Annotated in this window: 214 protein-coding genes and 3 tRNA genes (2 of these 217 running past the window's edge); 133 read left to right on the forward strand and 84 right to left on the reverse strand. The window is 65.2% G+C overall.

Annotated features, from left to right (window positions below; translation table 11 throughout):
* Together QRQ56_RS20040 and QRQ56_RS20045 are read right to left on the reverse strand one after the other, a co-directional pair.
* Positions 1-314, reverse strand: the 5' portion of a protein-coding gene (locus tag QRQ56_RS20040) for a methyltransferase domain-containing protein (RefSeq protein ID WP_438743011.1). Its footprint begins 370 nt before the window's first position; the window shows 314 of its 684 coding nt (coding positions 1-314); its start codon is at positions 312-314; its stop codon lies beyond the left edge, outside the window.
* A gap of 26 nt (positions 315-340) precedes the next feature.
* Positions 341-799: an Rrf2 family transcriptional regulator gene (locus QRQ56_RS20045; protein WP_438742524.1), complete on the reverse strand. Its 459-nt coding sequence runs from the start codon at positions 797-799 to the stop codon at positions 341-343.
* A gap of 632 nt (positions 800-1,431) precedes the next feature.
* Here QRQ56_RS20045 and QRQ56_RS20050 point away from each other — a divergent pair.
* Positions 1,432-1,725, forward strand: a complete 294-nt coding sequence (locus tag QRQ56_RS20050; RefSeq protein WP_438742525.1) for a DUF718 domain-containing protein — start codon at positions 1,432-1,434, stop codon at positions 1,723-1,725.
* 16 nt (positions 1,726-1,741) lie between these two features.
* Here QRQ56_RS20050 and QRQ56_RS20055 read toward each other — a convergent pair whose 3' ends face one another.
* Together QRQ56_RS20055 and QRQ56_RS20060 are read right to left on the reverse strand one after the other, a co-directional pair.
* Positions 1,742-3,763, reverse strand: a complete 2,022-nt coding sequence (locus tag QRQ56_RS20055; RefSeq protein WP_438742526.1) for a YgiQ family radical SAM protein — start codon at positions 3,761-3,763, stop codon at positions 1,742-1,744.
* 82 nt (positions 3,764-3,845) lie between these two features.
* Positions 3,846-4,712, reverse strand: coding sequence for a 3-keto-5-aminohexanoate cleavage protein (locus QRQ56_RS20060; RefSeq protein ID WP_438742527.1), 867 nt, complete (start codon positions 4,710-4,712; stop codon positions 3,846-3,848).
* A 157-nt stretch (positions 4,713-4,869) separates the two neighbouring features.
* Here QRQ56_RS20060 and QRQ56_RS20065 point away from each other — a divergent pair, with 157 nt between their 5' ends.
* Together QRQ56_RS20065 and QRQ56_RS20070 are read left to right on the forward strand one after the other, a co-directional pair.
* On the forward strand, positions 4,870-5,169 hold the full coding sequence (locus tag QRQ56_RS20065; protein WP_438742528.1) for a hypothetical protein: 300 nt from the start codon (positions 4,870-4,872) through the stop codon (positions 5,167-5,169).
* The gene (locus QRQ56_RS20070) at positions 5,138-6,085 is read left to right on the forward strand and encodes a DMT family transporter (protein ID WP_438742529.1); all 948 of its coding nucleotides are present in this window, start codon (positions 5,138-5,140) and stop codon (positions 6,083-6,085) included. Before QRQ56_RS20065 ends, QRQ56_RS20070 begins: the two co-directional genes overlap by 32 nt.
* Positions 6,086-6,398: 313 nt before the next feature.
* On the opposite strand, the gene QRQ56_RS20075 is transcribed toward QRQ56_RS20070, so the two are convergent.
* Together QRQ56_RS20075 and QRQ56_RS20080 are read right to left on the reverse strand one after the other, a co-directional pair.
* A complete protein-coding gene (locus QRQ56_RS20075) occupies positions 6,399-7,079 on the reverse strand; it encodes a GntR family transcriptional regulator (protein WP_438742530.1) in 681 nt (226 codons plus the stop codon).
* 8 nt (positions 7,080-7,087) lie between these two features.
* Positions 7,088-8,500, reverse strand: coding sequence for an FAD-binding oxidoreductase (locus QRQ56_RS20080; protein WP_438742531.1), 1,413 nt, complete (start codon positions 8,498-8,500; stop codon positions 7,088-7,090).
* A 178-nt stretch (positions 8,501-8,678) separates the two neighbouring features.
* Here QRQ56_RS20080 and QRQ56_RS20085 point away from each other — a divergent pair, with 178 nt between their 5' ends.
* From QRQ56_RS20085 to QRQ56_RS20110, 6 genes are all read left to right on the forward strand, one after another.
* Complete coding sequence (locus QRQ56_RS20085; RefSeq protein ID WP_438742532.1) at positions 8,679-9,563, forward strand: dihydrodipicolinate synthase family protein; 885 nt, start codon at positions 8,679-8,681, stop codon at positions 9,561-9,563.
* Between the two features lie 203 nt (positions 9,564-9,766).
* Complete coding sequence (locus QRQ56_RS20090; RefSeq protein WP_438742533.1) at positions 9,767-12,100, forward strand: TonB-dependent siderophore receptor; 2,334 nt, start codon at positions 9,767-9,769, stop codon at positions 12,098-12,100.
* 2 nt (positions 12,101-12,102) lie between these two features.
* Positions 12,103-13,284 carry a PepSY-associated TM helix domain-containing protein gene (locus tag QRQ56_RS20095; protein ID WP_438742534.1) on the forward strand — a complete coding sequence of 394 codons (1,182 nt, stop codon included), beginning with the start codon at positions 12,103-12,105 and terminating at the stop codon, positions 13,282-13,284.
* A gap of 71 nt (positions 13,285-13,355) precedes the next feature.
* The gene (locus QRQ56_RS20100) at positions 13,356-14,582 is read left to right on the forward strand and encodes a rhodanese-like domain-containing protein (protein WP_438742535.1); all 1,227 of its coding nucleotides are present in this window, start codon (positions 13,356-13,358) and stop codon (positions 14,580-14,582) included.
* 282 nt (positions 14,583-14,864) lie between these two features.
* Positions 14,865-16,109 carry a phosphoglycerate dehydrogenase gene (serA, locus tag QRQ56_RS20105; RefSeq protein ID WP_438742536.1) on the forward strand — a complete coding sequence of 415 codons (1,245 nt, stop codon included), beginning with the start codon at positions 14,865-14,867 and terminating at the stop codon, positions 16,107-16,109.
* A 78-nt stretch (positions 16,110-16,187) separates the two neighbouring features.
* Positions 16,188-17,849 (forward strand): tannase/feruloyl esterase family alpha/beta hydrolase, encoded by a 1,662-nt coding sequence (locus tag QRQ56_RS20110; protein ID WP_438742537.1) that lies wholly within the window; start codon positions 16,188-16,190, stop codon positions 17,847-17,849.
* Positions 17,850-17,880: 31 nt separating this feature from the next.
* Here the strand turns inward: QRQ56_RS20110 and QRQ56_RS20115 are convergent, their stop codons facing one another.
* On the reverse strand, positions 17,881-19,299 hold the full coding sequence (locus QRQ56_RS20115; protein WP_438742538.1) for an AAA family ATPase: 1,419 nt from the start codon (positions 19,297-19,299) through the stop codon (positions 17,881-17,883).
* 70 nt (positions 19,300-19,369) lie between these two features.
* Here QRQ56_RS20115 and QRQ56_RS20120 point away from each other — a divergent pair, with 70 nt between their 5' ends.
* The 4 genes from QRQ56_RS20120 to QRQ56_RS20135 all read left to right on the forward strand — a co-directional run bounded on the left by QRQ56_RS20120 (position 19,370) and on the right by QRQ56_RS20135 (position 23,861).
* A complete protein-coding gene (locus QRQ56_RS20120; protein ID WP_438742539.1) occupies positions 19,370-19,819 on the forward strand; it encodes a MarR family winged helix-turn-helix transcriptional regulator in 450 nt (149 codons plus the stop codon).
* A 12-nt stretch (positions 19,820-19,831) separates the two neighbouring features.
* Positions 19,832-20,602 carry an enoyl-CoA hydratase gene (locus QRQ56_RS20125; RefSeq protein ID WP_438742540.1) on the forward strand — a complete coding sequence of 257 codons (771 nt, stop codon included), beginning with the start codon at positions 19,832-19,834 and terminating at the stop codon, positions 20,600-20,602.
* A gap of 107 nt (positions 20,603-20,709) precedes the next feature.
* Positions 20,710-22,791: a methyl-accepting chemotaxis protein gene (locus tag QRQ56_RS20130; protein ID WP_438742542.1), complete on the forward strand. Its 2,082-nt coding sequence runs from the start codon at positions 20,710-20,712 to the stop codon at positions 22,789-22,791.
* A gap of 131 nt (positions 22,792-22,922) precedes the next feature.
* A complete protein-coding gene (locus QRQ56_RS20135; RefSeq protein ID WP_438742543.1) occupies positions 22,923-23,861 on the forward strand; it encodes a dihydrodipicolinate synthase family protein in 939 nt (312 codons plus the stop codon).
* A gap of 119 nt (positions 23,862-23,980) precedes the next feature.
* Here QRQ56_RS20135 and QRQ56_RS20140 read toward each other — a convergent pair whose 3' ends face one another.
* From QRQ56_RS20140 to QRQ56_RS20150, 3 genes are read right to left on the reverse strand one after another with little or no spacing between them, the layout of a single operon-like run.
* Positions 23,981-24,679: a DUF1045 domain-containing protein gene (locus tag QRQ56_RS20140; protein ID WP_438742544.1), complete on the reverse strand. Its 699-nt coding sequence runs from the start codon at positions 24,677-24,679 to the stop codon at positions 23,981-23,983.
* A gap of 18 nt (positions 24,680-24,697) precedes the next feature.
* Positions 24,698-25,891, reverse strand: coding sequence for an alpha-D-ribose 1-methylphosphonate 5-triphosphate diphosphatase (locus QRQ56_RS20145; RefSeq protein ID WP_438742545.1), 1,194 nt, complete (start codon positions 25,889-25,891; stop codon positions 24,698-24,700).
* Positions 25,888-26,547 (reverse strand): chloramphenicol acetyltransferase, encoded by a 660-nt coding sequence (locus QRQ56_RS20150; protein WP_438742546.1) that lies wholly within the window; start codon positions 26,545-26,547, stop codon positions 25,888-25,890. Before QRQ56_RS20150 ends, QRQ56_RS20145 begins: the two co-directional genes overlap by 4 nt.
* Positions 26,548-26,719: 172 nt before the next feature.
* On the opposite strand from QRQ56_RS20150, the gene phnC reads away from it, so the two are divergent.
* From phnC to phnE (QRQ56_RS20170), 4 genes are all read left to right on the forward strand, one after another.
* The gene (gene phnC, locus QRQ56_RS20155) at positions 26,720-27,529 is read left to right on the forward strand and encodes a phosphonate ABC transporter ATP-binding protein (RefSeq protein WP_438742547.1); all 810 of its coding nucleotides are present in this window, start codon (positions 26,720-26,722) and stop codon (positions 27,527-27,529) included.
* Between the two features lie 66 nt (positions 27,530-27,595).
* Positions 27,596-28,531, forward strand: coding sequence for a phosphonate ABC transporter substrate-binding protein (gene phnD / locus QRQ56_RS20160; protein WP_438742548.1), 936 nt, complete (start codon positions 27,596-27,598; stop codon positions 28,529-28,531).
* Positions 28,532-28,604: 73 nt separating this feature from the next.
* Positions 28,605-29,489 (forward strand): phosphonate ABC transporter, permease protein PhnE, encoded by an 885-nt coding sequence (gene phnE, locus QRQ56_RS20165; RefSeq protein ID WP_438742549.1) that lies wholly within the window; start codon positions 28,605-28,607, stop codon positions 29,487-29,489.
* A gap of 26 nt (positions 29,490-29,515) precedes the next feature.
* The gene (phnE, locus tag QRQ56_RS20170; protein WP_438743012.1) at positions 29,516-30,331 is read left to right on the forward strand and encodes a phosphonate ABC transporter, permease protein PhnE; all 816 of its coding nucleotides are present in this window, start codon (positions 29,516-29,518) and stop codon (positions 30,329-30,331) included.
* A gap of 159 nt (positions 30,332-30,490) precedes the next feature.
* On the opposite strand, the gene phnF is transcribed toward phnE (QRQ56_RS20170), so the two are convergent.
* Positions 30,491-31,219, reverse strand: a complete 729-nt coding sequence (phnF, locus tag QRQ56_RS20175; RefSeq protein ID WP_438742550.1) for a phosphonate metabolism transcriptional regulator PhnF — start codon at positions 31,217-31,219, stop codon at positions 30,491-30,493.
* Between the two features lie 119 nt (positions 31,220-31,338).
* Between phnF and phnG the strand changes: the two genes are divergently transcribed.
* From phnG to QRQ56_RS20220, 9 genes are read left to right on the forward strand one after another with little or no spacing between them, the layout of a single operon-like run.
* Positions 31,339-31,803, forward strand: coding sequence for a phosphonate C-P lyase system protein PhnG (gene phnG, locus QRQ56_RS20180; protein ID WP_438742551.1), 465 nt, complete (start codon positions 31,339-31,341; stop codon positions 31,801-31,803).
* 4 nt (positions 31,804-31,807) lie between these two features.
* Entirely contained in the window at positions 31,808-32,416 is a 609-nt protein-coding gene (phnH, locus tag QRQ56_RS20185) for a phosphonate C-P lyase system protein PhnH (protein WP_438742552.1), read from the forward strand.
* Between the two features lie 3 nt (positions 32,417-32,419).
* A complete protein-coding gene (locus QRQ56_RS20190; RefSeq protein ID WP_438742554.1) occupies positions 32,420-33,523 on the forward strand; it encodes a carbon-phosphorus lyase complex subunit PhnI in 1,104 nt (367 codons plus the stop codon).
* Positions 33,520-34,416, forward strand: coding sequence for an alpha-D-ribose 1-methylphosphonate 5-phosphate C-P-lyase PhnJ (locus tag QRQ56_RS20195; RefSeq protein ID WP_438742555.1), 897 nt, complete (start codon positions 33,520-33,522; stop codon positions 34,414-34,416). The genes QRQ56_RS20190 and QRQ56_RS20195 overlap by 4 nt, the downstream gene beginning before the upstream one ends.
* A complete protein-coding gene (phnK, locus tag QRQ56_RS20200) occupies positions 34,409-35,206 on the forward strand; it encodes a phosphonate C-P lyase system protein PhnK (protein ID WP_438742557.1) in 798 nt (265 codons plus the stop codon). Before QRQ56_RS20195 ends, phnK begins: the two co-directional genes overlap by 8 nt.
* Positions 35,207-35,228: 22 nt before the next feature.
* Positions 35,229-35,927 (forward strand): phosphonate C-P lyase system protein PhnL, encoded by a 699-nt coding sequence (gene phnL / locus QRQ56_RS20205; protein WP_438742558.1) that lies wholly within the window; start codon positions 35,229-35,231, stop codon positions 35,925-35,927.
* 11 nt (positions 35,928-35,938) lie between these two features.
* A complete protein-coding gene (locus QRQ56_RS20210; protein ID WP_438742559.1) occupies positions 35,939-37,093 on the forward strand; it encodes an alpha-D-ribose 1-methylphosphonate 5-triphosphate diphosphatase in 1,155 nt (384 codons plus the stop codon).
* Positions 37,090-37,701, forward strand: a complete 612-nt coding sequence (gene phnN, locus QRQ56_RS20215) for a phosphonate metabolism protein/1,5-bisphosphokinase (PRPP-forming) PhnN (protein ID WP_438742560.1) — start codon at positions 37,090-37,092, stop codon at positions 37,699-37,701. Before QRQ56_RS20210 ends, phnN begins: the two co-directional genes overlap by 4 nt.
* 10 nt (positions 37,702-37,711) lie before the next feature.
* Positions 37,712-38,323: a pyridoxamine 5'-phosphate oxidase family protein gene (locus QRQ56_RS20220; protein WP_438742561.1), complete on the forward strand. Its 612-nt coding sequence runs from the start codon at positions 37,712-37,714 to the stop codon at positions 38,321-38,323.
* A 219-nt stretch (positions 38,324-38,542) separates the two neighbouring features.
* Here the strand turns inward: QRQ56_RS20220 and QRQ56_RS20225 are convergent, their stop codons facing one another.
* Positions 38,543-39,274, reverse strand: coding sequence for an SDR family NAD(P)-dependent oxidoreductase (locus QRQ56_RS20225; protein ID WP_438742563.1), 732 nt, complete (start codon positions 39,272-39,274; stop codon positions 38,543-38,545).
* A 395-nt stretch (positions 39,275-39,669) separates the two neighbouring features.
* On the opposite strand from QRQ56_RS20225, the gene QRQ56_RS20230 reads away from it, so the two are divergent.
* Positions 39,670-39,861: a hypothetical protein gene (locus tag QRQ56_RS20230; protein WP_438742564.1), complete on the forward strand. Its 192-nt coding sequence runs from the start codon at positions 39,670-39,672 to the stop codon at positions 39,859-39,861.
* A 64-nt stretch (positions 39,862-39,925) separates the two neighbouring features.
* Here the strand turns inward: QRQ56_RS20230 and QRQ56_RS20235 are convergent, their stop codons facing one another.
* From QRQ56_RS20235 to QRQ56_RS20245, 3 genes are all read right to left on the reverse strand, one after another.
* Positions 39,926-40,708: an alpha/beta fold hydrolase gene (locus QRQ56_RS20235; RefSeq protein WP_438742565.1), complete on the reverse strand. Its 783-nt coding sequence runs from the start codon at positions 40,706-40,708 to the stop codon at positions 39,926-39,928.
* Between the two features lie 4 nt (positions 40,709-40,712).
* Entirely contained in the window at positions 40,713-42,008 is a 1,296-nt protein-coding gene (locus QRQ56_RS20240; RefSeq protein ID WP_438742566.1) for an O-acetylhomoserine aminocarboxypropyltransferase, read from the reverse strand.
* 254 nt (positions 42,009-42,262) lie between these two features.
* On the reverse strand, positions 42,263-43,057 hold the full coding sequence (locus QRQ56_RS20245) for an IclR family transcriptional regulator (RefSeq protein ID WP_438742567.1): 795 nt from the start codon (positions 43,055-43,057) through the stop codon (positions 42,263-42,265).
* Between the two features lie 127 nt (positions 43,058-43,184).
* On the opposite strand from QRQ56_RS20245, the gene QRQ56_RS20250 reads away from it, so the two are divergent.
* From QRQ56_RS20250 to QRQ56_RS20280, 7 genes are all read left to right on the forward strand, one after another.
* The gene (locus QRQ56_RS20250; protein WP_438742569.1) at positions 43,185-44,150 is read left to right on the forward strand and encodes a Bug family tripartite tricarboxylate transporter substrate binding protein; all 966 of its coding nucleotides are present in this window, start codon (positions 43,185-43,187) and stop codon (positions 44,148-44,150) included.
* A 3-nt stretch (positions 44,151-44,153) separates the two neighbouring features.
* Positions 44,154-44,771: a flavin reductase family protein gene (locus tag QRQ56_RS20255; RefSeq protein ID WP_438742570.1), complete on the forward strand. Its 618-nt coding sequence runs from the start codon at positions 44,154-44,156 to the stop codon at positions 44,769-44,771.
* A 53-nt stretch (positions 44,772-44,824) separates the two neighbouring features.
* Positions 44,825-45,685: a fumarylacetoacetate hydrolase family protein gene (locus tag QRQ56_RS20260; protein WP_438742571.1), complete on the forward strand. Its 861-nt coding sequence runs from the start codon at positions 44,825-44,827 to the stop codon at positions 45,683-45,685.
* Between the two features lie 3 nt (positions 45,686-45,688).
* A complete protein-coding gene (gene hpaH / locus QRQ56_RS20265; protein WP_438742572.1) occupies positions 45,689-46,492 on the forward strand; it encodes a 2-oxo-hept-4-ene-1,7-dioate hydratase in 804 nt (267 codons plus the stop codon).
* Positions 46,493-46,517: 25 nt separating this feature from the next.
* Positions 46,518-46,913, forward strand: a complete 396-nt coding sequence (locus QRQ56_RS20270; RefSeq protein ID WP_438742573.1) for a RidA family protein — start codon at positions 46,518-46,520, stop codon at positions 46,911-46,913.
* Positions 46,914-46,926: 13 nt separating this feature from the next.
* Positions 46,927-47,802, forward strand: a complete 876-nt coding sequence (locus QRQ56_RS20275; RefSeq protein ID WP_438742574.1) for an amidohydrolase family protein — start codon at positions 46,927-46,929, stop codon at positions 47,800-47,802.
* 87 nt (positions 47,803-47,889) lie between these two features.
* Positions 47,890-49,500, forward strand: a complete 1,611-nt coding sequence (locus QRQ56_RS20280; RefSeq protein ID WP_438742575.1) for a tannase/feruloyl esterase family alpha/beta hydrolase — start codon at positions 47,890-47,892, stop codon at positions 49,498-49,500.
* Between the two features lie 13 nt (positions 49,501-49,513).
* Here QRQ56_RS20280 and QRQ56_RS20285 read toward each other — a convergent pair whose 3' ends face one another.
* Entirely contained in the window at positions 49,514-50,521 is a 1,008-nt protein-coding gene (locus QRQ56_RS20285) for an LLM class flavin-dependent oxidoreductase (RefSeq protein WP_438742576.1), read from the reverse strand.
* 144 nt (positions 50,522-50,665) lie between these two features.
* Entirely contained in the window at positions 50,666-51,442 is a 777-nt protein-coding gene (locus tag QRQ56_RS20290) for a hypothetical protein (protein WP_438742577.1), read from the reverse strand.
* A 388-nt stretch (positions 51,443-51,830) separates the two neighbouring features.
* Here QRQ56_RS20290 and QRQ56_RS20295 point away from each other — a divergent pair, with 388 nt between their 5' ends.
* The 3 genes from QRQ56_RS20295 (at position 51,831) to QRQ56_RS20305 (ending at position 53,637) form a co-directional block, all read left to right on the forward strand.
* The gene (locus QRQ56_RS20295) at positions 51,831-52,334 is read left to right on the forward strand and encodes a Twin-arginine translocation pathway signal (RefSeq protein WP_438742578.1); all 504 of its coding nucleotides are present in this window, start codon (positions 51,831-51,833) and stop codon (positions 52,332-52,334) included.
* 12 nt (positions 52,335-52,346) lie between these two features.
* Positions 52,347-52,985 carry a ferric reductase-like transmembrane domain-containing protein gene (locus QRQ56_RS20300; RefSeq protein WP_438742579.1) on the forward strand — a complete coding sequence of 213 codons (639 nt, stop codon included), beginning with the start codon at positions 52,347-52,349 and terminating at the stop codon, positions 52,983-52,985.
* A 175-nt stretch (positions 52,986-53,160) separates the two neighbouring features.
* Positions 53,161-53,637, forward strand: coding sequence for a cyclic nucleotide-binding domain-containing protein (locus QRQ56_RS20305; protein ID WP_438742580.1), 477 nt, complete (start codon positions 53,161-53,163; stop codon positions 53,635-53,637).
* Between the two features lie 996 nt (positions 53,638-54,633).
* On the opposite strand, the gene QRQ56_RS20310 is transcribed toward QRQ56_RS20305, so the two are convergent.
* A complete protein-coding gene (locus tag QRQ56_RS20310; RefSeq protein WP_438742582.1) occupies positions 54,634-54,984 on the reverse strand; it encodes a RidA family protein in 351 nt (116 codons plus the stop codon).
* 67 nt (positions 54,985-55,051) lie between these two features.
* Positions 55,052-55,126, reverse strand: a tRNA-Thr gene (locus QRQ56_RS20315).
* A 317-nt stretch (positions 55,127-55,443) separates the two neighbouring features.
* Between QRQ56_RS20315 and QRQ56_RS20320 the strand changes: the two genes are divergently transcribed.
* From QRQ56_RS20320 to QRQ56_RS20340, 5 genes are all read left to right on the forward strand, one after another.
* Positions 55,444-55,632, forward strand: coding sequence for a hypothetical protein (locus QRQ56_RS20320; protein WP_438742583.1), 189 nt, complete (start codon positions 55,444-55,446; stop codon positions 55,630-55,632).
* Positions 55,633-55,657: 25 nt separating this feature from the next.
* The gene (locus QRQ56_RS20325) at positions 55,658-57,364 is read left to right on the forward strand and encodes an FAD-dependent oxidoreductase (RefSeq protein ID WP_438742584.1); all 1,707 of its coding nucleotides are present in this window, start codon (positions 55,658-55,660) and stop codon (positions 57,362-57,364) included.
* 208 nt (positions 57,365-57,572) lie between these two features.
* A complete protein-coding gene (locus tag QRQ56_RS20330; protein WP_100175035.1) occupies positions 57,573-57,881 on the forward strand; it encodes an EthD family reductase in 309 nt (102 codons plus the stop codon).
* Between the two features lie 189 nt (positions 57,882-58,070).
* Positions 58,071-58,580, forward strand: coding sequence for a hypothetical protein (locus QRQ56_RS20335; protein ID WP_438742585.1), 510 nt, complete (start codon positions 58,071-58,073; stop codon positions 58,578-58,580).
* Between the two features lie 151 nt (positions 58,581-58,731).
* On the forward strand, positions 58,732-59,556 hold the full coding sequence (locus tag QRQ56_RS20340) for an alpha/beta fold hydrolase (protein WP_438742586.1): 825 nt from the start codon (positions 58,732-58,734) through the stop codon (positions 59,554-59,556).
* Between the two features lie 161 nt (positions 59,557-59,717).
* Here QRQ56_RS20340 and QRQ56_RS20345 read toward each other — a convergent pair whose 3' ends face one another.
* On the reverse strand, positions 59,718-60,359 hold the full coding sequence (locus QRQ56_RS20345) for a TetR/AcrR family transcriptional regulator (protein WP_438742588.1): 642 nt from the start codon (positions 60,357-60,359) through the stop codon (positions 59,718-59,720).
* Positions 60,360-60,442: 83 nt separating this feature from the next.
* Between QRQ56_RS20345 and QRQ56_RS20350 the strand changes: the two genes are divergently transcribed.
* The 9 genes from QRQ56_RS20350 (at position 60,443) to QRQ56_RS20390 (ending at position 66,617) form a co-directional block, all read left to right on the forward strand.
* Entirely contained in the window at positions 60,443-61,381 is a 939-nt protein-coding gene (locus QRQ56_RS20350; RefSeq protein WP_438742589.1) for an SDR family oxidoreductase, read from the forward strand.
* 26 nt (positions 61,382-61,407) lie between these two features.
* Positions 61,408-62,067 (forward strand): NAD-dependent epimerase/dehydratase family protein, encoded by a 660-nt coding sequence (locus QRQ56_RS20355; protein WP_438742590.1) that lies wholly within the window; start codon positions 61,408-61,410, stop codon positions 62,065-62,067.
* A gap of 82 nt (positions 62,068-62,149) precedes the next feature.
* On the forward strand, positions 62,150-62,599 hold the full coding sequence (locus tag QRQ56_RS20360; protein WP_438742591.1) for a DUF2948 family protein: 450 nt from the start codon (positions 62,150-62,152) through the stop codon (positions 62,597-62,599).
* Positions 62,600-62,745: 146 nt separating this feature from the next.
* Positions 62,746-64,041: a histidinol dehydrogenase gene (gene hisD, locus QRQ56_RS20365; RefSeq protein WP_438742593.1), complete on the forward strand. Its 1,296-nt coding sequence runs from the start codon at positions 62,746-62,748 to the stop codon at positions 64,039-64,041.
* Positions 64,038-64,535, forward strand: coding sequence for a UPF0262 family protein (locus QRQ56_RS20370; RefSeq protein WP_438742594.1), 498 nt, complete (start codon positions 64,038-64,040; stop codon positions 64,533-64,535). The genes hisD and QRQ56_RS20370 overlap by 4 nt, the downstream gene beginning before the upstream one ends.
* Positions 64,536-64,606: 71 nt before the next feature.
* A complete protein-coding gene (locus QRQ56_RS20375) occupies positions 64,607-65,074 on the forward strand; it encodes a low molecular weight phosphatase family protein (protein WP_438742595.1) in 468 nt (155 codons plus the stop codon).
* 322 nt (positions 65,075-65,396) lie between these two features.
* Complete coding sequence (locus tag QRQ56_RS20380; protein WP_438742597.1) at positions 65,397-66,029, forward strand: Maf-like protein; 633 nt, start codon at positions 65,397-65,399, stop codon at positions 66,027-66,029.
* A 144-nt stretch (positions 66,030-66,173) separates the two neighbouring features.
* Complete coding sequence (gene yacG, locus QRQ56_RS20385; RefSeq protein ID WP_438742598.1) at positions 66,174-66,356, forward strand: DNA gyrase inhibitor YacG; 183 nt, start codon at positions 66,174-66,176, stop codon at positions 66,354-66,356.
* A gap of 185 nt (positions 66,357-66,541) precedes the next feature.
* A tRNA-Phe gene (locus QRQ56_RS20390) sits at positions 66,542-66,617 on the forward strand.
* A gap of 226 nt (positions 66,618-66,843) precedes the next feature.
* Here QRQ56_RS20390 and QRQ56_RS20395 read toward each other — a convergent pair.
* Genes QRQ56_RS20395 through QRQ56_RS20410 form a run of 4 tightly spaced genes read right to left on the reverse strand, consistent with a single transcriptional unit; the run spans position 66,844 to position 69,696 of the window.
* Complete coding sequence (locus QRQ56_RS20395; protein ID WP_438742600.1) at positions 66,844-67,260, reverse strand: hypothetical protein; 417 nt, start codon at positions 67,258-67,260, stop codon at positions 66,844-66,846.
* A 23-nt stretch (positions 67,261-67,283) separates the two neighbouring features.
* A complete protein-coding gene (locus tag QRQ56_RS20400) occupies positions 67,284-68,024 on the reverse strand; it encodes a hypothetical protein (protein ID WP_438742602.1) in 741 nt (246 codons plus the stop codon).
* A gap of 10 nt (positions 68,025-68,034) precedes the next feature.
* Positions 68,035-68,712, reverse strand: a complete 678-nt coding sequence (locus QRQ56_RS20405; protein WP_438742603.1) for a hypothetical protein — start codon at positions 68,710-68,712, stop codon at positions 68,035-68,037.
* A 3-nt stretch (positions 68,713-68,715) separates the two neighbouring features.
* Entirely contained in the window at positions 68,716-69,696 is a 981-nt protein-coding gene (locus tag QRQ56_RS20410) for a hypothetical protein (protein WP_438742605.1), read from the reverse strand.
* Between the two features lie 189 nt (positions 69,697-69,885).
* Between QRQ56_RS20410 and QRQ56_RS20415 the strand changes: the two genes are divergently transcribed.
* Positions 69,886-71,037 (forward strand): hypothetical protein, encoded by a 1,152-nt coding sequence (locus tag QRQ56_RS20415; protein ID WP_438742606.1) that lies wholly within the window; start codon positions 69,886-69,888, stop codon positions 71,035-71,037.
* Positions 71,038-71,083: 46 nt separating this feature from the next.
* On the opposite strand, the gene QRQ56_RS20420 is transcribed toward QRQ56_RS20415, so the two are convergent.
* The 3 genes from QRQ56_RS20420 to QRQ56_RS20430 all read right to left on the reverse strand — a co-directional run bounded on the left by QRQ56_RS20420 (position 71,084) and on the right by QRQ56_RS20430 (position 74,412).
* Positions 71,084-72,301, reverse strand: coding sequence for a class I SAM-dependent methyltransferase (locus QRQ56_RS20420; RefSeq protein WP_438742607.1), 1,218 nt, complete (start codon positions 72,299-72,301; stop codon positions 71,084-71,086).
* Between the two features lie 4 nt (positions 72,302-72,305).
* Entirely contained in the window at positions 72,306-73,025 is a 720-nt protein-coding gene (locus QRQ56_RS20425; RefSeq protein WP_438742609.1) for a DUF1365 domain-containing protein, read from the reverse strand.
* Between the two features lie 73 nt (positions 73,026-73,098).
* Positions 73,099-74,412, reverse strand: coding sequence for an NAD(P)/FAD-dependent oxidoreductase (locus QRQ56_RS20430; RefSeq protein WP_438742610.1), 1,314 nt, complete (start codon positions 74,410-74,412; stop codon positions 73,099-73,101).
* Between the two features lie 167 nt (positions 74,413-74,579).
* Here QRQ56_RS20430 and QRQ56_RS20435 point away from each other — a divergent pair, with 167 nt between their 5' ends.
* Complete coding sequence (locus QRQ56_RS20435) at positions 74,580-75,374, forward strand: DUF1295 domain-containing protein (RefSeq protein WP_438742612.1); 795 nt, start codon at positions 74,580-74,582, stop codon at positions 75,372-75,374.
* Between the two features lie 150 nt (positions 75,375-75,524).
* Positions 75,525-75,926: a DUF2177 family protein gene (locus QRQ56_RS20440; protein ID WP_438742613.1), complete on the forward strand. Its 402-nt coding sequence runs from the start codon at positions 75,525-75,527 to the stop codon at positions 75,924-75,926.
* A 9-nt stretch (positions 75,927-75,935) separates the two neighbouring features.
* Here the strand turns inward: QRQ56_RS20440 and QRQ56_RS20445 are convergent, their stop codons facing one another.
* The 4 genes from QRQ56_RS20445 to QRQ56_RS20460 all read right to left on the reverse strand — a co-directional run bounded on the left by QRQ56_RS20445 (position 75,936) and on the right by QRQ56_RS20460 (position 78,102).
* The gene (locus QRQ56_RS20445) at positions 75,936-76,238 is read right to left on the reverse strand and encodes a hypothetical protein (protein WP_438742615.1); all 303 of its coding nucleotides are present in this window, start codon (positions 76,236-76,238) and stop codon (positions 75,936-75,938) included.
* Between the two features lie 17 nt (positions 76,239-76,255).
* The gene (locus QRQ56_RS20450) at positions 76,256-76,840 is read right to left on the reverse strand and encodes an RNA polymerase sigma factor (RefSeq protein WP_438742617.1); all 585 of its coding nucleotides are present in this window, start codon (positions 76,838-76,840) and stop codon (positions 76,256-76,258) included.
* Positions 76,841-76,918: 78 nt separating this feature from the next.
* Positions 76,919-77,560 (reverse strand): ChrR family anti-sigma-E factor, encoded by a 642-nt coding sequence (locus QRQ56_RS20455; protein WP_438742618.1) that lies wholly within the window; start codon positions 77,558-77,560, stop codon positions 76,919-76,921.
* Complete coding sequence (locus QRQ56_RS20460; protein WP_438743013.1) at positions 77,557-78,102, reverse strand: sigma-70 family RNA polymerase sigma factor; 546 nt, start codon at positions 78,100-78,102, stop codon at positions 77,557-77,559. The genes QRQ56_RS20455 and QRQ56_RS20460 overlap by 4 nt, the downstream gene beginning before the upstream one ends.
* Before the next feature lie 296 nt (positions 78,103-78,398).
* Between QRQ56_RS20460 and QRQ56_RS20465 the strand changes: the two genes are divergently transcribed.
* Positions 78,399-78,647, forward strand: a complete 249-nt coding sequence (locus QRQ56_RS20465) for a hypothetical protein (protein WP_438742619.1) — start codon at positions 78,399-78,401, stop codon at positions 78,645-78,647.
* A 13-nt stretch (positions 78,648-78,660) separates the two neighbouring features.
* Here the strand turns inward: QRQ56_RS20465 and QRQ56_RS20470 are convergent, their stop codons facing one another.
* Positions 78,661-79,806: a helix-turn-helix transcriptional regulator gene (locus QRQ56_RS20470; RefSeq protein WP_438742620.1), complete on the reverse strand. Its 1,146-nt coding sequence runs from the start codon at positions 79,804-79,806 to the stop codon at positions 78,661-78,663.
* 140 nt (positions 79,807-79,946) lie between these two features.
* Positions 79,947-81,089, reverse strand: coding sequence for a helix-turn-helix transcriptional regulator (locus QRQ56_RS20475; protein ID WP_438742621.1), 1,143 nt, complete (start codon positions 81,087-81,089; stop codon positions 79,947-79,949).
* 298 nt (positions 81,090-81,387) lie between these two features.
* Between QRQ56_RS20475 and QRQ56_RS20480 the strand changes: the two genes are divergently transcribed.
* From QRQ56_RS20480 to QRQ56_RS20500, 5 genes are all read left to right on the forward strand, one after another.
* Positions 81,388-81,888 (forward strand): hypothetical protein, encoded by a 501-nt coding sequence (locus QRQ56_RS20480; RefSeq protein ID WP_438742622.1) that lies wholly within the window; start codon positions 81,388-81,390, stop codon positions 81,886-81,888.
* Between the two features lie 164 nt (positions 81,889-82,052).
* Positions 82,053-82,232 (forward strand): hypothetical protein, encoded by a 180-nt coding sequence (locus tag QRQ56_RS20485; RefSeq protein ID WP_038972180.1) that lies wholly within the window; start codon positions 82,053-82,055, stop codon positions 82,230-82,232.
* Between the two features lie 176 nt (positions 82,233-82,408).
* Positions 82,409-83,080, forward strand: a complete 672-nt coding sequence (locus QRQ56_RS20490) for an FABP family protein (protein WP_438742624.1) — start codon at positions 82,409-82,411, stop codon at positions 83,078-83,080.
* Between the two features lie 21 nt (positions 83,081-83,101).
* Positions 83,102-83,812 (forward strand): RibD family protein, encoded by a 711-nt coding sequence (locus QRQ56_RS20495; RefSeq protein WP_438742625.1) that lies wholly within the window; start codon positions 83,102-83,104, stop codon positions 83,810-83,812.
* Positions 83,813-83,821: 9 nt separating this feature from the next.
* A complete protein-coding gene (locus tag QRQ56_RS20500; protein ID WP_438742627.1) occupies positions 83,822-85,090 on the forward strand; it encodes a flavin monoamine oxidase family protein in 1,269 nt (422 codons plus the stop codon).
* A gap of 32 nt (positions 85,091-85,122) precedes the next feature.
* Here QRQ56_RS20500 and QRQ56_RS20505 read toward each other — a convergent pair whose 3' ends face one another.
* The 3 genes from QRQ56_RS20505 to QRQ56_RS20515 form a co-directional block, all read right to left on the reverse strand.
* Positions 85,123-85,446 (reverse strand): hypothetical protein, encoded by a 324-nt coding sequence (locus tag QRQ56_RS20505; RefSeq protein ID WP_438742628.1) that lies wholly within the window; start codon positions 85,444-85,446, stop codon positions 85,123-85,125.
* Between the two features lie 152 nt (positions 85,447-85,598).
* Positions 85,599-86,168, reverse strand: a complete 570-nt coding sequence (locus QRQ56_RS20510) for a cysteine hydrolase family protein (RefSeq protein ID WP_438742629.1) — start codon at positions 86,166-86,168, stop codon at positions 85,599-85,601.
* 164 nt (positions 86,169-86,332) lie between these two features.
* A complete protein-coding gene (locus tag QRQ56_RS20515) occupies positions 86,333-86,680 on the reverse strand; it encodes a DUF3088 domain-containing protein (RefSeq protein ID WP_438742630.1) in 348 nt (115 codons plus the stop codon).
* A 113-nt stretch (positions 86,681-86,793) separates the two neighbouring features.
* Here QRQ56_RS20515 and QRQ56_RS20520 point away from each other — a divergent pair, with 113 nt between their 5' ends.
* Positions 86,794-88,620, forward strand: a complete 1,827-nt coding sequence (locus QRQ56_RS20520) for an AMP-dependent synthetase/ligase (RefSeq protein ID WP_438742631.1) — start codon at positions 86,794-86,796, stop codon at positions 88,618-88,620.
* Positions 88,621-88,715: 95 nt separating this feature from the next.
* Entirely contained in the window at positions 88,716-90,275 is a 1,560-nt protein-coding gene (locus QRQ56_RS20525) for an oleate hydratase (RefSeq protein WP_438742632.1), read from the forward strand.
* A gap of 3 nt (positions 90,276-90,278) precedes the next feature.
* On the opposite strand, the gene QRQ56_RS20530 is transcribed toward QRQ56_RS20525, so the two are convergent.
* From QRQ56_RS20530 to QRQ56_RS20545, 4 genes are all read right to left on the reverse strand, one after another.
* On the reverse strand, positions 90,279-90,875 hold the full coding sequence (locus tag QRQ56_RS20530; RefSeq protein ID WP_438742633.1) for a hypothetical protein: 597 nt from the start codon (positions 90,873-90,875) through the stop codon (positions 90,279-90,281).
* A gap of 195 nt (positions 90,876-91,070) precedes the next feature.
* On the reverse strand, positions 91,071-92,384 hold the full coding sequence (locus tag QRQ56_RS20535) for a tetratricopeptide repeat protein (RefSeq protein ID WP_438742634.1): 1,314 nt from the start codon (positions 92,382-92,384) through the stop codon (positions 91,071-91,073).
* 17 nt (positions 92,385-92,401) lie between these two features.
* The gene (locus QRQ56_RS20540) at positions 92,402-93,412 is read right to left on the reverse strand and encodes an aldo/keto reductase (RefSeq protein WP_438742635.1); all 1,011 of its coding nucleotides are present in this window, start codon (positions 93,410-93,412) and stop codon (positions 92,402-92,404) included.
* A 300-nt stretch (positions 93,413-93,712) separates the two neighbouring features.
* Positions 93,713-94,138 (reverse strand): PaaI family thioesterase, encoded by a 426-nt coding sequence (locus tag QRQ56_RS20545; RefSeq protein ID WP_438742636.1) that lies wholly within the window; start codon positions 94,136-94,138, stop codon positions 93,713-93,715.
* Positions 94,139-94,209: 71 nt separating this feature from the next.
* Here QRQ56_RS20545 and QRQ56_RS20550 point away from each other — a divergent pair, with 71 nt between their 5' ends.
* Positions 94,210-94,836 (forward strand): NUDIX hydrolase, encoded by a 627-nt coding sequence (locus QRQ56_RS20550; protein ID WP_438742637.1) that lies wholly within the window; start codon positions 94,210-94,212, stop codon positions 94,834-94,836.
* Between the two features lie 53 nt (positions 94,837-94,889).
* Positions 94,890-96,104: a hypothetical protein gene (locus QRQ56_RS20555; protein ID WP_438742638.1), complete on the forward strand. Its 1,215-nt coding sequence runs from the start codon at positions 94,890-94,892 to the stop codon at positions 96,102-96,104.
* A gap of 168 nt (positions 96,105-96,272) precedes the next feature.
* Here QRQ56_RS20555 and QRQ56_RS20560 read toward each other — a convergent pair whose 3' ends face one another.
* On the reverse strand, positions 96,273-96,590 hold the full coding sequence (locus QRQ56_RS20560; protein ID WP_438742639.1) for a hypothetical protein: 318 nt from the start codon (positions 96,588-96,590) through the stop codon (positions 96,273-96,275).
* A 194-nt stretch (positions 96,591-96,784) separates the two neighbouring features.
* On the opposite strand from QRQ56_RS20560, the gene QRQ56_RS20565 reads away from it, so the two are divergent.
* The 5 genes from QRQ56_RS20565 to QRQ56_RS20585 all read left to right on the forward strand — a co-directional run bounded on the left by QRQ56_RS20565 (position 96,785) and on the right by QRQ56_RS20585 (position 102,131).
* Positions 96,785-97,264, forward strand: a complete 480-nt coding sequence (locus QRQ56_RS20565; RefSeq protein ID WP_438742642.1) for a hypothetical protein — start codon at positions 96,785-96,787, stop codon at positions 97,262-97,264.
* Between the two features lie 333 nt (positions 97,265-97,597).
* On the forward strand, positions 97,598-98,545 hold the full coding sequence (locus QRQ56_RS20570) for a TAXI family TRAP transporter solute-binding subunit (protein WP_438742644.1): 948 nt from the start codon (positions 97,598-97,600) through the stop codon (positions 98,543-98,545).
* Positions 98,546-98,738: 193 nt separating this feature from the next.
* Positions 98,739-100,859, forward strand: coding sequence for a TRAP transporter permease (locus tag QRQ56_RS20575; protein ID WP_438742645.1), 2,121 nt, complete (start codon positions 98,739-98,741; stop codon positions 100,857-100,859).
* Positions 100,820-101,233 carry a DUF1850 domain-containing protein gene (locus QRQ56_RS20580; RefSeq protein WP_438742647.1) on the forward strand — a complete coding sequence of 138 codons (414 nt, stop codon included), beginning with the start codon at positions 100,820-100,822 and terminating at the stop codon, positions 101,231-101,233. The genes QRQ56_RS20575 and QRQ56_RS20580 overlap by 40 nt, the downstream gene beginning before the upstream one ends.
* 91 nt (positions 101,234-101,324) lie before the next feature.
* Positions 101,325-102,131, forward strand: a complete 807-nt coding sequence (locus tag QRQ56_RS20585; RefSeq protein ID WP_438742649.1) for an SDR family NAD(P)-dependent oxidoreductase — start codon at positions 101,325-101,327, stop codon at positions 102,129-102,131.
* A 194-nt stretch (positions 102,132-102,325) separates the two neighbouring features.
* On the opposite strand, the gene QRQ56_RS20590 is transcribed toward QRQ56_RS20585, so the two are convergent.
* Both QRQ56_RS20590 and QRQ56_RS20595 read right to left on the reverse strand, forming a co-directional pair.
* Positions 102,326-103,096: a hypothetical protein gene (locus QRQ56_RS20590; protein ID WP_438742651.1), complete on the reverse strand. Its 771-nt coding sequence runs from the start codon at positions 103,094-103,096 to the stop codon at positions 102,326-102,328.
* Positions 103,097-103,222: 126 nt separating this feature from the next.
* Positions 103,223-104,800: a cation:proton antiporter gene (locus QRQ56_RS20595; RefSeq protein WP_438742652.1), complete on the reverse strand. Its 1,578-nt coding sequence runs from the start codon at positions 104,798-104,800 to the stop codon at positions 103,223-103,225.
* A gap of 93 nt (positions 104,801-104,893) precedes the next feature.
* On the opposite strand from QRQ56_RS20595, the gene QRQ56_RS20600 reads away from it, so the two are divergent.
* The 5 genes from QRQ56_RS20600 (at position 104,894) to QRQ56_RS20620 (ending at position 110,920) form a co-directional block, all read left to right on the forward strand.
* On the forward strand, positions 104,894-105,658 hold the full coding sequence (locus QRQ56_RS20600; RefSeq protein WP_438742654.1) for a hypothetical protein: 765 nt from the start codon (positions 104,894-104,896) through the stop codon (positions 105,656-105,658).
* 188 nt (positions 105,659-105,846) lie between these two features.
* Positions 105,847-107,232, forward strand: coding sequence for a tetratricopeptide repeat protein (locus QRQ56_RS20605; protein ID WP_438742656.1), 1,386 nt, complete (start codon positions 105,847-105,849; stop codon positions 107,230-107,232).
* A 336-nt stretch (positions 107,233-107,568) separates the two neighbouring features.
* Complete coding sequence (locus tag QRQ56_RS20610; RefSeq protein WP_438742658.1) at positions 107,569-109,479, forward strand: propionyl-CoA synthetase; 1,911 nt, start codon at positions 107,569-107,571, stop codon at positions 109,477-109,479.
* A gap of 231 nt (positions 109,480-109,710) precedes the next feature.
* Entirely contained in the window at positions 109,711-109,980 is a 270-nt protein-coding gene (locus QRQ56_RS20615) for a hypothetical protein (protein ID WP_438742660.1), read from the forward strand.
* 193 nt (positions 109,981-110,173) lie between these two features.
* Complete coding sequence (locus tag QRQ56_RS20620) at positions 110,174-110,920, forward strand: OmpW/AlkL family protein (RefSeq protein WP_438742662.1); 747 nt, start codon at positions 110,174-110,176, stop codon at positions 110,918-110,920.
* Between the two features lie 91 nt (positions 110,921-111,011).
* Here QRQ56_RS20620 and QRQ56_RS20625 read toward each other — a convergent pair whose 3' ends face one another.
* Positions 111,012-111,707, reverse strand: a complete 696-nt coding sequence (locus tag QRQ56_RS20625; RefSeq protein WP_438742663.1) for a DUF1013 domain-containing protein — start codon at positions 111,705-111,707, stop codon at positions 111,012-111,014.
* Positions 111,708-111,973: 266 nt separating this feature from the next.
* Between QRQ56_RS20625 and ispH the strand changes: the two genes are divergently transcribed.
* The 3 genes from ispH to rnhA are packed head-to-tail and all read left to right on the forward strand — an operon-like array spanning position 111,974 to position 114,381.
* A complete protein-coding gene (gene ispH, locus QRQ56_RS20630) occupies positions 111,974-112,942 on the forward strand; it encodes a 4-hydroxy-3-methylbut-2-enyl diphosphate reductase (protein ID WP_438742665.1) in 969 nt (322 codons plus the stop codon).
* A gap of 6 nt (positions 112,943-112,948) precedes the next feature.
* Positions 112,949-113,932 carry a homoserine kinase gene (locus tag QRQ56_RS20635; RefSeq protein ID WP_438742667.1) on the forward strand — a complete coding sequence of 328 codons (984 nt, stop codon included), beginning with the start codon at positions 112,949-112,951 and terminating at the stop codon, positions 113,930-113,932.
* Positions 113,929-114,381: a ribonuclease HI gene (rnhA, locus tag QRQ56_RS20640; protein WP_438742669.1), complete on the forward strand. Its 453-nt coding sequence runs from the start codon at positions 113,929-113,931 to the stop codon at positions 114,379-114,381. The genes QRQ56_RS20635 and rnhA overlap by 4 nt, the downstream gene beginning before the upstream one ends.
* Positions 114,382-114,535: 154 nt before the next feature.
* On the opposite strand, the gene QRQ56_RS20645 is transcribed toward rnhA, so the two are convergent.
* From QRQ56_RS20645 to QRQ56_RS20670, 6 genes are all read right to left on the reverse strand, one after another.
* Positions 114,536-115,021 carry a peroxiredoxin gene (locus QRQ56_RS20645; protein ID WP_438742671.1) on the reverse strand — a complete coding sequence of 162 codons (486 nt, stop codon included), beginning with the start codon at positions 115,019-115,021 and terminating at the stop codon, positions 114,536-114,538.
* Positions 115,022-115,128: 107 nt separating this feature from the next.
* Positions 115,129-115,683: a DUF924 family protein gene (locus QRQ56_RS20650; RefSeq protein WP_438742673.1), complete on the reverse strand. Its 555-nt coding sequence runs from the start codon at positions 115,681-115,683 to the stop codon at positions 115,129-115,131.
* 9 nt (positions 115,684-115,692) lie between these two features.
* On the reverse strand, positions 115,693-117,378 hold the full coding sequence (locus QRQ56_RS20655) for a long-chain fatty acid--CoA ligase (RefSeq protein WP_438742675.1): 1,686 nt from the start codon (positions 117,376-117,378) through the stop codon (positions 115,693-115,695).
* A gap of 190 nt (positions 117,379-117,568) precedes the next feature.
* Positions 117,569-119,029, reverse strand: coding sequence for a D-alanyl-D-alanine carboxypeptidase family protein (locus QRQ56_RS20660; RefSeq protein WP_438742677.1), 1,461 nt, complete (start codon positions 119,027-119,029; stop codon positions 117,569-117,571).
* A 190-nt stretch (positions 119,030-119,219) separates the two neighbouring features.
* Positions 119,220-121,028 carry a glucan ABC transporter ATP-binding protein/ permease gene (locus QRQ56_RS20665; protein WP_438742679.1) on the reverse strand — a complete coding sequence of 603 codons (1,809 nt, stop codon included), beginning with the start codon at positions 121,026-121,028 and terminating at the stop codon, positions 119,220-119,222.
* An 86-nt stretch (positions 121,029-121,114) separates the two neighbouring features.
* Positions 121,115-122,167, reverse strand: coding sequence for an ABC transporter substrate-binding protein (locus QRQ56_RS20670; protein WP_438742681.1), 1,053 nt, complete (start codon positions 122,165-122,167; stop codon positions 121,115-121,117).
* Positions 122,168-122,393: 226 nt separating this feature from the next.
* Here QRQ56_RS20670 and QRQ56_RS20675 point away from each other — a divergent pair, with 226 nt between their 5' ends.
* The 7 genes from QRQ56_RS20675 to QRQ56_RS20705 all read left to right on the forward strand — a co-directional run bounded on the left by QRQ56_RS20675 (position 122,394) and on the right by QRQ56_RS20705 (position 128,205).
* Entirely contained in the window at positions 122,394-122,762 is a 369-nt protein-coding gene (locus QRQ56_RS20675) for a hypothetical protein (RefSeq protein ID WP_438742683.1), read from the forward strand.
* Between the two features lie 117 nt (positions 122,763-122,879).
* Positions 122,880-123,284 (forward strand): phosphoribosyl-ATP diphosphatase, encoded by a 405-nt coding sequence (hisE, locus tag QRQ56_RS20680; RefSeq protein WP_438742685.1) that lies wholly within the window; start codon positions 122,880-122,882, stop codon positions 123,282-123,284.
* Positions 123,285-123,428: 144 nt separating this feature from the next.
* The gene (locus QRQ56_RS20685; protein WP_438742687.1) at positions 123,429-124,031 is read left to right on the forward strand and encodes a YqaA family protein; all 603 of its coding nucleotides are present in this window, start codon (positions 123,429-123,431) and stop codon (positions 124,029-124,031) included.
* 48 nt (positions 124,032-124,079) lie between these two features.
* Positions 124,080-124,598: a hypothetical protein gene (locus QRQ56_RS20690; protein WP_438742689.1), complete on the forward strand. Its 519-nt coding sequence runs from the start codon at positions 124,080-124,082 to the stop codon at positions 124,596-124,598.
* A gap of 36 nt (positions 124,599-124,634) precedes the next feature.
* The gene (locus tag QRQ56_RS20695; RefSeq protein WP_438742690.1) at positions 124,635-126,035 is read left to right on the forward strand and encodes an aspartate ammonia-lyase; all 1,401 of its coding nucleotides are present in this window, start codon (positions 124,635-124,637) and stop codon (positions 126,033-126,035) included.
* Positions 126,036-126,287: 252 nt separating this feature from the next.
* On the forward strand, positions 126,288-127,256 hold the full coding sequence (locus QRQ56_RS20700; RefSeq protein WP_438742692.1) for an NAD(P)H-dependent flavin oxidoreductase: 969 nt from the start codon (positions 126,288-126,290) through the stop codon (positions 127,254-127,256).
* 175 nt (positions 127,257-127,431) lie between these two features.
* Positions 127,432-128,205, forward strand: a complete 774-nt coding sequence (locus QRQ56_RS20705; protein WP_438742693.1) for a thioesterase family protein — start codon at positions 127,432-127,434, stop codon at positions 128,203-128,205.
* A gap of 519 nt (positions 128,206-128,724) precedes the next feature.
* On the opposite strand, the gene QRQ56_RS20710 is transcribed toward QRQ56_RS20705, so the two are convergent.
* Positions 128,725-130,287: an AMP-binding protein gene (locus tag QRQ56_RS20710; RefSeq protein WP_438742694.1), complete on the reverse strand. Its 1,563-nt coding sequence runs from the start codon at positions 130,285-130,287 to the stop codon at positions 128,725-128,727.
* 91 nt (positions 130,288-130,378) lie between these two features.
* Here QRQ56_RS20710 and QRQ56_RS20715 point away from each other — a divergent pair, with 91 nt between their 5' ends.
* The 4 genes from QRQ56_RS20715 to QRQ56_RS20730 all read left to right on the forward strand — a co-directional run bounded on the left by QRQ56_RS20715 (position 130,379) and on the right by QRQ56_RS20730 (position 133,377).
* Entirely contained in the window at positions 130,379-131,353 is a 975-nt protein-coding gene (locus tag QRQ56_RS20715) for an NAD(P)H-dependent flavin oxidoreductase (RefSeq protein ID WP_438742696.1), read from the forward strand.
* A 139-nt stretch (positions 131,354-131,492) separates the two neighbouring features.
* Entirely contained in the window at positions 131,493-131,741 is a 249-nt protein-coding gene (locus tag QRQ56_RS20720) for a hypothetical protein (protein WP_438742698.1), read from the forward strand.
* A gap of 136 nt (positions 131,742-131,877) precedes the next feature.
* The gene (locus tag QRQ56_RS20725; RefSeq protein ID WP_438742699.1) at positions 131,878-132,594 is read left to right on the forward strand and encodes a hypothetical protein; all 717 of its coding nucleotides are present in this window, start codon (positions 131,878-131,880) and stop codon (positions 132,592-132,594) included.
* An 87-nt stretch (positions 132,595-132,681) separates the two neighbouring features.
* A complete protein-coding gene (locus QRQ56_RS20730; RefSeq protein WP_438742701.1) occupies positions 132,682-133,377 on the forward strand; it encodes a hypothetical protein in 696 nt (231 codons plus the stop codon).
* A gap of 47 nt (positions 133,378-133,424) precedes the next feature.
* Here QRQ56_RS20730 and QRQ56_RS20735 read toward each other — a convergent pair whose 3' ends face one another.
* A complete protein-coding gene (locus tag QRQ56_RS20735) occupies positions 133,425-134,984 on the reverse strand; it encodes a winged helix-turn-helix domain-containing tetratricopeptide repeat protein (protein ID WP_438742703.1) in 1,560 nt (519 codons plus the stop codon).
* Between the two features lie 516 nt (positions 134,985-135,500).
* Here QRQ56_RS20735 and pcaB point away from each other — a divergent pair.
* A complete protein-coding gene (gene pcaB, locus QRQ56_RS20740) occupies positions 135,501-136,862 on the forward strand; it encodes a 3-carboxy-cis,cis-muconate cycloisomerase (RefSeq protein ID WP_438742705.1) in 1,362 nt (453 codons plus the stop codon).
* A 113-nt stretch (positions 136,863-136,975) separates the two neighbouring features.
* Positions 136,976-138,232, forward strand: coding sequence for an aminopeptidase (locus QRQ56_RS20745; protein ID WP_438742707.1), 1,257 nt, complete (start codon positions 136,976-136,978; stop codon positions 138,230-138,232).
* A gap of 175 nt (positions 138,233-138,407) precedes the next feature.
* Here QRQ56_RS20745 and QRQ56_RS20750 read toward each other — a convergent pair whose 3' ends face one another.
* The gene (locus tag QRQ56_RS20750; protein WP_438742709.1) at positions 138,408-138,962 is read right to left on the reverse strand and encodes a hypothetical protein; all 555 of its coding nucleotides are present in this window, start codon (positions 138,960-138,962) and stop codon (positions 138,408-138,410) included.
* 237 nt (positions 138,963-139,199) lie between these two features.
* Here QRQ56_RS20750 and QRQ56_RS20755 point away from each other — a divergent pair, with 237 nt between their 5' ends.
* Entirely contained in the window at positions 139,200-139,655 is a 456-nt protein-coding gene (locus QRQ56_RS20755; RefSeq protein ID WP_438742710.1) for a cupin domain-containing protein, read from the forward strand.
* Positions 139,656-139,735: 80 nt separating this feature from the next.
* On the opposite strand, the gene QRQ56_RS20760 is transcribed toward QRQ56_RS20755, so the two are convergent.
* The 5 genes from QRQ56_RS20760 to QRQ56_RS20780 form a co-directional block, all read right to left on the reverse strand.
* Positions 139,736-140,788: an amidohydrolase family protein gene (locus tag QRQ56_RS20760; RefSeq protein WP_438742712.1), complete on the reverse strand. Its 1,053-nt coding sequence runs from the start codon at positions 140,786-140,788 to the stop codon at positions 139,736-139,738.
* Between the two features lie 294 nt (positions 140,789-141,082).
* The gene (locus QRQ56_RS20765; RefSeq protein ID WP_438742713.1) at positions 141,083-141,604 is read right to left on the reverse strand and encodes a hypothetical protein; all 522 of its coding nucleotides are present in this window, start codon (positions 141,602-141,604) and stop codon (positions 141,083-141,085) included.
* A gap of 65 nt (positions 141,605-141,669) precedes the next feature.
* On the reverse strand, positions 141,670-142,482 hold the full coding sequence (locus QRQ56_RS20770; RefSeq protein WP_438742715.1) for an MBL fold metallo-hydrolase: 813 nt from the start codon (positions 142,480-142,482) through the stop codon (positions 141,670-141,672).
* A gap of 103 nt (positions 142,483-142,585) precedes the next feature.
* Positions 142,586-144,112 carry a permease gene (locus QRQ56_RS20775; protein WP_438742717.1) on the reverse strand — a complete coding sequence of 509 codons (1,527 nt, stop codon included), beginning with the start codon at positions 144,110-144,112 and terminating at the stop codon, positions 142,586-142,588.
* Positions 144,109-144,858: an ABC transporter ATP-binding protein gene (locus QRQ56_RS20780; protein WP_438743014.1), complete on the reverse strand. Its 750-nt coding sequence runs from the start codon at positions 144,856-144,858 to the stop codon at positions 144,109-144,111. Before QRQ56_RS20780 ends, QRQ56_RS20775 begins: the two co-directional genes overlap by 4 nt.
* Positions 144,859-145,131: 273 nt before the next feature.
* On the opposite strand from QRQ56_RS20780, the gene QRQ56_RS20785 reads away from it, so the two are divergent.
* The 6 genes from QRQ56_RS20785 (at position 145,132) to QRQ56_RS20810 (ending at position 151,936) form a co-directional block, all read left to right on the forward strand.
* Positions 145,132-146,007: a branched-chain amino acid ABC transporter permease gene (locus QRQ56_RS20785; RefSeq protein WP_438742719.1), complete on the forward strand. Its 876-nt coding sequence runs from the start codon at positions 145,132-145,134 to the stop codon at positions 146,005-146,007.
* A gap of 5 nt (positions 146,008-146,012) precedes the next feature.
* Positions 146,013-147,164: a branched-chain amino acid ABC transporter permease gene (locus QRQ56_RS20790; RefSeq protein ID WP_438742721.1), complete on the forward strand. Its 1,152-nt coding sequence runs from the start codon at positions 146,013-146,015 to the stop codon at positions 147,162-147,164.
* Positions 147,161-147,919: an ABC transporter ATP-binding protein gene (locus QRQ56_RS20795; protein ID WP_124159372.1), complete on the forward strand. Its 759-nt coding sequence runs from the start codon at positions 147,161-147,163 to the stop codon at positions 147,917-147,919. Before QRQ56_RS20790 ends, QRQ56_RS20795 begins: the two co-directional genes overlap by 4 nt.
* A gap of 3 nt (positions 147,920-147,922) precedes the next feature.
* A complete protein-coding gene (locus QRQ56_RS20800; RefSeq protein ID WP_438742722.1) occupies positions 147,923-148,711 on the forward strand; it encodes an ABC transporter ATP-binding protein in 789 nt (262 codons plus the stop codon).
* Between the two features lie 91 nt (positions 148,712-148,802).
* Positions 148,803-150,641, forward strand: coding sequence for an AMP-dependent synthetase/ligase (locus QRQ56_RS20805; protein WP_438742724.1), 1,839 nt, complete (start codon positions 148,803-148,805; stop codon positions 150,639-150,641).
* 95 nt (positions 150,642-150,736) lie between these two features.
* A complete protein-coding gene (locus tag QRQ56_RS20810; protein WP_438742726.1) occupies positions 150,737-151,936 on the forward strand; it encodes an ABC transporter substrate-binding protein in 1,200 nt (399 codons plus the stop codon).
* Positions 151,937-152,164: 228 nt separating this feature from the next.
* Here QRQ56_RS20810 and QRQ56_RS20815 read toward each other — a convergent pair whose 3' ends face one another.
* Positions 152,165-153,277, reverse strand: a complete 1,113-nt coding sequence (locus QRQ56_RS20815; RefSeq protein WP_438742727.1) for a lysozyme inhibitor LprI family protein — start codon at positions 153,275-153,277, stop codon at positions 152,165-152,167.
* Positions 153,278-153,448: 171 nt separating this feature from the next.
* Positions 153,449-154,180 carry a transglutaminase-like cysteine peptidase gene (locus QRQ56_RS20820; protein ID WP_438742728.1) on the reverse strand — a complete coding sequence of 244 codons (732 nt, stop codon included), beginning with the start codon at positions 154,178-154,180 and terminating at the stop codon, positions 153,449-153,451.
* Between the two features lie 621 nt (positions 154,181-154,801).
* On the opposite strand from QRQ56_RS20820, the gene QRQ56_RS20825 reads away from it, so the two are divergent.
* Both QRQ56_RS20825 and QRQ56_RS20830 read left to right on the forward strand, forming a co-directional pair.
* On the forward strand, positions 154,802-161,104 hold the full coding sequence (locus tag QRQ56_RS20825; RefSeq protein WP_438742730.1) for a VCBS domain-containing protein: 6,303 nt from the start codon (positions 154,802-154,804) through the stop codon (positions 161,102-161,104).
* A gap of 129 nt (positions 161,105-161,233) precedes the next feature.
* The gene (locus tag QRQ56_RS20830; RefSeq protein ID WP_438742732.1) at positions 161,234-163,465 is read left to right on the forward strand and encodes a CHASE2 domain-containing protein; all 2,232 of its coding nucleotides are present in this window, start codon (positions 161,234-161,236) and stop codon (positions 163,463-163,465) included.
* Positions 163,466-163,787: 322 nt separating this feature from the next.
* On the opposite strand, the gene QRQ56_RS20835 is transcribed toward QRQ56_RS20830, so the two are convergent.
* Positions 163,788-165,383 (reverse strand): ABC transporter substrate-binding protein, encoded by a 1,596-nt coding sequence (locus QRQ56_RS20835; RefSeq protein WP_438742734.1) that lies wholly within the window; start codon positions 165,381-165,383, stop codon positions 163,788-163,790.
* 211 nt (positions 165,384-165,594) lie between these two features.
* On the opposite strand from QRQ56_RS20835, the gene QRQ56_RS20840 reads away from it, so the two are divergent.
* From QRQ56_RS20840 to QRQ56_RS20895, 12 genes are all read left to right on the forward strand, one after another.
* Positions 165,595-167,253: an ABC transporter substrate-binding protein gene (locus tag QRQ56_RS20840; protein ID WP_438742736.1), complete on the forward strand. Its 1,659-nt coding sequence runs from the start codon at positions 165,595-165,597 to the stop codon at positions 167,251-167,253.
* Positions 167,254-167,449: 196 nt separating this feature from the next.
* Positions 167,450-168,403, forward strand: coding sequence for an ABC transporter permease (locus QRQ56_RS20845; protein WP_438742738.1), 954 nt, complete (start codon positions 167,450-167,452; stop codon positions 168,401-168,403).
* 3 nt (positions 168,404-168,406) lie between these two features.
* On the forward strand, positions 168,407-169,309 hold the full coding sequence (locus QRQ56_RS20850; RefSeq protein WP_438742740.1) for an ABC transporter permease: 903 nt from the start codon (positions 168,407-168,409) through the stop codon (positions 169,307-169,309).
* 145 nt (positions 169,310-169,454) lie between these two features.
* Positions 169,455-170,516, forward strand: a complete 1,062-nt coding sequence (locus QRQ56_RS20855; protein ID WP_438742742.1) for an ABC transporter ATP-binding protein — start codon at positions 169,455-169,457, stop codon at positions 170,514-170,516.
* The gene (locus tag QRQ56_RS20860) at positions 170,513-170,710 is read left to right on the forward strand and encodes a hypothetical protein (protein WP_071916846.1); all 198 of its coding nucleotides are present in this window, start codon (positions 170,513-170,515) and stop codon (positions 170,708-170,710) included. The genes QRQ56_RS20855 and QRQ56_RS20860 overlap by 4 nt, the downstream gene beginning before the upstream one ends.
* Entirely contained in the window at positions 170,707-172,122 is a 1,416-nt protein-coding gene (locus tag QRQ56_RS20865) for an amidase (RefSeq protein WP_438742744.1), read from the forward strand. Before QRQ56_RS20860 ends, QRQ56_RS20865 begins: the two co-directional genes overlap by 4 nt.
* Positions 172,119-173,096 carry an ABC transporter ATP-binding protein gene (locus tag QRQ56_RS20870; RefSeq protein ID WP_438742746.1) on the forward strand — a complete coding sequence of 326 codons (978 nt, stop codon included), beginning with the start codon at positions 172,119-172,121 and terminating at the stop codon, positions 173,094-173,096. Before QRQ56_RS20865 ends, QRQ56_RS20870 begins: the two co-directional genes overlap by 4 nt.
* 112 nt (positions 173,097-173,208) lie before the next feature.
* Positions 173,209-173,478, forward strand: a complete 270-nt coding sequence (locus QRQ56_RS20875; RefSeq protein WP_438742748.1) for a GlsB/YeaQ/YmgE family stress response membrane protein — start codon at positions 173,209-173,211, stop codon at positions 173,476-173,478.
* A gap of 262 nt (positions 173,479-173,740) precedes the next feature.
* Complete coding sequence (locus tag QRQ56_RS20880; RefSeq protein WP_438742750.1) at positions 173,741-175,489, forward strand: type I secretion system permease/ATPase; 1,749 nt, start codon at positions 173,741-173,743, stop codon at positions 175,487-175,489.
* On the forward strand, positions 175,486-176,820 hold the full coding sequence (locus tag QRQ56_RS20885; protein ID WP_438742752.1) for an HlyD family type I secretion periplasmic adaptor subunit: 1,335 nt from the start codon (positions 175,486-175,488) through the stop codon (positions 176,818-176,820). The genes QRQ56_RS20880 and QRQ56_RS20885 overlap by 4 nt, the downstream gene beginning before the upstream one ends.
* A 162-nt stretch (positions 176,821-176,982) precedes the next feature.
* Positions 176,983-178,452 (forward strand): AMP nucleosidase, encoded by a 1,470-nt coding sequence (locus tag QRQ56_RS20890; RefSeq protein ID WP_438742754.1) that lies wholly within the window; start codon positions 176,983-176,985, stop codon positions 178,450-178,452.
* 79 nt (positions 178,453-178,531) lie between these two features.
* A complete protein-coding gene (locus QRQ56_RS20895; RefSeq protein ID WP_438742756.1) occupies positions 178,532-178,807 on the forward strand; it encodes a DUF1488 family protein in 276 nt (91 codons plus the stop codon).
* 19 nt (positions 178,808-178,826) lie between these two features.
* Here QRQ56_RS20895 and QRQ56_RS20900 read toward each other — a convergent pair whose 3' ends face one another.
* The gene (locus QRQ56_RS20900) at positions 178,827-179,309 is read right to left on the reverse strand and encodes a CinA family protein (RefSeq protein ID WP_438742758.1); all 483 of its coding nucleotides are present in this window, start codon (positions 179,307-179,309) and stop codon (positions 178,827-178,829) included.
* Between the two features lie 144 nt (positions 179,310-179,453).
* Here QRQ56_RS20900 and QRQ56_RS20905 point away from each other — a divergent pair, with 144 nt between their 5' ends.
* From QRQ56_RS20905 to QRQ56_RS20915, 3 genes are read left to right on the forward strand one after another with little or no spacing between them, the layout of a single operon-like run.
* Positions 179,454-180,512 carry an amidohydrolase family protein gene (locus QRQ56_RS20905; protein WP_438742760.1) on the forward strand — a complete coding sequence of 353 codons (1,059 nt, stop codon included), beginning with the start codon at positions 179,454-179,456 and terminating at the stop codon, positions 180,510-180,512.
* A 24-nt stretch (positions 180,513-180,536) separates the two neighbouring features.
* Positions 180,537-181,646, forward strand: coding sequence for an amidohydrolase family protein (locus QRQ56_RS20910; RefSeq protein WP_438742762.1), 1,110 nt, complete (start codon positions 180,537-180,539; stop codon positions 181,644-181,646).
* Positions 181,646-182,059, forward strand: a complete 414-nt coding sequence (locus tag QRQ56_RS20915) for a Rieske (2Fe-2S) protein (protein ID WP_438742764.1) — start codon at positions 181,646-181,648, stop codon at positions 182,057-182,059. The genes QRQ56_RS20910 and QRQ56_RS20915 overlap by 1 nt, the downstream gene beginning before the upstream one ends.
* 120 nt (positions 182,060-182,179) lie before the next feature.
* Here QRQ56_RS20915 and QRQ56_RS20920 read toward each other — a convergent pair whose 3' ends face one another.
* Both QRQ56_RS20920 and QRQ56_RS20925 read right to left on the reverse strand, forming a co-directional pair.
* The gene (locus QRQ56_RS20920) at positions 182,180-183,511 is read right to left on the reverse strand and encodes an MFS transporter (RefSeq protein WP_438742766.1); all 1,332 of its coding nucleotides are present in this window, start codon (positions 183,509-183,511) and stop codon (positions 182,180-182,182) included.
* Between the two features lie 145 nt (positions 183,512-183,656).
* Positions 183,657-184,556 (reverse strand): transcriptional regulator GcvA, encoded by a 900-nt coding sequence (locus QRQ56_RS20925; RefSeq protein ID WP_438742767.1) that lies wholly within the window; start codon positions 184,554-184,556, stop codon positions 183,657-183,659.
* 110 nt (positions 184,557-184,666) lie between these two features.
* On the opposite strand from QRQ56_RS20925, the gene QRQ56_RS20930 reads away from it, so the two are divergent.
* The 3 genes from QRQ56_RS20930 (at position 184,667) to QRQ56_RS20940 (ending at position 186,578) form a co-directional block, all read left to right on the forward strand.
* Positions 184,667-184,870, forward strand: a complete 204-nt coding sequence (locus QRQ56_RS20930; protein WP_438742768.1) for a DUF1127 domain-containing protein — start codon at positions 184,667-184,669, stop codon at positions 184,868-184,870.
* A 68-nt stretch (positions 184,871-184,938) separates the two neighbouring features.
* Positions 184,939-185,562, forward strand: coding sequence for a GNAT family N-acetyltransferase (locus tag QRQ56_RS20935; RefSeq protein WP_438742769.1), 624 nt, complete (start codon positions 184,939-184,941; stop codon positions 185,560-185,562).
* Between the two features lie 395 nt (positions 185,563-185,957).
* A complete protein-coding gene (locus QRQ56_RS20940) occupies positions 185,958-186,578 on the forward strand; it encodes a hypothetical protein (RefSeq protein ID WP_438742770.1) in 621 nt (206 codons plus the stop codon).
* A gap of 11 nt (positions 186,579-186,589) precedes the next feature.
* On the opposite strand, the gene QRQ56_RS20945 is transcribed toward QRQ56_RS20940, so the two are convergent.
* Positions 186,590-187,420 carry an enoyl-CoA hydratase gene (locus tag QRQ56_RS20945; protein WP_438742771.1) on the reverse strand — a complete coding sequence of 277 codons (831 nt, stop codon included), beginning with the start codon at positions 187,418-187,420 and terminating at the stop codon, positions 186,590-186,592.
* Positions 187,421-187,574: 154 nt separating this feature from the next.
* The gene (locus QRQ56_RS20950; protein WP_438742772.1) at positions 187,575-188,276 is read right to left on the reverse strand and encodes an SDR family oxidoreductase; all 702 of its coding nucleotides are present in this window, start codon (positions 188,274-188,276) and stop codon (positions 187,575-187,577) included.
* Positions 188,277-188,508: 232 nt separating this feature from the next.
* On the opposite strand from QRQ56_RS20950, the gene QRQ56_RS20955 reads away from it, so the two are divergent.
* Positions 188,509-190,293: an acyl-CoA dehydrogenase family protein gene (locus QRQ56_RS20955; RefSeq protein ID WP_438742773.1), complete on the forward strand. Its 1,785-nt coding sequence runs from the start codon at positions 188,509-188,511 to the stop codon at positions 190,291-190,293.
* A gap of 45 nt (positions 190,294-190,338) precedes the next feature.
* Positions 190,339-191,427, forward strand: coding sequence for a Zn-dependent alcohol dehydrogenase (locus tag QRQ56_RS20960; protein WP_097662194.1), 1,089 nt, complete (start codon positions 190,339-190,341; stop codon positions 191,425-191,427).
* A 167-nt stretch (positions 191,428-191,594) separates the two neighbouring features.
* Here QRQ56_RS20960 and QRQ56_RS20965 read toward each other — a convergent pair whose 3' ends face one another.
* From QRQ56_RS20965 to QRQ56_RS21000, 8 genes are all read right to left on the reverse strand, one after another.
* Positions 191,595-191,948, reverse strand: coding sequence for a nuclear transport factor 2 family protein (locus tag QRQ56_RS20965; RefSeq protein WP_438742774.1), 354 nt, complete (start codon positions 191,946-191,948; stop codon positions 191,595-191,597).
* 158 nt (positions 191,949-192,106) lie between these two features.
* Positions 192,107-193,579: an amidase gene (locus QRQ56_RS20970; RefSeq protein WP_438742775.1), complete on the reverse strand. Its 1,473-nt coding sequence runs from the start codon at positions 193,577-193,579 to the stop codon at positions 192,107-192,109.
* Between the two features lie 238 nt (positions 193,580-193,817).
* A complete protein-coding gene (gene mbfA / locus QRQ56_RS20975) occupies positions 193,818-194,789 on the reverse strand; it encodes an iron exporter MbfA (protein ID WP_438742776.1) in 972 nt (323 codons plus the stop codon).
* A gap of 67 nt (positions 194,790-194,856) precedes the next feature.
* The gene (locus QRQ56_RS20980) at positions 194,857-196,005 is read right to left on the reverse strand and encodes an alpha/beta fold hydrolase (protein WP_438742777.1); all 1,149 of its coding nucleotides are present in this window, start codon (positions 196,003-196,005) and stop codon (positions 194,857-194,859) included.
* Between the two features lie 118 nt (positions 196,006-196,123).
* Entirely contained in the window at positions 196,124-196,993 is an 870-nt protein-coding gene (locus tag QRQ56_RS20985; protein WP_438742778.1) for an MBL fold metallo-hydrolase, read from the reverse strand.
* Between the two features lie 15 nt (positions 196,994-197,008).
* Positions 197,009-197,620 (reverse strand): glutathione S-transferase family protein, encoded by a 612-nt coding sequence (locus QRQ56_RS20990; protein WP_438742779.1) that lies wholly within the window; start codon positions 197,618-197,620, stop codon positions 197,009-197,011.
* Between the two features lie 184 nt (positions 197,621-197,804).
* Positions 197,805-198,647, reverse strand: a complete 843-nt coding sequence (locus QRQ56_RS20995; RefSeq protein ID WP_438742780.1) for a fumarylacetoacetate hydrolase family protein — start codon at positions 198,645-198,647, stop codon at positions 197,805-197,807.
* Between the two features lie 240 nt (positions 198,648-198,887).
* Positions 198,888-199,736 carry an MBL fold metallo-hydrolase gene (locus QRQ56_RS21000; protein WP_438742781.1) on the reverse strand — a complete coding sequence of 283 codons (849 nt, stop codon included), beginning with the start codon at positions 199,734-199,736 and terminating at the stop codon, positions 198,888-198,890.
* Positions 199,737-199,863: 127 nt separating this feature from the next.
* Between QRQ56_RS21000 and QRQ56_RS21005 the strand changes: the two genes are divergently transcribed.
* Positions 199,864-200,340, forward strand: a complete 477-nt coding sequence (locus QRQ56_RS21005) for a DUF3775 domain-containing protein (RefSeq protein WP_438742782.1) — start codon at positions 199,864-199,866, stop codon at positions 200,338-200,340.
* A gap of 147 nt (positions 200,341-200,487) precedes the next feature.
* Here QRQ56_RS21005 and QRQ56_RS21010 read toward each other — a convergent pair whose 3' ends face one another.
* Positions 200,488-201,270: an SDR family oxidoreductase gene (locus QRQ56_RS21010; RefSeq protein ID WP_438742783.1), complete on the reverse strand. Its 783-nt coding sequence runs from the start codon at positions 201,268-201,270 to the stop codon at positions 200,488-200,490.
* A gap of 131 nt (positions 201,271-201,401) precedes the next feature.
* On the reverse strand, positions 201,402-201,914 hold the full coding sequence (locus QRQ56_RS21015) for a CvpA family protein (protein ID WP_438742784.1): 513 nt from the start codon (positions 201,912-201,914) through the stop codon (positions 201,402-201,404).
* Between the two features lie 119 nt (positions 201,915-202,033).
* On the opposite strand from QRQ56_RS21015, the gene QRQ56_RS21020 reads away from it, so the two are divergent.
* A complete protein-coding gene (locus QRQ56_RS21020; protein WP_438742785.1) occupies positions 202,034-202,795 on the forward strand; it encodes an SDR family oxidoreductase in 762 nt (253 codons plus the stop codon).
* A gap of 219 nt (positions 202,796-203,014) precedes the next feature.
* Here QRQ56_RS21020 and QRQ56_RS21025 read toward each other — a convergent pair whose 3' ends face one another.
* Both QRQ56_RS21025 and QRQ56_RS21030 read right to left on the reverse strand, forming a co-directional pair.
* Positions 203,015-204,613, reverse strand: coding sequence for a GMC family oxidoreductase (locus QRQ56_RS21025; RefSeq protein ID WP_438742786.1), 1,599 nt, complete (start codon positions 204,611-204,613; stop codon positions 203,015-203,017).
* Between the two features lie 127 nt (positions 204,614-204,740).
* On the reverse strand, positions 204,741-206,117 hold the full coding sequence (locus tag QRQ56_RS21030) for a coniferyl aldehyde dehydrogenase (RefSeq protein WP_438743015.1): 1,377 nt from the start codon (positions 206,115-206,117) through the stop codon (positions 204,741-204,743).
* Between the two features lie 370 nt (positions 206,118-206,487).
* Between QRQ56_RS21030 and QRQ56_RS21035 the strand changes: the two genes are divergently transcribed.
* The 5 genes from QRQ56_RS21035 to QRQ56_RS21055 all read left to right on the forward strand — a co-directional run bounded on the left by QRQ56_RS21035 (position 206,488) and on the right by QRQ56_RS21055 (position 209,609).
* A tRNA-Met gene (locus tag QRQ56_RS21035) sits at positions 206,488-206,564 on the forward strand.
* 174 nt (positions 206,565-206,738) lie between these two features.
* Complete coding sequence (locus tag QRQ56_RS21040; RefSeq protein WP_438743016.1) at positions 206,739-207,674, forward strand: spermidine synthase; 936 nt, start codon at positions 206,739-206,741, stop codon at positions 207,672-207,674.
* Positions 207,671-208,288: a fused MFS/spermidine synthase gene (locus QRQ56_RS21045; protein WP_438742787.1), complete on the forward strand. Its 618-nt coding sequence runs from the start codon at positions 207,671-207,673 to the stop codon at positions 208,286-208,288. The genes QRQ56_RS21040 and QRQ56_RS21045 overlap by 4 nt, the downstream gene beginning before the upstream one ends.
* A 3-nt stretch (positions 208,289-208,291) precedes the next feature.
* Entirely contained in the window at positions 208,292-209,260 is a 969-nt protein-coding gene (locus QRQ56_RS21050; protein WP_438742788.1) for a M28 family peptidase, read from the forward strand.
* 133 nt (positions 209,261-209,393) lie between these two features.
* Complete coding sequence (locus QRQ56_RS21055) at positions 209,394-209,609, forward strand: hypothetical protein (protein WP_438742789.1); 216 nt, start codon at positions 209,394-209,396, stop codon at positions 209,607-209,609.
* A 242-nt stretch (positions 209,610-209,851) separates the two neighbouring features.
* Here QRQ56_RS21055 and QRQ56_RS21060 read toward each other — a convergent pair whose 3' ends face one another.
* Positions 209,852-210,277 (reverse strand): acylphosphatase, encoded by a 426-nt coding sequence (locus QRQ56_RS21060; protein WP_438742790.1) that lies wholly within the window; start codon positions 210,275-210,277, stop codon positions 209,852-209,854.
* Positions 210,278-210,764: 487 nt separating this feature from the next.
* Here QRQ56_RS21060 and QRQ56_RS21065 point away from each other — a divergent pair, with 487 nt between their 5' ends.
* Positions 210,765-210,998, forward strand: coding sequence for a hypothetical protein (locus tag QRQ56_RS21065; protein ID WP_438742791.1), 234 nt, complete (start codon positions 210,765-210,767; stop codon positions 210,996-210,998).
* A gap of 130 nt (positions 210,999-211,128) precedes the next feature.
* The gene (locus QRQ56_RS21070; RefSeq protein ID WP_438742792.1) at positions 211,129-211,455 is read left to right on the forward strand and encodes a hypothetical protein; all 327 of its coding nucleotides are present in this window, start codon (positions 211,129-211,131) and stop codon (positions 211,453-211,455) included.
* A 183-nt stretch (positions 211,456-211,638) separates the two neighbouring features.
* On the opposite strand, the gene QRQ56_RS21075 is transcribed toward QRQ56_RS21070, so the two are convergent.
* A complete protein-coding gene (locus QRQ56_RS21075) occupies positions 211,639-212,130 on the reverse strand; it encodes a hypothetical protein (RefSeq protein WP_438742793.1) in 492 nt (163 codons plus the stop codon).
* A gap of 285 nt (positions 212,131-212,415) precedes the next feature.
* Here QRQ56_RS21075 and QRQ56_RS21080 point away from each other — a divergent pair, with 285 nt between their 5' ends.
* The 3 genes from QRQ56_RS21080 (at position 212,416) to QRQ56_RS21090 (ending at position 217,502) form a co-directional block, all read left to right on the forward strand.
* On the forward strand, positions 212,416-215,469 hold the full coding sequence (locus tag QRQ56_RS21080) for an ATP-binding protein (protein ID WP_438742794.1): 3,054 nt from the start codon (positions 212,416-212,418) through the stop codon (positions 215,467-215,469).
* A gap of 301 nt (positions 215,470-215,770) precedes the next feature.
* A complete protein-coding gene (locus tag QRQ56_RS21085) occupies positions 215,771-216,988 on the forward strand; it encodes an OpgC domain-containing protein (RefSeq protein WP_438742795.1) in 1,218 nt (405 codons plus the stop codon).
* A 25-nt stretch (positions 216,989-217,013) separates the two neighbouring features.
* Positions 217,014-217,502, forward strand: a complete 489-nt coding sequence (locus QRQ56_RS21090) for a DUF2059 domain-containing protein (protein WP_438742796.1) — start codon at positions 217,014-217,016, stop codon at positions 217,500-217,502.
* Between the two features lie 15 nt (positions 217,503-217,517).
* Here the strand turns inward: QRQ56_RS21090 and QRQ56_RS21095 are convergent, their stop codons facing one another.
* The 4 genes from QRQ56_RS21095 to QRQ56_RS21110 all read right to left on the reverse strand — a co-directional run bounded on the left by QRQ56_RS21095 (position 217,518) and on the right by QRQ56_RS21110 (position 223,922).
* Positions 217,518-218,630, reverse strand: a complete 1,113-nt coding sequence (locus QRQ56_RS21095) for an ABC transporter permease (protein WP_438742797.1) — start codon at positions 218,628-218,630, stop codon at positions 217,518-217,520.
* A gap of 1 nt (position 218,631) precedes the next feature.
* Positions 218,632-221,403, reverse strand: a complete 2,772-nt coding sequence (gene rbbA / locus QRQ56_RS21100; protein ID WP_438742798.1) for a ribosome-associated ATPase/putative transporter RbbA — start codon at positions 221,401-221,403, stop codon at positions 218,632-218,634.
* On the reverse strand, positions 221,400-222,467 hold the full coding sequence (locus QRQ56_RS21105; protein WP_438742799.1) for an HlyD family secretion protein: 1,068 nt from the start codon (positions 222,465-222,467) through the stop codon (positions 221,400-221,402). Before QRQ56_RS21105 ends, rbbA begins: the two co-directional genes overlap by 4 nt.
* Before the next feature lie 249 nt (positions 222,468-222,716).
* Positions 222,717-223,922 (reverse strand): ABC transporter substrate-binding protein, encoded by a 1,206-nt coding sequence (locus QRQ56_RS21110; protein ID WP_438742800.1) that lies wholly within the window; start codon positions 223,920-223,922, stop codon positions 222,717-222,719.
* Positions 223,923-224,089: 167 nt separating this feature from the next.
* On the opposite strand from QRQ56_RS21110, the gene QRQ56_RS21115 reads away from it, so the two are divergent.
* Positions 224,090-224,857, forward strand: a complete 768-nt coding sequence (locus QRQ56_RS21115) for a FadR/GntR family transcriptional regulator (protein WP_438742801.1) — start codon at positions 224,090-224,092, stop codon at positions 224,855-224,857.
* Positions 224,858-224,926: 69 nt separating this feature from the next.
* Positions 224,927-224,930, forward strand: the 5' end (the start) of a protein-coding gene (locus tag QRQ56_RS21120; RefSeq protein WP_438742802.1) for an acyl-CoA synthetase. The gene runs 1,607 nt beyond the window's last position; only the first 4 of its 1,611 coding nucleotides appear in the window; its start codon is at positions 224,927-224,929; the stop codon falls past the right edge of the window.

Here is a 224,930-nt window from a genome sequence, read left to right on the forward strand (position 1 = left end):
TCGTCGATATAGCCGTGGTGGAGACGCGCGCGCGAGGCGAGCGGGCCGAGCGTTTTCCCGGCAAGATCCAGCATCGCCGCCGACGGGTCCACGCCATCAAGGCGCCAGCGCGGCTGCGCCTGCGCGAAGGCCTTCAATTCCAGGCCGCCGCCGGCGCCGAGAGCGAGGATCCGCGCATCGTCAGGCGCACGCTCGGCCAGGACGATCGCGGTCATCGACAGCATTGAGGTGTAGCCGGGAACGAATCGCGGCGGTCCTTCGGTGTAGTTCGCCACCATTTGCGGATCGGCGAACGCGCTTTGAATGTCAGTCATGATGTTGTCCTGCTGAATGGCGCCGGTCACGCGTGATGCGCGTCGATGCCGTGATGCTTGCGCGCGCCGAGGCGCTTGCGCAGATCGTCCGCCAGACTTGCCAGCGTCACCTCGCCGAGGCGTGCCAGCAGCAACGCTTCGGCATCATGAAAGGCCTCATCGAGTGCGGCATTGACGGCCTGTTCGACGAGACAGCCCGGCGCCTCCGTGCGGTTGCCCATCGCCAGTAGCGAGGGGCTGCCGAGCGCGGCGTAGACGTCGCGCAGCGTCACCTTCGAAAGATCGCAAGACAGCGTCCAGCCGCCGCCATGCCCCTTCTCGGAGCGCACGTAGCCGAGATCGCGCAGCCCCGCCATGATGCGGCGGATCACCACCGGGTTGGTTTCCATGGCTTTCGCCAGCGTCTCGGACGTGAACGGGCCAGGCTGTTGCGCCATGTGCAGCAGCACATGGAGCACGCCGGAGAGTCGGCTGTCGCGCTTCATGTAACTTCATATGTTACATAATGGCCCGGCGTCAATCGTTCTTTGCGTGACGCTGAACCGAGCGCACCGCAGGGGCGACGAATGCCTTGCAACAGAAAGCTCTTCCAGATGTCTTGGATAAAGCGATACATCCTCAGTTGTCTGATCGCGGTGTTCATTCTTGGCGCTCAGGATGGCTACCACAGCCCCGGCGAGCGTCACTTCGGCTCGACCCTTATCATGGGAGCGGCGTGGCCCCTGACCCTTGCCGTCGTGCTTGGCTACACGGCCGGTGAGACGGCGCGCCAGAGCAAGCAAAGTTGAAGTCGCGCGGCGCGATGCAATTCTTCCTGCGCGAGATGATGCCGTCATGCGCCTGTTTTGCCCGACGAAGCAACGGCCTTCCCGACGGATCAATCGAAGCGCTGCAATCCTAAGCCATTGATCCCGCTAGGGATGGCTACTGTGCATGGGGTTGTTTTCGACATTTTACCTTGGCCGGCCTGAACCGTCGGGGCGGCCCGCATGCCGATTTGTCGCGGTGACGGCCCGACGCGCGAGGCGCAACATTCGCTCGGGGCGACCGTATGGACTTTTCGTCCTGTCCCTCACGCGGTGCCCGCTTTCTTCCATCCATTTTCCGGAGACGCACCATGCAAGTCTACAACGTGGTGAAGTTCAGGGTGAAGCAGGGTGAGGAAGCGGCCTTCCTCGATGCGCATCGCGATGGCAAGGCGAAATGGCCCGGCCTCGAGCATGGCGTCATCATCAAGACCGGCGAGCAGACCTTCTGCCTGATCGGCACGTGGGCCAGTCAGGACGCGATGGTCGCGGCAAGGTCCGCGATGATCAAGACGCTCGACAGTTTCAGGTCGGTGCTCGAGGACCAGGGCAATGGACGCGGCGTGACCGACGCCGTGTCGGGCGAAGTGGTGCTCGACATCTAGCAGGCGCGATAGCCTGCTACTTCATCACCCGCAGGCCCTTGGTCGTGAACCGCTGGCCCTTCTCGCCCGGACGAACCGGCCGTCGTGTGCCTGCGGCCTTGCCGGTGCCGGGCGGCTGGTGTGCAGGCACGAGCTGGTGCGGCTGCGAGCCGATCAAATCGCGGCGGCCCATCTCGATCAGGGCCTCGCGCAGCACCGGCCAATTATCGGGATCGTGGTAACGCAAAAACGCCTTGTGCAGGCGGCGCTGGCGCAAGCCCTTGATGGCCTCGACCTTGTCGCTGCCGCCGTGGCGCACGCCACGCAGCGGGTTGACGCCCGTGTGGTACATCGCAGTGGCCGTCGCCATCGGCGAGGGCAGGAAGGTCTGCACTTGATCGGCGCGGTAGCGGTTCTTCTTGAGCCAGAGCGCGAGGTTCATCATGTCCTCGTCGGTCGTGCCCGGATGCGCGGCGATGAAGTAGGGGATCAGGTAGTACTTCTTGCCGGCGCGCTCGGCGGCCTCGTCGAACATGCGCTTGAACTTGTTGTAGGCGCCGATGCCCGGCTTCATCATCTTGTCGAGCGGGCCGCGCTCGGTATGTTCGGGCGCGATCTTGAGATAGCCGCCGACGTGATGGGTGACGAGCTCCTTGATGTATTCGGGGCTCTCGACCGCGAGGTCGTAGCGCACGCCGGAAGCGACCATCACCTTCTTGATGCCCTTGGTCTCGCGCACCTTGCGATAGAGCCGGATCAGATCGTCATGCGAGGTGTTGAGGTTCGGGCAGATCTCCGGGAAGACGCAGGACGGACGGCGGCACGCGGCCTCGACCTTCGGGTCCTTGCACGCCATCCGGTACATGTTGGCGGTGGGGCCCCCGATGTCGGAGATCACGCCGGTGAAGCCCGGCGTCTTGTCGCGGATCTTCTCGATCTCGCGCAGGATGGATCCCTCGGACCGGTTCTGGATGATGCGGCCTTCGTGCTCGGTGATCGAGCAGAAGGTGCAGCCGCCGAAGCAGCCGCGCATGATCGTCACCGAGAACTTGATCATGTCCCAGGCGGGAATCTTGGCCTCGCCGTAGGAGGGATGCGGCGCGCGCGCGTAAGGCAAATCGTAGACCGCATCCATCTCCTCGCTCGTGAGCGGGATCGGCGGCGGGTTGAGCCAGAGGTCGCGATCGCCGTGCCGCTGCACCAGCGGCCGCGCATTGCCGGGATTGCTCTCACGGTGCAGCACGCGCGAGGCGCGGGCGTAAGCTTCCTTGTCCTGCTCGACCTGCTCCAGCGCCGGCAGTCGGATCACGGTCTCGCCCTTCTGGCGCGTGGCGCCCTCGTCGGCGGAATCGAGATCGTCGGCGTGCAGCTCGGTGTAATCTTCGGGGACCTTGCGGAACAGTGCAACGCCGCGGATGTCGTCGAGCTCGCGCGCGGTCTCGCCGGCCGCGATGCGGTTCGCCACTTCGACGACGGCGCGCTCGGCATTGCCGTAGAGCAAGAGGTCGGCCTTGGCGTCGGCGAGCACCGAGCGGCGAACCTTGTCCGACCAGTAATCGTAATGCGCGATCCGGCGCAGCGAGGCTTCGATGCCGCCGAGGACGATCGGCACGTCCTTGAACGCCTCGCGGCAGCGCTGGGCGTAGACGACAGTGCAGCGGTCCGGCCGCTTGCCGCCCTCGGCGCCGGCCGTGTAGGCGTCGTCGCTGCGGATGCGGCGGTCCGCGGTGTAGCGGTTCACCATGGAATCCATGTTGCCGCCGGTGACGCCGAAAAACACTTTGGGCTTGCCCAGCGCCTTGAACGGCTCGGCCGAGTGCCAGTCGGGCTGCGAGATGATGCCGACGCGAAATCCCTGCGCCTCCAGCAGCCGGCCGATGATCGCCATGCCGAAGCTGGGATGGTCGACATAGGCATCCCCGGTCACCAGCACGATGTCGCAGGCGTCCCAGCCGAGCGCGTCCATCTCGGCGCGGCTCATCGGGAGGAACGGTGCCGGTTTGCGCGGGCGTGCCTGGGCCATCAGGGGCTTGGCTGCGGCGATGATCTGGATGTTCATGGGGAAGGGATAAGACCCCGGGCCCCCGAATTCAACCGACGGGCGCGTGAAAGATCGCAGGTTCCGTCCTCATTTGGGCGCGTTAACCCTTCGCCAGCGCCTTTCTGACCTCGGCCGTGGTGGCCGGCTCGCCCCCATGCGCGCGGACCATCCGCACGGCGTCCTCGACGAGGCCGATATTGGTGGCCGTCGACCCCAGCAGCGCATCCTCGAGCCCGACGCGGATATGGCCGCCGCGGGCCACGGCCTCGCCGATCAGCGGCGTGATGTCGACGCCGAGACCGGAGACCATCCAGGGCGCACCCGGTGCTTCCTCTTCCGTCAGCGTGACCAGCGCGGCGAGGCCATACGGCTTCGGCGGAAAGCAGAACGCGAATTGCTGCGAGAACATGAAGCGGTAGACCGGCGACTTCACGCCGCTCGCGCGCGCCAGCGCCGCGCCGGCACGGGCGAAGCCGGGCTCGTAGATGGCGAAGGCGGGATGGATGCCGTGGCGTCTGGCGACATCGAGGCCGTGGCGGATATGGGTCTCCGGATTGAGATAGGTCTCGGCCGGCTTGGCCTGCGCTGTCGTTGCGGTCAGCGTGAAATTGACGCTGCCGGGATCGACCACCGCGAATTCCAGCAGGCCGCGCTCGGCAAGCGCCTCGATATGGGCAAAGCGCGCCTTGGGGTCGGCGACATTGCCGCGCGCATCGAGGCCGGGAATGGAGGGATAGACGGGTACGTCGACCTTGGCGCGAATGCCCTCGATGATCCGCGCATAGACCTGCCAATCAAAAGTCTGCGGCCCGCCGCCGTCATAGGCATGGGTGTGAATGATTGCGGCGCCAGCCTTCGCGCAGGCGATGCCCTCGGTGACGATCGCATCGACGGTGTCGGGGATGCCGGGCTGCAGCGCGCGGCTCCAGGGTCCGTTCAACGCCGCCTCGATCCAGACCTTGTGCATGCTGCGCCTCCTTCATCCGCCCGAACGGACGGAGCTTGTTTTGCGCGACCGTATCATGGCCAGCCGCGCGAGGTCAGCGCCATCGGGTGTGTGACGCCGTCCACATACCGACCGGTCGCATCCCGCCATGCTCCCCCCAGTCCTGAAGGAGAGCCCCATGTTTCTGATCGATGCGCTGCTGATCCTGGCGATGTTGTTCTTCCTGTTCCTGCCGATCACCGATCGCCGCACGGTGCGGATGAGGCTCTGCATGCTGTGCGCGCTGCTGGCGGTGTTCTCGGTGTCGATCACCCGCACCCCCATCGTGCCGGTGCTGCTCGCGAGCGTCTCCGCGCCTCCCGGCATGGCGCGCGTGCCGCATATGCATCTCGCCGAGCCCTCGTCGGGGTTCTCACCGCGGCCGACATCGGATATCCGATTGATCCATGGGCAAGGACACGGGCAAGGAAACCTCTGACCAATTGGTGACTGGCGCGGCGTCGGCCAGTGATGCCTGGCTCGGCGCGGTTGCGCTGATCGGCTTCATCCTGGTCGCGACCGCGCAAGCCTCCAACCAGATTCTGGCGCGCGGCCTTGCCGGCTCCGTTCCGCCCTTCTCGCTCGCCTTCTTCCGCTGGGGCATCGTCGCAATCGGGCTCGCGCCGATCGCGCTTCGGGAGATCCGCGACGGCCGCGTGCCGCTGGCTGGAAACATCTGGCCGATCCTCGCCGCCGGCTTCATGGGCATGTTCCTGTGCGGCGGCCCGGTCTATGCCGCGGGCGTCTCGACGACGGCGATCCACATCGCGCTGATCATGGCGCTGTCGCCGATCACGGTGCTGCTGATCTCGGCCCTGCGCGGCATCGAGCATGTCGGTCCGCTGCAATGGCTCGGCACCGCGCTGGCACTCGCAGGGGCGCTGCTCATCATCTCCGGCGGCCATCCGCGGACGCTGATCGAGCTTCAGACCGTGGCGGGCGATGGCCTCGTCGTGATCGCGATGCTCGGCTGGTCCGGCTACACGCTGCTGCAATCGCGGGCCGCGCCGCAGGCTTCGCTGCTCGCGCGCATCAGCCTGTTCTCGGGCGCCGGCGCGCTGTTCTCGCTACCGCTCGCGGTGATGGAGATGTGGGCGACGCCGGCGCAGGTGTTCAGCACCAAGGCGCTGTCGGCCTATGTGTTCGCCGGGATCGTTCCGGGTCTGCTCGCCTATGCGGGCTTTGCCTGGCTCGGCGGCAAGTTCGGCTCGGTGCGGACATCGCTGGTGCTCTATCTCGGGCCGATCGCGAGCGCGCTGCTGTCATTCGCGATCCTCGGCGAGCCGCCGAAGCTGATCCACCTTTTCGGCGGGTTGCTGATCCTGGGCGGGGTCTGGGCCAGCTTGCGCCGCTAGTTCCGCCTCCTTGAGTCAGGATCAGCACACAGGAACCTTCCGTCCTTGCGAACATTCTGGTTGAGGGTTCGACGCGGGCCCGGGTTGCGCGCGCCTTGGTCATTTCGGCGGTCGTGACGTCGCCTCTGGCGGTGGGGAAGTTGTGAGTACGGTCATAGAGAACTTGCTGTTGCGAAAGCAGAAGTTGGTGGAGCAGCTCCAAAAGGCACCATCGGGCGAGGATCGCGACAAGCTCGAGCACCAGCTCGAGCAGATCAACACCGCATTGGATTTCCTGGACAGGCCGGGCTCCAGGAGCGCGAAATAGCCGCGCTCAATCGCCCTGGAGTGCCGCCACTTTCAACGCCTTGGCGTAGACCACGCCCGAATTGGTGATGTGTGTCGTCATCAATTCCTCGAAGGCGGCGAACTCGCCGCGCGCGAACAAATCGAGCAGCTTGCGGTGCTCGTCGAACGAGGTGCGGGTGCGGACGTCGATCGGCGAGGTCAGATTGGTGCGGAGCGCGGCGACGCGGCCGGACACCAGCTGATAGGATTCGGCGAGATAGCGGTTGCCGCAATGGACGAACAGCGCCTCGTGAAAGGCGGCGTCGGCGCGGCCATAGGCGATGTTGTCCCGGGCTGCGATCGCCGGCTCCATGGCGGCGATCGCCTCGTTCATCGTGGCGACCGCACTGTTGCGATCGTGGCGAAAGGCGAGCTCGGCCGCCCTGGGCTCGAGTGCGATCCGGAAGGTGCAGAGCGCATTGATGTCTTCCGCGCTCGGCGTGAAGACGAAACTGCCGACCTGCGGGCGGATCGCCACGAGGCCCTGCGCCTGCAGCTGGCCCATCGCCTCCCGCACCGGCGTGCGGCTGACGCCGAAGGAATTCGCCACCATCTCCTCGGAGATGGCGGCGCCCAGCGCGAACTCGCCCTCGATGATCGCCTGCCGCAGCCGCTGCATCACGCGCTGCGACAGCGATTTCGGCGTATCGAGCTTGAGCGATCGCATGCGCGCTCTCAGACGACCTTGCCGGGGTTGAGCAGGTGGTCGGGATCGAGTGCGGCCTTCAGCGTCCGCATCAGCGCGATCTCGGCTTCGCTCCTGGCGTGGCCCAGCCATTTCTTCTTCAGGGTGCCGATGCCGTGCTCGGCGGAGACGCTGCCGCCGAGCACGCGCACGAGGCCATAGATGATCGTGTCCATCTCTTCCTTCGGCTGCTGCTCGACGGGGAGGCCGGTAACCCAGGAGACGAGGTGGAGATTGCCGTCGCCGATATGGCCGTAATAGACGCTCTCGCAGCCCTTGATGCCGTCAGCGAGTGCCGCTTTGCAGCGCGTGACGAATTCGTCCATCCGCGCCACCGCAAGGCCGATGTCGTAGGAGATGTGCGGGCCCAGCACCTGGCCGAACTCGGCGCAGATGTCGCGCACGCGCCAGAAGCCTTGCGTCTGCGCCAGCGATTGCGCCACGGCGGCGTCCGCCAGCAGCCCGCGCTCCATCAGCTCTTCGAGCCATGCCTGGAAGCGCGGCGCGTCCACGCTCTCGTCGGTGCCCTGCGCCTCGACCAGCACGTAAAGGCCATGGCCCGCGGCGACCGGCGGCTTCACCCCGGCGCGGGTCGTGATCACGTCCCAATAGTCCGGCCACATCACCTCGAAGGCCGACAGCAGCGGGCCGAGCCCGTTTCGCGCCGCGCCGAGCAGCGCGATCACCGCGGCGTAGTCGTTCAGCGCGCAGAGCGCAGCCATGGTCGACCGCGGCTTCGGGAACAGCTTCAGCACCACGCGGGTGATGATGCCGAGGGTGCCCTCGGAGCCGATGAAGAGGTGCTTGAGGTCGTAGCCGGCATTGTTCTTCATCAGCTTGTTGAGGCTGGTGATGATGGTGCCGTCGGGCAGCACCACTTCGAGACCGAGCACCAGCTCGCGCGTCATGCCGTAGCGGATCACGCGATTGCCGCCGGCATTGGTGGAGAGATTGCCGCCGATCGCGCAGGAGCCGCGCGAGCCGAGGTCGAGCGGAAAGAAGAAGCCGGCTTCGTCGGCCGCCTTCTGGATCGTCTCCAGAGGCGTGCCGGCTTTCACCGTCATCGTCATCGACGCGGAATCGATTTCTTCGATGCCGGTCATGCGCTCCAGTGAGATCGCGACCCAGCCGGCTTCGGGCGAGGCGCCGCGGCACAGGCCGGTCAGTCCGCCCTGCGGCACGAACGGCAGCTTCGCCTGCCGGCAGGTCGCAATCGCATCGGCCGCGCCTTGCGCGTCCACGGGGCGGATCACCGCGAGCGGCGTCTGCGGCAGGCTCGCGCTCCAGTCGTTGCAATTGCGCGCGGGCACATCGGTGCCGATCAACACGGCTGCCGCGCCGAGCTTGTCTCGGAGCGCGCCGAGCATCTGGTCGGGTCGCCCGACGGGGGTCACCATGTTCATGCGAGACCTCCTCAAAATATGGCTGCGCCCATGCGCGCCGTGCCGCCGGAAAGCGTTTGCGTGCCTCTTGTATGTAAGGTACAAGAGAAAAAGTAAAGCAAAAACAAGCCCCGCCAATGCCTCGGAAGAGCTTTGGAGATCAGAGGCTTAGTTCGGGATCGAAGCAAAGGGTGACGAGATGACGGAGGCAATTCGCGGGTTCTGGGTGGCGTCGGCGACGCCGCTGGCGGCGGACGGCAGCGTGGACTCCGCAAAGCTCGCGGCGCATGCCAGAGGGCTGTTCGGCAAGGGTGTCGATGGCGTCGTGCTGTTCGGTACCACCGGCGAGGGCACCTCGTTCAATGTCGGCGAACGCCTCGCGACCATCGAAGCCGTGCTCAAGGCGGGCGTTGCTCCGGAACGCATCGGCATCGGCGGCGGCTTTCCCGCCATCACCGACAGCATCGCGCTGACGCGCGCCGCGCTCGGCCTCGGCCTGCGCCACGTGCTGGTGCTGCCGCCCTATTTCGACCGCGGCGTCTCGCCCGAGGGCATCGAGGATGCGTTTGCCGCGATCATCGACGGCGTCGCCGACGACCGCCTGCGCACTTATCTCTATCACATCCCGCAAATGTCGGGCGTTGCGATCCCGACCAGCGTCGCTGCGAACCTGCGCAAGCGTTACGGCAAGGTGGTCGCCGGCCTGAAGGACTCCAGCGGCGACTTCAAGCAGTTCCAGGCGTTCCGCGCGGCCGCTCCCGAACTCGCCATCACCGTCGGCAATGAAGCCGATATCACCCGCGCGATCGCGGCGGGCGGTGCCGGCACTATCTGCGGCATGGCCAATGCCGTGCCCGAGCTGGTCAAGGGCATGGTCGACGGCAAGAATGTCGAGGCGCGCATGCAGGCGGCGATCGACATCGTGCTGAAGACGCCGTCCTTCACCGCGACGCTGAAGGCCATTCTGGCGGCACAGACCGGCGACGCCGCCTGGCAGCGCGTGCGCCCGCCGCTCCGCGCCTCGTCCGACGGCGCCGTGCTCAAGCGCAAGCTCGACGAATTGACGACGCCCGCCGTCGCGTGAGATCGCGAGAACGTTGCGACACGTTGCCGCGAATTCGCGCGGAGCGTGTCGCGCGCAGCGCGACGGCAATTCACGATTGCTGTTGCTGGCCGATCTCGCGCTAGAACGATTCTACACTAGAGCGATTCAAGCTCGACGACGGTTCTCCTCGGTTTCGACGGCTGTTACACGCGCACACTTCAATGTTCGTGACTTGAAGTGGATTGAAAGTGCGTGCCTCCGTGGATGGCCTGCGTAACGGCAGCCGTCGTCATCGTGCCGGCGAGAGCCGTGCAGGTCTTCTCATCGGTGCAGTCGTGCTGCTCGCCGAATTTCCATCCCTCACGACGAGCGCACAGGCGCAGTCGGCTCTGCCGCCCGTCACCGTGGAAGCCCCGGCGCAGCGGCCGAGGCCGGCGCGCGCGTCGGAGCAGCCGTCACGCCGGACGCAGGCCGTTCCGCGCCGCCAATCCGCCGGCAATCCTGCGCCCGCACCGCCGACGCTTTCGGAGCGCGCGGCCGCGGAGGCCGCCGCGCAACAGGCGGCAAAGCTCGGCTACCGCGCGATGCCGAGCGCGACCACGCTGCGCAGCGGCGCCTCGCCGCTCGACACGTCGCAGGCCGTCAACGTCGTGCCCGAGCAGGTGCTGAAGGACCAGCTTCCACGCAACATCGACGACGCGCTCATCAACATCTCCGGCATCACCCAGACCAACACGCTCGCCGGTAGCCAGGACGCGGTGATCCGCCGCGGCTTCGGCGACAATCGCGACGGCTCGATCATGCGCAACGGCATGCCCTTGGTGCAGGGGCGCAGCTTCAATGCGGCGGTCGAAAGCGTCGAGGTGCTGAAGGGGCCGGCGTCGCTGCTCTACGGCATCATGGATCCCGGCGGCATCGTCAACACCATCAGCAAGCGGCCGGAACTCTACCAGCACGGCTCGGTCACGCTGCTCGGTTCGGCCTTCAGCGCCTCCAAGACCGGCGCCGACGGTCTGCTCGACGTCACCGGCCCGATCGGCGACCAGGGACTTGCCTATCGCTTCATCGGCTACGGCGTCAGCGAGGACTATTGGCGCAATTTCGGCCGTCATCGCGAGATGCTGGTCGCGCCGTCGCTGGCCTGGTACGGCCAGGACACCACGGTCCAGCTCAACTACGAGCATCGCGAGTTCATCTATCCCTTCGATCGCGGCACGGCCTTCAACCCGGTGACCAAGGCGCCGCTCGCGGTGCCCGCCACGCGCCGGCTCGACGAACCCTTCAACAACACATGGGGCACTTCCGACCTGGTCCAGGCCTCGGTCGAGCATCGCTTCAACCAGGACTGGAAGCTCTACGCCGGCTACAGCTACAACACCGAAACCTTCAGCGCCAACCAGCTCCGCGTCACCGGCATCAACTTCACCACCGGCGCCGAGACGCGCAGCAACGACGGAACGGGCAGCTCGCTCAGCAACGTCAGCTACGGGACGTCCTATATTTCCGGAGCGTTCTGGCTCGGCGACTTGCGTAACGAGGTGGTGTTCGGTGGCGACGGTCAATATCGCACGATCTATCGCGACACACTGATCCGGCAGACGACGCCCGCCTTCAACGTCTACAATCCCGTCTATGGGCTGATCGGACCCGGGACGACGGCGTCGAACACCGACAGCGCCCAGACCGACAAGCTCGGCCAATGGTCGCTGTTTGCCCAGGACACGCTGCATCTCACCGAACGGCTCGCGCTGGTCGGCGGCGTACGTTACATGGACTATGATCAGATCGCGGGTCGTGGAAAGCCGTTCAACACCAATACCAACGTATCCCAGGACAAGGTGCTTCCGCTCGGCGGCGCCATCTTCAAGCTCACGGACCAGATCTCGCTCTATGCAAGCTACACCCAATCGCTGAAGCCGAATTCGACGATTGCGCCGATCGGCGTGGTGATCGATTCCAACGTCGCGCCCGAGGAAGGCGTGTCGTACGAGACCGGCGTGAAGTTCGATCTGAACAAGCGCATCTCCGGCACGCTGGCGCTCTACGATCTCGACAAGAAGAACGTGCAGACGACGAAGACGAACAGCGTGGGCGACGTGGAACTCCACACCGTCGGCCGCGCCCATTCGCGCGGCGTTGAGCTGGACGTCACCGGCCGGCTCACCGACAGCTGGGCCCTGATCGGCAGCTATGGCTATACGGATGCGCGCGTGACCGCGTCCGAGGATCTGACGTTGCTCGGCAAGAAGCTGCAGAACGTCGCCATGAACACCGCATCGCTCTATCTGGTCTACGATTTCGGCACCGCCTTGCCCGGCCAGCTCCGCGTCGGCGGCGGCGCGCGCTATGTCGGCGATCGTCCCGGCGATTCCATCAACACCTTCTTCCTGCCGTCCTATGTGGTCGCCGATATCTTCGCGACCTATGAGACCAAGCACCAGAACACGCCGGTGATCTACCAGTTCAACGTCAAGAACCTGTTCGACACCGTCTACTACCCCTCCGCCGTCAACAATCTCAACGTCGCCATCGGCGATGCCAGGCGCGTCTCGCTGTCGGCGACGGTGAAGTTCTAGCCATGGCAGCCCGGCTCGGACACACGATCAAGGCGGCCCTGTTCCAGGTCCATTCCATCGCGGGCCTGGTGCTGGCGCTGCTGGTGTCCCTGATCGCGCTGACCGGCGCGACCATGAGCTTCGAGGACGAGATCGTCGATCATCTCAATGCCGGCATCATGCATGTCGCGCCGCGACAGGCGCCGGTGCTGATGCCCGATGAGCTGGTTGCGCGGCTGAAGGCGGCGCAGGATCTCGGCAAGGTCGCCGCGGTCACGCTGTCGAGCGACCCGTCGGCGGCGGTTCATGTCCGCTTCGGCCGCGACGAGCAGGGTGGACGGCCGGCCTCGCTCTATGTCGATCCCTATGACGCGCGCGTGCTCGGCTCGCCGCGCGGCGAGGCGTTCTTCGCGACCGTGCGCCAATTGCATCGCTGGCTGCTCATTCCTGGCGACGGCAAGGGTTGGGGACGTCCGATCACCGGCAGCATCGCGATCGGCCTCGTCGTCATGCTGGTGTCGGGCCTCGTGCTGCGCTGGCCGCGTCGTGCAGGGAGCGTGAAGATGTGGCTGAAGCCGAATTTCGGGCTCGGCGGCCGCGGCCTGCACCGGTCGCTGCACACCGTGATCGGCACCTGGGTGCTTCCGGTGTATCTGACGATGGCGCTCACCGGACTGTATTTCTCCTTCGAATGGTACAAGGACGGCGTGACCTGGCTGCTGGCGCGTCCGCACGTCGCCGCAGCGAAGATGCCCGCAAAGCCGCCGCGGCCGGACGTCCGCACCGAGCCTGTCGCAATCGGGTTCGATCGAGCCTGGGCGACGTTCCAGCGCGAGGAGGGCGAACGCTTTTCCCGGGCCTTGCTGACGCTTCCTGCCGGGCCGGGCACGGCGATCCGCATCCGCTCGTGGGGCAAGACCTCGTTGCTCGAAACCACGCGCGACGAATTCCGCATCGATGCCGTCACCGGCCAGCTGCGGTCCGCGGAGCGCTATGCCGCCAAGACCTTCGGCGAGACAATCATCGCGGCGATCTACGACATCCATCGCGGCGAGATCCTGGGCTGGCCGGGCAAGCTCGCCTTCATGATCGCCGCGATCCTGATGCCGTTGTTCTCGGTCACCGGCATCCTGCTTTATCTGTCGCGCCGCAGGCTGCGCCGTCCGGCGCAGCCACCGCTCGGGCGGCTCGTTGCAGGCGAGTGAGCCGACAAGGCTAGCCAACGCGGCTCTAATCGTTCAAAAGCCCCTGGCTTGTCCTCGCCAGGATTGATGCCATGAAGACCGTCAGCCCCGCCGACATCCGCCGCGCCCTGCTGTTGCGCGAAGAGATCGCGCTGCTCGATCTCAGATATGAGGCCGGCTTTGCCACGGGCCATCCGCTGTTCGCCGCCAACATGGCCGCCGACCGGATCGAGATCGAGGCCGAGACGCGGCTGCCGCGCAAGGACGTGCCGATCGTGCTCTATGATGACGGCGCAGGGCTGGTCGCGCGTGGCGCCGAGCGTCTCGCCGCGCTCGGCTACACCAATGTCAGCGCGCTAGAGGGCGGACTGAAGGCATGGCGTGCGGCGGGCTATGAGGTCTTCGAGGACGTCAATTCCTATTCGAAAGCGTTCGGCGAGCTGGTCGAGTCGCGCAGGCACACGCCCTCTTTCAGCGCCGACGAGGTGGCCAAGCTGATCGCCGACAAGGCTGACATCGCCATCCTCGACGTTCGCCGCTTCGATGAATACGCGACCATGAACATTCCGGGCTCGGTCAGTGTGCCTGGCGCGGAGCTGGTGCTGCGGGCCGGGCAGGCGGCGCCAAATCCCGACACTACCATCATCGTCAACTGCGCCGGCCGCACCCGCTCGATCATCGGCACGCAGTCGCTGATCAATGCCGGCGTGCCCAACAAGGTGCGCGCGCTGCGCAACGGCACCATCGGCTGGACGCTGGCGCGGCACACGCTCAACCACGGAGCCGACCGGCGCGGCGCGGTCGGCTCGTTCGAGGGTGGTCCTGCCAATGCGCGCGACGTCGCCTATCGTGCCGGCGTTCGCCACATCGGCGCGCGCGAGATGACTTCGCTGCTCGCGCAAACAGATCGCACGCTCTACCGCTTCGACGTGCGCGACGGCGAGGAATATGCAGCCGGTCATCTTCCGGGCTTCCGGCACTATCCGGGCGGCCAGCTCGTGCAGGAGACCGACATGGCCGCGCCCGTGCGCGGTGCGCGCATCGTTCTGAGCGACGACAGGAGCGTTCGCGCCGACATGACGGCGTCGTGGCTCGCGCAGATGGGCTGGGAGGTCTATGTGCTCGAAGGCGGCTATGACGGCGCGCGCGAGATCGGCCCGCCCCGTGTGCTGCCGAAGTCCGATCCGGCCCACCGCTACCGCCGGCCCTATGAAGGTACCGATGTCGCGGAGCAGGCGATGCAGGCCTATCTCGATTGGGAATACGGCCTCGTCGAGCAGCTTCGCCGCGACGGTACGCACGGGTTTTATGTGATTTAATTCTGTTATCCGTCACCCTGAGGTGGCCGCTCCTTAGCGGCCCTCGAAGGGCGACGGCCCGGCTGCCGGCGGCATTGGGGCCGTTCATCCTTCGAGGCTCGCCAAAGAGGCGAGCACCTCAGGATGACGGAACGAGCGCCGTGCGTGCGAAAGTAACGGGTTGGTGGGATGCCACGTGCGTCCACCGCCGCTGCCATTCTTTGTCCCGTATCCGCCCCCTATTGTGCTGGGGCTCCCCCGCGGTCTATGTGCTCGGGCAAAGCCGTCAGTTCAGGAGATTCCATGTCAGCCCCAGGCCAAAGCCAGGAGCGGAGCGCGAAGGCGCTGCTGCTCGAAGGCGTCAATGATAGCGCTGTCGACATTTTCAGGAGCGCGGGCTTCGCCAATGTCGAGCGGCTGGCCAAGGCGCTGGACGGCGAGGATCTGCGCAAAGCCCTCAAGGGCGTGTCGCTGCTCGGCATCCGCTCGCGCACCCAGATCACCGATGAAGTGCTGGAAGCCGCCGACGGGCTTCTCGCGGTCGGCTGCTTCAGCGTCGGCACCAACCAGGTCGATCTTGCGGCAGCGCGCAAGCGCGGCATTCCCGTCTTCAACGCGCCGTTCTCGAACACGCGCAGCGTCGCCGAGCTCGTGATCGGCGAGATCGTGATGCTGCTGCGGCGCATCTTCCCGCGCTCGGTGTCGGCCCATGAGGGCGGCTGGGACAAATCGGCGACCGGCAGCCGCGAGGTGCGCGGCCGCACGCTCGGCATCGTCGGCTACGGCAATATCGGCTCGCAGCTCTCGACGCTGGCCGAAGCCATGGGCATGCGCGTGATCTATTTCGACCGCACCGACAAGCTGCGCCACGGCAATACCGAGCCGGTCGAGCGGCTGGACGAGCTCCTGGCGCAGAGCGACGTGGTCAGCCTGCACGTGCCGGAGACGCCGGAGACCGCGGGCATGATCGGCGAGAAGGAGCTGCGTGCGATGCGGCCGGGCTCTTTCCTCATCAACAACAGCCGCGGTACCGTAGTCGATCTCGACGCGCTTGCGGGCGCGCTGCGCGATGGCCATCTCGCCGGCGCCGCCATCGACGTGTTTCCGGTCGAGCCCTCCTCGAACGCGGACCGTTTCAAGAGCCCGGTGCAGGGCCTCGAGAACGTCCTCCTCACGCCCCATATCGGCGGCTCCACCGAAGAAGCGCAGGAGCGCATCGGCGGCGAGGTCGCGCGAAAGCTGGTCGATTATTTCATCACGGGCTCGACCATGGGCGCCGTGAATTTTCCGGAGGTGCAGCTGCATCTGCGTCCCGCCGGGGCGCGCTTCAGCCACGTCCATCGCAACGTGCCCGGCATGCTGCGAAGGCTCAACGAGGTCTTCCTCCAGCGCGACATCAACATCGCCGCGCAATATCTGGAGACATCAGGCGACCTCGGCTACGTCGTGCTCGACGCCGATCTCGGCGGCCAGAATTCCGCCGAGCTGCTGCAGCAGATCCGCAGCCTCGAAGGCACGGTCGGCGCGCGGCTGGTGTTCGAGCACTGACACGCATTGACGGCCGGCAGGAGGTCGCATTCAATGCGATCTCCTGACCGATAGAACGAACAAAACCGGGTGGAAACGATGACGCTGACGAGAGCGAAGCTGTGCGCATGGCTCGTGGGCACGGCGGCGGCGCTGAGCGCGAACGCCGCATTGGCCGCGACACTGGCAGAGAATGCAGAGGCGGTCTGCCAAGGTCTCAGCGGCGGCACCGATGCGGTGAAGATCGATTCCGCGACCCTGCAGGCGCCCTCGCAGCTCGTCGTGGCCGAGCGCGGACCGACGCCGTCCGGGCGCGTCACGCCGGCCAATCCCGCCTTCTGCAAGGTGCTCGGTCATATCGACCCCGCCGATCCCAAGGCGCCGCCGATCAGATTTCAGGTCAACCTTCCCGTCGAGTGGAACGGGCGCTCGCTGCAATATGGCGGCGGCGGCTTCAATGGCGTGCTGATCACGGGCCTCGCGCTGCCGCCGGCCTATCCCCTCGACAAGCCCTCGCCGCTCGCGCGCGGCTTCGTCACCTACGGCACCGATTCCGGCCATGAGACCAAGCAGGGCGAGCCGCCGCAGGTCTTTGCGCTGAACGACGAGGCCTTCGAGAATTTCGCCCATCGCGCCTACAAGCGCGTGCGCGACGTCGCGGTTGCGCTGATGGAGCGCGCCTACGGTAAAAAGCCGGAGAAGATGTACTTCATGGGCTCGTCCGAGGGCGGCCGCGAAGGCCTCACCATGGCGCAGCGTTATCCCGACGATTTCGACGGCATCTTCGCCCGCGTGCCCGTCATCAACTGGGTCGGCCTGCAGCATGCCGGCACGCGCTCGGGGCTCGCAACCATGGGCCCGGGCTGGATCAATCCGGCGCAGGTGAAGCTCGTCGGCGAGGCGGTGCGGGCGGCGTGCGACAAGGCCGACGGCTCCGACGATGCGCTGGTGCAGGACCCCGTGGGCTGCAAGGCGGCCTTCAAGGCCGAGACCTTGCGCTGCGAGGCCGGGAAAACCGGCGATCAGTGTCTCACCGACGCGCAGATCAAGGCGATCGAGACGCTGCACGGCACCTACAAATTCCCGTTCGCGCTCGCCAACGGCCTCGACGATTATCCGGGCTGGGGCGTCTCCGGCGAGGACACGCCGGCGATCGGGCCGACCGGCGGCTGGACCGCGTGGTGGCTCGGCACCGCGCCGCCGGCGCAGCCGCCCGCGCCCAACAACGGCATCGCCTGGATCTACGGCGCCGGCGGCATTCAATATGTGTTCGCGCGCGATCCCAAGCTCGACGTCACAACCTACAAGGTGGAGGAGCACAAGGCGCGGCTGCTCGAAGTGTCGAAGCTGATGGATTCGACCGATCCCGATCTCGGCCGCTTCCGCGCCCGCGGCGGCCGTCTCATCATGCTCGAGCACATGGCCGACTACGCGCAGAGCCCCTATGCCGGCATCCGCTATTTCGAGAGCGTCGAGCGCAAGCTCGGCAAGGCCGAGACAGCCGAGTTCGCGCGGCTCTACACCGCGCCCGGCGTCGACCATGTCGGCTCCGGCGCGCCGGCCAATGTCGACATGCTGAGCGTGCTGGTCGACTGGGTCGAGAAGGGCAAGGCGCCCGGCGATCTCGAAGTCGCCGAGCAGAAGGTCGAGGCGCCGTCTTTTGCGACCCTGCGCGCGCTGCCGCTGTGCCGCTGGCCGTCCTGGCCGCATTACAAGTCGGGACCGGTGACCGAGGTGGCGAGCTTCACCTGCGCGCCGTAAGGCGCGACAGGCGGTTGGATGACAGCGAACGTCACTCCGCTGCCATCGCCTGCGCCCCGCCGAGCAGGCGCGCATTGAGCCGGCCGCCGGAGAAGAGCATGTCGTCGAGAGCTTCGTCGATATCGGCCGAGACGACCGAGTTGCCGCCGTCGCGCGCGAGACTGGCTTGCGCCAGTCGCCGCATCAATTCCTTGATGAAGGCGCAACTCGTCCCTTCGCTGCGGCGGGCAGCCTCGATGACGATCACGTCGTCGAGCGGCAGTTCCTTGCCATAGAGGCGCACCAGCTTGCTGCGGCCAATCTCGTCCGGGAGCGGCACTTCGATAGCCTGGTCGATGCGGCCGGGGCGACCGGCCAAGGCGGCTTCCAAGTCCTGCGGCCGATTCGTGGTGAGGACGAAAAGGATGTCGGCATCCTGCTTCAGTCCATCCATCTCGTTGAGCAACCTGTTGAGCATGGTTTCCTCGCACGGCCCCATGTTGCGGCGGTCGCGTGCGATCAGGTCGACGTCCTCGATCACCACCATCGAGGGCTGCAGCAGCCGTGCCAGGCTCATATAGTGGCTGAGAAGGCCGATCTGCTCGGCGGTAATAATCAGGGTCGTGTGTCCAGGCAGATGCGTTGCGAGATAGCGGATCGTATGGGTCTTGCCCGTGCCGGGCGGCCCGTAAAGCAGGATGCCCTTGCGTGTCGATTGCCCGAGCCGCCGCAACTGCTCGCGGGTGCCGACGAAACTCAGCACGTTGCGATCGAGCAGCCGCAGAGTCCGCTCCGGCAGGATCACCTCGTCGCGTCCGACGGTCGGCAGCCGGTGCACATTGATGCCGCTGGACAGGCCGCGGTAGTCGGAAGACGCCTCGAGCGACAGGATCTTGCCGCGATAGGTGCGCGATGCCTGCACGGCGTCTTCGAGCGCGCCGAAGCAACGCTGCACCACGGCCGCTCCGGCGCTTCCCGCGGACACCATGATTTCGATTCGGATGCCGGGCTCGCGACGGGATTCGCGGCTTGCGCAGAGCAGGACCGCATGACGCAAGCCGTCCTGCTCGCATAGCCACAAACCGTTGTCGAGGCACCGCGACGGACTGCTCTCGCCGACATCGACGTCGGAATATTGCAGCGGGACGATGGCCACGGCGCTCCGATCGTCGCGGAGCAGGCGTGCAAACGACAGCGTGTCGTAGTGTTCCTCGGCAAGCCCGAACAGGTCGGCATGCGCAGCCAGCAGCTTGTCGAGCGCGGCCTGAACGTCCACCCGCATGTGGCTGGGAAACTGCCGGCTGGTCGTCACGAGCTTGGTGAGCGGAATGTCCCCGAAGTACGCGTCCAGAACTCCGAACGCATAGGCGAGCTCACCTTCCGTTTCGTGTTCTTGGTCCTGCTCTTCCACTTGCTCCCCCCTGCGCCACGGAGTGCCTCTTTGTCTGCAACTGAAACGAGTGCGGAACAAATAAGGAACACGAGAGCGCGAGAACGTCAAGCGCTTTGACAAGGAAGCCGGCAGGCCCTATTTATTTCGCATGCGAAACAATGGCGCCGACGAGCGGCATCATCGGCTGATCTACCTGCTCAGCGTCGCGCAGCGGCGCGTGCAACGCTGGATGGCGGCGCAGCCGGACAACGAGGTGACGCCGGCGCAGGCTGGGCTGCTGTTCATCCTCGGAAAGCAGGACGGCGTCCTGATGGGCGAGGCCGGCGCGGCGCTCGACATGGGTCCGGCCGGCATTTCCGGCCTCGTCGACCGCACCGAGGCTGCGAAGCTGATCGAGCGGCGGGCCGATCGCGAGGACGGACGCGCCTGGCGCATCTGGTTGACGCCGAAGGGACGCACCGCGCTGGCGCAAGCGAAAGCAGGCGCGGCGGAGGTCAACGCGGCGCTGACGGAGGGATTCACGGCGGCCGAGATCGACATCGTCGCGCGCTGGCTGACCAGCATCCAGGACAAGTTTCCAAGAAGTTCATTCCAATAGAAGGAGAGACCGATGACCGAGCACGTCCGCATCGAGAACAATAGCGGCATCCTCACCCTCACGCTGGCGCGCCCCGACAAGAAGAACGCGCTGACCGATGCGATGTACGGCAAGCTTGCCGACGCCATCGAATCCGCCGAGTTCGATCCGTCCGCCCGCGTGATCCTGATCCGCGGCCAGGGCGACATGTTCACCGCCGGCAACGATGTCGGCGAGTTCGCGGCGGTCGCGGCCGGCAAGTCCGAAGGCAGTCGCAACGTCATCCGCTTCATCCAGTCGCTGGCCCGCTGCACCCGGCCGCTGGTGGCGGCGGTGCAGGGCCGCGCGGTCGGCGTCGGCACCACCATGCTGCTGCATTGCGACCTCGTCGTGCTCGCCGACAACGCGCAATTGTCGACGCCCTTTGTCAGCCTCGCGCTGGTGCCGGAGGCGGCCTCCAGCCTGCTGATGCCGGCCCGCATCGGCCACGTCCGTGCCTACGAGATGTTCGCGCTGGGCGAGACGGTGCCGGCAGGGACCGCGCTGCAATGGGGCCTCGCCAACCGGGTGGTGCCGCTCGACAAGCTCGACGCCGAGGCGCTTGCGCTGGCGCAGCGCCTCGCCCGCCAGCCGCTCGGCGCCCTCACGGCGACCAAGAAGCTGATGCGCAACGGCGAGGTGCTGGTCACGCAGATGCAGGCCGAGGGCGAGCAGTTCGCCCAGCGCCTGCGCACCGCCGAGGCGCGCGAGGCGTTCACGGCCTTTGCCGAACGCCGTCCGCCCGACTTCACCAGGGTTGCGTGACACCGCCGGCCCGACGGGCCGGCAATTAGCATTTGATATAAGCTTAACCGAACATTGGCATGTGACGGTACAAGGTGGCCGCTCGTGAAGAGCAGGTCCCTTGGTCCATGTCGATTGTTAAGAATTCGGTAAGCAAGCTCCTTCTGGCGCTGATGGCGCTTCTGGCCATCGGTGCGCTGACCAGCACCGCGATCCAGATGTTCGGGGCCTTTGGCCGCTACAGCGACAGTCTGGAGACGGCGCGGCTCGCCGCCGCCGACAAGGCGATCTTCCATGGCGTGCTGGCGCTGCGCAACAATCGCGGCGATGCCCAGAGCGCCATTCTCGGCGAGGACGAGCCGCGGGCCAAGCTCGGCGCGGCCGAGAAAGCCGAGCAGGGCGGCTACGACGCCATCATCGCCGCACTTGCCACCGTCGAGTTCGCGCGTCGCGACGAACTTGCCGGCACGCTGAAGCAGCGTTGGGGCGAGGCCGCGCCGCAGTTCCAGCTGTTCTATGACGAGGCCAAGCGTCCGCGCGCCGAGCGCAAGATCGAGCGGACCAATTCCTGGTACGATGCCGTCACCAAGGTCATCGACACCGCGAACCTCGCTTCCACCGCGGTGTCGAACCGCGCCTGGATGAATGATCCCTACATCGCCCGCATGATCCAGGTTCGCCGTTTCGCCTGGCAGGTGCGCGACCGCTATGGCATCCATTGCTCGTCGCTGCGCTCGAACGTCAACAGCAGCAAGCCGCTCGACGACGCCCAGAAGCGGTCCGTGGCGCAGTGGGACGGTACGATCGCCTCCGGCTGGGCCGGCATGGCCGAGCTGCTGGCCGCGCCGGACGTGACGGCGGAGCTGGTGACGGCAGCCTCGGAGGCAAAGGCCAAGACCGACGGCGTCCTCAAGCAGATCAACGATCTCACCAAGAATTTCGACGGCAGCGGCAAGCCGGCGATGCCCGCTTCGGAATGGAACGCGCTGTGCCAGTCGCCGTTCGCGTCCATCGTCGCGGTCGCCAACAAGGCGCTCGACCAGTCGATCGCGCGCGCCGAGACCGTCCAGCAGACGGCCCTCACCAAGCTCGTCGTGCAGTCGCTCGCGTTCCTGCTGGCGCTGGCCGTAACCCTGGCCGGCGTGTTCGTGGTGCGCAATCGCCTGATGCGCCCGGTGCGCGCCATTCTCGATGCCATCGCCCGCATCGGCGCGCGCGACTATGCGACGCCGGTGCCGCAATCCCGGCATCCCGACGAGTTCGGCACCATGGCCGCTGCGCTCGAAAGCCTGCGCGAGAGCGCGGCCACCGCCGAGCGTCTGGGCCAGGAGCGTGAATCGCAGCAGGCGCTGCAGCTCGCCCGGTCCGGCACCGTCGATTCCGCGTGCCGCAGCTTCGACGACACCGTGCAGGCCGTCATCCAGAGTGTCGCGGCCTCGACGCAGGAGCTCGACGCCACCGCCACCGGCATGCGTTCGCTGGTTTCGCAATCGAGCAGCCAGACCGCGGCGGTCTCATCCGCCGCCGAGCAGGCCACCAACAATCTGGAGACCATCGCGGCGGCGACCGAAGAGCTCTCCGCATCCGTCGGCGAGATCTCCGCGCAGGTGCAGTCCAGCGCCCGCGAGGCCCGCGAAGCGGTGTCGCAGGCCGAGCAGACCAACGCGACGGTTGAGATCCTCGATCAGACCGCAAGCCGCATCGGCGAGGTCGTGAAGATGATCAACGCCATCGCCGCCCAGACCAACCTCCTGGCGCTGAACGCGACCATTGAGGCCGCGCGCGCGGGCGAAGCCGGCCGCGGCTTCGCCGTGGTCGCCGGTGAGGTCAAGAGCCTGGCGTCCCAGACGGCGACCGCGACGGAAGAGATCTCGCGTCAGGTCGAGGAGATCCAGGGCGCGACGGGCCAGGCGGTCGCCGCCATCCGTTCGATCGGCGGCGCCATCGGCGGCATCGACGAGAAGATGACGGCGATTGCCGCTGCGGTCGAGCAGCAACGTGCCGCCACCACCGAGATCTCGCGCAACTTCCAGCAAGCCGCGCAGGGCACCCGCGAGGTCACCGACACCATCGGCAGCGTCGCCAGGCTCAACCAGGAGACCGGCAATGCCGGCACGGTGCTGTCGGAGTCCGTCAAGAAGATGTCGGCCGACGCCGACCGTCTCCGCGTCGCGGTCGAGGGTTTCCTGGGCGCGGTGAAGACCGCGTAGTTTCGCCTCATTTGTCCATCCCGACGTCGCGCCTTCGGCATTGCCGCAGGTCCCCGCGGCGGCTACATCTGTGCCGCCGCGCTCCGCGAGTGCGGCGACAGACGTAAGATCTATCAGGGATGGAGAGTTCGATGCCGGTCACCCCACACAAGGCCCAGCGCCCCTATCGCGGCGTGTTCCCGGTCGCGCCCACCATCTTCGACGAGCGCGGCGAGCTCGATCTCGAGGGCCAGCGCCGCTGCATCGATTTCATGATCGATGCCGGCTCGCATGGCCTCTGCATCCTCGCCAATTTTTCCGAGCAGTTCGTGCTCACCGATGCCGAGCGCGAGACCGTGATGCACGCGGTGCTGGAGCATGTCGCGGGCCGGGTTCCCGTGATCGTCACCACCACCCATTTCAGCTCCGCCGTCTGCGCCGCGCGCAGCAAGCAGGCGGAAGCCGCCGGCGCCGCCATGGTGATGGTGATGCCGCCCTATCACGGCGCGACCTTCCGCGTCCCCGAGAAGGGCGTCGTCGAATTTTTCAAGGTGCTTTCGGGCGCGATCAACATTCCCGTCATGATCCAGGATGCGCCGGTGGCGGGCACGCCGCTGTCGGTCGAGCTGCTGGCGCGGCTGGCGCGCGAGTTGTCCAACATCCGCTATTTCAAGATCGAGGTGCCCGGCGCGGCTTCGAAACTGCGCAGCCTGATCGAGGCGGGCGGCAAGGACATCGAGGGTCCGTGGGACGGAGAGGAAGCCATCACGCTGCTCGCCGATCTCGATGCCGGTGCCACCGGCGCCATGACTGGCGGCGGCTACCCCGACGGCATCCGCCAGATCGTCGATCCCTATTTCGCCGGCGATCGCGAAAAGGCCAAGGCCGCCTACGAGCGCTGGCTGCCGCTGATCAACTACGAGAACCGTCAATGCGGCCTGATCGCCTGCAAGGCGATGATGCAGGCCGGCGGCGTGATCAAGTCGGACGCGGTGAGGCATCCGCTGCAGCCGCTGCATCCGGCGACAAGGGCGGGGCTGCTGGAGTTGGCCAAGGAGCGGGATGCAATGGCATTGCGGTGGGGGAAGTAAGTCCCTCCGCCGTCATTGCGAGGAGCCCTTGCGACGAAGCAATCCAGGCTGCATCCGCCGAAAGATTTCTGGATTGCTTCGCTGCGCTCGCAATGACGGAGCCTGCGGAGAGATCTCGGCTAACGCACCAAGACCCACTCGCCGATGATGCGGAATCTTGCCTTCGCATCATCCTGCTTAAACAAAGCGATGCGGTCGATATCGAGCGTTTCGATCCCCAGCGTCGCAAACCTTTCCCGCAGCATTGCCAGGATCGGTCCGCGCCGCTCCGCATCCAGCCGTCCCGTCAGCGTCATGTGGAAGCGGAATTCTTCCATCACGTAGGGGTAGCCCCAGCGGTCGAGATAATCGCGCTGCCGTTCGCTCAGCTTTTCCGGCTTGCGGCGCGCGCGATCTTCCGCCGTCAAGGCTGGGCGGAACGAATCGAATTCGCGGACGCAGTCGGCGGCGAGCTGCTGCAGCGTATCGACCGGCTCGGCCGGAATGACGGCAATGAAGCCGCTGATGGCGTCGACCACGGGTCGGATCGTCGGGATCGGTCGCGGCGTCTGCGCGAAGGTCGCGCAGGCGGTCATCAGCCCGGCTTCAGTCTTGCCAGGGGCCAGCGCCATCGGCGCCTTCAGCGTGCCGTGGAAACCGTATTTGCGGGGATCGGCGGTGACCTCGCGCCAATCCGGCGCGACCTGCAGTGCTTCCCGCGGAAGCGAAACCTCGTCACCGCCATAGGCCTCGTAGCCGAGCAGCTCGGCGCCGAAGGGGGAGAGGGGGCTGTTGCGTCCGGCGGCAAAATAGATCGAGTAGCGGGGAAAACCTGTCATCGCCGCAGCATAACCAATTTATGCCGCAACGATAGCTTCGCGCGGCATCGCCACTGCCGGGAGCAGACGCGTCGCATCGGTGAGATGCACGAGCTTGCCGCCCGAGATCACCGCGATCAACCGCGGTCGCAGCGGCGCGCTGTTATCGACCAGCAGGATGTCGGCGCGGCGGCCTTGCGCCAGCACACCGCGATCCATCAGGCCGGTCGCGCGCGCAGGGCCGGCCGAGACCAGGTCCCAGGCTTGTGTCAGCGGCAGCACGCCGTCGGCGGCGAGGCGGAACGCGGCGAGCAATTGGGCGGGATAATAATAGTCCGACGCCAGCACCGAGCAGAGCCCCTTGGCGATCATGTCGGACGCCCTGGTCCAGCCGGTATGGCTGCCGCCGCGCACGACGTTGGGCGCGCCGTAGACGATGGCATCGCCGTGCTGTGCGGCCGCCCGCGCCGTCTCCTCGTTGATCGGAAACTCCGCGATGTCAGCGCCGAGCTCGCGAAACTCCCGGCGCATCGCCGGCGTCGCGTCGTCGTGCGAGAGCATCCGCACCTCGGCCGCGCGGGCCGTGGTGGCCAGCCGCGACACGGAGGCCGGCACCTCGTCGGCGCGTGACGTCACGCGTTCGACCAGCCGGTCGAATTCCTCGCCCGAAAGCCCCGTGCGCTCCACCATGCGGTTGCGCTTGCGCGGCTTGGCCATGTCGGCCACCGTGCCGTCCATGTGGTCGTTGAAGGCGAACAGATCGACACGACCCTCGCTGAGCCACTGACTGATCTCGGCTTCGGCATCGAGGTTGTAGGTCTCGTGCCGCAGGTGGAAGCGGGTGTCGGCGGCGAATTGCGGACGCTGCCGCTCGATCGCCTCCATCAGGCCGCGCGCATTGTCGCTGCTGCGCAAGCCCGGCTCCCACGAGCAGGTCGTGGCGTGAAACACCGTGGTGATGCCGTTGCTGATGGCCTGGCGATCGCTGTCGGCAAGCGCGACGTCAATGGGGAAGTCGACACCGGCGCGGGGCATCATCTGCCGCTCGAAGGCGTCGCCATGCAGGTCGACGATGCCGGGCAGCACCAGCAGGTTGCGTGCGTCGATCGCCAGCTTCATCCGCCCGCGAGAAGCGTCGATCTCCGTGATATCAGTTCCGGATATGGCGAGTGAGGTTTCGACGAGCTCGGCGCCGATCAGGGCCCGGCCGCCTTCGAGGAAAATGTCTGTCACGCGACCGCGCTTCGCTTGCTGGCAGGGAGAGCTGCTCGTGCTTCGTATGTCGCGAGAAAATCTTCAATCCCGAGCTTGCGGAAATCGGGCAGCGCTTCACGCAATTTGTCGTGATCCCAGTCCCACCAGGCAAGCCGGGCGAGCCGCCCGGCCATCTCCTCCGAGAACCGCCGGCGCACGATCCGTGCGGGATTGCCGGCGACGATGGTGTACGCCGGCACGTCCTTGGTGACGATGGCGCCGGCCGCGATCACCGCGCCGGTGCCGATATTGCGGCCCGGCAGGACGATCGCGCCATGACCGATCCAGACGTCGTGGCCGATATGGATGTGATGCTGGCGCCGCCAGTCGAAGAACTCGGCGTCGTCGCTCTCGCCTTCGAAGTAGGCGCTGGAGCGGTAAGTGAAATGCGCCTGGGTCGCGCGGTGCATCGGATGGTTGCCGGGATTGATCCGCGTCATCGCCGCGATCGAGCAGAATTTTCCGATCGTCGTGTAGGTGATCTGGGCGTCGTTCACGACATAGGAGTAATCGCCCATCGCCACTTCGTGCAGGATGGTGCGCGCGCCGACCTCGGTATAGGCGCCGAGCCTGGTCTCGTGCAGCTTGGCCGAGGGATCGATGGTCGGGTGAACCGAGAGAGCTTTGGCGGCCATGTTGAATCCGAGCTGCGGGGCGGACGTTCCTCTTCGGGCGGCGCGATGACGATGTCATGACAGGGCGATGACAGGGGATGAAGTGTGTAGGATCGCCGCACCGCAACGCGCCTGTCACACAAGTGTTAAGCGCGGGCGTTAGCGGTGGGCTCCAGCTAATCTGGAGCTCTGCATGCTGGTGGTGGATGGTCTGACGTGTCGCTTCGGCGCAAAAGCCGCGGTGGACGACGCTTCGTTTCAAATCTCCCCCGGCGGCTTCGTCGGTGTGATCGGACGCTCCGGCGCGGGCAAGTCGACGCTGCTGCGGAGCATCAACCGCCTGGTAACGCCGACGCAGGGCAAGGTCCTGTTCGACGGCCTCGACGTCACCGCGCTGCGCGGCAAGGAGCTGCGGCAGTGGCGTGCGCGCTCGGCGATGATCTTCCAGCAATTCAACCTGGTCGGCCGGCTCGACGTCCTCACTAACGTCCTGATGGGACGGCTCGCGACGATGCCGGCCTGGCGGTCGCTGTCGCAGATCTGGCCGGAGCAGGACAAGGCGCTGGCGATGTCCGCGCTCGAGCAGTTCGACATCGCTTCGCTCGCCGCGCAGCGCGCCGACCAGCTCTCCGGCGGCCAGCAGCAGCGCGTCGCGATCGCCCGTGCGCTGGTGCAGCAGCCCGACATCATCCTCGCCGACGAGCCGATCGCCTCGCTCGATCCGCGCAACACCAAGATCGTGATGGATGCGCTTCTGCGCATCAACAAGCATTTCGGCATCACCGTGCTCTGCAACCTCCACTCGCTCGATCTCGCGCGCTCCTATTGCGATCGCCTGATCGGCATGGCCGCGGGCCACGTGGTGTTCGACGGCGCGCCGTCCGCGCTGACCGACCACGTCGCCCGCGAACTCTACGACCTCGAAGCCGCCGACGTCATGGGCGGCACGCCCGTGCCGGCGCCCGAGGGCGTGCCGGCACTTGGAACGGCCGCGGCCGCCTGAGAACGCCACACCTGTTTCGCTATCAGTTTTTTGCGTCAACCGACCCCAACCGATGAAGAGGGTAACATGATCACTCGCAGACTGGTTCTCGCCGGCGTTGCCGCGCTCGCGTTCACGGCCTCGGCCTCCGCCGAGGATTGGAAGGCCAAATATCCCGAGCTGACCTTTGCGGTCGTTCCGGCCGAGAATGCCTCCGGCGTCACCGAGCGATGGGCGCCGTTCATGACTTATCTCTCCAAGGAACTGGGCGTGAAGGTCACACTGCGCATTGCCAACGACTACGCCGCCGTCATCGAAGGCCAGCGCGCCGGCAACATCCACATCGCCAGCTACGGCTCGGCTTCGTTCGCCCGCGCCCGCCTCACCGGCGTCAAGACCGATGCCTTCGCCAACGACATCAACGCCGATGGTTCGACCGGCTATTACTCGGTGTTCTTCGTCAAGGCGAACAGCGCCTACAAGAAGATCGACGACCTCAAGGGCAAGAACCTCGGCCTGGTCGATCCCAACTCGACCTCGGGCAACAACGTGCCGCGCTTCGAGCTCGACAAGATGGGCATCCCGGATGCCGACACCTATTTCAGCAAGGTCGTCTTCACCGGCAGCCACGAGAACGCGATGCTGGCGTTGTCGCAAGGAACGGTCGATGTCGCCGCCAACCAGTGGACCACCGACGACGATTCCACGCTGGCGCAGATGCTGACCAAGGGCATGCTGAAGAATGCCGACGGCTCGGCGATGAAGAAGGACGATTTCCGCATCATCCACAAATCGGCACCGATCATCAACGGTCCCTACGCCTACAACTCCGAGCTGCCTGACGACGCCAAGGCCGCCATCGCGAAAGCCTTCTTCGACGCGCCGGCCAAGGACAAGGCGGCGTTCGATCGCCTCCAGGACGGCCAGAAGAAGGGCTTCAATCACGCCACCACCAAGGATTGGGATGGCACGATCGAGCTGATCAAGTTCGTCGACGCGCTGCGTAAGAAGAAGGCGTCCTGAGGTTCGGGACGATGCCACTGGAGCCGGGTCCATCGACCCGGCTCTTTCTTTGACCGGACCTGATTCCACGCCGATGACAACAGCGGTTTCGATCCTCCCCGAGCAGCAGCTTGCCGTGCTCAACGCCGCCTATCGCCGGGCGGTCGGGCGCAAGCGGCTTCGTCTATTGGGAGGATTCGCGATCTTCATGGCGGCGCTGGTCCTCGCCGGGATCGGCGCCGAAGTGAATTTGCGCACGCTCTTCACTTATTTCGGCAATTTCGTCAGCTATTTCGATCGCATCCTCACCCTCGACAGCGGCCAGCGCGTCTGGACCGATGTCGGCGAATGGCTCTGGGGCTGGCGCAAATGGCTGAAGATGCTGGGTGAGACCGTGCTCATCAGCTATGTGGGCACGCTGATCGGCGCCACTCTCGCATTCTGTCTGAATTTCTTCGCGGCCGAGAACACGTCGCCCGCGCCCTGGCTGCGCTTCGTCGTCCGGCGCCTGCTGGAATTCGCCCGCACCGTTCCCGGCATCGTGTTCGCACTGGTGTTCGTGATCGCCTTTGGGCTCGGGCCGATGGCCGGCGTGCTCGCGATCGCCATCCATTCCACCGGCGCGCTCGGCAAGCTGTTCTCGGAGATCGTCGAGAATGCCGACATGAAGCCGGTCGAGGGCATCCGCTCGACCGGGGCGAGCTGGCTGTCCTGCATGCGTTTCGCGATCGTGCCGCAGGTGACAGCGGGCTATGCCAGCTACGCGCTGCTGCGGTTCGAGATCAACGTTCGCGAGGCCTCGGTGATGGGCTTCGTCGGCGCCGGCGGCATCGGCCAGGAGCTCGTCGTCGCCATCCGCAAATTCTATTACTCCGACGTCAGCGCCATTCTGCTCACCATCATCGTCACCGTCTTCATCATCGACATCGCCACCGGCTGGCTGCGCGGCCACCTGTTTGGCAAGGAGGCGCGGACGTGACGCCGCACAAGGTCGATCCGCGCGAGATGCGCGCGCGCTATCCCGATGTGTTCGATCGGCCGGCCTCGGCGCGGCTCGCCTTGCCCGCGACCATCGTCGCGGCGTTCGCGGTCCTGGTCTACGGCCTCGTCGATCTCGATTTTTCGCCGTCGCGGTTCCTCGCGGGGCTCAGCCAGCTCGGCTGGATCAGCCTGATGATGATCCCGCCGGATCCCGGCACCTCGTTGCCGATCTATCTGAAGGCGCTCGGCGAGACGCTGTCGATCGCGCTGCTCGGCACCACGCTCGCCGCCGTGTTCGCTCTGCCGGTCAGCCTGCTGGCGGCGCGCAACGTCGTGCCGTCGATCATGCTGCGCTTTCCGGTACGCCGTTTCCTCGATTCGATCCGCGGCGTCGACACGCTGATCTGGGCGCTGGTCTGGATCAACGTCGTCGGGCTCGGCCCGTTCGCCGGCGTGCTCGCCATCGCCGTGTCGGATTTCGGCGCGTTCGGAAAACTGTTCTCGGAGGCGATCGAGGGCGCCGACCAGAAGCAGGTCGAAGGCATCCGCGCCTCCGGCGGCAGCGCGCTGCACGAGATCCGCTTTGGTCTTTTGCCGCAGGTCCTGCCTGTGATCGCGGGCCAGGTGCTGTACTTCATCGAATCCAACACCCGCTCGGCCACCATCATCGGCATCGTCGGCGCCGGTGGCATCGGCCTGCAGCTCGCCGAGCAGATCCGTGTGCTGGAATGGCAGAAGGTGTCGTTCCTGATCCTGATGATTTTGGTTGCCGTCGCCGCGATCGATTTCGTCTCGAGCAAGCTGCGCTTTGCGATCATCGGGCGGCGGGCGGTGGCGTAGTTTTCCCTTCTCCCCTTGTGGGAGAAGGTGGCGCGAAGCGCCGGATGAGGGGTCCTGTCCACGCATTCAAATGAGAGATGAGCTCGCGGAGAGAACCCCTCACCCGTCTCGCCGCTGCGCGGCGAGCCACCCTCTCCCACAAGGGGAGAGGGAAGAGAGCTACGGCTCCACCAGAAATTCCACCCGCTCGGCCGCGAACCGCGAGTGCTTGGTCACCAGCGGCTTGCCGTCGAGGTCGTGGTCGGTGGCGTCGACCACCAGGATCGGCCGCCCCAGCGGCAGGTCGAGCCGCGCGGCATCCGTCGCATCGACGATGCCGGCGGTGATTCGGGTCGCGCCGCGGCGATAGTCGCGCACGCCGAAATGCGCGAGCAGCTTCGTCATCGAGCGCGTTGCGGCGAACACGCTGCCCGCGCCCGGGAACAGCTCGGCCGACAGCCAGGTCGTGGACACGCAGATCGGCGTACGGTCGGCGAGGCGAATCGCCTCGATCCGCACCAGCGGCGCGCCGGCCTTCAGGCCAAGCTCGCGCGCCAGCTCCCGCGTCGCGACGTCCTCGGAGGCCTCGATCAATTGGCCGCGCGGCTCGCGGCCGCCGGCGCCGACGATCTCGGAGAAGCGCGTGCGTGAGCGCAGGGGATAAGCGAGCTTCTGAGCCTCGACATAGGTGCCGCTGCCGCGCTCGGCGCGCACCAGGCCACGTTCGGCAAGGGCGGCGAGCGCGCGCCGCACGGTGTGGCGGTTCACGCGATAAGTCTCGGCGATCTCCATCTCGCCCGGCAGCTTGTCGCCGGCCGCAAAGCGGCCGTCGGCGATGCCGCGCTCGATGCCGTCGGCAACGAGGCGCCACAGCGCGACGCCCGACGAGGCTGTGTCTTGCATGCTCATATCGCCGGTCAGCCTAGCTCAGAAATCACGGTCTTGTCACGAAACAGTCATGGCGCTCCCGTATGAAGTTGTCTATTATCATAGACAACTTCGGCGCGGCAAGTTCTATCAAAGGTTCGGTGGATCGGGTGACCCAGCACAACAACCAGCAAGCCCAGCGCAAGGCCGCCATGGCCGTGCTGGCGCACGCGGAGGCGGGCGAGATCGCCGCCCGCCTCCGCGACTTCACCCTTCCGGCCCATCAGGACCTGCGCACGCCCGAAAACGGCCTCGTCATGCTGCGCGGCCGGGTCGGCGGCGACGGCGCGCCCTTCAACCTCGGCGAAGCCACGGTGTCGCGCGCGGCGGTGCGGCTTGCGAGCGGCGAGGTCGGCTTCGGCTACACGCTCGGGCGCGACGGCGAGAAGGCGCGGCTGATCGCCCTGTGCGATGCGCTGGTGCAGTCCAGGGATTTCGGCGCCGCGGTCGAGCGCGACGTGATCGCGCCGTTGCGCGCGGAGTTGATGCGCAGGCGCAAGCAGGCGGCGGAAAAGACCGCCGCGACGAAGGTTGATTTCTACACCATGGTGCGCGGTGAGGGCTGAGATCATGACCACGATTGCGGAACTGCCGCCGGGCTTCGCCGACAAGGTGCTGTCGGCGCAATCGACCTTTCGTTCGGTGATGGACGCGATGGCGCGGCCGGGCTCGGTCCAGCGCATCGTGCCGGGTGCGGGCACGCCCGATCGGATGATGCGCGGCACCGCCGCGATCGCGCTGACCCTGTTCGATCACGACACGCCGCTCTGGCTCGATACCGGGATGGCGGAGAGCACGGACGTGCTGAAATGGCTGAAATTTCACACCGGCGCGCCGGTGGTGCAGGATTCCTCGGTCGCAAGCTTTGCCCTGATCGGTGACGGCGCCCTGTTGCCGGCGCTGGAGCGCTTCGCGCTCGGTACCAGCGAATATCCTGACCGCTCGACCACTGTGATCCTGCAGGTCGAGAGCCTCGAGGCTGGACGTCCCTTCGAGTTGCGCGGCCCCGGCATCGACGGCGTCACGATGCTGCAGGCCACGATCACGCCGCACGATCTGTTCGAGCGCCTGCGCATCAACGAGCCGCTGTTTCCGCGCGGCATCGATGTGGTGCTGGTCGCCGATGACGCATTGGTCGCGATCCCCCGCACCATTCGCGTCGTGAGCAAGGAAAGCTGAAGCATGTATGTCGCAGTCAAAGGCGGCGAACGCGCCATCGAGAACGCCCATCGCCTGCTCGCCCACAAGCGGCGCGGCGACCAGGGCGTCGCGGAGATCACGCTCGACCAGATCTCGGAGCAGCTTGGCCTCGCCGTCGATCGCGTCATGAGCGAAGGCTCGCTCTACGATCGCGAGCTCGCGGCGCTCGCCATCAAGCAGGCGCGCGGCGACTTGATCGAGGCGATCTTCCTGGTGCGCGCCTTCCGCGCCACACTGCCGCGTTTCGGCGCCAGCGAGCCGGTCGATACCGGCGCGATGCGGGTGCAGCGGCGGGTGTCCTCGACCTTCAAGGACATTCCAGGCGGCCAGATTCTCGGGCCGACCTTCGACTACACGCATCGCCTGCTCGATCCCTCGCTCGCGCAAGGTTTTGTGCCGGATGTGCCGGCCGAGGCCGAAGCCTCGACGGCGCCGACGCCGCGCGTGACCGACATTCTCGGCCGCGACGGGCTGATCGAATCCTCGCCGCAGGCAGAGGACGGCGCCAGCGTCGGCGATCTCACCCGCGAACCGCTGAATTTTCCGGCGGATCGCGATTTGCGCCTGCAGAACCTCGCGCGCGGCGACGAGGGCTTTCTGCTGGCGATGGGCTATTCCACCCAGCGCGGCTACGGCCGCAACCATCCCTTCGCCGGCGAAATCCGCTTCGGCGAGGTCGAGGTCGAGTTCGCGGCAGAGGACGTCGGCTTTGCGGTGCCGCTCGGCTCCATCGAGCTCACCGAATGCCAGATGGTCAACCAATTCAAGGGCTCGGCGACCGAGGCGCCGTGCTTCACCCGCGGCTACGGCCTCGCCTTCGGCCAGAGCGAGCGCAAGACCATGTCGATGGCGCTGGTCGACCGCGCGCTGCGTGCCCGCGAGCTCGGCGAGGAGGCGCTCGCCCCCGCACAGGACGAGGAGTTCGTGATGTCGCATTCGGACAACGTCCAGGCGACCGGTTTCGTCGAGCATCTGAAGCTGCCGCATTATGTCGACTTCCAGTCCGAGCTCGGCCTGCTGCGCAAGCTGCGGAAGGAATTTGCCGATGCCCAAACGCCCGACGCCATGAAGGAGGCCGCGGAATGAACGCGCCGGCCTATAATTTCGCCTATCTCGACGAGCAGACCAAGCGGATGATCCGCCGCGCGATCTTGAAGGCGATCGCGATTCCCGGCTATCAGGTCCCGTTCGCCAGCCGCGAGATGCCGATGCCCTATGGCTGGGGCACCGGCGGCGTGCAGGTCACCGCCGCGATCCTCGGACCGCAAGACGTGCTGAAGGTGATCGACCAGGGCTCCGACGACACCACCAACGCGATCTCGATCCGGAAATTCTTCGCCAAGACCGCGGGCGTCGCCACCACGACGGCAACGGAGGAGGCGACGGTGATCCAGACCCGTCACCGTATCCCCGAGGCGACGCTGAACGAGAACCAGGTTCTGGTCTATCAGGTGCCGATTCCGGAACCACTGCGCTTCCTCGAGCCGCGGGAGACCGAGACGCGGCGCATGCATGCGCTCGCCGAATACGGCCTGATGCATGTGAAGCTCTATGAGGACATCGCCCGCTTCGGCCACATCGCGACCGCCTACGCCTATCCGGTCAAGGTGAACGCGCGCTATGTGATGGACCCGTCGCCGACGCCGAAATTCGATAATCCCAAGATGGACAATTGTCCGGCGCTGCAGCTGTTCGGTGCCGGCCGCGAGAAACGCATCTACGCGATCCCGCCCTATACGCAGGTGGTGTCGCTCGATTTCGAGGATCACCCGTTCGAGCCGTATCGGTTCAACGCGCCCTGCGCGCTGTGCGCGGCGGAAAATTCCTATCTCGACGAGATCGTCACCGACGACAAGGGTGGGCGGATGTTCGTCTGCTCCGACACCGACTATTGCGAGGGCCGGCAGGCCGCGGGCCATCACGGCAGCCTCAGCGCTGCGCCCTACAAGGAGAAGGTGCAGGAGGCGTCGAATGGCTGATCCGGAGCTGCACGAGAACGACGAGCCGTTGCTGGTCGCGACATCCCTCAGCAAGTCGTTCGGCCGCATCGCCGCGTGCCGCGACGTGTCGTTCGCGCTCTATCCCGGCGAGGTGCTGGCGATCGTCGGCGAATCCGGCTCGGGCAAGTCGACGCTGCTGCAATTGCTGTCGGGCCAGCTCGCGGCGAGCGCTGGCCACGTCTCCTACCGCATGCGCGACGGCATCACCCGCGATCTCGCGACGCTGGGCGAGGCCGAGCGGCGCTTCCTGTTCCGCACCGATTGGGGTTTCGTGCATCAGGACCCCGCGCAGGGCCTGCGCATGGCGGTCTCGGCCGGCGCCAATGTCGGCGAGCGGCTGATGGCGGTGGGCTGGAATCATTATGGCCGCATTCGCGACACCGCATCCGACTGGCTGACCCGCGTCGAGATCGACGTCGCGCGCATCGACGATGCCCCGCGCACCTATTCCGGCGGCATGCGCCAGCGGCTCCAGATCGCGCGCAACCTCGTCACCGAGCCTCGGCTGGTGTTCATGGACGAGCCGACCGGCGGCCTCGACGTCTCCGTGCAGGCCCGCCTGCTCGATCTCCTGCGCGGCCTCGTCGCCGAGCTGCAGCTCGCCGTCATCATCGTCACCCACGATCTCGCGGTCGCGCGCCTGTTGTCGCACCGCGTGATGGTGATGAAGGGCGGCCGCGTCATCGAGACCGGCCTCACCGACCAGGTGCTCGACGATCCCCGCGAGCCCTACACCCAGCTTCTCGTTTCCTCGATTCTGCCGCCATGAGCCCAAAAACATGAGCCAGCCAATGACCGCAACGATCGACATCACCGACGCCAGGAAGACCTTCACGATGCACCTGCAGGGCGGCATCGAATTGCCTGTCGTCAGCGGCGTGACCTTCCAGGTCAATCCCGGCGAGTGCGTCGTGCTTTCCGGCCCGTCGGGTGCGGGCAAATCGTCGATCCTGAAGATGATCTTCGGCAATTACCGCTGCGATAGCGGCCGCATCGGCATCCGCCATCGCGGCGCGCTGATCGATCTCGCCAGTGCCGAGCCGCGGCAGGTGCTCAACGTCCGCCGCGCCACCATCGGTTATGTCAGCCAGTTCCTGCGGGCGGTGCCGCGCGTTGCGACCATCGACGTCGTCGCCGAGCCGCTGATCGCTGGCGGCATGAGCCGGGCCGATGCACAGGCGCGCGCCGGCGAGCTGCTGCATCGCCTCAACATCCCCGAGCGGCTCTGGCAGCTTCCGCCCGCCACCTTCTCCGGCGGCGAGCAGCAGCGCGTCAACATCGCGCGCGGCTTCATCTCGGACCTGCCGATCCTGCTGCTGGACGAGCCGACCGCCTCGCTCGATGCCGCCAACCGCGCCGTCGTGGTCGAGCTGGTCGCCGAGAAGAAACGCCGGGGCGTTGCCATGGTCGCCATTGTCCATGACGACGAAATCCGTCATCTGATTGCCGATCGTATCGTCGACGTCACCAGCTTTGCCGCCGCGGCCTGAAGGACATGGACATGAACGCCCCGAAGGATATCGTGATCGCCAACGCCAGGATCGTGCTGGCCGACCGGGTGATCGAGCAGGGCTGGCTGGCTCTTGCCGACGGTCGCATCGCCGAGATCGGCGAGGGCAGGGCCCCCGCGGGCGCCGAGGACGCTGGCGGCGATCTGATCATGCCCGGCCTGATCGAGCTCCACACCGATCATCTCGAAGCCCATTACGTGCCGCGGCCAAAGGTGTTCTGGAATCCGGTCGCCGCCGTCGTCTCCTATGACGGCCAGCTCGCCACATCAGGCATCACCACCGTGTTCGATTCGCTACGGGTCTGGCGCGAGGACGGCGCCGAGGAAGTCGATGGCCGCGCCGGCGTGCTCGCCGCCGCGATCACCACTGCGCGCGACGCCAGCCTGCTGCGCGCCGATCACTTCCTGCATCTGCGCTGCGAGATCCCGATGCCGAGCGTGGTCGAGGAGGCCAGGGAGCTGATCGACCGCCCCGACGTGAAGCTGATGTCCCTGATGGACCACACGCCCGGCCAGCGCCAGTTCCGCGACGAGGTCAAGCTGCGCGACTATTACCGCGGCAAGGGCGGCGGCAAGACCGATGCCGAACTCGACGAGCTGTTCGCCAAGCGCTTCGAGTACCAGAGGCTCTATGCCGCGGCCAACATGCGCGAGATCGTATCGCTCGCGCATCAGTACGAGATTCCGCTGGCCAGCCACGACGACACCACCGAGGAGAATGTCGCGGACGCCGTGCGCGACCGGGTTTCGGTGGCGGAATTCCCGACCACGCTGGAGGCCGCGCGCGCCCTGCACCAGGCCGGCATCGATATTCTGATGGGCGCGCCGAACGTCGTGCGCGGCGGCTCGCACTCCGGCAACATCGCCGCGGTCGATCTCGCCCGCGAAGGCCTGCTCGACATCCTGTCGTCGGATTACATCCCGTCGAGCCTTTTGATGGGGGCGCTGCAATTGCCCGAGCATGTCCCCGCCATCAGCCTTCCCGAGGCGATCCGCACGGTGACGAAGGCCCCGGCCGAGGCGGTCGGCCTCACCGATCGCGGCGAGGTCGCGACCGGCAAGCGTGCCGACCTGATCCGCGTGCATGTCGCAGGCCACGTTCCCGTCGTCCGCAGCGTCTGGCGCGAAGGACACCGCGTGGCATGAGCGAGACGTCGGCAATGGCGGGGGATGAGGCGGGAGCGATCGGCCCTGGCCGGCTCGTGCTCGTGGTCGGTCCCAGCGGTGCCGGCAAGGACACGCTGCTGCGGCTCGCGCAGGCGGCGTGCAGCGACGATCCCGGCATCGTCTTCCCGCGTCGGATCGTGACGCGCGCCTCGTCCGCTGACGAAGACAACGTCGCGGTCAGCCAGGACGAATTCTGCCGCGCGCGCGACCACGGCGACTTCGCCGTGCACTGGGAGGCGCATGGACATTTTTATGCACTGCCCCGCGATATCGACGACGAGATCCGCGCCGGCCGGGCTGTCGTCGCCAACGTCTCGCGCACCGTGATCGCTGCATTGCGCCGGGCCTATGCCCATGTCGTGGTGGTCGCGATCACGGCGCTGCCGGAGGTTCTTGCGCAGCGGCTTGCCGCGCGCGCCCGGCAGAGCGACGGCAATATCGCCGAGCGGCTCACCCGCAGCGTCGACGACAGATCGGCGCAGGCCGATGTCACCATTCTCAATGCGGGCAGCGCGGATTATCACGGCCGCCAGCTCGTACGGGTTATCAAGGGCGAAGGCTGGCAAGAGGGTCGGCCGGCACAATAAGGAGACTGGAATGTCGGTGATCACTACGGTCGAACAGCTTGAAGCCATCTACGGCGCCGTTGGTGACGCCTCGACCGTGAAAGTCGCCGACCACGTCACGCCGCTCTACCGCATCTTCATCGAGAAGGCGCCGTTTGCGGCGCTTGCCACCATTGGCCCTGAAGGTATCGACTGCTCGCCGCGCGGCGATCTGCCCGGCTTCGTCCGTGTCCACGATCCCAAAACGCTGATGCTGCCGGATCGCCGCGGCAACAACCGGGTCGATTCCCTGCGCAACATCGTGCGCGATCCCAGGGTATCCTTGATGTTCCTCATCCCCGGCTCCGGAAACGCCGTCCGCGCCAACGGCCGCGCTCATCTCTCCATCGATCCCGAGTTGCTGGCTTCGTTCAAGGTCGAGGGCAAGGCGCCACGCAGCGTCATGGTGATGAAGGTGGACGAGATCTACTTCCAGTGCGCCCGTGCCATCGTGCGCTCCGACCTCTGGAATCCCGACAAGCGCATCGACCCCAAGACGCTGCCCACGCCCGGCCAGATCCTCGCCGAGATGAGCGACAACAAGGTCGGCGGCGCCGAGTACGACCGCATCTGGCCCGAGCGCGCCGCGGCGTCGATGTGGTGACTGTTCTTACCCTCTCTCCTTGTGGGAGAGGGTGGCTCGCCGCAAAGCGGCGAGACGGGTGAGGGGTATCTATCCCCGCGAAAAATGTTGCATGCGGATAGATACCCCTCATCCGGCGCCGTAGCCGAAGCTTAGCTTCGGCGTTCTTAAGAACGGCGGCCGCAGGCCGCCTACGCCACCTTCTCCCACAAGGGGAGAAGGGAAGAGGAGGTCGGCTCCCTAATTAAACGCCATGCCACCGCTCAGCGCGACCGTCTGCCCGGTCATGTAGGCATTGTCCACCAGCAGCATCACCGCCTTCGCCACCTCGTCCGCCGTGCCGAAGCGGCCGAGCGGGATGCGGCTGACGAGGCTGGGCTGGCCGCTCATCATGTCGGTCTCGATCAGCGACGGCGCCACCGCGTTGACCGTGATGCCCTCTTTCACCAGCCGCGCCGCGTAACCTCGCGTGAGGCCCTCCATGCCGGCCTTGGAGGCATTGTAGTGCGGGCCGATCGCACCGGCACCGCGCGCGGCGCCGGAGGAGATGTTGACGATGCGACCCCATTTCCGCGATCGCATCGACGGCAGCACCGCCTGCGTGCAGAGAAAGGCCGATTTCAGATTGACCAGGATCGTGCGGTCGAAATCCTCCTCGGTGAGATCATCGATGCCGCGCGTGATGGCGATGCCGGCATTGTTGACGAGGATGTCGATCGGACCGAGCCCGCCCGTCACGCGTTCGATCATGCTGGCCACGGCTCCGGCTTGCGAGACGTCGGCGGCGACGACGATGGCGCGGCCGCCTTGCTTGACGATCTCGCCTGCAAGCTGCTCGGCCTGGCCGATCTGCTCACGGCAGTTGATCGCCACCGCCGCGCCTGATGCGGCCAGCGCGCGACAGACGGCAGCGCCAATCCCGCGCGAGCCGCCGGTCACGAGCGCGGTGCGTCCTTTCAGATCGTTCGCCATCTCCTGGACCTCCCGTTTGTTCCGTTTCGTGGCTTGCCGGAAGCGTACCACACCGGCTTCGCGCCCGCGTTGAACTCATCGCGAGATGAATTCGGTTGCCCGCGCGTGCCGCGGGAGAAACGCTCCAGCGCGCTCGCGGCAAATATGGACGGCCATTTCATTGACCAATCGTGCCAAGCGCTCGATAGTCGCAAGCATCGAAACTGCTCCTCGAGCCCCAAGTCGCCACATGAAAACCGATCGCCAGCGCAATCAGAACGACATGCAAGCGTGCATGACGCGGCGCTGTTTCTCGGCGGCGACCGGCGCCTGTTGTTGTTGCTGACCTCGCCCTCGCAGCATCCACACCGCAAATTTTCAGACAGGAACGCCGAGCCTTCGGCGAGCGAGCAGTCATGCCCCAGTCCAACGCCTACATCATAGAGATCCAGGATCGCGCCGCCGGCATCGTCACGAGAGACCAGCGCGGCTTCCGCTTCTTCTCCTCCGAGCGCGTGTTCGACAGTCTCGAAGGCCGCCAGTTCCGCTCTGCGCGCGAAGCCGAACGCGCCGCGCGCGCGGTGCTGTCCGAGCGGGGAGGCGGTTGAGTTGATTGGCTCCGGCGGGCGGGGATGTCTCGCCGCAACGCGCAAGCTGATCGATCGATCCTTTTCAGCTCCGCAACGCCGCCAGCAATTCGTCCGGCCGCTCGGCCATGATCATGTGGCCGGCGCCCGGCACGACGACGGTCTTCGCATGCGGGATCGCGGCAGCAAGCGCCTTGCCTGCCTTCGCCGGCGTCATCATGTCGCGTTCACCGAGAATGAGCGTCGTCGGCACCTTGACGGTCGCGGCAGCGGCGAGCGCATTGGCGTAGGCATTGCAGGCCGACAGATCCCTGAACAGCACGCCGGGCTCGCACGCCTTCAGCACCGCCTGCGCGCCGCCATGCATCCACAGGCCGGGTGCGAGGCTGCCGCCGAGCTCGGCGTTGAAGCCGAGGCCCCAGATCGACACCATGTCGTTGGCATCCTGCAAATTGGCCTCGGCGGCCTTCAACAGATCCGGGCCGACCGTCATGGTCGCGGCGGTGCCGATCAGGCTCAGCGCCGAGACCTTGTCGGGATGCCGCGCGGCGGTCTCCAGCGAGATCAGCGATCCCATGGAATGGCCGATCAGATGCGCCTTCGCCGCGCCCGCCGCTTCGAGCAGCGCCGCTGTCCAGTCGGCCATCTCGGCGATGCTGCCGAGCGAAGGCCCGGGCGAGCGGCCGTGGCCGGGCAGGTCGGGTGCCAGCACGCCAAAGCCGTGATGGGCGAACCAGCGCGTATGCAGCGCCCAGGTGGAATGGTCGAAGCCGGCGCCGTGAAGGAAGACGACCGTGGGCAGGGACTTGTCGAAGTCGCGGCCGCCGGTGGCGGCGAATACCTCGAGGCCGTTGACGGAGAGCTTCATGGCATCAGACCTTCTGCGAGATGCGCAGCGCCTGCGCGAGATCGTCGATGATGTCGCTGGCCGTCTCGATGCCGACCGACAGCCGCACCAGCTCTTCGCCGATGCCGGCGGCCTTGAGCTGCTCGGCATCCATTTGTTGATGCGTGGTCGAGGCCGGATGGATCACCAGCGTCTTGGCGTCGCCGACATTGGCGAGATGGCTGATCATGCGCAAGGATTCGATGAACTTGCGGCCCGCCGGACGGCCGCCCTTGATGCCGAAGGAGATGATCGAACCGGCGCCGCGCGGCAGCAGTTGCTTGGCGAGCTGGTAATCCGTGTGCGTCTCCAGCGAAGGATGCAGCACCCAGTCCACCGCCTTGTTGGATTTCAGCGCCTCCAGCACGGATAGCGTGTTCTGCATATGCCGGTCCATGCGAACACCGAGCGTCTCGATGCCCTGCAGCAGCTGGAACGCATTGGTCGGCGACAGGCAGGCGCCGAAATCGCGCAAACCTTCCGTGCGCGCGCGCATGATGAAGGCTGCCGTGCCGAACTGCTCGTCGAAGACGATGCCGTGATAGCCGCCATAGGGCTCGGTCAGCACGGCGAACTTGCCGGAGCCGCGCCAGTCGAAGCGGCCGCCGTCGACGATGGCGCCGCCGATCGCGATGCCGTGGCCGCCGATCCACTTTGTAGCTGAATGCATGACGATATCCGCGCCGAGTTCGATCGGGCGGCTGAGATAGGGCGTCGCAAAGGTGTTGTCGATCAGCAGCGGAATCTTTGCGTCATGGGCGATCTGCGCGACCTTGGGAATATCGAGCACTTCGAGGCCGGGATTGCCGATGGTCTCGCCGATCACGAGCTTGGTGTTCGGCTTGATGGCGCTGCGCAACGCGTCGAGGTCGCGCGGCTTCACGAAGGTCGTGGTGATGCCGAAGCGCGGCAGCGTGTGCGCCAGCAGATTGATGGTGCCGCCATAGAGCGAGCTCGACGCCACGATGTGGTCGCCGGCATTGAGTAGCGTCGCGATGGCGAGGTGCAGCGCGGCCATGCCGCTCGCGGTGCAGATCGCGCCGACGCCGCCTTCGAGTGCCGCTAGCCGCTCCTCCAGCACGCCGGTGGTGGGGTTGGAGATGCGCGTATAGATGTGGCCGGCGCGCTCCAGGTTGAACAGCGCGGCGGCGTGGTCGGAATCCTGGAACACGTAGGACGTGGTCTGGTAGATCGGCACCGCGCGGGCCCCGGTCACGGGATCCGGATGCTGGCCCGCATGCAGGCTCAGGGTCTCGAAGGCAGGCGGTTTCGGCGCGGGCATGCGGGGCCTCGTTGGTCGGTCGATGGTGGGGGGCGTTGTGCCATAAAAACGCGCGCGACGTCAGCCCATTGACAGCGCCGCGAGGACAATGCGCTCCCTCGCCCCGCTTGCGGGGAGAGGGTTGGGGTGAGGGGGACTCTCCGCCGGGACGGTGACAGTCGAGCTTGCCGAGAGTCCCCCTCACCCGGATTGCATCTTCGATGGAATCCGACCTCTCCCCGCAAGCGGGGCGAGGTGAAGCGGCACCGTCAACGCTAACGAATCGCCTGCTCGATGACCTTGGTCTCCCGCAGCAATATCTCCGCAACTTCCTGCTCCCGCCTTGGTCCGAGCCTCGTTCGAACGGCGGAGACGGTCATTGCCGCGGCGGGCTGCCCGTCCGGCGTCTTGATCCAGGTCGAGATCGATTTCGTGCCCTGTATCAGCCCGATCTCCCGCAGCCCGTATCCCAGCCGTCGCGCGGCGGTGATCTCGCCGAGCACCGTCGCCGTATCGGTCTTGTAGGCCTCGAACCGCTTCTCGTTGGCTGCAACGATCTTTCGCGCCTCCTGCGCCGGCATCGCGGCGAGGATGGCGATGCCGGCGCTGGAGACGCCGAGCGGCCGGCGCGCCCCGACCTCGATCGACAGCACCTGGATCGGATAGACCCCGATCCGGCGATCGACGCACAGCGTGTCGTTGCCGGTGCGCATGGTGAGGAACAGCGTGTCGCCGACTTCGGTCGAGGCGCGCAGCAGCGACGGATTGGCCGCGATCAGCAGCCGCGACGGCCGCGGCCGCGCCAGCGCCAACTCGGGCACCTGGTTGCCGATCGCGTAGCGGCCGCTGCGCGCGTTGCGCTCGACGATGCCTTCCTCGATCAGCACATGCACGATGCGATGCACAGTGGGGCGGGTGAGGCCCGTCGTCCGGACCACCTCGGCCAATGGCACACCGTCCTCGCGGCCTGCGGCAAGAATGCGCAGCACCGCGAGTGCGCGCCGGATCGCCTGCGCGCCCTGCCGCGGTTCCAACGCAGTCGTGGGCTTCCTGAGATCTGCCTTGTCCATAATATGGACAAGAACGCCACAATTCACTCGACAGGTAAAGTGCGCATCTGGAGATTGCGCGGCGATCGGGCGCCATGCGCAATGTCAGGCGCTCGACACGAATTGGAAGCGCCGTCGGGAGGTTAACATGAGATTAATCTGGATTGCCATCGCTGCCATGGCGGCCATGTTGGCGGGGCCCGCGTCTAGCCAGCAATGGCCGGCGCGCGGCGTCAAGCTGATCGTGCCCTATCCCGCCGGCGGCAACGTCGACAGTGCCGCGCGCATCGTCGCCGACAAGCTCCAGGAGAAGCTCGGCCAACCCTTCATCATCGAGAACAAGGCCGGCGCCGGCGGCATGATCGCGGGCGAGGCGTTCGCGAAGTCGGCGCCGGACGGCTACACGCTGTTCGTCGGCGCCAACGGTCCGGTGCTGTTCGCGACCGAGATCAACAAGCGCGAAGCCTATAATTGGAAAAAGGACTTCATGCCGATCTCGACCATCTCGATGACGCCCTTGGTGCTCGAGGTGCATCCGTCGGTGCAGGCCAACAATTTCAAGGAATTCGTCGACCTCGCCAAGCGCGAGCCCGGCAAGCTGACCATGGCGTCACCGGGCCCCGGCACCACCAACCATCTGCTCAGCGAGCTGATGCAGTCGAACCTCGACCTGCAATGGGTCACCGCGCATTACCGCGGCAATGCGCCGGCGATCAACGATTTGCTCGGCGGCCAGGTGCAGTTCGCGTTCGACCAGCTCACGGTCAGCCTGCAGCACATCAAGGCCGGCCTGTTCCGCGCGCTTGCGGTCACCAGCCCTCATCGCCTGAAGTCGCTGCCGGATGTCCCGACCTTCGTCGAGCTCGGCTACAAGGATTTCGACGGCCAGACCTTTACGGGTCTGTTCGCGCCCGCGGGCACGCCGCAGCCTGTCATCGACAAGCTGCACGAGACCCTGATCGCGATCCTGAAAGACCCCGCCGTGGTCGACAAATTCGAAAAGCTCGGCGGCGAAGCGACCGCCATGACGCCGGACGAATTCAAGGCCTATCTCGAGCGCGAGGACGCCAAGTGGATCCCGGTGGTGCGCAAGGCCAACATCAGGGCGGATTGATCGATGCGGATCGATCCCACCGAGCTCGGCGCGGAGCGCATCTACCGCCTGATGACCGGCATCGTGGTGCCGCGCCCGATCGCGTGGGTCACGAGCCTGTCGGCTAAGGGCGTGCTCAACCTCGCGCCCTTCAGCGCCTTCACCTTCGTCTCGCAGAAGCCGCCGATGCTCGCCATCAGCGTCGGCCGCAAGGGCGCCGACTACAAGGACACCGCGCACAACATCCTCGACACCGAAGAATACGTCATCCACATCGCCGACTTCCCGCTGATGTCGGCGGTGCATGATTCCTCAGTCGAGCATCCGCCTGAGATCAGCGAAGTCGAGCATCTCGGCCTCGAGACGATCGCGAGCGAGCGCGTCAAGGTGCCGCGGCTGGCCGCAGCACCCGTCGCGATGGAATGCCGCTTCCGCCAGTGCCTGGAGTTCGGCGATGCCAGGAGCCGGCTGATCGTCGGCGAGGTCGTGCTGTTTCACTTGCGCGACGGCCTCGTCAACGACGGCAAGGTCGAGACCAGGACGCTCGACCCGATCGCCCGCATCGGCGGTCCCCGCTACGCCCGTCTCGGCGAGATCGTGACGCTGAATACCGTCTTCCAGACGCCAAAATCGAAAGACTGAGCGCGCGGGCCGATCGCGCCCAGGCCGCCTCGAGATCATCGGAGGAAATCACAATGCGACTGTTGAGCTATCTCGTGGACGGCGAGGCGCGCTATGGCGCGGCCGTCGAAGGCGGCGTGGTCGATCTCACCAGGCGGATCGGTCGCGATCATTCGGATGTGAAAGCACTGATCGCGGCCAACGCGCTCGCCGAGGCGCAGGAGGCCGTCGCCGGGCAGAAGCCCGACTACGCACTGGACAAGCTGGTCCTGCTGCCGCCGGTGCTGGCGCCGGAGAAGCTCTGGTGCATCGGCGTCAACTACGCCGAGCGCAACGCCGAATATAAAGACAGTTCGGACCTGCCCAAATATCCCAGCCTGTTCGTGCGCAGCATGTCGTCGATGACAGGCTCCGGCCAACCGCTGGAGAAGCCGAAAGTGTCGGACCAGCTCGACTACGAGGGCGAGCTCGTCATCGTGATCGGGCAGGGCGGCCGCCACATCCCGCGCGAACAGGCCTGGTCGCACATCTTCGGCATGACCCTGTGCAACGAGGGCACGATCCGCGACTGGCTGCGCCACGGCAAGTTCAACGTCACGCAGGGCAAGAATTTCGATCGCTCCGGCAGCATCGGCCCGTGGATCGTCACGTCGGACGAGCTCGACCCGCGCGGCCCGCACGACATCGTCACGCGCGTCAACGGCGAGGTCCGGCAGCAGGACACCACCGAGCGGCTGATGTTCCCGTTCGATTTCATCATCTCCTATCTCTCGACTTTCGCCACGCTCAAGCCCGGCGACATGATCGTGACGGGCACGCCGACCGGCGCGGGCGCCCGCTTCGATCCGCCGCGCTGGCTGAAAGTCGGCGACGTCGTCGAGGTCGAGTCGCGCCGCATCGGCGTGCTCAGCAACAAAGTCGCGGCGGAGCAGTAAGCGATGTTGGATACCGCAACGATCGAGCGCCTCGCCGCGCGCCTCGACGAGGCCGAGCGCACCAAGACGCTGATCCCGATGTTCACGAAAGAGTATCCGGATTTCGCCATCGAGGATGCCTACGCCGTCCAGCGCGCCTGGACCAGGCTGCAGCTCGGCCGCGGCCGCATCATTAGGGGTCACAAGATCGGCCTGACCTCCAAGGCGATGCAGAACGCGGTCGGCATCAACGAGCCCGACTACGGCGTGCTGTTCGCCGACATGTTCTATGCCGACGCCCAGCCGATCCCGTTCGACCGCTTCCATGCGCCGCGCATTGAGGTCGAGCTCGCCTTCGTGCTGAAGGCGCCGCTGCGCGGGCCGGACTGCACCATCTTCGACGTGCTTAACGCCACCGATTACGTCACCCCCGCGCTGGAGATCCTGGAGACGCGCATGCATCGCGTCGACCCTGAAACCGGCAAGACGCGCAAGGTGATGGACACTATCTCGGACAACGCGGCGAATGCCGCGCTGGTGCTCGGCGGCCGGCCGATCCGCCCGATGGATGCGGATTTGCGCTGGATCGGCGCGCTGCTGTTCCGCAACGGCGAGGTCGAGGAGACCGGCCTTGCGGCCGGCGTGCTCAACCACCCCGCCAACGGCATCGCCTGGCTCGCCAACCGCCTCGCGCCGCATGATGAGCATCTCAAAGCCGGCGAGGTCGTGCTGGCGGGCTCGTTCACGCGTCCCGTGGACATCCGCCGCGGCGATACTTTCCACGCCGATTACGGCCCGTTCGGCTCGGTGTCGTGCCAGTTCGTCTGAAGCAACAAATAAGAGGGAGCGCACAATGACAAGCCAGAAGCGGCGCAAGAGCATCCACATCGGCGGCTTCAAGCACGTCAATCCGATTCCGAACGCCTGCCGCATCGGCCATCTCGTGATGTCCGGCGTCATCCTCGGCCGCGATCCCGCCACCAACGCGATGCCGGAGAGCCTGGATGCCCAATGCGCCAACATGTTCGCGCATATGAAGGCGACGGTGGAGGCCGCCGGCGGTAGCACGGACGACATCATCAAGATGACGGTGTGGCTGAAGGACCGCGGCAACCGCGGGCCCATCAATGTCGAGTGGCTCAAGATGTTTCCGGACGAGCATTCGCGGCCCGCGCGTCACGCGCTGCCGATGGACAATATGGACGGCGGCGCGCTGGTAAGTTGCGACTTCACCGCCGTGATCGACTGAAGGAGTCTTGCGCATGCCGACCTATCTGCCGTTCGATCCCAATCCGCGCCGCCCGGCGAAGGCGCCGCCGCCGAAGACGGTCGACAGCCAGTTCCACGTGCTGGGGCCGATCGAGAAATATCCGGAGCGTCCCGGCGCCGCCTACCGCATGCCGACCGCGACCTGGGAAGCGGCGCTGCGCATGCACAGGGCGCTCGGCATCGAGCGCGGCATCATCGTGCAGACCACGACCTACGGCGCCGATCATGCCGTCGTGCTCGACGGCTTGGCCGCGATGGGCCCGAACTATCGTGGCTGCGCCAACGCGCTGGTGTTTGCGGAAGCCAACGATGCCTATCTCGCCAAGCTGCACGATGCCGGTGTGCGCGGCGCGCGCTTCAGCTTCCGCCAGGAGCTCGGTGCCGTGCTGTCGGATGCCGATTTCGCTCGCGCCATCGCCCGCATCCGCGAGCTCGGCTGGTACGCCAAGATCCAGCCCGAGAAGGACGGCATCGTCTCCAGCGTCGCCAAGTACGAGAACCTCGACGTGCCCGTGCTGATCGACCACATGGCGCGGCCTGATCCGGAAGCCGGCAGGAACGACCCGAATCTGCGCAAGATGCTGGAGCTGCTGAAGAAGGGCAATTTCTGGGTGATGCTGTCGCTCGGCGAGAAGACCTCGAAGACCGGCGCACCCTATGACGACGTCATCCCGATCGCGCGCGCCTATATCGAGGCCAACATCGACCGCTGCGTCTGGGCCAGCGACTGGCCGCATCCGGTCTCGGTGAAGCAGCCGCCGAACGACGCCGACCTGCTCGAGCTGATGTACCGCTATGTCGCGGACCAGAGGGAGCTGGAGAAGATTTTGGTGCACAATCCGGCAAAACTGTTTGGATTTCCGGATTAATCGGGGCGTTCACGATCGGGGGGCTCCATGGTGATCGTCTCGGCGCGTCTTCGGCTTGGAGCGGCGCTTGCCTGTATCGCAAGCGCTGTGTCTGTCGTCCCCGCAGCGGCTGGCAACGACAGCTTCCCGCCCGTGATCACATGCGACCGGCTGCAAGCCGAAGCCGGCGCGGCGATGCGCATCAGCGAGGCGCAGTCGCGTCCGGCGGCAGGCGGCCTCCCTGCCCATTGCGAAGTGATCGCCCATCTCGATGAGCGAACCGGCGCCGACGGTCAGACGTTCGCCATCGGCCTTCACCTCCGATTGCCCGAGACCTGGAACGGCCGCTTCGTGTTCCAGGGGCAGGGCGGCACCGACGGCGTTATCGGCAATGGCGATGCGCAGCCCGGCGGCGGACAACCGAGCGCGCTCAATCAGGGCTATGCGACCGTCACGACGGATGCCGGACACGGCAACGCGCCGGGTCCCCTCGGTGGCGCCAGCTTCGGCCTCGACCCGCAGGCGCGTATCGATTTCGGTTATCGCGCCGACGATGTCGTGACGCGCCAGGCAAAGCGTTTCATCCAGGCCTATTACGGACGTCAGCCGAGCTATTCCTACTTCCTCGGCTGCTCCAACGGCGGGCGGCACGGCATGGTGATGACGCAGCGCTTTCCTGAGCATTTCGACGGCGTTGCCGCCGGCGCGCCGGCATTTCGCATGCCGGAGAAGGGGCTCGCGGGGGCGGCTTCGACGCAGGGCTTTGCGGAGATCGCGCCGAAAGCGCCCGACGGCCGCCCGATCCTAGCGCAGGCTCTGTCGCAGGCCGACATGGAATTGCTGGCGAAGGCGATCGTGCAGTCCTGCGATGACGGCGATGGTCTTGCCGACGGCATCATCGACAATGTGCCCGCCTGTCGCTTCTCGCCGCGCACGCTGCAATGTCCCGCAGAGAAGACGGCAAGCTGTCTCTCGGCCGCCCAGGTCGCGGCGCTGGAAAATCACTTTCAGGGGCCGACCACGGCGCAGGGCCAGCGGATCTATGCGCCCTATCCCTATGATTCCGGCATCGCCGCGGCCGGGTGGCGGCGCTGGATTCTCGGCACGGCACCCGACAGCCGCGTCAACGCCTTCAACGTGTCCTTTGGCGCGACGCTGGCCTATCTCTACATGACCCCGCCTCATGCGCCGCTCGCCAATGACGCGGACGCCGTTTACGACTTCTACCGCACCGTCGATGTCACGGCCGCCCATGCGCGCATCTTCGGCACGAGCGCCGCGATGCCTCAGTCCTCCGTGCAGACGATCTCCGCGAATTCAGTCGATCTTTCCGGCTTCCGCCAGCGGCGCGGCAAGCTGCTGCTCTATCACGGCGTCAGTGATCCCACGTTCTCTGCGCTCGATACGTTGGACTGGTACAAGCGGCTCACCAACGCTGCGGGCGGGGAGACGGAGACGGCCGACTTCGCCCGGCTCTTCCTCGTGCCCGGCATGAACCATTGCTCGGGAGGGCCTGCCACCGACAGCTTCGACGTGCTGACCCCGCTGGTGAACTGGGTCGAGCAGGGCCACGCGCCCGACAGTATCGCGGCGCGCGCGGGCGCGACGACACCCTGGCCGGAACGCAGCCGGCCGCTGTGCCCCTATCCCCGACAGGCTCGCTATCTCGGCCATGGCAGCATCGAGCAGGCCGAGAACTTCGCCTGCGCCGTCCCTTAAGGCGCAGAGAGGCTCACGCCACCGGCTGCTTCGCCAGTCGCTCCCGCACCCCGGCCGCGATCTCGAACGAGTGCAGCCGCGCGGCATGGTCGTAGATCTGCCCGGTGGTGATCAACTCGTCCGCGCCGGTGTCGGCGATCAGCGCCTTCAACTTCTCTTCGACCACACCGGGCGTCCCGACCGCGGAGCACGACAGTGACTGGCCGACCATGGCCTTCTCCGCCGGCGACCACAGCGCGTCCATGTCGTCCACCGGCGGCGGCAGCGGGCCCGGCGTGCCGCGGCGCAGATTGATGAACTGCTGCTGCAGCGAGGAGAACATCCGCTGCGCCTCGACGTCGCTGTCGGCCGCGAACACGTTCACGCCGACCATCGCATAGGGCTTGTCGAGCTGCGCCGAGGGCTCGAAGCGCGCGCGATATTCGCGCAGCGCCGGCATCATCATCTGCGGCGCGAAATGCGAGGCGAAGGCGAACGGCAGCCCCAGCATCGCGGCAAGCTGCGCGCCAAAGGTGCTCGATCCCAAAATCCACAGCGGCACCTTCGTTCCCATGCCGGGCACGGCGCGGATCGCCTGGTTCGGCTTGATATCGCCGAGCAGCGCCTGCAGCTCCAGCACGTCATGCGGAAAATTCTCCGATGCCGTCGCAAGGTCGCGCCGCATCGCCCGCGCGGTGAACTGGTCGGTGCCCGGCGCCCGCCCGAGCCCGAGATCGATCCGCCCGGGATAGAGCGATTCCAGCGTGCCGAACTGCTCGGCGATGACCAGCGGCGAATGGTTCGGCAGCATGATCCCGCCGGAGCCGACGCGGATCGTCTTGGTGCCGCCCGCGATGTGCCCGATCACCACCGACGTCGCCGCGCTGGCGATGCCGGTCATGTTGTGATGCTCGGCCAGCCAGAACCGCTTGAAGCCCCAGCCTTCCGCATGGCGGGCAAGATCGAGCGAGTTGCGGAACGCCTGCGCGGCGTCGCCGCCCTGTCGGATGGGCGCGAGGTCGAGCACGGAGAAGGGGATCATGGGCGGGGTCCGGATGGATGGCGATATGCGCAGAGGCTCCACATGTAGTGGCATCCGGCGGGGAATGTTAGCGCAGCGCCGTCGCCAACCTTTGGTGCAACGATGCCATTCGAAATTGCTGTGCCGGAACTTCCGGGGAGGCCCTCAGGTCTTTCCGCGCGTGTCTTTCAAGAGGTTGGGTTCGACGCGACCGCCGTCGCCGAAGGCGCTGAGAACTTCGCTGCAGAACGTCTCGATCTCGGCCGCATCCGCGCGCACCGCATCTTGGGCGTCGCGCTTTTCCCGCGCAATGTCCTGCGCAATCAACTCGGGCGTTGCGTGTTGCGAATTCGACCCTTTGCGTAGCCATTCGGTCCACGCTGATCTTCCCCTCGCGATCATCGCGTCCGCGGTCTGCGTGTTTGCGGCGAGGCCTGCACATTTGCCGGGAACGGCAAGCGCGTAATACGCCGCGAAAACGGGGTTCAACGACGTGTTCGCATCGGGCTCCTGGTTCGGCCGCAGCCCGATCCCGGCAATCGCATCGGCCTTCGTGCATCGCGCCAGCGTTTCCGTTTTCGGCGGTCCGCGCCTGGCCAGCGACGTGACTTCAATGCCTTTGTCGAGCAACCTCACCTTGACGCGCCAGCCCGACGGATTGCCGGAGCTCTTCAGATCGAGGATGTATCCGTCCTTCATTTTCCGGTGCGACACGATGTCGGCGCCACACATGGAGCCACCGCAAGACTCGTAGCTCGTCGCACTGATCGAGGTGATGTTGTCGGACTTGCGGTGGTAGGATTGGCACTGCGCGGGGCTGTCTCCGTAGTTGCCGATCAGCTCGCGGGGACCGTTGGGAGAGGCTTTTGCCTCGCCGGCCTCCGCCGCCATCGGACCGGTCAAGACCAGCAGCACGGCCAGCGCAAGCGACTGCTTCCTCATCACGTCCCCCCAATCTCGGCACACGCACCGGTGTCGTGTCCCGATGATATCGCCATCTTCACGGCAAGCTATTGCAAAGCCGGCCGCCAATGAAGGCCCGAAAGCGGCGTCGGACGGCCCGTCCCTCGTTCACAACACTGTTATTGTGGCCTATGGCGTCGTTCGTCCCAACTGGGCGTTTTGCGCCTGTTGTTGTATATTTGGCGTGGCCATTCGACGGCAGTCGCGTGTCCCGGACGCGGTGCAGCGTGAAACGCTGCTCCGCAGAGCCGGGACCCATGCCGCTGGGCCCCGGCTCTGCGGCGCATCACTCCGTGCTGCACCGCGTCCGGGGCACGAGAGATCACCTTGCGGCGCGCGATCGCGCCGACCGTTAGGAGGAACCGACATGACCATGGTCGTACTCAATCGCCGCAACCTGCTCGTCGCCGGCGGCTCGGTCCTGGCGAGCTGGGTTTTCGCAGCCGGCGTGCCCGGCCTCCTCTCGCCCGCCCGCGCCGATGGCCTCGCTCCCACCGAGTCGATGTCGGGCGGGGCGAACAACTACCGCAAGGGCGCGGCGGTCGTGGAGCGGATCGGCAAGGGCGGCTTCTGGATGAGCGGCACCGTGCGCCGCGCCGGCGACGGCACGCCGCTCGCCGGCCAGCGCATCCAGATCTGGGCGCACACGGTCGAGGGCCAGGAGCACGAGCCGCAGAGCCATGGCGCCACGCTCACTGACAAGGACGGCAAGTTCCGGCTCGAAATGCCGCAGATCATTCCGATCTTCGGCCAGCCGCATGGCCACCTCGCTTATGACAGTGGTGAGTTCAAGACCGTGTTCCTGCGGCCCGTGATGCGGAGCGCCAAGGAAACCAGCCTCGAAGCGCACTTCGTCCTGCAGCCGGTCTGATCGGACCGACGAATGACGGGGTGGAGATCGGCACGGGTGATCCTGATCTGGGTTGCCCTTGCGCTGGCAATTGGCGTGCCGATCGTGTTTGCCGCGACCAGCGAGCAACTCGCCTGGCGCGGTCCGGTCTACATCCTTGCCGGCTTTGCGGGGATCGTCGCGCTCGGTCTCGTGCTGGTGCAGCCGCTGCTGATCGGCGGCTATCTGGCGCCGCTGTCGGCTTATCGCGGCCGGCGTGCCCATCACTGGATCGGCGGTGCGCTGGTGCTGGCCGTGGTGGTCCACGTCGCCGGCCTCTGGATCACCAGCCCGCCCGACATGATCGACGCCCTGACCTACGCATCGCCGACGCCGTTCTCGCCCTTCGGCGTCACCGCGATGTGGGCCATCTTCATTGTCGCGCTGCTGGCGTCGCTGCGCCATCGCTTCGCGCTGCGCCCGCGCACCTGGCGCTTCATTCACATGCCGCTGGCGCTCGTCATCGTCGTCGGCAGCGTGGTCCATTGCCTCCTGATCGAGGGGACGATGGAGACGGTCTCGAAGGCCGCGCTATGCGTGCTGGTCGTCGCGGCTACCGCAAAGGTCATGGTCGATCTGCAGGTCTGGCGAAAACGGCGGACGCTGCGCGGGGAGAGCGTCGCGCGGCGGTGAGCAGCGGATATGGGAGAAAAAATCTCTCACCACGTCATTGCGAGGAGCCCTTGCGACGAAGCAATCCAGACTGTTTCCGCGGAGAGATTCTGGATTGCTTCGCTACGCTTGCAATGACGGAAGCGGCTACGCTGCTCGCCTTGCCGCGATCATCGCCCCGGCATATCCTCGCGCCATGAACGTCACCGCCCCCGATCTGAAAACGTTCCTGCTCGCGACGCCGTTTTTCGGCGGCCTTTCGGATGGAAGCCTCGACCTCCTGATGTCGATGCTGGTCGAGCGCCGCTTCGAGGCGGGCAGCGCCGTCGTGGCGGAAGGCGAGGCGGGACGTTCGATGTTCATCGTCAAGTCCGGTCGCCTCGCGGTGAGCAAGCGGTCGAGCTCGGGCCGCGTCGTCCCGATCTCCGTGCTGCAGCCCGGCGACTTCTTCGGCGAGATGACGCTGATCGAAATGCAGAACCGCTCCGCCACGGTGGTCGCGGATGCGCCGACCGTGCTGTTCGAGCTGACCGCCAAAAATCTCTACGCCTGCTACAAGGCCGACATCCACGCCTATGTGATCGTCCTGCAGAACATCAATCGCGAGCTGAGCCGGCGGCTGAGGCGGGCGGATGATCGCTTCGCGAGGCGCGCGGCGGATAACGACAATTGACGGCGCGTAGGATGGGTAGAGCGCAGCGAAACCCATCGCTTTCCCGTCGCGCCGCACGACTTGATGGGTTTCGCTGCGCTCTACCCATCCTACGAACTGTCCGCGACGGCACACGAGCAGCTCGCATCCATCCTGCGAGCCGAGCCCGATCCGGCTACAGCAGCGCCATCGAGTGCAGCGAGTTTCTATGAAAGCCGAAGGCGACGATGCCGGAAAGAAGCAACGCTGTCCCAGTCACGATCAGGCAAAACGCAAGCACTCTGGAAGCCTCTGGTTCGTCATCGATGACAAGGACGATAATGGATAAAATTTTACCGACAATCGAAAGGAAGGATTAACCTTACCAGCGGGGCGCAATCGCGACCCGTCGGGCAAAACACCCCAAACCCCGTCAATCCCCGCCGCCAAAAATATTCCACTTTACCGAAATTCGGAATTACGGCATATTTCCGCCATCCCGGCCCGAGGAGAGGGGCGATCGTACGTCGCAACGAACGTGGGCTGGGCTGCGGTGGACGCGGCTGCGTCGGGCACGGCAAGGCGGGACCAGGGCGGGTAGCCTCGTGAGGTCCTTCTCCGTGTGACGAACGATGTTGCTGCGTACGGCAAAACCGTGTGGTCCTGGCCGTCGTTGCTACGGTCAAGTCCGGCGAAGATGCGAGCGAGCCCGACCGGGCAGACTGCATCATTCAATTCGCGGGGCGAGGGAGGCCAAAGGAAAGTTCGGCTCCCGGGAGAGCACGGCATAAGCCGTCCGACCATCGCGCAGGGAAGGCCGAGTGTTCGGCGTCACCTGTATGCTGCTGTGCGGTTCTTCCTGCGTGTGCATTTCGCGCAGCGGACCGCGGGTGCCTGTCGGCACCCGGTCTTCCCTGCGCCCTCTTCAAGGAAGAGGGTCACGGAAACGGGCAAAACTCGGGCGCTTCCAGCCGCGAGAACGCCGCGTCATGTGTGGACATCAGAATGACCGAGCGCTCTCGCGCCGGTATCGCCCCATCAGCGACGCGCGGCGGTCGCCGTCAGCTCCAGCCTGACGCCCTTGCCGAGATCGGCAACGCCGATGGCGGCGCGCGCCGGCAGGTGGTCCGCGGTGAAGTAGCGCTTCCAAACCTGGTTGAACGCCGCCTTGTCCGCGAGCTCGGCCATGAAGATCGTCACCTGCAGGACGCAGGAGAGGTCGGAGCCGGCGCCTTCGAGCAGGGTCTTCAACTGCCTGAGCACATCGTCGGCCTGGCCTGCCATGTCGAGCCCGGCATCCTCAGGAACAATGCCGCCGAGATAGAGCACGCCGTTATGCTCGACGATCTCGTGCAGCAGTCCTTCATAGGGCAGGGAACGTTTGATCACGATGGCATCCGCTGAAAGTTGGGGGCTCGCCGGCCGGGCGGAAAGCTTGCTGCGATGAGGGAAAAAATGGTGCTGCCAGACAGGATTGAACTGTCGACCTCTCCATTACCAATGGAGTGCTCTACCACTGAGCTACGGCAGCATGTGCTGGTGAAGAATCGGGCGCCCGAGGGGCCCTGCCAAGCGGGCCGATATCTGCCACAAGCCCCCCTCCTGTGCAAGCTTGCTCGGCCGGTCAAAACGAGAAAATCGGGCCGATATCGAGGCCAAAATGCTCAATTTGGCTCGAAACCACCGACTTCCCGCCAATTCGAGCTCAGCTCATCCCCGCCAACTGGCCAGGTGGCCAAGCCTGCGGATTCGGTCCATTTCGAGTTTCGCACGATCGGATCGCGAGGGCCCTCTTGAGCTGCCGCATTCTCTGGGCATGTTAGCCTCGATGGCAGTATCGGACCTCCCATGAACGACGAGAACGACAAGAGCGCGAGCCAGCCGAAGACATCCCGCGACGAGCGGCTGAAGTCGGCGCTGCGCGAAAACCTCAAGCGGCGGAAGCTGCAGGCGCGCGAACGCGCCGCAGGCGGCGATCCATCGCCAAACGACGACGGTTCCCTCAATGAGGGGGCCACCGGCGAGGCCGGCAATTGAGACATTGGAATGAGCGAGAATGACCATGGGGCAGGACGAACAGCAACGAGATGGTGACGAGGCGCTGATGTCGCGGTTCACGCGCCCCGAACAGACCTTTCCGACGTTGACGCCGCTCGAGATTGAGCGGATCAGGCATTTCGGCGAGGTCCGCCTCTATCAGGACGGCGAGTTCCTGTTCGAGACCGGCAAGCCGGGGCCGGGCATGTTCGTCGTGCTGAAGGGCCACGTCGCCATCACCCAGCGCGACGGGCTCGGCCACGTCACGCCGGTGATCGACCAGGGGCCCGGGCAGTTCCTGGCGGAACTCAGCCAGCTCTCGGGCCAGCCGGCGCTGGTCGACGGCCGCGCCGAGGGCGATGTCGAGACGCTGCTGCTGCCGCCGGACCGGCTGCGCGCGCTGCTGGTGGCCGAGGCTGATCTGGGCGAGCGCATCATGCGCGCGTTGATCCTGCGCCGGGTCAATCTGATCCAGGGCGGCATCGGCGGTCCCGTGCTGATCGGCCCGTCGAACTCCGCCGGCGTGGTGCGGCTGCAGGGTTTCCTCACCCGCAACGGCCAGCCGCATCATCTGCTCGATCCCGAGCGCGATCGCGACGCCGCCGAGGTGATCGCGCGCTATTCGCCGAAGCCAGGAGACTGGCCGCTCGTCGTTGCCGCCAGCGGTGCGGTGCTGCGCAACCCCGACGAGACCGCGCTCGCGCGTGCCATCGGCATGATCGGCGGCGCCAAGGATAACCGCATCTACGACGTCGCCGTGGTCGGCTGCGGACCGGCCGGGCTTGCCACCGCCGTGTATGCGGCGTCCGAGGGGCTGTCCGTTGCCGTGCTCGACATCCGCGCCTTCGGCGGCCAGGCCGGCGCCAGCGCGCGCATCGAGAACTATCTGGGCTTCCCGACCGGCATTACCGGCCAGGCCCTGACCGCACGCGCCTTCACCCAGGCGCAGAAATTCGGCGCCGATATCATGATTCCCGTCACGGTGAAGTCGCTCGACTGCACGCGCAAGGACGGCGCCTTCGCGGTGGCGCTCGACGGCTGCGATCCCTTGCGCTCGCGTTCGATCGTGGTCGCGAGCGGCGCGCGCTATCGCCGGCCCGAGATCGAGAACCTCGACAAATTCGAGGGCCGCGGCGTCTGGTACTGGGCCTCGCCGGTGGAAGCAAAGCTCTGCGCCGGCGAGGAGGTCGCGCTGGTCGGCGCCGGCAATTCGGCGGGTCAGGCCGCCGTGTTCCTGTCGGGCCACGCCAAGCGCGTGCTGATGATCATCCGCGGCGGGGGCCTCGGGGCCAGCATGTCGCGGTATCTCATCGAGCGCATCGAAGCGACGCCGAACATCGAATTGCTGTTCAACACCGAGATTACGGCGCTCGAAGGCGACGAGGCTGCGCTGCTGCGGCGGATCCGCTGGAAGAGCCGGCTGTCCGACGACGAGGATTCCGCCGACATCAGCAATCTCTTCCTGTTCGTCGGCGCCGATCCCGCCACCGCCTGGCTCGACGGCTGCGGCGTCACGCTCGATCGCGGCGGCTTCGTCGTCACGGGCGCGCAGTCCGAGCAGAACCAGGGCCGCCTCGTGGCTCCGCTGGAGACCTCGGTGCCCGGCGTCTATGCCGTCGGCGACGTCCGCTCCGGCTCGGTCAAGCGCGTCGGCGGCGCTATCGGCGAGGGCGCGCAGGTCGTGGCCTCCCTGCACGGCTATCTCGGCGACGCCGCGAAACCGGCGCTTTAGAGCACGATCCGGAAAAGTGTGAAGCGGTTTTCCGGCAAGATCGTGCTCAAAGAAATAAGTCAAGGACAAGACAAGCGAATGGCAAGTCGAATGAGGCTTGCCATCGCGCCGCGTCATGCGTGACTATCTCCCCTCATCCTTCGAGCCGCGGGCTTCGCACGCGGCTCACCATGAGGATCCAATAGAAAAGTTTCAACGGGAGGACTAAATGGCCGAACTCGTCGTGCTCTACAAAACACCGAAAGACGCTGCCGCCTTCGACAAGCATTATGCCGAAACGCACATTCCGCTCGCCAAAAAGCTTCCCGGCCTGAAGAAATACGCCGTGAGCACCGGCGCGGTCGGCTCACCCGCCGGGCCGTCAGGGATTCATCTCGTCGCCATTCTCACCTTCGACAGCGTGGGCGACATCCAGAAGGCGTTCGGCAGCGAAGCAGGCAAGGCGGCCGCGGGCGACGTGCCGAAATTCGCCAGCGGCGGTGCCGACCTCCTGATCTTCGACACCAAGGAAGTGTGAGACTTCGATTCAACTTTCGTCGAAAGCTGCCGTCGTTTGTGACAGCGGTGCAAAAAATTCAGCCATGCGTTTGTCGATTCGCACGATGACGCATGGCTGCGCACATGCATGTGACGTCAGCGCAGGTGGCAATCCCATGAGGGCCGTAATACTACTCTCCTGATCTCAATGACGAGTAGGAGAGATGTCATGGTCCTTGGCTTGAGCCTGCCCGCTTTCACGATGGTCCATGTCGTCATCAGCCTGATCGCGATCGCCGCCGGGCTCGTCGTCATGTTCGGCCTGCTCGGTTCGAAGTCGATGCCGGGCCTCACCGCGATCTTCCTGGCCTTCACCATCCTCACCAGCGCCACCGGCTTCCTGTTCCCGTTCGAGAAGCTGCTGCCCTCGCACATCATCGGCATCATCTCGCTGGTGCTGCTCGCGATCGCCTGCCTCGCGCTGTACGGCATGAAGCTCAAAGGCGTCTGGCGTCCGGTCTATGTCGTGACCGCGATGATCTCGCTCTATTTCAACGTCTTCGTGCTGGTGATCCAGTCGTTCCTCAAAGTTCCGGCGCTGGCCGCGCTCGCGCCCGCCGTGGCGCCGGCGCCGCCGTCGGGCCCGGTGTTCGCGGTCGTGCAGGGCATCGTGCTGGTGTTCTTCGTCGTGCTCACGGTCGGCGCCTGGCGCCGTTTTAAGCCGTTGGCGTTTGCCTGATCGCTGACATCCCGTCGTCATTCCGGGGCATCGCGCAGCGATGAACCCGGAATCTCGCGCAACAATCTCTGGATTCTCAGGTGCGCAACCGCGCACCATAGTTCGCGCGGACGCGCGCCCCGGAATGACGTTCTACTGAAGGAGCCCCCCAATGCCCACCATCACCACCAAGGACGGCGTCGAGATCTTCTACAAGGATTGGGGCAGTGGCCAGCCGGTCGTGTTCAGCCATGGCTGGCCGCTGTCGTCGGACGATTGGGACGCGCAGATGATGTATTTCGTCACGCGCGGCTACCGCGTCGTCGCCCATGACCGCCGCGGCCACGGTCGCTCGGCGCAGGTCGCCGATGGTCACGACATGGATCATTATGCCGACGACCTCGCAGCGGTCACCGCGCATCTCGATCTCAAGAACGCGCTTCATGTCGGCCATTCCACCGGCGGCGGCGAAGTCGTGCATTACATCGCACGCCACGGCGAGAGCCGGGTGGCGAAAGCCGCGATCCTCTCGGCGGTGCCGCCGCTGATGGTGCAGACCGCGGCCAATCCCGGCGGCCTGCCGAAGAGCGTGTTCGACGATTTCCAGAAGCAGCTCGCCGCCGGCCGCTCGGCGTTCTATCGCGACATCGCCGCAGGTCCGTTCTACGGCTACAACCGCCCCGGCGCAAAACCGCTGGAAGCGGTGATCGAGAATTGGTGGCGCCAGGGCATGATGGGCGGCGCGAAGGCGCATTACGACGGCATCGTCGCGTTCTCGCAGACCGACTTCACCGAGGACCTGAAGAAGATCAACGTGCCCGTGCTCGTCATGCACGGTGACGACGACCAGATCGTGCCTTACGCCGATTCCGCCCCGCTGTCGGCAAAGCTGCTGAAGAAGGGCACCCTGAAAACCTACAAGGGTTTTCCGCACGGCATGCCGACCACGCATGCGGAGACGATCAACGCCGATCTGCTGGCGTTTTTCAGGGAGTGAGGGACGCTGATATTGCCCTCTCCCCTTGTGGGAGAGGGTGTCTCGCCGCGAAGCGGCGAGACAGGTGAGGGGTCTGTCTCGGCGCGTGAGATCGTAGAGACAAACCCCTCATCCGGCGCTTCGCGCCACCTTCTCCCACAAGGGGAGAAGGAAGAAGGAGTTCACTCCAGGATCGCCCTGATCGCATCGAAGGTGCGCTTGACGAAGGCTTCCGGCTTTTCGCGCGCGCCGTCGCCGATCCAGCTCTCGCCGCCGACGCGCATCGCGCCGGTGGCGATCATGGCGACGAGCTTCGCCTTCAGCCGGTCGGATTTGGTTCGGCCGCGCCGGGCAAGGCCCTCGGCGAGCGCGCGCTCGATCGTCTCGTATTTGAGCTGGTCGCGCGCCTGCAGCGCGGGGTTGTCGCGCTTGAGCCGCGACATTGCGGCGGCTTCCGCGGGATCGAGCCGCTTGACCACGGCGGCGATCGCATTCTCCGCCGCGGTCAGCATCGATTCATCCGAGGGCCGCGCCACGACCTCGTCGACCAGTGCGCCGGCGGCATTCTCCTGCCAGGCGGTGACCACGTCCTCCTTGGACGCGAAATAATGGAAGAAGTTGCGGCGCGACACCTCCGCCGCCGCGGCGATATCGTCGATGGTCGTGGCTTCGAAGCCGCGCTCCAGGAACAGCGTCATCGCCGCCCGGGTCAGCCGCGCGCGGGTCTCCTGCCGCTTGCGCTGGCGCAGGCCGGTCGTATCAGGGAATTTTCCGACCGCGCCCAATGATTTGGCACGTTTGCGGACAGCCTTCGACGCCTTCAAATCATCTCACCTCTTGTAAAATTGCACTCGGTGCACATTTAGGTCCGGCGCGGGCCGCCTTCCAGCCCGAACGGAGACATGGCATGACCGACTGGACCACGGCAGACATCCCCTCCCTCAGCGGCAAGACGGCCGTCGTGACCGGGGCGACGGGCGGCCTCGGTTACGAGACGGCGATGGCGCTGGCGGGCGCCGGTGCCATTGTCATACTCACCGGACGCAATGACGCAAAGGGCCTGCGCGCGATCGAGGGCATCTGCGCGCGGTTTCCGGCCGCGTTGATCGCGTACGAGCCTCTCGACCTCGCCAGCCTTGCCTCGGTCGCGGACTTCGCCCGGCGCTTTGCCGCCGGCAACGAGCAGCTCGATCTCCTCGTCAACAATGCCGGAGTGATGGCGCTGCCGAAGCGGCAGCAGACCGGGGATGGCTTCGAGATGCAGCTCGGCACCAACTATCTCGGCCACTACGCCCTGACGGCGCGGCTGCTGCCGCAGCTTCGCCGGGCCAAGGCGCCGCGTGTCGTCAATCTCTCCAGCCTTGCGCACCGCTCCGGAGCGATCAATTTCGACGATCTGCAAGGCAAGCATTCCTATCGTCCGTGGCGCGCCTACTGCCAGTCCAAGCTCGCGATGCTGATGTTCTCGCTCGAATTGCAGCGGCGCAGCGACGTGGCCGGCTGGGGTGTCAGGAGCGTGGCCGCGCATCCCGGCTTTGCGCGCACCGATCTCATTGCGAACGGTCCGGGCGCCGACACGTTCCAGTGGCGGATCGGCCGGCTGCTCCAGCCGTTTTTCAGCCAGTCGGCCGCCGAGGGCGCATTGCCGACGCTGTTCGCCGCGACGTCGCCCGCGGCGGAGCCCGGCGGCTACTACGGCCCGAACGGATTCTACGAGATGAAGGGGGCGCCCGCGGCGGCGAGGATCATGCCGCATGCGAAGGATTCCGCTGGGGCCGCCATGCTGTGGGATGCCTCGGCGACGCTGACCGGTGTATCCTTCGACGAGATCGCGGCCGCGGCATGAGCCGCGAGCCTGCTGGGACTATGACGATGCGAGTGATCATCTTCGGCGCGACCGGCATGGTCGGGCAGGGCGTCTTGCGCGAATGCCTGGTCGATGCCGGCGTCGAGCGCGTGCTCGTCGTCGGCCGCAGCCCAACCGGCGTGCGCAACGCCAAGCTCGACGAGATCATCCACGACAATTTCCTGGACTATTCGGCGATCGAAACGCAGCTGACCGGCTTCGATGCCTGCTTTTTCTGCCTCGGCGTCTCCTCGATCGGCATGAGCGAAGAGAACTACCGCCACCTCACCTATGATCTGACGCTCGCGGCGGCAACGACGCTGGTGCGCCTCAATCCGCAGATGGTTTTCACCTACGTCACCGGGGCCGGCACCGATTCCACCGAGCAGGGGTCGCGGATGTGGGCGCGGGTCAAGGGCAAGACCGAGAACGACCTGCTCAAGCTGCCGTTCAGGGCCGCCTACATGTTCCGGCCCGGCGCGATCCAGCCCCTGCACGGCGCCCGGTCCAAGACCGCCTGGGTGCAGGCGGTCTATACCGCAACCCGGCCGCTCTGGTCGGTGTTGCGCCGGCTTTTCCCGCAGCTCGTCACCTCGACCGAGCAGATCGGCCGCGGCATGATCCGCGTCGCCCGCGAGGGGTATCCGCGGAGGGTTCTGGAGATGGCGGATATCAATAGCCTCTAGCCGGCCGGTCCGTTAATTTGTGCGGAAATATCGGGCTCTGCGCGCGTTGAGGCCTGTCCACTCCAGAGGAGAAGCGTCGGCGATGTCGCCCCAGCTCAAACTGATCGCCCTCGACGCCGATGATCTCGCCGTGATCTCGACCCATGTCCAGGACGCCCGTGTCCAGATCTCGGACATCATCTGGCGGCAGGCCGAGAAGCGGCTGGTGGTCGGGATGAGCAGGCTGGACTGGGAGCAGACGCTGGAAGGCGAGGCCGAGCCGCGCCGGCTCGTCGCCGCGCTCCGCTTCGACCGCGTGCTCGCCTGCAAGTCGCGCAACATCGACCTCGGCGCGCCCGACAAGGTCATGGACCTCGTCGGCATCGAGTTTCACCCGAGGGACGGGCGCGAGGCGGAGCCCGGCGGCAGTGCCGTGCTGCTGTTCGCGCAAGGCGGCGCCGTCCGGCTCGACGTCGAATGCCTGGAATGCGAGCTGACCGACCTCGGGGCTGACGCGCTGGGAACGGGCTTGGAAATCGAGGGGGAGCTGTGAGGCCGCCTGTATACCAGCCGCATTGCCTCGGGCCTGCGCCAGACCGGGGCCTTGCGAGGGTTGACGCCGCTTCCCCGCCGCGCCATTGAGCAGGGGACCTGGTGCGCCAGTCCGCTCCACAAGACCAGCCAGAAACCAAGCCAGACATGCCCGTTCGTCTCGACCGCAGCAGTGCCGATTTTGACCAGCGATTCGCGGCCTTCCTCGCCGCCAAGCGCGAAATCTCGGCCGACGTCGAGGCCGCCGCTCGCGCGATCGTCGACGATGTCGCAAGGCGCGGCGACGCGGCCCTCCTCGAGGCGACGGCCAAGTTCGACCGCCTGACGCTGGATGCCGCCTCCTTGCGCGTCACCGCCGCCGAGATCGAGGCCGCGACGAAGGCTTGCGATGCTGTGACGCTGGACGCGCTCAAGCTCGCGCGCGACCGCATCGAGACCTATCATCGCCGCCAGCTGCCGCAGGACGAGCGCTTCACCGATCCGCTCGGCGTCGAGCTCGGCTGGCGCTACACTGCGATCGAATCCGCCGGCCTCTACGTGCCCGGCGGTACCGCCGCCTATCCGTCCTCGGTGCTGATGAACGCGGTGCCCGCCAAGGTCGCCGGCGTCTTGCGCCTGGTGATGGTGGTGCCTTCGCCCGACGGCAAGCTCAATCCGCTGGTGCTGGCGGCCGCGCATCTCGGCGGCGTCACGGAAATCTACCGCGTCGGCGGTGCGCAGGCGGTGGCGGCGCTGGCGCACGGTACCGCGACCATCGCGCCGGTCGCAAAGATCGTCGGACCCGGCAATGCCTATGTCGCCGCCGCCAAGCGGCTGGTGTTCGGCAAGGTCGGCATCGACATGATCGCGGGTCCCTCCGAGGTGCTCGTCATCGCCGACGACACCGGCAATGCCGATTGGATCGCCGCCGATCTGCTGGCGCAGGCCGAGCACGATGCCAGCGCGCAATCGATCCTGATCACGGACTCGGCGCGGCTTGCGGCCGACGTTGAAAAGGCCGTCGAAGCGCAGTTGAAGACGCTGCCGCGCGCGGCGATCGCCGGCCCGTCCTGGGCCGATTACGGCGCCATCATCATGGTGAAGAACCTGGCCGACAGCATTCCGCTCGCGGACGCCATCGCGGCCGAGCATCTCGAGATCATGACCGTGGATCCTGACGCGCTCGCGGCCAAGATCCGCAATGCCGGCGCGGTGTTCCTCGGGCCGCATACGCCCGAGGCGATCGGCGATTATGTCGGGGGCTCCAACCACGTGCTTCCGACGGCGCGCTCGGCGCGATTCTCCTCGGGGCTTTCGGTGCACGATTTCATGAAGCGCACCTCGATCCTGAAATGCGGCCCGGATCAGCTGCGTGCGCTCGGTCCGGCCGCGATGACGCTCGGCAAGGCGGAGGGGTTAGATGCCCATTCGCGCTCGATTGGATTGCGCCTCAATCTGTCATGACAAAGCCGCCCGAACAGGACGACTCCAACAATCGCATCGTCGCGGTCACGCTCGACGAGGATTCGATCGGCCGTTCCGGGCCCGACATCGAGCATGAGCGTGCGATCGCGATCTACGATTTGATCGAGCAGAACCTGTTCGCGCCCGAAGGCGCGGACGGGAAGGGGCCGTTCACGCTGCATATCGGCATTACCGGCAACCGGCTGATGTTCGACATCCGCAGCGAAGACGGCACGCCCGTGGTCGCGCATCTGCTCTCGCTGACGCCGTTCCGGCGGATCGTGAAAGACTATTTCATGATCTGCGACAGCTATTACCAGGCGATCCGCACCGCGACCCCCGACAAGATCGAAGCCATCGACATGGGCCGGCGCGGCATCCATGATGAGGGATCGCGCACGCTGCAGGAGCGGCTGAAAGGCAAGGTGCGGGTCGACTTCGAGACCTCGCGCCGGCTGTTCACGCTCATCACCGTCCTGCACTGGAAGGGTTAGGGCATGGCCCGGAAAAGTGTGCAGCGGTTTTCCGACAAGGCCATGCCCTCTATCAAAAGAGGCTAGGCGCGATGGCGGCGCCGCCACGCGCACGCGATCCGCAATCGGTGCTGTTCGCCTGTGCGATGAACAGCGTGCGCTCGCCGATGGCCGAGAGCCTGCTGCAGCACATGTTTCCGCAAGGCCTCTACGTGAAATCGGCTGGCGCCCGGCGTGGCGAGCTCGATCCGTTCGCGGTTGCCGTGATGGCCGAGCTCGGCCAGGACATCTCCGCCCACAAGCCGCAGACCTTCGAGGAGCTGGAGGACTGGGAGGGGTTGAACTTCGACCTCATCATCACGCTGTCGCCGGAAGCGCATCACAAGGCGCTGGAGCTGACGCGGACGCTCGCGGCCGACGTCGAATACTGGCCGACGCAGGATCCCACCACCATCGAGGGCAGCCGCGACCAGAAGTTAGCTGCCTATCGCGAGGTCTGCGACCAGCTGTTGATGCGCATCCGCCGGCGCTTCGCCAAGGCGGGCGCGGCGTCGGGTTGATCCTCGTGCCCCGGACGCCTCTTCCCCCTCGCCCCGCTTGCGGGGAGAGGGTCGGGGTGAGGGGGAGTCTCCGCAAGGTCGGTGATAGCGAGAATCGCGGAGAGTCCCCCTCACCCGGAATTCAAGCACGCTTGAATTCCGGCCTCTCCCCGCAGGCGGGGAGAGGCGAAGACCGCGCGTAACATCCGCGTCACAGATCGAGGGCACACGCATCCTAACTAACCTCGAATCACCAAACCTTGGGTTCCCGGGTTGTGAAATCAGCCCCCTTCCGATAGGTTCCGCGCGCAATTCACCCCTGCCTCATCCCCCAAATCACCTGATGCTCGGCCGCCCCAAATTCGTACTTGCCTCCGGTTCGCCGCGGCGCCTGTCGCTGCTCAACCAGGCCGGCATCGAGCCGGATGCGCTCCGGCCCGCCGACGTCGACGAGACGCCGCGGCGCGGTGAGCTGCCGCGCGCCTGCGCCAACCGGCTCGCGCGCGCCAAGGCCGATGCGGCGCTCAAATCAGTGCAGCTCGACGACGAGCTGCGCGGCGCCTTCATCCTCGCCGCCGACACGGTGGTCGCGGTCGGCCGCCGCATCCTGCCCAAGGCCAATCTGGTGGACGAAGCCGCGCAGTGCCTGCGGCTGCTGTCGGGCCGCAACCACCGCGTCTACACCGCGATCACCCTGGTGACGCCGCGCGAGGCCTTCCGCCAGCGCCTGGTCGAGACCCGCGTCCGCTTCAAGCGCCTCTCGGAAGACGACATCCAGGCCTATATCGGCTCCGGCGAATGGCGCGGCAAAGCCGGCGGCTATGCCGTGCAGGGCATCGCCGGCTCCTTCGTGGTGAAGATGGTGGGATCCTACACCAACGTGGTCGGTCTTCCCCTCTACGAGACCACCACGCTGCTCGGCGGCGAGGGTTTTCCGATCCGCTTCGGCTGGCTCAACGCCACCACCGCGGTGTGAGCCGGCAAGCCGCGGCCGAACAAAAATCGCGAAAACAACCCCATGCACAGTAGAATGCCCGGCGGGGCGCCTGCGCCGTCGCCCCGGGAACCCGTGGGCCGAAAGGCTCTTGAACCCCATCACCCCGCGCAAGCTGCCGACATCATGGACGATCAGGTCAAAAAGCCCACGAGCCCGCTCAAAACCTGCCCGATTTGCGGCAAGCCGCAATCGGAAGCCACCCGTCCGTTCTGCTCCTCGCGCTGCCGCGACGTCGATCTGAACCGTTGGCTGAAGGGCTCCTACGTCATCCCCGGCCGCGATGACGACGTCGACGACCTAGAATAGTAAATAATATCAATATCTTATGAGCTTGCCCCAGCCGCCACGCGCCTGCCACGCCAACCCGCCCGCAGCTTGTGCACAGCCGGGCCGCGCCCGGCGAAGCCTCTTGGCGAAGCCGGGTGGACAGGCCGCCCCGAGCCCACTATAAACCGCCCGCTCGATGGGCTTTGGCCCCTCTCTTGGAGCAAGCCCAGGTAGCTCAGTTGGTAGAGCATGCGACTGAAAATCGCAGTGTCGGTGGTTCGATTCCGCCCCTGGGCACCATTCCCTAGCTCCGCTGTTCGCCGCGTTTTGCCATAGCAGACGGGAAATCGAACCTTACCAACGACTTGAGTTGTCCATCGTTCGCGGTGGTGTCCTATGACAGCTCGGAAGTTCTTGGGTGCGACCCTGGGCAGCGATGCTCTTTGGCAGAAAGAGCTACCCATGCTTACGCAAGTCGCTGTGCAGGCCGCTAAAGCCCGCGCGAAAGCTTACAAACTCACCCAACTTACGGAGCCAAGCATTTGGATTGGACGATGGCGTCTACGCGATCAAACAGTTCTGTGACTGCTTCAGTCGCTACCGCCTGGTTTGGAAAGGCATATGGCTTACTCGGTCGGTATCGAAACGTGTAATCTTCATGGAGCGGCGAGAGCGTCCTAATCACATTCTTTGTCTGATCGGTCAGGACGAGGCCAAAAGTCTCAGCCTCATTCATCGCCTCGAAAAGCTGGTGCCCGATTTTCTTCCGGCAGTAATCCAGCGTCCGGCCATTTGCTAACAGAACAGCCTTCAACAGCAGCTCGATAGCATGTGAGCGCATGAAGTTTGTAGGAGCTACGAGCCATATGCTGTTCTCGTCCTTGCGTAGGTTCTCTGCCGCGACCATGTAATCACCAGCATCGGCCTTGAAAATCACAGCCATGTCTTTGTCGGAGAGGCCTGTCATCACGCGTCAAAGAAGTTGATTATGAATGTAGCGGTGCTGGCGAGTTGTGCGAGCACCGCTGTGACTGGCTTTCTCGCTGCAAATCCCGGCTCGTCAATTGCCACATAGAATGTGGTGAAGATCGCGGGTCGGGGGACGCCCTTGCGTATCAGGCCGAGCACGGTTTCTTCGCCTACTTGGATGGAGCCATCGCCGCCGAGTGGCGTAAAGTCGCCTTCCTTCAGAGTTCCGACCATAGACATATGAATGGGATTGAGCCGGGCATTCAGCAGACGACGATGCTTCCGCACGTTGTCGAGGCGATGCAGCGTCCATAGCTGCTCATTGCCGCCGTTATACGGCTTTAAGTCCCGAAACAGTCGTTGCCCGAGCGCATCCAAGCCCTGGACGAATACCTGAGCATCCTTGCTCTTCTCGAACCTCTCTTTGCTCTCCGCTATTGGGAAGTAAACTCGGTTCTCAGCGATCGGGATGCTGTGTCGTCTCACGAGCGTTGAGGCAAGGATGTCTAGGCTGCTGCGGATGGTATTTATGTATGCCCCGGCCTCCGCTTGAAAGAACAACGGCAGCAATTCATTCTCGATCGCGACAATGAGGTCGTTGTCTGACGGAGGATCTAGCTCCTTAATTTCAATCGTGACGCCACGCGTCAACCATTCCTCTAGTCGCTTGGCGAAGTCGGGTAGCTCGCCCATTACCCAGTCAACGCAAGCTTGGGCCTCAAGGAGATCGGGACGCATTCGAAATCTCTTAAATATGTTCGGGCGTGTCTCCGCCTGAGAAATCGCCCTTATTGATACGGTCTACCATCTTCTCTCGGCCCATCACTCCGAAGCCAAGAATATAAAGCAGTGTTGCCGCTCCATTGTGGCCGGCAACGTCGGAAAAACTGCATCCGCCCTTGTGATAGAACCGCTCAATCACATTGAGCATGTCTGACAACGCTTGCAGGGCCGCCCCGACCGTTTCCTTTGTCGCTGCGGGCAAGGGCTTGGCTTGCCTGTCTTTAATTGCCAGCGCGAGATCATGATGCGCGAACCGGCGGTTGCGCCAGTTGCGGCAAAACTCAGTGTTTGCTTTTACGTTATCGACGTGGGCCAGCAACGTATCTTTCAAGGCCTGGTCGGTCACCAGATCAGGCAAGTTACGAACAGTGAGGTTCGGCTTCCCCACTGACTTTGGCGAATCCGTTATCCGGGCAAGGTGCGACATACAGGTCTCGAACTGTTGCTCTTGCAGCATCTGAAAGAACGCCGGAGCGCTTTTGTTCAACCGTTCAATCCGCTTGTCGTTTGTGCCGAAGAGTTCGAGGAATTCTTTCCAAAAGTAGTACAGCGAGGCGACCTCTTGGAAGAGAGCAGAATACTGCTTGCCAAGGTTTTCGCCCATGACGGCAATATTGCGCGCTTCCATCTCTGCGCTGGTCATTTGTCAGGCCCGTTTCTTCACTGGCTTCTTCTTCGCCGCTTTGAGCTTCATGCTGATCTGCTGTTCGGCAGGCGTGAAGTCTAAGACCTCAATGATCTTGTAGTGCGTCTCGGGATGTTCATCGGTCGGTGGCGTGACTTCCATTTTCACTTTGTAACGGTCGTTCATGAACGAGGCGCCGCGTTTCACTGCATCCTTGGCGATGTTCGTTTCTCGAATGTCGGCGTAGATTGGCTTTTTCCGATATAGAAAGCGCCAGTTGGGAGCCTTAGGTTCGAACACGGGACCATGAGAGTAGAGAACGGCAGTGACGACTCTCGGCTCCTCTTCGTCCTCCTCCTCGACTTCGACGCCACCGGGATCTTCACATGACGCCACGATCGCTTTCACGTCGTTTCCTTTGAAGGTAACGAGTGGTTTGTCATCCTTTCGAAACTCGATGGCCTTGGCTTCATTGTGCTCAATCGGAGCCAGTGTGCCCTCGACGGCTTCCAAGACCTCGGGATTTTTCGAGAGCCGGAAAACATCGCTACCGATTTGGAGCGTGTTGTTGTCGCCCTCGACCTTGATGACGAGCGCACCGGGCGAATCTTTCACCTCTTGTGCTGACTCGACGTTCCGGCCGTTGCGCCATTTGAGATAGCCGAACAGACCCGCTGCGGCAGTGCCAGCAGTCACGCCAACTTTCTGCAACACGTCGGCAGCGTGCTTCACGCCCTCGTCGTTCAAAAAGCCTTTGACCGTATCGAGGATGGTTTGCAGTGTTTCAAAATTGATGAGGAAGCACTTGTGCTCAAATCTTGAATCGACGAGCACTCGCATGGTCGCCCGGTTATCATTGAGCTCGGTATTAGCGGCACGGAGGAGTTGGCCGAACGCCAGGAGCGCCGGAGCTAACGCCTCCACATCCATGCTGTGGTTGTTTTCATCGTCGCCGACATAGGCGACCTGGAACCGCTCCCGGTTCTGCTCGCTCTCAGCCACTAATTCCCCCACTACCAGTGAGGGTTACAATCGTACATTGCCCGGGAACCGTCTACCTGACTGTTGACTAACCTCGTAAATGTTCATGATTTGTTCTGATCAATGACGCCGTAAGCGCTCGTGTTATAGTCCCAACTTTCGGTCGGCCCCGCGCTTTTCATCACGTTTGGATTGAGGAAGGGAAGCACCATGGACGAGGTCTTGATCAACACGACCACAGCTGGCGATCAAAGCCAGCCCAGCGTGTGCGGCCTTCAGGGCACCCAGTTCGTCGTGGTGTGGGAAGACCACAGCGACAACACGATCAAGGGCCAGATGTTCGGCGCGGGCGGCGCCAGGAGCAGCGACCAGATCCTGATCAACCTGCCGACGCCGCCGGGACCGCGGCGGCAGCTTCCCGTCGCCGTGGAGTACGGTACGGGCTTCGTCGTGGCGTGGAACGAGCAGGCGGCCGGCAGCGCTGCGACGGCGCCGACCCAGCTCAAGCTTCGCATCTTCGATGCCGACACGCTGTCGGGACCGGAAATCCAGGTCTCGACATCACCGGTCGAGCCTTTGATCCGGCCCGCTCTGGCGCGCCTGCAGGACGGAAACTTCATCGTGGTCTGGGCGGACAAGCGGGCCGACCAGCGCATCCGCGCGCAATTTTTCGGCGCCGACGGAAGCAGGATCGGCGCCGAGTTTCGCGCCAACACCACGGCCGGGCTGCACAAGGTCCCGATGGTGGCGTGCCTGACCACCGGCGACGTCGTCATCGCATGGCGGGCGCGGATCACAGGTCCCCTGCATATCCGCTATCAGCTCTTCAACGCGCAGGGAGCAGTGGGCAGCGAGCACATCACGCCAGCGACCACCACCGCGGCCGCCATGGCCGCGATCGACGGCGGCCAGTTCGTCATCGCGCATCTGAACGATTTCGGCGAAGACGCCACGGCGAATACCCTGATCGTCGTGGAAGCGGATGTGTACAAGGCCGACGGCTCGCCCGCCAGTCTCCACTTCGTCTCGACCAGCGAGCAACGCGTCCAGGCGACCTGGCCGACGCTCTCGCCGCTCTCGGGCGGACGATTCCTGATCGGCTGGGTCCAGCTCAACGTCGACCAGCCCGCCACCACCAACGTGAAGGCGCGGGTTTTCTCGACCAAGGGGCCACTGGGGCAGGTCGTCCAGTTCAACACGTCCACCGGCCACAATCGCTTCAGCCTCGCGGCTGTCGCGGCTTCAGGCCCAGGCGGGGAAGTGGCCTTCGCGGCCTGGACCGACGACACCCAGAGCGGCAAGGACACCGCGGGAAGGGCGATACGCGGACGTCCGCTCACGGTGCCGGCGGCGGGATTTTAGGACAATCGAGGTCGCGTCTGCTCAAGCAGGGGCGAAGGTTTTCTCCTCACCCCCGCCGCGCGAACACCAGCTGCCCGACGTCGATCTTCCCGGCCCGAAAGCCCGCCTCGCAGTAGCAGAGATAATATTCCCACAGCCTCCGAAACGGCTCGTCGAATCCGAGCGAGGTCAGGTCGAGCCATGCCCGGCTGAAATTGTCGCGCCAGAGGGCGATCGTCCTGGCGTAGTCCTGTCCGAAGACGCGCTCGCGAACGATTGGCATCTCGAAGCGTTCGCCGAGTGCGCGCAGGATGTTCGTCGAGGGCAGCATGCCGCCCGGAAAGATGTATCGCTGGATGAAGTCGACACGCTGCCGGTAGCTCCCGAAAAGTTCGTCGCGCACCGTGATGGCCTGGATACCGGCGAGGCCGCCCGGCTTGAGCCGCTGGTTCAGCTGATTGAAATAGGCCGGCCAGAATTGTTCGCCGACGGCCTCGATCATCTCGATGGAGGCGATGCGATCGAACCGGCCGTCCTGGTCGCGATAATCCTGCAAGCGGACCTCGACCTTTTCGGCGAGTCCGGCCTCGTGGATTCGCCGGCGCGCAAAGTCGTGCTGCTCCTTGCTGATCGTGAGCGCCAGGACGCTCGCGCCATAAGTCTTGGCGGCGAATTCGGCGAAGCCGCCCCAGCCGCAGCCGATCTCGAGCACGCTCTGACCGGGCTGCAGCTCGATGGCCTTCGCCAGCTGTTCGTATTTGTGCTGCTGCGCGGCGGGGAGGTCGGCGGTCCCGGCCGGGAACAGAGCCGACGAGTAGGTCATGCTGGAATCGAGCCACGCCGCGAAGAACTCGTTGCCGAGGTCGTAATGCCGGTGGATGTTGTGCCGCGATCCCTGCCTGGTGTTGCGGCGCAGGCGATGGAGCGCCTGCCGACAGAGGCGAACAAGCATGTTGCCGGCAAACGCACTGTCGACCAGATCTTCGTTGAGACAGAACACGTAGAGAAGCTGGGCGAGGTCCGGCGTGGTCCAGTCGCCTCGGATGTAGGCCTCGGCCATGCCGATATCGCCGCCGATGACGAGGCTGCGCGCGAATTTGTAATTGTTGAGCTCGATCGTGGCCGACGGACCCGGAAGCTGGCCGCGCAACGTGACCATCCGCAGGTCGGGAAGGCGCACATGAACGGTGCCGCACCGAATTTGCGATGCAAGGCGCAGCGCCAGTCGGGCAAAGAACGGGACGTCGTCAAATCGAACGGCTTGATGGGCGGCTGCGAGGTCCATGGTCTTAGGTCTCAAATTGTTTCAAACGAGGCACGTAGGGAACTCCTTTGAGCCAGAGCCGCATGGCTTCCCAGTGAATGGCTGCGATCACCTTGAGCGTCAGGAAGGGCAGGCCGACGAGCGCGGCCAACAGGGCGCGGCTGGTCAGAGCACGGCGGCGTCCGCAGAAGGCCGCCGCGAACATCGGCCCTTGCGCGCTGCTCTGCAGGATTCTGACTTTCACATCCTGCTGCGGCGGCGACACGCTGAAGCGGTAATGCGTCTCCATCGCCATGAAAGGCGAGACGTAGAACTGCTTCGTCTGGCTTTGTCGTATGGCGCCGCCCGCGGCCGCCTCCTGCACCGGAAGGACGTAGGAATGCATCTCGCCGAAGGTGTTGCGGACTTCGTAGATCAGCAGGGCTGGCTCGCCGGACGCGCCATAGCAGAAATAGATCGACAGCGGATTGAACACGTAGCCGAGGATCCTGGGATAACAGAGCAGGAGAACGCGGCCTCCTGAGAGATCGATGCCGCGTTCCGCGGCGAGGCGCCGGACATGATCGCCGAGACCCGCGCCTTTGCCCTCACCATGATCGCGCTCGTGGAAGCTGAAGACTGCCCTGCGATTGACGCCGAACAACGGGGATTGGCGATCCGCTTCGTCGAGCCGGTCGAGATCGATCAGCAGGCTCATCACGCGATAGGTGAACCTGTGCTGCACGGGGCGCCATCGCGCGTGCATCACCTTTCCCCAATAGAGCGCGGCGGGGGCTGGCGCATCGTCCGCTCTGGCTGGTTGGGCTCGGACCATCGCTCTACTCGGCAGCCTCGGCCAGCAACGGCTTCGGCTGGCGCCAGGGAAGCTCGCCGCCGAGCGCCTCGGCAACGGAGATGCCGGCCTGCAAGCCATCCTCGTGAAAGCCGTAGCCGGTCCAGGCGCCGCAGAACCAGGTGCGGCGACGCCCCTGGATGGCAGGGAGCCGCCGCTGCGCCGCGAACGCCGCCAAATCATATTGCGGATGGGCGAAGCTGAATTTTCCGAACGTCAGATCGGCCGCCGGCTCGAACGGGGGGTTGAGGCTGACGAACAACGGCTTGCGGTCGTCGATGCCCTGAAGCCGGTTCATCCAATAGGTCACCGCCACGTCGTTCTGGGCGGGCGTCTGCCGCGGCCATCGCAGGAAGTTCCAGGAAGCCCATGCCTGACGCCGCCGCGGCATCAGGCTGCGATCGCGGTGCAGATAGATGGTGTTCGGAGCATATCTGATCGCCCCGAGAATCGAGCGTTCCTCTCCGTCGGCGTCCGACAGCGCCGCGAGGGCCTGGTCGCTGTGACAGGCCATCACCACGGCATCGTAACTCTCCACACCGCCATGGCTGTCGCGGACCGTCACGCCGTGCGCGGTTCGTTCGATCGACGTCACCGCGCAGCCCAGGCGCATGCTCTGCCTGAACGAAGCGGTCAGCTTGTCGACATAGCGCCGGCTGCCGCCTTCCACGGTCCGCCAGCGCGGCCGATCGAGGTGCAGGAGCCGGTGGTTGTCGAAGAAGGCGACGAAATTCTCCGCAGGAAAGGACAGGATGTCGTCCGATGAGGACGACCAGATCGCCGCACCCATGGGGCCGAGATAGTCGGAGAACAGCCGCGGCCCGAACGATTGCCGGCGCAGATATTCGCCGAGTGTCAGGTCGCGCAGCCGGCCGGCGCGCAGATCGGCCACGGCCTCCCTGTTGAATCGCTGCACCTCCGCCAACATGCGGAAGAACGAAGGCGATGCGAGGTTGCGCGGCTGTGCGAACAGGCCGCAGGCGGTCTGAAAAGCAGTCTCGCCGCCACCGCGCCATTCGAACCGGCCATGATCGGCGGACAGGGCGAAGCTCATGCAGGTCTCGACGGTGTTCACGCCCAGATGCGTGAACAACGACGTCAATTGCGGATAGTTCGTCTCGTTGAACACGATGAAGCCGACATCGACGTCAAGGGGCTCGCCGTCATAGTCGATACGAACGGTGTGGCTATGCCCGCCCGGCTGCGGCTCACGCTCGTAAACGGTGACGGCGTAACGTTTCGACAGGAGCCATGCGGCGGCATTGCCGGCGATTCCCGTCCCGATCACGGCCAAACGCATCCTCTTCGCCCCCATTGCGGTACCGTCAGCGACGGTTCCTGAAGCAATCTTTGGGAAACGCTGGGCGAGATCGCCTGGATCACCTGCCTGCCGTCGGAAACCCGCCGCGGGAGGCGAAACCGCGGCCCGGCGGCGACGTATCGACAGAGGTCAATTCTGGTGAGGGCATGATCCCTTTGTACTTTCAGGCGATAGGCGGCATTGCGCTGGCCCTCTGCCTCTTGATGGCGCTGGCCTGGGTGGTTCAGCAGCGCAGCGGAAATTCCGGCTGGGTCGATGCCATCTGGTCCTATGCGACCGGCCTCGTCGGCGCGGCCGCTGCCCTGTGGCCGCTGGACGAGGGGTCGCCGGCTCGCCGGGTGCTCGTCGCAGGGCTCGTGCTGCTGTGGTCGGTGCGGCTCGGCACGCACATCGCGCGCCGGTCCGCGGCGGGCATCGACGATCCCAGATATGCCAATTATGCGCGCCAATGGGGTGCGGATGCCCCTCGGCGGATGTTCCTGTTCCTGCAATCACAGGCGCTGGTCTCGGTGACGCTGCCGTTCGCCGTCTTCCTCGCGGCGCACGCGCCGGCGCCCGGACTGCGGCTGCAGGACTATATCGGGATCGTCATCATCCTGATTGCCGTTGCCGGCGAGGCCTTGGCGGACCGGCAGTTGCGGCAGTTCAAGCGCGACCCGTCCAGCAAAGGCCGCGTCTGCGACGTCGGCCTGTGGAGCTGGTCGCGCCATCCCAACTATTTCTTCGAATGGCTGGGGTGGCTCGCTTACCCCGTCATCGCGTTATCGCCGGGATATGCGTGGGGCTGGGCCAGCCTGGCAGCGCCTGGGATCATGTACTGGATCCTCGTCCATGTGACGGGAATTCCGCCGCTCGAGGAGCAGATGCTGCAATCGCGCGGCGAGCGATATCGCGCGTACCAAGCGCGAACGAGCGCGTTCTTTCCATGGCCGCCGCGCTGAGCCGGCGATCCTGCGCGGTGCGATGCGGTTCGCTGACGAAGCCGCAAAGCAGAATGAGCGCGCCAAGTGATCCGCCTCGGCCTGTGGATCGTTAAAATTAGCGGCCGGCTCGACAAGCCGTCCGGATCCAGGGCGACGGGAAACACCGACATGAACCTCTTCTTGACCTATCTTGCGGTGGCCGTGACCTTCGTCGCCGTCGACATGGCCTGGCTCACGACCATGGTCGACAGGCTGTATCGGCCGGTGCTGGGCGATATGTTGCGGGCTCAGCCCAATCTGCCGGCCGCGGCCGTGTTCTATCTGCTCTATCCAATCGGCCTGATCTGGTTTGCCGTATTGCCTGCGCAGCAGGACGGCGGCGCGCTGCGCGCTTTCACATCGGGCCTGCTGCTCGGCTGCTTCACTTATGCGACCTACGATCTGACCAATCAGGCGACACTGCGAAACTGGTCCACCGGACTGACGCTCGCGGATGTTTGCTGGGGATCGTTCCTCGCGGGGATCAGTGCCTGGTTCGGATTTCTCGTCGCCCAGAAGCTGGCGCACTGAGGCGACGTCTCAGCGACGCCGCTCGCCTTCGAGCTGCTCGAAGGTTGCCCTGGTTTCCGCGATCTTGTCGGACAAGCGTTGGAATGCACCCTGGGCCTGCAGCCGCGGCTCCTCGTCGAGCAAGAGGCTCGCGAGATCGACCAGCTGATCGCCCATGTGCTCCATGATGGTGAGCAGCCGGTCGACGCCGGCGGCGGGCTCGTCGGCCACGACACGCTCGACCTCTCGCACAATCGCCTCGAGCCTTGCGGTCGAGGAGACCAGCCGGTTCTCGCGCCCGCGCTCGGGAAATTCGATGATCTCTGCGTTCATGCTTGTTCCCGACGTCTTCAGGCCGCGGCCGATGCGGCAAGGCAATCCTTGCGCACCGTCAAAATGGTTCGGTGCAGCCAGGTCTTGATGGTGCCGACCGGCACACCGAAGCGCCGGGACAGGCTCGCGCGGCTCTCGCCTTCGAGATAGGCGAGAGCGACCAGCCTGCGGCGATCTTCCGGCAAACGAGCCAGCGCGCCGCGCGCAATGGGCTCGGCGCTGGCGTAATCGAAATCCTCTGTCGGTGACGGCGCGGCTGCCGCCTGGACCATCAGCGCCTTGTCCAGCTCGACACTCGGCTGCCGTCGGGCTCGCAGATGATCGATTGCGGTGTTCCGGACGATCGCGGACATCCAGGCCGTCGCAGGAGCGCGTTCGCCATCGAAGCGCGCCGCATTGCGCCAGATCTTCAGGAAGCTGTCCTGGAGAATGTCGTCGACGTCGTGCGGCGAAGCGCCGACGGCCAGCGCGATTCCGCGCAGCCTGCCGCGTGTCAGCGTATGGAGTTCCGCGAAGGCGCGTGTGTCGCCTGCGGAGATGCGTGCCAGCAGCTCCGGCAATTGCTCGCTTCGTACCTGACCTGGCAGGCTTGAACAGGCCATGTCCTGTCTCCCATGCGTTTCCTAGAGAACGCTCCGGGCGCTGGCCCGGATCACTGGGGAAGAGAGGACGATGAAGGATCAGAGCCGGACGAACGGACTGATAAGCCGGCCGAGGAAACCGTTCATGCGCAAATCGCCGGTCATCGCGACCAGGCAGAGGCAAGGGCCTTCGTCGCCGACGATGGGACGATGATCGACCTCATCGTCGCCATAGTCGAAATCGCCGGGACCGAAGCGTCCGCCTTCATGGCTGAAGCTGCCTTCGAGCACGAGTGTCAGCTCCGTGCCGGTGTGCGTGTGGTCGAGCATGCGCGAACCCGGCGCTGACCGCAGCAGGAAGGCGCGCGCGTTGCCCGCGCCGGACAGCTCGATCGGCTGCATGCTGAGACCCGGTGCGACACGCCGGCGTTTGCCGACGCGATATTTTCGCAAAGCCGGCGGAAGATTCGGGTCAGTGGCGGACGCAAGCGGCGGCGCAGCCGTCACCTGCGGTGTCTCGTGAATTCGCGACATCACGCGGTCGAACGCATCCGGTGCGATCGGCACCGGCTCGACATCCTCCAGGGCCGCTCCCGCGAGCTGCTCGATGGCCTGCACGAAGCGGGCGCAACGCGCGCAGCCGGCCACATGCACGCCGACGACAAGTTGATGGGCCTCTTCCAGATTGCCGGCCGCGAAATCGGCCAGAAGATCTTCCGGCGGATGATGGCTGATCGTCATGCTTCTTCGTCCAAAATGTCTCGCAGCCGGTTCATCGCCAGCCTGATCCGTGACTTGACCGTCCCGAGCGGAATTCCGAGTGAGCTGGCGATCTCCGGATGCGGCCTCTCTTCGATGAACGACAGCCTCACCACCATGGATTGCTCTGCAGAGAGCTGCTTGAGGGCGGATGCGATCCGTGCCGCATCCTGCCCGCGCGAAATGAGAACGTCGGCCGTGTCGGCTTGATCCGGTTCGTCCGGCAGCTCGGAACTGGTTTGCAGGCGGTCTACGCGGGCCCTGCGGCGGAACGAATCGATCCGCAGATTGCGCGCGATCGTGAAGATCCAGGCCGGCGCGCCCGCTGTGGCGGGATCGAACTGATGCGCCTTCCGCCACACGGCGATCATGGTGCCTTGGGCGATCTCTTCCGCCTCGTCGGGACTGCAGCCGGCCTTGAGCATCAGCCCCTTGATGCGGGGCGCGAAATGCTCGAACAGCCGCTTGAAAGCCTCCCGGTCGCCCTCGGAGGCGACGCGTCCGATCAAATCAGCCCAGTCCACCTTTGCCTTCGGCCCTTTGCTCGCACCAATCGACAGCCGCGTCGCTACCCTGCGGGGCAAGCCAGCCCCGGCCCGGATTGGCACCTCTAAAGCCCGGATAGCAGCGATCATAGCGCCTCGACAAGCGACCTCTCGAGCTGAAAACGACCGGGCCTGCCCGCTGGATCACCGCGGGAGGGCGCATTGTCGCGTGTTCCCCAGCCGTCAGCCGGCGCCGCGGCGCTGGCATCGCGCTTGCTCAGTCCTCACCAAAGCCGGGCTTCGGCGGAGAAGCCCGTTTCAGGTTGAGGCAAGCGATGCAAGAAGTGTCCCGTTCTGGTACTGCCGGCGAACTCCGGCTCGATGGGCTGATCGCCGATTTGTGGTGGCGCGTTCGGCTGTTGAATACCGATATTCTTGAGGAAGAAGCCAAGGCCGGGGTGTTCGACGTGCTCCAGCCGACCTATCCGATGCTGGCGCTCAACCTTCGTGCGCGGCGGGACAATCTGGTCTCCACGATCGGCGTGCTCGAGGAGCGTGCGAAAGCGGTGGCGGAAGCGGCTTGAGCGTGGCCGGTGGTCACACCGGAAACGTCAGCGACTTCGCGAGCCTGACCAGATCGACCTGGCGCCGGCAGCCCGTCTTCTCGAAGACGTGGAACAGGTGGGTCTTCACGGTGGCGACCGACACGCCGAGCAGGCGCGAGATCGCCTCGCGCGTGTGCCCGTCGCAGATGAGTTCGAAGATGCGAACTTCGGCCGGGGTCAGATCATAGAGCTGGACGAGCGCATCGTGCGGCAGTTGCGGCGGGCCGGAGGCCGATGCCACGAACAGGGCGACGGCGGCGCGCTGGGCAAGGCCGGCTCGCAATTGGCCGCGCCGCAGCGGCAGGACGTGAATGACGAGCGGATCGCCACCCGGACGGGGGATCGGGATGCCGATGCCCTTCTGGCCGAGGGCCGCCTCGTCCTTGGCGGCCTGGACGATGGCCGCTTGCAACCGGGTGGTCGTCGCAGCGGACTGAACCGCGATCCGGCCATGCCGCGTCAGGATCGGATCGCCAGCCGCGAGCATCGCGGTGGCGGCCGCGTTGCTGTGAACGATCTTCGAATCCTCGTCCGCCAGCACGACGCCGGCCGTCAGGGCCTCCACGGTTGCGGCGAATGTCGCGGCTTCCACCGCCTTCATGGCGAACAAATTGCTGATGATGACGGCGCGGCGGATGTGGGGCGCGAGAACGCGCAATCCGCTGACCTGGGCATTATCGATGGCGCCCGCCGATTCATGCTGGCTGAACGTCGCATTTCCGATCATCGTCTTCTCGCGAACGAGGGCGACGCCGACGGCATCGAACAGGCCCTTGGGCAGGGCCCATTCCCGGTGATAGCGGTTGCCGAGGATGACGTTCTCCGGGACGGCCTCGGATCGAATGATCGGCTCTCCCAGCGGATATTGCCTGATGCGCTCGATGCCGCCCCAGAGCTCGACGATATCGGCCACATACTCCTTGCTGGTCTGGGCCATGGTCGGGACGGGATCGGTCCCGGAGGCCGCGTTGACGCCGATTTTCACATTCGTGAGGCTGTAGGCCGAGAGCACGCCGGTCGCGAAGCCGAGTTCCAAGCGAATCTCGTTCAGAACCGTCGTCCAGCGTTCGGGCGCGATCACGCAATCGTAGATCGTGCCGATGAGGTCCGAGAATCTTTCGACTGAAGCTTGCTGCATTCCGTCCCGCTGACCTGACAATTCACGAAGTGTGCCTGAAAGCTATTGTAAGAGCAGTTGCGTTGCCTATGACGGATTTCACAAATATGAGATCGCCAGCGATGCCGCGCCGGCAGGCACGCATGCACGAACCGCAAGCCTCACACCGGAAACGTCAGGGATTTCGCCAGCCTGACCAGATCGACCTGGCGCCTGCAGCCCGTCTTTTCGAAGACGTGGATGAGATGGCTCTTCACGGTGCTGACGGACACGCCGAGCGTCGATGAGATCACCTCGCGCGTCTGCCCTTCGCAGATCAGCTCGAAAATACGAATCTCGGCCGGCGTCAGATCATAGAGCTGGCTCAGCGCATCGTGAGGCAATCGCGGCGGTCCGGAGGCTGACGTCACGAACAAGGCGGCGGCGGCGCGCTGGATCAGGCCGGATCGCATCGAGCTGCGCCGCAGCGGCAGAACGTGGATGACGAGAGGATCGCCGCCCGCGCGGGGGATCGGGATGCCGATGCCCTTCTGGCCGAGCGTTGCCTCGTCCTTCGCCGCCTGTGCCACGGCCGATTGCAACATCGTGGTGGTGGCCGCGGACTGAACGCCGATCCGGCCATGCCGGGCAAGAATCGGATCCCCGGCCTCGAGCATCGCGGTCGCGGCGGCGTTGCTGTGAACGATCCTGGACTCGTCGTCCGCCAGCACGACGCCGACCGTCAGGGCCTCGACCGTCGCGGCGAAGGTCGCGGCCTCCACCGCCTTCATGTCGAACAGATTGCTGATCGTCACGGCGCGCCGGATGTGCGGTGCCAGCAGCCGCAGCCCACCGATTTGCCTATCGTCGATGGCGCCCGCCGATTCATGCTGGCTGAAGATCGCATTTCCGACCATCGCCTCGTCGCGAACGAGGCCGACGGCGACGGCGTCGAACAGGCCCTTGGGCATAGCCCATTCGCGATAATAGCGGTTGCCGGAGATGACGTCCGGCCGGACGGCCTGGGACTGAACGATGGGCTCGCCGAGCGGATATTGCTGGATGCGCGAAGCGCCGCCCCAGAGCTCGATGATGTCAGGCCCGTAACCGATCGCGTTCTGGCTCATCATCGTGAGGTCGGATCCGGAGACAGCGTTCACCACGGCCTTCATATTGGTGAGGCTGGCGACCGAGAGCGCGCCGGTGGCGAAGCCCAGTTCGGTGCAAATCTCGTCCAGAACTCCGGTCCACCGCTCGGGCGTAATCACACAGTCATAAATCGAGCCGATGAGGTCAGAAAACGTTTCGACCGAAGCCTGCTGCATTCCGGACTGCTCACTTGAAAATCACTGACGTTACTCAAAAGCCGCACTGGGAACAGCATCATCCTCGCCGACGGCAGATGATGCAGCCCATCAATTCTTATCATTGCGATTCCACGGCGCAAACCGAGCGCCGAACACAAGTGCTTTAGTGACGGCGACCAAAAAAAGGGCAGACGAGGCGTCGATCGTGCCGAAGGCCTATCGGGTTGCACAATTCGATGATGCAACTTGATTGGGCGTGAGATATCTTCGCGCCCCGGGGATGGAATTCTCTGTCTCCCCTTGGAAGGGAATTGCCATGATGTCGTCATCACGCTTCGTTCCGCGCTGCGCCATCGCCATCCCGTCGATCGCCTTGCTGCTGTGCGCCTTGAGCGGCACGGCGAAATCGCAACCGACACCTGCCGACACTCAGCTTCCCGGCATCACGGTGGAGGCGCCGAAGCAAATGGCGAGACCACACAGGTCTACGCATCGCGCAGTTGCCCGCAGCACCAGGGTCGCCGCAACCTCGCCAACCCCGGCAGTGGCTGCGCCGAGCTCGGACGTCGCGAAGCTGGCCCAGCTCGCCGCCAAGACGAACAATTGCGTCGGCGGTTGCCAATCGAGCTTCAAGACCGGCAACCAGCCCTGGGTCGGCTGCAGCGCCACGGGCGGCGTGTACTCGGCAACGTGTCGCAACGTCGGCAACTACAAGAGCTACGACGAGTGCAAGGAGGCGGGACGCGTCACCGGCTGGCGATCGGGCGAGACCTCGGCCTATTGCAGCAGCGTGGCACTCGCGGCAGGCTGGCGTTGAGATTGCTGCGGCGGCTCGCGCGTCTCTCCTCCGATCGATGGACGCGCGATCGCACGCAACGCGCCGGCCATCGCGTGACGCGTGACACATATCTTCCGCGCAGGTCGCTCTAGCTTTGCGCCGGGTGGTTCGCAGTGATCCACCAAGGCAAAAGGACAAGACTGATGCGCAATACCATCCTCGTGGCTTTCGCGGCGATCACCCTGGCGAGCGCGGTGACGCCCGCGAGCGCGCTGACCATCGTGCGCGATCATCGCGATCCGCCCATCGTGCGCGACCATCGCAACCAGACCATCGTCCGTGACCACCGCACCCAGCCCGAGGTCCGCGATCACCGCCACTAAGAGTCCCGGCCGCGGAGCCGAACCGAAATGGTTCGGCTCCGTCGTCATTTTGTCGAAACGCCCGACAATCGCTCCGCGCGGCAAGGCCGGTGTCCATTCGCGATTGTGAGGCCTGAGCAGGCGCCAGGTTCCCGCCGCCATGCTATGGCTGTCCCGCAACTTGCTGCGAGGACGCCATGCTTCCCATTCCCGCCGACATCTTCACCGAGCCCGAGGACGTCTCGCCCGACGGCCTCGCCAATCTCGGGCCGCTGCGCCGGCTCGCCGGGACCTGGCAGGCGGACAAGGGCATCGACATCAATCCGAAGGCGGAGGGGCCGGAGCGGCGAACCTTCATCGAGCGTATCCGCATGGACCCGATCGATCCGCAGGCCAACGGCCCGCAGCTCCTCTACGGCCTGCGCTATCACATCCACATCAACACGCCCGAGGAAGACATCACCTTCCACGACCAGGTCGGCTATTGGCTGTGGGAGCCCGCGACCGGGCTGATCATGCAGACGCTGGCGATTCCGCGCGGGCAGGTGTTGCTGGCCTCGGGCAAGGCCGCAGCCGACGACAAGACGATCTCCGTCACCGCAAGGCGCGGCGACACCGCCTACGGGATCTGCTCGACCGATTTTCTGGAACAGGCCTTCCGCACCGATTCATACCGCTGCGACATCACCTTCAACGACGACGGCAGCTGGACCTATCTGATCCAGACCGAGTTGTTCCTGCGCGGCGCGCCGTTCAATCATCACGACACCAACACGCTGCAGCTCGTGGCGCCGCCGAAGCTCAATCCGCTTGCGATGATCGTCGCCGGTCGCGCCGGAAACGAGAAGGCCGGCAGGCCTGAGGCCTGAGCGCAGCGTTCGGAGAACCGCATGAAGCCCCATGTCATCTGTCTGATGCATTCCAGCCTCGACGGCCGCACCCATCCCAGCCGCTGGCGTCCGAAGGGGGCGGGGACGGACTGGTTCGAGAAGATCCATGACGAGCTCGGCGGCGATGCCTGGGTGATCGGCCGTGTCACCGGCTCGGAATTCGCCAAGGGCCAGCCCTATCTCGCGACGACGAATGAGAAGCTGCCGCGTGAAAACTGGTTCGCGCGGCGGGATGCGAAGACCTATGGCGTCGTGCTCGATGCGCGGGGCAAGATCGGCTGGGGCCGCTCGGACATCGGCGGCGATCCCATCGTCGTCGTGCTGACCGAGAGCGTGCCGGATTCGCATCTCGCAGGGCTGCGCGGCGAGGGCATATCCTACATCTTCGCCGGCAAGTCCGAGATCGACCTGGCGCTGACGGTGGAGATCCTCAACCGCGAGCTCGGGGTGAAGCGCCTCCTGGTGGAGGGCGGCGGCGTCGCCAATGGCGCGTTCCTGCGCGCCGGCCTCATCGACGAGTTCAACCTGATCCTCAGCCCCGCGATCGACGGCGCAACGGGCGCGCCCTTCGTGTTCTCCTCGACCGAGGCGGACCGCGACAAGCGCGCGCCGATCTCGGCGATGACGCTGGAGAGCACGCGGGATCTCGGCGGCGGCGTCCTGCTGCTGCGCTATCTCATCAAGAACGATCCGCCGGCCGCGGGCCGGTGAAGCGCGGATATGCCCGGGACATCAGAGCATATCGTCATCGTCGGCGCCGGCGCGGCCGGCCTGATGGCGGCGCGCGAGCTGGCGCGTGCCGGCCGCAAGGTGACGGTGCTGGAGGCGCGCGAACGCTGCGGCGGCCGCATCCATCCGCTGCCCGCTTCTGAGTTCGGTCATCCCGCCGCGGGCGGTGCCGAATTCGTCCATGGCGAGGCGCCGGTCACGCGCGGGCTGCTGCGCGAAGCCGGGCTGTCGCTGCAGGAGATCCAGGGCGAGCATTGGAGCTTTGACGGGACAATGCTCTCGCGCGGAGGGCGCGACGATCCCCACGCGGACGAGCTCCAGGCCGTTCTGAAGGATTTGACGGACGATCTGCCCGTCGCCGAATTCCTGCGCCGGCATTTTTCCGGTGCCGATTATGCGCCGATGCGCCGTTCGATCGAGCGGATGGTCGAGGGCTATGACGCGGCCGACCCCGAGCGCGCCTCGACGCTGGCGCTGCGCGAGGAATGGATGGATGGCGGGCACGCGCCGCAGGCGCGCATCGATGCCGGCTATGGCGCGCTGATCGACTTTCTGGCCGCCGACTGCCGCAGGCGCGGCGTCGCCATCCGTCTCGGCTCCGTGGTGACGGCGATCGAGGAGGGCGGCGAGGCGGTCGTTCGCTGCGCGGGCGGCGATGTGCATGGCTGCAGCCGCGTGATCCTCACCGTGCCGCTCCCATTGCTGCGACAGATCACCCTGCCGGCGAGTGTGCGCGAGAAGCTGGCCGCCAGCGACGACATCGGCTTCGGCAATGTCATCAAGATCCTGCTGCGCTTCGCGCGGCCGTGGTGGCGGGCGCGCCAGCAGGACCTCGCAGGCATGACCTTCCTGTTGTCCGAGCAGACCATTCCGGTGTGGTGGACGCAATATCCGAACGAGCACGCGCTGCTCACCGGCTGGTTCGGGGGGCCGCGCACGGCGCAATTGGAGAGCCTCGATCGGCAAGCACTGATCGCGGCCGGGCTCGGTTCGCTCGCCGCGATCTTCGGCCTGTCTCATGACGATGTCGCGCGCCAGCTCGTGGCGGCGGAGGCGATCAATTGGACGCACGATCCCTTTGCGCGTGGCGCCTATTCCTGGGCGACGCCGCGGACGCGCGCGGCCCAGGCGATCCTTGCGCACGCCGACGGCCTCGTGCTGTTTTCCGGTGAAGCGCTGTATCGCGGCCCCGACATGGGCACCGTGGAAGCGGCGCTGGCCAGCGGCCGGGAGACGGCCGCGATGATCCTGCGGTCATGAAAGAGGCCCGCATCTCTGCGGGCCTCAATGTCTTACCAGCGTCCGCCGCCGAAGCTGAACGTCACGCCGGGGCCGCCGCCGCCGTAATAGCCGTACGGTCCGCCGCCGTAATAGCCCTGGTGGCGCGGGTAATAGCCGTAGCTGCGATAGTGCGGACGGTAGTAACCGTGATGGTGGTGATGCTGGCGCCAATGATGGTGGTGGCGATGGCCGTGGTGCCGGTGCTGCGCGCTGATGTCGGTCGATTGGCCCGCTTGCGCCTTCTGCTTCGCGCTCGAACTGCCAGCCGCGTTTGCCGCCGACCCGCCGGCGAGCGCCGCAGCTCCGACCGCCATCGCGACAATGAGATACTTCATGTCATCACTCCAGTTGAATGTCGTGTGACAACAGATGGACGATGCGTGCGTTCCAGCAAGCCGCGGGCGTCGAAACGACGCAGCGCGAGGCGCTACGAATCATGCGTCGTGAGATCAATTGTCGCATCACCGCGCGGATCGCATTGCTGCCATCACTTGGCCGCGAATGACGCAATCACATCACGCGCGCTGACGATGCGGGCGAACTCGCCGTTCAGGTTCGACAGCGTCATCGCATGGATCTCCTCGGCGGAGTGCCTGTCGCCGTCGGGGCCAACGCGGTCGAACGTCCATGTCGCATCGCGCACGAGGCGCGCGTCGAAGCCGAGATTGCCGGCCATCCGCGTCGTCGTCTCCACGCAATGATTGGTGGTGGCGCCGCAGATCACGAGCGTGTCGATGCCGGCTGCGCGCAGGCGCTCCTCGAGATCGGTGCCGATGAAGGCGCTGTTGACGCGCTTGACGATGACAGGCTCGCCCGGCTGCTCGCGTGCCTCGTCCTTGACGGGATAGCCGGAGCCCTGGGGCAGGAACGAGGAATTCGGCTTGGTGCCCTCATGGCGAATGTGAAAGATCGGCGCGCCGTGGAGCCGGAACGCCTGCAGAAGATCGGCGATCCGCGCGACCGCATCCGGATTGTTGCGCCGCTTTCCCGCCGCCTCCCACTCGTCGAACGCGCGCTGGACGTCAATGACGATGAGAGCGGGGAGGGCTTGGGGCATGGAAAGACTTTCGCGCGGGGTGGTGGCGCGACTATGCGAGGCTATCGGAATTAAGCAATGCCGATCTTCCCTCGTTTTGCGACCTGTAGCCCGGATGAGCGCAGCGATATCCGGGGCCGGCCGTCCCGCATGTCGCTTCGCTCATGCGGGCTACGTTCGCGCCCTCATGGATGCGGATCGGGAAAGCCGTGGCGCTCGGAGAGTGCGGCGAGGATCGCGTCCTTGTCGGCGATGAAGGCGCGGCCCTCATGGCTGCCGGTCTGGTGCGGCGATGTCGCTCCGTCGGCCAGCACCAGGAGCGGCAGTCCCTGATTTCGTTCGCCGACCAGCGGGATCACCGGCTGCCGCGGGCGCGGCCACGCGATGCGCTCGACGTCGAGATTTGCGGCGAGTTGCGGAAACGAGGTCAAAACGCCCTCGATCAGCGCGCAATGCCAGCAATAGAACAGGCGCCCCGGAAAGGCAGGGTCCTCGAAGCCGGGGCGCAGTAGAAACAGGCGGTCGCGCGTCATGGATCGCTCCAATGCATGGCCAGCTTGCTGAAGATCAAAGTGGCGGGAACTGGCCGGCCTAGTGTCGACGCCCCACATGAGTGGGGGAATTGATCGAGTCGCGAAAGGACGCCATGACGGAGCAGATCAGTCAACCGGACGCGCTTGCCGAGGTGAGGACCTTGCCGGAGCTGTTGCGCTGGCGTGTCCGGGCGACGCCGGCGGCAGAGGCCTACCGTCATTTCGACGCGGGAGCGAAGCGCTGGGTCAGCCAGTCCTGGCGCGAGATCGATGCCGAATTCGAGCTGTGGCGACGGGCGCTGGCCGCGGAGAATTTCGCGCCCGGCGAGCGCGTCGCGATCCTGATGCCGAACGGCATTTCGCATATCGCGATGGACCAGGCGACGCTGTCGCGCGGCCTGGTCCCGGTGCCGATGCATGCCGTCGACAATCCCGACAGCGTCGCCTACGTCCTGATCGATTCCGGCGCGCTGCTTCTGTTCGTGGATACGCTCGAGCGCTGGCAGGCGATCGTGGCGACCGGCCAGCCGCTCGACCATCTCAAGCGCATCGTCTGCTCGGATGTTGGCGGGCTCGTCACGCCGGATGCGCGCATCGTCGGGCTCGATTACTGGCTCGCGCAAGCCCCCGGTGCGACGGCGCAGTTGCCTGATGTCGCGATCGCGCCGGAGGATCTCGCCGCCATCGTCTATACCTCGGGCACGACCGGGCGGCCGAAGGGCGTGATGCTGTCGCACGCCAACGTCGTCGCCAATGTGAAGGCGATCGCGCAGCGTATCGCCGCCGAACCACACGACGTCTTCCTGTCCTTCCTGCCGCTCTCGCACACCTTCGAGCGCACCGGCGGCTATTACTACCCGATCGCGGCCGGCGCCTGTGTCGCCTACGCCCGCTCGGTGCCGCAGCTCTCGGATGATCTGAAGCATGTGCGGCCGACGGTGCTGGTCTCGGTGCCCCGGATCTACGAGCGCGTCTACGCGCTGATCATGCAGCATCGCGCGTCGGCTGGCTGGATCGAGCGCGTGCTTCTCGACCTCACGATCCACGTCGGCGGCCGGCGCTTCGATGCGCGGCAGCGGCACGAAGCGCCGTCGCTGCTCGACCGTCTGTTCTGGCCGATGCTCGAGCGCCTCGTCGTCGACAAGGTGCTGGCGCAGCTCGGCGGCCGCCTGCGTGTGGCGATTTCCGGGGGAGCGCCGATCGCGGAGCCCGTCATTCGCCTGTTTCTCGCGCTGGGGCTCGACGTTCTCCAGGGCTACGGCATGACGGAGACCTCGCCGGTCGTCTCGGTGAACACCGTCGACGACAACGACCCACATTCGGTCGGCCACGTCCTCGACGGCGTCGAGGTCCGGCTGGGCGAGAACGACGAATTGCAGGTGCGTGGTCCCAGCGTGATGATCGGTTATTGGCACAAGCCGGAGGAGACGCGCCGCGTCAAGGATGCCGATGGCTGGCTTCATACCGGCGACCAAGCCCGCATCGAGAACGGGCGGATCACCATCACCGGCCGCATCAAGGACATCCTGGTGACCTCGACCGGTGAGAAGATCGCGCCGGTCGATCTGGAGACCGCGATCCTGGCCGATCCCCTGTTCGAGCAGGCGCTGGTGGTTGGCGAAAAGCGGCCGTTCCTCGCCGCGCTGGTCGTGCTGAATGCCAAAGCCTGGGTGGCGGAGAAGGAAAGGCTGGCTGCGCGCGGCCAGCAGGGCGGCGCCGCGGAGCGGGCGGCGCTGCTGGCGCGAATAGCGGCGGCCGTGAAGAGCTATCCGGCCTATGCCACTCCGCGCGCGGTGTGGTGGACGCTGGATCCATGGACCATTGCGGCAGGCCTGCTCACGCCGACGCTGAAGAACAAGCGGCCTGCGCTCGAGCGCCGCTTCGCCGACGAGATCGAACACGTTTATGCGAAGAGGCCTGCAGCGATAACGTCGACGTGATTTCGCCTCGTCCCGCGGTTGATCCAGCGCAACCTCGGTTGCTGCCTGCGGATGCAGTGTCGCCACGAAAATTCGTACGGCAATCGAGGCAAGTCATGAAGGCGTATTTCATCGGCGGTGGCATTGGATCGCTCGCGGGCGCGGCGTTCCTGATCCGCGACGCGCAGCAGGCAGGGCGTGACATCGTGATCTACGAGGCGCAGCCGCTGGTCGGCGGCAGCCTCGACGGCGCGCTGCTCGCGAACGGCGCCTATTCGCTGCGAGGCGGCCGCATGCTGACCACCGATCATTACGAGTGCACCTGGGATCTGCTCTCCAGCATTCCCTCGCTGGAGCATCCGGGCCTCAGCGTGCGCGAGGAGACCATCGCGTTCAATCTGGAGACCCCCGCGCATTCGCAGGCGCGGCTGGTCGACCGCAATCGCTTCAAGATCGACGTCTCGCATATGGGCTTTTCCGCGCGCGACCGGCTCGAGCTGCTGCGTTTGACGGAGGCCTCCGAGGAGACGCTCGGCAACAGCCGCATCACCGACTGGCTCTCGCCAAAATTCTTCGAGTCCAATTTCTGGTACATGTGGCAGACCACCTTCGCGTTCCAGCCCTGGCACAGCGCGGTGGAGCTGAAGCGCTATCTGCATCGCTTCATGAACGAGTTTCCGCGCATCGAGACGCTCGGCGGCGTCAAGCGCACCGTCTATAATCAGTATGACGCGATCGTGCGGCCGCTCGCCGACTGGCTGAAGCGGCAGGGCGTGCAGTTCGTACGCGGCACGCGCGTCACCGACATGGCGGTCGAAGACGAGAACGGACGCCTGCGGGTGCGCCAGCTCGTGCTCGATCGCGACGGCCGCATCGCCAATGTCCGGCTCGAGGAGGGCGATCTCGTGTTCTTCCAGAACGGCTCGATGACGGACGCCTCGAGCCTGGGCTCGATGACCGAGCCGCCGCCGCGCCTGACCAAGAAGGACAGTCAGGGCTGGGCGCTGTGGGAGACGATCGCGCAGGGCCGTCCCGAATTCGGCAATCCCGCCGCCTTCAACAATTCGATCCCCGAATCCTACTGGGCGTCCTTCACCGTCACCTGCCGTGACCCGCAGTTCTTCGACCGGATGGAAGCGTTCTCCGGCAACAGGGCAGGCACCGGCGGCCTCGTCACGTTCAAGGATTCGAACTGGCTGATGTCGGTCGTGCTCTATCACCAGCCGCATTTCACGGGGCAGCCGAAGAACGTGCAGGTGTTCTGGGGCTATGCGCTGCATCCCGACCGCGTCGGCAACTTCGTCGCCAAGCCGATGTCCGATTGCGGCGGCGCCGATATCCTGAAGGAATTGTGCGGCCACCTGAATTTCGAACCTGGTGTGTTCGAGGACGCGATCTGCGTTCCCTGCCGGATGCCCTACATCACCAGCATGTTCATGCCGCGCAACCTGACGGATCGGCCGCTGCCTGTGCCGAAGAACTCGGTCAACCTCGCCTTCGTCAGCCAGTTCGTGGAAATCCCCGATGACGTCGTGTTCACCGTCGAATATTCGGTGCGCGCGGCGCAGACGGCGGTCTACCAGCTGATGAAGATTGATCGCCCGGTACCGCCGATCACACGGCACGACAAATCGCTCGCGGTGATCTTCGCAACGCTGGAAAAGGCGTTCGCGTGAGGGCTACTTGAACGGATCCTGGATCGAGGGCGACGATTGCCGGATGCGGCGCACGCTCACGGGCGTACCGTCGGAGACGAACAGTAGTTCATATTGACGACCTTCGTTGTCGGTCGCCGAACAGGTGACGTCGTTCACTTTCCTGGCAGCGAAGTTTCCGGTCTGGCGGCAGAGACCGGTGGAGGTCTGCTCCGCCGGCACCGGCAGGCCGTCGACCTTGGGGCGATCCTTGGAGTTGAGCAGCATGCGGTCGATCGGCAGCTCGTAGGAATTGTCGTCCGCGCGCTTGCCGTTCTCGCCGGAGAACGACACGACGTGGTTGGCATCGGAGGGGTCGTCGACGGCGACCGCGAAATTGACGCGGCCCTTGTCGCCGTGGGCGTAGGCCACCGTCTTGCAGGCAAAGGAGCGGCCGGCGACCTTGAACGTCTTGCAATGGCCCGACATCAGCGCCAGCAGGTCGATCAAGGCGGTCTGCTGCGCCGGCGGATTCTTGACCGGAATCGGTTTGGAAGTTTCGCCAAAACAAGGACTTGCGATCGCGGCAAGCGCGGCGGTCAAACCCAGCGTGGCGGCCGGCAGAGGTCGGCAGAGGCGCATCGGAAGGCTCAAATGCCTGGGAACCACGGGCAGGTTCCGTCCGACAACCATCGAACCGCAAATTGGTTGCGATCCCGTTTGTTCTGCAAGATCCGTCTGGAATACCACCGCGCCACCCCGACGGCGATTCGCCCGCATCGCCCAAGCCGTCCGGCCGGCACTTGCCGTCAGGCCGGTGTTTTTTTCGTGGCAGAGCTAACCCGTCGCGCCCTGCCAGCGCCTGTCGCGAAGCGACGGGCGGCGATGCAGCCGGGCGTCCAGCAGGGCTCGCGCGCGCGGCAGTTCGCCGCTGCGCATCAGCGCAACGATGCAGGTGTCCTCGATCAATTCGCGCTGGGCGTGGCTGCCGCCGATCCGCACGACCTCGTCGAGGACAGGCGCGAGCGTTTGCGCGCATGCGGCGTATTTCTCATCCGCGAAAGCCTCCAGCGCGCGGAAGATCGCGGGCACCACGGGGCCGGCCGGCAGCTTGCCCTCGGCGAGCCGCTGCTCGATGGTCGCAAGCCGCGCGCCGAGCGCCGCATGGTTCTGCGTCGCCGCCGCGAACAGCGCCATGTGGACGTCGGCAAAGGACAGGCTCGATTTCGGAAACAGTTTTTGCGCGGCGGCATCGGCTTCGAGCCAGAGCTCTCTTGGCACGGCGTGCCCATAGGCCGACAGGCGCCACAGCAGCGAGGCGGCGTCGGTGACGACGTTGAGCGGCGGCGCCTGGGTGGCCGAGGGCTGGAGCACGTCGGCATACATCGCGAGCGCGCGTGCCGCATCGCCATGCTCGAGCGCGCCGAGCGCCTGGTGCCAGCGGATGTGGCCGTGCAGGAGGCCGGCGCGGTCGTAAGAGGGGATCCAGTCCTCGACCAGGCGGTCGGCGGCGTCGATCGAGCCATCCTCGAACATCGCATGCAGCACGGCGTGCGCGGCATGAGCATTGGCCCGGCGCAGGTCGAAACCACGCTCGGTGACGGCGCGGCCGCGCGCGACGTTGCCGTTCTCGGTCATCGCCCAGCCGGACATGGTGAGGAACCACCAGTCCTCGCCGTAATGCTGCGCCATGCGCTCGCACAGCTCAAACCGCGCGCGGTCGTGGTCGGCCATGCCGGAGAAGGCGAACAGGCCGAACGCGCCGAGCGGCAGCGACAGCACCAGGGCATCGCGCGGCCAGCGCTCGATGTGATTCAGCGTCGATGCGATCGCCTCCGGCAGCTTCCCCTCGATTGCCAGCGCCAGCGTCTCGACATGCGAGCGCTCGCGCTCCGTGCCGTGCTTTCCGACCAGCTCGCGTGCGAGCGCCGCCTTGCTCCGCGCCAGATCGCCCTGCTGGTAGAAGGCGTACACGCGGGCGCGGGCGATGAGGGGAAGCGCAAAATCCGGATCGGCCGCGATGGCGCGCTCCAGCGCCTCCGCCATGCCGGTCCAGCCCGCGAGCATGAGGTCGACGCCGTCGCGATAGGCGCTTGCCGCCGCATCGGATGCGGTGGAGAGCGGCAGGCCGTAGCGGTCTTCCTGTGCCATGGTCGTCTCTCGAAGGTTCAGGCGGTGCGGGCGCGGCGGCCTTCGATCGGGTAGGCGGGATCGTTGTAGCCCGGCGTCGAGGGATGGCCCGGCACGACCAGCCGGTCGATCAGCGCCTCGTCATCTCCGCCGAAGCGATAGTCGAGTGCGCTGATGTAACCGTCCCACTGCTCCTCGGTACGTGGGCCGGCGACGATCGAGGAGACGAAAGCGGAGTTGAGCACCCAGGCTACCGCGAACTGGCCGGCGGTGATGCCCTTCTTCTCGGCGTGGATCTTGATCTCCTGCGCGAGCTGCAGCGATTCCGGCCGCCACTCGGTCTGCATCATGCGGGTGTCGTTGCGTCCCGCGCGCGTCTCCTTGTCGGGAGCCGCATCCGGCCTGTACTTGCCGGCGAGCACGCCGCGCGCCAGCGGGCTGTAGGGCACGATGCCGAGGCCGTAATAGGAGCAGGCCGGGAAGTGCTCGACCTCGGGCATGCGGTTCATCGCATTGTAGTATGGCTGGCTCACCGCGGGCCGGTCGATGCCGAGCCGGTCGCAGATGTTGCAGATCTCGGCGACGCGCCAGGCGCGATAATTGGAGACGCCGAAATAGCGCACCTTGCCGGCGCGGATCAGATCGCCCATCGCGCGCACTGTTTCCTCCAGCGGCGTCGAATGGTCTTCCTTGTGCAGATAGTAGATGTCGATGTGATCGGTGCCGAGCCGCTTCAGGCTCTCGTCGGCGGCCTGCAGCACCCAGCGGCGCGACAGGCCGACGCGGTTGGGATCATTGCCCATGGGGTTGGCAAGCTTGGTCGCGAGCACCCAGGCGTGACGGTTGCCGGCAATGGCGCGGCCGACCACCTCTTCGGAGGCGCCCTTCGAATAGGCGTCGGCCGTGTCGATGAAATTGATGCCGGCGCCGTGCGCCTTGTCGATGATCCGCTTCGACGTGGCTTCATCGGTCGGCCCGCCGAACATCATCGAGCCCAGACAGATCGGCGACACTTTCAGGCCGCTGCGGCCGAGCTGACGGTATTGCATGGGCAGGTCCTCGATTTTTGTTGGGGCAGCATAACCACCCAGAACCGTCATTGCGAGCGCAGCGAAGCAATCCAGAGCTGCGTGCGCGGGGAGATCTCTGGATTGCTTCGCTGCGCTCGCAATGACGCGTGGCGGATGCCCGCCATACTCACAACTGTCATCGCCCGACTTGATCGGGCGATCCAGTATTCCAGAGGCCGTCGTGATGGAGCCGAGAAGCCGCGGCGTACTGGATTCCCCGCCTTCGCGGGGAATGACGGCGGTGGATGTGTTGGCAGCGGAGCCTGCCTAACCGCGCATCTACCCCGGCCCCTTCAAGATCTTGAACACGCCGTTCGCCATCACGATGCAGCGGCCGTCGACCGTCACCTCGGTGCTCATGAAGATCAGGCTGCGGGTCGAGCGCACGACGCGGGGGCGGGAGATCAGGATGTCACCGATCTGGCCGGCTTCGACGAAATGGGTGTCGAGCTGCACCGTCGCCATGAACTCCTTGCCGGAGGTGTAGCGGGCGGTCATGCCGCAGGTGCGGTCGGCGAAGGTCATCATCACGCCGCCCTGGACCATGCCGCGGCGATTATGGTGCTTGTCCTCGGTCGCGAGCGCGAACTCGTAATGGCCATCGACCTTGCGCTCCCACAGGGGACCGACCAGGTGCATGAAGCCCGTGGTCTCGAGGATGCTCCAGCCCTCTGATTTGAGCCTTGCGGCAACCTTGCTCGTCATCGCTCCGTCCATCCCTGCAACGCTTGTCTCTCCTCGTTTCATCAGATGCGGTCATGGTGTAGTCAAGCATCATGAGACCTTTCGGCGATGCCACCAGACGGAATATCGCAGAGGCGTGCGCGTCCTTCGCGCGGCTGCCCGACGCGGCCGAGCCGTCGGCGCTGAAGCGCGCCGCGGTGGTGCTGGCGTTGACCGAATCCGGTGACGGCGACGACACGGCCTTCCTGCTCACGAAGCGCGCGTCGAGCCTGCGATCGCATCGCGGCCAATGGGCGCTGCCCGGCGGACGCTGCGATGCCGGCGAGACGCCTGTCGAGGCGGCGCTGCGGGAGCTCGACGAGGAGCTTGCGCTCAAGCTTTCGGCCGACGCGGTGCTCGGCCTGCTCGACGATTATCCGACCCGCTCCGGCTATCTGATCACGCCGGTGGTGGTGTGGGCGGCCGACAGTGCCGCGATCAGGCCGAACCCGGACGAGGTTGCCTCCGTCCATCGCATCGCGCTCGCGACGATCGAACGCGACGAGGCCTTCGATTTCACTGCGATCCCCGAAAGCACCCGCCGCGTGATCCGCTTCCATCACCAGATGAGCTTGATCCACGCGCCGACGGCGGCCTTGATCTATCAGTTCCGCGAGGTGCTGGCGGGGCGGCACACCCGCGTGACCGAGCTGGAACAGCCGGTTTTCGCCTGGAAATGATGGTAAACGGCGCGTTAACGTGACGGTTACCGGATGCCTGCTAGGACGTTCGCATGCATCATTCGATTCGACATCGTCTTGCGCTGGTTCCCCTCGCGCTCGTCCTGCTCACGCCCGCCGCCCGCGGCGGCGAGGCCGATGCGCTGCCGCCGGCCGTCAGCAACGCCAACGCCCAGCTGCTGTCGCAGTTTTTCGCGCAAGGCGGCGCTTCGCCCGCCGTGCTCGAATATCGCCGCAAGCTCGCCGAGTACCAGGCGGCGCGCGCCGCGTTCGATGCCGAGGCCGGCGCCTATTGGAGCCAGATCTCGGAGAAGCGCAAAGGCCGCAACGCCAAGCGGCGCAGCGGCCAGCAGGTGACGCTCGACGATTACGTGCTGGAGCATCCGCCGCTCTACAACGGACCGAAGAAGCCGGTGAATCCGGAGCCGGAGGAAACGCCGGACCGGCCCGCCAAGAAGCCGATCCCCGTGGTCGCGGATTTCCTGCGCGCGGCGCAGGAGCTCTACCAGTTCACGCCGCAGCGTCCCTCCAGCGAGGTCGAGTTCAAGCGCGCCTATGCCCGCTACGCGCTCGCCTCCGGGCTGACGCGCGAGCAGGCGGTGCGGGTTTATTCGTTCGAGACCGGCGGCACCGGCAGCCACGACGTCCAGGCGGGAATCGAGCATGGCGGCAAGCGCGCGATCTCGACCGCCATGGGCTACAACCAGCTGCTGACCACCAACAGCGTCGAGCTGCTGGCCGAGCAGGGGCATGAGCTCATCCGCGCGCTCGCCGACAAGGTGGCGCGCACGTCAGGGCCGCAGCGGCAGGCGCTCGAGCACAAGCTCGCCGTCCTGAAGAAGATGGTGACGCATGCCAAGGCGGTGCCCGACACCTGGTCGGAGCACGAGAAGATCGGCAACACCTCGCAGGGCTGGGCCATGCACGCGATGGTGCTCGACATCGACGTCGGGCCGATGCTGCAGACCCACAAGCTGCTGACCTCGGTGCTGTTCGCCCGCGCCAAGGGCTACACCCGCCCGCTCACCGCGGCCGAGCTCGAGATGATGAACCTCACCGGCGACGGCACTGGGCTCGACATGGTGACCATGCCGCAGGCGATGCGCGAGCAGGTGCCGACCTCGAACTTCTTCCAGCGCGGCGGCTACGAGCGCAACCCGGTCGCGATCCGCCACAACACGGTGGCGAAGCTGCTGGCGGTGACGGACGACCGGATGGATGCGAACAGCGGCAAACCCGGCGCAAGGGAAATGGCCGGGGCGTTCTAGGGCGCTGGTGAGCTGCGGCATCCTCCGCTGTCATGCCCCGGCTCGACCGGGGCATCCAGTACGCCGCGGCCTTTCGATTCAATCACGACGGCCTCTGCAATACTGGATCACCCGCCTTCGCGGGTGATGACACCGAGAGTGTGGAAGGAGCGTTCCCGCCCGCAGGCCCTACTGATCCGGCCCGAACTTGAACTTGCCGTCGCCTTCGAGATACGGGCCGCTGCGCATGTAGAGCTGGCCGTTGTGGCCGATGAAGAACAGCGTGCCGCGCGGGACCTTCTTGGCGCCCTTCAGCAACTCGCCGGCGTTGCTGGTGCCCATCTTGTAGGAAAAGGTCTTGCCGTCCTTGTCGTAGGCGTAGCCGGTGTCGGGCTTGAGCTCCCAGGGCGTGGCCGGCGCTTGCGCGGCAGCAGGTCCGGCGAAGCCGCCGAGCAGCGTTACGAGTGCAATCGAAACAGGTGCAAATGTCTTTGTTGAAAATGCCATGATCCATCCTCCCCGCCGGTGGGGCACCGGTCTTGAACAAATCACGAACGGTATGTCCGGGTCAATTCGCGAAAGCGCCGCAGCGCATCACGTCTTGCCCAGCAGTTTGTGATTTTCCCCGCGTCCCCTCGCGACTATGTTCCGCTTTCCGTCTAGAACGCAACTCGACAAAATTATTGGTAGGGATGATTCGGATGCGCCATGTGATTAAACTCTGCTGGGCTGCTGCATTGTCACTGACGGCGCTGGCGCCGGCCGCCCGGGCCGATGACTACCAGCTCAGCCACAACCAGCGCATTTCGTGCAGCCGCGGCCTTGCTCCGGGCAAGCTGAACACCGCGACCTGCAAATCCTATACTTATCTCTTCAACACCAAGACCTCGGAATATTTCCGCTGCCAGGTCTCGCTGGCGCTGACCCGCGACAACAAGGAAGTCATCAACGTCCAGACCGACGGCGGCTGCATCAAGAAGCCGCGCATCTTCGACACCGACGGGAAATACGATTTCGACGTCACCGAGACCGAACCGCCGAACACCAACTCGTTCTTCGGCCCCGGCGGCTATTCGGTGTGGGCCGCCGACGCGACCGCGCAGAAGGTGCGCGGCTGCATCACCATCTCCTCCGGCCTCGGCTCCGACATCTCCAAGTGCCTGGACATGACCTTCCAGTGAGGGGGGCTTCTGCTCGCTTGCGGGCAGGCAATCGGATTTGAACATTCAGCAGAGGTCGTCATGCCCGGGCTTGTCCCGGGCATCCACGTCCTCCGAGCTGCGAAAAGGCGTGGATGGCCGGGACAAGCCCGGCCATGACGCTGTTGGTATCGTCTTGGCCCTGGTCCACACTTATACGATCGTCCACGCTGCGCCACCTCGCCGCACCTGTCCGGTTCCCGAATAATCGAGCCGGAACGGCCGTTTACCGCAGCCCAGCTTTATCTTTTGGATGGGTTGACCCGCATGCCTCATCCGGCCACTTTCGCGGCCGGTTTGGGGAGAACAACAACCATGAAACGGACTATTCTCGGCGCGGCTGCGGCTCTTGTTCTGGCAGCGTCGGCACCTTGCGCGCAGGCGCAATCCTTCATCAACGTGCTGACCGGAGGCACCTCGGGCGTCTACTATCCGCTCGGGGTCGCGATCGGGAAGATCTACGGCGACAAGATTCCGAACGTGAAGACGCAGGTGCAGGCCACCAAGGCGTCGGTCGAGAATCTGATCCTGCTGCAGCAGGGCCGCGGCGAGCTGGCGTTCACGCTGGGTGACTCGCTCAAGGCCGCCTGGGACGGCGAGGAGGAGGCGGGCTTCAAGACCAAACTCGACAAGCTCCGCACCATCGGTGCGATCTACCCGAACTACATCCAGATCGTCGCCACCACGGAGTCCGGCATCAAGACGCTGGCCGACCTCAAGGGCAAGAGCCTCTCGGTCGGTGCGCCCAAGTCGGGCACCGAGCTGAATTCGCGCGCGATCCTGGCCGCCGCGGGCATGAGCTACAAGGATCTTGGCAAGGTCGAGTATCTGCCGTTCGCCGAATCCGTCGACCTCATGAAGAACCGCCAGCTCGCAGCGACGCTGCAATCGGCTGGCCTCGGCGTCGCCTCGCTAAAGGATCTGTCCACCTCGAGCCCGATCACGGTGGTGTCGGTGCCGAAGGAGACCGTCGACAAGATCGGCCCGCCCTTCGTCTCCGCGATCATTCCGGCCAACACCTATACCGGCCAGGACAAGGACGTGCCGACGGCGGCCGTGATCAACTATCTCGTCACCAGCTCCGCGGTGTCGGACGATCTCGCCTATCAGATGACCAAGCTGGTCTACGAATCGCTGCCGGAATTGCAGAACGCGCACGCGGCCGGCAAGGAGATCAAGCTCGAGACCGCCGCCACCGGCAGCCCGGTTCCGTTGCACCCCGGCGCGATCCGCTATTACAAGGAAAAAGGGCTGATCAAGTAAGACTATCCCTGTCATTCCGGGGCGGCTCGCCAGAGCCGAACCCGGAATCTCGAGATTCCGGGTTCGATGCTTCGCATCGCCCCGGAATGACGGTGGAGAGAGCGTTCGCGAATGCCCGGGATCGTCCCGGGCATGACGTTTTTGGGGCCCTGTGCCAATGCTATCCGGCATGGACAGGCTGAGGACGAGATAGATGCTGGAAAAGGCAGAGGGCACTGAAGCTGCGCCCGAGAAGGTCAAGGTCGAGTTCGACAATTTCGAGCACGGTTTCCCGGAAGGCTTCGGCCCGCGCGGCTGGGGCGCGCTCGCCTATTGGATCGGCATTGCCTTCGCCACCTTCCAGCTCTATGTCGCCGCCTTCAACTATCTGCCGAGCCAGGTGGTGCGCGGCGTCCATGTCGGCTTCCTGGTCCTGCTCACCTTCGGCCTGATCGCCAACTTCACCGCGAAGAGCAATGCCGGCCGCGCGCTCGGCTGGGCGATCGGCGCTGCCGGCTTCTTCTGCGGGCTCTACCAGTGGATTTTCTACGCCGACCTGATCGCGCGCGACGGCGACCCGACGCGGCTCGATCTCGTGGTCGGCACGGTGCTGGCGGTGCTGATCTTCGAGGGCACGCGGCGCCTGATGGGCGCGGCGCTGCCGCTGATGTGCGGCGCCTGCCTCGTCTACTGGTTCTTCGGCCAGTACCTGCCGTCGCCGCTCAATCATCGCGGCTACGATTTCGATCAGATCATCACCCATCTGTCGTTCGGCACCGAAGGTTTTTACGGCGTGCCGATCTACGTCTCGGCGACCTACATCTTCCTGTTCATCCTGTTCGGCTCGTTCCTGGAACGCGCCGGCATGATCCAGCTCTTCACCGACGTCTCGCTTGGCCTGTTCGGCAGGACCCGCGGTGGCCCGGCCAAGGTTGCGGTGTTCGCCTCGGGCATGATGGGCACGATCTCCGGCTCCGGCGTTGCCAATGTCGTCACCGTCGGCCAGTTCACGATTCCGCTGATGATCCGGTTCGGCTATCGCCGCGCCTTCGCGGCGGGCGTCGAGGCCACGGCGTCGATGGGCGGGCAGATCATGCCGCCGGTGATGGGCGCGGTCGCGTTCATCATGGCCGAGACGCTCGGCGTGCAATATTCGGAGATCGTCAAGGCGGCGGCGATCCCGGCGATCCTCTATTTCGCTTCGGCGTTCTGGATGGTGCATCTGGAAGCCGGCAAGCACGGCCTCGTCGGCATGAAGCGCTCGGAGATTCCGAGCGCCTGGAAGGCGCTGGTGACGCGCTGGTACCTGGTGTTGCCGCTCGCTGCCCTGGTCTACATGCTGTTCGAAGGCTTCACGCCCCTCTATGCCGGCAGCATGGGCCTCGCGCTGACCGTGGCGCTGATCCTCGGCACCGCCATCACGACGGGCGCCTCCTCGAACGTGATCCGCATCATCTTCTGGGTCGGGCTTGCGCTGGTGGTCGGCGCGCTGTCGCGGGACGGCCTCAAGATCGTGCCGGTCGGATGCGTCGTCGTCGGTCTGATCTTGATTGCCGCTTTCGTGCGTGGCGGGTTCAAGGCCTTGCGCGAGTGCCGCGACGCGCTGGCCGAAAGCGCCAAATCCGCCATCACCGTCGGCATGGCCTGCGCCATCGTCGGCGTCATCATCGGCATGATGTCGCAGACCGGCGTCGGCACCATCTTTGGCGGCTGGGTGATCGGGCTCGGCGAAAAGAGCCTGTTCCTCGCGCTGATCATGACCATGCTGCTGTCGATTCTGCTCGGCACCGGCATCCCGACCATCCCGACCTACATCATCACCGCCGCGCTCGCCGCACCGGCGCTGGCGAAACTTGGCGTGCCGCTGATCGCGAGCCACATGTTCGCGTTCTACTACGGCATCATGGCCGACCTTTCGCCGCCGGTGGCGCTCGCCGCGCTCGCGGCGGCGCCGATCGCGAAGGAGAATCCGGACAAGATCGGCTGGGAGGCGATGCGCATCGCGCTCGCCGGCTATGTCATCCCCTTCATCTTCGTCTACTCGCCCGCGTTGATGCTGCAGGCCGGCGATCCCATGGCGGCCAAGCTCGGCTTCTACGGCGCGGTGGCCCTGGCGACGTTCAAGGCTTTGGTGGCGATCGCGCTGTTCGGCATGGTCGCGATCGGCTTTTTGTTCACGCGGCTGAACCTGATCGAGCGCCTGGTCGCGCTCGGCGCCGCGTTCTGCCTGCTCGGCGAATTTGCGTTCAGCGACACCATCGGCTTCGTGCTCGCCGCGGCGATCGTGCTGTGGCAATGGCGGCAGCGCCCGCCAGCGCCGGTCGAGGCGGTGTGAGCCTCTGCTTCGCAACGGCTTTCGGCGTGAAGACGCTGGCGCTGTCTGCGTTCACGCTCGCCTGGACGCATTCGATCGCGAAGATCGAGTGGCAGGAGGACTGGCGCGTCACGCCCGCCGGCCTCGAACTGGTGCAGGCCCGCGTCAAGGGCACCGGTCCCGGCATGGAGCCGCCGCCCGAGGCGCGGCTGGTCGGCGGCTGGTTTCAATGGCAGCCGCAGCGCGCGCCGATGCCGGAGGTCGTGCTCGGCAATTCCGGAGAGGCCGGCGAATGGCGGCTGTGCCATGACGGACAGTGTCGGACACTGTCGGAGATTGTCGGGCATTCCATTGGTGCTAACGTGACGACGATGAAGGTTTGCAACGATCCGTAGCCCGCATGAGCGGAGCGACATGCGGGACCACCGTCCCCGGATGTCGCTGCGCTCATCCGGGCTACAAGAAGAACAACAAAGGAGACACACGATGGATCGGCTCAAGGGCAAGGTTGCGATGGTGGTGGGGGCCGGCTCGATCGGTCCCGGCTGGGGCAACGGCAAGGCGACCGCGGTGACCTTCGCGCGCGAGGGTGCGCAGGTGTTTTGCGTGGACCGCAACGGCGCCGCCGCCGAAGAGACCGCGAAGATCATCACCGGCGAGGGCGGCCAGGCGACGGCGTTCACCGCCGACGTCGCGCGTCCCGCCGAGATCGAGGCGATGGTGGCGGCATGCCTGAAGGCCTATGGCCGCATCGACGTGCTCGACAACAATGTCGGTATCGCCGAAATGGGCAGCGTGGTGGAGGTCACCGAGGAGAGCTGGGACCGCGTCTTCAGCGTCAACCTCAAGAGCGCCTATTTTGCCATGAAGCACGTCATTCCCGTCATGGTGAAGCAGGGCGGCGGCTCGATCATCAACATCTCCTCGATCGCCTCGATTCGGCACATGGGCATCTCCTACGTCACCTACGGCACCTCGAAGGCGGCGATGAACCAGATGACGCGCACCACCGCGATCGAGTTCGCGCGCCATCATGTGCGCGTCAACGCGATCCTGCCCGGCCTGATGAAGACGCCGATGGTCGAGCATTCCGCAGGGCTCGCGAACAGCTACGCCAAGGGCGATGTCGAGGCGATGTGGCGCGCCCGCGACGCACAGGTGCCGATGGGCCACATGGGCGATGCCTTCGACGTCGCTAACGCCGCGTTGTTCCTGGCCTCGGACGAGTCGAAATATGTGACGGGGATCGAGCTCGTGGTCGACGGCGGGATCACGTGCAAGGCGGGGGCTTGAAGCAATACCGCTAGAAACCGTCATCCTGAGGTGCGAGGCGCGCGATGCAGAGCATCGCGCGGGGAGCCTCGAAGGATGAGCGGCCCCGTTGCGGCAGCTGGGCCGTCGCCCTTCGAGGGCCGCTGAAGAAGCGGCCACCTCAGGGTGACGGATTGCATGGGAGCTTGCGGGACGACAGCGGAGTGTTTGGCGACCTACTGCGCCAGCGCAAGAATCCCGCCGGCGAACGAATGCCAGGCCGCGCTCTCGCTGACCGGCCAGTTCAGCACCTTCACCGCCAGCAGCGCGAGCGTGCCGTAGATGTAGACCGGATGCACGCGGCCCTCGGCGCGCCAGTCGCGCACCATGGCGACGACAAGCAGCAGCGAGGCGACGACGGCCGGCGCGATCGTCACCGGCACCGGCGGCGGGCCGGGCGGCCCGGGAGGCGCCAGGAAGGTCAGGAACCAGCGCGCGATCGCGGCGTCGAGGATGGAGACCGCGGCGAGCAGCATCAGCCGCTTGTGAATCTCGGGCTTGCGTGTGTTCATGATCGCCAGCACGAACACGATCGCGAAGAACGCGATGCCGCTCATCGGCACGATCGAGAAGCCGATGCCAGCCTCGCGCTGCCCGAGGGCGGCGGAATGCTGCATCACATGTACGGAAGCGAGGAAGCCGAAGATCGTCATCGCGGTCGCGAGCGACACGCCGGCGATGCCGAGCGATCGGTGATTGACCACGCGGCCCGAGGCCGCGAGCCAGGTCTGCAGCACGAAATAAAGTGACCAGGTGAAGAACAAGAATCCGTGAAAATGAATCACCGGACTTGCGGACAGCGTCCGGTGGGCGAGCGGCACCCAATAGGTCGGTGCGAAGCCGAGAAACGCAGTGGCTGCGCAGGCCAGGGCCATGTGGAGATAAAAATATCGTGCAGGCGCCGCATCACGCGCGCGTACACGACGGTCGTCGATCAGGGTCGTCATCAGGAGTGAGTCTGGGAGGGCAGGGTTTGGTTCAACGCTCGCCGTTCATGCGGGCTGTCGTCCCGGATCTGCGCGCGCCTGGGGCGCGCTTGTCCGGGACGACACCGAGTTTGTGGTTGCGCTACCTCAGCCCCCCGCGCTCAATTCTGCGCGATCGAGCTCCTCCTCGACCCGGTGGAAGGCGTCGTCGCCGATCACCTCGGTGGCGCGCAGCGCGACGATCGATTTGCGCGCGGCCTCGATGGCGCGGCGGCGCAGGGGATCGGCGGGCAGCTCGCCACTGGCGATGCCGCCATTGGGATCGTTTTCCGTCTGCATCAGGATCGCCCGATATTCGAGCCGCAGGATCTCCGCCTCTTCCGACGGATCGCTTTCGATCGCATCGAGCGCGGCGCGATAGGCCACGGCGCGTGCATGCGCGACCTCGGTGCCGACGGGATCGTCGTCCTTGAGACCGAATGCCAGGATCAGCGGCCGCAGCGTCAGGCCCTGGATCACCAGCGATCCCAGCACCACCGCGAACGCGATGAAGACGATGAAGTCGCGATAGGGAAAATTCTCCGGCAGCGCGAACGCGGTCGCGAGCGTGACGAGACCGCGCATGCCGCACCAGGAGATGATGAGGCCGCCCTTGGGCGAGGCGACGGCCCGCGGGTCTTTCGGGTGATAGATCCCCTGCGCGACCAGCACGCGCAGGATGGTGCGATAGAACGTCACCCAGAGCAGGCGGACCAGCACCACGGTGAGCAGGATCCAGGCCGCGGCCACGCAATATTCCCAGCGTATGTCGGCATCGAGCCGCGTCCAGATCGGCCGCATCTGCATGCCGATCAGCATGAAGGCGAGCACGTTGAGCACGAACACCATGGTTTCCCAGACCGCATAGGACGGGACCCGCAGCCGCGCCGGCATGCGCAAGCCGGCGGACCGCGCCATCGCCATGGCATAGACAACGATGGTGAGAATGCCGGAGAGGCCGAGATGCTCGGCGGCGATCCAGACCATGAAGGTGGTCGCGAATTGCACGATGATCACGCTCGGCGCTTCCGTCACGCGCTCCATGATCGGCGGGATGAGGCGGGCTGCGAGCAGGCCGGCGACGACGCTGCCGACCAAAGCGAGCGCCATGGTCGGCGCGACCTGGCTCCATGTCAGATGCTCGGTGGCGACCGCGCCGACCGCTATGCGATAGATCAGGAGCGCGCTGGCATCGTTGAGCAGGCTTTCGCCTTCCAAAACCTTCACCATGCGGTGAGGCAGCTTGACCTGGCTCAGGATCGCGACCGCCGCGGCTGCGTCGGGCGGCGCCACGATGGCGCCGAGTGCGACCGCGGCGGCCCACGGCATCTCGGGCATCAGCCGGTGCGCGACGAAAGCGACGCCGGCCGTGGTCAGGCCGACCGCGGCGACGACCAGGGTGGAGACCGGAACCCAATTGTTGCGCAGATCGCGCAGCGAGGTGTCGAAGGCGGCATCGAGCAGGACCGGTGCGACAAAAAGGGCCAAAGCGAGGTCCGGCTCCAGTGTCCAGGACGGGCTGGAGGGCACGAAGGCGATCAGCGCGCCGCCGATGGCGAGAAAGGTCGGGTAGGGGACCTTGATCCGCCGCGCCAGCGCCGATAAGGCAACGGCGCCGAGCAGCAGAACGATGATCCATTCGAATGTCGACACGATGATCCCCGAAACCGATGTGAGCGGCGCCACAAGCTAGCACCAATCCGGCCGTATGATGGATAGTACGGCCCCGAGGCAAGACGTAAGACAAGACCGAAAGCAAGGCTTCCGACTGCAGTGAACATGCGTTTTCAAAAATGGGTTCGATCGTCAGGTGCCGCGCTGCTGTGCGCGCTCTCGCTCGGCGCGGCAGAGGCCGCGACCGGGGGCGAGCCGGCCGCGGTGATACAGGTCGACGTCGCGTCGTGCCTCGCGGCGACCGCGGCCGACGATCTGGACAAGGCCGCCACCGCCTGCGCCGCCGTGATCGACAGCGAGAAGACGGCGAAGGGGGATCTGGTCAAGGCGCTGGTCGCGCGCGCGGCGCTTTACGCGCGGCACGACCAGATCGACCGCGCCATCGCCGACGACAGCCGCGCGCTCCAGCTCGATCCCACGCTTGCCGACATCTTCAACGCGCGCGGCGAGCTCTGGCTCAGGAAGGGCGACAAGCCCAGGGCGGTGCAGGATTTCGGTGCGGCGCTAAAGATCGATCCGAATCACGAGAAGGCCAAGGCCAATCACAAGGCGATGGCGCGCGAGATCGAGCGGATCGGCGCGCAGATGGCGGTCGCGGGCAAGCCCAGTTTCAATTGCGCCCGGGCGCGCCGCCCGGTGGAGAAGGCGATCTGCGCCAATCGCGACCTCGCCGATCTCGATCGCGAGATCTACGGATCGCATCTGCGCGTGCTGCGCGAAGCGCAGAGCCCGGCCGAGGCAGGCAAGATCCAGCGCGAGCAGGACGATTTCATCGCGCGCAGGAACGCCGGATACGGCCGGCCGGGCTTTGACCTGAAGAAGGCGATGCAGGACCGGCTGCAGCGGATCAACGGGGTCGACGGGTATTGAGGCTCGCTGCTCCAAGAGAGTTCGTCATGCCCGGGCTTGTCCGGGGCATCCACGTTCTTTCTGTCCCGGGGGCTAGACGTGGATGGCCGGGACAAGCCCGGCCATGACGGCGTCGACGGGCCCGCATTGAACCCATCCCTTTCCCGCCGCGACAATGGTGAAAACCTGACGTCACGGAGCACTCCACCATGTGCGGCTCGTCTTTTTCCGCGCAAGCGCTTTCGCCTGCCAAGATATCGCTTCGCGCCTTCTTCCTCGGCGCGGCCGTGAGCTTCGCGCTCGCTTGTCCCGCCTCCGCCGGCACCGATTGCGTGATGGGCAGCAAGGTGGCTCCCGCGGAGCTGATCCCGGCCTGCAGCCCCATCATCGACCAGACCTCGAATGCGACGGCCGATCGCACGGCGGCGCTGCTGGTCCGTGCCGACGCCAATGCGCGCATCTCGGGTGGTCTCACCCAGGCCCTGCGGGACATCGATCGCGCCATCGCGCTTGACGGCAAGAATGCAAAAGCCTGGCGCCTGCGCGGCGACCTCTTGCGCGAGGCCGGCGGCGATCTCAATCGCGCCGCGGCCGACCTCGGCAAGGCGATCGAGCTCGATCCGGCGGATGCGGAAGCTTACGCGCTGCGTGGCGTCGTCTACACCAATCAGCGCCGGCTCGACCGCGCGCTCGCCGACTACGACCAGGCGATCAAGCTGAAGCCGGATTATGCGCAAGCCTGGTCCGATCGCGGCGCGACCTATTATCTCGGTGGCGACAACGACAAGGCGATCAAGAATTTCGACGAGGCCTTGCGGCTCGATCCGGAGCGAGCCCGCACTTATTCGAACCGCGGCGCGGCCTGGAAGAAGCTCGGCCAGTACGACAAATCTGTCGCCGACAATAGCGAGGCGATCAGGCTCGATCCGAAGCAGCCGGAATATTTCGACAATCGCGGCCTCGCCTATGCCGCCATGGGCGAGTACGACAAGGCCATCGCCGATTACGACCAGGCGATCCGGCGCGAGCAGCGCGCGAACTTCCTGACCAACCGCGGCGATTCCTACCAGTTCAAAGGCGAGCTCGGCGCAGCCTTGAGCGACTATGACGCCGCGCTCAAGCTCGATCCGAACTTCGCGAAGACCTACAACAACCGCGCCGTGCTCTACAAGAAAATGAGCGAGCGCGCGAAGGCGCTGGCCGATTACGAGACGGCCCTGCGGCTCGATCCCGCCAACGACAATGCCGCGAGCGGTCGCCGCGTCATGATCGCCGAGATTGCGAAATTCGGCACCGAACCGCCGCGGGCGCTGAACGCGCCGTCCGGCAACGGTCCCTCCTTCGCATGCGCGACCGCCAGGCGCGAGGTTGAGAAGGTGATCTGCGCCGATCCGCAACTCGGCGTGCTCGACCGCCAGATCGCCGAGACCTATGAGCGCGTGCTGAAGGCGGCGAGCAAGCGTGCGGCCGGCGATCTGCGCAAAACCCAGCGTGATTTCCTCAGCCTCCGCAATGCCAGCTTCGGCCGCCCTGGCTATGATCTGAAGAAGGTGATGCAGGAGCGCTTGCAGAAGCTGAGCGAGATGGAGAGCTGAGGCGCGCTCTTCGCCTCTCCCCGCTTGCGGGGAGAGGCCGGAATTTGCAAAGCAAATTCCGGGTGAGGGGGACTCTCCGCGGGTCCAGCTATCACCGTCCCTGAGGAGACTCCCCCTCACCCCAACCCTCTCCCCGCAAGCGGGGCGAGGGAGTAAACCGTCGCCGCGGTAGTTGCTATGCCTTCTTCAAGAGCCCCATCCTTTTCAGCTTGAACCGCAGCCAGTTCCCGGGAAAATAGCGCCAAACAAGGCCGGCAATTGATCCTGGTCATGGCGGGGCGCCTGCCCTGCCACGAGGGTCGGGGCCAGGCCAAGAAAGGGAACGGGAGCGCGGGAATGAATGTCCAGGGCAAGAGTCTCTATCACGAGGTCTACGCGCGCTCGCTCGCCGACCCCAAGGGCTTCTGGGCCGAGGCGGCGAAGGAGATCGACTGGATCGAGCCGCCCAAGACGATCTTCGATCCCGGCCAGGGAACCTACGGCCGCTGGTTCGCCGGCGGTGTCGTCAATACCTGCTACAACGCGCTGGACCGCCATGTCGAACGCGGCCGTGCCGACCAGGTCGCGCTGATCCACGATTCGCCGCTCGCGGGCAGCGTCACCCGGTTGACCTATGCCGAACTGCTGAACGAGGTGCAGGCGCTTGGCGCCATCATGCAGGATTTCGGCGTCGCCAAGGGCGATCGCGTCATCCTCTATATGCCGATGGTGCCGGAGGCCGTGGTCGCGATGCTCGCCTGCGCGCGGATCGGTGCGGTGCACTCGGTGGTGTTCGGCGGCTTTGCCGCCAAGGAGCTCGCCACCCGCATCGACGATGCACAGCCCAAGCTCATTCTCTCCGCAAGCTGCGGCATCGAGCCGGGGCGCATCGTGCAGTACAAGCCGCTGCTCGACGAGGCGATCAAGCTGGCCGGCAGCAAGCCGAAAGCCTGCATCGTGCTGCAGCGTCCGCAGCTCACCTGCGATCTGACCCCCGGCCGGGACTACGATTGGGCGAGCCTGCGCCGCAAGGCGCTGAACGACGGCAAGAAGGCACCTTGCGTGCCCGTTGCCGCCACCGATCCGCTCTACATTCTCTACACTTCGGGCACCACGGGCATCCCGAAGGGCGTCGTGCGCGACAATGGCGGCCATCTCGTCGCGGTGAAATGGTCGATGTTCAACCTCTATGGCGTCAAGCCGGGTGAGGTGTGGTGGTGCGGCTCCGACATCGGCTGGGTGGTCGGCCACAGCTACATCGTCTACGGCCCGCTGCTGCATGGCGCGACGACGATCATGTACGAGGGCAAACCGGTCGGCACGCCCGATGCCGGTGCGTTCTGGCGTGTGATCTCGGAGCACAAGGCGGTTGCGTTTTTCACCGCGCCGACGGCGTTCCGCGCGATCCGGAAGGACGATCCGGAAGGACAATTCATCCGGCAATACGATCTCTCGAAATTCCGCACGCTCTTCTTGGCCGGCGAGCGCGCCGATCCGCCGACCGTCGAGTGGGCGGAGCAACAGTTGAAGGTGCCGGTGATCGACCATTGGTGGCAGACCGAGACTGGCTGGTGCATCGCCGGCAACCCGGTCGGGCTCGGCATGCTGCCGGTGAAGCACGGCTCGCCGACGGTGCCGATGCCGGGCTATCAGGTCGACGTGGTGGACGAGGCGGCAAGGCCGGTGGGGCCCAACACCATGGGCTCGATCGTCATCAAGCTGCCGATGCCGCCGGGCTGCCTGCCGACGCTGTGGAATCAGGATGCGCGCTTCAAGGAAGCGTATTTGAGCGAATTCCCGGGCTATTACAAAACCTCGGACGCCGGCTACAAGGACGAGGACGGCTATGTCTTCGTGATGGGCCGCACCGACGACATCATCAACGTCGCCGGCCATCGGCTCTCCACCGGCGGCATGGAGGAGATCCTGGCCTCGCATTCCGACGTCGCCGAATGCGCCGTGCTCGGCGTCAAGGACGCCATCAAGGGCGAGGTGCCCTGCGGCTTCCTGGTGCTCAAGGCCGGCGTGAAACGCGCGCCCGCCGAGATCGAGAAGGAGATCATCGCGCTGGTACGCGACAAGCTCGGCCCGGTCGCCGCCTTCAAGCTCGCCATCACCGTCGGCCGCCTGCCCAAGACGCGCTCCGGCAAGATCCTTCGCGGCACCATCAAGAAGATCGCCGACGGCGAATCCTGGACCATGCCGGCGACCATCGAGGATCCCAAGGCGCTGGACGAGATCGGAGAGGCGCTGAAGGGGCGGGTGTGAGGCTCGGTGTCATGCCCGCAAGGCGAGACATCGCCTCTCCACTTGCCCCAGTCATCACCCGCGAAGGCGGGTGATCCAGTACTCCGTGGCCGAAATTGTGCAACTCGATGACCGCCGCGGCGTACTGGATTCCCCGCCTGCGCGGGGAATGACAGTGTGCCCAGAACACGCACTAGGGACTTACATTCTCCTCATTCCGCGCTAAACAGGGCCGCCAACAAGGGACTTCGTATGCCAGTCGCCGCCGCGCCGCGCCTGCTTGCAGCTGTGCTGCTCGCCACCGCTCTCTCCGCCTGCTCCGCGCGCTACCAGACACCGGTGGCGGTCGGCGGCGATGATGATGATGCGGTCTGCCTGAGCCGGGGCTATGCGCAGGGCTCGCCGGAATACGTGGCCTGCCGCAAGGACCGTGACGTCCAGCGCAATGCCGCCACCGCGCGCGCCGACCGCCGCCAGCGCGATCTCGGCGAGTACATGCTGAACCATCCCGACCGGCCGTGATGTGGGCTGCGGCACTATCTTGCCGCGCCAGTCATCTCGCATGCATCGTGTCCGTGACACATCTGCAACGCCATGGCCAAATCGTGGCGGCATTTGGCTGAATTGATCGAAGTCAAATCCTTCAGCGGTCCCTTTCTGCTCTGACGCTCATGTCGCGCAACGACGCGCGAGAAGAAGGCTGAAGGGGACTGAAATGCAGAGAACGACAAGAAACCTGGCGCGGCTCGCGACCGTTGGTGCGATGATCGCGGGCACGTTTGCATCGGTGCAAGCTGCCGATTTGCCGGTTTACAAGAAGGCGCCGCCGCCGGTGGAGGCGTTCAATCCGTGGATGGTGCGCCTGCGCGTGCTCGGCGTGTTGCCGGATGCCGGCGGTTCGACCGTCAACGTGGCCGGCGTGCCCACGCTGTCCTCGCCGAATTCGGGCCTGTCGATCAGCGACCAGGTCGTGCCCGAGCTCGACATCAGCTATTTCTTCACCAAGAACATCGCGGCCGAGCTGATCCTCGGCGTGACCCGGCACTCGATCAGCGGCACCGGCTCGCTCGCCAACCTGCCGATCGGCAAGACTACGCTGCTGCCGCCGACGCTGACGCTGCAATATCATTTCGACCAGTTCGGCGCGTTCAAGCCGTATATCGGCGCCGGCGTGAACTACACCGTGTTCTTCAACAATTCGGCCGCCAATGCGCCTGCCGCGATCGTCGGCCCGCCCGCGATCGTCGCCACCACCACCAACCTGCATGTCAGCAACGCCTGGGGCGGCGCCGTCCAGTTCGGTTTCGACTACATGATCGACCGGCACTGGGGTCTCAACGTCGACGTCAAGAAGCTCTGGCTGCGTCCCGATTACAGCGCGACCGTCTCCGGCCTTCCGGTTACCGGCACCGCGCATATCGATCCGTGGCTGGTCGGCGCGGGCGTGACGTACAAGTTCTGAGGGACGACGACCGAGGCGACACCCAAAACAAAAGCGCGGCAGGTTTTCCCTGCCGCGCTTTTTGCGTTTGAGGCTGTCGCAGAGAGAAGGACTACTCCTCCTCTTCCTCGTGCTTCTTGCCGCCGAGCGTCTTCAGCTTGGCGAACACGGCATCGACGTTGAGGTCGTCGCTCGACTTTTCCGTCGGCTCGTACTCGTCCTTCTTGGTGGTCTCGGAGGCCGGCAGCAGCGTGGCGCCGCCATAGGCTGCATCGATCGGCTTTTCCTTGGCCGCGCGCGCGACTTCGAAATCGAGCTCGATCTGCGAGCAGAGGCCGAGCGTGACGGGATCGATCGGGGTCAGCTGCGACGTGTTCCAGTGGGTGCGGTCGCGCACGCTGGCGATGGTGCTCTTGGTGGTGCCGACCAGGCGCATGACCTGGGCGTCCTTGAGCTCCGGGTGGCTGCGCAGCAGCCAGAGGATGGCGCTCGGGCGCTCGTGGCGGCGCGAGACCGGGGTGTAGCGCGGGCCCTTGCGCTTGGGCTGGGGCGGCAGCACCACCTTGCTCTCCTGGAGGCGGAGCCGGTAATCCGGGTTCTTCTCGCCCTTCTCGATCTCCTCGCGGGTCAGCTGGCCGTTCGAGAGGGGGTCCATGCCCTTGATGCCCTGGGCCGCATCGCCATCGGCAATCGCTCGCACTTCGAGGGGGTGCATCTTGGTGAAATCGGCGACCTGGTCGAAGGTCAGCGCGGTGTTGTCGAGCAGCCAGACGGCGGTCGCCTTGGGCATCAGAGGTGCGTTGCTCATGGCAAATCTCCTTTGTGCTTCGCCCACCCCTTTGGAGGCGAAACCGGTGGTCATCAGCGATGACAGGGAATTCGCGCTATATAAGCCCGGAGGGGGTAGCCACGCAATGGTTCTGCTATAGATAGTGCCTTGACAGCGCCCGAAAGGGGGCCCAATTCCCTTGGAAATCGCGGTATAGTTCTAGCCGGCCGTTTTAAGCCCCATTCCTTCCCATCGACCGCCCCCGCCAGAAGGCGAAACGGGTGATTCGGTCCCGAGATCGCTCAATGTCAGCCAAACCAGACCTTAAGATCGTGCTTTGTTCTCCCCGCGGCTTCTGCGCCGGGGTGGTCCGGGCGATCGACACCGTGGAACGGGCGCTCGATAAATACGGCGCCCCCGTCTATGTTCGCCACGAGATTGTGCATAACAAATACGTCGTCGACGGGTTGAAGAAGAAGGGCGCCATCTTCGTCGAAGAGCTCGCCGAAATTCCTGAGAATACCACCGCGCCGGTCGTATTCTCGGCCCATGGCGTGCCGAAATCGGTTCCGGCCGATGCCTCGTCCCGCAACCTGTTCTCGCTGGATGCGACCTGCCCGCTGGTGACCAAGGTGCACCGCGAGGCCGCGATCCATTTCAAGCGCGGCCGCGAAATCTTCCTGATCGGCCACTCGCACCATCCTGAAGTGGTCGGCACGCTCGGCCAGCTTCCGGTCGGCGCCGTGACCCTGATCGAGACCGCCGAAGACGCCAAGACGATCGTTCCGAAGAACCCCGACAACATCGCCTTCGTGACCCAGACCACGCTGTCGATCGACGACACCGCGGAGATCGTGGCGCTGCTCAAGGAGCGCTTCCCGAACATCAACGGCCCGCACAAGGAAGACATCTGCTACGCGACCACCAACCGCCAGCTCGCGGTGAAGAAGGTGGCGCCGGTGGTGGATGCCTTGATCGTGGTCGGCGCGCCGAACTCGTCGAACTCTCAGCGCCTGCGCGAAGTCGCCGAGCGCGAGGGCTGCGGGATCGCGGTGCTGGCGCAGCGTGCCGCCGACATCGACTGGACCAGGTTCGGCAACATCAAGAGCCTCGGCATCACCGCGGGCGCATCTGCGCCGGAAGTGATCGTCGAAGAGATCATGGACGCCTTCGCCGAGCGTTACACGCTGCACGTGGAGACGGTCTCGGCCGCGGAAGAGAACGAGTTCTTCCCGCTGCCGCGTCAGGTGCGTCCCGAAGCTGCCGCCGAGTAGACTTTTATGGCGGTCTACACCGACGTCGCCGCCGACGAGCTTGCGGATTTCCTGAAGCAATATGATCTCGGCGAATTGCTCTCCTACAAGGGCATCGCCGAAGGCGTCGAGAACACCAACTTCCTGCTGCATACGACCAAGGGGTCGTTCATCCTCACGCTCTATGAAAAGCGCGTGGCGAAGAACGATCTGCCGTTCTTCCTCGCGCTGATGACGCATCTGGCCGAGCACGGCGTCAGCTGCCCGCTGCCGGTGAAGGCGAAAGACGGCGAGGCGCTGCGCGAACTGGCGGGGCGCCCCGCCGCGATCATCACCTTTCTCGAAGGCATCTGGCCGCGGAAGCCGAACGTCGTGCATTGCGCCGGCGTCGGCGAGGGGCTCGCCACGATGCATCTGGCCGGCGCCGGTTTCGCGGTTCGGCGCGCCAACGCGCTGTCGGTCGCGGGCTGGCGGCCGCTGTTCGATACGGCCTCGAGCCGCGCCGACGAGGTGCAACCGGGCCTGCGCGCGTTTCTCGCCGCCGAGCTCGATTATCTCTCGGGCGGGGTGTGGCCGACCAATCTGCCCGAGGGCGTGATCCACGCCGACCTCTTCAACGACAACGTCTTCTTCCTCGGCGACAAGCTCTCGGCGATCATCGACTTCACCTTCGCCTGCAACGACATGCTGGCCTATGACGTCGCGATCTGCCTCAACGCCTGGTGCTTCGAGCCGGATCACTCCTTCAACGTCACCAAGGCGCGCGCCTTCCTCAATGCCTACCAGCGTGTGCGCAAGCTCTCCGAAGCCGAGGAAGCCGCGCTGCCGCTGCTGGCGCGCGGTGCCGCGATCCGCTTCCTGCTGACGCGCCTGGTCGATTGGCTCAACGTGCCGCCGGGAGCGCTGGTGAAGCCGAAGGATCCCCTGGAATATGTCCGCAAGCTGCGCTTCCACCAGAGCGTGGGAAGCGCGCGCGACTATGGGCTGATGCCCTCGGGGCTGGTGGCGTGAGCGAGCTTCCCGTCGTCACGATCTATACCGACGGCGCCTGCTCGGGAAATCCCGGGCCGGGCGGCTGGGGCGCGATCCTGAAGTTCGGCGACAAGGAAAAAGAGCTGAACGGCGGCGAGCGTCACACCACCAACAACCAGATGGAATTGATGGCGGCGATCTCCGCGCTGGAAGCGCTGAAGAAGCCGTGCACCGTCGATCTCTACACCGACAGCCAATATGTCCGTCAGGGCATCACGGGGTGGATCCACGGCTGGAAGCGCAACGGCTGGCGCACCGCCGACAAGAAGCCGGTGAAGAATGTCGAGCTATGGCAGCGGCTCGATGCGGCGCTGAAAGCACACGAGGTGCGCTGGCACTGGGTCAAGGGCCACGCCGGCCATCCCGAGAACGAACGCGCCGATCAGCTCGCGCGGGACGGCGTCGCGATGGCGCGGTTGAAGGCGTAGACGTCGCCCCATTTTTGACTGTCATCGCCCGGCTTGACCGGGCGATCCAGTACGCCGCAGCAGTCGTTATGAACCTCGAAGTCTCTGGAATACTGGATGCCCCGCCTTCGCGGGGCATGACAGTGTCATTTGTGGCCCGAGAGCCGCGACGGCCTCAAAGCTGCCCGAGCAGCGTATCGCCGCCGGAGACTTCGACCTTGCCGGGCATCGCCTCGAGGTTCAGCTTCTTGACCACGCCGTCCTCGACCAGCATCGAATAGCGCTTGGAGCGGATGCCGAGGCCGTTGCCGGAAGCGTCCAGCTCCATGCCGATCGCCTTGGCGAAGTCGGCATTGCCGTCGGCGAGGAAAATCGCCTCGTCGCGCTGGTCGGTGTCGCGCTTCCAGGCGTTCATGACGAAGGCGTCGTTGACGGAGACGATGGCGATGGTCTCGACGCCCTTGTCCTTCATGGCGTAGGCGTTGAGGAAGATGCTCGGCAGATGCATCTTGTGGCAGGTGCCGGTGTAGGCGCCGGGCACGGCGAACAGCGCCACCTTCTTGCCCTTGAAGATATCGTCGGTGGTCTTCACCTGCGGGCCTTCCGCCGTCATCACGCGGAATTTCGCCTCGGGCAGCTTGTCGCCAATTTGGATCGCCATTGTCAGTCTCCCTGAAAATCGGTCCCGCTTTTTAGACCGTGCGGCGGGCCTGCACAATATTGCCGGCGCGGAAACGGCGGAGCCTGCGGCCCTTCACCGATATGTCATCAGCCCGAAAAGCCGCCGCCGTCGAGGAAGGCTTGCTCGTCCGCGCTGCTGTCGCGGCCGAGCAGGCGGTTGCGATGGGGAAAGCGGCCGAACCGCTGGATGATGTCGGCGTGCTCCCGGGCGTATTTCAGGTTCTCGGTGTTGTCGGTGCCCTGAAACAGGGCAACGCAGTGCAACTGGTCGGGCAGGTGCTCTGAATGCATGAAGGGCATGTAGATAAATTCGAGCAGGATCGGGTCGATCCTCTTATCGACACCCCGCGCGATGGCGTGGCGGGCGACGTCGCGCGCCAGCGCGTCACTGGCAAAGGCCTGCGGCGTGCCGCGGAACATGTTGCGGGGAAACTGGTCGAGCACGATGACGAGCGCGAGCGTGCCCTCGTCGCTGTCCTCCCATGATGCCAGCTCGCCGGCGATCGCCTTCTCCCAGAGCGGCAGAAAGCGGCGCCTGACCTCGGCATCGAAAGCGTCATCGCGCTTGTACCAGCGCTCGCGGCTGGCCTCGCGCCAGAAGGCGAGAATGCCCGATGGCGCGATGTCACCGACCCCGGTCATGAGACGCGCTTATGCCGCCTGGGCCTTCTTCTCGTCGCGCAGCTCGCGTCGCAGGATCTTGCCGACATTGGTCTTCGGCAGGTCGCTGCGGAATTCGATGTGCTTGGGCACCTTGTAGCCGGTGAGCTGCTCGTGACAGAACTTGATCACCGCCTCGGCCGTGAGGTTCTGATCCTTCTTCACCACGAAAGCCTTCACCGCTTCGCCCGACTTGGAATCGGGGATGCCGATCACGGCGCATTCGAGCACGCCCGGATGGCTCGCGATCACTTCCTCGATCTCGTTCGGATAGACGTTGAAGCCCGAGACCAGGATCATGTCCTTCTTGCGGTCGACGATCTTGGTGTAGCCCTTCTCGTCCATCACGCCGATATCGCCGGTGCGGAAATAGCCGTCCGCGGTCATTACCTTGGCGGTCTCCTCCGGCCTGTTCCAGTAGCCCGACATCACCTGCGGACCCTTGGCGCAGATCTCGCCGGCCTGGCCGAGCGGCACCTCGTTGCCGTCGTCATCGCGGATCGAGATGTAGGTCGAGGGCACGGGAATGCCGATCGAGCCCGAGAATTCGGTCGTGGTCGCGGGATTGCAGGTCAACGTCGGCGAGGTCTCCGACAGGCCGTAGCCTTCGGCGATGAAGCAGCCGGTCACCGCCCTCCACTGCTCGGCCACAGGGCGCTGCACCGCCATGCCGCCGCCGTTGGAGATCTTCAGCTTGGAGAAGTCGAGCTTCTTGAAATCGGGATGGTGCATCAGGCCGTTGTAGAGCGTGTTGACGGCCGGGAAGCTGTTGACCTGGTACTTCGCCAGCTCCTTGACGAAACCCGGAATGTCGCGCGGGTTCGGGATCAGGAGATTGCAGCCGCCGGCGCGCACCGCGAGCAGGTAGCAGGCCGTCAGTGCGAATATGTGGTAGAGCGGCAGCGCGCAGACGATCATGAGCTGGTCGACATGCGGCGGCGAGGCGAGTGCCGGCTGCAGCCAGGCGTCGTTCTGCAGGACGTTGGCGACGATGTTGCGGTGAAGCAGGGTGGCGCCTTTCGAGACGCCGGTGGTGCCGCCGGTATATTGCAGGAAGGCGACGTCGCCGGGCGAGAGCTTGGGCTTGTTGAAGGTGATGCCGCGTCCGGCGGACACCGCGTCGTTGAACGAGACCGAGCCGGGCAGCGACCACGCCGGTACCATTTTCTTGACGCGGCGGACGACGAGATTGACGATCACGCCCTTGAAGCCGAGCAGGTCGCCCATACTGGCGACGATGACGTGCTTCACGCCCGTCCTGGCGATCACCTGCTCGACGGTGTGCGCGAAGTTCTCGAGAACGATGATGGCTTCAGCGCCGGAATCCTTGAGCTGGTGCTCGAGCTCGCGCGGCGTGTAGAGCGGATTGACGTTGACCACCGCGAAACCGGCGCGCAGCACGGCCGCTGTCGCCACCGGATATTGCAGCACGTTCGGCATCATGATGGCGACGCGGGCGCCGCGCTGCAAGCCGCGGCCCTGCAAATAGGCGGCGAGCGCAACCGACATCTGGTCGAGGTCGCGGTAGCTGATCGACTTGTCCATGCAGATGAACGCCTTGCGGTCGGCGAACTTCGTGAAGCTCTCCTCCAGCAGGTCGACCAGCGATGCGTATTGGGTCGGCTCGATATCGGCAGGCACGCCGGGCGGATATTGCTTGAGCCAGATGCGCTCCATGGAAAACTCCCCTCAATTTACCAGAGCCCGCTGTGTCTCGGGCTTGCCTCATTGCCGCCAGTATCGAGCCTGCCGGAACGGGTGGCAAGCCGTGGTGGCTTAGGGCAAAGGTCGGGAAGTGGCTACTGGAATCGTCGCAAACGACGCTGCCGCAGGTGCGAAGCGCCGGCCGTCTTTGTGAGCGGCGCCGTTAACTGTTGTTGGCCGGCTTGGCGGGCTTGGTCGCCGCCTTGGGCTTGGCGGCCGCAGGCTTCTCGGCGGGCTTTGCCGGCGTATCGTGCTTGGGCGTCGCTGCCGCATGCTTGGGCGCTGCCGGCTTCGCGGCAGTCTTCGTGTCGTTCTTGGCGTCGCTCTTACCAGCGCCTTTGGCTTCAGCCGGCTTTGCAGCGGCCGTCTTGGTGTCCTTGCCCGCGTCCTTCGGCTTGTCGGCCGCATCGGGCTTCTTGGCCACGCGCGACTTCTTGCCACGCGGCTTGGACGCCGTCTGCTGGTCGGCATCGGCCGCGACTGCCGCAATGAGGGCGGTGCCGGTGCGGGTCGGGCCGGTATAGACCAGCACGGGCTCGGTCGCCGCCGGCGCCGAGGCCATCAGCTCGGACGCCTTCATCAGGGGCGGCTGCAGGCCGGCGGTGAAGAAGGTCACCTGGGCTTCGCCACCGGTGGCCGAGGCCGATCCCGACGTGCCGCCATTGGCTGCGATCAACGCATCGTCATCGTCACTGGCGGGCCGCTTGCGATGGCCGCCGCACATCTCGTCGCGCAAATTCGGCGGCGAGGCATCGACCGGCACGAGGTTCTCGACCGTGCCGAGCGAGGGGCGCAGCCATGTCAAATTATCCTGGCTGAAGCCGCGCTCCAGCAGCTGCGCCGCCTTCACCGCGCGCGCGGTGCCGGAATTGGAGCCGAGCACCACCGCGATCAGCCGGCGGCCGTTGCGCGTGGCCGAGGCGACGAGATTGTAGCCGGAAGCGCAGATGAAGCCGGTCTTGAAACCGTCCGCGCCGGGGTAGCGGCCGATCAGCTTGTTGAAATTGCCGGTGACGCGCTTGCCGAAGCGGATCGCCGGGATGTGCACGAAATATTCGTATTCCGGCAGGTCGCGCAGGAAGGAGCGCGCGAGAATGCCGAGGTCGCGCGCCGAGGTGATCTGGCCGTCCGCGGGCAGGCCGTTCGGATTGACGTAGCTGGTCTGCGTCATGCCGAGCTTCCTGGCGGTGTCGTTCATCATCACCGAGAAGCCGTCGATCGAGCCGCCGACGCCTTCGGCAAGCACCACGGCCATGTCGTTTGCCGACTTGACCATCATCATCTTCAGCGCGTTGTCGACGGTGAGCTGCGTTCCCGGCCGGAACCCCATCTTCGAGGGCGATTGAGAGGCCGCCGTCGGCGAGACCGTGAGCAGCGTGTCGAGCGTCAGCCGGCCGTCCTTGACCGCCTTCAGCGTCACATAGGCGGTCATGATCTTGGTGACGGAAGCCGGATACCAGGGAACCGTGGCGTTGTCGGCCTGCAATACCTTGCCGCTCTCGGCCTCGATCAGCAGCAGCGCTTCTGCGCTCGCCGCGCGCGGCGCGAGCAGCGCTGTACATGCGAGCGCCGCGGCGCACAGGTTGAACAAGGATTTGCGAAGCAGCGGGCGTAGGGCGTGCACTATCCGATTCCGGTCCTTGGAGATCCGCCGGGTTCCGGGCAGCTCTCGTGATCTGATTGTCGGTTCTGAAATTCAGCGCCGCCGCTTGCGGCGCCGCAAACCTATACCGGCTGGTGCGTCGAGAATAGGGGGCTCGGCGCGGTATTCCGCGATGAAATAGGCCGAATTTCGACGGTCCTGTGAGGACTTGTTAGGGGGATTTGGCAGCCGTCGCGGCGGCCTCAGCAGCCGTCACGCTGGCCCGTGCGTTCGCCTGAGCATTTTCCTGCACCATGAACTGAGCCCTGGCCAGCTCGGCAAAATGGCCGCCTTTGGCCACGAGTTCATCGAAAGTTCCACCTTCGATGACGCGGCCGTTCTCGAACACCAGGATCCGCGTGGCATTGCGGATGGTGGAGAGGCGATGGGCGATCACGAAGGTGGTGCGACCCTTCATCACTTCGTCGAGAGCAGCGTTCACCTTGGATTCGGTGACGGCGTCGAGCGCGCTGGTGGCCTCGTCCAGGATCAGGATCGGCGGGTCCTTCAGCAGCGCGCGGGCGATCGACAGACGCTGCCGCTCGCCGCCGGACAGCATGCGGCCACGCTCGCCGGCATTGGTCTCGAACCCGCCGCTGCGCTCGATGAATTCGAGCGCCTGTGCGCGCTCGGCCGCCTTGCGCATCTCGGCCTCGGTCGCGTCGGGCTTGCCGACGCGCAAGTTCTCCGCGATCGACCGGTTGAACAGCAGCGCCTCCTGGAACACCACGCCGATGTTCCGCCGCAGCGAGGTCAGCGTGACGCCGCGCACGTCCATGCCGTCGATCTTGATGAATCCGGATTGCGGATCGAAGGCGCGATGCAAGAGCGCGATCGCGGTCGACTTGCCGGCGCCGGTCGGGCCGACCAGCGCGATGGTCTGGCCGGGCAGCGCGGTGAAGGTGAGGTCCTCGATCGCCGGCCGCTTGCCGTCATAGGAGAAGGTGACGTCGTTGAACTCGACGAGGCCGGAGAGCCTGCCGGCATCGATCGCGTCGGGCCGGTCGTGCACCGCGGGCACGGCATCGAGCACGTTGAAAAATTCGCGCAGGCGCGGTGCTTCCATGAACACGTTGTTGATGAAGCTCACGACCTGCTCGAGCTTCTGGATCAGCATCGTCGCGAAGCTCACGAACATCACGATCTCGCCGACCGAGGTCAGCCCCTGGTCGTGCAGGGCGATGCCCAGCGAGAAGATCGCGAGCACCGTGATGGTGGTGGAGGCGCGCGTGATCACGGTGACGAGCGCCCACCACGACAGCACCGGCATCTGCGCGGCCAGCAGATCGTCGGCGACGGAGCGCAGCCCCTTCACCTCGGATTCGACGCGCACGAAGCTCTGCACCAGCGCGACGTTGCCGAGCGCATCCGAGGCGCGCGCGGAGAGCTCGCTGTAGTGCTCCTCGACCTCCATCTGCATGCCGAAGGTCTTGCGCACCACGAAGGTGGTCAGTGCGGTGAAGACGATGCAGAGCACGAACAAGAGGATCGCGAGCCGCCAGTTCAGGTAGAGCGACAGCGGCAGCAGCACCACGACGGAGAGGATCGCGGCGAAGTGCTCGCGGAAGAAGCCGAGCCACAGCCGCCACAGGGCATCGGTGCCGTTGAGCATCACCTTCATCAGCCGGCCCGAATGGGTGCCGGAGTGGAAGGTCAGCGGCAGTTGCATGATGTGCTCGAAATAGTCGGTCAGCACCGCCTGGCGCTGGCGGTGCGAGAGCCGGTCCGCCTGTAGGGCCACCAGCGCGCTGCACAGGATGGTGAAAAGCCCGAACGCCACCCAGGCCACGAGGAACGGCCAGGCCGAGTTCGACCCGGCCACCGACTTGCCGGAGAGCACGTCGACGATCCGGCCGAACAGCACGGGTTCGGCGAATTGCGAGGCTGCCAGCAACAGATTGGCGACGGCGAGCAGCCAGCCCAGCCGCGCCTCCTTGCCGAGCAGCTCGAGAACACGGGTGTAGAGACGGAGGATGGACATGCGGGCGAGGAACTCGAGCGGAATGACGGGGCCCGTATTCTAAGCAGGGATCGCACGCCAGATACAGCGGAAGCTGTCAGTTTTTCTCAATTGACCAGCCGCCCTGCGACCGGCGGCAGGAACCGGTCGTCGAAGATGTCGCTCGCGGCCGGCCGCTTGCGGAATTTAAAGTCCTGCGCGATCTGGTCGATCGAGCGCTCCAGGCGCAGTGGCTCGATACCGCCGAGACCGTTGCGCTTGACCTCATCGGTCAGGACGTTGTCCGCTAGCACGGCGCGCAGGCGCTCCAGCTCGAGGTCGCGGTCACCGCCGTCGATGCGGCTCGCGGCCTCGTCCGCTGCCCGCGCCGGCTCTTTTACGGTCGCGGCGACGCCGCCGATCAAGGCGCGGACGAAGCCTTTCACGGCGTCAGGCTTTGCAGCGGCAAAGGCGGCATTGGCCACCACGGCAAAGCCATAGGCCTCGCAGCCATAGTCGGCGTAACGCAGCACGACGAGATCGGCGCCGGGCACGCCGCGATCGCGCAAATTCACCGCCGAGAGATAGCTGAAGCCCGCGACGGCATCGACCTGTCCCGCGGACAGGATCGGCTCGCGGACGGCGGCGCTGATCTTGTGGAATTTGACGTGCGACGTCTTGATGCCGTTCTGCTGCGCCAGTGCCGGCCAAAGCCGCATCGAAAGGTCGCCGTCGGCGACGCCGACTGTCTTGCCGTCGAGATCGGGCAAGACATTGATGCCGCGGCTCTTGCGCGCGACGATCGCATAGGGCGCGCGGTTGAACAGCACGAACACCGCCTTGATGGGCGAGGCGTCCTCCTTGTCGCGAAACCGGATCAGCTCGTTGATGTCGACGAGCGCGAGCTCGCTGTCGCCCTTGGCGACGCGTGCGAGCGCCTCCGGCGATCCGGCCGCGCTGCTGAAGGTCACGTTGAGACGCTCCGTGCTGAACCCGCCATCCTTCGCCGCAAGGAAGAACGGCGCCATGCTCGCATCGAACGGGCGGTCGAAGGTGAAGTGGATCGCAACGGAGGACGATGCAGCGGGCTCGGCCGCGCGGACATCGCGTGCAATCAGTGTCGCAAGCGAGAGCGAGAGAGCCAGCAGGCAACGAAGCGCGATCGTCTTGAAGTCCGACATCAGTTGCGCCGGTCCCGCATTGTTATGGTTTGGTGACGCTTGCAGCGCCGGCTGGCGTTCAGTCTCCCCCGGCCAACATGAACGGAGGATGAGCGGCGCTTGCGTCACGATTACGCAACCCCGTTCAGCTTGTGTTGGGGTTGGGGAACCCATCTTAGGGCAGAGGTGTTGAGAGGCATGAGCCTGTCTTAAGGCACCAATTCAGGTCCCAAGGAGGGTCCAGGACATGTTTGACAGCTTTTCGAAGTTTACCGGCCGTAAGGCCGTTCTTGCCACCGCCGCTGTGCTGGCGTTGACCGCAGTTGCTCCGACGGCGTCCTATGCCGGCGGTCGTCACTGGCATGGCGGAGGCGGCGCGGCTTTCGCCGGCGCGGCCATCGCCGGCGCCATCGGCACCGGCCTTGCGATCGCCGCGACGCGTGACGCCTATGCTTACGACGCGCCCGCTTACTACGGCGGCGGCCCGGTCTACTATGACGAAGGTCCGGTCTATTACGGCGGCGACTCCTATATCGGCCCGCGCCCGTACCACCGCTGCGGCGGCCCCTACCAGTCTGCCCAGGGCGGCCAGGGTAATCTCTCGACCTGCTACTAAGCAGCGCGGCCGAGCTTAACCTGAACGGGCCGTCGCGCTTGCCGCGGCGGCCTGTTTTCTGCTTTTATTGCCGTGCGTTAACACGCCCGCCATTTGTTTAGAGTAGTTTTGAGTACCATGAGTGATTCGCTTGAGCGGCTATATCTGGCTGTGCTCGCGGCCAGAGATCTTGATCCGGCAACATCGCGGACGGCCCGGCTGTTTCAGCGCGGGCCCTCGAAAATGGCAAAGAAGCTCGCCGAAGAGGCCATCGAGGTCGTGATCGATGCCGTCAATGGCGACACTGACGCCGTGATCCGGGAAAGCGCCGACCTCCTCTATAATCTCACCGTGCTCTGGGCCTCCGCCGGCGTGCGCCCCGAGGATGTCTGGCGCGAGATGACGCGGCGGGAAGACATGCTCGGTATCGCCGAGAAGCTGCCGAAATCATCGATGAAGCTGCCCAAGGTCGCGTCACCGCGCGTGGCCGCCAGGCGGCCAATTGTCGCGCTCGAGGGCCGTGCCTCGCGCAAGCGCCACTAAAGCGCGATGAGCCCAGGGCGATTGCTCATCGCGCCGTAGCCTCTTGTTTGAGCGTCATCTTTTCGGGAAACTGCGGCGCGCCTTTCCCAATCATGCTCGAAACGTCATAATTCACATCAATCTCGGCATGGACAAATCCGTCCCATGGTGCTTCATCGCGGCGCCATGCTGAAACGTATCTACGACTGGTGCATCGACGCCGCCCATAAGCCCTACGCGCTCTGGATCATGGGAGCGGTGTCTTTCGCCGAAAGCTCCTTCTTTCCGGTCCCGCCGGATGTGATGTTGATCCCGATGTCCCTGGCGCGCCCGCAGCGCGCCTGGGTCTATGCAATGGTCTGTACCATCACCTCGGTGCTCGGCGGCCTGGTAGGTTACGCCATCGGCGCGCTGTTGTTCGATTCGGTCGGCCAGTGGCTGATCCAGGTCTACGGCCTCGGCGGCAAGGTCGATGCCTTCCGCGCCTCCTATGCGGAATGGGGCGCAGTGATCATCCTGCTCAAGGGGCTGACGCCGATCCCCTACAAGCTCGTCACCATCACCTCGGGCTTCGCCGGCTACAATCTCATCCTATTCACCCTGTGCTCGATCGTGGCGCGCGGCGGGCGCTTCTTCATCGTCGCGATCCTGCTCAACCGCTACGGCGACTGGATCCGGGTCAAGATCGAGAAGCATCTCGGGCTCGTGGTGGCGGTCGGTGCCGCGGCGCTGGTGCTCGGTTTCGTCATCGCCATCAAGCTGATCTAGCGGCAAGGCGGCTTTGCCGCCGCGCCGGCTTCGGCTACGGTTGTCGTCATGATGGTTCGATCCGGCAATCCCGCCTCGCGGCTCGGGACGCTGATGTCAGCACTGCTGATCCTGCTCGGTGCCTGCGGGACCGGGTGGGCGCAATCGGCGCCGCCGTCGCTTGGCTTGCAGGAGCAAGGGCCGCAGGCTCCGCCGCCGCCCTCGACGCCCGCGCCTGCAGAAAATCCCGGGCTGCTCAACGAAATGGGCAAGCTGTTCGACAAGCTGCCCTCGATCCTGCCGCCGATCAAAAGCCCCAGCGAGACCATGAACGACCTGTCGCGACTGGCCAAGCCCTCGACCATGGTGTCGGGGCGCGTCGCCTGTCCGGCCTCGTCGAACGGCGCGCCCGATTGCAAGCAGGCCGCCGACCAACTCTGCCAGGGCAAGGGCTACAAGGAAGGCAAGAGCCTGAGCGCCGATTCCGCCGAGAAATGCTCGGCCAAGGTTCTCATCCCGGGCCGGCAACGCAAACCGGACGACTGCCGCACCGATACTTTCGTGACCAGCGCACTGTGCCAGAACTGACGTGACGAGGCCGCGCGCGAGCAGCAAGGAGCGCCCATGAGCCGTACGGAGCAGGATTTTCTCGGACAGCGTGAGATCGCCGACGACATCTATTACGGCGTCCAGACCATCCGGGGTAAGGAGAACTTCCACATCACCGGCATTCCGATGAACCAGGAGCCTTACTTCGTGAAGGCACTTGGTTACGTGAAGAAAGCCGCGGCCATGGCCAATCGCGATCTCGGCGCGATCGATGCCAAGGTTGGCGATGCGATCATCCTCGGCTGCGACCGCGTCATCGCCGGCGACATGATGGACCAGTTCGTCACCGACTTCATCCAGGGCGGCGCCGGCACCTCGACCAACATGAATGCCAACGAGGTGATCGCGAATCTCGCGCTGGAATCGCTCGGCTTCAGCAAGGGCGACTACCAGCACGTCAGCCCGAACGATCACGTCAATTACGGCCAGTCGACCAACGACACCTATCCCACCGCCTTTCGTCTCGCGTTGATCCTGCGGCTCGAGAGCTACATGATGGCGCTGCGGCAGCTCCAGGAAGCCTTCTTCACCAAGGGGCGCGAGTTCGATCGCGTGCTGAAGATGGGCCGCACGCATCTCCAGGACGCGGTGCCGATGTCGCTCGGCGCCGAATTCCGCGGCTGGGGCACCACCATCGGCGAGGAGGTCGACCGCATCTCCGAGGCGCGCGCGCTGCTGCGCGAGATCAATCTCGGCGCCACCGCGATCGGTACCTCGGTGACGGCCGCGGTCGGCTATCCCAAGCTCGCGGTCCGGCACCTCAGTGCGCTCACCGGCGTCGACTTCATCCTCGCCGGCGATCTGGTCGAGGCGACCTCGGACACCGGCGCCTATGTGCAGCTCTCGGGCGTCCTGAAGCGCACCGCGAGCAAGCTGACGAAGATCTGCAACGACATCCGCCTGCTCGCATCCGGTCCCCGCGCCGGCTTCAACGAGATCAACCTGCCGCAGCTGCAACCGGGCTCCTCCATCATGCCCGGCAAGGTCAACCCTGTGATCCCCGAGGTCGTCAACCAGACCAGCTTCCTCGTCATCGGGCTCGACACCACCGTGACGCTCGCGGCCAGCGCCGGCCAGCTCCAGCTCAACGTGATGGAGCCGGTGATCTCCTTCGCGCTGTTCTTCTCGATCCGCACCATGGAGCGCGCGGTCAACTCCTTGCGCGAGAACTGCGTCGTCGGCATCACGGCGAACGAGGAGCACACCCGCAATATGGTGCTGAACTCGCTCGGCATCGTCACCGTGCTGAAGCCGCTGCTCGGCTACAAGCAGTGCGCCGAGATCGCGCGCGAGGGCTACAAGAGCGGCAAGTCGCTGCACCAGATCGTGGTGACCGAACGCAAGCTGCTGACCCAGGAGAAGTGGGACGAGATGTTCTCGTTCGAGCGGCTGATCAATCCGGATATGATCGGGTAGGTGGTCGCTGTCATTCCGGGGCGCGCGCAGCGCGAGCCCGGAATCCATTTCGCTGCACGGATTGATGCCCGATGGATTCCGGGTTCGACGCTGACGCGTCGCCCCGGAATGACGAGGAGAGAATTCCGCACCTTGGAATAGTGCCGCTGGTGCTTCCTACGGCGTCATAACGCAATACTTGACAGTGGAAAGATTGCCTTGTTGGTATGGCTCCCAACGTCAGCCTGACCGCCAAAAGAGGATCGTTCCGCAATGTCCATGCCTGCCTTGTTCAAAGGGCGCCTGTCGATCCCCGTGATCGGCTCGCCGCTCTTCATCATCTCGGTGCCCGATCTGGTGATCGCGCAGTGCAAGGCGGGGGTGGTCGGCTCGTTTCCGGCGCTGAACGCGCGGCCGCCGGAGCTGCTCGACGAATGGCTCGCACGCATCACCGAAGAGCTCGCGGCCTATGACCGCGCGCATCCCGAGCGGCCGTCGGCGCCGTTCGCGGTCAACCAGATCGTGCACAAGTCGAACAACCGGCTCGACCACGACATGCAGCTTTGCGCCAAGTACAAGGTGCCGATGGTGATCTCCTCGCTCGGCGCGCGCGAGGAGCTGAACCAGGCCGTGCATAGCTGGGGCGGCATCGTCTTCCACGACGTGATCAACCAGAAATTCGCCCACAAGGCGATCGAGAAGGGCGCGGACGGCCTGATCCTCGTCGCGGCCGGCGCCGGCGGTCATGCCGGCACGATCTCGCCGCTGGCCTTCGTTGCCGAGACCCGCAAGTGGTTCGACGGTCCGATCGCGCTGTCGGGCGCCATCGGCAACGGCAAGGCGATCCGCGCCGCACGCGTGCTCGGCGCCGACTTCGCCTATATCGGCTCGGCCTTCATCGCGACCAAGGAAGCCAACGCGGTCGAGAAGTACAAGGAGATGATCGCGGGCTCGACGGCCGACGACATCGTCTATTCCAACCTCTTCACCGGCGTGCACGGCAACTATCTGAAGCCGTCGATCCTCGCCGCCGGCATGGATCCGGAAAACCTGCCGACGTCGGATCCCTCCAAGATGAATTTCGGCACCGACGCCTCCGGCGAGCGGGCCAAGCCAAAGGCCTGGAAGGAGATCTGGGGCTCCGGCCAGGGCATCGGCAGCGTCGAGGGAGTCGTCCCTGCCGCCGAGATGATCGCGCGCTTCAAGAAGGAATACGACGAAGCGATCGATCCGCCGTTGTGAGGTCTCGTGTCCCGGACGCGCTGCAGCGTGTAACGCTGCTGCGCAGAGCCGGGACCCATCGCCGCAACATGGACCCCGGATCTGCAGCGCACCGCAATAGCGTCGAAGACGCACGTAAACGCGCTGATGGCGCTGCGCAGCGTCCGGGGAACGCCAGCCGAGATATCGAGCAAACATGCCCGCCATCTACCGCGTCGACGGCAACGACGTCGTCACCAGCCCCAATGCCGCTGGTCCCTGGGACCGGCGCATGCAGCACGGCTCGGCGCCATCGGCGCTGGTGACGTGGGCGGCGGAGCGCATTCCGACGCCGGTGCCCATGAACATCGCACGCGTCACCATCGATTTGATGCGCCCGGTGCCGGTCGCGCCGCTTACGATAGAAAGCGCGGTGCTGCGCGAGGGTCGCAAGATCCAGCTTTGCGAGATCAAGCTGCTCGCCGATGGCGTGCAGGTCGTCGGCGCCACCGTGCTCAAGATCAAGCAACAGTCGCAGCCATTGCCCGACGACGTCAGGGATCTGCCGGTCACGCTGCCGCAGCCCGAGGAATCGCTGGTCGAGGACGGCCATGGCGCGACCAGTCCGTTCGCGGGCATGGTCTCGATGCGCGCCGCGCTTGGGCGCTTCGGCCAGGCCGGCGCCGGTGCGATCTGGTTTCGGCTCGACCATCCGCTGGTCGAAGGCGAGGCGGTGTCGCAGGCGATGCGTGCCGTGGTCGCCGCCGATTTCTCCAACGGCACCGCCTCGACGCTCGACTTCCGGAACTGGACCTACATCAACGCCGATCTCACGGTCAGCCTCGCGCGCCAGCCGGTCGGCGACTGGATCTTGCTCGATGGCGAGTCCTGGATCGGCCCTGATGGTGCGGGGCTTGCGATGTCACGGCTCGCCGACAGGCAAGGCTATTTCGGCCGCGCGGTGCAGAGCCTCGTGATCGAGAAGCGGTGAGGGCTCGCGCGTAGGAGGCGGCGTCCGCATCCTCGCTGTCATGCCCCGCGAAGGCGGGGCATCCAGTACGCCGCGGCCTATCGATTCAACAACGACTGTCTCTGGAATACTGGATCGCCCGGTCGAGCCGGGCGATGACATCTGTGGTGTCGCGTCGGGTGATTGAAAAGCAGCGAAGGGTCATCGCAAGCGCTGCAGCTGCTGCGTGGGCTGCATGAACGGCAGGCTTCCGCCGCCGCGGAAGGGATGCTTGGTCGTGCCGACCAGGGCATCCTGCCAGTTCACATTCCGTAGAAGATCTTGATCTCCCACAGCACCACGACGATGGCCGTGATCAACGTGATCGCGGCGACTGCACTTTCCAGGGAAGCGACTCGCATGACTTACTCCGCTTCCCAGCCCCATCAGCGGTCTAGGTGATTCCCGGATTCGCGGGCAATCGCGCGGGGCTCCCCGGCGTGCGATCCGTCGTGCGTTGTGGTGCGGGAGCCACAACTTCACCGTAGAATCCCGGGGATTTTACCCCACCATGCGGTCCCGGCCGGTCCAGAAGCCCGCGCGCAGCACCTTCTTGTCGACCTTGCCGACGCCGGTCATCGGCAGCTGCTTGACGAACTGGATCTGCTTGGGCGCATGCGCGGAGCCTTTCCGGGTCCTGACCATGTTGATCAGCTCGTCCGGATCGGGCCTTGTGCCCTCGCGCGGCACGACGATGGCGGTGACGGCCTCGCCCCATTTCTCGTCGGGAACGCCGACGACCGCGACCATGGCAACATCGGCGTGTTGCGACAGCACGTCCTCGACTTCGCGCGGGAAGATGTTGAAGCCGCCGGAGACGATCATGTCCTTCTTGCGGTCGAGGATGAACATGTAGCCGCGCTCGTCCTTGCGTGCGATGTCGCCGGTGTGGACCCAGCCGTTCTTCAGCGTCTCGGCGGTGATGTCTGGGCGCTTCCAGTATTCCGCCATGACATGCGGGGCGCGCACGCAGATCTCGCCGGCTTCGCCCGTCGCCACCTCCTGGTCGTTGTCGTCGAGAATCCTGACCTCGCAGGCCGCGATCGGAAAGCCGCAGGACAGGAACAGCTCGGGCGTCTTCGGATCGTGATCCGCCTTGCGCAGCACCGAGACCGGATAGCATTCGGTCTGGCCGTAGAGCTGCGAGAACACCGGTCCGATGCGCTCGATGCCCTCGACCAGCCGGCTCGGCGACATTGCGGAAGCGCCATAGAGCACGAGCTCAAGCGAGGAGAGGTCGGTTTTGCTGAGCGCAGGATGATCGAGCAGCACGTAGATCATGGTCGGCACGAACAGCGTGAAGTTGATGCGCTCGCGTGCGATCGTGGTCAGCACGGCCTCGGGATCGAAACCCCTGAGCATGTGCACGGTGCCGCCGCGCATCAGCGTCGGCAGCACCTTCGTGCCGGCGACATGGCTGATCGGCGCGACCGTGAGATAGCGGGCCGCGTCGGGAATCTCGAAATCGGCGAGGATCGCGGCGGCCGCTCCGGCATTCTCGCGGTGATAGCGCAGCGCGCCCTTGGATTTGCCGGTGGTGCCGCCGGTGTAGTTCAGCGTGGAGAGATCGTCCGGGCCGGCGAGGTTCTGCGCGCTGGCATGGCCCGCGCTTTCGACGGCCGCCAGCAGATCGGCGCCGTAGCCGGCCGGCCCCATGGTGAAGACCGCCTTCAACCGGCTCGCCCTCGCGGCGAGCTCGCCACCGCGGTCGCGGAAGGCGGCAGCATCGACCACCAGCATCTCTGCTTCGGAATCCTCGAGCTGGAAGAGTTGGTCCTCCAGCGATCCCAGCGGATGCAACCAGGTGACGCAGAGCCGCGACAATTGCGCGGCGACGCCCGCACACCAGGTGTCGGCACGGTTCGCTGTGAGAAAGGCGACGCGCGCGCCGGCCGGCAATCCGAGCCGCATGAACACGCCCTGGATGCGTCCGATCAGATCAATGGTGCCCTGATAGCTCAGCGATCCCCCAGGCCATGCAAAAGCGGTGCGGCCTGGATAGCGCGACAGCGCCCGTAGCGTCTGCGCGCAAGTCGGGGACGATGCGTGGAGCGGATCGGACATATGTTTCCTCGCTGCTTTGTCATCGGCTTCTGACATGCCAATGTTGTCCGCAACGCTAGCACAGGGACGCATGAGTGACAGGGAGATTTGGGTGACGTCCGATCGACTGCAACGCTTTCGCGATCGTCTCGCGCTGCCGCTGATCGCAGCTCCGATGTTTCTTGTGTCGGGTGTCGAGCTCATGGTCGCGGCCTGCCGGAGCGGCGTGATCGGCAGCTTCCCCACCGCCAATTGCCGCAGCACGGACCAGCTCGGCGCATGGCTCACGGACATCGAAGCGCGGCTGCGCGAGCACGAACAACAGGCCGGCCGCAAGGCGGCGCCGCTCTGCCCGAACCTGATCGTGCATCGCTCCAATGCACGGCTCGAGCAGGATCTCGCAATGCTGCTCCGGCACAAGCCGGAGATCGTCATCACGTCGGTGGGCTCGCCGGCGCCGGTCTTGAAGCCGCTGCACGACGCCGGCGCGCTGGTGCTGGCGGACGTCGCTTCCATCCGCCACGCCGAGCGCGCGGCGGAGGCGGGCGCCGACGGGCTGGTGCTGCTCACCGCGGGCGCGGGCGGGCAGACCGGCTGGCTCAACCCGTTCGCTTTCGTCCGCGCGGTGCGCGCGTTCTACGACGGCATCGTCGTGCTCGCCGGCGGTATCAGCGACGGCCATGCGCTGCATGCGGCCGAAGCGCTCGGCTGCGATCTCGCTTATATGGGCACCAAGTTCATCGCGACGCGCGAGAGCATGGCGGACGACCGTTATAAGCAGATGCTGGTTGCGAGCAGCGCCGACGACATTCTCCTCACCACGGCATTCACGGGCCTGCAGACCAGCATGCTGAGACCATCGATCGTGGCGGCCGGGCTTGATCCCGACGATTTGCCGGCGCGTGGCGCGATCAACATCGCCGAGGATATCGACGTCGCCGCGCGCGAAAACCGGCCGAAGCGCTGGCGCGACATCTGGAGCGGCGGACATTCCACCTCTGGTGTCACCGACGTGCTTGCGGTCGGCGATCTCGTCGCGCGAACGGCGGCCGAATACCGGGCGGCGAGGGCGCGCCTGTACCCGTAGAATTGCGGGACGGCGAGAGCTGCCATTCCGATCACAGTTAATCGAACGCTCGCCCGACATGCCTTATTTAACGGCGGATTAACCAAGGCCCGCCAACAATCCCCTCACGGCCGCCAATCAGGACCGAGAGGGACAGGCGATGGATTTCGATTATCTCAACAGCAAGACAGCCGCGACGCTGGACGAAATCCGCGTCCGTGTCGCCCATGCGCTGGCCCGTCATCCGCTCTGCCGCAATGTGCGCTTCGACATCGTCAGCGTCCCCCGGACCCGCCGGGGCGGCAATTGGACGGTGGCCCTGCAATCGGTCGAGCCGCGGGCGGTCTGGGAGGCCTCGGAAATCGTTGCGGATATCCAGGATGCCTACGATCTGTCGGTAGCCGCCTGATTTCCTTGGCTTTTTGCGCGATCTGTCGCTGCAGACACATTGATTGTCGCAACGAAGGCACACTCAAGCCTTAATTCGTTCCTTTTTCGCGGGCAACGTTAACAAACTCGTGAAGCGGCGGTTCCCGGAGAGACGTTTGTCCAAAGCCATCACCATCGTTGTGCTGACCTGCTTTCTCGTCCTCGGCGCCGCCACCACCGCCATTCTCGGCCGCGACAGCGTGCCCAGCGTCAGCGAAGAGATGATCTCGCAGGCGCCTCCGCCAAAATCCCTCGCCGCCAACCGCGCCGCCAAGGCGGACCGTCTGGTCCCGACCCTGGCGCTGGCTTCGGCCGCGATCGAGCCGGTCCAGGTGCCGGCTGACCGGCTGTCCCAGGCGCCCGTGTTGACCGAGCCGCTGCGCCAGGCCTTTGCCGCCGCCACCCCGACCGATTTCCCGATGCCCAAGGCGTCGAGCGTATCGGAAGCCCCCGCTACGGCGGAGGTTCCCGCCGTCGAAGTTCCGGCCAAGCCCAAGGTCGTCGCCAAGCCGCAGCCGCAGAAGCATTACACGCTGCTGTCCGACGCCCAGATCTCCGGCATCAGGGATCGCCTGAAGCTGTCCTCGTCCCAGGAATATTATTGGCCTTCGGTCGAGACCGCGCTGCGCAACGTCGTCCGCAAGATCTCGGCCAACAGACTCTCCAATCCGAACGCGCCGCCCAGCTCGCAGATCGATCCGAATTGCGACGAGGTCCAGCAGTTGAAGTCGGCCGCCATGCCGTTGCTGTTCCAGCTGCGTGACGATCAGAAGGAAGAAGTGCGCAAGCTCGCCCGCCTCATCGGGCTCGAAAAGGTCGCGCAGCAGATCTGACGCGCAAGTTCCTTCGGGAACTGCTTCCCAAGTCAGGAACATCCGGCAATCGACGCGCGTTGCTCGCCCCAAAGAGGGAGTGGATCAATGCGCGCCTCGACAGCCTATTTCATTGGTGCCGGAACCATCGTCGCAGCCATCGCCATTGGTCTTGGCGGCGGCATCGTCGCCGGCAACATCATGAATCCGATCGCGCCCAAGCAGGGCCCGGACACCGGCAAGATGGCGCAGCGCGCCGAAGCCGCTGGCGCGCCCGCGACGACCAATGCGTCTTCGGAGCGCGTCAATTATCTCACGGGCACGCAAGCCTTCGGCGCGATCGTTGCGGCGCCGGCACAGGCCGAAGCCAAAGCCGAGGTAAAGCCCGATACGCAGCCGACCCAGGCGAGTGCCGAACCGCCGGCGCCGCCGCCTTCACAAGCGGCCGCGGTCGAGCAACCCAAGGAACAAACCAAGCCGGCGGTCGCATCGCTGCCGAAGGCCGCAAGACCCGCCGAGCAGCAGGCCTCGGCCGACCCGGCTTCGTCACCTGACAACGCCTATGCCAAGGCGAAAGATTCCGACGTGAAGCGCGCCGCGTCGGAACGGCGCCGCATGGAGCGCCGCGAGCGCTGGGCCGAGCGCCGCCATTACGATTCCCGCGAGCCGCGTGGCATGCGCGATCGCACCGATTGGGATGATATCGCGCGCAACGTCCGCGAGGATTCCGATTCGCGCGATTACGCCAGCCGTCCGCGCGGTGGCTCGCCGCAAATCAGGCTGTTCGGGTCCGACGACGACTAGTGCTCGGCCGTCGATGATCACGAGAGAGCGCGCGGTTTTCGCGGCTGTCACGCCAGTCCGGCGCGCCGCAATCCTTCCAGATAATGGGCGCGATCCTCATCGCGCAGCATCGGCAGCTCGCGCGTGATCCAGGCGAGCGTGACCTCGGGCTGAGTGCGGCGGAGGCCTTCCAGGGCAGACGCCGCGAGCGGCGGATTTCCCGCCATTCCGGCGGCCGCTGTCAGCACGCGATGTGCGCCGACGAAATCGCCGCGCTGGCGCATCGACTCGCGCGCCATCTGCACGGCTCCCTCATAGTCGCGGCCGACGAAGCGGGCATAGGCCGCAACTCCGCAATAAATCGCCGCGAGCGGGTCGCGTGGACTGAGCCGCAGCGCGCGGCGCGCAGCAGCGTCGCCGTCCTGCCATCGCCCGGCGTAGCACAGCGTCACGCCATAGAAGGCATGCGCCATTGCAAAATTCGGATTGAGCTGCAGCGCCTGCTCGAACTCGGCGAGTGCATCGTCGAAGCGGCGGCGGAACAGATAGGTATAGGCAAGGCCGTGGTGGGCGAAGGCGTCCTCGCGATCGGCATCGACCGCGGCGAGGGCCGCGCGCTCGGCAACCGGCACGGTCGCGGCCATGTCGGCCCAGCCCATATGCGCGCCGAAGATGTGGCTGGTTGCGAGCAGGCCAAGCGCCTTGCCGTAGGCGGGATCGATCGCGACGGCCTTTTCCAGCAGCGCCTGTGCCGCTGCATTATCCTCGCGGGTAATGCGCCAGTGATGCGATAATGCGCGCATCACGAGATCCCAGGCATCGAGGCTTCCCGGCGGCTTCTGCTGGGCGCGAAAGTTTTCGGCGGCGTAGAGCTGCGGCTCGATCGCGGCGACGATCGCCTCGGTGATCTCGTCCTGCACTGCGAAGATGTCGGCCAGCTCGCGATCATAGCGCTCGGCCCAGAGGTGGCTGCCGGTCGAAACGTCGTTGAGCTGGGCCGAGATGCGCACCCGATCGCCGCTCCGCCGCACGCTGCCCTCGACCACATACCGCACGCCGAGCTCGCGCGCGACCTCGCTGATGTGCACGGCGCGGCCCTTGTAGACGAAGGAGGAGTTGCGCGCGACGACGAAGAACCAGCGCAGCTTCGACAGCGCGGTGATGATGTCCTCGCTGATGCCGTCGGAGAAGTAATCCTGCCCGGGCTCGCCGCTCATATTGGTGAATGGCAGCACGGCGATCGCGGGCCGCTCCGGAAGCGCGAGCGCCGCGCGCGGCACCCATGCGGTGCGGCCAGGGGCCGTCGCAATCGCGTCCCCCTTGGCCTCGACATCGCCGACGAAGCGAAACCCCTTGCGGGCGATGGTGCGGATCAGGGCCTGGCTGGCGCCGGTGTCGCCAACCGCCTTGCGCGCCGCGTTGATGCGGCTGGTAAAAGTGGATTCGGAGACGCTGCGCCCGTGCCAGATCTTGTCGATTAGCTCGTCCTTGCTGACCACGCGGTCGCGGTTCTGCATGAGGTGGACGACGAGGTCGAAGACCTGCGGCTCCACGGCAACGGGAACCTGCTCGCGGCTCAGCTCGCGCCGGTCGGTATCGAGAAGATGATCCCGGAACAGAAACTGCACGTCGAAAACTCAGGTCTCATGACGAAACAGACAAGCAAAACGACAAAATGAAATTTGGGTCGAAAACTATGAGTCTTCCGACGGGCATGCTTGGTTCACCACGATCGCGCGATGGCAGCCATGCTGTTTGCGGATGGGAATACAACCATGACGAGATTTCGTCCGGGTGCCGAGGACGTGATGGACTGTAGTCCGGATGAGCGAAGCGACATCCGGGGCGGGGTGTCCCGCATATCGCTTCGCTCATGCGGGCCACGCAGACCCGCCACAGTCATTGCGAGCGCAGCGAAGCAATCCAGGCTCTCTCGGCGGAGGCAGCCTGGATTGCTTCGTCGCAAGAGCTCCTCGCAATGACGGTGTTGAGACGTTGGCGCGCAATATCTCCCTATTGCAGCCCGCGCCGTCGCAGTCCGGCACGCCTTACGAATGTGTGGCGAAACTACGAATGTCCATTGCCGAGCTGCACGGCCCGCGTAAGCTATCGCCATTGAAAACACCAACCACGAAGAAACGCTCATGCCTGCCTTTCCCGCGTCCACCACCGTGCTCGATTCCATGCTGTTCCGCGACGCCTTCGGCACGCCAGGGATGCGGGAGGTGTTTTCCGACGTCGCGCTCGTGGCGCGCTACGCGGAGGTCGAGGTAGCGCTCGCGAGGGCGGAGGCGAAGTGCGGCGTGATCCCGCAGCAGGCGGCCGAGGCGATCGCGGCGCGGACGGATGTTGCCGCGTTCGATTTCGATCTGCTCAGGCAGGAGACCGACATCGTCGGTTATCCGATCCTTCCCCTGGTGCATCAGATGGTGAAGCAGTGTGGCGAGGCCGGCCGCTACGTGCATTGGGGCGCGACCACGCAGGACATCATGGACACCGCCGTGGTGCTGCAGCTCCGGGCTGCGCTGGAGATCGTCGAGCGTGACATCGCCGAGCTGCGCAAGATCCTCGCCGACCTCTCGAGACGATATCGCGACACGCCGATGGCGGGCCGCACGCACCTGCAGCAGGCACTGCCGGTCACCTTCGGCTACAAGACCGCGATCTGGCTCGCGATGTTCGACCGCCACGCCGAGCGGCTGACGCAGCTCAAGCCGCGGGTGCTGGTCGGCCAGTTCGCCGGCGCGGCCGGGACGCTGGCCTCGCTCGGCGACAAGGGCTTCGAGGTGCAGGAAGCGCTCTGCGCCGAGCTGAAGCTCGGTGTTCCCGCCTCGACCTGGCACGTCGCGCGCGACGGCTTTGCGGAGGCCGTGAACTTCGTCGCCCTCGTCACCGGCTCGCTCGGCAAGATCGCGCTCGACATCATGATCATGGCCTCGACCGAGTTCGCCGAGGTCTACGAGCCCTTCGTCAAGGGGCGCGGCGCGTCCTCGACCATGCCGCAGAAGCGCAACCCGATTTCGTCGGAACTGATGCTGGCGGCGTCCAAGGCGGTGCGCCAGCATGCCGGCCTGATGCTGGATGCGATGGTGCAGGATTTCGAGCGCGCCACCGGTCCCTGGCATGCCGAATGGATGGCGATTCCGGAAAGCTTCGTGCTGACCGCGGGCGCGCTGCACCAGGCGAAGTTCGCGCTCGCGGGCCTGATCGTGGACGAGGCGAAGATGAACGACAATCTCGCGGTCAGCCGCGGCCTGATCGTGGCCGAAGCCGTCATGATGGGGCTTGCGCCGCAGCTCGGCCGGCAGGAGGCGCACGACGTGGTCTATGACGCCTGCCGCCAGGCCAACGACAAGGGCATGAGCCTGGCCGACGCGCTGTCCGCGGACGCGCGGATCGCGAGCCGTATCGATCGTGCCACAATCGAGGCGCTCACCTCACCAAAAAATTACCTCGGGCTCGCGCCCGCCATGGTCGACCGAGTGCTGAAATCGGCAACGCGTTGAAAACCAAAATGCGTGAAACTGCGTATCTTCCTCGTGTCGCAAGGTGCTCGCGCACTTGCGTCTTGCGATGCTAGACTTAGATTGAACGAGAGACTTTCGGCAGAGGGCCCGGCATGACTGATCACCGCAATTCCACCAATCCCATCGATCCCGTCAAGCTCGACCGGCTGGCCGAAGTCGCGGTGAAGGTGGGCCTGGGCTTGCGGCCGGGACAGGATCTGCTTCTGACGGCGCCGGCGATCGCGCTGCCGCTGGTGCGTCGGATCGCCGTGCACGCCTACAAGGCCGGTGCCGGTATCGTGACGCCGATCCTGTCGGACGAGGAGATGACGCTGGCGCGCTATCGCCACGGCCACGACAACAGCTTCGATCGCGCCGCCAACTGGCTCTACGAGGGCATGGCCAAGGCGTTCTCCGACAACACCGCGCGGCTCGCCATCGTCGGCGACAATCCGATGCTGCTGTCGGGCGAAGATCCTTCCAAGGTGGCGCGCGCGAGCAAGGCCAATTCGATGGCTTATCAGCCCGCCCTGGAAAAGATCGTCAATTTCGACACCAACTGGAACATCATTGCTTATCCCAGCCCATCCTGGGCGAAGCAAGTATTCCCTGGCGATCCCGAGGACGTGGCGATCGGCAAGCTGGCGGACGCGATCTTCGCGGCCTCGCGCGTCGACCGCGAGGACGCGATCGGCAATTGGGCGAGCCACAATGCGGTGCTGCGCGAGCGTACCAACTGGCTCAACGGCCAGCGCTTCCGCGCACTCCAGTACAACGGCCCCGGCGTCGACCTCACCATCGGACTTGCCGACGGCCATGAATGGGAAGGCGGCGCCTCGTCCGCCAAGAACGGCATCAGCTGTAATGCTAATATCCCGACCGAAGAGGTTTTCACCACGCCGCACTGCCGCCGCGTCTACGGCCATGTCGTGAGCTCGAAACCGCTGTCCTACCAGGGCACGCTGATCGACAATATCGCGGTGCGGTTCGAGGACGGCAAGATCGTCGATGCCAAGGCTTCGCGCGGCGCGGAGGTGCTGAACAAGGTGCTCGACACCGACGAGGGCGCGCGCCGGCTCGGCGAAGTCGCGCTTGTGCCGCATTCCTCGCCGATCTCGCAGAGCGGGCTGTTGTTCTACAACACGCTGTTCGACGAGAACGCAGCCTCTCACATCGCGCTCGGCCAGTGCTATTCGAAGTGCTTCGTCAACGGCGCCCAGCTCACGCCGCAGCAGATCGCAGCGCAGGGCGGCAACCAGAGCCTGATCCACATCGACTGGATGATCGGCTCGGCCGAGACCGATATCGACGGCATCCTCCCCGACGGCAGCAAGGTGCCGGTGTTCCGCAAGGGCGAGTGGGTGAAGTAAGACGTCCCCTGCGGCCATCCTTCGAGACGCCCGCTTTAGGCGGGCTCCTCAGGATGAGGGCGGAGGGCGCGGCAGTTGGTTCAGCGGGCCTCGGTGTCGATGAGCCTCATCCTGAGGAGCCTGCGCAGCAGGCGTCTCGAAGGACGAGGCGTGCGCTCGATCTCTCCCGGAAACCTCACGCCGCCGCATTGCGCAGCATCGGGTTGTTATCGATGCTGAAGCGGTTGAACAGTGTCGTGAACGGGCTGCCGTCGGTGGCTCGCACGATGGTGTCGGAGGCGGCGACCGCCTCGTAGAGCGCGACGACGGGATCGCCGGGCACGCCGAGGCCGAGGCTGTTGCCGATCTCCTCGCGGGCCTCGTTGACGTCGTCCTCGTCGTCGAGCGTGGCCTCCAGCGCCTCCGCCGCGCGCCGCATCTCCTGCAGCTCTCCGCCACCGGAAAATTTGAGGATGTCGAGCCAATAGGGGCGGGCGACGACGAGCTGGACGAACGCCTCGAAGGTGTCCGCGATCATTCCCGCGCGTCCCTCCGATGACACGTAAAGCACATTCTGCGGCGGCAGCAGCACGAACGCGCCGCCTGAGCCGTCACTGCCGATCTGGCGGGGGTTTTCGACGCCGTCGATGGTGAACCAGGGCTCCTCGTCCGGCACGAAGGAGACGCCGAGGCGGGCGAGCCGGGCGACGACCGCGCGATTGGCTGTCACTACCTCGGGCGTGAGGGGCATCGGCGTAGCTCCGTTTTGGTGCTTCCGCGCACTTTGTCGCACCCCAGAAAGGATGGGTTCATGTGCGCGAATTTGCAGGGAAATCGCGACGTTAACCGCTTTGCGCCTGCAACTTCCGGCTGATTTTCGAGGCCTGCGTAAGAAAGAATTAAAAACCGATGACTAGCGTTCCAAACATCATTCGAAACAATCCGGGCCGAGACCCGGCCATACTTATTATATCCTCTGGGGAAGAAGATGTCGCGTTCATTGATTGAAATCGGTAGTTGCAATGTCGATCTCGAGCTGCGGCCGATCGAGCCCTCCTGGATCATCGAGGGCAACCCGGTGTCGCGCTCGCACATCCTGTCCACCAGCGCCGACGGCACCGCCTCGACCATCATCTGGCACTGCACCGAAGGCCGCTTCAACTGGTATTACGATATCGACGAGACGATCATGATCATGGAAGGATCGATCGTGCTCGAAAGCGAAGGCATGCCGCCGAAGCGCTACGGCCCCGGCGACGTCATTTTCTTCCGCGACGGCGCGCATGCCAAATGGCATGTCGAAGGCTACGTCAAGAAGATCGCCTTCTGCCGCAAGACCAATCCCGTGATGATCGGCTTCCTGATCCGCGTCGTCAACAAGCTCAAGAAGATCTTCGCCCTCACCGGCGAGCGCCGTCCGGCCTCGCTGATGGGCGCCGGCTAGAGCAGACATAGAGTTTCAAGGACGCTTCCCAGCGACCACGACGAAGAGGGGTCGGGATCACATCCCGGCCCCTCTTCTCGTCATGACGGCAGCTCGAGCCGGTAGATATCGGTCGCGGTCTGCGAGAACAGAGCCGTCTTTTCGGTCTCGCTCAGTGGCGAGGCGATCCGCTTGAAGGCGTTGAAGATCACCTGGTAGCTGCACTGGCCCTTGTCCGGAGGGAAGTTGCTCTCGAACATCGCCCGCTTCGCGCCGAACGCCTCGATGCAGGTCTCGACATAAGGGCGCCACGCCGCCGCAAGCTCCTCGGAGGACGGCGGACGCTCGCGCAGATGGAAGTCGTAGCCGAGCAGGCACATTGCGAGGCCGCCGAGCTTCACCACCACGTTCTCGCATTTGGCGATCTCCAGGATCGAGGCGCGCCATTGTGCAAACACTTCCTCGCGCCGTCCCGCGAAGCGCCCGACTCCGGCCGGGCCGCCGCAATGGTCGAGCACGATCCTGGTGTCGGGGAAGGCGCGCGCCAGTTCGGTCAGCTCGCCGATCTGCGGATGGAACAGCCAGGCATCGAAGCTCAGGTTCAGCGGTGCAAGACAGGCAAAGCCCTTGCGGAAGGCCGGGTCCTGCAACAATTCCTTCGGCCTGTTCGCATACATGCCGGCGACGGCGGGGTCCTCGTCCCAGGCCGAGGAATGCCGGATGCCGCGGAAGCGGCCGTTGCCGGCGGCGATCTCGGCTTCAAGCACCGGCTTCGCCGCATCGCCCAGCAGGAGGTTTGCATGGCTGACGATGCCGGCGCAGATCGCGGCCTTGCCGTAATTGCCGCTGGCGCTCATCGCCGCGACGCCGTTGGCGAACTCGACCTCGCCGACGGGCCGCAACGCTTCGGGCCCGTGCGCACGATACATCGAGCGGCAATCGACATAGACGGTGGCGATGACGTTGTGGCCGGAGGCGATGTCGTCCGCCATCTCCTCGATCAGATAGCGGTGGCCGCGATTCCAGAGATGGTGATGCGGATCGACGATCGGCCGCGAGGGATCGATGATCTCTTCCCGATGCAGCGCGAGCCAGTCCTCGCGCGGCTCGACGAACAGCCCGCTCGTATTGGCGGGCAAACCGCTTGCAGCCATCGATGTTTGCTCCCTCGTGTATTTTTGTGCCGGGAGCCTAGCACCTGATGCCTCCGCACAGCAGCGCGCGTTGCTCAGAGCACCATGGCGGCGAAGGAGGAGGTGCGCTCCCTCTCCCGCTTGCGGGGGAGGGTTGGGGTGGGGGTGTCTCCGCGTTGGGACTGTCTGGGGTCGGCCGAGAATGCCTCCGAGAGGAGAGAGCCCCCACCCGGCGCTGCGCGCCGACCTCCCCCGCAAGCGGGAGAGGTTGCACCGCGCCGGTGGCTCGTTTGGTGCGCTCGAAATGTAACCGCCCTAAGCTCTGCGGCGCTTCGCCTTCACATCGACCATGAGCCGCCAATCCGTGGCCGCGGCAGGCTTGGATTCGCCGAGCCAATGGAAGGCGTCCTTGGTGATCTCCGTAAAGCTCCAGCGCGTCAGCTCGCCGGACTCGGTCGTTCCCTCCTGCACGATGTCCTGCCCGTGCGGCCGGCCGATCTGCTGGCGGAAGACGCAGCGTGCGGGATCGAACCAGCAGATCCGCCACGCGGACAGGGCGGGGTCGTAGACGCGCAGCGTCGTGCCGTACCAATTGCCGGCGATCGGAAAGGCCGGTGCGCCCGCGGGCCGGGGGATGATCCAGACATCCTGCACGGCGCGACCCTCCAGCACCCAGCCGAAATGGATTTCGCCGGGCGCGGTGTGCTTCGTCCCGTCGAGTCCATGGGAGGTGACCTCGGCATCCCAGTCGCCGACGAAGCGACCGTAGAGCTGCAGTGCCGCGGCGTGCTCGGGATTGGGGCCGTCCGCGTGTAACAATCTCGCAAAGTCAGTCATGGCGATCTCCTGTTGCGAGGAGATCAGCATTGCGGGCCGGCAGAAGGCTTGGAGAAAATTGCGCCTCAGACGCCGTCGAGGATGATCACGGTCGGCTTCGACGGCAGCGCATCCCGCGACATCCGGAACGACCGTCCGGTGCGCCGCTCGATCTCGAACTGCTGGCCGATCCGCTGCATGAAGTCGTCGAGCGGCGTGGCGAAGCGGTGCATCGGCAGCACCACCGAGGCGCGCAACCGCTTGGTGATCTCGGAGACGCCGCCCAGCGACATGGTGTAGGTGCCGTCGATCGGCACCATCACGATGTCGAGCCGCCCGATCTGGGCGAAATGGCTGTCGTCGAGCTTGTGGTGGAGGTGGCCGAGATGGCCGATGCAGAGGCCTGCGACCTCGAAGATGAAGATCGAATTGCCGTCGCGGATCATGTCGGCCCCGGCGTCGTCGCCGAAATAGCGGCGGATGTCGGTGGTAACGTTGCGGATGAAAGTGTCGCCGATGCGTTCCGACACGATCGCCGGCTTGCCGTCCTCTCCCCAGCCATGCAGCACATGGGGAATGCGCTTGTCGGGAAACAGGGAGTAGTGCGTGCTGTGGGCCCGGTTCATGGTCACGACGTCGGGCAGCCGCCCCACCTGATAGGCGCCGCTATAGTCGGTGGCGATACGCAAGCCGCCGGGCGTGTCGATGAAATAGGTGGAGTGGCCGGCATAGGTGATCTCCACCTCGGCCGAACCGGCGGCCGGTCGGAACGCGGCCGGCATGACCCGCGGGGCCGCGTTGGCCATCGCCAGGCATTCGCTGCGCTGTGGCTGCTGGGCAAGGGCAGGGGTGAAGTAGGTGCCGAACAACGCCAGAGCCGCCGAAACAAGTCGCCACATATCCGCCCCCGATGACTTCGAGGAAAGTCTAGCGCGCAATGCGGAGCGCCGCCAACGGCCGGCGATCAACAGCGCGTCAGTGTCGCACCCGTCGTAGCCGCTTCTAGTCGCGCTTCGGGCTGAACTTCCAGGTGATCGCAACGAGGCCGGCCGTGATCAGGCCGCTGATCAGGCCTGCCAGAGGCAGAGCGATCAACAGCGCGGCGCTGGCGGCCCAGCCGATTGAGGAGAAGGCTTCGGCAATGGTCGCCAGGCGCGATGAGGTCTGGCGGCGGCGGAATTGGCTGCGCCGGGCCTGGACCCGGAACCAGAGCTGGATCGCGGTCGCGGAGGCCGCGCTGATGATGATCGCGGCCGCGCTGACCGCGGCCTGGTACGGAGAGGCGACAGCGAGTGCGGCGATCAGCGGGCAGAAGATCGCGGCGATCGCGATCAGCACCACCTCGATCTTGGCGCGGATGACGCTGGAGGGCGTTAAGGGCGCGGTCGCGACGAGGTCGGGGGCGTCCTCGCCCGAGATCGTCAGCCAGGCCAGTCCGCCGGCGAGCTGTCCGGCAGCCATCACGATGACAGGCGTGATCAGCGTCAGCGCCGCGGAGCTGTCGGCAAAGTTGCGCCACAGCAGCAGGGCCGGCGGCACCAGATAGAGCAGCTGCATCAGCGTCTGCGAGATCAGCCAGGGATCGCGCCACAGCAGCGAAAATTCCTTGCGCCTGAGCGCCTGTTGCCGCGATCCCGCGCGGAACGGGCGTTCCTTCGCGCGCTTGCTGCCAGGGCTGCCGTAAGCCGCGGCATCGATCGCGGTGTCGGCGAAGCGGTGCGAGAACATCGCCATGACGCTTCCGAGCATCACCAAAGCGAGCGCAAGGAGCAGCAGCAGGGCCTCGCTGTCGCCCATCACCGCCCGCGCCGGCCACCACCAGATGCTGTCGGCATCGGGCGCGTAGGCGGCCACGCTGCCGGAAGTCAGAATGGTGAAGCGCGACAGCGTGCCGTAGGACATGATCGCGGCGATCTGGAGCGCAATCACGAAGCCCGCGCCGATGATGGCGGCGAGGATCTGGGCAATCAGGCGCGTCCGCGCCGGGCCGATCAGGCGAAACAACAGGATGGTCACGGCGATTGCGATCGCCGCGGCCGAGAGACCCATTGTCACGACCACCCCGAACGCCGCGAGCCAGCGCGCGCCACCGCCGATCACCAGCACGTCGATGAAGGGCGTCGAGAACAGCACCGCGATCACGGTGACGGACAGCGCGATCGCGGCGATGCGGACCGAGAACAGATTGGTAAGCCGCGCCGGAGAGGACATGATCAGGTCGAGATCGGCGCGGGCGTAGAACACCCGCGTCACCGACTCGATCGCCTGCGACAGCATCAGGGTCCAGGCGAGAAAGATCGTCGCCGAGATCACGATCAGCGAGGATTTGTCGAGCGGCAGTTCCAGATCCGCGAACCGGCCGATCACCGCCCAGGCCGGCAAGTGCAGCAGCGCGGCGAAGCAGACCATGCCGATGATTGCGGCGCGCGTCCGCTTGCGCCGTCCGCCGGTCATCATGGCGAACCATTCGCGCCAGGCGAGCCGAAGCTCGTGGCGGGCAAACCAGGAGAGCGCGGTTGCCGAGCTCATGCCGCTTCCGGCAGCGTCACCAGCGCGATGAAGAGATCCTCCAGGCTGGTGTCGGCGTGGCCGTTCTGCTGGCGCAATTCGGTCAGCGTGCCCTCGGCGACGAGGCGGCCCGAGGCGATCACGCCGATGCGGTCGGCCATGCGCTCGGCCACTTCGAGAATATGCGTGGTCATGATGACGGTGCAGCCGGCGCGGACGCGCTCGCTGAGCAGGCCCTTCACGTGGCGGGCCGAGACGGCATCGAGCCCCGTCAGCGGCTCGTCGAGGATGATGAGGCGGGGATCGTGCACCAGCGCGCCGGCGAGCGCCACCTTCTGGCGCATGCCCTTGGAAAAGCCCTCGCAGCGTTCGTGCCGGTGCGGCGCGAGGCCGAGCGAGTCCAGGAGGTCCTGTGCGACCGGCTCGGAGACCGACGGCGCGATGCCCCAGAGGCCGGCGACGAATTCGAGATATTCGAGCGGGGTCAGCTTGTCGTAGATCATCGGCTCGTCGGAAACCCACGCCATCACCTGCTTGGCGGCGACGGGATTCTGCAGCGCATCGATGCCGAAGATCGAGACCGCACCGGCGTCGGGACGCAGCAGGCCCGCGACCATGCGCAAGGTCGTGGTCTTGCCGGCGCCGTTGGGGCCGACCAGGGCATAGAATTCACCGGCGTGAATGGTGAGGTCGAGGCTGTCGACCGCCAGACGGTCAAAACGCTTCGTTAACCCCTTAACTTCCAGCGCCGAGCTGTCCGGCTTCATGACGGCCACACCATCCGGTTTCGCATCGCCCGCGACCATGACCTGAAGATGTTTCGGCACCGTGAATCGCGCCGTTGCAAATTCCATCATCCGGATTGGACTAAAGGCCGGGCACCCCCACAAGTCACCGTTTGTTGACAGCGCTCGGCGGTTCAGGCTGAATTGGTTTCGGACAAATGGAGCTAACGCGGCGAAACGACTGCGTAGCGACTGGACACAAGATGCGGCAAGGCGGTCAAAAGAACCGCCGTTGCATCGGGAGGAAGCGCGGCGATGCTGGATTTCGTTCAGCAGCTGGTCAGCGGTGTTGCGCTCGGCTGCGTCTACGGCCTGATCGCGCTCGGCTTCGTGCTCGTCTACAAGGCCACCGAGGTCGTCAATTTCGCCCAGGGCGATCTGATGATGCTCGGCGGCTTCTTCGCCTTCACCTTCATCGGCATGATGGGCCTGAACTACTGGATCGGCTTTGCCGGTGCGGTGGCCGCGATGGCGCTGTTCGGCATGCTGGCCGAGCGCGTGGTGGTGCGGCCGATCCTCGGCTATCCGCAATTCTCCATCATCATGGCGACGATCGGCCTCGGCTATTTCCTGCGCTCGATCGCGGGAATGATCTGGGGCACCGACGATCTGAAGATCGAGACGCCGTTCAGCCAGGGCGTGCTGCGGATCGGATCGCTGGTGCTCGCCTACGACAAGCTGTCGGTGATCGCGGCGACGATGATCCTGTGCACGCTGCTCTGGCTGTTCTTCAACAAGACCACGCTCGGCACCGCGATGCGGGCCAGCTCCGAGAACATGCTCGCCGCCTATTACATGGGCATCCCGGTCAAGCGCGTGGTGTCGATCGTCTGGGCGATCAGCGCGGCGGTCGCGACCTGCGCTGGCGTGCTGCTCGCGCCGATCACCTTCATCCATTCCAATGTCGGCCTCGTGCTCGGCCTGAAGGCGTTTCCAGCCGCAGTCCTCGGCGGCTTCGGCTCGATTCCGGGGGCGGTCGTCGGCGGCGTCCTGATCGGCGTGATCGAGAGCATGGCCGGGTTCTACCTGCCTGAAGGCTGGAAGGACGTCGCGCCTTACATCGTGCTGCTCGCCGTGCTGCTGCTGAAGCCCGAGGGCCTGTTCGGCCATCACGTCCGCAAGAAGGTCTGAACGCCATGCGCTTCCTGTTCAAGACCGACTACGAGGACGACATCAAGCTGTTTCCGCATTCGGGCTATCTGGTCTCCTACGGCATCCTGCTCGCGGTGCTGCTGATCGCGCCCTATATGCTTTCCAGCTATCTGATGAGCCAGCTCGTCTTCGTCTGCATCTATGCGACCGTGGGCGTGGCGCTCCTGATCCTCACCGGCTTTACCGGGCAGGCCTCGCTCGGACATGCGGCGTTCCTCGCCATCGGCGCCTACACGGCCGCGTATTTGCAGAAGTACAACGTGCCGTTCCCGGTCTACTTCCTCGCCGCCGGCGTGCTGACCGGCCTCATCGGTGCGATGGTCGGCTTTCCCGCCTTGCGCCTGACCGGCATCTACCTCGTCATCGCCACCATCTCCTTTGCCCTGATCGTCGAGGAGATCCTGGCGCGATGGGAGAGCGTCACCAACGGCAACGAGGGCATGCGGGTCAAGACGCTGTCGCTGTTCGGCGTCACGGTGCCGCGCGACAGCCCGACCTTCTATTACCTTTGCGTTGCCGTGCTGGTGCTGACGATCGTCGGCACGCTCAATCTGCTTCGCTCGCCGACAGGGCGCGCCTTCGTCGCGATCCGCGACAGCGAGACGGCGGCGCGCAGCATGGGCGTCAATGTCGCACTGTACAAGGTCAAGTCCTTTGCGATCTCGGCGGCGATCACCGGCTTTGCGGGCGTCCTGTTCGCGCACAAGCTCTCCTTCATCTCGCCGGAGATGTTCACGCTGCAGCTCTCGATCGAGTTCATCATCGTGATCCTGATCGGCGGCACCTTCAGCCTGCACGGTGCGGTGCTGGGCGCGATCTTCATCGTGATGATCGATCCGTTCCTGACCTATCTGAAGGACGACATGCCCGGCATCATCGCCGGCATCGCCGCAACCTTCGGCGCCGGCCCGGCCACTGCAGGAAATATCAAGTCGACCGTCGCCGCCTTCGCCTCGCTCAACGGCCTGAAGGGCGCGATCTACGGCATCATCATCGTGCTGTTCGTGCTGTTCGAGCCGCTGGGACTGTACGGCCGCTGGCTCAAGATAAAACTCTTCTTCCAGCTGTTCCCGCTCTACAAGCGCGCCACCTTCAAGCGGCAGAAGATCTACGTGAAGTCGGAGCGGAACCGATGAGCTATTTCCGCGCCGAGAACCTGTCGCTGCATTTCGGAGGCCTCAAGGCCGTCGATGCGGTCTCCTTCGCGGTCGAGAAGGGCGAGATCCTCTCGATCATCGGCCCCAATGGCGCGGGCAAGAGCTCGATCTTCAACCTGATCTCGCGGATCTATCGGCCGACCTCGGGCCGCATCTTCTTCGAGGACCAGGACATCACGGAAGAGCCGCCCTACGACATCGCAAAGCTCGGCATCGCCCGCACCTTCCAGAACATCGAGCTGTTCGAGAACGCGACCGTGCTCTCCAACCTTCTGGTCGGACGCCATCGGCATTCGACCACACAGCTCTGGCAGGAGCTCCTGTTCCTGCCGAGCGTGCGGGCCAACGAGAAGGTGCACCGCCGCCGGGTCGAGCAGGTCATCGAATTCCTCGATCTCGAACCCTATCGCGACAAGCTGATCTCGGGCCTGCCCTACGGCGTGCGCAAGGTGATCGAGCTCGCCCGCGCGCTGTGCTCGGAGCCGAAGCTGATCCTGCTCGACGAGCCGTCAAGCGGCCTCAATGTCGAGGAGACCGACGACATGTCGTTCTGGATCCGCGACTTGAAGAACGAGCTCGGCGTCACCGTGCTGATGGTCGAGCACGACATGTCTCTGGTCAACCGCGTCTCCGACCGCGTCATCGCGCTCAACTACGGCCGTGTGCTGGCGATGGGATCGCCCGCCGAGGTGCAGCAGCACCCCGACGTCGTCGCCGCGTATCTGGGAGCTTGAGGCATGGACGCCGCCGTGACGCCGGATGTCATCCTGAAACTCTCCAACATCGAGAGCTATTACGGGCCGATCATGGCGATCCGCGGCATCTCGCTGGAAGTGCCGCGCGGCCGCATCGTCACGCTGCTGGGGGCCAACGGCGCCGGCAAGACCACGGTGCTGAAGACCATCTCAGGCATTCTCGATCCGCAGAAGGGCTCGATCGAATTCCTGGGCAAGCCGATCCAGCGCATGGAAGCCGACCGGATCGTGCGGCTCGGCCTCAGCCACGTGCCGGAGGGGCGCGAGGTGTTCCCGTTCCTGTCCGTGCGCGAGAACCTGATGATGGGGGCCTATCCGCGCAGGGATCGCGACGGCGTGGCGGAGGATCTGGAGCGGGTCTACGGTTATTTTCCGCGCCTGAAGGAGCGCATCAACCAGCCGGCCGGCCAGCTCTCCGGCGGCGAGCAGCAGATGCTCGCGATCGGGCGCGCGCTGATGAACCGGCCGACGTTGCTGCTGCTCGACGAGCCTTCGCTCGGCCTGTCGCCGCTGCTGGTGAAGGAGATCTTCACCATCATCCGGCGCGTCAACGAGGAGCAGGGCATGTCGATCCTGCTGGTCGAGCAGAACGCCAAGGTGGCGCTGGAGACGGCGCATTACGGCTATGTGCTCGAGATCGGCCGCATCGTCATGAACGATAGCTGCGACCGCTTGATGCATTCCCAGGACATCCAGGAGTTCTACCTTGGCGCCAAGGAAGCGGGGGCGCGAGGCGAGCGGCGCTGGAAAAAGAAGAAGACGTGGCGGTGAGGACGTGCTGGCAGTAAGATGAACCCGTCATCCGCAACAAAGACCGCCGGTAAGGCAGGCAGCGGAGGCAGGCGACAGGGAGGAGAGGCGCATGGCCCGAACGGCGGTGCTGACGGTCGCTGACACGATCGCGAAGAGCTTTCTGCGCGCTGCCGAGACGCGTGGCGACCGGCCGGCGATCCGCGAGAAGAAGTTCGGGATCTGGCAGCCGACCAGCTGGCGCGAATGGCTGGACATCTCCAGGGAGATTGCCTACGCGCTTCACGCCTCCGGCTTCAAGCCCGGCGACGTCGCCTCCATCATCGCCAACGCCGTGCCCGAATGGGTCCACGCCGACATGGGTGTCCTCTGCGCCGGCGGCGTCTCCTCGGGCATCTACCCGACCGACGCCTCGTCTCAGGTCGAATATCTCGTCAACGATTCCCGGACCAAAGTGATCTTCGCCGAGGACGAGGAGCAGCTCGACAAGATCCTCGGCTGCCGCGCCCGCTGCGCGACCTTGCAGAAGATCATCGTGTTCGACATGGAAGGCCTCAGCGGCTTCTCCGACGACATGGTGATGTCGCTCGACGAGTTTCGCGCGCTCGGGCGCAATCACATGGTCGGCCGCGAGGCGCTGTGGCAGGAGATGATCGACAGCCGCGGCGCGGACGATCTCGCCATCCTCGTCTATACGTCCGGCACCACCGGCCCGCCCAAGGGCGCGATGCATGCCAACCGCAGCGTCACGCACCAGATGCGGCACGCCAACGACTTCATCCCAGCGCAGGAAGACGAGGACCGGCTGATCTTCCTGCCGCTCTGCCATGTCGCCGAGCGTATCGGCGGCTACTACATCTCGGTGGCGCTCGGCTCGGTGATGAATTTCGCCGAGAGCCCCGAGACCGTGCCGGACAATTTGCGCGAAGTGCAGCCGACCATCTTCCTCGCGGTGCCGCGCATCTGGGAGAAATTCTACTCCGCCATCACCATCGCGCTGAAGGATGCGACGCCGCTGCAGCAATGGGTCTATCGCCGCGCCATCGGCATCGGCTACCGCGTGGTCGACTACAGGCTCGAGGGCAAGGCGCCGCCGCTGCCGCTGCGGCTCGCAAGCCGCATCGCCTACCGGGTCGCATTCCGCAACATCCGTCGCATGATGGGGCTCGACCGCTGCCGCATCGCCTTCACCGGCGCGGCGCCGATCGCACCGGAGCTGATCCGCTGGTATCTCGCGCTCGGCATCGACATGCACGAGGTCTACGGCCAGACCGAGAATTGCGGCGTCGCCACCATGATGCCGGCGGAGCGCGTCAAGCTCGGTTCGGTCGGTACCGCCGTGTCTTGGGGCGAGGTTGCGCTGTCGCCCGAGGGCGAGATCCTGGTCAAGGGCGACTTCCTGTTCATGGGCTATCTGAACCAGCCTGAGAAGACCGCCGAGGCGATCGACTCGCGTGGCTGGCTGCATACGGGCGACGTCGGCACCATCGACAACGAGGGTTTCGTCCGGATCACCGACCGGATGAAGGACATCATCATCACCTCCGGCGGCAAGAACGTCACGCCGTCCGAGATCGAGAACCAGCTCAAATTCTCGCCCTACATCTCGGACGCCGTCGTGATCGGCGACAAGCGGCCGTATCTCACCTGCCTCGTGATGATCGACCAGGAGAATGTCGAGAAGTTCGCCCAGGACCACGACATCCCCTTCACCAACTATGCCAGCCTCTGCCGGGCCGCGGAGATCCAGGATCTGATCGGCCGCGAGATCGAACAGGTGAACGGCAATTTCGCCCGCGTCGAAACCGTCAAGAAGTTCTACCTGATCGAGCGCCAGCTCACGCCGGAGGACGAGGAGCTGACGCCGACCATGAAGCTGAAGCGCGGCTTCGTGAACAAGCGCTACGCCGCCGAGATCGAGGAGATGTATCGCCAGCGCGCCGTGGCGTGACGCGCGAGGCCATTTGAGCAAGGCAATTTGAGAAAGCGAAGGAGCGACGGCCCCCGCCCTCCGCGTAACACGGGCCTTTAGGAGAGGAGACGTCAATGTCGAAATCGTTCAGCGCGATCGGCCTTGCTGTAAGCGCAATGGTGCTCACCTGTCTGCCGGCCGCGGCGCAAACCAAGGTCACCAACGAGGGCATCTCGGCGAGCGAGATCGTCGTCGGGACGCACCAGGATCTCTCAGGTCCCATCAAGGGCTGGGGCGTTCCGGTTTCCAACGGCATGAAGATGGCGGTCGAGGAGATCAACGCGGCCGGCGGCGTCAGCGGCCGCAAGATCCGCCTGGTCGTCGAGGACAGCGGCTACGATCCGAAGAAGGCCGTGTTGGCCTCGCAGAAACTGATCGAGCGCGACAAGATCTTCGCGATGGTCGGCGCGATGGGATCGCCCACCGTGCTTGCAGCGCAGGACATCCTGCTCGACGCCGGTGTGCTCCAGCTCTTCCCGCTGACGGCGGCCGAGTTCACCTTCAAGTTCGATCCGGCCAAGCCGCAGGAGCGGCTCAAGTTCAATAATCTGCTGCCCTATGTCGAAAGCACGCGGGCAGCGCTGAAATACATGATGGAGTGGAAGAACTTCAAGAAGCCCTGCATCATGCATCAGGACGACGAGTACGGCAAAAACGTGCTCGACGGATTCAACCAGCAGCTCACCGCCATGAAGGTGCAGCCGGCTTCGGTCACGAGCTACAAGCGCGGTGCCTCCGATTTCAGCGCGCAGGTCGCCAAGATGAAGTCGGACGGCTGCGACCTCGTCGTGCTCGGCGCGGTGCTGCGTGAACCGATCGGCGCCATGACCGAGGCCAAGAAGCTCGGCTGGGACGTCACCTTTCTCGGCGCCACGCCGACCAACGTGATGGAGGTGCCGATGCTCGGCAAGGACGCCGTCGAAGGCCTCTACGCCGCAAGCGGCTTCGAGATCCCCTATGAGGACACGGCGAAAGGCAAGGTCAAGGACTGGCTGGTGAACTACAAGAAGATGTTCGGCACCGACGCCAACACCCAGGCGATCATCGGCTACAACGCGATGATGACCTTCGCCTTCTATGCGCAGAAGGCGGGCAAGGACCTCACGGGCCAGAAGATGCTGGACTCGCTGGAGTCGGGCGAGAAGTTCCTCGACATCTTCAACTCGCCGCCGACCAAGTTCTCCAAGACCGACCACCTCGCCAACACCATCACCCAGGTGCAGCAGGTCAAGGGCGGCCGCTGGGTGCTGGTGAAGGACAATCTGATGTTCTGATGCGTCTACGCCAAATGCTCGATGCACCCTCTCCCCTTGTGGGAGAGGGTGGCTCGCCGCAAAGCGGCGAGCCGGGTGAGGGGTATCTATCCTCACGAATAGTCTCGCGAATGGTGAGAACCCCTCATCCGGCGCCGTAGCCGAAGCTTCGCTTCGGCGTTCTTGGGGAACGGCGGCCAAAGGCCGCCTGTGCCACCTTCTCCCACAAGGGGAGAAGGAAGAAAGGTTCTACGATCCCCCGCTCGCGGTCCCTGAATTCACCGGCGCGAGCTCGTCCTCGCGGCAGCGCCAGCCGTCGGCGGCTTTGACGAACGCAAAGGTCCGCTGAATGCGCAGGCGGCGCGTCACGTTGAAGGCTTCCGCCGAGCGCTCCTTGTTGGCGGCGCCCGGCTGCGGCAGGCCTGTCCTGGCGTCCCAGCAGGTGCCGGTGCAGCTGGAGGCGACTTTGCTGCACACAGTGAAAGGCGCCAGCACGGCCATCTCGATCTCGCCGGTGACCTGCGCCTCCTGATCGGTCACCTGGCTGTCGAGCGCATAGACGCGGTTGATGCGCAGGAAATTGCCGCAGGAATTGGCGGCATGGATTCGCGCCGCGCAGAAGTCGACCGCGTCGGTGTCGGGGATGCGCGCCGCGACCTGCCGGCCGAATACCTTCTTGGGGTCTCCCTTCGCCGCGCGGATCTCGTCGGCCCTGCGCTTCAAATGCCCGGCGAGGCAATCCTCCGCGGATTCCAGCTCCTGGAGCGGCACGTTCTCTTTGCCGACGAGATTGCATTTGCGGTCGCGCTCGCGGGTCCACCTGCCATATTCGGCGAAGGCAAAGCGCGCGGCGGTCGGGTCCAGCTTGCCGATCAGGCCGAGCACCTGGGCATTGAGCTCGGTTTCGGCCGACGCCAGCGACGGGTCCGCACAGATCACGGCGCCGGCTGCGGTGTTGGCTGCGAGGCAGTCGAAATCGGGATCGCGCACGATGGCGGCGCGCTCCTCGGTCACCTTGAGCAGGCACGCCTTCACCCGGTCGAAATCGTCGGCGCGTATCGCGCTCTGCCCGACGATGCCGCAGCCGAGATTGCGCTGGCGGACCCAGATCGCGTTCTCCTCGATCGCGGGCAGGCGATCGGGCAGGCGGGCGAGGCGGGCTTCGACCGCGGTGCTCAGACTGGCGGCGGCGGCGGCAAGCGCGGGATCACCGCAGAACAATTGGTTGCCGGGATCGCGGATCTGCTGGCAGTTGTTCTTGGCGAACAACGGCAGCCGGTCGGCAATGGGGCTTTCGGATTGCGCCGACGCGGGTGCGGCAAACGCTAGCAGCGCAATCACCCTCAGCACGATGTCCCGCATTCCCGACGCCCCCGCATGGAAGGCGCCATGCTAGCGTCCCCGCTCGCGCGGTGGAATGGGGTTGTGGGCGTGCGCGGTATGAGAGGCCGTAGCCCGGATGGAGCGAAGCGCAATCCGGGGCCGGTGCTAAGGGGCAGAGTCCCGGATTTCGCTGCGCTCCATCCGGGCTACTCAATGCGCCTCGGCGGCCATTGCCGAGACCCGCACGGGTTCATCGACATATTTCATCACGGCCGACTGGTAGAGCGCGAACAGCGGCTGGTAGCTCCGCGCCGCGTCGTCCTCGACCATCGCCATGCGGCGGTTGTCGAGCACCAGCCAGTGGCCATCGAGCTTTGCTGCGACGACCGCATGCTCTTCGCCGGCCCTGACGTCGCGCACCACGACGAGGCGGAGGTCTCCGGCGGCAACGCCCGCAAGCCGCAGCGCGGCCAGCTTGGCGATGGCGTAGTCTTCGCAATCGCCGGCGCCGCGCGCGAAGGTCGCAAGCGGCGAGCTCCAGACGTCGTCAATGCCGTCGTCGGTGGCGCGGATGGAAAGGTTGATGGCGCGGTTGGTCTCGCCGAGCCGGGCGCGGCCGTCGCGGGCGCGGGCCTGGTCGACGATGGCCAGAAGTTTCAGGGCCGCGGGCGAAGCGCAATTGTCCCGGTCGCCGTCGCACAGCGCAAGCTGTACCATGTCGTCGTCGAACCTGTTCTGCAGGGCGGACCATTTCTGCTGCAGGCTGCCGGACGAGATGGCGAAGGCGAACACGCCGAACGGCTCGGCGGATTTGCGCACGAGCAGGCCTGCGCCCGGCGACAGCAGCGTGCCGGCGCGGAGCTCGGCGGCCGACCCACACAGGATCAATCCGCACAGGACAAGGATTGCGCGCCAGGCGCGCGAGCGAGCAGCGGTCTCCATCTGACATCCCCTTCCCAGGCTTCGTCGGGTCCCCCTCGACCTCGACGTGCCGGGCTTTGTTGCTTTCGCGGAGATAGTGCGAGATCGGCCGTTTTGTTCTGCTTAAGACGCCGGCCGGGGGCCCGAAAACCGGGGAACAGGCTGAAACGCGCCTGCTAAAATTGCGTAAAATTTTACGATTCCTGAGCTAGGAGGTGTCCTGTTGCCGCGAAATGGAACCAATTGCAGGCACAAGTTGTGAGGGCGCCGAATCTGGCTGCTATGGCTAACGAGCCCGCTATTTCACGGGTTCTGTTAGTTAGGTCACAGATTCAGCTCCGTTTTTACCGCAGGATGTTTCGGGGCCCCGCCTGCGGAAGATGCTGCAAGTATCCGTTCCGTGACTATACGGCAGGTTACTTTGGATGACTGGAAATGCGCGATGACAAGCGAAACTCGACTTCCGAACATTTGTTAAATTACTTCAGCTTCTCTCGAAGGGCGCTGCTCCGCATCGACTCCTGCCGCCAAGTGATGCGAAATCACACAAGCAATAGATGGTTTCGCTAAGGACTTGGTAATGCTATGCAAGCTTAGGCGGTCGATACTTACTTAGATTTTAACCCTTTTTACGGTGCCCGGTTGAATTACGCTGGCCAATTTGACGGCGCGATTTCCTTGGACGGCCTGGGTTCCCGCTCGCCCGCCGACGCCCATGTCGATTCCTTTACCGCCAAAGCTCACGGCCACGTGCCGGACGGCGCGTTCGTCGTTCCTGACCCCAACCTGATCTTTAACGGCGACTTCAAGCGCACCGGTCTCGATCTCGTGCTGTCGCACGACGGGCACGAGTTCGTCGTTCACGATTATTTCCGGGGCGACAAGCGGGCGGCGCTCGCCTCCCCCGATGGCGCCCACCTCACCGGCGACGTCGTCAACGCGCTCACCGGCCATGTGCAATATGCGCAGGCTGCGCCCGGCACTGCCGCAGCCGCCCAGGTCATCGGCCACGTCACCAAACTGTCCGGCAGCGCGACCGCGGTCCGCAACGGCGTCTCGGTCATCCTGAACAACGGCGACAATGTCGAGAAGGGCGACGTCGTCTCGACCGGCGCCGATTCGACGCTCGGCATCACCTTCATCGACGGCACCGTGTTCGGCCTGTCCTCCAATGCGCGGATGGTGCTGAACGAGATGGTCTACGACCCGAACGGCTCCAGCAATTCTTCGCTGCTGAGCCTGGTCGCCGGCACCATCACCTTCGTCGCCGGCGAGACCGCCAAGCACGGCGACATGAAGATCGACACGCCGGTCGCCACCATGGGCATCCGCGGCACGGCCGTGCTCACCCAGATCAATTTCGTGGTTCCTGCCGGTGGCGGCGATCCGCAGCCGCAGGCGAGCTTCCAGGTGCTGGTCGAGCCGAACGGCACGACGGGCTCCTACATCCTGTTCGACAAGGTCACGCTGCTGCCGATCGCGACGGTCAACCAGGCCGGCCAGATGATCCAGATCAGCGGCGGCAACGTCTCGATCTCCAATGCGCTGATGTCGCCGGACGTGCAGAAGCTGATCACGGACGTGTTCACGCTGAAGTTCACCGACAACAACACCAACACCAAGCTGACCACGAACTACACCGACACGCTCACGCCGACGAGCCAGGATCTGGTGTTCAAGTCGGGCGCCGGCCCCGTGGTGATCGCGACCTTCGTCAATCTCAATTCGCAGGGATCGGAAGGCCCCGGCAATTCGACGCAGTCCGCCCCGCGTATCCCCGGCCAGCCGATCGTGCAGAGCTTCGACGCGAGTGGCAACGTGAAGTCGGCCTTCGCATTGACCGAGCGCGCCGACACGACCGGCGACACGCATGCCGACACGATTTCCGGCCTGATCAGGTTCGTCGATCAGAACCTTGGCGACCGGCCGACCGTGAGCATCAGCCTCGCCGACGCGCCCAACTACGTCTACAAGGACGCCGGCCAGCACGACGTCACCGGCTCGCTCTCCGCGCTGCAGAAGCTGGATATCGCGGCGACGCAGATCCAGATCAGCGTCGTCCCGGGCGCCGGCAACGACAACAACGGTTCGGCGGCCTGGACCTACACGATCCCGGACAAGGTCTTCGACTTCCTCGCGGCCGGCGAGACCGTGACGCTGACCTATATGGTTCGCGTCGACACCAATTTCACGGTGAATCCCGAGTCCAGGCTCATCCCGATCACCATCACGATCACGGGCACGAACGACGTGCCCACGGTCGCGACGGCGGGCGGAACGGTCATCGAGAAAGTCGGCACCGGCAACGAGGCGTTCGACACCATTACGGGCACGGTCACCTTCACCGACGTCGATCTGACGGACCGGCCGATCGTGAGTGCGGCCCTCTCGTCCAGCCATCCGTTCAAATATCTCGATGCGCAGGGCCACGACATCACGTCGACGCTGACCCCGCAGCAGCTCGCGGCGATCGCCGCCGTCGAGGTGCCGCTGACGGTGGTGCAGGGCGCGGGGAACGCCAACAACGGCTCGGCCACCTGGACCTACAGCGTTCCCGACCATCTGTTCGATTTCCTCGCCGAAGGCGAGACGCTGACCCTCAACTATGTGGTGCAGGTCGACGACGGGCATGGCGGTGTCGTCAGCACGCCGATCACCGTGTCCATCAACGGCGCGGACGTCAACGTCGAGGGCACCAATGACGTGCCGACGATCGTCGCGGAGGATACCAATCCAGCCGGTGCGGTGACCGAGGATAATGCGGCGACGCTCGCCGCGAGCGGCACCATCACCTTCAACGACCCTGATCTTACGGATACCCACGCCGCGAGCTACGTGCTGAAGTCGACGGTGTCGAGTGCGCACCTGCCCGGCTTCAACGACGGCACGTCGAATATCGGCACGTTCGCCCTCGACCAGGTTGTTGAAAGTCCGGGTGTCAGTTCCCGCGGCTCGGTGGGCTGGACCTTCACGCTCGACGACAGCAATCCGGTGCTGCAGTCGCTGGCCGAAGGCCAGACCATCACGCAGGTCTACACCGTCACGGTCGACGACCATCACGGCGGCACGGTCACCCAGGACGTCACGGTCGTCATCACCGGCAAGAACGACGCGCCGACCGTGACCAGCAACGCCGCGGCGGCAACGGGCAAGGTGACCGAGGATTCGGGCCTGACGCTCTCGATCGACGGCACGCTGGCGATCCAGGACCTCGATCTGATCGACACTCACACCGCGGGCGCGGTGTTCAAATCGTCGTCCTCCAGCGCGCACCTGCCGGGCTTCGTCGAGGGCAGTACACATCTCGGCACTTTCACGATCGATCCGTCGGTGTTCGAATCCAATACGGACGTCAACAACGGCGCGACGCTGGGCTGGCACTTCACGCTCGACAACAGCAATGCGACGCTGCAGTCGCTGGCGGACGGGCAGACCATCACCCAGGTCTACACCGTTACCTTCACCGACAATCACAATGCGACCGTCACGCAGGACGTCACCGTCACGATCACCGGCGTCAACGACGCGCCGACGGTCACCAGCGATACCGCGGCGGCGACAGGCCATGTCGTCGAGGACGCAGGCCTGACGCTGTCGATCGACGGGACGCTGGCGATCCAGGATCTCGACCTGATCGACACCCACGCGGCGGAAGCGGTGTTCAAGTCGTCGTCCATCAGCTCGGCCTTGCCGGGCTTCAGCGCCGGCACGCATCTCGGCACGTTCACGATCGATCCGTCGGTGCTCGAAACCAATACGGACACCAACAACGGCGCTTCGCTGGGCTGGCACTTCACGCTCGACAACAGCAACGCGATGCTGCAGTCGCTGGCGGACGGGCAGACCATCACCCAGGTCTATACCGTCACGTTCGACGATCATCATGGCGGCACCGTCAGCGAGGACGTCACCGTGACGATCGCGGGCGTCAATGACGCACCGACGATCACCAGCGATGCCGCTGCGGCGACGGGTGCGGTGACCGAGGACGACAGCGCCTCGCTCACGGCCGACGGCACGCTCACGATCCAGGATCTCGACCTGACCGATACCCACACGGCGGCGTGGTCGTTCAAATCCTCATCTTCGGACCTGCCGGGCTTCGGCGCCAGCTCGCATATCGGCACGTTCTCGATCGACACGTCGGTGACCGAATCCAATACCGATACCGACAACGGTGCTTCGCTGGGCTGGCACTTCACGCTCGACAACAGCAACCCCGTGCTGCAGTCGCTGGCGGACGGACAGACCATTACTCAGATCTATACCGTCACGTTTGACGACCAGCATGGCGGTAAGATCACCCAGGACGTCACCGTCACCATCACCGGCACCAACGATGCGCCGACGATCACCAGCGATGCCGCTGCGGCGGCGGGCGCGGTGACTGAGGACGACAGCGCCTCGCTCACGGCCGACGGCACGCTGACGATCCAGGATGTGGACCTGACCGACACCCACACGGCGGCGTGGACGTTCAAATCCTCATCCACCAGCTCGGACCTGCCGGGCTTCGGGACCAGCTCGCATATCGGCACGTTCTCGATCGACACGTCGGTGTCCGAATCCAATGCCGATGGCGACAACGGCGCTTCGCTCGGCTGGCACTTCACGCTCGACAACAACGATCCCGTGCTGCAGTCGCTGGCGGAAGGCCAGACCATCACGCAGGTCTACACCGTCACGTTCGACGACCAGCACGGCGGCAAGATCAGCCAGGACGTCACCGTCACCATCACCGGCACCAATGACGCGCCGGCGGTGTCCTATGTGACGTCGGACTACATGAACTTCGACGGCCATACCATCGCGGTCGGCGACGTGCCGACGGTCGCGTCCAGCGACGTGACGCTGGACGGCTGGGTGAACTGGAACGGAAGCTCCGATCCCGGCCATGGTCAGGTCCTGTTCTACAACGGCAACACCTCGACCACCGGCTTCGGCCTGCTCGGGACGGTCAATGCCGACGGCACGATGGAGCTGCAGATCCTCGCAGGCGGCGTTGAGATCGCCGATACCGGCGTGGCGCTCGCGGCCTCGCAATGGCACAACATCGCGCTGACCCGCGACAACGGCAGCTTCACGCTCTATCTCGACGGCAATCTGGAATACTCGCAGGCCTGGTCGTTCAACGCGATCGACGGCAGCCCGTCGAATCCGTCGCACTCCTACATGATGATCGGTGCTGCGAGCGAGCCGGACGCGGCGGGCTTCGGCGCGGAAGGCTTCTTCGGCTCGATCGCCGATGTCAGCGTCTGGACCAGCGCGCTGACGCAGGCGCAGATCCAGTCGATCGATTTCACCGCGCTCACCGGCAGCGAGGCCAATCTGGCCGCGTACTACCAGCTCGCCGACGGCAGCGGGACCACCGCCTCGAACACGGCCAATCCCGCCAAGGGCCTTGCAATCGAGGGCGATGCCGACTGGGCCAGCAGCACGTCCGGCCCGGGCGGCGCCCTTGCCGATCTCGTGGAAACCAATGCCGGCCAGCTTTCGCACGGCACGCTGGCGATCTCCGACGTCGACGCGACCGATCACGTCACGGTGTCGGTTGACGGGCTGCAGGTCGTTCTCGACGGCGTCGCGCAAGCCGGCGACGTCGGCGGCATCTCGCATGAAGCCCTGCTGAACTATCTCACCGTTCCGTCCGGCGACATCCTCGACGGTACCGCCACGCATACGCAGTTCACGTGGCAGTTCAATTCAGGCGGCCAGGCCTTCGATTTCCTCGCCGCCGGCCAGACGCTGTCGCTGCAATACACCATCGTCCCGTCGGATGCCGCGGGCACCGGCACGGGTGCTGTCGTCACTGTCAACGTTGCCGGCAGCAACGACGCGCCGACGCTGGCCGATCTCCACATCGGCCCGCTCTCGGATACGGCTGCCGTAGACACCTTCTCCGACCTGACCGGCACGCTGGCGGGCCACGATGCCGATACCGGCGAGACGGCGACGCTGACCTATGCCGTGCTCAATGCGGATCATCACGCGGCAACGACGGTTGCGGGGCACTACGGCTCGCTGACGGTCAACTCCGACGGCAGCTACAGCTACGTTGCCGATGCGGCGGCGATCAACGCGCTGCCGGAAGGCTCCTACACGGATACATTTACGGTTCAGACCACGGACGCGCATGGTGCGACCGGCACGGCCACGCTCACGGTGGACGTGAACGGCGCGGACGACGCCGACGGCCCGGTCATCAACACCGAGAGTTTTCAGGTCCAACACTTCAACGAGAACAACTCCGATCTCATCACCGACCTCGTGGTCACTGAAGCTGGAGCTGCGTCCCACAATTTCAACGTCGCGGTGTCGACCGCGCATCCGGGCCTCAGCCAGGTCGACTTCTCTCCGACGTCCGGCTCGCTCGATGAGATCAATCTGGGCTTCGAGACGGGCGTCACCTACAATCCGACGGGTGCCAGCTCCGATCCTGAAGCCCAGGCGCCCTCCACCGAACAGATCACGCTGACGGTGACTGACAAGACCACCGGCCTGTCCGATACCGTCAACTTCATCTTCAACGAGGAGGGCGACTCCGGTCAGGAAGTCCAGCTGGAGGGCACCGGCGGCAAGGACGTCATTTTCGGCACCGATACCAACGACACGCTGACCGGCGGCGCCGGCAAGGATCAGTTCGTGTTCTCGCCGGGCGCGATCCACTACGACGATTCGTTCCAGCCGATCACCGATTTCTCGCACACCATCAACGATTTCCATATCGGTGAGGACAAGATCGATTTGCGATCGTTCTCGGATGTCACCTCCGTCGCCAACCTCACCATCACTCCGCAATCCGGCGACATCCTGGTCACGTGGCAGCAGCAGGTGCGTCAGCTCGAGGGCGCGCCGATCACCGAGCACGAATCGCTCCTGCTGAAGAACGTCGCCGGAAATCTTCAGGCCAGCGACTTCATCTTCGGCAGCAGCCACATCACCTGATCAATGCGGCTGCGGCATCGATCGCGGCAAAAATTCCATGAGCCCCGGTACCCAGGGCATAGCCAATCCCGCGCCGGCGCTTCATGATCGGCGCGCCCGGCACGGTCCGAGGCAGGAAGTCCGATCGAAATGAAACGTCTGAAGATCCTGCGGCGATGGTTTGCGCGGAAGCTCGGCTTCGCGCGGCTGATGTGCCTTGCGCTGCTGGTCGTGTTCGCCGGCGCGCGCCTGTGGGATCCGCCGCCGATCCAGGAATTGAGGCTGCGCACCTTCGACATGTTTCAGCTGATCGACCCCCGCCACAAGGCGGTGCGGCCGGTCGTCATCGTCGATATCGACGACAGGAGCCTCGCCAAGCTCGGCCAGTGGCCGTGGGCGCGCACGCGGATCGCCGATCTGATCCAGAATCTCACCAACAGCGGCGCCGTGGCGATCGGCTTCGACGTGGTCTTCTCCGAGGCCGACCGCCTCAACCCGGATCAGGTCGCGGACCAGATGCGTTATCTGGACGACGCCACCCGCGCCAAGCTGCGTGAGCTGCCGAGCAACGACCAGATCCTCGCCGACGCCGTCAAGCGCTCGCGCGTGGTGCTGGGCGAGACCGGGCAAAGCGCGATCTCGTCCGAAGTCGACAAGTCGCTACCCTTCACCGGCGTGGCGACCGTCGGCGAGGAAGGCGCCGAACGCTTCCTGTTCGAATTTCCCGGCTTGCTGCGCAACGTGCCCGCGATCGAGAAGGTCGCGGCCGGCCGCGGCCTGTTCACGATCCGGACGGAGCGCGACGGCCTGATCCGGCGCGTGCCGATGATCATGCGCGCCCAGGGCAACATCATGCCCTCGCTCAGCCTCGAGATCCTGCGCGTCGTCACGGGCACGCCGACGCTGCTCGTTCGGACCGACAAGACCGGCGTCAGGGCCGTACGTCTCAAGGGTGTCGAGATTCCGACCGACGAGAACGGCCAGCTCTGGGTGCACTATGCCCGGCATGATCCGTCGATCTATGTCTCGGCAGCTGATGTGCTCGACAACACCGTGCCGCCGAACAAGATCGCCGGCAAGCTGGTGCTGGTCGGTACCTCCGCGGTCGGGCTGAACGACATCAAGACCACGCCGGTGTCGCGGGCCATGCCCGGTGTCGAGATTCACGCCCAGGTGCTCGAGAGCGTGCTGAGCGGCGCGGTGATCTCCCGGCCGAACTACGCGCTCGGCGTCGAATTGCTCGCCGCGCTGGTCATCGGCTTGTTGGTGATCATCTTCACGCCCAATCTCGGTCCCGTGCGCCTCGTGCTGGCCGGTGCGACCTTCGCCGCCATTCTGATCGGCGTGTCCTGGTTCTTCTATGCGCAGTACCGTTACCTCATCGACTTGACTTATCCTCTGCTTTCGACCACGGCCGTTTATCTGACGCTGATCTTCGCCAGCTTCGTGCGCGAGCAGCGCCAGCGCGTGCAGATCCGCGGGCAGTTCGCGCAATACATGTCGCCGGTGCTGGTCGAGCAGCTCGTGCAGTCGCCGGAAAAGCTGGTGCTCGGCGGCGAGGAGCGCGAGATGACGATCATGTTCTCCGACGTGCGCGGCTTCACCACGATCTCGGAGAGCTACAAGCACGATCCGCAAGGACTGATCGAGCTGATGAACCGTTTCCTGACGCCGCTCACCGACGTGATCATCGAGCGGAAGGGCTACATCGACAAGTACATGGGCGACGCCATCATGGCGTTCTGGAACGCGCCGCTCGACGATGCCGAGCACGAGATCAACGCCTGCGAGGCGGCGATCCAGATGCTGGAGCAGATCGACACGGTCAACAAGGAGCGCGAGGAGGAATCCGCCGAGGGCGGCCACGTCTACATCCCGCTCAATGTCGGTATCGGCCTCAACACCGGCATCGGCGTGGTCGGCAACATGGGCTCCGACCTGAAGAAGAACTATTCGGTGCTGGGTGACAGCGTGAACCTTGCCTCCCGCCTCGAGGGCCAGACCAAGGAATATGGCTTCCCGATCATCGTGGGATCGAGGACCGCGCTCGCCGCCAAGGACAGGTTCGCGATCCTCGAGCTCGACTTCATCATGGTCAAGGGCAAGAGCGAGCCGGAGGTGATCTACGCCATCGCCGGCCGCGAGGACGTGATGCATTCGGCGGCCTTCCAGCGCCTGCGCAACATCACCATCGAGATGCTCGGCTGCTATCGCGGCCGCGACTGGCAGGGCGCGCTGGACGCGATCGAGCGCGGCCGCAAGAGCGAGGACGCGGACACGCTGGAGAAGCTGTTCAAGCTGTACGAGGCGCGCATCAGGGATTTCGAGCTCAACCCGCCGCCGGAAGGCTGGACCGGCGCATATGCGCTGCTGACGAAGTAGGGGGAGCGAGAGGCTTCGCTAGCGCTACACCAAAGGTGTCGTCCCCGCGAAGGCGGGGACCCATACGCCGCAGGGGTCATCGTTGCGCGAGGTGGTCATTGCCTGTCGTCGCCAAACTGCTGCTGCGGTGTATGGGTCCCGGGCTCGCGCTTCGCGCGCCCCGGGGACGACAGAAGTGTTTGACGCGCGAGTGCAGCCACATTCGCGACTCCCGTAGGGTGGGCAAAGGCGCAGAGCGCCGTGCCCACGATCTCGTTCCGCAATGCCGAGTTGGTGGGCACGCTTCGCTTTGCCCACCCTACGGCACCTGTCCGCGCCGCCCTCACTCCATCCCGATCGTCGTCAGATCCTGAAACCAGTGCTGCGCCTGCACGAACTGCTTGATCTTGGGCGACAGCGCGTGCGGGTTGGTGTCGTGGACGACCCAGACCAGCGCGGCATCGTCCACGATCAACGCATGCGCCTGCGCCAGCAATTCATCCTGCTTGGCGCTGTCGAACGTCTGCTTGGCCTCGTCGATCAGCGCGTCGACTTTCGGATTCTTGTAGCCGCCCCAGTTGACGCCGACAGGCGCGATCTGGCCGGAATGGAAGAAGCGGACGATGGCGTAGAGCGGATCGGAAGTGACGTAGGCGATGTTGTTGGCAGTGATGCCGGCATTCATCTCGTCGGCCGCGCCCTTGCGCCAATGCGTGTAAAGCGTCTCAAGCTCGACCACTTTGAAGTCGATCTCGATGCCGATCTCCTTGAAGCTCTGCTGCAGGAATTCGTTCATCGGCAGCGACAGCATCTGGCCGGTGCCGCCTTGTGCGATGATGAAAGTGGTTTTCAGGGGCTTGGCCTTGGAGTAGCCGGCTTCCTCGACAAGCTTCTTCGCAGCCGCCAGATCGTATTTCAGCTCAAACGTCGGCTTGCCGAACCACGGGCTGGACGGATCGACCTGGCCTTTCGCAGGCTTGGCAAGGCCGTTCATCAGGCCGACCACGGCTTCGCGATCGATCGCAAGGTTCAGCGCCTTGCGCAGACGGACGTCGGTCCAGGGCGAGCCCGGCAGCACGCTCAGATGATAATTCCAGACATGCGGCGTGACGTTGTCGACGAGCTTCATGCCGGCGGCCTTGAGCTGCGGCACCGCGTCGGGCGCCGGCGTCTCGATCAAATCGACCTGGCCCGCCAGTAGCGCATTGGTGCGCGTCAGCGCTTCCGGCATCGGCACCAGCACGATCTTGTCGGCCTTCGGAATGCGCTTGGTGTTCCAGTAGTCCGGATTCTTGCTGAGCTCGGCGAGCTCGCGCGGTACCAGCTTGGTCAGCTTGAACGGGCCGGTGCCGGAGGGCTGGCTGGCGAACTTGTCCCAATCCTTGCCGAGCTTGTCGTATTGCGCGGGGCTCGACACCAGGAACCACAGCATCTGATAGGGAAAGAAGGAATCGACGGTCTTGGTGGTGATCTCCACGGTCATATCGTCGATTTTGGCGTAGCTGGCGACGGAGGGCAGGCGGGTCTTCACCTGCGCGCTCTGCCGCTTGTCGAATTGCGGCGCCTTATCGTTGAGCACCTTGTCCAGATTCCAGATCACCGCGTCGGCATTGAACGCGCTGCCGTCGTGAAACTTCACGCCCTTGCGCAAGCTGAAGCGCCATTTGGTCTTGTCGTTGTCATCGACTTTCCATTCGGTCGCGAGCCCCGGCACCAGCTTGCCGGGACGATCGGCGACGTCCATCTCCCAGGCCACCAACGGATCGTAGATCGTGTAGGCCGTGAACTGATAGGCGCCAGCGCCGCGATCGGGTTGGCCTGTGGTGAGCGGAATATCCGCCATCGAGATTCCGTAGCGCACGACGGTTTCGGCGCGCGCCGAGATTGCGGATAGCGCCAGCGCAAGCACGGCGAGACAAATCGATTGACGAATACGCATGGTCCAGAGCTCCCAAGAAAACTCAAGCGAGATTTCAGGACCAAACCTGCAATCTTGATGCCAGAATAGGCAGCGTGGCGCGTGCGCCCGCCTGCGACCCATAAGGACTTGTCGTCGCATGGCGAAATTGCAGAATAAGTTTCTCTTTGGCATAGCCATTGCATACGATTGCATCAAAAATAGTCATCGAAGCCGGAAAAGGATTGAGGCGATGCTTACGAAGAAGAACACGCGCGCGGCACTGATCGCGGTGCTCGCTCTAACGACGGCGGCGGCCTGGCCGCGTGCGGTCAGCGCCGAAACGGTGCTGCGTATCGGCATGACCGCTGCCGATATTCCGCGCACGCTGGGCCAGCCCGACCAGGGGTTTGAAGGCAATCGCTTCACCGGTCTCACGATGTACGACGCGCTGACCGGCTGGGACCTGTCGTCGGCCGAAAAGGCGAGCGTGGTGATTCCCGGCCTTGCGACCGAGTGGAAGGTCGACGATGCCGACAAGACCAAATGGGTCTTCAAGCTGCGCCCCGGCGTCACCTTCCACGACGGCTCGCCATTCAACGCGGATGCCGTGGTGTGGAACGTCGAGAAGGTCCTGAAGCAGGATGCGCCGCAGTTCGACGCCAGCCAGGTCGGCGTCACGGCCTCGCGCATGCCGACGCTGGCGTCCGCGAAGAAGATCGACGACATGACGGTCGAGCTCACCACCAAGGAGCCCGACAGCTTCCTGCCGATCAACCTCACCAACCTCTTCATGGCGAGCCCGGCGAAGTGGCAGCACTTCTACGACAAGGCGGAAGGTGCCGACGCCAAGGCCAAGTCGCAGGCCGCCTGGACCGCGTTTGCCAAGGACGCCGCAGGCACCGGCCCGTGGAAGATGGCGAGCTTCACGCCGCGTGAGCGGCTCGAGCTCGTGAAGAACGCGAGTTATTGGGACAAGGCGCGCGTGCCCAAGATCGACAAGATGGTGCTGCTGCCGATGCCGGAAGCGAATGCGCGCACCGCGGCGCTGCTCTCGGGGCAGGTTGATTGGGTCGAGGCGCCGGCGCCCGACGCGCTGCCCGAGCTCAAGCAGCGTGGCTTCAAGCTCTACGCCAACGAGCAGCCGCATGTCTGGCCGTGGCAGTTCTCGCGCGTCGAGGGCTCGCCCTGGAACGACATCCGCGTGCGCAAGGCCGCGAACCTCTGCATCGATCGTGAGGGCCTCAAGGACGGCCTGCTGGCCGGCCAGATGGTGTCCGCGACCGGCACTTTCGAGCCCGGCCATCCCTGGCGCGGCAAGCCGACCTTCGAGATCAAGTACGACAAGGCGGCTGCCCAGAAGCTGATGCAGGAGGCCGGCTTCGGCCCGAACAAGAAGCTGACGGTGAAGACGCAGACCTCCGCCTCCGGCTCGGGCCAGATGCAGCCTCTGCCCATGAACGAGTATCTGCAGCAGGCGCTCGCCGAATGCTACTTCGATGTGCAGCTCGACGTCATCGAATGGAATACGCTGTTCACGAACTGGCGCCGCGGCGCCAAGGATCCCAGCGCCAACGGTTCGCACGCCACCAATGTGACCTATGCGGCGATGGACCCGTTCTTCGCGCTGGTGCGCTTCCTGCAGTCGGGCATGGCACCGCCGGTCTCGAACAATTGGGGCTTCATCAACAATCCCAAGTTCGACGAGCTGGTGAAGAAGGCGCGCCAGACCTTCGATCCCGAGGCGCGTGACGCCGCGCTCGCCGAGCTGCACGCGGCCTCCGTCGACGATGCCGCCTTCCTCTACGTCGCCCACGACGTCGGCCCTCGCGCGATGAGCCCGAAGGTAACGGGCGTGGTGCAGCCGAAGAGCTGGTTCATCGACTTCTCGCCGGTGTCGATCGCGCAGTAGCCTATCGGCTGCTTGATGCACCCTCTCCCCCTGTGGGAGAGGGTGGCTTCGCGACAGCGAAGCCGGGTGAGGGGTCTCTCTCTCCGGGAGTGACCCTCTCGCGTTCGTCACGACCATCTCCGCGGAGAGATACCCCTCATCCGGCGCTTCGCGCCACCTTCTCCCACAAGGGGAGAAGGGAAGAAAAAGAAGCAACGTGCTCGCCTATATCGCCAGACGCATCGTCTACGTCGTCCCGATCGTCATCAGCGTCGCGCTGGTGTGCTTTCTGCTCGTGCACATCACGCCGGGCGATCCGCTCGTCGCGGTGCTCCCCGCCGACGCCTCGCAGGAGCTGGCCGCGCAGCTGCGCACCGCCTACGGCTTCGACCGCCCGCTGCCGGTGCAGTTCGGGCTCTGGCTGATGCGCGCGCTCCATGGTGATCTCGGCAATTCCATTGCCACCGGACGCCCTGTGCTCGCCGAGGTCATGCGCGCGGTCAGCAACACCGTGACGCTGGCGATCGCCGCCGCCATCATCGGCTTCACCATGGGCATCCTGCTCGGCCTGATCGCCGGCTATTTCCGCGAGACCTGGATCGACAAGGTCGCGACCTCCTTCGCCATCGCCGGCGTCTCGGTGCCGCATTACTGGCTCGGCATGGTGCTCGTCATCATCTTCTCGGTGCAGCTGAACTGGCTGCCCGCGGTCGGCGCCGGCCCGAACGGCTCCAACTCCTGGGCCTGGGACTGGGCGCACCTGAAATATCTCGTGCTGCCGGCGATCACGACCTCGGTGATCCCCATGGGCATCGTCACCCGAACCGTGCGCGCGCTGACCGGCGATATCCTCAGCCAGGATTTCGTCGAGGCATTGCGCGCCAAGGGCCTGCACGAAACCGGCGTGTTTCGCCATGTCATCAAGAACGCCGCGCCCACCGCGCTGGCGGTGATGGGGCTTCAGCTCGGCTATATGCTCGGCGGCTCGATCCTGATCGAGACCGTGTTCTCCTGGCCGGGCTCGGGCTTCCTGCTCAACTCCGCGATCTTCCAACGCGACCTGCCGCTGCTGCAGGGCACGATCCTGATCCTGGCGCTGTTCTTCGTCTTCCTGAACTTGCTGGTCGACATCGCGCAAGCCGCGATCGACCCGCGCATCAAGCGGGGCTAGCCGATGAGCGAGCTTCCGTTGTCCGCCACCACTGATGCCGCGCTTCAGGCCGCGCCCGCGACCAAGGCGCGCGGCTATTGGGCGACCGTGGGCCGACGTATCAGGCGCGACAAGGTCAGCATGGTCTGCGCGCTGGTGCTGCTGCTGATCTTCCTCTCCGCGATCCTCGCGCCATGGCTCGGTCTGGAGGACCCCTACAAGGGCTCGATGATCCGTCGCCTGCGCCACATCGGCACCACCGGCTACCCGCTCGGCACTGACGAACTCGGCCGCGACATGCTCGCGCGTCTCGTCTATGGCGGCCGGCTATCGCTCGTCATCGGTATCCTGCCCGTGATCCTCGCCTTCTGCATAGGCACCTCGCTCGGCCTTGTCGCCGGCTATGTCGGCGGCAGGCTCAACACGGCGATCATGCGCACGATCGACGTGTTCTACGCCTTCCCCTCCGTGCTGCTGGCGATCGCGATCTCCGGCGCGCTCGGCGCCGGCATCCTCAATTCGATCGTGTCGCTCACGGTCGTGTTCGTGCCGCAGATCACCCGCGTCGCCGAAAGCGTCACCACCGGCGTGCGCAACATGGATTTCGTCGAGGCCGCGCGCGCCTCGGGCGCGGGGCCGTTCACCATCATGCGGGTGCACATCCTCGGCAACGTGCTGGGGTCGATCTTCGTCTACGCCACCAGTCTCATTTCAGTCTCGATGATCCTGGCGGCCGGTCTCTCCTTCCTCGGTCTCGGCACCAAGCCGCCGGAGCCGGAATGGGGCCTGATGCTCAACACCTTGCGCACCGCGATCTACGTCAATCCCTGGGTCGCGGCATTGCCGGGTGCGATGATCTTTGCGGTCTCGATCTGCTTCAACCTGCTCTCGGACGGCCTGCGCAGCGCCATGGACATCAGGAACTGAGAATGATGATGCAAAGGCACACTGGCGCGTCACAGGAGGTCGTCATGCCCGGGCTTGTCCCGGGTATCCACGTTCTTCGTCCCGCGCGGCTAGGCGTGGATGGCCGGGACAAGCCCGGCCATGACGGCGTCGAGGCAGCACGGCCATGAGCGAGAGCAACACATCCGTTGAAATGCTGGAGCAGGTCGAGGACGTCGGCGGCGTCGCGCAGCCGCTGCTGCAAGTCAACGGCCTGACGAAACACTTCCCGGTGCGGGGCGGATTGTTCGCCGCCAAGCGCACCGTGCGCGCGGTCGACAATGTCTCCTTTGTCGTCGCCAAGGGCGAGACCGTCGGCATCGTCGGCGAGTCCGGCTGCGGCAAGTCGACCACCGCGCGGCTCCTGATGCATCTGATGCCGCGCGATACCGGCGACATCATCTATGACGGCATGACGGTCGGCCAGTCGCTGTCCCTGCGCGAGCTGCGCCGCGGCATGCAGATGGTGTTCCAAGACTCCTACGCCTCGCTCAATCCGCGCCTGACCATCGAGGAATCCATCGCCTTCGGTCCCAAGGTCCACGGCATGGCTGACGGTGCGGCCCGCGCATTGGCGCGGGAGCTGCTCGGCAAGGTCGGCCTGCGCCCGGAAAATTTCGCGAGTCGCTACCCGCACGAGATCTCCGGCGGCCAGCGTCAGCGCGTCAACATCGCGCGCGCACTGGCGCTGTCGCCGCGGCTGGTGATCCTGGACGAAGCCGTCTCCGCGCTCGACAAATCCGTCGAGGCGCAGGTGCTCAATCTGCTGGCCGATCTCAAGCGCGAGTTCGGCCTCACTTATCTCTTCATCAGCCACGACCTCAATGTCGTCCGCTACATCTCGGATCGCGTGCTGGTGATGTATCTCGGCGAGGTCGTCGAGCTCGGCCCGGTCGACCAGGTCTGGGACAATCCGGCGCATCCCTACACCCGCGCGCTCCTTGCCGCGATGCCGTCCTCAGACCCGGACAAGCGCACCGAAAAGCCGCCGATCACGGGCGATCCGCCCAATCCGATCGATCCGCCGCCCGGCTGCCGCTTCCACACCCGTTGCCCGTTTGCGGAGCCGCTCTGCGCAAATGCGACACCAAAGCTCACTGCGCTCGATAATATGGGCCACGAGGCCGCGTGCTACATGGCCATTCCGGGTTCTGGCCATAGCCGCGCGCCCAGGGAGACAAATGCATGACGAGACCGACGCCGAAAGAGATCAAGCCGATCGCGCAAGTCGCGGGCGTTCCCGTGGATGATGAGATCGCGACCCGCATCTCCAATTCCATCGGGCCTGCCTTCGAAGGCTTTGCCGCCATTGCCGGCACGCTGCCGTTCGACCTCGAGCCGGCGCTCTATCCGATCGCGCAGACGCAGAAGGTGTCGAAATGAGCCTCGAGCCTGCACTCATGACGCTCACCGAGGTCGCGCATGCGATCGCGATCAAGCAAGTCTCCTCGCATGAGGTGACGCGCGCGCTGCTCCATCGCATCGCGCAGTGGCAGCCGCATCTCAACGCCTTCATGGCGGTCGAGGCGGAGTCCGCATTGAAGGCGGCTGAAGCCGCAGATGCCGAGCTTGCCAAAGGCAATGTCCGCGGCCCCCTGCATGGCGTGCCGCTTGCGCACAAGGACATGTATTACGACGCCGGTCATGTCGCGACCTGCGGCTCGCTGATCCGCCGCGATTTCGTGCCGACCGTGACCTCCACCGCCTTGCAGCGGCTGAAGGATGCCGGCCAGGTCCGGCTCGGCACGCTGCATCTCGCCGAATTCGCCTACGGCCCGACCGGGCACAATCATCACTATGGCCCGGTGCGCAATCCCTGGAACGTCGCGCACATCACCGGCGGCTCGTCCTCGGGCTCCGGCTCCGCGGTCGCCGCGCGGCTGACCTATGCGGCGCTCGGCTCGGACACCGGCGGCTCGATCCGCATGCCCGCTCATTTCTGCGGCGTCACCGGCCTCAAGACCACCGTCGGCCGCGTCAGCCGCGCCAGCGCGATGCCGCTGTCGCAATCGCTGGACACCGTCGGACCGCTGGCCCGCACTGCCGAGGATTGCGCGCTGCTGCTGGCGTTGATGGCCGGCGCCGATCCCGCCGACTCCACCTGCAGTCACGAACCGCTGTCGGACTATGTCGGGGCGACGAAGGGCTCGCTGAAGGGCCTCAAGATCGGCGTGCCCGCATCGTTCTATGTCGACGATCTCGACAGCGAGGTTGCGCGCGTGCTCGACGAGACCATCGCGGTGCTCAAGCGCGAGGGCGCCGACATCGTCAAGGTCGAGCTGCCTGATCAGCGGCAATTGTCCTCGGCGAGCCAACTCGTGCTCGCCGCCGAAGCCGCCGCCTTCCACAAGCGCTGGATGATCGAGCGCCCGCAGGATTATGGTCCGCAGGTGTTGATGCGGCTGCAGAACGGTCTCGCCGTTCCCGCCATCACCTATCTCGAGGCCATGCGTTGGCGCGGCCCCGCGCTTGCGGCGCATAATGCCGCGACAGCGGGCGTGCATGCGGTGATCGCGCCGGCATCCCCGGTGCCGGCGCCGACGATCGAGGAGAGCGATGTCGGCGGCGGCCCGAACGCCCCGGCGCTGCTGCAGCGGCTGACGCTGTTCACCCGCCCGGTGAATTTCCTGGGCCTGCCGTCGCTCACGGTGCCCTCGGGCTTCACCCGAAGCGGCCTGCCGGTCGGCATGCAGCTGATCGGCCGCTCCTTCGACGAAGCGACCCTGCTCACCATCGGCGCCGCCTTTCAGCGCGTCACCGACTATCACGATCGATTGCCGAAACTGCCGTCATGACAAATCTCGTCGAGATCTCGGGCCTCAACATCCGTTTCACGGGCGAACGCACGGTCTATGCCGTGAACGACCTCAGCCTGTCGCTGGGGAACAGCGAGGTGCTGGGCCTGCTCGGCGAGTCCGGTTCGGGCAAGAGTGTCACCCTGCGTGCGCTGATGCGGCTATTGCCGAAGAAGCGCACGCAGATTTCCGGCAAGGTCAATGTGATGGGCCGTGATGTGCTGGCCATGAACGACGAAGACTTGTCGTCGTTCCGCGGCCAGACCGTCTCGATGATCTTTCAGGAGCCCGCGCTCGCGCTCGATCCGGTCTACACGATCGGCGCGCAGATCGCCGAAAGCGTCGTCCGCCATGAGGGCAAGAGCTACGCCGAGGGCAGGGCGCGTGCGCTCGAAATGCTCGAGGTCGTACGCATTCCCTCGGCCAAGCGGCGGCTCGATGCCTATCCGCACGAGATGTCGGGCGGCATGCGCCAGCGTGCGATGATCGCGCTGGCGCTGGCCTGCCGGCCGAAGATCCTGCTGGCGGACGAGCCGACCACGGCGCTCGATGCCACGGTGCAGATCCAGATCCTGCTCTTGCTGCGCGAGCTGCAGCGCGAGTTCGGCATGTCCGTGATCTTCGTCACCCACGATATCGGTGTTGCCATCGAGATCTGCGACCGTGTCGCGGTGATGTATGCCGGCCAGATCGTGGAGCAGGGGAGCTTGCGCGACATCGTCCGCAGCCCGGTGCACCCCTACGCCAAGGGCCTGCTCGCCTCCACCATCCACGGCGCCAAGCGCGGCGCGCGGCTGGAGACCATCCCGGGTACGCCGCCCTCGCTGGCCGAGATGCCGCACAACTGCTCCTTCGCCCCTCGCTGCAAGTTCGCCGAGCCGCGCTGCCTGGAGCGATTGCCGGCGAATGTAGAGGTCGGGCCCGGCCGCGCGGCGCGGTGCGTGCTGGCGGAGCCGGTCACGGCGGTGTCATAGTTTCGGATGAGCAGAGCAGGGTTCGCGGCAATGCGAGCCCGCGCCCACCATTCACACCCCATTCATCCCGGTTCCCGTTCCATGTGGCCGTTCACGGAGAGGGACCTTACTGATGCACATTTCCAATGAAGGCCTGCTCGTCATCCTGTTCGTCGGCCTCGTCGCCGGCTGGCTGGCCGGCAAGATCGTGCGGGGCGCCGGGTTCGGCATCATCGGCGACATCGTGATCGGCATCTGCGGTGCGCTGGTGGCGAGCCTGCTGTTTCCGAAGCTGGGCATCCGCCTCGGCACCGGCCTGGTCTCCGAGATCATTTATTCCGCCATCGGCGCGGTGATCTTGCTCTTGGTGGTGCGGCTGGTGCGCGGCGGCGGCCGGCTCTAGCAACGCGCCTGGTACGATCGATCGGAACTGGCCGCCTTTCCCTGAGCTCGGGGAGGGGCGGCCGCCTTGCACCAAAAAGCCGCAAAGACTGTGAAATACCGGACTTGCGTGCAGGGCCGTCAGGGGTAGATGTGGCCTACGGGCTCCGGATGAGCCCGGCCCGCGTTGGACGCCGCGCCAACATGATGTTAATTCGGGGTGCGTACCCTGAATCAACAGTGAAATCAGGGGCTTTGGCCCCCACCTGAAAGAGATCAGACTGATGGCAGCCGGTCCAGGCGTCCGCCGTTCAGAGCTCAGTGACGCCTTGCGCGCGTGTCGCACCGCCTTCGTCGGCGTTGGCTTGATGAGCTGCATGATCAACCTGCTCTATCTGACAGGGTCGATCTTCATGCTCGAGGTCTACGACCGAGTGCTGCCGAGCCGCAGCGTCCCGACCCTGGTGGGCCTGATCATCCTCGCCAGCTTCCTCTATATGGCGCAGGGCGTGCTCGACATGATCCGCAACCGCATCCTCGGGCGGATCGGCACCGCGCTGGACGAGGCCCTCAACAAGCGCGTGTTCGACACCATCGTGCGCCTGCCCCTCCTGGTCGGCAACCGCAATGAAGGCCTGCAGCCGCTGCGCGATCTCGACAATGTCCGCTCCTTCCTCGGCGGCATGGGCCCGAGCGCGTTCTTCGATCTGCCCTGGTTGCCGCTGTACCTCGCCATCTGCTTCGCCTTCCACGTCATGATCGGCGTCACTGCCCTGGTCGGCGCCATCATCCTGGTCGGCTTGACGCTGGTTACCGAGTTCATGTCCCGCCAGCCGGCAAAGGACGCGATGGGCCTCGCCGCGCAGCGCAACGATCTCGCCCAGGCCAGTCGCCGCAACGCCGAAGTCATGGTGTCGATGGGCATGGCGGGCCGGATGAACCAGCGCTGGAGCGAGGCCAACGAAAAATATCTCGCCGGCAATCAGCGCGCCAGCGACGTGGCCGGCGGTCTTGGCGCGGTCGCCAAGGTGCTGCGCATGATGCTGCAATCGGCCGTGCTCGCGGTCGGCGCCTATCTCGTCATCCACCAGGAGGCGACCGCCGGCATCATCATCGCCGGCTCGATCCTCTCCGCCCGCGCGCTGGCGCCCGTTGATCTCGCGATCGCGCACTGGAAATCCTTCGTCGCGGCGCGCCAGAGCTGGCACCGCCTCACGCGCCTGCTGGAGCAGATCCCGGCGCAGGCAATGCCGACCCAATTGCAGGCGCCGACGAGCCGGCTTTCCGTCGAGGGCGTCGCCATGGTGCCGCCCGGTGACCAGCGCCTCGTCGTGCAGGACATCAATTTCGCGCTCGCCGCGGGCAACGGCCTCGGCGTGATCGGCCCGAGCGGCTCCGGCAAGTCGTCGCTGATCCGTGCGCTGGTCGGGGTCTGGCAGCCGGTGCGCGGCAAGGTGCGGCTCGACGGCGCGGCGCTCGACCAATGGTCGTCCGACATGCTCGGCCGCCATATCGGCTATCTGCCGCAGGACGTCGAATTGTTCGGCGGCACCATCGCGCAGAACATCAGCCGGTTCGATCCCGAGGCGACGTCCGACGGCATCATCGCGGCGGCGAAGGAAGCCGGCGTGCACGAGATGATCATCAAGATGCGCGAGGGCTACAACACCCAGGTCGGCGAGCAGGGCACAGCGCTCTCGGCCGGCCAGGCCCAGCGCGTGGCGCTCGCGCGCGCGCTCTATGGCAACCCCTTCCTGATCGTGCTGGACGAGCCCAACTCCAATCTCGACACCGAAGGCGATGAGGCGCTGACCCGCGCCATCCGCGCCGCCCGCGAGCGCGGCGCCATCGTCATCGTGGTGGCGCACCGGCCGATCGGCGTCGAGGCGGTCGACCTGGTCCTGGTGCTGCGCGACGGCCGCATGCAGGCGTTCGGTCCGAAGGAACAGGTGCTCGCCCAGGTGCTGCAGCCGCGCGTGGCGCCGCCGGCCCCGATCAAGATCGTCAGCGAAGGCGGAGTGGCCAAACCATGAGCACGATGGCCATCGGCGGCGCGAAGCCTGCCGCGAAGAAGACCGTGCGCGAGTCGATCAAGTTCCATTTGCTGCTCGGACTTGGCATCGTCCTGGTCCTGGTCGTCGGTCTCGGCGGCTGGTCCTCGACCGTGCTGATCTCGGGCGCGCTGATCGCGCCGGGACAGATCGTGGTCGAATCCAACGTCAAGAAGGTGCAGCATCCGACCGGCGGCGTGGTCGGCGAGGTGCGTGCCCGCGACGGCGATCTGGTCAAGGCCGGCGACATCGTGGTGCGGCTCGACGACACCGTCACCAAGGCGAACCTCGCCATCGTCACCAAGAATCTCGACGCTGCGCAAGCGCGCGCGGCGCGGTTGCAGGCCGAGCAGCGCGGCGTCGACAGCATCGAGTTTCCGCAATCGCTGAATGAACGCGCCAACGACCCTGACGTCAAGCTGCTGCTCTCCGCCGAAACCAAGCTGTTCGACGTCCGCGTCAATGGCCGCACCGGACAGAAGGCGCAGCTTCGCGAGCGTATCACGCAGCTCAACGAGGAAATCTCCGGTCTCAGCGCCCAGGAGAAGGCCAAGGACCAGGAGATCGCGCTGGTGCAGAACGAGCTCACCGGCGTGCGGGAGCTCTACGACAAGCGTCTGGTGCAGATTTCGCGCCTGACCCAGCTCGAACGTGATTCGGCACGCCTCAACGGCGAGCGCGCGCAGTACGTTGCCTCGCGCGCCCAGGCCAAGGGCAAGATCACCGAGACCGAGCTGCAGATCATCCAGGTCGACAAGGACGTGGTGAGCGAGGTCTCCAAGGACCTGCGCGAGACCAACGACAAGATCGGCGAGCTGATCGAGCGCAAGGTCGCGGCCGAGGACCAGCTTCGTCGCATCGACATCCGCGCGCCGCAGGACGGCATGGTGCTGCAATCCAACGTGCACACGGTCGGCGGCGTCGTCACCGCCGGCGATGCGCTGATGCTGATCGTGCCGCAGGCCGACGATCTCCAGGTCGAGGCCAAGGTCAACCCGGTCGACATCGACAAGCTCCAGATCGGCCAGAAGACGCTGCTGCGGCTCTCCGCGTTCAACCAGCGCACGACGCCCGAGCTCAACGGCCTCGTCAGCCGCGTCTCGCCCGACGTCACCACGGACCAGCGCACCGGCCAGAGCTACTACACCATCCGCGTTTCGATGCCGGCCGCGGAGATCGCCCGCCTCGGCGACGTCAAGATGATTCCCGGCATGCCCGTGGAAGCCTTCGTCCAGACCGGCGACCGCACCATGCTGTCCTATCTGATGAAGCCGCTGCACGACCAGCTGATGCGCGCGTTCAGGGAGAAGTGACGCGCGAAAGCGCGTCATTCTCACCTGTCATTGCGAGCGTAGCGAAGCAATCCAGTCTGTTCCCGCAGAGGGATTCTGGATTGCTTCGCTTCGCTCGCAATGACGACTTGGCTGCCACTTTGCTATACTGCGATTGTAAACAGCAGCCCGGGCGGTCGAACCATGCAATCTCTCCCCACCATCGCCACCGAATCCTTCTCTGACGCATCTGCGTCCGTCGCCCGCCTCGAAGAGATCTACGAGCGCAACACAAAATTCCTGCGCGACAGGTTCGAAGCCTATGTCGGCGGCGAGACGATCACGGCGCAGGTGCGGGCCTATTACCCCTTCGTGCGCATCACCACCGCGACACATGCGCGGCTGGATTCGCGGCTCGCCTATGGCTTCGTCGCCGGGCCCGGCGTGCACGAGACCAGCGTGACGCGGCCGGATCTGTTCCGCAGCTACCTCGTCGAGCAGATCGGATTGCTGATCCAGAACCACGGCGTGCCCGTCGAAATCGGCGAGTCCGACGAGCCGATTCCGATCCACTTCGCCTATCGCCGCGACATCAACATCGAGGCCGCCATCACTACCAGCGAGAATTCGCCGGTCGCGAGATCGCTGCGCGATGCGTTCGACGTGCCTGATCTCGCCACCATGGACGATTCCATCGCCGACGGCACGTTCGAGCTGCGGCCTGGTGCGCCGAGGCCTCTATCGCTGTTCCGTGCCGCGCGCGTGGATTACTCGCTGCGCCGGCTCTATCACTACACCGGCACCGATCCCGAATATTTCCAGAATTTTGTCATTTTCACCAACTACCAATTCTATGTCGATGCCTTCGCGCAAGCCTGCCAGCAGCGGCTTCAGTCCGGCGAGGCGGGCCTCGAATCCTTCGTGGCGCCAGGCAACATCATCACGCGCAATGGCGGCGCCACCAGCGGCTCGCCGCCGGTGCGTGCGCCGCAGATGCCGGCCTTCCATCTGGTCGCGCCAGGCTATCGCGGCATCACGCTGATCAACATCGGCACCGGTCCGTCCAATGCGCGCAACGTCACCGACCACGTCGCCGTGCTGCGACCGCATGCCTGGCTGATGCTCGGCCATTGCGCGGGCCTGCGCAACACGCAGCGGCTCGGCGACTATGTGCTCGCGCACGGCTATGTACGCGAGGATCACGTGCTCGACCGCGAATTGCCGCTATGGGTGCCGATCCCGGCACTCGCCGAGATGCAGGTCGCGCTGGAGGAGGCGGTCGAGGACGTCACCGGTCTCGAAGGCTTCGAGCTCAAGCGCCTGATGCGCACCGGCACCGTCGCCAGCGTCGACAACCGCAACTGGGAGATCTCCGGCCCCGAGGTGATCCGCCGCCTGTCGCAGTCGCGCGCGGTCGCACTCGACATGGAATCGGCCGCGATCGCCGCCAACGGCTACCGCTTCCGCGTACCCTACGGCACGCTGCTGTGCGTCTCCGACAAGCCGCTGCACGGCGAGATCAAGCTCGCAGGCATGGCCAGCGAGTTCTACCGCCGCAGAGTCGGCCAGCATCTGGAGATCGGCCTGAAGGCGTTGGAGCGGCTCAAGCAGCAGGAATCGGAGCGGCTGCATTCGCGCAAGCTGCGCAGCTTTGCCGAGGTGAGCTTCCAGTAGGACGAAGCGTCTCTTTGCTGCTGACAACCGGCGCGATTTTCATCATTGTCCCGTTCGGGGGTGCGAACGGGACAATTGGATGCCGCTGACGCGCGACAGGATCATCGGCCATGACCTCGAACGGCTGGCCTTTCGCTTCACCATGCTGAACGAGGGCGAGGCGGTACATTGCCAGATCAGCGACGCTGCCATGGATGAGCTCGCGGGCATGCAGGGCACCGAAAGCATCGCGCGGCAGGCGCAGTTCCTGTCGCTGCGCGAGACCATCGAGCGGATCGCTTCGGAGATCTACGACGAGGCGCCGCGGGTGCAGGGCTATGTGGTGCGGATCTTCATGCGGCATCTGGGGGGGTGAGGCGCCATACTCTCTGCCGTCACCCCTCCAGCTTCCTCAGCAACAGCGTCAGCGCCGTCGCCGCGAACAGCTGCATGTTGCCGAACCGGTCGTTGTCACCCGTTTCCAGTGTCATCACTTCCGATGCCGGTCCCGCGACCGCCATGCAGCTGTGGCCGGCGGCGTCGCCGTAGCGGTTGCCGGTGGGGCCGGCGGCACCTGTCTCGGACAGGCCCCAGTCGCTGCCGAAGCGCGTTCGCATCTGCCCGGCGAGCAGTTGTGCGTAGGGTTCGGACGAGGAGCGAAAGCCCTTCATTCCTTCGTCCGAAATATCCATCAGCACGCGCCGGGCATCGCGGGTGTAAACCACCGCGCCGCCGAGGAAATAGGCGGAGGCGCCGGGCACCGCGAGCAGGCTGGCAGCGATCAGGCCGCCGGTGGAGGATTCCGCGACTGCGATGGTCTGCTTGCGCGCAATCAGTTTGGCGGCGACCTGTTCCGCAATGCCGACGAGCTGTTTCATTCCGCAACCCCTGTTCCTTCGCAACCGAGCTCAGCCTTCCTAGCATATGACAGGACGCTTGGCCGAGTTGCGGGCGGCGGGCAGGCCTGCTTGAATGGCGGGCACAAGAAGAGACGTGTGAGGAAACGTGAGAAGGGAGACGTCATGGCGTCCCTGATCGCCGGCGGGGTGGATTGCGATCTGCATCCGGCCGTGCCGCATCTGACCAGCCTGTTGCCTTACCTGAACGACTATTGGCGCGATCAGGTGACGACGCGCGGCATGGTCGACCTCATCTCGCAATCCTATCCGCAGAATTCGCCAATCGTGGCGCGGCCCGACTGGCGGCCGGAGACCGGCAAGCCCGGCGAGAGCCTGGAGGACATGCAGCGGCATGTGCTCGATCCCTTCCAGCTCAGCTACGCCATCTGCAATCCACTCTACGGCGTGCAGATGGTGTTTTCCGAGGACATGCAGGCCGCTTTCTGCCGCGCGCTGAACGAGTGGCTCGCGAAAGAATGGCTCGATCGCGACAAGCGGCTGCGTGGCTCGATCGTGATCCCGACGCAAAGCATCGAGAAAGCCGTCGCCGAGATCGAGCGCTGCGCGCAGGATGAGCGCTTCGTGCAGGTGTTGATGCTCGTGATGGGCGACACGCCGCTCGGCAAGCGCGCACTGTGGCCGATCTACGAGGCCGCGGAACGGCTGAACCTGCCCGTCGGGATCCACGCCGGTTCCGCCTATCACAATCCGCCGACTGCTGTGGGTTGGGGTTCCTACCACATCGAGGACTATGTCGGTCAGGCCCAGGCGTTCCAGACCCAGCTCACCAGCCTGATCGTCGAGGGCGTGTTCGCCAAATACCCGCGCCTGAAGATGGTGATGCTGGAATCCGGCGTCTCCTGGATCTCGCCCTATCTCTGGCGGCTGCACAAATTCTGGCGCGGCGTGCGGATGGAGACGCCGTGGGTGGATCGCGCGCCGATCGACATTGTGCGCAGCAACATCCGCTTCTCGTTACAGCCGTTTGATGCGCCGCCGGACGGGGCGACATTAAATCGCCTGTTTGATCATATGCAGTCCGACGAATTGGTCCTATTCTCCACGGACTATCCGCACTGGCAGTTCGATGGCCAGGACGCGCTGCCCGAAGGTCTGTCCCCCGATCTCGTGCACAAGATCATGATCGACAATCCGCATGCGACCTATCCCCGCCTGAAATGAGCCCGCTGCCAAGGAGGCAAGGCGATGAATATCCAGTTTCGCGAGAGCCAAGAAGCCGCTTCCCCTCTGACCGTCAAAGCCGCGATCGCGGACTGCGACATCCATCCGGCACGCGCCACCCGCACCGAGCTCTACCCCTATCTCGCCAAACGCTGGCAGCATCACCTCGAGGTCTACGGCGTTCATGCCTATCAGGGCATGATGGAAGGCCCGCCCTATCCGAAGGCCCAGCCCAACGCCTCGCGCCGCGACGCCTATCCGCCGGAAGGCGGGCCGCAGGGCTCCTCGCTCTCCTTCATGCAGAAGCAGCTGCTCGATCCCAACAATATCCAGCTCGGCGTGCTCAACCCGCTCAACACCGGGCAGGGCATCCGCAATCACGAGCTCTCGGCGGCGTTGTGCTCGGCGATCAACGACTGGCAGATCGACAAATGGACCAGCAAGGACAAGCGCCTGAAGGCCTCCATCGTCGTCGGCAATGAGGATGGACTGTCGGCCGCCGCCGAGATCCGCGAGCGCGCAGGGGACAAGAATTTCGTCCAGGTACTGCTGCTCAGCCGCAATGTCGAGCCGCTCGGGCAGCGCCGCTATTGGCCGATCTATCAGGCCGCGGAAGAAGCGGGCCTTCCCGTCGGCGTTCACGCCTTCGGCTTCGGCGGTAATCCGATCACGCCGTCGGGCTGGCCGTCCTATTACATCGAGGAGATGGTGGGGCACTCGCAGTGCCAGCAATCTGCGCTGGCGAGCCTCGTGCTGGAAGGCGTGTTCGAGCGCTTCCCGAAACTGAAGATGGTGATGATCGAGGCCGGTTTCGGCTGGGCGCCGTCACTGGCATGGCGGCTCGACAAGGTCTGGCAGCGGCTGCGCAGCGAGGTGCCGCATGTCAAACGGCCACCGTCCGAATATATCCGCGAGCAGGTGTGGTGGACGACGCAGCCGATGGAGGACCCGGAGCGGCGCGAGGATCTGTTCGACGTTATCAACTGGATCGGCTGGGACCGGCTCCTGTTCGCCACCGACTATCCGCATTGGGATTATGACGAGCCCTCGCGCGTGCTGCCGGCTGGCGTCAGCGACGCCAATCGCGAAGCGTTCTATCTCGGCAATGCGCGCAAGCTGTATGGGATTGCTTGATGGCGCGTCACGTTATTGCCTCGGTGGATGAGCTGCCGCCGGGCACGCGAAAATTCCTGGAGATCGACGGACGGCCGATCGCGGTCTTCAACGTCAAGGGCGAATATTTCGGCCTGATGAACCGCTGCCCGCATCAGGGCGCGGCTTTGTGCGAGGGCCCGTTGATCGGCCTCGCGCAATCGAGCGAGCCCGGCGAGATCGAATACACGAAGCTGGGAGAGATCATCCGCTGCCCCTGGCACGGCTGGGAGTTCGACATCCGCACCGGCCAGTCCTATTGCGATCCCCGCCGCTTCCGCGTGAAGGCCTATCCGGCTCACGTCGAGCCGGGGACGAACGTGGTGAAGGGCCCGTATGTCGCCGAGACAATTCCGGTGAGCATCGAGAGCGATTACGTGGTGGTGGAGCTGTAGGCCGCCGCCGTCATTCCGGGGCGCGCGTAGCGCGAGCCCGGAATCCATGTCTCCAAGCACTCCTGTCTCGCGATGGATTCCGGGCTCGCCTCTTCGAGGCGCCCCGGAATGACACCGCCCTTAATGCCCCGCAACCGGCTCCGCGGCCGTGTCGTATGTCGGCACGGCCTTGCCGCCGCCGCGATAGACCGTCGAGGCCGCGATGATGCCGAGCAGCGCGGCGAACATCAGCCAGAAGCCGGGTGAGGCCTTGTCGCCGGTGCGCTCGATCAACCAGGTCGAGGCGAACGGCGTGAAGGTGCCGAACAGCGCGGCGGCGAGCGCAAACGCCAGCGAGAAGCAGGTGGTGCGCACATGCGCCGGCACGAGCTCGACCAGGGCGCCGAGCATGGTGCCGCTGTAGACGCCGAAATAGAACGAGAACATCATCTCGACCGCGAGCAGCTTGCCGAAGCTCGGCGCCGCCACCAGCCAGTGCAGCGCTGGATAGGCCGTCACCAGCGACAGGCAGGCGATGGTGATCAGAACCGGCTTGCGGCCGATGCGGTCGGACAGCGCGCCGCCGACCGGATTCCAGAAGAAATTGCTGACGGCGACGAGCAGCGTCACCAGCAGCGCATCCTGCGTCGAGAGCTTCAGCACGGTCTTGCCGAAGGTCGGCGTGTACACCGTGACGAAGTAGAACGTGGTCGTGGTCAGGACCGCGATCATCATGCCGAGGATGACGATGCGCCAGTTGGCGAGCGCGGAGGCGAACACTTCGCCCGCGGTCGGGTGCTTCTTCATGGCGAGGAAGGCCGGCGTCTCCTCCAGCGTCCGCCGCAGGAAGAAGATCAAGGGAATGATCAGGCAGCCGACGAAGAACGGAATGCGCCAGCCCCAGGCCGCGACGGTGTCGGCCGGCATCACCTCGGAGAGGAGATAGCCGAGGATCGATGCGACGAAGATCGCGACCTGCTGGCTCGACGACTGGAACGAGGTGTAGAAGCCGCGATTGCCGGGCGTCGAGATCTCCGACAGATACACCGACACGCCGCCGAGCTCGACGCCGGCGGAGAAGCCCTGCAGCAGCCGGCCGATCAGCACGATGACCGGCGCTGCGATGCCGATCGTCGCGTAGCTCGGGCAGAACGCGATGACGACGGTGCCGACGGCCATGATGCCGAGCGTGACGATCAGGCCCTGGCGGCGGCCGATGCGGTCGATATAGGCCCCGAGCACGATCGCGCCGACCGGACGCATCAACGCGCCGAGCCAGAACACGCCGAACGTGTTGAGCAGGGACGCCGTCTCGTTGGTGGAGGGGAAGAACGCCTTGCTGATCGCGGCGGCGTAGAAGCCGAACAGGAAGAAGTCGAACTGCTCGAGGAAATTGCCGCTGGTTGCGCGCAGGATCGCGCCGATGCGCGACTTGATCTCGGGCGGATTGGTCGAGGCGGCTGGTCCAGCCATGGTGTTACTCCCCTTGGAAAGGCGTGGCCGGACCGGAAATCATTTCACGGCAAGGCAACAGATTGATGCTGCGACAATCTGTCCTACCCCTTCCCGCGCAGGGCGGGACGAGTCAATCCCGCTTTGCGGAAAAGCTGCTGATTCTTCAGCCCTTGTTTTGCGTTGCAGCAATCATCCATTGGCGGAACGCAGCCAGCTTCGGCGCTTCGCGGCGCCCCTCCGGCGCGACGAGATAGAAGCCCGCGTCGGCCGGCAGCGCGATCTTGAAAGGCACCACGAGCCGGCCTTTGGCGATGTCGTCCTGCACGTAGGAGGTGCGCCCCATCGCGACCCCGATGCCGTCGATCGCGGCCTGGAGGGTCATGAAGATCATGTCGAAGGTGATGCCGGGTTGCCGCGCGATATCGGCCGGCAGTCCCGCCGCGGTGAGCCAGAGCCGCCAGTCGTCGCTGTTGGCGTTGGAGGTGTGCAGCAGCGGATGGTTTCGCAGGTCTTCGGGCCGCCGCAGCGCCTTGTCGCCGCGCAGTAGCGAAGGACTGCACACCGGAAAAAGCTCGTCCGCCATCAGCCAGTCGGCGCGCAGGCCCGGCCATTGGCCGCGGCCGTAGCGGATTGCGGCATCGACATCGTCACGCTGGAAATCGACGAGGCTGGTCGAGGTGGTGATGCGCACGTCGATGCCGGGATGCTGCTCCTGAAAATCCGCGAGGCGCGGCAGCAGCCATTTCGCGGCGAGCGAAGCCAGCGTCGAGACCGTCAGCACCTTGTCGTCGTCCTTGCGCAGCAGACGGTCGGTGGCGAGGCGAAGATCGTTGAAGGCGGCACGAACGCCCGGCAGGTAATCGCGCGCCTCCGGCGTCAGCGCCAGCGCGCGATTCTGCCGGATGAACAGGCGGATGCCGAGCTCCTGCTCGAGCCGGCGGATCTGATGGCTGATCGCGGTCTGCGTCACGTTCAGCTCGCTGGCCGCCAGCGTGAAGCTGAGATGGCGCGCGGCGGCCTCGAACGCCCGCAATCCGTTCAGGGAGGGCAATCTGGCAGTCATCTGGCAGCAGGATACATGACGTTATTTCATGCGAAGGGGTACAAATTGTCGTTTGTCGCGGTGCAATAGGAAGCAGATATTGGCGCTCAAGTTAGCTCCAGGAGCTGAAAATGTCTACTTTGACCCACAACTCGATGACAAATCATCATGCGCCAGGGCTGATCCAGCAGCTAGGCGAGACGCTTCACGTCTGGCACGAGCGCTACCGGACCCGGCGCGAGCTCACCAGCTGGACCGCCCGCGATCTCCAGGACGTCGGACTGTCCTGGAGCGACATCGCCTTTGAGGCCGACAAACCCTTCTGGCGGGCCTGATTGGCCGCCAGGCCGGCGCCGCCTCATCAGAGGGGCGCCGGCGGTCCCTCTTTCGCATGGCATGTGTCATGAGCGCGCTTCGCCTGGAAGACCTCAAGCAATATTCGGACACGCTGCGCACCCGCGACGGCACGGTGCTCAATGTGCGCTTCGTCGAACCGCGCGACACCGACGAGCTTCAGCACTATTTCCGTTCCCTCTCGACCCGCTCCCGCTACAACCGCTTCTTCGGCGCCATCAGTGAATTGCCGAAGGGGCTGTTGCACGATTTCCTCGAGATCGGCGAGCGCGACCGCTTCACCGTAGTCGCGACCATGATGGTGGACGGCTTCGAGACCATCGTCGCCGAAGCGCGCTACGCGCTCAACGCCGAAACCCTCACGCTCGAATTCGGTCTCTCGGTCCACGACCGCTGGCAGGGCCATGGCATCGCGACCGCGCTGATGAAGAACCTCGAATGCCGCGCCGCTGCGCTTGGTGCCGAGCACATGTTCGGCGATACGCTGCGCTCCAACGAGGCCATGGTCTCGCTCGCGCGCAAATCCGGCTTCGCCTTCGTCAATCACCCCGATGACTGGAAGCTGGTGCGCTTCGACAAGGAAATCTCGATCGCACCGAAAGACATTCCCTGCGCCAGCTGGCGCCTCGCCGCACTTTCCCGTCAGGCCGAACGCCCCTCAGCCTCGGCCTGACACCACTGAGAGCCCGGCCTGGTCATCCAGCGCCGGGCATTTTTTTGCAGGTATGCGATCCGTCATCCTGAGGTGCGAGGCATGGGACGCGTGCGTCCCATGGGGAGCCTCGAAGGATGAGGGGCCCCGCTGCTTCCGCGCAGCTCCCGCAGAAGCAGCCGGGTCGTCGCCCTTCGAGGGCCGCTGAAGAAGCGGCCACCTCAGGGTGACGGTCAGAGATTTCGAACGACGTTACGTCCCCATGAACACTGCCTTCCGCTTTTCGATGAGGGCCCGCCTCGGCTCGCGTAGGTCAGCTAGTTGTCAAGCGCCCGAGAGGTCTCTAGCGTACCGCATGGGCGCGGTTTGGCCGCCTTGCCTGTCGTCTCGGCGAGCTTGAAGAACCCGATTGTCATATGCGCGTCGCGATCCCTGCAATTTCGTTATCCGTTTTGCTCGCTTGTGTAGGGAGAGTGGAGGCACTGGATTGTCCAGTTCCGTCGCCGAGCATGTGGTCAAGAGTTGCCGATAGCGATGAAATCCCAATCGAGCAGCAGCGCCGGGAAGCCAAGGACAGGACGGATGTCTATCGATTGGATAGCGTGCCGATCATCTTTCGCGGGCGCGTCGTCTCGGTGCGCTATCTGTCCGACATTCGCAAGACGAATATCCCACTCAGTCTGCTCGTTTTCGATCGCGTTCAAATCTTGAAAGGGCAACTATTTACGAGGTCGAAGGATCGTAGGGCCGTCGTCATTCGCCAGGAATGGTGCGATCAGAGTTGTATCGGCAAGCTATCAAGCTCGGCGTGGTCTGCCGGCAAGATTGTCGCCGTCGCTGCATATCGGAACGACTTTGCTGATCCATCGAGGACTATTGAATTCTCTAGCAAGCGGATCCTCTATCGGGGGCGAATCGATGCTGTATTGGGTGAATGCAGCGCCGGTCTGCTCAGCAATCGGCAACTGGAGCTCTTGAACGATCCCGATGAAATGAATCGTTTGAAGCGTGAATATGTACCGCTCCGCACCAATTGATCTTGTTCGCCCTACTTCCCCGTGAACACCGCCTTCCGTTTCTCGATGAACGCTTGCACCGCCTCCTTGTGGTCGGCGGTCGTGGTCAGGCGGATCAGGCGCTCGGCTTCGTGGTCCCTGGCGGTCTCGAAGTCGAACAGCACGGCCTCGTCGAGATTGTCCTTCATGTAGCGCAGCGCGAGGCGCGGGCCTTCGGCGAGCGACTTTGCCAGCGCGAAGGCCTCGGCCTGCAACTTGTCGTCGGGCACGACGCGGTTGACGAGGCCGATCGCCTCGCAGCGCGCGGCATCGACGCGGTCGCCGGTGAACATCAATTCGCGCGCTCGTGCGGTGCCGACCAGCCGCGTCAGCAGCCAGGCAATGCCGTAATCGCCTGACAGCGCGATGCGGGCATAGCCGGTGGCGACGAAGGCCGATTGCGCGGCGATGCGGATGTCGCAGGCCATGGCGATTGCGAGCCCGGCGCCGACCGCGGGGCCGGGCAGGGCGGCGATGGTCGGCTTGCGTACCGACACCAACGCGCCCGTCAGCAGCCGCTGCCGCTCCTGCAGATCGGCGATGCGATCCTCCAGCGACATCTCCAGCTTCTTCGGGTCACGATGCGCGCCCATGCCCTTGACGTTGCCGCCGGCGCAGAAGGCTTCACCCGCGCCGGTGAGCAGCAGGGCGCCGACGTCAGGGTTTTCGCCGCAGCTGCGGATCATCGTGCGCAGCGCCGGCGTCAGCGCATCCGACAGCGAATTGCGCGCCTCCGGTCGGTTCAGCGTGATGATCGCGACGCGGTCGCGGATGACGCAGAGGAGCTCGCTCGTGCCGGTATCGATGGTGGTTTCCGTGGTCATGTCCGCTCTCTCCCTTCGTCATTGCGAGGAGCCCGTGACAAAATTGCGAAGCAATTTTGCACTGGTGCGACGAAGCAATCCAGTCCGTTTCCGCGGAGACATCTCTGGATTGCTTCGCTTCGCTCGCAATGACGGTTGTTGTTGCTTTAGTGCCTCAAAACTTCTCCACCCAGGGCCGCAGCTCCAGCTCCCAGGTCCAGGCGCTGCGCGGCTGCTGCAGCACGTTCCAATAGCTCTCCGCGATCGCATCGGGATCGAGCATCGAGTCCGGCTTGTCATCGGACTCCGTTCGCGCCGCGCTGCGGATGCCGCCGTCGATGACGAAATGAGCGACGTGAATGCCCTGCGGCGACAATTCGCGCGCCATGCTTTGCGCGAGGCCGCGCAGCGCGAACTTGCCCATCGCGAAGGAGGCCGATTGCGCGTAGCCCTTGACGCTGGCCGAAGCACCGGTGAACAGGATCGCGCCGTGCTTGTTCGGCAGCATGCGCTTGGCGGCCTGCTGCGCCACCAGGAAGCCGCCATAGGCGCTGATCGCGATGGCATTGGCGACGTCGGCCGGAACGAGATCGACGAACGGCCCGCGGGTGCGGCCGCTGGCGTTGTAGACCACGAGGTCGGGCGTGCCGATCTCGCGCTCGACGAGGCCGAACAGCCGCTCGACCTCCTCCGGCTCCGCCGCGTTGCAGGCATAGGCCTTGGCGCCGGTCTCGCTGCAGAGCGCGCCCAGCTTCTCGATCTTGCGCGCGGCCAGCGCGACGCGGATGCCTTGCGCGGCGAGCAGCCGCGCCAGCGAGGCGCTCAAGCCTTCGCCGGCGCCGACGATGAGGGCGATCTTGTACTTCGGATGTTCCATGGCGTGATCTCTTTGGGGCAGGGAGACGTTGATCTATGCATGGCTTGCGCGAACAACCAGCCGGCGCGATCACAATTCCGCAGAGCGAATTGCTCCTTCACTGCGATCATGCCTCCCTGACAATTTGCGGCTTTATCGCCCCCCGCGGCTGGAGCATGATCGACATCATCTCAAGCGGCAAGCGCCAAATCAGCGCAAAATGTCCGCAAGGCGGAAACGATAGAGGACGATCATGCACAAGCCGGTCCAAGCCCAGCCGAAAGATGTCGCGGCCGCACCGTCCGGCCTGCTGGCGCCCGATACCAGCGGCATGAATTTCTATCGCGCCGATCCCGCGCTGACGGATCTCTTGCGCATCCATCTGCCGGAGCCGCTGTTTCGCCACATGGAGCCGCATCTCGATCGGCTCGGCGAGCTCGCCGGCGGCCGTCTCGACGAATGCGCGCGGCTTGCCGACCGCCACACGCCGGTGCTGCACCAGCGCGACAAGTTCGGCCGCGACGCGCAGTCGATCGAATATCATCCGGCCTATCGCGAGCTCGAGAATGCCGCGTTCGGCGAGTTCGGCATCCACGCGCTCTCGATCCGCAAGGGCATCATGGGCTGGCCGGACAAATATCCCGTGGCCGCCAAGCACGCCTTCACCTTCCTGTTCAACCAGACCGAATTCGGTATGGGCTGCCCGATCAACGTCACCGACGGCTGCGCCAAGCTGCTGGCGAATTTCGGCAGCGAGGCGTTGAAGGCAAAATACCTCGACGGCCTGACCTCGACCGATATGAGCAAGCTGACCCAAGGCGGCCAGTTCATGACCGAGAAAGAGGGCGGCTCCGATGTCGGCACGCTGACCACGCGCGCGGTGCAGGAGGGCGACCATTGGCGGCTCTATGGCGAAAAATGGTTCTGCTCGAATGCCGACGCCAAGGTGGTGATGCTGCTGGCGCGTCCTGAAGGCGCCGGCCCCGGCACGCGCGGCGTCGGCCTGTTCCTGATGCCGCGCTTCCTCGACGACGGCTCGCAGAACCACTACCGGATCGTGCGTTTGAAGGACAAGCTCGGCACCCGTTCGATGGCCTCGGGCGAGATCAAGCTCGAAGGCGCGATCGCCTATGCGGTCGGCAAGCTCGACCGCGGCTTCGTGCAGATGGCCGAGATGGTGAACTCGTCGCGGCTGTCCAACGGCGTCAAATCCACCGCGCTGATGCGCCGCGCCTATCACGACGCGATGACGGTGGCGAAGAACCGCGTGGTGTTCGGCAGCCGCATCATCGACCTGCCGCTCGGCCGTCGCCAGATGCTGAAGATCATGCTGCCGGTCGAGCAGGCGCTGTCGATGAGTTTTCTCACGGCCGATGCGCTCGACCGTGCCGAGGCCGGCAGCCAGGATGCGGCGGCGTTGCTGCGCATCTTGACGCCGACGCTGAAATTCCGCGCCACGCGCGATGCGCGAAAGGTCTGCGGCGATGCGCTCGAGATGCGCGGCGGCATCGGCTATATCGAGGAATTCGCCACGCCGCGCCTGCTGCGCGACGCGCATCTCGGCTCGGTCTGGGAGGGCACCGGCAACATCGTCGCGATCGACGCGCTCCGGCGCGCGGTCGGGCGCCATGGCGCGGAATCCGCGCTGGCTGCCGATCTGCATGCGCGACTCGACGACAGCACGTCCGTACCGCAGGCCTGGCGCGACAATCTGCGCGGCCTCGTCGATCGCGCCGTCGGTTTCGCGCGCGAGGTCGCGGCCAAGTCCGAGAACGAAGCCGACGCGCGGCGTGCCACCAGCGTGCTCTATCATGTCGCCAGCGCGGTCGCGCTCGCCTGGGAGGCGCAGCGCATCCACGACAGGCGCGGCGATGCCCGCCGGCTGCTGCTGTCGCGGCTCGTAATCGATCATCGGGTGTCGCCGAGCGATCCGTTCCGGCTGACGGAAAATGCGACGCAAGCCAGGATCGCCGCGCTGCTGCTGGGAGATCGCGATGCCGGCATGAGCGAGGTTGGCGAACTGGTTCTGGCAGCGTAGGCTGCGCTCCACGCTCGAACCAAGAAACGCGATAGGGAGTGCTCGATGAAGGCCGCCGTCCTCTATGAAGTCAACAAGCCCCTGGTCATCGAGGATGTCAGCCTGCCGAAGCCCGGCCCGCGCGAGGTGCTGATCCGCACCTCGGTCGCCGGCCTCTGCCATTCGGACCTGCACTTCATGGAAGGCCTGTACCCGCATCCGCTGCCTGCGGTGCTCGGGCACGAATCCGCCGGTGTCGTCGAGCAGGTCGGCTCCGACGTCACTTACGTCAAGCCGGGCGATCACGTCGTCACCTGTCTGTCCGTGTTCTGCGGCACCTGCGACAACTGCACCACCGGCCGCACCGTGCTCTGCACCGACACCACGGTGAAGCTGCTGCCGGGCGCGTCGAACCGGATGCAGTGGAACAGGCAGGAGAAGCTGCACCAATTCCTCAACCTGTCCTCCTTCGCCGAGCAGATGCTCGTGCACGAGAACGCCATCGTCAAAATCCGGAAAGAGATGCCGCTCGATCTCGCCGCGCTGATCGGCTGCGGCGTCATCACCGGCTACGGCGCGGTGGTGAACACGGCGAAGGTGACGGCGGGCGAGACCGTGGCGGTGATCGGCTGCGGTGGCGTCGGCATGGCCGCGATCAACGGCGCGCAGATCGCCGGCGCCGGCCGCATCATCGCCATCGACACCAATCCCGCCAAGCTGCAGCTTGCCACCAAGCTGGGGGCTACCGACATCATCAATCCCGCCGACGGCGACGTCGTGAAGCAGGTGCGCGATCTCACCAATGGTGGTGTGCACCATTCCTTCGAGGTGCTCGGCCGCAAGGAGACCGCCGAGCAGGCGTTCGGCATGCTCGCCTCCGGCGGCACCGCCACCATCGTCGGCATGATCCCGTTCGGCCAGAAGATCGAGCTGCACGGTTTCGATTTCCTCAGGGAGCGCCGGATCCAGGGCTCCTCGATGGGCTCGAACCATTTTCGCGTCGACATGCCGCGCCTGGTGGATTTCTACTTGCGAGGACGGCTGCATCTGGAAGACTGGATCTCCGCCAAGCTGAAGCTCAGCGAGATCAACGAAGGCTTTGCCAACATGAAGGCCGGCAAGACGCTGCGCAGCGTGATCGTGTTCGATAGCTGAGCACTGGCGTCGCGGGCGCAGCTCCAAAACCGGTGTCATCGCCCGCGAAGGCGGGCGATCCAGTACGCCGCGGCGGGAGTTGTGTAACCGAACTGCGGCCGCGGAGTACTGGATGCCCCGGTCAAGCCGGGGCATGACAGCGCAATGTGAGGTTGGCTTACCTCACCTCACCGCGACACGTGCGCGGAGACCGCCAGCCATTTGCCATTCAGCTTCGCCCAGCAATCGGTGTACCGCCCGGTCGCCCGCTGTCCATCCGCCGTTGTGTAGCTCGTCGCGGCGTGGATGATGGCGAAATCGCCGATGATGCGGATGATGACATCGTAGGCATGCAGATTGCGGATCGCGATCGGCCGTGCCGTCTGCTCCAGGAAGGCGGCGCGGTTGATCAGCGTCTTGTCGGGATTGGAGCAATAGAACTGCGGCGCCAGGATCTCGTCGAAGCGTTTGACGTCGCAGTTCTGCACGGAGGCGACATAGTCGCGGTTGAGCGCGGTAAGCTGTTCGAGGTCGTCGCTCACAGTTCTCTCTCCCTGTCCCTCCGGGGCGCGCGAAGCGCGAACCCGAATCCCGACGCCATTTTGCTCCGTCATTGCGAGGAGCGAAGCGACGAAGCAATCCAGACTGCCGCTGCGGAAAGATTCTGGATTGCTTCGCTTCGCTCGCAATGACGGAAGATCTAATCGTCAAACATCTTCGGCGGCACGAACCCGCCGAATTCGCGTTCGATCAGCTCGGCGAGCTTGAGCGGCGTGCGGTCTTCGAGGAACGGTCCGATGATCTGGACGCCGACCGGCAGGCCATCCTTCGACAGGCCGAGCGGGACTGCCGTCGCCGGCAGGCCCGTCAGCGTGGCGATGCCGGGCCAGGCGAGCTGGTCCGGATAGACATGATCCTTGCCGTCGATATTGATCCGCCGCTTCTCCTGCTCCGGCGAATGATCATGCGGATAGGCCGGGGTCGGCATGATCGGGCAGATCACCGCGTCGAATGTCCTGAACAAGTGCCGCCACTGCGCGCGCAGGCCGGCACGCGCGCCCTCGTCGAACACCCAGGCCTGATGGCTGGAGGTCATGCCGCGCAGCCGCTCGGCCGCAAGGCTCTTGTCCTCGGGTGAAAGGTGCGCCGCCCCGGCACGTGCGCCGGCGAGAATATCAGGCGGAAAGAACGCGCCGAGAAAGCCCATCAGCATGCGCATGTAGAGCCGCGAGGCCTCCCGGAAGTCCGGAAACAGCGGGCTTTCGCGCGCGACGCTCGCGCCGGCGCGCGTCAACTGCCCGGCCAGCTTTTCGATCGCGCCGCGGACCTCGGCATTGGCGGGCAGCAGCGGATGGCTGTCGATCACCAGCAGGCGGAAATCCTTCAGTCCTGCATGGCGCGCCTCCGGCAGCGCGAGCCTGTATCCGACGCCGAGGTCGAGCGGATCGGGGCCGGCCATCACGTCGAGCAGCAGCGTCAGGTCGGCGGCACTCCGCGCCATCGGACCGATCACGGCCATGTCGCGCTCCATCGGAATCGCCGGGAATGGCGGCGGCGTATGGCCGCGCGTCGGGCAGAGATTGTAGGTCGGCTTGTGCGCATAGACCCCGCAATGGAAGGCCGGCACGCGCAGCGAGCCGCCGATGTCGGAGCCGAGCGACAGCGGCCCGTAGCCGGCCGCGAGCGCGGCAGACGAGCCGCCCGACGATCCGCCGGGCGTGCGGCCGAGATCGAAGGGATTGTTCGTCGTGCCGTAGATGTCGTTATAGCTCTGCCAATCCCCGAGCCCGACGGGAACGTTGGTCTTGCCCAGGATGACGCCACCGGCATTCTTCACCCGCCCGATCGCCAGCGCGTCCTCCGCCGGCCGGAAATCCTTTTGCGGCGGCCAGCCCCAGGTCGTCGGCAGGCCGGCGATGTTGAAGGATTCCTTGATCGTCAGGGGCAGGCCGAGCAGCGGCTTGCGCTCGCCGCGGCCCAAGGCAGCGTCGGCCTCGCGCGCGGCACCGAGCGCCCGCTCGAAATCCCGCACGCAGATCGCATTGACCTTGCTGTCGTGCCGCTCGATGCGGTCGATTGCGTCTTGCGTGAGTTCGACCGACGACACCTTCTTCGCCGCCAGCGCGGACGACAGCTCGACCGCGCTCTTGAAACTCCATTGCGATTTGGCCACGGCGCGTCTCCTGCTCTTGTTGTCCAGGGATGATGCGCAGTTTGGCCGAACGCCGCAACGGTTGTTTGATCGCGATTGATGTGCCGGTGAGGTGGAGCGAACGGAGTTAAGAAGTCAGTGTCATCGCCGGGCTTGACCGGGCGATCCAGTATTCCGTGACAGCAGTGATAGAACCGATGCGCCGCGGCGTACTGGATTCCCCGCCTTCGCGGGCGATGACAGCGGAGTGTGACGCGGCCTACGCCGCCCCGATCAATATCCCCACCGCCAGCACGATGGCGCCGCCGAGCACGATCTGGAACACGGCCTGGAGGAACGGCGTGTCCATGTAGCGCGCGCGGATGAAGGCGATCGCCCACAATTCGAAGAACACGACGACACCGGCGATCGCGGTCGCGATCCAGAATGCATTGGCCCAATGGTCCGGCACGAGATAGGGCAAGGTGTGGCCGAGCCCGCCGAGCGTCGTCATCGCCCCGCAAGTGAGACCACGCAGCCAGGGTGAGCCACGGCCTGTCAATGAGCCGTCGTCCGAGAGCGCTTCCGCAAAGCCCATGCTGATGCCGGCACCGATCGAGGCGGCGAGACCGACCAGGAAGGTCTGCCAGTTCTGGTGGGTGGCGAAGGCCGCTGCAAACAACGGCGCCAGCGTCGAGACGGAGCCGTCCATCAGGCCGGCAAGGCCGGGCTGCACATACTGCAGCACGAACATGCGGCGGTTGGTGCGATCCTCCTCGGCGCGGACGTCGGAGCTCAGGATCTCGCCCGTCAGTTTTGCGGCGGTCTCCTCGTGACCCTTCTCGGCTTCGGCGAGATCGCCGAGCAGGCGGCGCACGCCGACGTCCTGAGCCTGTTCGGCGGCCTTCACGTAGAAGCGCTCCGCCTGCATCTCCATCGTCTCGACTTCCCTGCGGATGGCATCGAGCGACAGGTTCTTGGTGAGCCAGACCGGACGGCGGCGCAGGAACCCTTTGACGTCCTCGCGCCGGATCGGCGGCAGATGCGGGCCGAAGCGCTCCTCGTACAATTCCAGCAGCATGTGCCGGTGGCCGCGTTCCTCCTCGGCCATCTGCTCGAACAGCTTGGCCGAGTCGGGATAGCGTTCCTTCAAATCCTCGGCGAATGTCATGTAGATGCGGCTGTCCTCCTCCTCGGAGGAGATCGCGACCGCCAGCACCTCGCGCTCGGTCAGTTCGGCAAAAGTCTTCACGGCAACCCTGTCATCTTAGTTTAGAATTATTCTAAACTATATAGGGGGCAGCCGTTCCCGGGTCAAATCAGGCCGTGCCGGCCTTGGCGAGGAAGTCGAGCAGCAGCCGGCTGACCTCGGCCGGCTGCTCCTGCTGCACCCAGTGGCCGGCGCCGTCGACGAGATGGCAGCCGAGCATGTTCGTGCAGCCGCGCCCCTGCATGGCCTCGAACACGCCGGGGCGCTGATAAGTGCCCCAATCCTGCCGGCCCGAGATGAAGCACGAGGGCACGTCGATGCTGCGTCCCGCAAACAGCTGCATCTCGCTGTTGAGCATGCCCGAGGTGCCGTAGCGGTACCATTGCAAGCCGCCCTGGAATCCGGTGCGGCCATATTCGGCGCTGTAATAGGCAAGGTCGCTGTCCGGCAGCCATTGGTTGGCGGCGATCGCGGCCGGCGAGGGCATCTCCTTTGCCACCGTCTCGGCCATGGTCTCGCTGAGGTCCATCACGTAATAGGTCGGCAGTTTTGCAAGCTCGCTCGCCGACCACGATGTCAGCGGATACGGCTTGTTGTCGATCCAGTCCGCGCTCTTGTGGTGGTAGTAGGCGCGGACAAAATCATGCACGCCCTGCGGCGCGTGCTGCATGTCGGCATTGGCTTCGCGTGTCGCGTAGTACCATTGATAGTGCTTGCGCGGTCGGGGCAGCGCGGCCAGCTCGCGATGCACGGGGTCTTCCGCAGCAGGCCCGGCCGGCGCATCGACTGTGTTGAACGGCAAGGACGGCGCTCCGCCGAACGGCGCGCTCATCATCGTCACCGAGCGAAACACGTCGGGCCTGATCAGCGCGCACCAGGCCGCAACCGGGCTGCCGAAATCGTGCCCGGCCAAGTCGACCTGCCTGTAACCGAAGGCCGACACCAGCGCGAGCGCGTCGCGCACCAAATTGAGGAGCGAGAACGGGGCGAGGTCGCCGTCGTAATCCGCGCTCCATCCAATGGTGCGGCCATAGCCGCGCTGGTCCGGCGCGATCACGTGATAGCCGGCCGCGGCCAGCGTCGGCATCACCTTGCGCCAGGAGAAGGCGAGCTCCGGAAAGCCGTGCAACAGCAGGATGCAGGGACGGCCCTTGTTCTCGAACCCGGCCTCGAGCACATGCATCCGCAGGCCGTTGATGCCGTCGAGGTAACGCGAGCGGATGCCGGCGGGGAGGGGAATGTCGGGGAGTGCGGTCATGATTGTTTCCTCGTCATGCCCGGGCTTGTCCCGGCCATCCACGCTCTTGTTGGCGTTGATTGTAAGATCGTGGATGCCCGGGACAAGCCCGGGCATGACGGAGGATAGAGGGGCGCTCCTACACCGCCGCGCACACGAACCCATTGCCCTTGCGCTTGATCTTCCCCACCGACGGTGACGGGAAGTGCGCCGTGCAGCACAGCGTGTCGGTGTCGCAATAGCGCTCGAGGAAACCGCGGCGCGTCGTCGCCGCCGCGGCCGGATCGACGTCGAACTTGATCGACAGCTCTGGATAAAGCGTCTGCAGCGGCGAGTGCATGAGGTCGCCGGAGAACACCGCGTCGTCCTTGCCGCGCCCCATGGTGATGGCGATATGGCCCGGCGTGTGGCCGGGCGTCGGCAGGATCCGGACATGGTCGCCGATCTGGTGATCATTGCCGACCAGCTCGTGGCGCTTCGCCTCGACCACCGGCAGCACGCTGTCGGCGAAGGGCGGGATCTCCGTCTTCGCGTTTTCCGCGGACCAATGGTCGAATTCTTTCTTGGCGAAGACGTAGCGCGCCCTCGGGAAGGTCGGCACCCAGCGGCCGTTCTCCAGCCGCGTATTCCAGCCGACATGGTCGACATGCAGATGCGTGCACATCACGAAGTCGATGTCGCCAGGCGAGAAACCGGCGGCGCCCAGCGCGCGCATATAGGTGTCGTCGGTCTTCATGTTCCATTTCGGCCGATTGGGGCGCGGCTTGTCGTTGCCGATGCAGCTGTCGACCAGGATCGTGTGGTGCGGCGTCTTCACCACGTAGGACTGGAAGCACAGCAGCAGAACGTCCTGCTCATCCAGCGCCTTCGCTTCGCGCATCCAGGCCCGGTTCTCGGCCAGCAACTCGGCAGTCAGGCCGGGGATCATCTCCAGCGCCGGGACGAACGAGGTTTCCTGCTCGATGATGCGATGGATGGTGAGGTCGCCGACCGAGAACTTCAGGCTCATGAGAACTCCGGTAATTTATGCGGCGGGCGGCACCGAGATCTTCACCGAGGGCCGCTCCAGCATCTTCTGATGGAAGGCGTCGAGCTTGGGGTAGGCCTTGCGCCAGCCGCAATCGGCGAAGCGGAAGTCGGCATAGCCGAGCACGCAGACGAGGCCGATCTGCGAGATGTCGAACGGGCCGTTCAGCACCTCGGGCATATTCTCGAAGCGCGCCATGCCGGTCCAGGCCCTGTTCCAATGGTCGTCCGACCACGCCTGCCATTGCAGGCCCTGCGGCCGCACCATCTTCTCGTAGCGGCACAGCAGCATGGAATCGAGCATGCCGTTGAGCAGCGAGTGATTGGTCTTGGCCTTCCAGCGTGCCCGGCCGTAATCCGGGATCAGGCTGCCGCCGGCCATCTCGTTGAGATACTCGACGATGACATAGGAGTCCAAGATCACATCACCGTCATTGGTGATCAGCACCGGCAGCTTCTTCAGCGGCGTGATCTTCGAATAGTCCTCATTGGCCGTGCCCGGTGCGACGGCCGCCGACGTGAACTCGATCTTGTCGATCAGCCCAAGCTCGATCGCGGCGATGCGCACCTTGCGGGCAAAAGGCGAGGCGGGGGAGAAGGAGAGTTTCATGGGAGTAACCTCTATCCAGACACACGGTCCTCATCCTGAGGAGCGCGCCTCTTGGCGCGCGTCTCGAAGGATGGACAAGAAGGATGGTCTCTCGTCACCCGGCGCAAACGTCGGGTGACCATGCTTGTGGCGCATCCTTCGAGACGCGCGCGTTGCGCGCTCCTCAGGATGAGGGTCGGAGGCCTTACGCCGCCACGATCTCCTGGCGCTGCTCGCCGAGGCCCTCGATGCCGAGCGTCACGACGTCGCCGACATTGAGGAACGTCGGCGGCTTCATGCCGAGGCCGACGCCGGGCGGGGTGCCCGTGGTGATGACGTCGCCGGGCAGCAGCGTCATGAACTGCGAGACATAGGAAATGCACTTGGCCATCGAGAAGATCATGGTCTTGGTCGAGCCGGTCTGGCGGCGCTGGCCGTTGACGTCCAGCCACATCGACAGGTCCTGCACGTCCTTGATCTCGTCCTTGGTCGTGAGCCAGGGCCCGAGCGGGCCGAACGTGTCGTGCGACTTGCCCTTGGTCCACTGCCCCAGGCGCTCGATCTGGAAGGCGCGCTCGGAGACGTCGTTGCAGACGCAATAGCCGGCGACGTGGTTCAGCGCGTCGGCTTCCGAAACGTACTTCGCGCGGGTGCCGATGATTGCGGCGATCTCGACCTCCCAGTCGAGCTTGGTCGAGCCGCGCGGCTTCTCGACCGCGTCGTTCGGGCCGGACAGCGAGGTGTTGGCCTTCATGAAGATGATCGGCTCGCTCGGAATATCGGCGCCGGTCTCCTTGGCATGGTCGGAGTAGTTGAGGCCGATCGCGACGAACTTCGAGATGCCGGTGACGGGAGCGCCGAACCGCGGCTTGCCCGAGACCGCCGGCAGCGAGGCCGGATCGAGGCCTGCCAGCTTCTTCAGGCTCTCAGGTGAATAGGCCTCGCCCGTGAGGTCTTTCACATGCGCCGACAGGTCGCGCAATTGGCCGGATTTGTCGATCAGGCCGGGCTTTTCCGCACCCTTTTCGCCGTAACGAACAAGCTTCATTCTCGTTTCTCCCTGGAGATTGGACCGATCGGTTAATAGCTTCATGGAACAGGGCGGCGGGAAATTCAACCGCCGAAAAGGCATGCATTGCAGGCTTACGGATTCGATGGGCGCGACCGTGTCCCGGACGCGGTGCAGCGTGCAACGCTGCTCCGCAGAGCCGGGACCCAGATTGTGGCGACATGGGCCCCGGCTCAGCAGCGCATCACTTCGTGCTGCGCAGCATCCGGGGCACGAGACCTACGCCAGCGCCACGAACCTGAACGCGTCCCCGTCCCGCTTGATATGCCCGGCCGAGAAGTGCCCGCCGATCACCAGCGTCGGCGTATCGGCAAAGCGGCCGAACAATTCGCGCCGTGTTTCGGCCGATCGCGCCTGGTTGGAATCCGCGGTCGAGGACCAGTCGAGATGCGCCATCTGGCAGGGATGATGGGCGACGTCACCGGTGAGCAGGCCCTGCTCGCCGTCGGACTGGATCAGAATGCTCATATGGCCGGGACTGTGGCCGGGGGTCGGGATCATGCTGATCTCGTCCGACAGGCGATGGTCACTCGCGATCAGATCCGCCTTGCCGGCAGCGACGATCGGCTGCACGGAATCGTTGAACACCGCGGCCTTGTCCGGCTCGGTGGAATGGTCACGCCAGTGCTCGTATTCGGTCTTGCCGAACACGTAGCGCGCGTTTGCAAAGGTTGGCACCCATTGGCCCCCGACCAGCTTCGTATTCCAGCCGACATGGTCGACGTGAAGATGCGTGCACAGCACGGTGTCGATGCTGTCGGGTGCAAAGCCGGCCGCGGCCATCGTTTCCAGGAACGGTGTCGTGCGGTTGTTCCAGGTCGGGACGTTGCGGCCCTGCTTGTCGTTGCCGAGGCCGGTGTCGACCACGATCCGGCGCGTCGGCGTCTCCACCACCAGCGAGTGGATCGACATTCTCAGCCGGCCTTCTTCGGTGGCGAAATGCGGGATCAGCCAGGGCAGCTTTTGGATGTCTTCGTGGCCTGCGAGCGGCAGGATGAAACGGGTCGAGCCGACTGTCTCCAATTCGACCACTTTTGTGATTTTGACCCTGCCCACCTTCCACTGCATCCGGCGCCTCCCAATTTTTCTTGTCTTGACGCCGAAACATGCGGTGTTCCGCCGTGATGTGCAATGGATCGTCCGGCGCGATGAGGCGTTATCGCGGGAACCCCAGGAAAAAGCCGAAGAGGGAGCCATGCCAGAGCTTGCAATATCCGCCGAGAAAGTCGCGTTCATCATCGAGAAGGCGCGCGAATTCGACGTCAAGGAGGGCAATTCCGATCCGGATTCCGGGTCGAATCCGAGCGATGACGATGCGCTCGACGTGCTCGAGGATGACGGATCCGATCCCGTCGTCCAGGAGCTCGGAAGCTTCATGATTGCGCTGAACGAGGACGAGCAGCTCGATCTCGTCACGCTGACCTGGCTCGGCCGGGGCGATGGCACGATCGACGATTGGGACGATCTGCGGTCCCGCGCCATGGAAGCGCGGGGCGAGTATCGCAGCCCGCGCCGCGAAACCGTGCACTATTTGCTGGGTGATCCCATGCTGGGCGATTTGCTCGCGAATGGGCTCGACGAGTTCGGCGTCGACTGGACCGACGAGCGTACGACGCCCGACTCGTCCGGTCCGAGCCAGCAGGACGAGGACGAGCCGACGAAGCAGCGGTGATGATCGGGCTCTGATGCCTCCACATCGTCATGGCCGGGCTTGACCCGGCCATCCACGTCTTCCTCCGCAGTACAAAGAACGTGGATGCCCGGGACAAGCCCGGGCACGACGGTTTTGCGTTGATCGCGCTCTTTCAGGCGCGACGCCTCACAGCGTCCCCGGAAACGCGCCGCCATCCAGTAGAATGTTCTGTCCGGTGATGAAGCCGGCCTTGGCGCCGCACAGGAAGGCGCAGGCATAGCCGAACTCGTCGGGCTGGCCGAAGCGGCCGGCGGGGTTGAGCTTGGCGCGCTCGGCCAGCACCTGCTCGGGCGTCGTGCCGCGCTTGTCGGCCTCGCCCTTCGCGGTGCTGGTCAGGCGGTCCGTCTCGAACGGGCCAGGCAACAGGCCGTTGATGGTGACGTTGTTGATCACGGTCTTGCGCGACAGGCCGGCGATGAAGCCGGTGAGGCCGGCGCGCGCGCCGTTGGAGAGGCCGAGAATGTCGATCGGCGCCTTCACCGCGGCCGAGGTGATGTTGACGACGCGGCCGAACTTGCGCGCCATCATGCCGTCCACGGTCGCCTTGATCAGCTCGATCGGCGTCAGCATGTTGGCGTCGATCGCCTTGATCCAGTCGTCGCGGGTCCAGTTGCGGAAATCGCCGGGCGGCGGGCCGCCGGCATTGTTGATCAGGATGTCGGGCTCGGGGCAGGCTTTCAGCACGGCCTCGCGACCGGCCGGCGTCGTGATGTCGCCGACGATCTCGGTGACCTTCACATTGGGATAGGCCTTCCGGATCTCGTCCGCCGTCTTCTTCAAGGCTTCCGCGCCGCGCGCGGTGAGCGTGACGTCAACGCCGGCCTCCGCCAGCGAAATGGCGCAAGCGCGCCCGAGGCCCTTGCTGGATGCGCAGACGATGGCGCGGCGACCTTTGATCCCAAGATCCACTGTTTCACTCCCGAAATAGCATGCAGGTTTTGGATGGGCCGCACTCTAGCCAAGTGTGACGCCGCTGATAAGGGACGGGCCCACACCAAAATGCATGCGCGTCGGCGCGGCGATGCAAATGCGGCTGAGCTCTAGATGCGCCGTTCCTGCTTGAGGCGATCGATCGTGGAGGTCGCCTCCGGCGGCAGCGACTTGAAGCCCATCTGCCCGACCGTGGAGAACAGCGGGCGCAGATGCGAGCCGGCGAGGAACGGTGGCTGGCGATTGGCGGGCACGATCTGGTCGAACACCAGCACCAGCGTGGTGGCGACGAGGCCGACCCTGACGGCGCCGAGCGCGGCGCCGCCGAGGCGGTCGCCGATGCCGGCGTCGCGGATCGTGTCGTTCAGCGCCAGGCGGCCGATATATCCGAACAGCATGCCGACCACCACGAAGATGCCGAACAGCCAGATCCAGTTCTGCAGCAGCGGCGTATTCGGATTGCCGGCGATCTGCGGCACGATCAGCGGCATCAGCGCCACCGCGATCGGCGCGGCGAGGAGATAGGCGAGGATGGTCATCGCGCTTCGCAGCAGGCCGGTCCTGAAGCCGAACCCGATCGCCACGGCGAGCGCGGCATAGACGGCGAGATCGAAACTGTTCATGAGTGCAATCCTGCCTCGATGGAACGAATGAACGCCGAACCGATCATTCCGGTTTCAGATCGCTAAAATCGTCTGTATTTTCGGCTCCAAAGCTCGGAAAAACGCGCAAGGAATGCGTCATGTCAGATCTATTCGACGTCAGTAAAGAAACCATCCTCGTCACCGGCGCGAGCCAGGGGCTGGGCCGGCAATTTGCCCGGGTGCTGGCGGCCCATGGCGCAGCGGTGGCGCTGGCGGCGCGGCAGACCGGCAAGCTGAAGAGCCTGGAGGAGGAGATCCGCAGCAAAGGCGGCCGCGCAGCCGCCGTCGCGCTCGACGTCGCCGACACCGCCTCGATCGCACGCGCGGTCGATGTGGCGGAAGCCGCGCTCGGTCCCGTCACCGTGCTGATCAACAACGCCGGCATCGCCATCGAGAAGCTCGCGACCGAGCAGACCGAAGCGGATTGGGACGCGGTGATCGGTGCCAATCTGAAGGGCGCCTATTTCCTCGCGACGGAAGTCGCGCGCCGCATGATCGCGCGCAAGCAGTCGGGCAATATCGTCAACATTGCCTCCGTGCTCGGCACCGGCGTGCTGAAGGCGGTCTCGCCCTATGCGATCTCCAAGGCCGGCATCATCCAGGCGACCAAGGCGATGGCACTCGAACTCGCCGGGCAGGGCATCCGCATCAACGCGCTCGCGCCCGGCTATATCGACACCGAGATGAACCACGCGTTCTGGTCGACACCAGCGGGCGAGCGCCTCGCCAAGCGCATCCCGCAGCGCCGCGTCGGCGCCGAGTCCGATCTCGACGGCGCGATCCTGCTGCTGGCGTCGCAGGCGTCAAGATATATGACGGGCAGCGTGGTGACGGTGGATGGCGGGTTCTTGCTGAATTGAGCGGGGCTGTTTTGTCTTGCTCCGCTGTCGTCCCGGACAAGCGCAGCGAAGCGGAGCGCAGATCCGGGACCCATAGCCACAGGAAGAAGTTGGGCGAAGACCCGGAGTGACCAGCTCGCGCCATAACTCCTCCCTGTGGTTATGGGTCCCCGCGTTCGCGAGGACGACGGCGGAGGACGAGGCGAGAGCTTCGCACTTCTCCGCTGTACAGGCCTCGCATTAACTCGCCCGCATCTCCCCCCGGATCATATCCGCCGCCTTCTCTCCGATCATGATGGTCGGCGCATTGGTGTTGCCGCCGATCAGCGTCGGCATGATCGAGGCATCGACGACGCGCAATCCTTCCACGCCGTGCACCTTCAGTGCCGGGTCGACCACGGCCATCGCATCCGTCCCCATCTTGCAGGTGCCGACGGGGTGATAGACGGTGTCGACGCGATTGCGCAGGATTTTGCGGATGTCGTCGTCGGTGCGCACGTCCGACGTGAACATGTCCTTCTTCTGCAGCGCGCGCATCGCCGGCGTCTCCATCAGCCGCCGCGTGGTCTTGAAGCCCGCAACCATGGTCTCGAGATCCTCTTCTTCCCCTAAGAAGTTCGGATCGATCATGGGAGCTGCGAGCGGATCGGCGCTTCCGAGCCAGACACTGCCGCGGCTCTTCGGCCGGAGCAGGCAGACATGGCACGAGAAGCCCGCCTCCTTGTGCTTCTTGCGGCCGTGATCGTCGAGCATCGCGATGATGAAGTGCAGCTGGATATCAGGCACGTCGAGGTCGGGACGGGTCTTCAGGAAACCGCCGCATTCGGCAAAATTGGTCGTCATCAGGCCGCGCCGCTCGCGGCGATATTGCTGGATGGCGCGGAGCAGGGACGGCAGCCGGCCGAGCGAGGCGTGAACGAAATGCGGATAGTCGGAGGCGTAGACGAACACGAAATCCGGATGGTCCTGCAGATTGCGCCCGACGCCCGGCAGATGATGCACGACGCCGATGCCGTGCTTGCCGAGCGCGTCGCCATCACCGATGCCCGACAGCATCAGCAATTGCGGTGACTGGAAGGCGCCGCCGGCGAGGATCACCTCGCGGCGCGCACGCAGCTGCTTCTTCTGCTTGCCCTGGACATATTCGATGCCGACGGCGCGCTTGCCTTCGAACAGGATCTTAGTGGTGTGCGCGCCGGTCTCGACGCGCAGATTCGCGCGCTTGTCCATGTGGGGCTGCAGATAAGCGCGCGCCGCGCTCCAGCGCTCGCCATTGTGCTGCGTCGCCTGGTAGCTGCCGAGCCCTTCATGGTCCTCGCCGTTGAAGTCCTCGCGGATGCGGAACTGCGCCTCGCGCGCGGCCTGATGGAATACGTCGTGGATCGGATTGTCGGTGCGCAGCCGGTTGACATGCAGCGGACCGCCCTTGCCGTGGTATTCGCCGTCGAAATCGGAATTGTTCTCCGAACGCTTGAAATAGGGCAGCACGTCCGCATACGACCAGCCGGCATTGCCGAGCGAGGCCCAATGGTCGTAGTCCCATTTGTGGCCGCGGATGTAGACCATGGCGTTGATCGCCGAGGAGCCGCCGAGGCCCTTGCCGCGCGGCTGATAACCGATCCGGCCGTTCAATCCCTTCTGCGGCACCGTGTCGAAGCCCCAGTTGGCGGCCTTGTAGGGCAGCGCCAGCCCGAACGGCGTGGTGATCCGCCAGCTGTCGTTTCGTCCGCCGGCGTCGAGCAGCGCCACGGATGTCCCCGCATCCTCCGACAGCCGCCCCGCCACCGCGCAGCCGCCGGAGCCTGCGCCCACGACGACGAAATCGAATGTGTCCGTCAATGTTGTTTCCCCCATTTGTCGTCATTCCGGGGCGCGACGAAGTCGCGAACCCGGAATCCATGTCACCACTGTGATGCCGATAGATGGATTCCGGGCTCGCGCTGCGCGCGCCCCGGAATGACTGCCCCTACGACATGAACCGCATCAGCTTCTCCAGCCGTGCGATCTTGCCGCCATAGGGCGGATAGAGATCGGCGAGGCGATTGAACTTGGAGCGGTAGAACACCGGCTTCAGCTTGCTGAACGTGCGAAAGCCCCATTCGCCGTGATAGGCGCCGGTGCCGGATGCGCCGACACCGCCCATCGGCTGGTTGATTTGCGTGAAGTGAAACAGGCAGTCGTTGACGGTGACGCCGCCGGAGACGGTGCGCGCCAGCACCTCGTCGCGCGCGGTGCCATCCTTGCCGAACCAGTAAAGCGCAAGCGGCCGGTCGCGACGGTTGATGAAGGCGATGGCCTCCGCCGGATCGCGATAGGAGAGCACGGGAAGCACCGGCCCGAAGATCTCCTCCTGCATCGCCGCCATCGCCTCGGTCGCGCCGACGATCAGTGTCGGCGGGAATTTGCGGTGCGCTTTCCAGTTGGGATCGTCCGGCTTCGCCGGCTGCAGGATTTTTGCGCCGCGCTGCGCGGCATCCGCAACCAGGCCCTCGAGCCGCGCATAATGCCGGTCCGAGATGATCGACGTGTAGTCCTTGTTCGCAGGATCGATGCCGAACATCCGCCGCATCTGGGCGCGCACCTTCTCGGCGAAGGCCTGCAACGCCGGCTCCGGCACCAGCACGTAATCCGGCGCGATGCAGGTCTGCCCGGCATTGAGCAGCTTGCCGTAGGCGATGCGCTCGGCCGCTTCCTCGAGATCGGCCGAGGCGTCGATGATGGCCGGCGACTTGCCGCCGAGCTCGAGCGTGACGGGCGTCAAATTACGCCCTGCGGCCTCCGCGACCAGCCGCCCGACCCGGGTCGAGCCGGTGAACACGAGATGATCGAACGGCAGGCGCGCAAAGGCTTCTGCGATCTCGCTCTCGATGCCGGTGACGAGCAGCTCCGTCGCATCGAATCGCGCGGCGATCGTCTCCCTCAGCAACCCAGAGAAATGCGGCGTCAGCTCGCTCGGCTTGATCAGGACGCGATTGCCGGCGGCGAGCGCGCCGATCGCGGGCGCCAGCGTGAGCTGAAGCGGATAATTCCACGGCGCGATGATGCCGACGACGCCGAGCGGCTGCGGTATCAGCCGGTTGCGGGCGGGGAGGAATTGCAGCGCGGTGGCGACCCGCTGCGGCGCCATCCAGGCCTTCAGGTGCTTAGTCGCGTGCCGGATCTCGGAGAACAGCAGCATCGTCTCGGCGATGGTGGTCTCGACCGCGGAACGGTGGCCGAAATCGGCCGAGATCGCCTGCCGGAAGCGCTCCTCGTTGTCGGCGACCACGCTGCGCAGCCGCGCCAGCCGGTCGAGCCGCTCGGCAAGGCCAGGTGCCGGCTCGTCGCGCGACCGCGCGACCATGGCGTGGAAGGCCTCCTCCAGCGCTCCGACCGGGGCGCTCGTCAGGGATTTGTCCACGGCGTTCCCTCCCTTGAGGGCGCGTTTCACCCTCTAATCTTGTTGCCGCAAGCTGGCCCTTTGTGGAACTTCTGGCAAGAGCACAGGAAACGCTGCGGAAATCGGTCGATTCCCCTGTCATAAAGTCGAAAAAAACGTTCCCGCAGCCCTTTCCAAAGCCAGCTCACCTTGTTACATACGCCCCGCACCCGACGGGCTTTGCCCGGGGTTGCCTTCCAAGGAAGCCTTTGGGACGGACTGGGAAAGCCACGCGAACAGCGCCGGCCTCAACCGACCGTCCCCGGGATCTCACCGAAGGCGCGCAAGTGTTTAACGCGGGGTGGAGCAGCCCGGTAGCTCGTCAGGCTCATAACCTGAAGGTCATAGGTTCAAATCCTATCCCCGCAACCAAATTCGGATCGACCGGATCCGATATGAAAATGGCTCGCATCGCGCGGGCCATTTTTGTTTTTGGGGCAAGCGCCGGCCCGGGCGCCTGACCTGTTCCGCTCCGCCGCGATGGTCTATCAAGACGGCAGACCATTCATCCTTCGATTTTTCTTTAGGAAGCGGTGTCTCGTGTTCATGCGATCAGTCCTGTTCAGCACGCTCGCCATCGCGTCTCTCGCCATCGGCGCCGCATCCGCGCAGAACGCGCCTCCGGTGGAGCCGCCGCGGCTGCTGGAATCGCGGGAGTCGCTGTACAACAACATCTATGTCTATCAGCGCTCGCAATATGTGATCCTGACATTCGGGCACAACAAGCAGATCTACGCCGAGAGCGTGTTCAACAGCGGCGACGATCGGGAATTGCTGCTGACCTACACCCAGCTCATGACCGCCGGGTTGATGTACGCAAAGAACGTGCAGTCGATCCTCGAGATCGGCACCGGCGGCGGTCGCACCGCCTGGTATCTGCACCGCTTCCTGCCTGACATCCGCGTCACCTCGGTCGAGCTCGATCCCGCGGTCGTCGAGCTCTCGCGAAAATATTTCGGGCTCAAGGACGAGCCGAACTTCCGCGTCGAGGCCCAGGACGGCCGCCTGTTCCTGTCGCAGTCGAAGGACAAATACGACGTCATCATGATCGACGCCTATCGCGGGCCCTTCGTGCCGTTCCATCTGCTGACGAAGGAGTTCTACCAGCTCGTCAGGGATCACCTCGCCGAGGGCGGCGTCGTGGTGCAGAACGTCGCGTCCGACACCATGCTGTTCGATGCCGCCATGAAGACGATCGGCGCAGTGTTTCCGCAGCTCGAATTCTACAAGTCGGACGACAATTACGTCACCGTGGCCTATGACGGCCCCGCACGGAAGGCGGAGGATCTTGCCGCGGTCGCGGGCGAGCGCGACAAGGTCTATGGCCTGCGCTACCCGCTCGCCGCCATGCTGCCGATGCGCAAGCCCGTCGATCTCAACGATACGCAGGCGATCAGCCCCAAGGCCACGGTGCTGACCGACGATTTCGCGCCGGTCGAGACCCTGAAGAGCATCGAGCGGCACAACAGGAAGATTCCTTGACGCCGGCCCGATTCCTCGCGCCGGCGATCTATCTCGTCGCGTTTCTCTCCGGCGGCGTTCTCATGGGTTTCGAGATGCTGGGCAGCCGCTATCTCTTTCCCTATTTCGGCGGTGGCATCGGCACCTGGGCGAGCCTGATCTCGACCGTGCTCTGTGCGCTCGCCATCGGCTATTTCGCCGGCAGCGCCATCGTCGACCGCATCTCCCCGCAGCGTGCCATCGGCTTTGCCATCCTGGCCGCGGCGTTCTGGCTCGCGCTGGTGCCGGCGACCGCGGACGCCGTCATGCAGGGCATTCTGGGCCGTCTCGGCGCCGGCCCCGCCGCGACGCTGTCGGCCTCGGCCGTGCTGCTGCTGGTGCCGCTGTCGCTGCTCGGCATCTTCTCGCCGGTCGCCGTCAGCCTGCTGACCCGCTCGGCCGATGCGGCCGGCCGCGTGGCGGGGCGCGTCTACGGCGTTTCCACCATCGGCAATGTCGCCGGCACCCTGCTGACGACCTTCGTGCTGATTCCGTCGGTCGGCTCGCGCAACATCACCTATATCTTCGCCCTGGTGCTCGCGGCCTGCGCCGCGTTGCTGTTCCTGACGCCCGCGCGGCGGGCCGGCAAGGCCTGAACGATGCCGCAACAGCTCCGGTGCCGGCTGGCTTTCGCCCTCGTGCTGCTGGTGTTCCTGCCCGGGCCGCTTCCCGCCCAGGACAAGTCCGGGGGCGCCAGGGCCGCTCAGGTCAATGCGGAAGCCTGGGACGGCAAGCGGGCGCTCGCCGTCATCGTGGATCTCGTCCGCTTCACCCCGCGCGCGATGGAGACGCCCGGGCATCAGCAGACCATCGACTACATCACGACCGCGCTGAAGAAGACGAAGTTCGGCGCCGTCACGCTCCAGCGCTGGACCGCGAACGAGGCCGGCCGCACCATGGCGATGACCAACATCATCGCCCGCTTCAATCCGGAAAATCCGCGCCGCGTGATCGTCGCCACCCATTACGACGGCATCATCAAGGCCTATCGCGATCGCAACAGCCCGGACGCGCCGATGCCGGGCGCCAACAATTCCGCCTCCGGCGTCGCCGTGCTGCTGGAGACGGCGCGCGTGCTGTCGGAACTGCCGGGTGTGCCGCCGGTCGGGATCGACATGATCTTCTTCGACGGCGAGGAGGGGCCGATCTCGCTGGGCGCGGGCGACCCGAACTACCGCGCGATCGGCTCGCCGTATTTCGTCGATCACCTGGCCGAGTTCTACCCGAATGCCAGGCCGGAGAAGATGCTCGACTTCGACATGGTCTGCTTTCGCGACATGCGCTTGAGGGCCGAGCAATCCGGCCTCAATTCGGCGGCCGTGGAGGTGAGGAAATTCTGGGAGATCGGGCTGAAGCTCGCGCCTGGCATTTTCGAGAAACAGCCGGCGCCCTATGCGGTCGGGGACGACCACACCGCCTTCCAGCTCGCGCTTATTCCGAGCTTCGTCGTCATCGATATCGAATACGAGCCGTTCTACAACACCACCGAGGACACGCCCGACAAATGCTCGGTGCAGAGCCTGGAAGCGGTCGGGCGGACCCTTGTGAGATATCTCTATCTGCCATGAGGGGCAGGCTCGCCGGTGCGGATGTGAAAATGGCCCGCGTCGGGCGGGTCATTCTGTATCGGGATTGATGCCTGTTGTGACCGAAGCTCAGTCCCGGTGCGGGCAGACCATCGTCAGGTTCAGCAGCGTCGGCTTGTCCGAGCCCCTCTTGTACGCCCATTCCAGCCTGATCTTTTACGACCCCGACATCACGCGCTTCTACGAGGAATTGTTTCTCTACGACTGGGGCCGCATTGGCCCCGCCACCGTCGATGAATCCGTGCCCGCGCCGATCCTGGCCGGCACCGGCGACGTCAAGCCGCCGCCAGGTTACAGCGCCGTACCGCTGTCGATGGTGCTGGGGAGGTAAGGCCAAGGAGCTGTTGCCGCGATCGCGGCGACAGCAGACGCACGGCGCATCGGGTGAGCGTATCGACCAGCTTCGGCCCGGTCGATGCGCCGATCAGTGCAACGAGGATAGTCGCCGAGGAGATCGTGCGCGCTATCCCCGCCGATCACCCACGCGAGGAGCCCCGATCGGAGGGGATGATGGTCGGGCCTGATCCGGATGAGCCGCAAAGCCCACATCATCCGGCCAGCCTCATCTTCGCGTCAGTTTCGCCGCCTGAATCCCATCGGAACGTCGGTGGGGTCAGCCGGCAGGTCCTCGACCGCTGTTACGCGAGCGCGGGGCGGGCCTCTGCGGCATGCCGCAAGCATGGCTTCGACCGCGGCGGTCGAGCCGCCGAAGAGAGCGTGCACGGTTTCGTCCGGCGCATTCTCCACCCATCCCCGGACGCGCAGCGATCTGGCTTTCGCGATCGTCCAGTCGCGATAACCGACACCTTGGACCGTCCCCCTGATCACAACCGTCACAGCGCGTTCAACTGCGGCAGGACGGTTTGTCGGAGCAGCTTGTGCCAACATGATTCCAGTCGGAGGCTGGTTCGCGCGAGCCTCGCCCGGCATTGCCGATGCCGTTTGGCCGCAAGAAACAATCAATGAGAATAGCAACGCGTAACCAGAAATCGTGCGCATATCCGCTCCCTGAAAAATTTTTGCATCACCCTGCCTTTAAGGCAGCCAACATCTTCGAAGCTCTCCAAGGAATCCTTCCGGCAAATCCAGAATCTTTGTCGCTCCTCTGGAGGGCGGATTATCCTGTCGTCTTTCCGGTCGGACGCCAAGCCTCGTTAGGCGCGGCGAAATCGCAAGGCGGAAGAGGCTTCTCACTTGGCGCAGCCTTGTGGCGTCGCGGGCCACCGCAGCGGTTGCAATCGTGGAACCTCGGCGCTAAACCTGTGATTGCGACGCGCTGGTGGGGTACGTGCCGTCGCCGTGACGACACCTGAAGGGGCGGGGACACAAACGCATCATTTTCGATCTGTGCTGCGACGTCACACGCAAACCCTTGCGTGCGGACGGCAGCTATTTGCTGCCTGCAATGATCTCTCGGAGTCCAATCCTCGAAGGCGATCAGTCTGCGATCAAGGAGAGTGCAACGCGACGTACCCGAACGTCATAAATGCATAAGGACATCATTGTGAAATCTCTCGCCATATCGGTTCTCGCGCTGACGGCCATTTTCACGGTTTCCGCTTCTGCCAAGGACGCCCTTCAAGCCACGCGTGACTGCATGGTCGCGCACGGCGCCGTTCGCAATCCCGACGGTTCGGTCCGCCTCAACATTCCCCGGAAGGAAGCCCTGGCCGTCCGCGACAAGTGTCGGAAGCAGTCCGGCTACAAGGGCACCGACTGATCGGCGCGAGCGGAAGCGCGCCTGTTTCGGGCGCGCGCGTCCGCAAGAGCTCAGCCTTTTCTGTCTGAAGATTTGCAACGATCGCTGTGCCCACGAAGGCCCACGCGATCCCTTCTCTTGGAGAAATCACGTGAAGAAGACAATCCTGACAGCCCTCGCGTTGACGGTGCTCGCGTCGGGTTCGGCCTTGGCCGAGCCTTCGAACAGCACGCCGCATGCGTTGGCCTGCATGAAGAAATACGGCTTCACCTACGCCCAATGGCGCGCCTATGCCGTCCCGGCCGATAAGGCAAACCCCTATCGGGCCTGTCGGGATGCGGCTCCGGCGGGAGAGAACTCCGGCATGGGCAAGAGTGGCGCTTGCCAGCGGAAGGCGGGCTTCACCCAGGCGCAGAATGAATCCGGGCAGGTCTCGCCCGAACAACGGCGGAAGTGGGAACGTTGCATGGGGATGTGACCTCAGCTCCGGCCCGGCCTCTCTCCCGGCAAGATCCTGATCTCGTCGCCGTTCATCGGCGACGGGAGCGTCGGATGGGCAACGAGTCGTTCAGCGGCCAATGGGTGATGCCGACGAAAAACGCCCGCGCGGCTTTGGCGCGCGGGCGATGGTGACGTCCTCAAGAGCATAGAACGATTCGGCTCAGTCCCGGTGCGGGCAGACCATCGTCAGATTCAGCAGCGTAGGCTTGTCCGAGCCCTTCTTGTACTCCCATTCCAGCCGGATCTCGTGCCGGTGGGCATAGGCGTCGTTCGGCGCGTGGACGATGATGTTGGTCTTCATCGGGATCGGCGGCTCGGAGTTGAAGCACTTCCGGACGCAGGCATCGAGCAGGTCGCATCGCGTCAGGGGGATGACACCGGGCTCGTCCCTGGATAGCGGGACGGTGTTCGCCTGGGTGCTGAGGTCGAGACGCGCCCGGCCCTTCTCCTTGTGCCAGTATTTGGCGCTGCCCTGCGGCCACTTCGAGGCCGGCGTCAAAATCAGATGGTACTGACCGTATTCCAGGGTCGGCAGATCGATGTCGTCCGAGGCCTTGAGCTTGGCCACGCTCTTCTTCATGTTCGCCAGGGGGTAGTAATTGCTGTTCATCAAGTCTTTGAACTGCTTGCCGTTATATGTCCGTCCGCCCATCGCCTTGTCCTTCGATATGATCTAATCAATCAGGGTGACCTGCAGCCCAGCAAAGCTCGTTGGCCAGAACGAAAGCCCTCGGCGCCCCCGAGAAGCGCGGCCCCATTTCGCGCGCGCAAACGCTATCACTCGAAAATGTGCTTCGTCCAGAGAGATGCCGGCTGGTGATGCGGCTATGCTTGCACGCAAGTTCGATTGCCACGAATCTTCCGATAGGTAATCTTGCGCCGGGCTCCTCGCGAGCATCGGTCGAAGGACGGTGCAGCGATTTTTGAAGGCACGGAAATGTATTGTGCCGCGTGTCAGTCGGCGATCAACCCAGGCGACAGCTGGTGCTCCAAATGCGGGGTGGCGGTGCGGCGCTCCGAACCGGACAGCGAACGGCGGTTCGTGACGATCCTCCGTGCCGATGTCGTGGACTCGACCGGGCTCGTTGCCGATCTCGATCCGGAGGAGGCGATCTCGCGCCTGGAGCCGGCGTTGGCGGCGATGAGGGCCGCGGTGCGTCAGTTCGGAGGCATCGTCAGCAAGGAATTGGGCGATGGGCTCTCGGCGGTGTTCGGCGCTCCGATCGCGGACGACAATCACGCCCCTCTCGCCTGCCATGCGGCGATCGAGCTGGTCCGACGCGTCGCGGGCCTCGGTGACCCCGGGCTTCAGGTTCGGGTGGGTCTCCACTCCGGCCATGTCGTGGCCTACATGGTCGCCAGCGAGTTTTCCAAGGTCTACGAGATCGGCGGGGCTGCCCAGCATTTGGCGGCCCGGCTGGAAGCGGCCGCCGAGGCGAATCAGATCTACGTGTCGCAGGCCTGCCAGGAGCTTGCCGAAGGGCATGTCCGGTTTGAGTTTCTGGGGGGCAAGCCGCTGCGCGGCTTCAATCAGTCCGTGCCGGTCTACCGGATCGTGGGGGCGAGTGACCTGTCGAGCTGGCGGGTGCGGCGCGCGCGCAGCGTCTCGCGGTTCGTCGATCGAACGACCGAGCGGGCGTTGCTGTCCCGTGCGGTCGCGAGCGCCGGAACGAGCCGGCAGACGGTCCTGCTGCTGGGCGATGCCGGCATCGGCAAATCGCGGCTCGCGCACGAATTCGTCCAGGAGCTCAGGCCCCACGGCTGGCGCCTGATCGACGCCGAGTGCAGCCCGAACCTGCAGGGGGCGCCGTTCAGTACGCTCAAGCGTCTCCTGCTTTCGGTGCTGGAGGCGGTGGTCAGGGACCCCGGCAGCCCCTCCGATCCCCGGAACGATCTCGGGGAGATTCAGCGCTGCGCCCTCGATGCCGTACTGGATCTGCCGATTTCGAATCCGCAGTGGACTCAGCTCGAGCCTCATGCCCGCGGACGTGCGATCTCCGAGGTCAGCTGCGCCATTGTCGAGCGTATCGCCCACCGCCAGCCAACGGTTCTCCTGCTCGAGGACCTGCACTGGATCGACCGGGCCAGCGATACGATCATGGCGACGATCGCTTCGCTTCAGGTGCCGGGTCTTCTCGTCCTCCTCACATCCAGGCCCAACGGCATGCCGGTCTGGATCGCGCGCTGCCGCGCCGAGGTCGTTGCGATGCAGCCCCTCGACGATGATTCGGGGCTGGCCATGCTGGCCGACATGCTCGGTCCCTCCGCGGCGAACGACGATCTGAAGAACCGGATCATTTCGCACACCGCCAATGTCCCCCTGTTCATCGAGGAGGTCTGCCGCGGGCTTCGGGACAGCGGAACGCTCCACGGCCAATGGGGCAATCTCGCGCTGGTGCGTCCGATCGAGGAGCTCGGCATTCCCTCGAGCATTCAGGGCGTCATCGCCGCGCGGCTCGATCGCGTGTCGCGGCAGGAGCGCTCCGTCCTGCAGGTCGCGGCCGCGCTTGGCCCGCGATCGAGCGTTGCCATGCTGCGCTCGCTGCTCGAGCTGCCCGAGAATAGCCTGCGGGAATGCCTCGCGGCGCTCGATCGCGCCGAATTGCTGGTGAGGATGGACAGCGAGTTGGACGACGTGCTCGAGTTTCGGCACGAGATGGTCCGCCAGGTGACTTACGATTCGATGGTCGAAAAGGTGCGCGAGGACATTCACGCGCGTATCCTTGCAAGGCTGGAGAGCGAGGGGGCCGGGACCGACGAGCCCGACGCGCTGTGCTATCACGCGGTGCGCGCCCGCGATTGGCTCAAGGCGTTCAGCCACGGCAGGAGCGCAGGGCGAAAATGCCTGAGCCGCTCGGCGTTTTCGGATGCGGCGAGCTATTTCGAGGTCGCGATGGGCGCGCTCGACAGGACGCCGATGACGCCCTTGCGGGAGACGGATGCCATCGACCTGCGGATGGAGGCCCGTGCGGCTTTCATCGCATCCGGCCAGGTGACCGAGTGGATGGATCTCGGCAAGGAGGCCGAACGGCGCGCGGGAGCGATCGACGATATCGGACGCAAGGTCGCCGCCATGACGGTCCGGGCCGGGGCGCAGAACTTTTTCGGAGCGCCCGTCGAAGCCGTCGCGGTTTCGGACGAGGTGGTTCGCCTCGCGGAAGAGTGGGGCAATGCGGGGTGGCTCAATCTGGCCCGCTACGGGCTCGGACAGGCGTATTTCCTCGCCGGCCGCTATCGCGAAGCAGAGCTCACATTAACCGAGGCTCACGCCCAGTTGGAGGGGCCGCAGGCCAGTGCGCCGATCGGCACGACCCCGCGATCGCTGCTCCTGCTCTGCTGCATGATGAAGAGCTTCACCCACACGGTCATGGGCAAGCTCGACGTTGCGGAGCAGGTCCAGCAGCAGGCCGCGGCGATCGCCGAGGAGACGGGCCGTCCCTATGATCGCGTCGCCGCCGCCTATAGCGGCGGCTGGCTGAAACTCGGCCAGAACGATCCCGCCGCTGCCGCCGCCATTCTCGAGGACGGTTTCGTGCTGGCGCAGAAGCACGGCATCCGCCTGTTCGTGCCTGTGCTCGCCTGCCATCTCGGCATCGCCTATCTGGAGCAGGGCTTGTTCGAGCGGGCGCGGGGCATGCTGACCGAAGCGCGCGAGGAGGCGAAGGCGGTCGGCTATACCTCGGCGGTGCTGCGCAGCTCGATCTATCTCGGGCTCGCGACCTACCGCCTCGGCGATGTCCAGGCGGCGCAGAACATGCTGCGCGAGGCGCGCAACACCGCCCGCCAGCAGGGATTTTCTGGCCTCGAGGCCGAGGCCCTGCTCGGCGAGGCCATCGTGACGCCGCCGTCCAGCGAGGACAACAAGGCGGCCATCCTCGCGTCCTTGCGCGGGGCCATTGCGATCGCCGCCGAAAGCGGCGCGCGGCCGCTGCAGAGCAAGGCCGAGGCGATGCTGAACGAGGTGCTGGCGCGCGGCGGCGAGTTGATCTGACGTCGCTCCCGGCCGGCCCCCGATCGGTGCCGCGGCGAGCGGTCGATGGCCCGACAGGTCAAATAAATCCCACAAGCCGCACAATGGGTTAGCTACTGTGCATGGGGTTGTTTTTCGATATTTTGATACGGGCGGGCGTGAATGGCAGCCCGCTGGCCGCAACGGCGAGCCCTTGCCTGGAGGTCAGGGTGGGCTACCGTCGGCCCCAGCCGCAGGGCCAGGTGACTTCTGAGAAATTCTTTTTAGCATCCCATTTTGCCGGCGCCGCGATGGCGCGACGCCCAGCGAGAGAGGCGGGGCCATGATCACCCGTAACCAGTCAGCTCTGCTGTCGCCGGTCGAGCGCGACCTGCGGCTCGATCTCTTCCGCGGCATCGGCCTGTGGATGATCTTCCTGGACCACATCCCGCAGGACGTCGTGGCCTGGCTCACGCTGCGCAATTACGGCTTCAGCGACGCCGCCGAGTTCTTCGTGTTCATCTCGGGCTATCTGGTCGGCTGGATCTACGGGCCCGTCATCGCGGGCGGCTGGTTTCTCGCGGCCGCCAAGCGGCTGTGGCGGCGCGCGGCGGAATTGTATGTCGCCCACATCATGCTGTTCCTGCTGTTCACGGCGCAGATAGCGCGAACCGTGCGCCGCTTCGACAATCCGATGTACGCGCATGAGTTCAATGTCTTCAATTTCCTGTCGCATCCGGACGAGCTGATCGGGCAGGCGATCCTGCTGAAATACAAGCCGGTCAATCTCGACGTGCTGCCGCTCTACATCGCGCTGGTGGCCGCGTCGCCCGTCGTCGTGTGGTGCCTGGTGCGCCGGCCGAACCTGACGCTGGCCGCTTCCGTCCTGCTCTATGTCCTGTCGCGCTGGTTCGACTGGAACATCGCCTCCTATCCGCCCGGCACGAAATGGTACTTCAATCCGTTCTGCTGGCAGCTGATGTTCGTGTTCGCCGCCTGGTGCGGCATCGGGCAGATCGACACGATCGCAAAATGGGTCTGGTCGAGGACGGCGATGGGACTGGCGGCGGCCTGGCTGGTCTTCGCTTTTGTCATCGTGATGACCTGGCACATCCACGCGCTCGAGGCGCTGATCCCGAAATGGATGATCAAGTCGATCTACCCGATCGACAAGACCGATCTCGACATGCTGCGCTTCACGCATTTCCTCGCCTTGGCGATCTGGGTCACGCACTTCATCTCGCGCAAATGGCGGGCGCTGCACGGGGTCTGGCTGCGCCCCATCATCCTCTGCGGCCAGCATTCGCTGCCGATCTTCTGCCTCGGCGTCTTCCTGTCGTTCTCGGCGCACTGGATCCTGACGCAGTACACCAGGGGCATATGGGAGCAGCTCGCCGTCTCCGCGCTCGGCATCGTCATCATGATCGGCGCGGCCTGGCTGCTCGACCGGGCCAAGCGCGTGCCGAACCTGTTCGTGCGGGTGACCGAGGTCGAGGAGGACGACGCGGCGCTCGACAACGCGCCTGCGACGACCGCCGCCGCGGCGCCCGCAGCGCATTGAGCATTGCCAGCCAACGGAGTCATCCATGTCCAGACGCGTGTTGACCATCGCCGGCATCCTCCTGCTGCTGGCCTGCAATGCCTTCGCTCAGGGACCGGCGCCCGAGGCGATGAGCGCAGCGCGCAAGCTCGTCCTCACCTTGAAGATCGCGGACCAGTATCGCGCGCAATTGCCGCAGCTCCTGCTCAGGCTCCGGCCGCTGGTGGCGCAGGACAGGCCGGAGATCGAGCGCGACTATGACGCGATGACGGCGCCCGGCGCCGAGATCTACGCCCCGCTGCTGGCATCGATGGTCGACCAGGTCGCGTCGCTTTATGCCCAGAACTTCAGCGTGGACGAGCTGCGCCAGATCGAGGCGTTCTATGCCCAGCCGGCCGGCAAGAAGTTTCTGGAGAAGTCGGACGCGCTGGCGCAGGCGAGTGTGCAGATCAGCCAGGAGGTCAGCCAGAAGGCCGCCGACGATCTGAAGCAGCGCCTGATCGAGGCGCTGCGCCAGAAGGGGCACAAGCTCTAAAGCTGCGGCGGCGCGTCAGGCCAGGAAGGCGCGGAACCGGCGCAGCGCGATCACGAAGAAGACGCCGCCGATCAGAGCGAGCGCGACGAGCTGCGGCCACACTGCCTCGAGGCCCGCGCCGCGGAACAGGATCGCCTGGGCCAGCATCACGAAATGCGTGTTGGGCGCCGCCAGCATGATGTCCTGGACGAATTGCGGCATGCTCTCGCGCGGCGTCATGCTGCCGGACAGGGTCTGCAGCGGCAGCAGGATCATGATCAGCAGCAGCCCGAACTGCGGCATCGATCCGGCGACGGTGGCAAGAAAGATGCCCATGCTGGTGGTCGCAAACAGCATCAGCGCGGCGCCGACGAGGAACAGCGCCAGCGAGCCGTCGATCGTGACCGCCAGCCATCCCTTGACGACGAAGGCGATGGACGCTGCGGAGGCGACCAGCACCACGGCGCCCATCGACCAGACCTTGCTCACCATGATCTCCAGCGGCGTGACCGGCATCACCAGGAGATGCTCGATCGTGCCGTGCTCGCGCTCGCGGATCAGCGCCGCGCCGGTCAGGATGATCGAGAGCATGGTGATCGAGGTGATGACGTGGTCGATGGCGCCGAACCAGGACTTCTTCAGCTCCGGATTGAACCGTGCCCGCAGCGCCAGCTCGATCGGGGGCGTCTGCACATTGCGCGTGTGTGCCAGGAATTCCGCGATCTCCGCACTGACGATCTGCTCGATATAGCCGCCGCCGTTGAACGCCTGCGAGATCCGCGTCGCGTCGACATTGAGCTGGATGCTGGGCGATTTCCGCGCCAGGAGGTCGCGCTGGAAATCGGGCGGGATGTCGAGCGCGAAAGTGTCGAGGCCGGCGTCCATGCGCCGGTCCATCTCGTATTGCGAGATCAGGCGCGGCTCGGAGAAATAGGGCGGCGTGAACGCCATCTCGATGCGGGTGGAGACCGGTGAATGGTCCTCGTCGACGATCGCGATCGCGGCGCGGTTCAACGTTTCCGGCAGCGCCTTGGCACCGGCATAGACCGCCAGCGTGAAGGAATAGACGATCAGCACGAGCAGCATGGGGTCGCGCACGAGGCCGCGCAATTCCTTGATGCCGAGCTGAAACACGTTGTCGATACGCATGTCAGCGGGCCTGTTTCTTCAGCAGCATCGCGCCGGCAATCACCAGGACGGGAACCATGATGGCGAGCGCAAGGAGATCGTTGTGGAGGGTGTCGAACGCCAGGCCCTTGGAGAAGGTGCCGCGCGAGATCGTGACGAAATAGGTGGTGGGGTAGAGCCGGCCGATCAGCGCGCCCGCCCCCTGCAGCGATGAAACCGGGTCGATCAGCCCGGAATACTGGATCGCGGGAATCAGCGTGATCAGCACGGTGCCGAACAGGGCCGCGATCTGGCTGTTCATGAAGGCCGAGATCACCAGCCCCATGCCCGTCGTCGCCGTGACATACATCAGCGCGGCGAGCGCATAGGTCGGAAAGCTGCCGGTGAAGGGGACGCGGAAGACGGCGAGGGCGAAGCCGACGAGGAGGAGGAAGTTGCCGAACGCCAGCATGACATAGGGCAACTGCGTGCCGAGCAGGAATTCCAGCCGCGTCACCGGCGTCACGTAGAAATTGACGATCGAGCCGAGCTCCTTCTCGCGCACCACCGCGAGCGCGGCGAGCACGGCCGGGATCATCACCAGCAGCAGCGGGATGATGCCCGGCGCCATCGCGACGACACTGATGACATCGGGGTTGTAGCGGTAACGTAGCTGGAGCTGGTAGGAGCCGGCGACCGCCGCCTCGCCATAGAGCTCGCGGCCCTTCTGCGCGAGCCAGGTGGCGTGGATCGCCTGAGCATAGGAGCGCAGCGTCTCGGCCCGCGTCGGATTGGCGCCGTCGACCCAGGCACCGATCTCGACATGGCGGCCGCGGCTGACGTCACGGCCGAAGCCCGGCGGCAGCTCGATGGCGAGGCCGATCTCGCCGGCACGCATGCGGCGGTCGAGATCGGCATAGTCGACGATCGGAGACTTCTCGGTGAAGTAGCGCGAGCCCGCGATCTGGAGGCTGTAATCGCGGCTGATCGCGCTGTCGTCGCGGTCGAGCACGGCGAAGGTCAGGTTCTCGACGTCCATGCTGATGCCGTAGCCGAGCACGAACAGAAGCAGCACGCTGCCGAGAATCGCGAGCGTGGCGCGGATCGGATCGCGCCGCAGCTCGAGCGCCTCGCGCCGGGAATAGGCGAGCATCCGGGTCGGGTTGAACGTCATGCCGCGCTTGCGCGGTGCTGCCGCCGTCTCAGCCGGCATGGTCGGCGCGGGCGCCGGCTGGCCGGGTGCATCGGCGGTGTCGGCAATCGCCTCTTCCAGGCAGGCGATGAAGGCCTGCTCCAGCGTCGCGGTGCCGCGCGCCGCCACGATCGCCGCGGGCGTGTCCGACGTCAGCACCTTGCCCGCATGCATCAGCGAGATGCGGTCGCAACGCTCGGCCTCGTTCATGAAGTGGGTCGAGACGAAGATGGTGACGTTGTCCTTGCGGGACAGCTCGGCGAGGATCTGCCAGAAGCGGTCGCGGGCGACCGGATCGACGCCGGAGGTCGGCTCGTCGAGGATGAGGATGTCGGGCGCGTGGATCATCGCGACCGCCAGCGACAGCCGTTGGCGCAGCCCGAGCGGCAGCGCATCGGGCAGGGCATCGGCGACGTCGGCGAGATCGAACCGGCCGATCATCTCGGCGATGCGCGGGGCGATGGTCTCCGCCGGCAGCTCGAACAGGCGCGCATGCAGGTCGAGATTCTGCGCGACCGTGAGCTCCGAATAGAGCGAGAAGCCTTGCGACATATAGCCGATGCGCCGCCGCACCGACATGTCGCCGGCATCGATGGTGTTGCCGAACAGCCGCGCCGTGCCCTCGCTCACCGGCAGCAGGCCCGTGAGCATCTTCATGGTCGTGGTCTTGCCGCAGCCGTTCGAGCCGAGGAATCCGAAGATCTCGCCCTTCCTGATGCGGAAGCTGACGTCGTCGACGGCCACGAAGCCGTTGAACCGCCGGGTCAAATGATCGGCCTCGATCGCGACCTCGTCATGGTCCCCGCTCCTGGGCGGAATGACGACGTCGGCATGGTCGCCGCGATCGGCTTCGGGCAGGAGGCGGATGAAGGCCTCGTCGAGCGTAGCGGCGCCGGTCTGCCGCTTGAGCTCGGCGGGCGTTCCGGTCGCCAGCACGCGGCCGGCATTCATAGCAATCAAGAAGTCGAACTGAGCGGCCTCTTCCATATAGGCGGTCGAGACGATCACGCTCATGCCGGGCCGGCTGGCGCGGATCGAGGCGATCAATTCCCAGAACTGGCGACGCGACAAGGGATCGACGCCGGTGGTCGGCTCGTCCAGGATCAACAGCTCGGGATCGTGGATCAGCGCGCAGCACAGCCCGACCTTCTGCTTCATACCGCCGGAGAGTTTTGCCGCGGGCCGGTCGGCGAAGGGCGTGAGACCGGTGTCGCGCAGCAGGCCGGCGATCCGCCTGTTGCGTTCCGCCTTGTCGTGTCCGAACAGGCGGCCGAAGAAGTCGATGTTCTCGAACACCGACAGCGTCGGATACAGGTTCTTGCCGAGTCCTTGCGGCATGTAGGCGATGTCGGGGCATACGTTGCGGCGATGGCGCGAGCTCGCCATGTCGCCGCCGAGCACCTCGATCCGTCCCTGCTGGATCGCGCGGGCGCCTGCGATCAGCGATAGCAGGCTGGATTTTCCGACCCCGTCGGGGCCGATCAATCCGACCATGCAGCCGGACGGGAGGTCGAGCGTGATGGCATCGAGTGCGCGGGTCTTGCCGTAGCTCAGGCCCACGCCTTCGAGATGCACCACGCTGCCGCGCCCGGCAGGTCGCTCGGCTGCGGCCGTCGTGCTCATCTCGTCAGCTTGATGTTGAGATTGCCGGGCCATTGCGCGGCCGGATCGAGTTGCACATAGGCCATGCCGGGCAGCCCGGTCTTCACGTGCTCGATGTGCTGGCGCAGCAGGTCGGGCGCGATATGCGCCTTGATGCGGAACATCAGCTTCTGGCGTTCCTCCTCGGTCTCGACGGTCTTCGGCGTGAATTGCGCGACGTCGGCGACGAAGGTGGCCTTGGCGGGGATCACATATTGCGGGATGGCGTCGAGCACGAGGCGAACCTCGGCACCGATCGCGACGCGGCCGGCATCGGCGGTCGGCAGGAAGAACGTCATGTAGACGTCGCCGAGGTCCACCATGTTGAGGACGCGGCCGCCGGCGGCGAGCACCTCGCCGGGCTGCGACACCCGATACTGCACGCGGCCGTCACGCGGCGCCTTCAGCACGCTGTCGTTGAGGTCGGCATTGATGCTTTCGATCGCGGCCTTTGCGGCATCGACCGAAGCGCCGGCGTCGATCACCATAGCGCGTGCGGAACTGATCGCGGCCTCGGATGCCGCGACCTGGGCGTGGGACGCGGCGAGCGCCGCCTTCGCCGTGGCGTTGGCGGATCGGTCGTCGTCCAGGACCTGCTGCGACACCGCGCTCGTCTTGATCAATTGTTCGGAACGATCGAGCTTGCGGTTCGTGCTGTCGAGCTGGGCGACGCGCTGGTCGACCACGGCCTCGGCAGCCTTGCGCTCGGCCTCGCGCTGATTCACCAGGCTCTTTGCGGTCTCGACGTTGATGGACGCGCGCTGCAGCTGCGCGTCGGCCTGGCGCCGCTGTGCCTGCAATTGCTCGGTGTCCATGCGCGCCAGAACCTGGCCCGCGCGCACGAAGTCGCCTTCGCCAACCAGGATCTCGCGGATGCGGCCCGGTGTCTTGGTCGCGATGTCGATCTCGACCGCTTCGATGCGGCCATTGCCGCGGGCGAAGCCTGCCGGCAGCGTGTTGGTATCGCGATGCTGCCAGTAGTAATAGCCGCCACCTGCAAGGAGGACGGCGATCGCGGCGATGACGCGACCGAAAGTGAAGTTCATCTGTTCAAAACGCCGTGAGATGGCGCCCATTGTTGAGAGACGTAGGCCCGGCCCGCGAATTGTGCGGGGAGGGCGACCTCAACATTGCAGCCAAATTTTGCACCGCAACTTGATGCAGATCAGACGTCGGCGCGAAGCGTTTTTGCCCGATTTTTCGGCTGCGTGTCCTTGTCGCTCGTCCGCTCGGATTGAAAGAGCGGACGAGCCAGATGTGCTGAACGGATTACGATCGGCGAGATCCGGGCCGCCTCATTTCACCAGCGGGCAGCCGCCGTCCTTGAGAGGACGAAACGCCTGATCGGCGGGCACCTCGGCGAGCAGCTTGTAGTAATCCCACGGAGCCTTGGATTCGTCCGGCTTCTTCACCTGGAACAGGTACATGCTGTGCACCATGCGGCCGTCCTCGCGCAGCACGCCATGGTCGGTGAAGGCGTCCTTCACCGGCATCTCGCGCATCTTCGCCATCACCGTCTTGGTATCGCGGGTGCCGGCGGCCTGGACCGCCTTGAGGTAATGCAGCGTCGCGCTGTAGGTCGCGGCCTGGTTCATCGTCGGCATCCGTTTGACGCGCTCCATGAACCGCTTGCCGAAGGCGCGCGTCTTGTCGTTGAGGTCCCAGTAATAGGCCTCGGTGATGATCAGGCCCTGCGCGAGCTTGAGGCCGAGGCTGTGCACGTCGGAGATGAACATCACGATCGCCGCGAGATTCTGGCCGCCGGCGACGATGCCGAACTCGCCGGCCTGCTTGATCGCGTTGATGGTGTCGCCGCCGCCATTGGCGAGCCCGATAATCTTGGCCTTGGAGGCCTGCGCTTGCAGCAGGAAGGACGAGAAGTCCGAGGAGTTGAGCGGATGCTTGACGCTGCCGAGCACCTTGCCGCCGGCCGCCTTCACGACGTCGCTGGTGTCGCGCTCGACCGAATGGCCGAAGACGTAGTCGGCGGTGAGGAAGAACCAGCTGTCGCCGCCGTTCTTGACGATGGCGCTGCCGACGGTGTGGGCGTTGGCATAGGTGTCGTAGGTCCAGTGCGCGGTATAGGGCGAGCAGGACTTTCCGGTGATGTCGGAGCTCGCCGCGTCCGTCACGATCATGATCTTCTCATACTGCTTCGACAGCTCCATCACCGCGAGCGCGGTGGCCGAGGTCGGCAGATCGATGATCATGTCGACGCTCTCGGTCTCCCACCATTTGCGGGCGATGGTGGAGGCGACGTCGGGCTTGTTGAGCACGTCGGCCGCGACCATGTCGATCGGCTTACCGAACATCTGCCCGCCGAAATCCTCGATCGCCATCTTGGTGGCTTCGACGTTCCCCTGTCCGCCGATGTCGGAATAGACCGACGAGAAATCGGAGAGCACCCCGATCTTGAGCGGTGCCTGCTGAGCGGAGGCGGGGGTGATCAGGGCAGCCGACAGCAGGCCGGCCGCAGACACGAGGGCTGCGATAGGTCTCATGGATACGTTTCCTCTTAAAGCGGGGCTATTCTGTCCCTTTGTCCGACAAAGTTAGAGGCGGGTTCCAAAGGAGTCAATTTGTTGCGCATGCGGCATATCTGACGAGGTTTGACGCAGTTTCGAGCCGAGCCTATAATTTGTCGGACAATCGCCATTTGGGGGTGGATTTGCCTTTAGCGCCGCTGTTTCGCCCGATCGATGTCGCGCCGGCCTATCAGAAGGTCGCCGACGCGATCGAGCGCGAGATCGTCAATGGCCGGATCAAGCCCGGCGATCCCATCGGCACCGAGCACGATCTGGTCCGCCAGTTCGGGGTGAACCGCTCGACCATTCGCGAGGGCATCCGCGTGCTGGAGGAGGGCGGGCTGATCAGCCGCGATTCCTCGCGCCGCCTGCATGCCTGCCTGCCGCGCTACAGCAGGCTCGCAAGCCGTCTCAGCCGCGCGCTGGTCCTGCACGAGGTCACCTTCCGCGAACTCTACGAGGCGTCGATGACCCTGGAGGTCGCCAGCATCGAAGGCGCCGTGGAGCGCGCCAGCGAGGAGAATGTCGCGGAGCTCACGGACAATCTCGCCCGCAGCGAGGCCGTGGTCGGCGATCCCGCGAGGCTGGCCGAATGCGACGCCGAATTCCACGTGCTGGTCGCCAAGGCCTCGCAGAACCGTGTGCTCCAGCTCGCGCGCGAGCCGGCGGCACAATTGTTCTATCCGACCACCGAGATGATCGTGACCGGCGTGACTGAAGGCGGTCCGCGCCTGGTTGAGGCGCATCGCCATCTCATCGACGCGATCCATCGCCGCGACCGCGAGGCCGGTGTGCTGTGGACGCGCCGGCATTTGCAGGACTGGCGGCGCGGCTTCGAGAAGATCGCCTCGCTCGATCGCTCGGTCGAGCACATGTACATGGAGCACGCGCAGGCGGCCCGGCGCAGGTAGCGCTGCACGACAAGACGCAAGATTTCAGCCAGAAAATCCAAACAATAAAGACATCCTACGGAGGGACACATGA

It is taken from the genome of Bradyrhizobium sp. U531, from assembly GCF_051710265.1.
In the GTDB taxonomy this organism is placed as follows: domain Bacteria; phylum Pseudomonadota; class Alphaproteobacteria; order Rhizobiales; family Xanthobacteraceae; genus Bradyrhizobium.

Excerpts from the sequence above, each read along its gene's own strand:
- QRQ56_RS20045 (WP_438742524.1), bottom strand. The coding sequence starts at position 799 with ATGAAGCGCGACAGCCGACTCTCCGGCGTGCTCCATGTGCTGCTGCAC.
- QRQ56_RS20050 (WP_438742525.1), top strand. The coding sequence starts at position 1,432 with ATGCAAGTCTACAACGTGGTGAAGTTCAGGGTGAAGCAGGGTGAGGAA.
- QRQ56_RS20055 (WP_438742526.1), bottom strand. The coding sequence starts at position 3,763 with ATGAACATCCAGATCATCGCCGCAGCCAAGCCCCTGATGGCCCAGGCA.
- QRQ56_RS20060 (WP_438742527.1), bottom strand. The coding sequence starts at position 4,712 with ATGCACAAGGTCTGGATCGAGGCGGCGTTGAACGGACCCTGGAGCCGC.
- QRQ56_RS20065 (WP_438742528.1), top strand. The coding sequence starts at position 4,870 with ATGTTTCTGATCGATGCGCTGCTGATCCTGGCGATGTTGTTCTTCCTG.
- QRQ56_RS20070 (WP_438742529.1), top strand. The coding sequence starts at position 5,138 with ATGGGCAAGGACACGGGCAAGGAAACCTCTGACCAATTGGTGACTGGC.
- QRQ56_RS20075 (WP_438742530.1), bottom strand. The coding sequence starts at position 7,079 with ATGCGATCGCTCAAGCTCGATACGCCGAAATCGCTGTCGCAGCGCGTG.
- QRQ56_RS20080 (WP_438742531.1), bottom strand. The coding sequence starts at position 8,500 with ATGAACATGGTGACCCCCGTCGGGCGACCCGACCAGATGCTCGGCGCG.
- QRQ56_RS20085 (WP_438742532.1), top strand. The coding sequence starts at position 8,679 with ATGACGGAGGCAATTCGCGGGTTCTGGGTGGCGTCGGCGACGCCGCTG.
- QRQ56_RS20095 (WP_438742534.1), top strand. The coding sequence starts at position 12,103 with ATGGCAGCCCGGCTCGGACACACGATCAAGGCGGCCCTGTTCCAGGTC.
- QRQ56_RS20100 (WP_438742535.1), top strand. The coding sequence starts at position 13,356 with ATGAAGACCGTCAGCCCCGCCGACATCCGCCGCGCCCTGCTGTTGCGC.
- serA (WP_438742536.1), top strand. The coding sequence starts at position 14,865 with ATGTCAGCCCCAGGCCAAAGCCAGGAGCGGAGCGCGAAGGCGCTGCTG.
- QRQ56_RS20110 (WP_438742537.1), top strand. The coding sequence starts at position 16,188 with ATGACGCTGACGAGAGCGAAGCTGTGCGCATGGCTCGTGGGCACGGCG.
- QRQ56_RS20120 (WP_438742539.1), top strand. The coding sequence starts at position 19,370 with ATGCGAAACAATGGCGCCGACGAGCGGCATCATCGGCTGATCTACCTG.
- QRQ56_RS20125 (WP_438742540.1), top strand. The coding sequence starts at position 19,832 with ATGACCGAGCACGTCCGCATCGAGAACAATAGCGGCATCCTCACCCTC.
- QRQ56_RS20130 (WP_438742542.1), top strand. The coding sequence starts at position 20,710 with ATGTCGATTGTTAAGAATTCGGTAAGCAAGCTCCTTCTGGCGCTGATG.
- QRQ56_RS20135 (WP_438742543.1), top strand. The coding sequence starts at position 22,923 with ATGCCGGTCACCCCACACAAGGCCCAGCGCCCCTATCGCGGCGTGTTC.
- QRQ56_RS20140 (WP_438742544.1), bottom strand. The coding sequence starts at position 24,679 with ATGACAGGTTTTCCCCGCTACTCGATCTATTTTGCCGCCGGACGCAAC.
- QRQ56_RS20150 (WP_438742546.1), bottom strand. The coding sequence starts at position 26,547 with ATGGCCGCCAAAGCTCTCTCGGTTCACCCGACCATCGATCCCTCGGCC.
- phnC (WP_438742547.1), top strand. The coding sequence starts at position 26,720 with ATGCTGGTGGTGGATGGTCTGACGTGTCGCTTCGGCGCAAAAGCCGCG.
- phnD (WP_438742548.1), top strand. The coding sequence starts at position 27,596 with ATGATCACTCGCAGACTGGTTCTCGCCGGCGTTGCCGCGCTCGCGTTC.
- phnE (WP_438742549.1), top strand. The coding sequence starts at position 28,605 with ATGACAACAGCGGTTTCGATCCTCCCCGAGCAGCAGCTTGCCGTGCTC.
- phnE (WP_438743012.1), top strand. The coding sequence starts at position 29,516 with ATGCGCGCGCGCTATCCCGATGTGTTCGATCGGCCGGCCTCGGCGCGG.
- phnF (WP_438742550.1), bottom strand. The coding sequence starts at position 31,219 with ATGAGCATGCAAGACACAGCCTCGTCGGGCGTCGCGCTGTGGCGCCTC.
- phnH (WP_438742552.1), top strand. The coding sequence starts at position 31,808 with ATGACCACGATTGCGGAACTGCCGCCGGGCTTCGCCGACAAGGTGCTG.
- QRQ56_RS20190 (WP_438742554.1), top strand. The coding sequence starts at position 32,420 with ATGTATGTCGCAGTCAAAGGCGGCGAACGCGCCATCGAGAACGCCCAT.
- QRQ56_RS20195 (WP_438742555.1), top strand. The coding sequence starts at position 33,520 with ATGAACGCGCCGGCCTATAATTTCGCCTATCTCGACGAGCAGACCAAG.
- phnK (WP_438742557.1), top strand. The coding sequence starts at position 34,409 with ATGGCTGATCCGGAGCTGCACGAGAACGACGAGCCGTTGCTGGTCGCG.
- phnL (WP_438742558.1), top strand. The coding sequence starts at position 35,229 with ATGACCGCAACGATCGACATCACCGACGCCAGGAAGACCTTCACGATG.
- QRQ56_RS20210 (WP_438742559.1), top strand. The coding sequence starts at position 35,939 with ATGAACGCCCCGAAGGATATCGTGATCGCCAACGCCAGGATCGTGCTG.
- phnN (WP_438742560.1), top strand. The coding sequence starts at position 37,090 with ATGAGCGAGACGTCGGCAATGGCGGGGGATGAGGCGGGAGCGATCGGC.
- QRQ56_RS20220 (WP_438742561.1), top strand. The coding sequence starts at position 37,712 with ATGTCGGTGATCACTACGGTCGAACAGCTTGAAGCCATCTACGGCGCC.
- QRQ56_RS20225 (WP_438742563.1), bottom strand. The coding sequence starts at position 39,274 with ATGGCGAACGATCTGAAAGGACGCACCGCGCTCGTGACCGGCGGCTCG.
- QRQ56_RS20230 (WP_438742564.1), top strand. The coding sequence starts at position 39,670 with ATGCCCCAGTCCAACGCCTACATCATAGAGATCCAGGATCGCGCCGCC.
- QRQ56_RS20235 (WP_438742565.1), bottom strand. The coding sequence starts at position 40,708 with ATGAAGCTCTCCGTCAACGGCCTCGAGGTATTCGCCGCCACCGGCGGC.
- QRQ56_RS20240 (WP_438742566.1), bottom strand. The coding sequence starts at position 42,008 with ATGCCCGCGCCGAAACCGCCTGCCTTCGAGACCCTGAGCCTGCATGCG.
- QRQ56_RS20245 (WP_438742567.1), bottom strand. The coding sequence starts at position 43,057 with ATGGACAAGGCAGATCTCAGGAAGCCCACGACTGCGTTGGAACCGCGG.
- QRQ56_RS20250 (WP_438742569.1), top strand. The coding sequence starts at position 43,185 with ATGAGATTAATCTGGATTGCCATCGCTGCCATGGCGGCCATGTTGGCG.
- QRQ56_RS20255 (WP_438742570.1), top strand. The coding sequence starts at position 44,154 with ATGCGGATCGATCCCACCGAGCTCGGCGCGGAGCGCATCTACCGCCTG.
- QRQ56_RS20260 (WP_438742571.1), top strand. The coding sequence starts at position 44,825 with ATGCGACTGTTGAGCTATCTCGTGGACGGCGAGGCGCGCTATGGCGCG.
- hpaH (WP_438742572.1), top strand. The coding sequence starts at position 45,689 with ATGTTGGATACCGCAACGATCGAGCGCCTCGCCGCGCGCCTCGACGAG.
- QRQ56_RS20270 (WP_438742573.1), top strand. The coding sequence starts at position 46,518 with ATGACAAGCCAGAAGCGGCGCAAGAGCATCCACATCGGCGGCTTCAAG.
- QRQ56_RS20275 (WP_438742574.1), top strand. The coding sequence starts at position 46,927 with ATGCCGACCTATCTGCCGTTCGATCCCAATCCGCGCCGCCCGGCGAAG.
- QRQ56_RS20285 (WP_438742576.1), bottom strand. The coding sequence starts at position 50,521 with ATGATCCCCTTCTCCGTGCTCGACCTCGCGCCCATCCGACAGGGCGGC.
- QRQ56_RS20290 (WP_438742577.1), bottom strand. The coding sequence starts at position 51,442 with ATGAGGAAGCAGTCGCTTGCGCTGGCCGTGCTGCTGGTCTTGACCGGT.
- QRQ56_RS20295 (WP_438742578.1), top strand. The coding sequence starts at position 51,831 with ATGACCATGGTCGTACTCAATCGCCGCAACCTGCTCGTCGCCGGCGGC.
- QRQ56_RS20300 (WP_438742579.1), top strand. The coding sequence starts at position 52,347 with ATGACGGGGTGGAGATCGGCACGGGTGATCCTGATCTGGGTTGCCCTT.
- QRQ56_RS20305 (WP_438742580.1), top strand. The coding sequence starts at position 53,161 with ATGAACGTCACCGCCCCCGATCTGAAAACGTTCCTGCTCGCGACGCCG.
- QRQ56_RS20320 (WP_438742583.1), top strand. The coding sequence starts at position 55,444 with ATGAACGACGAGAACGACAAGAGCGCGAGCCAGCCGAAGACATCCCGC.
- QRQ56_RS20325 (WP_438742584.1), top strand. The coding sequence starts at position 55,658 with ATGGGGCAGGACGAACAGCAACGAGATGGTGACGAGGCGCTGATGTCG.
- QRQ56_RS20330 (WP_100175035.1), top strand. The coding sequence starts at position 57,573 with ATGGCCGAACTCGTCGTGCTCTACAAAACACCGAAAGACGCTGCCGCC.
- QRQ56_RS20335 (WP_438742585.1), top strand. The coding sequence starts at position 58,071 with ATGGTCCTTGGCTTGAGCCTGCCCGCTTTCACGATGGTCCATGTCGTC.
- QRQ56_RS20340 (WP_438742586.1), top strand. The coding sequence starts at position 58,732 with ATGCCCACCATCACCACCAAGGACGGCGTCGAGATCTTCTACAAGGAT.
- QRQ56_RS20350 (WP_438742589.1), top strand. The coding sequence starts at position 60,443 with ATGACCGACTGGACCACGGCAGACATCCCCTCCCTCAGCGGCAAGACG.
- QRQ56_RS20355 (WP_438742590.1), top strand. The coding sequence starts at position 61,408 with ATGCGAGTGATCATCTTCGGCGCGACCGGCATGGTCGGGCAGGGCGTC.
- QRQ56_RS20360 (WP_438742591.1), top strand. The coding sequence starts at position 62,150 with ATGTCGCCCCAGCTCAAACTGATCGCCCTCGACGCCGATGATCTCGCC.
- hisD (WP_438742593.1), top strand. The coding sequence starts at position 62,746 with ATGCCCGTTCGTCTCGACCGCAGCAGTGCCGATTTTGACCAGCGATTC.
- QRQ56_RS20370 (WP_438742594.1), top strand. The coding sequence starts at position 64,038 with ATGACAAAGCCGCCCGAACAGGACGACTCCAACAATCGCATCGTCGCG.
- QRQ56_RS20375 (WP_438742595.1), top strand. The coding sequence starts at position 64,607 with ATGGCGGCGCCGCCACGCGCACGCGATCCGCAATCGGTGCTGTTCGCC.
- QRQ56_RS20380 (WP_438742597.1), top strand. The coding sequence starts at position 65,397 with ATGCTCGGCCGCCCCAAATTCGTACTTGCCTCCGGTTCGCCGCGGCGC.
- yacG (WP_438742598.1), top strand. The coding sequence starts at position 66,174 with ATGGACGATCAGGTCAAAAAGCCCACGAGCCCGCTCAAAACCTGCCCG.
- QRQ56_RS20395 (WP_438742600.1), bottom strand. The coding sequence starts at position 67,260 with ATGGCTGTGATTTTCAAGGCCGATGCTGGTGATTACATGGTCGCGGCA.
- QRQ56_RS20400 (WP_438742602.1), bottom strand. The coding sequence starts at position 68,024 with ATGCGTCCCGATCTCCTTGAGGCCCAAGCTTGCGTTGACTGGGTAATG.
- QRQ56_RS20405 (WP_438742603.1), bottom strand. The coding sequence starts at position 68,712 with ATGACCAGCGCAGAGATGGAAGCGCGCAATATTGCCGTCATGGGCGAA.
- QRQ56_RS20415 (WP_438742606.1), top strand. The coding sequence starts at position 69,886 with ATGGACGAGGTCTTGATCAACACGACCACAGCTGGCGATCAAAGCCAG.
- QRQ56_RS20420 (WP_438742607.1), bottom strand. The coding sequence starts at position 72,301 with ATGGACCTCGCAGCCGCCCATCAAGCCGTTCGATTTGACGACGTCCCG.
- QRQ56_RS20425 (WP_438742609.1), bottom strand. The coding sequence starts at position 73,025 with ATGCACGCGCGATGGCGCCCCGTGCAGCACAGGTTCACCTATCGCGTG.
- QRQ56_RS20430 (WP_438742610.1), bottom strand. The coding sequence starts at position 74,412 with ATGCGTTTGGCCGTGATCGGGACGGGAATCGCCGGCAATGCCGCCGCA.
- QRQ56_RS20435 (WP_438742612.1), top strand. The coding sequence starts at position 74,580 with ATGATCCCTTTGTACTTTCAGGCGATAGGCGGCATTGCGCTGGCCCTC.
- QRQ56_RS20440 (WP_438742613.1), top strand. The coding sequence starts at position 75,525 with ATGAACCTCTTCTTGACCTATCTTGCGGTGGCCGTGACCTTCGTCGCC.
- QRQ56_RS20445 (WP_438742615.1), bottom strand. The coding sequence starts at position 76,238 with ATGAACGCAGAGATCATCGAATTTCCCGAGCGCGGGCGCGAGAACCGG.
- QRQ56_RS20450 (WP_438742617.1), bottom strand. The coding sequence starts at position 76,840 with ATGGCCTGTTCAAGCCTGCCAGGTCAGGTACGAAGCGAGCAATTGCCG.
- QRQ56_RS20455 (WP_438742618.1), bottom strand. The coding sequence starts at position 77,560 with ATGACGATCAGCCATCATCCGCCGGAAGATCTTCTGGCCGATTTCGCG.
- QRQ56_RS20465 (WP_438742619.1), top strand. The coding sequence starts at position 78,399 with ATGCAAGAAGTGTCCCGTTCTGGTACTGCCGGCGAACTCCGGCTCGAT.
- QRQ56_RS20470 (WP_438742620.1), bottom strand. The coding sequence starts at position 79,806 with ATGCAGCAAGCTTCAGTCGAAAGATTCTCGGACCTCATCGGCACGATC.
- QRQ56_RS20475 (WP_438742621.1), bottom strand. The coding sequence starts at position 81,089 with ATGCAGCAGGCTTCGGTCGAAACGTTTTCTGACCTCATCGGCTCGATT.
- QRQ56_RS20480 (WP_438742622.1), top strand. The coding sequence starts at position 81,388 with ATGATGTCGTCATCACGCTTCGTTCCGCGCTGCGCCATCGCCATCCCG.
- QRQ56_RS20485 (WP_038972180.1), top strand. The coding sequence starts at position 82,053 with ATGCGCAATACCATCCTCGTGGCTTTCGCGGCGATCACCCTGGCGAGC.
- QRQ56_RS20490 (WP_438742624.1), top strand. The coding sequence starts at position 82,409 with ATGCTTCCCATTCCCGCCGACATCTTCACCGAGCCCGAGGACGTCTCG.
- QRQ56_RS20495 (WP_438742625.1), top strand. The coding sequence starts at position 83,102 with ATGAAGCCCCATGTCATCTGTCTGATGCATTCCAGCCTCGACGGCCGC.
- QRQ56_RS20500 (WP_438742627.1), top strand. The coding sequence starts at position 83,822 with ATGCCCGGGACATCAGAGCATATCGTCATCGTCGGCGCCGGCGCGGCC.
- QRQ56_RS20505 (WP_438742628.1), bottom strand. The coding sequence starts at position 85,446 with ATGAAGTATCTCATTGTCGCGATGGCGGTCGGAGCTGCGGCGCTCGCC.
- QRQ56_RS20510 (WP_438742629.1), bottom strand. The coding sequence starts at position 86,168 with ATGCCCCAAGCCCTCCCCGCTCTCATCGTCATTGACGTCCAGCGCGCG.
- QRQ56_RS20515 (WP_438742630.1), bottom strand. The coding sequence starts at position 86,680 with ATGACGCGCGACCGCCTGTTTCTACTGCGCCCCGGCTTCGAGGACCCT.
- QRQ56_RS20520 (WP_438742631.1), top strand. The coding sequence starts at position 86,794 with ATGACGGAGCAGATCAGTCAACCGGACGCGCTTGCCGAGGTGAGGACC.
- QRQ56_RS20525 (WP_438742632.1), top strand. The coding sequence starts at position 88,716 with ATGAAGGCGTATTTCATCGGCGGTGGCATTGGATCGCTCGCGGGCGCG.
- QRQ56_RS20530 (WP_438742633.1), bottom strand. The coding sequence starts at position 90,875 with ATGCGCCTCTGCCGACCTCTGCCGGCCGCCACGCTGGGTTTGACCGCC.
- QRQ56_RS20535 (WP_438742634.1), bottom strand. The coding sequence starts at position 92,384 with ATGGCACAGGAAGACCGCTACGGCCTGCCGCTCTCCACCGCATCCGAT.
- QRQ56_RS20540 (WP_438742635.1), bottom strand. The coding sequence starts at position 93,412 with ATGCAATACCGTCAGCTCGGCCGCAGCGGCCTGAAAGTGTCGCCGATC.
- QRQ56_RS20545 (WP_438742636.1), bottom strand. The coding sequence starts at position 94,138 with ATGACGAGCAAGGTTGCCGCAAGGCTCAAATCAGAGGGCTGGAGCATC.
- QRQ56_RS20550 (WP_438742637.1), top strand. The coding sequence starts at position 94,210 with ATGAGACCTTTCGGCGATGCCACCAGACGGAATATCGCAGAGGCGTGC.
- QRQ56_RS20555 (WP_438742638.1), top strand. The coding sequence starts at position 94,890 with ATGCATCATTCGATTCGACATCGTCTTGCGCTGGTTCCCCTCGCGCTC.
- QRQ56_RS20560 (WP_438742639.1), bottom strand. The coding sequence starts at position 96,590 with ATGGCATTTTCAACAAAGACATTTGCACCTGTTTCGATTGCACTCGTA.
- QRQ56_RS20565 (WP_438742642.1), top strand. The coding sequence starts at position 96,785 with ATGCGCCATGTGATTAAACTCTGCTGGGCTGCTGCATTGTCACTGACG.
- QRQ56_RS20570 (WP_438742644.1), top strand. The coding sequence starts at position 97,598 with ATGAAACGGACTATTCTCGGCGCGGCTGCGGCTCTTGTTCTGGCAGCG.
- QRQ56_RS20575 (WP_438742645.1), top strand. The coding sequence starts at position 98,739 with ATGCTGGAAAAGGCAGAGGGCACTGAAGCTGCGCCCGAGAAGGTCAAG.
- QRQ56_RS20580 (WP_438742647.1), top strand. The coding sequence starts at position 100,820 with ATGGCGGCAGCGCCCGCCAGCGCCGGTCGAGGCGGTGTGAGCCTCTGC.
- QRQ56_RS20585 (WP_438742649.1), top strand. The coding sequence starts at position 101,325 with ATGGATCGGCTCAAGGGCAAGGTTGCGATGGTGGTGGGGGCCGGCTCG.
- QRQ56_RS20590 (WP_438742651.1), bottom strand. The coding sequence starts at position 103,096 with ATGACGACCCTGATCGACGACCGTCGTGTACGCGCGCGTGATGCGGCG.
- QRQ56_RS20600 (WP_438742654.1), top strand. The coding sequence starts at position 104,894 with ATGCGTTTTCAAAAATGGGTTCGATCGTCAGGTGCCGCGCTGCTGTGC.
- QRQ56_RS20605 (WP_438742656.1), top strand. The coding sequence starts at position 105,847 with ATGTGCGGCTCGTCTTTTTCCGCGCAAGCGCTTTCGCCTGCCAAGATA.
- QRQ56_RS20610 (WP_438742658.1), top strand. The coding sequence starts at position 107,569 with ATGAATGTCCAGGGCAAGAGTCTCTATCACGAGGTCTACGCGCGCTCG.
- QRQ56_RS20615 (WP_438742660.1), top strand. The coding sequence starts at position 109,711 with ATGCCAGTCGCCGCCGCGCCGCGCCTGCTTGCAGCTGTGCTGCTCGCC.
- QRQ56_RS20620 (WP_438742662.1), top strand. The coding sequence starts at position 110,174 with ATGCAGAGAACGACAAGAAACCTGGCGCGGCTCGCGACCGTTGGTGCG.
- QRQ56_RS20625 (WP_438742663.1), bottom strand. The coding sequence starts at position 111,707 with ATGAGCAACGCACCTCTGATGCCCAAGGCGACCGCCGTCTGGCTGCTC.
- ispH (WP_438742665.1), top strand. The coding sequence starts at position 111,974 with ATGTCAGCCAAACCAGACCTTAAGATCGTGCTTTGTTCTCCCCGCGGC.
- QRQ56_RS20635 (WP_438742667.1), top strand. The coding sequence starts at position 112,949 with ATGGCGGTCTACACCGACGTCGCCGCCGACGAGCTTGCGGATTTCCTG.
- QRQ56_RS20645 (WP_438742671.1), bottom strand. The coding sequence starts at position 115,021 with ATGGCGATCCAAATTGGCGACAAGCTGCCCGAGGCGAAATTCCGCGTG.
- QRQ56_RS20650 (WP_438742673.1), bottom strand. The coding sequence starts at position 115,683 with ATGACCGGGGTCGGTGACATCGCGCCATCGGGCATTCTCGCCTTCTGG.
- QRQ56_RS20655 (WP_438742675.1), bottom strand. The coding sequence starts at position 117,378 with ATGGAGCGCATCTGGCTCAAGCAATATCCGCCCGGCGTGCCTGCCGAT.
- QRQ56_RS20665 (WP_438742679.1), bottom strand. The coding sequence starts at position 121,028 with ATGTCCATCCTCCGTCTCTACACCCGTGTTCTCGAGCTGCTCGGCAAG.
- QRQ56_RS20670 (WP_438742681.1), bottom strand. The coding sequence starts at position 122,167 with ATGTCGGACTTCAAGACGATCGCGCTTCGTTGCCTGCTGGCTCTCTCG.
- QRQ56_RS20675 (WP_438742683.1), top strand. The coding sequence starts at position 122,394 with ATGTTTGACAGCTTTTCGAAGTTTACCGGCCGTAAGGCCGTTCTTGCC.
- hisE (WP_438742685.1), top strand. The coding sequence starts at position 122,880 with ATGAGTGATTCGCTTGAGCGGCTATATCTGGCTGTGCTCGCGGCCAGA.
- QRQ56_RS20685 (WP_438742687.1), top strand. The coding sequence starts at position 123,429 with ATGGTGCTTCATCGCGGCGCCATGCTGAAACGTATCTACGACTGGTGC.
- QRQ56_RS20690 (WP_438742689.1), top strand. The coding sequence starts at position 124,080 with ATGATGGTTCGATCCGGCAATCCCGCCTCGCGGCTCGGGACGCTGATG.
- QRQ56_RS20695 (WP_438742690.1), top strand. The coding sequence starts at position 124,635 with ATGAGCCGTACGGAGCAGGATTTTCTCGGACAGCGTGAGATCGCCGAC.
- QRQ56_RS20700 (WP_438742692.1), top strand. The coding sequence starts at position 126,288 with ATGTCCATGCCTGCCTTGTTCAAAGGGCGCCTGTCGATCCCCGTGATC.
- QRQ56_RS20705 (WP_438742693.1), top strand. The coding sequence starts at position 127,432 with ATGCCCGCCATCTACCGCGTCGACGGCAACGACGTCGTCACCAGCCCC.
- QRQ56_RS20710 (WP_438742694.1), bottom strand. The coding sequence starts at position 130,287 with ATGTCCGATCCGCTCCACGCATCGTCCCCGACTTGCGCGCAGACGCTA.
- QRQ56_RS20720 (WP_438742698.1), top strand. The coding sequence starts at position 131,493 with ATGGATTTCGATTATCTCAACAGCAAGACAGCCGCGACGCTGGACGAA.
- QRQ56_RS20730 (WP_438742701.1), top strand. The coding sequence starts at position 132,682 with ATGCGCGCCTCGACAGCCTATTTCATTGGTGCCGGAACCATCGTCGCA.
- pcaB (WP_438742705.1), top strand. The coding sequence starts at position 135,501 with ATGCCTGCCTTTCCCGCGTCCACCACCGTGCTCGATTCCATGCTGTTC.
- QRQ56_RS20745 (WP_438742707.1), top strand. The coding sequence starts at position 136,976 with ATGACTGATCACCGCAATTCCACCAATCCCATCGATCCCGTCAAGCTC.
- QRQ56_RS20750 (WP_438742709.1), bottom strand. The coding sequence starts at position 138,962 with ATGCCCCTCACGCCCGAGGTAGTGACAGCCAATCGCGCGGTCGTCGCC.
- QRQ56_RS20755 (WP_438742710.1), top strand. The coding sequence starts at position 139,200 with ATGTCGCGTTCATTGATTGAAATCGGTAGTTGCAATGTCGATCTCGAG.
- QRQ56_RS20760 (WP_438742712.1), bottom strand. The coding sequence starts at position 140,788 with ATGGCTGCAAGCGGTTTGCCCGCCAATACGAGCGGGCTGTTCGTCGAG.
- QRQ56_RS20765 (WP_438742713.1), bottom strand. The coding sequence starts at position 141,604 with ATGACTGACTTTGCGAGATTGTTACACGCGGACGGCCCCAATCCCGAG.
- QRQ56_RS20770 (WP_438742715.1), bottom strand. The coding sequence starts at position 142,482 with ATGTGGCGACTTGTTTCGGCGGCTCTGGCGTTGTTCGGCACCTACTTC.
- QRQ56_RS20775 (WP_438742717.1), bottom strand. The coding sequence starts at position 144,112 with ATGAGCTCGGCAACCGCGCTCTCCTGGTTTGCCCGCCACGAGCTTCGG.
- QRQ56_RS20780 (WP_438743014.1), bottom strand. The coding sequence starts at position 144,858 with ATGAAGCCGGACAGCTCGGCGCTGGAAGTTAAGGGGTTAACGAAGCGT.
- QRQ56_RS20785 (WP_438742719.1), top strand. The coding sequence starts at position 145,132 with ATGCTGGATTTCGTTCAGCAGCTGGTCAGCGGTGTTGCGCTCGGCTGC.
- QRQ56_RS20790 (WP_438742721.1), top strand. The coding sequence starts at position 146,013 with ATGCGCTTCCTGTTCAAGACCGACTACGAGGACGACATCAAGCTGTTT.
- QRQ56_RS20795 (WP_124159372.1), top strand. The coding sequence starts at position 147,161 with ATGAGCTATTTCCGCGCCGAGAACCTGTCGCTGCATTTCGGAGGCCTC.
- QRQ56_RS20800 (WP_438742722.1), top strand. The coding sequence starts at position 147,923 with ATGGACGCCGCCGTGACGCCGGATGTCATCCTGAAACTCTCCAACATC.
- QRQ56_RS20805 (WP_438742724.1), top strand. The coding sequence starts at position 148,803 with ATGGCCCGAACGGCGGTGCTGACGGTCGCTGACACGATCGCGAAGAGC.
- QRQ56_RS20810 (WP_438742726.1), top strand. The coding sequence starts at position 150,737 with ATGTCGAAATCGTTCAGCGCGATCGGCCTTGCTGTAAGCGCAATGGTG.
- QRQ56_RS20815 (WP_438742727.1), bottom strand. The coding sequence starts at position 153,277 with ATGCGGGACATCGTGCTGAGGGTGATTGCGCTGCTAGCGTTTGCCGCA.
- QRQ56_RS20820 (WP_438742728.1), bottom strand. The coding sequence starts at position 154,180 with ATGGAGACCGCTGCTCGCTCGCGCGCCTGGCGCGCAATCCTTGTCCTG.
- QRQ56_RS20830 (WP_438742732.1), top strand. The coding sequence starts at position 161,234 with ATGAAACGTCTGAAGATCCTGCGGCGATGGTTTGCGCGGAAGCTCGGC.
- QRQ56_RS20835 (WP_438742734.1), bottom strand. The coding sequence starts at position 165,383 with ATGCGTATTCGTCAATCGATTTGTCTCGCCGTGCTTGCGCTGGCGCTA.
- QRQ56_RS20840 (WP_438742736.1), top strand. The coding sequence starts at position 165,595 with ATGCTTACGAAGAAGAACACGCGCGCGGCACTGATCGCGGTGCTCGCT.
- QRQ56_RS20850 (WP_438742740.1), top strand. The coding sequence starts at position 168,407 with ATGAGCGAGCTTCCGTTGTCCGCCACCACTGATGCCGCGCTTCAGGCC.
- QRQ56_RS20855 (WP_438742742.1), top strand. The coding sequence starts at position 169,455 with ATGAGCGAGAGCAACACATCCGTTGAAATGCTGGAGCAGGTCGAGGAC.
- QRQ56_RS20860 (WP_071916846.1), top strand. The coding sequence starts at position 170,513 with ATGACGAGACCGACGCCGAAAGAGATCAAGCCGATCGCGCAAGTCGCG.
- QRQ56_RS20865 (WP_438742744.1), top strand. The coding sequence starts at position 170,707 with ATGAGCCTCGAGCCTGCACTCATGACGCTCACCGAGGTCGCGCATGCG.
- QRQ56_RS20870 (WP_438742746.1), top strand. The coding sequence starts at position 172,119 with ATGACAAATCTCGTCGAGATCTCGGGCCTCAACATCCGTTTCACGGGC.
- QRQ56_RS20875 (WP_438742748.1), top strand. The coding sequence starts at position 173,209 with ATGCACATTTCCAATGAAGGCCTGCTCGTCATCCTGTTCGTCGGCCTC.
- QRQ56_RS20880 (WP_438742750.1), top strand. The coding sequence starts at position 173,741 with ATGGCAGCCGGTCCAGGCGTCCGCCGTTCAGAGCTCAGTGACGCCTTG.
- QRQ56_RS20885 (WP_438742752.1), top strand. The coding sequence starts at position 175,486 with ATGAGCACGATGGCCATCGGCGGCGCGAAGCCTGCCGCGAAGAAGACC.
- QRQ56_RS20890 (WP_438742754.1), top strand. The coding sequence starts at position 176,983 with ATGCAATCTCTCCCCACCATCGCCACCGAATCCTTCTCTGACGCATCT.
- QRQ56_RS20895 (WP_438742756.1), top strand. The coding sequence starts at position 178,532 with ATGCCGCTGACGCGCGACAGGATCATCGGCCATGACCTCGAACGGCTG.
- QRQ56_RS20900 (WP_438742758.1), bottom strand. The coding sequence starts at position 179,309 with ATGAAACAGCTCGTCGGCATTGCGGAACAGGTCGCCGCCAAACTGATT.
- QRQ56_RS20905 (WP_438742760.1), top strand. The coding sequence starts at position 179,454 with ATGGCGTCCCTGATCGCCGGCGGGGTGGATTGCGATCTGCATCCGGCC.
- QRQ56_RS20910 (WP_438742762.1), top strand. The coding sequence starts at position 180,537 with ATGAATATCCAGTTTCGCGAGAGCCAAGAAGCCGCTTCCCCTCTGACC.
- QRQ56_RS20915 (WP_438742764.1), top strand. The coding sequence starts at position 181,646 with ATGGCGCGTCACGTTATTGCCTCGGTGGATGAGCTGCCGCCGGGCACG.
- QRQ56_RS20920 (WP_438742766.1), bottom strand. The coding sequence starts at position 183,511 with ATGGCTGGACCAGCCGCCTCGACCAATCCGCCCGAGATCAAGTCGCGC.
- QRQ56_RS20925 (WP_438742767.1), bottom strand. The coding sequence starts at position 184,556 with ATGACTGCCAGATTGCCCTCCCTGAACGGATTGCGGGCGTTCGAGGCC.
- QRQ56_RS20930 (WP_438742768.1), top strand. The coding sequence starts at position 184,667 with ATGTCTACTTTGACCCACAACTCGATGACAAATCATCATGCGCCAGGG.
- QRQ56_RS20935 (WP_438742769.1), top strand. The coding sequence starts at position 184,939 with ATGAGCGCGCTTCGCCTGGAAGACCTCAAGCAATATTCGGACACGCTG.
- QRQ56_RS20940 (WP_438742770.1), top strand. The coding sequence starts at position 185,958 with ATGCGCGTCGCGATCCCTGCAATTTCGTTATCCGTTTTGCTCGCTTGT.
- QRQ56_RS20945 (WP_438742771.1), bottom strand. The coding sequence starts at position 187,420 with ATGACCACGGAAACCACCATCGATACCGGCACGAGCGAGCTCCTCTGC.
- QRQ56_RS20950 (WP_438742772.1), bottom strand. The coding sequence starts at position 188,276 with ATGGAACATCCGAAGTACAAGATCGCCCTCATCGTCGGCGCCGGCGAA.
- QRQ56_RS20955 (WP_438742773.1), top strand. The coding sequence starts at position 188,509 with ATGCACAAGCCGGTCCAAGCCCAGCCGAAAGATGTCGCGGCCGCACCG.
- QRQ56_RS20960 (WP_097662194.1), top strand. The coding sequence starts at position 190,339 with ATGAAGGCCGCCGTCCTCTATGAAGTCAACAAGCCCCTGGTCATCGAG.
- QRQ56_RS20980 (WP_438742777.1), bottom strand. The coding sequence starts at position 196,005 with ATGACCGCACTCCCCGACATTCCCCTCCCCGCCGGCATCCGCTCGCGT.
- QRQ56_RS20985 (WP_438742778.1), bottom strand. The coding sequence starts at position 196,993 with ATGAGCCTGAAGTTCTCGGTCGGCGACCTCACCATCCATCGCATCATC.
- QRQ56_RS20990 (WP_438742779.1), bottom strand. The coding sequence starts at position 197,620 with ATGAAACTCTCCTTCTCCCCCGCCTCGCCTTTTGCCCGCAAGGTGCGC.
- QRQ56_RS20995 (WP_438742780.1), bottom strand. The coding sequence starts at position 198,647 with ATGAAGCTTGTTCGTTACGGCGAAAAGGGTGCGGAAAAGCCCGGCCTG.
- QRQ56_RS21000 (WP_438742781.1), bottom strand. The coding sequence starts at position 199,736 with ATGCAGTGGAAGGTGGGCAGGGTCAAAATCACAAAAGTGGTCGAATTG.
- QRQ56_RS21005 (WP_438742782.1), top strand. The coding sequence starts at position 199,864 with ATGCCAGAGCTTGCAATATCCGCCGAGAAAGTCGCGTTCATCATCGAG.
- QRQ56_RS21015 (WP_438742784.1), bottom strand. The coding sequence starts at position 201,914 with ATGAACAGTTTCGATCTCGCCGTCTATGCCGCGCTCGCCGTGGCGATC.
- QRQ56_RS21020 (WP_438742785.1), top strand. The coding sequence starts at position 202,034 with ATGTCAGATCTATTCGACGTCAGTAAAGAAACCATCCTCGTCACCGGC.
- QRQ56_RS21030 (WP_438743015.1), bottom strand. The coding sequence starts at position 206,117 with ATGGTCGCGCGGTCGCGCGACGAGCCGGCACCTGGCCTTGCCGAGCGG.
- QRQ56_RS21040 (WP_438743016.1), top strand. The coding sequence starts at position 206,739 with ATGCGATCAGTCCTGTTCAGCACGCTCGCCATCGCGTCTCTCGCCATC.
- QRQ56_RS21050 (WP_438742788.1), top strand. The coding sequence starts at position 208,292 with ATGCCGCAACAGCTCCGGTGCCGGCTGGCTTTCGCCCTCGTGCTGCTG.
- QRQ56_RS21060 (WP_438742790.1), bottom strand. The coding sequence starts at position 210,277 with ATGCGCACGATTTCTGGTTACGCGTTGCTATTCTCATTGATTGTTTCT.
- QRQ56_RS21065 (WP_438742791.1), top strand. The coding sequence starts at position 210,765 with ATGCATAAGGACATCATTGTGAAATCTCTCGCCATATCGGTTCTCGCG.
- QRQ56_RS21075 (WP_438742793.1), bottom strand. The coding sequence starts at position 212,130 with ATGGGCGGACGGACATATAACGGCAAGCAGTTCAAAGACTTGATGAAC.
- QRQ56_RS21080 (WP_438742794.1), top strand. The coding sequence starts at position 212,416 with ATGTATTGTGCCGCGTGTCAGTCGGCGATCAACCCAGGCGACAGCTGG.
- QRQ56_RS21085 (WP_438742795.1), top strand. The coding sequence starts at position 215,771 with ATGATCACCCGTAACCAGTCAGCTCTGCTGTCGCCGGTCGAGCGCGAC.
- QRQ56_RS21090 (WP_438742796.1), top strand. The coding sequence starts at position 217,014 with ATGTCCAGACGCGTGTTGACCATCGCCGGCATCCTCCTGCTGCTGGCC.
- QRQ56_RS21095 (WP_438742797.1), bottom strand. The coding sequence starts at position 218,630 with ATGCGTATCGACAACGTGTTTCAGCTCGGCATCAAGGAATTGCGCGGC.
- rbbA (WP_438742798.1), bottom strand. The coding sequence starts at position 221,403 with ATGAGCACGACGGCCGCAGCCGAGCGACCTGCCGGGCGCGGCAGCGTG.
- QRQ56_RS21105 (WP_438742799.1), bottom strand. The coding sequence starts at position 222,467 with ATGAACTTCACTTTCGGTCGCGTCATCGCCGCGATCGCCGTCCTCCTT.
- QRQ56_RS21110 (WP_438742800.1), bottom strand. The coding sequence starts at position 223,922 with ATGAGACCTATCGCAGCCCTCGTGTCTGCGGCCGGCCTGCTGTCGGCT.